The sequence below is a fragment of the Chromobacterium sp. Beijing genome (assembly GCF_021496765.1).
Lineage (GTDB): Bacteria > Pseudomonadota > Gammaproteobacteria > Burkholderiales > Chromobacteriaceae > Chromobacterium.
The window spans coordinates 281,643-506,883 of record NZ_CP053750.1 but is presented as its reverse complement, the minus strand read 5'-3'; the positions used below and the strand labels follow the sequence as shown (position 1 = coordinate 506,883).

213 protein-coding genes, 5 tRNA genes and 4 pseudogenes (2 of these 222 only partly in view) are annotated in these 225,241 nt (G+C 65.2%); 100 read left to right on the top strand and 122 right to left on the bottom strand.

The window, feature by feature from the left end; translation table 11 throughout:
• On the top strand, positions 1-435 hold the 3' end of the coding sequence (locus HQN78_RS02440) for a hypothetical protein (protein WP_235087688.1). The gene continues 828 nt to the left of window position 1, outside the view; only the last 435 of its 1,263 coding nucleotides appear in the window; the start codon falls outside the window, past its left edge; its stop codon occupies positions 433-435.
• A 25-nt stretch (positions 436-460) separates the two neighbouring features.
• Here HQN78_RS02440 and HQN78_RS02435 read toward each other — a convergent pair whose 3' ends face one another.
• The 4 genes and pseudogenes from HQN78_RS02435 to HQN78_RS02420 form a co-directional block, all read right to left on the bottom strand.
• On the bottom strand, positions 461-1,405 hold the full coding sequence (locus HQN78_RS02435; protein ID WP_235087686.1) for an ornithine cyclodeaminase family protein: 945 nt from the start codon (positions 1,403-1,405) through the stop codon (positions 461-463).
• Positions 1,402-2,363, bottom strand: a pseudogene (locus HQN78_RS02430) (threonine/serine dehydratase). The gene HQN78_RS02435 and the pseudogene HQN78_RS02430 overlap by 4 nt, the downstream one beginning before the upstream one ends.
• The gene (locus HQN78_RS02425; RefSeq protein WP_166452906.1) at positions 2,360-2,965 is read right to left on the bottom strand and encodes a transcriptional regulator; all 606 of its coding nucleotides are present in this window, start codon (positions 2,963-2,965) and stop codon (positions 2,360-2,362) included. The pseudogene HQN78_RS02430 and the gene HQN78_RS02425 overlap by 4 nt, the downstream one beginning before the upstream one ends.
• 167 nt (positions 2,966-3,132) lie before the next feature.
• A complete protein-coding gene (locus HQN78_RS02420) occupies positions 3,133-4,572 on the bottom strand; it encodes a PhoPQ-activated protein PqaA family protein (RefSeq protein ID WP_235087683.1) in 1,440 nt (479 codons plus the stop codon).
• 259 nt (positions 4,573-4,831) lie between these two features.
• Here HQN78_RS02420 and HQN78_RS02415 point away from each other — a divergent pair, with 259 nt between their 5' ends.
• From HQN78_RS02415 to HQN78_RS02400, 4 genes are all read left to right on the top strand, one after another.
• Positions 4,832-5,833: a substrate-binding domain-containing protein gene (locus tag HQN78_RS02415; RefSeq protein ID WP_235087680.1), complete on the top strand. Its 1,002-nt coding sequence runs from the start codon at positions 4,832-4,834 to the stop codon at positions 5,831-5,833.
• Positions 5,830-6,588 (top strand): hypothetical protein, encoded by a 759-nt coding sequence (locus HQN78_RS02410; RefSeq protein WP_227104069.1) that lies wholly within the window; start codon positions 5,830-5,832, stop codon positions 6,586-6,588. Before HQN78_RS02415 ends, HQN78_RS02410 begins: the two co-directional genes overlap by 4 nt.
• Before the next feature lie 353 nt (positions 6,589-6,941).
• Positions 6,942-7,469 carry a hypothetical protein gene (locus HQN78_RS02405; RefSeq protein ID WP_235087678.1) on the top strand — a complete coding sequence of 176 codons (528 nt, stop codon included), beginning with the start codon at positions 6,942-6,944 and terminating at the stop codon, positions 7,467-7,469.
• Between the two features lie 429 nt (positions 7,470-7,898).
• Complete coding sequence (locus HQN78_RS02400; RefSeq protein ID WP_235087676.1) at positions 7,899-8,735, top strand: family 16 glycosylhydrolase; 837 nt, start codon at positions 7,899-7,901, stop codon at positions 8,733-8,735.
• 190 nt (positions 8,736-8,925) lie between these two features.
• Here HQN78_RS02400 and HQN78_RS02395 read toward each other — a convergent pair whose 3' ends face one another.
• Both HQN78_RS02395 and HQN78_RS02390 read right to left on the bottom strand, forming a co-directional pair.
• Complete coding sequence (locus tag HQN78_RS02395) at positions 8,926-9,555, bottom strand: LysE family translocator (RefSeq protein WP_107799778.1); 630 nt, start codon at positions 9,553-9,555, stop codon at positions 8,926-8,928.
• 317 nt (positions 9,556-9,872) lie between these two features.
• Positions 9,873-10,319: a GNAT family N-acetyltransferase gene (locus HQN78_RS02390; RefSeq protein WP_235087673.1), complete on the bottom strand. Its 447-nt coding sequence runs from the start codon at positions 10,317-10,319 to the stop codon at positions 9,873-9,875.
• Positions 10,320-10,519: 200 nt separating this feature from the next.
• Here HQN78_RS02390 and HQN78_RS02385 point away from each other — a divergent pair, with 200 nt between their 5' ends.
• From HQN78_RS02385 to HQN78_RS02370, 4 genes are all read left to right on the top strand, one after another.
• Entirely contained in the window at positions 10,520-10,834 is a 315-nt protein-coding gene (locus tag HQN78_RS02385) for a DnaJ domain-containing protein (protein ID WP_107799780.1), read from the top strand.
• Between the two features lie 276 nt (positions 10,835-11,110).
• A complete protein-coding gene (locus HQN78_RS02380) occupies positions 11,111-12,559 on the top strand; it encodes an alkaline phosphatase (RefSeq protein WP_235087671.1) in 1,449 nt (482 codons plus the stop codon).
• A 188-nt stretch (positions 12,560-12,747) separates the two neighbouring features.
• On the top strand, positions 12,748-14,109 hold the full coding sequence (locus HQN78_RS02375) for an alkaline phosphatase (RefSeq protein WP_235087668.1): 1,362 nt from the start codon (positions 12,748-12,750) through the stop codon (positions 14,107-14,109).
• 268 nt (positions 14,110-14,377) lie between these two features.
• On the top strand, positions 14,378-15,049 hold the full coding sequence (locus HQN78_RS02370) for a hypothetical protein (protein ID WP_107799783.1): 672 nt from the start codon (positions 14,378-14,380) through the stop codon (positions 15,047-15,049).
• Between the two features lie 117 nt (positions 15,050-15,166).
• Here the strand turns inward: HQN78_RS02370 and HQN78_RS02365 are convergent, their stop codons facing one another.
• From HQN78_RS02365 to HQN78_RS02340, 6 genes are all read right to left on the bottom strand, one after another.
• Positions 15,167-15,703 (bottom strand): GNAT family N-acetyltransferase, encoded by a 537-nt coding sequence (locus tag HQN78_RS02365; protein ID WP_235087666.1) that lies wholly within the window; start codon positions 15,701-15,703, stop codon positions 15,167-15,169.
• Positions 15,704-16,062: 359 nt separating this feature from the next.
• Entirely contained in the window at positions 16,063-17,163 is a 1,101-nt protein-coding gene (tssA, locus tag HQN78_RS02360) for a type VI secretion system protein TssA (RefSeq protein ID WP_235087664.1), read from the bottom strand.
• 31 nt (positions 17,164-17,194) lie between these two features.
• Positions 17,195-21,046, bottom strand: a complete 3,852-nt coding sequence (locus tag HQN78_RS02355; RefSeq protein WP_107799786.1) for a type VI secretion protein IcmF/TssM N-terminal domain-containing protein — start codon at positions 21,044-21,046, stop codon at positions 17,195-17,197.
• Positions 21,043-21,807, bottom strand: a complete 765-nt coding sequence (locus HQN78_RS02350; RefSeq protein WP_107799787.1) for a DotU family type IV/VI secretion system protein — start codon at positions 21,805-21,807, stop codon at positions 21,043-21,045. The genes HQN78_RS02355 and HQN78_RS02350 overlap by 4 nt, the downstream gene beginning before the upstream one ends.
• Complete coding sequence (gene tssK, locus HQN78_RS02345) at positions 21,797-23,143, bottom strand: type VI secretion system baseplate subunit TssK (protein ID WP_227108596.1); 1,347 nt, start codon at positions 23,141-23,143, stop codon at positions 21,797-21,799. Before tssK ends, HQN78_RS02350 begins: the two co-directional genes overlap by 11 nt.
• A gap of 24 nt (positions 23,144-23,167) precedes the next feature.
• Complete coding sequence (locus tag HQN78_RS02340; RefSeq protein ID WP_235087660.1) at positions 23,168-23,629, bottom strand: hypothetical protein; 462 nt, start codon at positions 23,627-23,629, stop codon at positions 23,168-23,170.
• A gap of 275 nt (positions 23,630-23,904) precedes the next feature.
• Between HQN78_RS02340 and tssB the strand changes: the two genes are divergently transcribed.
• The 15 genes from tssB to HQN78_RS02265 all read left to right on the top strand — a co-directional run bounded on the left by tssB (position 23,905) and on the right by HQN78_RS02265 (position 39,228).
• On the top strand, positions 23,905-24,450 hold the full coding sequence (gene tssB, locus HQN78_RS02335) for a type VI secretion system contractile sheath small subunit (RefSeq protein ID WP_081545015.1): 546 nt from the start codon (positions 23,905-23,907) through the stop codon (positions 24,448-24,450).
• Positions 24,451-24,484: 34 nt separating this feature from the next.
• The gene (gene tssC / locus HQN78_RS02330; RefSeq protein WP_081545014.1) at positions 24,485-25,963 is read left to right on the top strand and encodes a type VI secretion system contractile sheath large subunit; all 1,479 of its coding nucleotides are present in this window, start codon (positions 24,485-24,487) and stop codon (positions 25,961-25,963) included.
• Positions 25,964-26,028: 65 nt separating this feature from the next.
• Positions 26,029-26,526, top strand: a complete 498-nt coding sequence (locus HQN78_RS02325) for an Hcp family type VI secretion system effector (protein ID WP_048409970.1) — start codon at positions 26,029-26,031, stop codon at positions 26,524-26,526.
• A gap of 383 nt (positions 26,527-26,909) precedes the next feature.
• Positions 26,910-27,377 (top strand): type VI secretion system baseplate subunit TssE, encoded by a 468-nt coding sequence (gene tssE / locus HQN78_RS02320; RefSeq protein ID WP_235087658.1) that lies wholly within the window; start codon positions 26,910-26,912, stop codon positions 27,375-27,377.
• Positions 27,377-29,176: a type VI secretion system baseplate subunit TssF gene (tssF, locus tag HQN78_RS02315; RefSeq protein WP_235087656.1), complete on the top strand. Its 1,800-nt coding sequence runs from the start codon at positions 27,377-27,379 to the stop codon at positions 29,174-29,176. The genes tssE and tssF overlap by 1 nt, the downstream gene beginning before the upstream one ends.
• Positions 29,140-30,189, top strand: coding sequence for a type VI secretion system baseplate subunit TssG (gene tssG, locus HQN78_RS02310; RefSeq protein ID WP_235087654.1), 1,050 nt, complete (start codon positions 29,140-29,142; stop codon positions 30,187-30,189). The genes tssF and tssG overlap by 37 nt, the downstream gene beginning before the upstream one ends.
• Entirely contained in the window at positions 30,186-32,534 is a 2,349-nt protein-coding gene (gene tssH / locus HQN78_RS02305) for a type VI secretion system ATPase TssH (protein WP_235087652.1), read from the top strand. The genes tssG and tssH overlap by 4 nt, the downstream gene beginning before the upstream one ends.
• Entirely contained in the window at positions 32,531-32,764 is a 234-nt protein-coding gene (locus tag HQN78_RS02300) for a hypothetical protein (RefSeq protein WP_235087649.1), read from the top strand. The genes tssH and HQN78_RS02300 overlap by 4 nt, the downstream gene beginning before the upstream one ends.
• Before the next feature lie 258 nt (positions 32,765-33,022).
• Complete coding sequence (locus HQN78_RS02295; protein WP_235087647.1) at positions 33,023-33,625, top strand: hypothetical protein; 603 nt, start codon at positions 33,023-33,025, stop codon at positions 33,623-33,625.
• Positions 33,626-33,767: 142 nt separating this feature from the next.
• Entirely contained in the window at positions 33,768-34,724 is a 957-nt protein-coding gene (locus HQN78_RS02290; RefSeq protein WP_156183855.1) for a hypothetical protein, read from the top strand.
• 410 nt (positions 34,725-35,134) lie between these two features.
• On the top strand, positions 35,135-35,803 hold the full coding sequence (locus HQN78_RS02285; protein WP_235087645.1) for an endonuclease/exonuclease/phosphatase family protein: 669 nt from the start codon (positions 35,135-35,137) through the stop codon (positions 35,801-35,803).
• A gap of 115 nt (positions 35,804-35,918) precedes the next feature.
• A complete protein-coding gene (locus HQN78_RS02280; RefSeq protein WP_048409977.1) occupies positions 35,919-36,476 on the top strand; it encodes a hypothetical protein in 558 nt (185 codons plus the stop codon).
• 214 nt (positions 36,477-36,690) lie between these two features.
• The gene (gene tssI / locus HQN78_RS02275) at positions 36,691-37,737 is read left to right on the top strand and encodes a type VI secretion system tip protein TssI/VgrG (protein WP_255701209.1); all 1,047 of its coding nucleotides are present in this window, start codon (positions 36,691-36,693) and stop codon (positions 37,735-37,737) included.
• Entirely contained in the window at positions 37,737-38,696 is a 960-nt protein-coding gene (locus HQN78_RS25405) for a type VI secretion system Vgr family protein (protein ID WP_255701208.1), read from the top strand. Before tssI ends, HQN78_RS25405 begins: the two co-directional genes overlap by 1 nt.
• 4 nt (positions 38,697-38,700) lie before the next feature.
• A complete protein-coding gene (locus HQN78_RS02265) occupies positions 38,701-39,228 on the top strand; it encodes a toxin-antitoxin system YwqK family antitoxin (RefSeq protein WP_227104103.1) in 528 nt (175 codons plus the stop codon).
• A 214-nt stretch (positions 39,229-39,442) separates the two neighbouring features.
• On the opposite strand, the gene HQN78_RS02260 is transcribed toward HQN78_RS02265, so the two are convergent.
• Both HQN78_RS02260 and HQN78_RS02255 read right to left on the bottom strand, forming a co-directional pair.
• Positions 39,443-39,796: a VOC family protein gene (locus HQN78_RS02260; protein ID WP_107799797.1), complete on the bottom strand. Its 354-nt coding sequence runs from the start codon at positions 39,794-39,796 to the stop codon at positions 39,443-39,445.
• A 277-nt stretch (positions 39,797-40,073) separates the two neighbouring features.
• Complete coding sequence (locus HQN78_RS02255; RefSeq protein WP_235087642.1) at positions 40,074-40,715, bottom strand: S24 family peptidase; 642 nt, start codon at positions 40,713-40,715, stop codon at positions 40,074-40,076.
• A gap of 376 nt (positions 40,716-41,091) precedes the next feature.
• Between HQN78_RS02255 and HQN78_RS02250 the strand changes: the two genes are divergently transcribed.
• On the top strand, positions 41,092-41,433 hold the full coding sequence (locus tag HQN78_RS02250) for a hypothetical protein (RefSeq protein WP_107799799.1): 342 nt from the start codon (positions 41,092-41,094) through the stop codon (positions 41,431-41,433).
• A 143-nt stretch (positions 41,434-41,576) separates the two neighbouring features.
• Here the strand turns inward: HQN78_RS02250 and HQN78_RS02245 are convergent, their stop codons facing one another.
• Positions 41,577-42,539 (bottom strand): LysR family transcriptional regulator, encoded by a 963-nt coding sequence (locus tag HQN78_RS02245; RefSeq protein WP_235087639.1) that lies wholly within the window; start codon positions 42,537-42,539, stop codon positions 41,577-41,579.
• Between the two features lie 60 nt (positions 42,540-42,599).
• Positions 42,600-43,688 (bottom strand): agmatine/peptidylarginine deiminase, encoded by a 1,089-nt coding sequence (locus HQN78_RS02240; protein ID WP_107799810.1) that lies wholly within the window; start codon positions 43,686-43,688, stop codon positions 42,600-42,602.
• 182 nt (positions 43,689-43,870) lie between these two features.
• Between HQN78_RS02240 and HQN78_RS02235 the strand changes: the two genes are divergently transcribed.
• Positions 43,871-44,695: an ABC transporter substrate-binding protein gene (locus tag HQN78_RS02235; RefSeq protein ID WP_235087636.1), complete on the top strand. Its 825-nt coding sequence runs from the start codon at positions 43,871-43,873 to the stop codon at positions 44,693-44,695.
• A gap of 225 nt (positions 44,696-44,920) precedes the next feature.
• Here the strand turns inward: HQN78_RS02235 and HQN78_RS02230 are convergent, their stop codons facing one another.
• From HQN78_RS02230 to HQN78_RS02205, 6 genes are all read right to left on the bottom strand, one after another.
• On the bottom strand, positions 44,921-45,421 hold the full coding sequence (locus tag HQN78_RS02230) for a hypothetical protein (protein ID WP_235087634.1): 501 nt from the start codon (positions 45,419-45,421) through the stop codon (positions 44,921-44,923).
• 204 nt (positions 45,422-45,625) lie between these two features.
• Positions 45,626-46,018: a DUF4280 domain-containing protein gene (locus HQN78_RS02225; protein ID WP_081545670.1), complete on the bottom strand. Its 393-nt coding sequence runs from the start codon at positions 46,016-46,018 to the stop codon at positions 45,626-45,628.
• 60 nt (positions 46,019-46,078) lie between these two features.
• The gene (locus tag HQN78_RS02220) at positions 46,079-47,776 is read right to left on the bottom strand and encodes a putative 2-aminoethylphosphonate ABC transporter permease subunit (RefSeq protein WP_107799813.1); all 1,698 of its coding nucleotides are present in this window, start codon (positions 47,774-47,776) and stop codon (positions 46,079-46,081) included.
• Positions 47,770-48,870: a putative 2-aminoethylphosphonate ABC transporter ATP-binding protein gene (locus HQN78_RS02215; RefSeq protein ID WP_227104124.1), complete on the bottom strand. Its 1,101-nt coding sequence runs from the start codon at positions 48,868-48,870 to the stop codon at positions 47,770-47,772. Before HQN78_RS02215 ends, HQN78_RS02220 begins: the two co-directional genes overlap by 7 nt.
• Before the next feature lie 213 nt (positions 48,871-49,083).
• Positions 49,084-50,106, bottom strand: coding sequence for a putative 2-aminoethylphosphonate ABC transporter substrate-binding protein (locus HQN78_RS02210; RefSeq protein ID WP_227104125.1), 1,023 nt, complete (start codon positions 50,104-50,106; stop codon positions 49,084-49,086).
• 155 nt (positions 50,107-50,261) lie between these two features.
• Entirely contained in the window at positions 50,262-50,942 is a 681-nt protein-coding gene (locus HQN78_RS02205) for a DAPG hydrolase family protein (protein ID WP_235087632.1), read from the bottom strand.
• Between the two features lie 96 nt (positions 50,943-51,038).
• Between HQN78_RS02205 and HQN78_RS02200 the strand changes: the two genes are divergently transcribed.
• Together HQN78_RS02200 and HQN78_RS02195 are read left to right on the top strand one after the other, a co-directional pair.
• A complete protein-coding gene (locus HQN78_RS02200; protein WP_227104126.1) occupies positions 51,039-51,686 on the top strand; it encodes a TetR/AcrR family transcriptional regulator in 648 nt (215 codons plus the stop codon).
• A 76-nt stretch (positions 51,687-51,762) separates the two neighbouring features.
• Positions 51,763-53,385: a diguanylate cyclase domain-containing protein gene (locus HQN78_RS02195; RefSeq protein WP_107799818.1), complete on the top strand. Its 1,623-nt coding sequence runs from the start codon at positions 51,763-51,765 to the stop codon at positions 53,383-53,385.
• Positions 53,386-53,447: 62 nt separating this feature from the next.
• On the opposite strand, the gene HQN78_RS02190 is transcribed toward HQN78_RS02195, so the two are convergent.
• The 4 genes from HQN78_RS02190 to phnF all read right to left on the bottom strand — a co-directional run bounded on the left by HQN78_RS02190 (position 53,448) and on the right by phnF (position 56,049).
• Positions 53,448-53,777, bottom strand: coding sequence for a hypothetical protein (locus HQN78_RS02190; RefSeq protein WP_107799819.1), 330 nt, complete (start codon positions 53,775-53,777; stop codon positions 53,448-53,450).
• Positions 53,778-54,075: 298 nt separating this feature from the next.
• On the bottom strand, positions 54,076-54,645 hold the full coding sequence (phnN, locus tag HQN78_RS02185) for a phosphonate metabolism protein/1,5-bisphosphokinase (PRPP-forming) PhnN (RefSeq protein ID WP_235087630.1): 570 nt from the start codon (positions 54,643-54,645) through the stop codon (positions 54,076-54,078).
• Positions 54,635-55,327 carry a DUF1045 domain-containing protein gene (locus tag HQN78_RS02180; RefSeq protein WP_235087628.1) on the bottom strand — a complete coding sequence of 231 codons (693 nt, stop codon included), beginning with the start codon at positions 55,325-55,327 and terminating at the stop codon, positions 54,635-54,637. Before HQN78_RS02180 ends, phnN begins: the two co-directional genes overlap by 11 nt.
• A complete protein-coding gene (gene phnF / locus HQN78_RS02175) occupies positions 55,327-56,049 on the bottom strand; it encodes a phosphonate metabolism transcriptional regulator PhnF (protein ID WP_227104129.1) in 723 nt (240 codons plus the stop codon). The genes HQN78_RS02180 and phnF overlap by 1 nt, the downstream gene beginning before the upstream one ends.
• A gap of 168 nt (positions 56,050-56,217) precedes the next feature.
• On the opposite strand from phnF, the gene phnH reads away from it, so the two are divergent.
• Genes phnH through HQN78_RS02145 form a run of 6 tightly spaced genes read left to right on the top strand, consistent with a single transcriptional unit; the run spans position 56,218 to position 61,808 of the window.
• Positions 56,218-57,240, top strand: coding sequence for a phosphonate C-P lyase system protein PhnH (phnH, locus tag HQN78_RS02170; RefSeq protein ID WP_235087625.1), 1,023 nt, complete (start codon positions 56,218-56,220; stop codon positions 57,238-57,240).
• Between the two features lies 1 nt (position 57,241).
• Positions 57,242-58,327, top strand: a complete 1,086-nt coding sequence (locus HQN78_RS02165) for a carbon-phosphorus lyase complex subunit PhnI (RefSeq protein ID WP_107799825.1) — start codon at positions 57,242-57,244, stop codon at positions 58,325-58,327.
• On the top strand, positions 58,324-59,181 hold the full coding sequence (locus HQN78_RS02160) for an alpha-D-ribose 1-methylphosphonate 5-phosphate C-P-lyase PhnJ (RefSeq protein ID WP_235087623.1): 858 nt from the start codon (positions 58,324-58,326) through the stop codon (positions 59,179-59,181). Before HQN78_RS02165 ends, HQN78_RS02160 begins: the two co-directional genes overlap by 4 nt.
• Positions 59,178-59,951, top strand: a complete 774-nt coding sequence (gene phnK / locus HQN78_RS02155; protein ID WP_235087620.1) for a phosphonate C-P lyase system protein PhnK — start codon at positions 59,178-59,180, stop codon at positions 59,949-59,951. The genes HQN78_RS02160 and phnK overlap by 4 nt, the downstream gene beginning before the upstream one ends.
• Before the next feature lie 4 nt (positions 59,952-59,955).
• Complete coding sequence (gene phnL / locus HQN78_RS02150) at positions 59,956-60,663, top strand: phosphonate C-P lyase system protein PhnL (RefSeq protein WP_227104137.1); 708 nt, start codon at positions 59,956-59,958, stop codon at positions 60,661-60,663.
• Entirely contained in the window at positions 60,660-61,808 is a 1,149-nt protein-coding gene (locus tag HQN78_RS02145) for an alpha-D-ribose 1-methylphosphonate 5-triphosphate diphosphatase (RefSeq protein ID WP_227104139.1), read from the top strand. Before phnL ends, HQN78_RS02145 begins: the two co-directional genes overlap by 4 nt.
• Positions 61,809-61,951: 143 nt before the next feature.
• Here HQN78_RS02145 and HQN78_RS02140 read toward each other — a convergent pair whose 3' ends face one another.
• Both HQN78_RS02140 and HQN78_RS02135 read right to left on the bottom strand, forming a co-directional pair.
• Positions 61,952-62,098 carry a hypothetical protein gene (locus HQN78_RS02140; protein ID WP_157222177.1) on the bottom strand — a complete coding sequence of 49 codons (147 nt, stop codon included), beginning with the start codon at positions 62,096-62,098 and terminating at the stop codon, positions 61,952-61,954.
• 45 nt (positions 62,099-62,143) lie between these two features.
• Complete coding sequence (locus HQN78_RS02135; RefSeq protein WP_146176662.1) at positions 62,144-62,410, bottom strand: hypothetical protein; 267 nt, start codon at positions 62,408-62,410, stop codon at positions 62,144-62,146.
• 331 nt (positions 62,411-62,741) lie between these two features.
• Between HQN78_RS02135 and HQN78_RS02130 the strand changes: the two genes are divergently transcribed.
• The 3 genes from HQN78_RS02130 (at position 62,742) to HQN78_RS02120 (ending at position 64,768) form a co-directional block, all read left to right on the top strand.
• Positions 62,742-62,966, top strand: coding sequence for a hypothetical protein (locus tag HQN78_RS02130; protein WP_107799831.1), 225 nt, complete (start codon positions 62,742-62,744; stop codon positions 62,964-62,966).
• Positions 62,967-63,626: 660 nt separating this feature from the next.
• Positions 63,627-64,325 carry a hypothetical protein gene (locus HQN78_RS02125; protein ID WP_227104141.1) on the top strand — a complete coding sequence of 233 codons (699 nt, stop codon included), beginning with the start codon at positions 63,627-63,629 and terminating at the stop codon, positions 64,323-64,325.
• A complete protein-coding gene (locus HQN78_RS02120) occupies positions 64,301-64,768 on the top strand; it encodes a hypothetical protein (protein WP_107799833.1) in 468 nt (155 codons plus the stop codon). The genes HQN78_RS02125 and HQN78_RS02120 overlap by 25 nt, the downstream gene beginning before the upstream one ends.
• A gap of 206 nt (positions 64,769-64,974) precedes the next feature.
• Here the strand turns inward: HQN78_RS02120 and HQN78_RS02115 are convergent, their stop codons facing one another.
• The 5 genes from HQN78_RS02115 to HQN78_RS02095 all read right to left on the bottom strand — a co-directional run bounded on the left by HQN78_RS02115 (position 64,975) and on the right by HQN78_RS02095 (position 72,492).
• On the bottom strand, positions 64,975-66,603 hold the full coding sequence (locus HQN78_RS02115) for a lactate permease LctP family transporter (RefSeq protein WP_235089745.1): 1,629 nt from the start codon (positions 66,601-66,603) through the stop codon (positions 64,975-64,977).
• Between the two features lie 162 nt (positions 66,604-66,765).
• On the bottom strand, positions 66,766-69,591 hold the full coding sequence (locus tag HQN78_RS02110; RefSeq protein WP_235087618.1) for an FAD-binding and (Fe-S)-binding domain-containing protein: 2,826 nt from the start codon (positions 69,589-69,591) through the stop codon (positions 66,766-66,768).
• Positions 69,588-71,051, bottom strand: a complete 1,464-nt coding sequence (locus tag HQN78_RS02105) for a LutB/LldF family L-lactate oxidation iron-sulfur protein (RefSeq protein ID WP_107799835.1) — start codon at positions 71,049-71,051, stop codon at positions 69,588-69,590. The genes HQN78_RS02110 and HQN78_RS02105 overlap by 4 nt, the downstream gene beginning before the upstream one ends.
• On the bottom strand, positions 71,048-71,755 hold the full coding sequence (locus tag HQN78_RS02100) for a lactate utilization protein (RefSeq protein ID WP_107799836.1): 708 nt from the start codon (positions 71,753-71,755) through the stop codon (positions 71,048-71,050). The genes HQN78_RS02105 and HQN78_RS02100 overlap by 4 nt, the downstream gene beginning before the upstream one ends.
• Entirely contained in the window at positions 71,752-72,492 is a 741-nt protein-coding gene (locus HQN78_RS02095; protein WP_235087615.1) for a (Fe-S)-binding protein, read from the bottom strand. The genes HQN78_RS02100 and HQN78_RS02095 overlap by 4 nt, the downstream gene beginning before the upstream one ends.
• A gap of 163 nt (positions 72,493-72,655) precedes the next feature.
• On the opposite strand from HQN78_RS02095, the gene HQN78_RS02090 reads away from it, so the two are divergent.
• Complete coding sequence (locus HQN78_RS02090; RefSeq protein WP_235087612.1) at positions 72,656-73,420, top strand: FCD domain-containing protein; 765 nt, start codon at positions 72,656-72,658, stop codon at positions 73,418-73,420.
• Positions 73,421-73,591: 171 nt separating this feature from the next.
• On the opposite strand, the gene HQN78_RS02085 is transcribed toward HQN78_RS02090, so the two are convergent.
• Positions 73,592-73,936, bottom strand: a complete 345-nt coding sequence (locus tag HQN78_RS02085) for an H-NS family nucleoid-associated regulatory protein (protein WP_107799839.1) — start codon at positions 73,934-73,936, stop codon at positions 73,592-73,594.
• Positions 73,937-74,353: 417 nt separating this feature from the next.
• Here HQN78_RS02085 and HQN78_RS02080 point away from each other — a divergent pair.
• From HQN78_RS02080 to HQN78_RS02070, 3 genes are all read left to right on the top strand, one after another.
• Positions 74,354-74,429: transfer RNA gene (locus tag HQN78_RS02080), tRNA-Ala, on the top strand.
• A 7-nt stretch (positions 74,430-74,436) separates the two neighbouring features.
• A tRNA-Glu gene (locus tag HQN78_RS02075) sits at positions 74,437-74,512 on the top strand.
• A gap of 8 nt (positions 74,513-74,520) precedes the next feature.
• A tRNA-Ala gene (locus tag HQN78_RS02070) sits at positions 74,521-74,596 on the top strand.
• Positions 74,597-74,650: 54 nt separating this feature from the next.
• On the opposite strand, the pseudogene HQN78_RS02065 reads toward HQN78_RS02070, so the two are convergent.
• The 4 genes and pseudogenes from HQN78_RS02065 to HQN78_RS02050 all read right to left on the bottom strand — a co-directional run bounded on the left by HQN78_RS02065 (position 74,651) and on the right by HQN78_RS02050 (position 81,063).
• Positions 74,651-76,251 (bottom strand): annotated as a pseudogene (locus tag HQN78_RS02065) (diguanylate cyclase domain-containing protein).
• Between the two features lie 2 nt (positions 76,252-76,253).
• Positions 76,254-77,696: a sensor histidine kinase gene (locus HQN78_RS02060; RefSeq protein WP_235087609.1), complete on the bottom strand. Its 1,443-nt coding sequence runs from the start codon at positions 77,694-77,696 to the stop codon at positions 76,254-76,256.
• Between the two features lie 253 nt (positions 77,697-77,949).
• Positions 77,950-78,025, bottom strand: a tRNA-Asn gene (locus HQN78_RS02055).
• A 95-nt stretch (positions 78,026-78,120) separates the two neighbouring features.
• Entirely contained in the window at positions 78,121-81,063 is a 2,943-nt protein-coding gene (locus HQN78_RS02050; protein ID WP_235087606.1) for an Rne/Rng family ribonuclease, read from the bottom strand.
• A 521-nt stretch (positions 81,064-81,584) separates the two neighbouring features.
• Here HQN78_RS02050 and HQN78_RS02045 point away from each other — a divergent pair.
• The 8 genes from HQN78_RS02045 (at position 81,585) to HQN78_RS02010 (ending at position 87,643) form a co-directional block, all read left to right on the top strand.
• Complete coding sequence (locus tag HQN78_RS02045; RefSeq protein ID WP_235087604.1) at positions 81,585-82,520, top strand: RluA family pseudouridine synthase; 936 nt, start codon at positions 81,585-81,587, stop codon at positions 82,518-82,520.
• Position 82,521: 1 nt separating this feature from the next.
• Positions 82,522-83,181: an HAD-IA family hydrolase gene (locus HQN78_RS02040; protein ID WP_107799843.1), complete on the top strand. Its 660-nt coding sequence runs from the start codon at positions 82,522-82,524 to the stop codon at positions 83,179-83,181.
• A complete protein-coding gene (locus HQN78_RS02035; RefSeq protein ID WP_235087601.1) occupies positions 83,157-83,519 on the top strand; it encodes a Rieske 2Fe-2S domain-containing protein in 363 nt (120 codons plus the stop codon). Before HQN78_RS02040 ends, HQN78_RS02035 begins: the two co-directional genes overlap by 25 nt.
• Before the next feature lie 41 nt (positions 83,520-83,560).
• Positions 83,561-84,502: a S49 family peptidase gene (locus HQN78_RS02030; protein ID WP_107799845.1), complete on the top strand. Its 942-nt coding sequence runs from the start codon at positions 83,561-83,563 to the stop codon at positions 84,500-84,502.
• A 19-nt stretch (positions 84,503-84,521) separates the two neighbouring features.
• Positions 84,522-85,358: a flagellar motor protein MotD gene (gene motD / locus HQN78_RS02025; protein ID WP_019101524.1), complete on the top strand. Its 837-nt coding sequence runs from the start codon at positions 84,522-84,524 to the stop codon at positions 85,356-85,358.
• Positions 85,359-85,386: 28 nt separating this feature from the next.
• The gene (locus tag HQN78_RS02020; RefSeq protein ID WP_235087599.1) at positions 85,387-85,977 is read left to right on the top strand and encodes a malonic semialdehyde reductase; all 591 of its coding nucleotides are present in this window, start codon (positions 85,387-85,389) and stop codon (positions 85,975-85,977) included.
• A gap of 57 nt (positions 85,978-86,034) precedes the next feature.
• On the top strand, positions 86,035-87,063 hold the full coding sequence (locus HQN78_RS02015; protein WP_235087596.1) for a quinone-dependent dihydroorotate dehydrogenase: 1,029 nt from the start codon (positions 86,035-86,037) through the stop codon (positions 87,061-87,063).
• Between the two features lie 112 nt (positions 87,064-87,175).
• Positions 87,176-87,643, top strand: coding sequence for a glycine zipper 2TM domain-containing protein (locus tag HQN78_RS02010; protein WP_048415794.1), 468 nt, complete (start codon positions 87,176-87,178; stop codon positions 87,641-87,643).
• 121 nt (positions 87,644-87,764) lie between these two features.
• On the opposite strand, the gene HQN78_RS02005 is transcribed toward HQN78_RS02010, so the two are convergent.
• Genes HQN78_RS02005 through fur form a run of 3 tightly spaced genes read right to left on the bottom strand, consistent with a single transcriptional unit; the run spans position 87,765 to position 89,612 of the window.
• Positions 87,765-88,502 (bottom strand): arginyltransferase, encoded by a 738-nt coding sequence (locus tag HQN78_RS02005; RefSeq protein ID WP_107799849.1) that lies wholly within the window; start codon positions 88,500-88,502, stop codon positions 87,765-87,767.
• A complete protein-coding gene (gene aat / locus HQN78_RS02000; RefSeq protein ID WP_235087594.1) occupies positions 88,489-89,190 on the bottom strand; it encodes a leucyl/phenylalanyl-tRNA--protein transferase in 702 nt (233 codons plus the stop codon). Before aat ends, HQN78_RS02005 begins: the two co-directional genes overlap by 14 nt.
• Positions 89,187-89,612: a ferric iron uptake transcriptional regulator gene (gene fur, locus HQN78_RS01995; protein WP_019101530.1), complete on the bottom strand. Its 426-nt coding sequence runs from the start codon at positions 89,610-89,612 to the stop codon at positions 89,187-89,189. Before fur ends, aat begins: the two co-directional genes overlap by 4 nt.
• 93 nt (positions 89,613-89,705) lie before the next feature.
• Here fur and HQN78_RS01990 point away from each other — a divergent pair, with 93 nt between their 5' ends.
• From HQN78_RS01990 to HQN78_RS01975, 4 genes are read left to right on the top strand one after another with little or no spacing between them, the layout of a single operon-like run.
• Positions 89,706-90,089, top strand: coding sequence for an outer membrane protein assembly factor BamE (locus HQN78_RS01990; protein WP_227104172.1), 384 nt, complete (start codon positions 89,706-89,708; stop codon positions 90,087-90,089).
• A complete protein-coding gene (gene dapB / locus HQN78_RS01985) occupies positions 90,086-90,898 on the top strand; it encodes a 4-hydroxy-tetrahydrodipicolinate reductase (protein WP_235087591.1) in 813 nt (270 codons plus the stop codon). The genes HQN78_RS01990 and dapB overlap by 4 nt, the downstream gene beginning before the upstream one ends.
• 36 nt (positions 90,899-90,934) lie before the next feature.
• Positions 90,935-91,909: an iron ABC transporter permease gene (locus HQN78_RS01980; RefSeq protein WP_235087589.1), complete on the top strand. Its 975-nt coding sequence runs from the start codon at positions 90,935-90,937 to the stop codon at positions 91,907-91,909.
• Positions 91,902-92,681 carry an ABC transporter ATP-binding protein gene (locus HQN78_RS01975; protein ID WP_235087587.1) on the top strand — a complete coding sequence of 260 codons (780 nt, stop codon included), beginning with the start codon at positions 91,902-91,904 and terminating at the stop codon, positions 92,679-92,681. The genes HQN78_RS01980 and HQN78_RS01975 overlap by 8 nt, the downstream gene beginning before the upstream one ends.
• A gap of 4 nt (positions 92,682-92,685) precedes the next feature.
• On the opposite strand, the gene folE is transcribed toward HQN78_RS01975, so the two are convergent.
• From folE to HQN78_RS01940, 7 genes and pseudogenes are all read right to left on the bottom strand, one after another.
• Entirely contained in the window at positions 92,686-93,324 is a 639-nt protein-coding gene (folE, locus tag HQN78_RS01970) for a GTP cyclohydrolase I FolE (protein WP_107799855.1), read from the bottom strand.
• 228 nt (positions 93,325-93,552) lie between these two features.
• Entirely contained in the window at positions 93,553-95,067 is a 1,515-nt protein-coding gene (locus tag HQN78_RS01965) for a SpoVR family protein (protein ID WP_107799856.1), read from the bottom strand.
• A 158-nt stretch (positions 95,068-95,225) separates the two neighbouring features.
• On the bottom strand, positions 95,226-96,509 hold the full coding sequence (locus HQN78_RS01960) for a YeaH/YhbH family protein (protein ID WP_107799857.1): 1,284 nt from the start codon (positions 96,507-96,509) through the stop codon (positions 95,226-95,228).
• A gap of 150 nt (positions 96,510-96,659) precedes the next feature.
• Positions 96,660-98,587: pseudogene (locus tag HQN78_RS01955) on the bottom strand (PrkA family serine protein kinase).
• A gap of 398 nt (positions 98,588-98,985) precedes the next feature.
• On the bottom strand, positions 98,986-99,303 hold the full coding sequence (locus HQN78_RS01950; RefSeq protein WP_081545720.1) for a PilZ domain-containing protein: 318 nt from the start codon (positions 99,301-99,303) through the stop codon (positions 98,986-98,988).
• The gene (locus HQN78_RS01945) at positions 99,290-99,847 is read right to left on the bottom strand and encodes an NUDIX domain-containing protein (RefSeq protein ID WP_235087584.1); all 558 of its coding nucleotides are present in this window, start codon (positions 99,845-99,847) and stop codon (positions 99,290-99,292) included. Before HQN78_RS01945 ends, HQN78_RS01950 begins: the two co-directional genes overlap by 14 nt.
• A gap of 9 nt (positions 99,848-99,856) precedes the next feature.
• On the bottom strand, positions 99,857-100,408 hold the full coding sequence (locus HQN78_RS01940) for a DUF2062 domain-containing protein (RefSeq protein ID WP_019100393.1): 552 nt from the start codon (positions 100,406-100,408) through the stop codon (positions 99,857-99,859).
• 196 nt (positions 100,409-100,604) lie between these two features.
• On the opposite strand from HQN78_RS01940, the gene HQN78_RS01935 reads away from it, so the two are divergent.
• On the top strand, positions 100,605-102,389 hold the full coding sequence (locus tag HQN78_RS01935) for an acyl-CoA dehydrogenase C-terminal domain-containing protein (protein WP_227104176.1): 1,785 nt from the start codon (positions 100,605-100,607) through the stop codon (positions 102,387-102,389).
• A gap of 383 nt (positions 102,390-102,772) precedes the next feature.
• Positions 102,773-103,063, top strand: a complete 291-nt coding sequence (locus tag HQN78_RS01930; protein ID WP_019104322.1) for a putative quinol monooxygenase — start codon at positions 102,773-102,775, stop codon at positions 103,061-103,063.
• 202 nt (positions 103,064-103,265) lie between these two features.
• On the opposite strand, the gene HQN78_RS01925 is transcribed toward HQN78_RS01930, so the two are convergent.
• Positions 103,266-103,763: a hypothetical protein gene (locus tag HQN78_RS01925; protein WP_235087581.1), complete on the bottom strand. Its 498-nt coding sequence runs from the start codon at positions 103,761-103,763 to the stop codon at positions 103,266-103,268.
• Between the two features lie 587 nt (positions 103,764-104,350).
• Here HQN78_RS01925 and HQN78_RS01920 point away from each other — a divergent pair.
• The gene (locus HQN78_RS01920; RefSeq protein WP_235087578.1) at positions 104,351-106,105 is read left to right on the top strand and encodes an ATP-binding protein; all 1,755 of its coding nucleotides are present in this window, start codon (positions 104,351-104,353) and stop codon (positions 106,103-106,105) included.
• Between the two features lie 117 nt (positions 106,106-106,222).
• Here the strand turns inward: HQN78_RS01920 and HQN78_RS25400 are convergent, their stop codons facing one another.
• On the bottom strand, positions 106,223-106,348 hold the full coding sequence (locus HQN78_RS25400; protein ID WP_255701207.1) for a hypothetical protein: 126 nt from the start codon (positions 106,346-106,348) through the stop codon (positions 106,223-106,225).
• Between the two features lie 394 nt (positions 106,349-106,742).
• Here HQN78_RS25400 and HQN78_RS01915 point away from each other — a divergent pair, with 394 nt between their 5' ends.
• Positions 106,743-107,237 carry a hypothetical protein gene (locus HQN78_RS01915; RefSeq protein ID WP_235087575.1) on the top strand — a complete coding sequence of 165 codons (495 nt, stop codon included), beginning with the start codon at positions 106,743-106,745 and terminating at the stop codon, positions 107,235-107,237.
• Positions 107,238-108,011: 774 nt separating this feature from the next.
• Here HQN78_RS01915 and HQN78_RS01910 read toward each other — a convergent pair.
• The 4 genes from HQN78_RS01910 to HQN78_RS01895 form a co-directional block, all read right to left on the bottom strand.
• Positions 108,012-108,290, bottom strand: coding sequence for a hypothetical protein (locus HQN78_RS01910; protein WP_146176664.1), 279 nt, complete (start codon positions 108,288-108,290; stop codon positions 108,012-108,014).
• A gap of 5 nt (positions 108,291-108,295) precedes the next feature.
• Positions 108,296-108,598 carry a DNA-binding transcriptional regulator gene (locus HQN78_RS01905; protein ID WP_235087573.1) on the bottom strand — a complete coding sequence of 101 codons (303 nt, stop codon included), beginning with the start codon at positions 108,596-108,598 and terminating at the stop codon, positions 108,296-108,298.
• Positions 108,599-109,517: 919 nt separating this feature from the next.
• Positions 109,518-109,790 carry a hypothetical protein gene (locus tag HQN78_RS01900; RefSeq protein ID WP_235087570.1) on the bottom strand — a complete coding sequence of 91 codons (273 nt, stop codon included), beginning with the start codon at positions 109,788-109,790 and terminating at the stop codon, positions 109,518-109,520.
• Positions 109,791-109,977: 187 nt separating this feature from the next.
• Entirely contained in the window at positions 109,978-111,351 is a 1,374-nt protein-coding gene (locus HQN78_RS01895) for a PLP-dependent aminotransferase family protein (RefSeq protein ID WP_235087568.1), read from the bottom strand.
• A gap of 206 nt (positions 111,352-111,557) precedes the next feature.
• On the opposite strand from HQN78_RS01895, the gene HQN78_RS01890 reads away from it, so the two are divergent.
• The 3 genes from HQN78_RS01890 (at position 111,558) to HQN78_RS01880 (ending at position 115,753) form a co-directional block, all read left to right on the top strand.
• On the top strand, positions 111,558-112,739 hold the full coding sequence (locus tag HQN78_RS01890) for an MFS transporter (RefSeq protein ID WP_235087566.1): 1,182 nt from the start codon (positions 111,558-111,560) through the stop codon (positions 112,737-112,739).
• A gap of 597 nt (positions 112,740-113,336) precedes the next feature.
• Positions 113,337-113,888 (top strand): hypothetical protein, encoded by a 552-nt coding sequence (locus HQN78_RS01885; RefSeq protein ID WP_235087563.1) that lies wholly within the window; start codon positions 113,337-113,339, stop codon positions 113,886-113,888.
• A 236-nt stretch (positions 113,889-114,124) separates the two neighbouring features.
• Entirely contained in the window at positions 114,125-115,753 is a 1,629-nt protein-coding gene (locus tag HQN78_RS01880) for a methyl-accepting chemotaxis protein (protein ID WP_227104188.1), read from the top strand.
• A gap of 55 nt (positions 115,754-115,808) precedes the next feature.
• Here the strand turns inward: HQN78_RS01880 and gloA are convergent, their stop codons facing one another.
• Positions 115,809-116,204: a lactoylglutathione lyase gene (gloA, locus tag HQN78_RS01875; RefSeq protein WP_107799868.1), complete on the bottom strand. Its 396-nt coding sequence runs from the start codon at positions 116,202-116,204 to the stop codon at positions 115,809-115,811.
• A 248-nt stretch (positions 116,205-116,452) separates the two neighbouring features.
• Here gloA and HQN78_RS01870 point away from each other — a divergent pair, with 248 nt between their 5' ends.
• Positions 116,453-117,295 carry a LysR family transcriptional regulator gene (locus HQN78_RS01870; protein WP_235087561.1) on the top strand — a complete coding sequence of 281 codons (843 nt, stop codon included), beginning with the start codon at positions 116,453-116,455 and terminating at the stop codon, positions 117,293-117,295.
• A 24-nt stretch (positions 117,296-117,319) separates the two neighbouring features.
• Here the strand turns inward: HQN78_RS01870 and HQN78_RS01865 are convergent, their stop codons facing one another.
• Both HQN78_RS01865 and HQN78_RS01860 read right to left on the bottom strand, forming a co-directional pair.
• Positions 117,320-117,718 carry a hypothetical protein gene (locus tag HQN78_RS01865; protein ID WP_235087558.1) on the bottom strand — a complete coding sequence of 133 codons (399 nt, stop codon included), beginning with the start codon at positions 117,716-117,718 and terminating at the stop codon, positions 117,320-117,322.
• Between the two features lie 15 nt (positions 117,719-117,733).
• Complete coding sequence (locus HQN78_RS01860; RefSeq protein WP_235087556.1) at positions 117,734-119,113, bottom strand: MFS transporter; 1,380 nt, start codon at positions 119,111-119,113, stop codon at positions 117,734-117,736.
• A gap of 109 nt (positions 119,114-119,222) precedes the next feature.
• On the opposite strand from HQN78_RS01860, the gene HQN78_RS01855 reads away from it, so the two are divergent.
• Positions 119,223-120,125 carry a LysR family transcriptional regulator gene (locus HQN78_RS01855; RefSeq protein WP_235087553.1) on the top strand — a complete coding sequence of 301 codons (903 nt, stop codon included), beginning with the start codon at positions 119,223-119,225 and terminating at the stop codon, positions 120,123-120,125.
• Between the two features lie 131 nt (positions 120,126-120,256).
• On the top strand, positions 120,257-120,502 hold the full coding sequence (locus HQN78_RS01850) for a hypothetical protein (RefSeq protein WP_081545763.1): 246 nt from the start codon (positions 120,257-120,259) through the stop codon (positions 120,500-120,502).
• Between the two features lie 80 nt (positions 120,503-120,582).
• Here the strand turns inward: HQN78_RS01850 and frdD are convergent, their stop codons facing one another.
• From frdD to HQN78_RS01825, 5 genes are read right to left on the bottom strand one after another with little or no spacing between them, the layout of a single operon-like run.
• Positions 120,583-120,945, bottom strand: coding sequence for a fumarate reductase subunit FrdD (gene frdD, locus HQN78_RS01845; protein ID WP_235087551.1), 363 nt, complete (start codon positions 120,943-120,945; stop codon positions 120,583-120,585).
• On the bottom strand, positions 120,942-121,340 hold the full coding sequence (locus HQN78_RS01840; RefSeq protein ID WP_235087548.1) for a fumarate reductase subunit C: 399 nt from the start codon (positions 121,338-121,340) through the stop codon (positions 120,942-120,944). The genes frdD and HQN78_RS01840 overlap by 4 nt, the downstream gene beginning before the upstream one ends.
• On the bottom strand, positions 121,337-122,083 hold the full coding sequence (locus tag HQN78_RS01835) for a succinate dehydrogenase/fumarate reductase iron-sulfur subunit (protein WP_235087545.1): 747 nt from the start codon (positions 122,081-122,083) through the stop codon (positions 121,337-121,339). Before HQN78_RS01835 ends, HQN78_RS01840 begins: the two co-directional genes overlap by 4 nt.
• Positions 122,080-123,864 (bottom strand): fumarate reductase (quinol) flavoprotein subunit, encoded by a 1,785-nt coding sequence (gene frdA / locus HQN78_RS01830; RefSeq protein WP_235087543.1) that lies wholly within the window; start codon positions 123,862-123,864, stop codon positions 122,080-122,082. Before frdA ends, HQN78_RS01835 begins: the two co-directional genes overlap by 4 nt.
• Before the next feature lie 13 nt (positions 123,865-123,877).
• Positions 123,878-125,203 (bottom strand): anaerobic C4-dicarboxylate transporter, encoded by a 1,326-nt coding sequence (locus HQN78_RS01825; protein ID WP_107799876.1) that lies wholly within the window; start codon positions 125,201-125,203, stop codon positions 123,878-123,880.
• A 294-nt stretch (positions 125,204-125,497) separates the two neighbouring features.
• Between HQN78_RS01825 and HQN78_RS01820 the strand changes: the two genes are divergently transcribed.
• The gene (locus tag HQN78_RS01820) at positions 125,498-126,961 is read left to right on the top strand and encodes a hypothetical protein (RefSeq protein ID WP_235087541.1); all 1,464 of its coding nucleotides are present in this window, start codon (positions 125,498-125,500) and stop codon (positions 126,959-126,961) included.
• Between the two features lie 223 nt (positions 126,962-127,184).
• Here HQN78_RS01820 and HQN78_RS01815 read toward each other — a convergent pair whose 3' ends face one another.
• The 3 genes from HQN78_RS01815 to HQN78_RS01805 form a co-directional block, all read right to left on the bottom strand.
• Positions 127,185-128,510 carry a PAS domain-containing methyl-accepting chemotaxis protein gene (locus tag HQN78_RS01815; RefSeq protein WP_107799878.1) on the bottom strand — a complete coding sequence of 442 codons (1,326 nt, stop codon included), beginning with the start codon at positions 128,508-128,510 and terminating at the stop codon, positions 127,185-127,187.
• Positions 128,511-128,695: 185 nt separating this feature from the next.
• A complete protein-coding gene (locus tag HQN78_RS01810; protein ID WP_107799879.1) occupies positions 128,696-129,247 on the bottom strand; it encodes a GNAT family N-acetyltransferase in 552 nt (183 codons plus the stop codon).
• 188 nt (positions 129,248-129,435) lie between these two features.
• Positions 129,436-129,735, bottom strand: coding sequence for a hypothetical protein (locus HQN78_RS01805; protein WP_107799880.1), 300 nt, complete (start codon positions 129,733-129,735; stop codon positions 129,436-129,438).
• Positions 129,736-130,176: 441 nt separating this feature from the next.
• On the opposite strand from HQN78_RS01805, the gene HQN78_RS01800 reads away from it, so the two are divergent.
• From HQN78_RS01800 to HQN78_RS01790, 3 genes are all read left to right on the top strand, one after another.
• Complete coding sequence (locus HQN78_RS01800; RefSeq protein WP_107799881.1) at positions 130,177-130,911, top strand: hypothetical protein; 735 nt, start codon at positions 130,177-130,179, stop codon at positions 130,909-130,911.
• Positions 130,912-130,926: 15 nt separating this feature from the next.
• Positions 130,927-132,105: an MFS transporter gene (locus HQN78_RS01795; RefSeq protein ID WP_227104198.1), complete on the top strand. Its 1,179-nt coding sequence runs from the start codon at positions 130,927-130,929 to the stop codon at positions 132,103-132,105.
• A gap of 122 nt (positions 132,106-132,227) precedes the next feature.
• On the top strand, positions 132,228-132,635 hold the full coding sequence (locus tag HQN78_RS01790; RefSeq protein ID WP_107799882.1) for a VOC family protein: 408 nt from the start codon (positions 132,228-132,230) through the stop codon (positions 132,633-132,635).
• A 507-nt stretch (positions 132,636-133,142) separates the two neighbouring features.
• Here the strand turns inward: HQN78_RS01790 and HQN78_RS01785 are convergent.
• From HQN78_RS01785 to HQN78_RS01700, 18 genes are all read right to left on the bottom strand, one after another.
• On the bottom strand, positions 133,143-133,859 hold the full coding sequence (locus HQN78_RS01785) for a glucosaminidase domain-containing protein (protein ID WP_235087539.1): 717 nt from the start codon (positions 133,857-133,859) through the stop codon (positions 133,143-133,145).
• Positions 133,840-134,265, bottom strand: coding sequence for a flagellar export chaperone FlgN (gene flgN / locus HQN78_RS01780; protein WP_107799884.1), 426 nt, complete (start codon positions 134,263-134,265; stop codon positions 133,840-133,842). Before flgN ends, HQN78_RS01785 begins: the two co-directional genes overlap by 20 nt.
• A complete protein-coding gene (gene flgM / locus HQN78_RS01775; RefSeq protein ID WP_048415766.1) occupies positions 134,266-134,535 on the bottom strand; it encodes a flagellar biosynthesis anti-sigma factor FlgM in 270 nt (89 codons plus the stop codon). It lies immediately after the preceding gene.
• 102 nt (positions 134,536-134,637) lie between these two features.
• Positions 134,638-135,330, bottom strand: coding sequence for a Crp/Fnr family transcriptional regulator (locus HQN78_RS01770; protein ID WP_107799885.1), 693 nt, complete (start codon positions 135,328-135,330; stop codon positions 134,638-134,640).
• A gap of 222 nt (positions 135,331-135,552) precedes the next feature.
• Entirely contained in the window at positions 135,553-136,536 is a 984-nt protein-coding gene (locus tag HQN78_RS01765; protein WP_235087536.1) for a flagellar motor protein MotB, read from the bottom strand.
• 13 nt (positions 136,537-136,549) lie between these two features.
• The gene (gene motA / locus HQN78_RS01760) at positions 136,550-137,416 is read right to left on the bottom strand and encodes a flagellar motor stator protein MotA (protein ID WP_107799887.1); all 867 of its coding nucleotides are present in this window, start codon (positions 137,414-137,416) and stop codon (positions 136,550-136,552) included.
• A gap of 17 nt (positions 137,417-137,433) precedes the next feature.
• Complete coding sequence (locus HQN78_RS01755; RefSeq protein WP_107799888.1) at positions 137,434-138,126, bottom strand: RNA polymerase sigma factor FliA; 693 nt, start codon at positions 138,124-138,126, stop codon at positions 137,434-137,436.
• A gap of 6 nt (positions 138,127-138,132) precedes the next feature.
• Entirely contained in the window at positions 138,133-138,576 is a 444-nt protein-coding gene (fliL, locus tag HQN78_RS01750; RefSeq protein WP_107799889.1) for a flagellar basal body-associated protein FliL, read from the bottom strand.
• Positions 138,577-138,593: 17 nt separating this feature from the next.
• A complete protein-coding gene (locus HQN78_RS01745; RefSeq protein ID WP_235087534.1) occupies positions 138,594-139,601 on the bottom strand; it encodes a flagellar hook-length control protein FliK in 1,008 nt (335 codons plus the stop codon).
• On the bottom strand, positions 139,598-139,885 hold the full coding sequence (locus HQN78_RS01740; protein ID WP_235087531.1) for an ABC transporter substrate-binding protein: 288 nt from the start codon (positions 139,883-139,885) through the stop codon (positions 139,598-139,600). The genes HQN78_RS01745 and HQN78_RS01740 overlap by 4 nt, the downstream gene beginning before the upstream one ends.
• Positions 139,872-140,264, bottom strand: coding sequence for a flagellar export chaperone FliS (gene fliS, locus HQN78_RS01735; RefSeq protein ID WP_048407819.1), 393 nt, complete (start codon positions 140,262-140,264; stop codon positions 139,872-139,874). Before fliS ends, HQN78_RS01740 begins: the two co-directional genes overlap by 14 nt.
• Before the next feature lie 85 nt (positions 140,265-140,349).
• Positions 140,350-141,693, bottom strand: coding sequence for a flagellar filament capping protein FliD (gene fliD / locus HQN78_RS01730; RefSeq protein WP_227104205.1), 1,344 nt, complete (start codon positions 141,691-141,693; stop codon positions 140,350-140,352).
• Between the two features lie 131 nt (positions 141,694-141,824).
• Positions 141,825-142,259 (bottom strand): flagellar export protein FliJ, encoded by a 435-nt coding sequence (gene fliJ / locus HQN78_RS01725; protein WP_235087529.1) that lies wholly within the window; start codon positions 142,257-142,259, stop codon positions 141,825-141,827.
• Complete coding sequence (fliI, locus tag HQN78_RS01720) at positions 142,256-143,569, bottom strand: flagellar protein export ATPase FliI (protein ID WP_227104207.1); 1,314 nt, start codon at positions 143,567-143,569, stop codon at positions 142,256-142,258. Before fliI ends, fliJ begins: the two co-directional genes overlap by 4 nt.
• 3 nt (positions 143,570-143,572) lie before the next feature.
• Positions 143,573-144,280 carry a flagellar assembly protein FliH gene (gene fliH / locus HQN78_RS01715; RefSeq protein ID WP_107798661.1) on the bottom strand — a complete coding sequence of 236 codons (708 nt, stop codon included), beginning with the start codon at positions 144,278-144,280 and terminating at the stop codon, positions 143,573-143,575.
• Positions 144,277-145,329 (bottom strand): flagellar motor switch protein FliG, encoded by a 1,053-nt coding sequence (locus HQN78_RS01710; protein ID WP_048415757.1) that lies wholly within the window; start codon positions 145,327-145,329, stop codon positions 144,277-144,279. The genes fliH and HQN78_RS01710 overlap by 4 nt, the downstream gene beginning before the upstream one ends.
• Positions 145,313-147,016: a flagellar basal-body MS-ring/collar protein FliF gene (gene fliF, locus HQN78_RS01705; RefSeq protein WP_107798660.1), complete on the bottom strand. Its 1,704-nt coding sequence runs from the start codon at positions 147,014-147,016 to the stop codon at positions 145,313-145,315. The genes HQN78_RS01710 and fliF overlap by 17 nt, the downstream gene beginning before the upstream one ends.
• 12 nt (positions 147,017-147,028) lie before the next feature.
• The gene (locus tag HQN78_RS01700; RefSeq protein WP_107798659.1) at positions 147,029-147,370 is read right to left on the bottom strand and encodes a flagellar hook-basal body complex protein FliE; all 342 of its coding nucleotides are present in this window, start codon (positions 147,368-147,370) and stop codon (positions 147,029-147,031) included.
• Positions 147,371-147,839: 469 nt separating this feature from the next.
• Between HQN78_RS01700 and HQN78_RS01695 the strand changes: the two genes are divergently transcribed.
• The 8 genes from HQN78_RS01695 to HQN78_RS01660 all read left to right on the top strand — a co-directional run bounded on the left by HQN78_RS01695 (position 147,840) and on the right by HQN78_RS01660 (position 155,740).
• Positions 147,840-148,706, top strand: a complete 867-nt coding sequence (locus HQN78_RS01695; RefSeq protein WP_107798658.1) for a FliM/FliN family flagellar motor C-terminal domain-containing protein — start codon at positions 147,840-147,842, stop codon at positions 148,704-148,706.
• Positions 148,707-148,737: 31 nt separating this feature from the next.
• Positions 148,738-149,100 carry a flagellar motor switch protein FliN gene (gene fliN, locus HQN78_RS01690; protein WP_107798657.1) on the top strand — a complete coding sequence of 121 codons (363 nt, stop codon included), beginning with the start codon at positions 148,738-148,740 and terminating at the stop codon, positions 149,098-149,100.
• Entirely contained in the window at positions 149,100-149,864 is a 765-nt protein-coding gene (fliP, locus tag HQN78_RS01685; RefSeq protein ID WP_235087527.1) for a flagellar type III secretion system pore protein FliP, read from the top strand. The genes fliN and fliP overlap by 1 nt, the downstream gene beginning before the upstream one ends.
• A gap of 248 nt (positions 149,865-150,112) precedes the next feature.
• Entirely contained in the window at positions 150,113-150,385 is a 273-nt protein-coding gene (gene fliQ / locus HQN78_RS01680) for a flagellar biosynthesis protein FliQ (protein ID WP_043590304.1), read from the top strand.
• 2 nt (positions 150,386-150,387) lie between these two features.
• Positions 150,388-151,167 (top strand): flagellar biosynthetic protein FliR, encoded by a 780-nt coding sequence (fliR, locus tag HQN78_RS01675; protein WP_227104215.1) that lies wholly within the window; start codon positions 150,388-150,390, stop codon positions 151,165-151,167.
• Positions 151,160-152,302, top strand: a complete 1,143-nt coding sequence (gene flhB, locus HQN78_RS01670) for a flagellar type III secretion system protein FlhB (protein WP_107798655.1) — start codon at positions 151,160-151,162, stop codon at positions 152,300-152,302. Before fliR ends, flhB begins: the two co-directional genes overlap by 8 nt.
• The gene (locus HQN78_RS01665; protein WP_235087524.1) at positions 152,299-154,389 is read left to right on the top strand and encodes a flagellar biosynthesis protein FlhA; all 2,091 of its coding nucleotides are present in this window, start codon (positions 152,299-152,301) and stop codon (positions 154,387-154,389) included. The genes flhB and HQN78_RS01665 overlap by 4 nt, the downstream gene beginning before the upstream one ends.
• Before the next feature lie 487 nt (positions 154,390-154,876).
• Positions 154,877-155,740 carry a helix-turn-helix domain-containing protein gene (locus tag HQN78_RS01660; RefSeq protein ID WP_235087522.1) on the top strand — a complete coding sequence of 288 codons (864 nt, stop codon included), beginning with the start codon at positions 154,877-154,879 and terminating at the stop codon, positions 155,738-155,740.
• A gap of 83 nt (positions 155,741-155,823) precedes the next feature.
• Here HQN78_RS01660 and HQN78_RS01655 read toward each other — a convergent pair whose 3' ends face one another.
• The 17 genes from HQN78_RS01655 to HQN78_RS01575 all read right to left on the bottom strand — a co-directional run bounded on the left by HQN78_RS01655 (position 155,824) and on the right by HQN78_RS01575 (position 173,456).
• Positions 155,824-157,626, bottom strand: a complete 1,803-nt coding sequence (locus HQN78_RS01655; RefSeq protein WP_235087519.1) for a hybrid sensor histidine kinase/response regulator — start codon at positions 157,624-157,626, stop codon at positions 155,824-155,826.
• Positions 157,626-158,096, bottom strand: coding sequence for a molybdopterin-dependent oxidoreductase (locus HQN78_RS01650; RefSeq protein ID WP_158274250.1), 471 nt, complete (start codon positions 158,094-158,096; stop codon positions 157,626-157,628). The genes HQN78_RS01655 and HQN78_RS01650 overlap by 1 nt, the downstream gene beginning before the upstream one ends.
• Positions 158,097-158,349: 253 nt before the next feature.
• Positions 158,350-158,610, bottom strand: a complete 261-nt coding sequence (locus HQN78_RS01645) for an acyl-CoA-binding protein (protein ID WP_019101840.1) — start codon at positions 158,608-158,610, stop codon at positions 158,350-158,352.
• A gap of 341 nt (positions 158,611-158,951) precedes the next feature.
• The gene (locus tag HQN78_RS01640) at positions 158,952-159,671 is read right to left on the bottom strand and encodes a hypothetical protein (protein WP_235087516.1); all 720 of its coding nucleotides are present in this window, start codon (positions 159,669-159,671) and stop codon (positions 158,952-158,954) included.
• Positions 159,672-159,767: 96 nt separating this feature from the next.
• The gene (locus HQN78_RS01635) at positions 159,768-160,502 is read right to left on the bottom strand and encodes a thioredoxin fold domain-containing protein (protein ID WP_107800060.1); all 735 of its coding nucleotides are present in this window, start codon (positions 160,500-160,502) and stop codon (positions 159,768-159,770) included.
• A gap of 24 nt (positions 160,503-160,526) precedes the next feature.
• On the bottom strand, positions 160,527-161,678 hold the full coding sequence (locus HQN78_RS01630) for a UbiH/UbiF family hydroxylase (RefSeq protein WP_235087513.1): 1,152 nt from the start codon (positions 161,676-161,678) through the stop codon (positions 160,527-160,529).
• A gap of 11 nt (positions 161,679-161,689) precedes the next feature.
• Entirely contained in the window at positions 161,690-162,853 is a 1,164-nt protein-coding gene (locus HQN78_RS01625; protein WP_235087511.1) for an FAD-dependent oxidoreductase, read from the bottom strand.
• A 40-nt stretch (positions 162,854-162,893) separates the two neighbouring features.
• On the bottom strand, positions 162,894-164,189 hold the full coding sequence (locus tag HQN78_RS01620; protein ID WP_235087508.1) for an aminopeptidase P N-terminal domain-containing protein: 1,296 nt from the start codon (positions 164,187-164,189) through the stop codon (positions 162,894-162,896).
• 87 nt (positions 164,190-164,276) lie between these two features.
• Positions 164,277-165,086, bottom strand: coding sequence for a 5-deoxy-glucuronate isomerase (gene iolB, locus HQN78_RS01615; RefSeq protein WP_235087506.1), 810 nt, complete (start codon positions 165,084-165,086; stop codon positions 164,277-164,279).
• On the bottom strand, positions 165,083-166,003 hold the full coding sequence (gene iolE / locus HQN78_RS01610; RefSeq protein WP_235087503.1) for a myo-inosose-2 dehydratase: 921 nt from the start codon (positions 166,001-166,003) through the stop codon (positions 165,083-165,085). Before iolE ends, iolB begins: the two co-directional genes overlap by 4 nt.
• Before the next feature lie 14 nt (positions 166,004-166,017).
• On the bottom strand, positions 166,018-167,874 hold the full coding sequence (iolD, locus tag HQN78_RS01605) for a 3D-(3,5/4)-trihydroxycyclohexane-1,2-dione acylhydrolase (decyclizing) (RefSeq protein WP_235087501.1): 1,857 nt from the start codon (positions 167,872-167,874) through the stop codon (positions 166,018-166,020).
• Positions 167,871-169,460, bottom strand: coding sequence for a PfkB family carbohydrate kinase (locus HQN78_RS01600; RefSeq protein WP_235087499.1), 1,590 nt, complete (start codon positions 169,458-169,460; stop codon positions 167,871-167,873). Before HQN78_RS01600 ends, iolD begins: the two co-directional genes overlap by 4 nt.
• The gene (locus HQN78_RS01595; protein ID WP_235087496.1) at positions 169,400-169,828 is read right to left on the bottom strand and encodes a PfkB family carbohydrate kinase; all 429 of its coding nucleotides are present in this window, start codon (positions 169,826-169,828) and stop codon (positions 169,400-169,402) included. Before HQN78_RS01595 ends, HQN78_RS01600 begins: the two co-directional genes overlap by 61 nt.
• A 329-nt stretch (positions 169,829-170,157) precedes the next feature.
• On the bottom strand, positions 170,158-170,952 hold the full coding sequence (locus tag HQN78_RS01590) for an ATP-binding cassette domain-containing protein (protein ID WP_231461293.1): 795 nt from the start codon (positions 170,950-170,952) through the stop codon (positions 170,158-170,160).
• Positions 170,939-171,208, bottom strand: coding sequence for a hypothetical protein (locus HQN78_RS01585; protein WP_235087493.1), 270 nt, complete (start codon positions 171,206-171,208; stop codon positions 170,939-170,941). The genes HQN78_RS01590 and HQN78_RS01585 overlap by 14 nt, the downstream gene beginning before the upstream one ends.
• A complete protein-coding gene (locus tag HQN78_RS01580; RefSeq protein ID WP_235087491.1) occupies positions 171,205-172,350 on the bottom strand; it encodes an ABC transporter permease in 1,146 nt (381 codons plus the stop codon). Before HQN78_RS01580 ends, HQN78_RS01585 begins: the two co-directional genes overlap by 4 nt.
• A 2-nt stretch (positions 172,351-172,352) precedes the next feature.
• Positions 172,353-173,456, bottom strand: a complete 1,104-nt coding sequence (locus tag HQN78_RS01575; RefSeq protein ID WP_235087488.1) for a sugar ABC transporter substrate-binding protein — start codon at positions 173,454-173,456, stop codon at positions 172,353-172,355.
• Between the two features lie 205 nt (positions 173,457-173,661).
• Here HQN78_RS01575 and HQN78_RS01570 point away from each other — a divergent pair, with 205 nt between their 5' ends.
• The 7 genes from HQN78_RS01570 (at position 173,662) to dcuC (ending at position 181,306) form a co-directional block, all read left to right on the top strand.
• Positions 173,662-174,528 (top strand): MurR/RpiR family transcriptional regulator, encoded by an 867-nt coding sequence (locus HQN78_RS01570; RefSeq protein WP_235087486.1) that lies wholly within the window; start codon positions 173,662-173,664, stop codon positions 174,526-174,528.
• A complete protein-coding gene (gene iolG, locus HQN78_RS01565) occupies positions 174,518-175,516 on the top strand; it encodes an inositol 2-dehydrogenase (RefSeq protein ID WP_235087483.1) in 999 nt (332 codons plus the stop codon). The genes HQN78_RS01570 and iolG overlap by 11 nt, the downstream gene beginning before the upstream one ends.
• A gap of 161 nt (positions 175,517-175,677) precedes the next feature.
• Complete coding sequence (locus HQN78_RS01560) at positions 175,678-176,694, top strand: Gfo/Idh/MocA family oxidoreductase (RefSeq protein ID WP_235087481.1); 1,017 nt, start codon at positions 175,678-175,680, stop codon at positions 176,692-176,694.
• A 270-nt stretch (positions 176,695-176,964) separates the two neighbouring features.
• The gene (gene glpQ, locus HQN78_RS01555; protein WP_107800074.1) at positions 176,965-178,041 is read left to right on the top strand and encodes a glycerophosphodiester phosphodiesterase; all 1,077 of its coding nucleotides are present in this window, start codon (positions 176,965-176,967) and stop codon (positions 178,039-178,041) included.
• Positions 178,042-178,465: 424 nt separating this feature from the next.
• Positions 178,466-179,104 (top strand): DUF5610 domain-containing protein, encoded by a 639-nt coding sequence (locus HQN78_RS01550; protein ID WP_235087480.1) that lies wholly within the window; start codon positions 178,466-178,468, stop codon positions 179,102-179,104.
• A 153-nt stretch (positions 179,105-179,257) separates the two neighbouring features.
• A complete protein-coding gene (locus HQN78_RS01545; protein ID WP_235087478.1) occupies positions 179,258-179,779 on the top strand; it encodes a hypothetical protein in 522 nt (173 codons plus the stop codon).
• A gap of 177 nt (positions 179,780-179,956) precedes the next feature.
• Complete coding sequence (gene dcuC / locus HQN78_RS01540) at positions 179,957-181,306, top strand: anaerobic C4-dicarboxylate transporter DcuC (RefSeq protein WP_235087475.1); 1,350 nt, start codon at positions 179,957-179,959, stop codon at positions 181,304-181,306.
• A 122-nt stretch (positions 181,307-181,428) separates the two neighbouring features.
• Here the strand turns inward: dcuC and HQN78_RS01535 are convergent, their stop codons facing one another.
• Positions 181,429-182,541 (bottom strand): M35 family metallo-endopeptidase, encoded by a 1,113-nt coding sequence (locus HQN78_RS01535; RefSeq protein WP_235087473.1) that lies wholly within the window; start codon positions 182,539-182,541, stop codon positions 181,429-181,431.
• A 362-nt stretch (positions 182,542-182,903) separates the two neighbouring features.
• On the opposite strand from HQN78_RS01535, the gene queC reads away from it, so the two are divergent.
• The 11 genes and pseudogenes from queC (at position 182,904) to HQN78_RS01480 (ending at position 190,226) form a co-directional block, all read left to right on the top strand.
• Complete coding sequence (gene queC / locus HQN78_RS01530; protein WP_107800079.1) at positions 182,904-183,602, top strand: 7-cyano-7-deazaguanine synthase QueC; 699 nt, start codon at positions 182,904-182,906, stop codon at positions 183,600-183,602.
• Between the two features lie 334 nt (positions 183,603-183,936).
• Positions 183,937-184,254, top strand: a pseudogene (locus tag HQN78_RS25645) (6-pyruvoyl tetrahydropterin synthase family protein); the annotation flags it as partial.
• A 12-nt stretch (positions 184,255-184,266) separates the two neighbouring features.
• Positions 184,267-184,623 (top strand): 6-pyruvoyl tetrahydropterin synthase family protein, encoded by a 357-nt coding sequence (locus tag HQN78_RS25640; protein ID WP_370646599.1) that lies wholly within the window; start codon positions 184,267-184,269, stop codon positions 184,621-184,623.
• Between the two features lie 185 nt (positions 184,624-184,808).
• Positions 184,809-185,255 carry a hypothetical protein gene (locus HQN78_RS01515; protein WP_235087470.1) on the top strand — a complete coding sequence of 149 codons (447 nt, stop codon included), beginning with the start codon at positions 184,809-184,811 and terminating at the stop codon, positions 185,253-185,255.
• Between the two features lie 480 nt (positions 185,256-185,735).
• On the top strand, positions 185,736-185,996 hold the full coding sequence (locus HQN78_RS01510; RefSeq protein ID WP_107800082.1) for a DUF2282 domain-containing protein: 261 nt from the start codon (positions 185,736-185,738) through the stop codon (positions 185,994-185,996).
• Positions 185,997-186,159: 163 nt separating this feature from the next.
• Positions 186,160-186,435 carry a DUF2282 domain-containing protein gene (locus HQN78_RS01505; protein ID WP_107800083.1) on the top strand — a complete coding sequence of 92 codons (276 nt, stop codon included), beginning with the start codon at positions 186,160-186,162 and terminating at the stop codon, positions 186,433-186,435.
• Between the two features lie 46 nt (positions 186,436-186,481).
• Positions 186,482-187,309, top strand: coding sequence for a DUF692 domain-containing protein (locus HQN78_RS01500; RefSeq protein ID WP_233246718.1), 828 nt, complete (start codon positions 186,482-186,484; stop codon positions 187,307-187,309).
• Positions 187,296-188,045, top strand: a complete 750-nt coding sequence (locus HQN78_RS01495) for a DNA-binding domain-containing protein (RefSeq protein WP_235087467.1) — start codon at positions 187,296-187,298, stop codon at positions 188,043-188,045. Before HQN78_RS01500 ends, HQN78_RS01495 begins: the two co-directional genes overlap by 14 nt.
• Positions 188,046-188,308: 263 nt before the next feature.
• On the top strand, positions 188,309-188,779 hold the full coding sequence (locus HQN78_RS01490; protein WP_227104262.1) for a DoxX family membrane protein: 471 nt from the start codon (positions 188,309-188,311) through the stop codon (positions 188,777-188,779).
• A 60-nt stretch (positions 188,780-188,839) separates the two neighbouring features.
• The gene (serB, locus tag HQN78_RS01485) at positions 188,840-189,688 is read left to right on the top strand and encodes a phosphoserine phosphatase SerB (RefSeq protein ID WP_235087465.1); all 849 of its coding nucleotides are present in this window, start codon (positions 188,840-188,842) and stop codon (positions 189,686-189,688) included.
• A gap of 25 nt (positions 189,689-189,713) precedes the next feature.
• Positions 189,714-190,226: a hypothetical protein gene (locus tag HQN78_RS01480; RefSeq protein ID WP_227104264.1), complete on the top strand. Its 513-nt coding sequence runs from the start codon at positions 189,714-189,716 to the stop codon at positions 190,224-190,226.
• Between the two features lie 146 nt (positions 190,227-190,372).
• On the opposite strand, the gene HQN78_RS01475 is transcribed toward HQN78_RS01480, so the two are convergent.
• The 4 genes from HQN78_RS01475 to phhA all read right to left on the bottom strand — a co-directional run bounded on the left by HQN78_RS01475 (position 190,373) and on the right by phhA (position 195,211).
• Positions 190,373-191,437 (bottom strand): ABC transporter ATP-binding protein, encoded by a 1,065-nt coding sequence (locus HQN78_RS01475; protein ID WP_235087462.1) that lies wholly within the window; start codon positions 191,435-191,437, stop codon positions 190,373-190,375.
• Between the two features lies 1 nt (position 191,438).
• Positions 191,439-193,049, bottom strand: a complete 1,611-nt coding sequence (locus HQN78_RS01470) for an iron ABC transporter permease (RefSeq protein WP_235087460.1) — start codon at positions 193,047-193,049, stop codon at positions 191,439-191,441.
• A 108-nt stretch (positions 193,050-193,157) separates the two neighbouring features.
• On the bottom strand, positions 193,158-194,150 hold the full coding sequence (locus HQN78_RS01465; protein ID WP_107800088.1) for an extracellular solute-binding protein: 993 nt from the start codon (positions 194,148-194,150) through the stop codon (positions 193,158-193,160).
• A gap of 167 nt (positions 194,151-194,317) precedes the next feature.
• Entirely contained in the window at positions 194,318-195,211 is an 894-nt protein-coding gene (gene phhA / locus HQN78_RS01460; protein ID WP_107800089.1) for a phenylalanine 4-monooxygenase, read from the bottom strand.
• A 131-nt stretch (positions 195,212-195,342) separates the two neighbouring features.
• Between phhA and HQN78_RS01455 the strand changes: the two genes are divergently transcribed.
• Positions 195,343-195,825 (top strand): Lrp/AsnC family transcriptional regulator, encoded by a 483-nt coding sequence (locus HQN78_RS01455; protein WP_227104270.1) that lies wholly within the window; start codon positions 195,343-195,345, stop codon positions 195,823-195,825.
• 410 nt (positions 195,826-196,235) lie between these two features.
• On the opposite strand, the gene HQN78_RS01450 is transcribed toward HQN78_RS01455, so the two are convergent.
• The 7 genes from HQN78_RS01450 to HQN78_RS01420 form a co-directional block, all read right to left on the bottom strand.
• Positions 196,236-198,548, bottom strand: coding sequence for a Tex family protein (locus HQN78_RS01450; protein ID WP_235087458.1), 2,313 nt, complete (start codon positions 198,546-198,548; stop codon positions 196,236-196,238).
• A 109-nt stretch (positions 198,549-198,657) separates the two neighbouring features.
• Positions 198,658-199,020, bottom strand: a complete 363-nt coding sequence (locus tag HQN78_RS01445; RefSeq protein WP_048415463.1) for an STAS/SEC14 domain-containing protein — start codon at positions 199,018-199,020, stop codon at positions 198,658-198,660.
• A gap of 64 nt (positions 199,021-199,084) precedes the next feature.
• Positions 199,085-199,600, bottom strand: a complete 516-nt coding sequence (locus tag HQN78_RS01440) for a ClbS/DfsB family four-helix bundle protein (RefSeq protein ID WP_227104274.1) — start codon at positions 199,598-199,600, stop codon at positions 199,085-199,087.
• A 51-nt stretch (positions 199,601-199,651) separates the two neighbouring features.
• On the bottom strand, positions 199,652-200,464 hold the full coding sequence (locus tag HQN78_RS01435; RefSeq protein WP_107800092.1) for a DMT family transporter: 813 nt from the start codon (positions 200,462-200,464) through the stop codon (positions 199,652-199,654).
• Positions 200,465-200,545: 81 nt separating this feature from the next.
• Positions 200,546-201,436, bottom strand: a complete 891-nt coding sequence (locus tag HQN78_RS01430) for a DMT family transporter (RefSeq protein WP_235087455.1) — start codon at positions 201,434-201,436, stop codon at positions 200,546-200,548.
• A complete protein-coding gene (locus HQN78_RS01425; RefSeq protein WP_107801906.1) occupies positions 201,433-201,960 on the bottom strand; it encodes a hypothetical protein in 528 nt (175 codons plus the stop codon). The genes HQN78_RS01430 and HQN78_RS01425 overlap by 4 nt, the downstream gene beginning before the upstream one ends.
• Before the next feature lie 75 nt (positions 201,961-202,035).
• Positions 202,036-203,145, bottom strand: a complete 1,110-nt coding sequence (locus HQN78_RS01420; RefSeq protein ID WP_235087453.1) for an aromatic ring-hydroxylating dioxygenase subunit alpha — start codon at positions 203,143-203,145, stop codon at positions 202,036-202,038.
• Between the two features lie 672 nt (positions 203,146-203,817).
• Here HQN78_RS01420 and pta point away from each other — a divergent pair.
• Together pta and HQN78_RS01410 are read left to right on the top strand one after the other, a co-directional pair.
• Positions 203,818-205,911 (top strand): phosphate acetyltransferase, encoded by a 2,094-nt coding sequence (gene pta, locus HQN78_RS01415; protein ID WP_235087450.1) that lies wholly within the window; start codon positions 203,818-203,820, stop codon positions 205,909-205,911.
• A 203-nt stretch (positions 205,912-206,114) separates the two neighbouring features.
• Positions 206,115-207,599, top strand: coding sequence for a methyl-accepting chemotaxis protein (locus HQN78_RS01410; protein WP_235087448.1), 1,485 nt, complete (start codon positions 206,115-206,117; stop codon positions 207,597-207,599).
• A gap of 48 nt (positions 207,600-207,647) precedes the next feature.
• Here the strand turns inward: HQN78_RS01410 and HQN78_RS01405 are convergent, their stop codons facing one another.
• From HQN78_RS01405 to HQN78_RS01390, 4 genes are all read right to left on the bottom strand, one after another.
• The gene (locus tag HQN78_RS01405) at positions 207,648-208,118 is read right to left on the bottom strand and encodes a hypothetical protein (protein ID WP_107800096.1); all 471 of its coding nucleotides are present in this window, start codon (positions 208,116-208,118) and stop codon (positions 207,648-207,650) included.
• A 2-nt stretch (positions 208,119-208,120) separates the two neighbouring features.
• Positions 208,121-209,383, bottom strand: coding sequence for a proprotein convertase P-domain-containing protein (locus HQN78_RS25390; protein WP_255701205.1), 1,263 nt, complete (start codon positions 209,381-209,383; stop codon positions 208,121-208,123).
• On the bottom strand, positions 209,317-209,910 hold the full coding sequence (locus tag HQN78_RS25385; RefSeq protein WP_255701204.1) for a S8 family serine peptidase: 594 nt from the start codon (positions 209,908-209,910) through the stop codon (positions 209,317-209,319). Before HQN78_RS25385 ends, HQN78_RS25390 begins: the two co-directional genes overlap by 67 nt.
• A 590-nt stretch (positions 209,911-210,500) precedes the next feature.
• Positions 210,501-211,190 carry a Bax inhibitor-1/YccA family protein gene (locus HQN78_RS01390; protein WP_235087445.1) on the bottom strand — a complete coding sequence of 230 codons (690 nt, stop codon included), beginning with the start codon at positions 211,188-211,190 and terminating at the stop codon, positions 210,501-210,503.
• Between the two features lie 166 nt (positions 211,191-211,356).
• On the opposite strand from HQN78_RS01390, the gene HQN78_RS01385 reads away from it, so the two are divergent.
• Positions 211,357-211,441: transfer RNA gene (locus HQN78_RS01385), tRNA-Leu, on the top strand.
• Between the two features lie 251 nt (positions 211,442-211,692).
• Here HQN78_RS01385 and HQN78_RS01380 read toward each other — a convergent pair.
• From HQN78_RS01380 to HQN78_RS01365, 4 genes are all read right to left on the bottom strand, one after another.
• Positions 211,693-213,009: a serine dehydratase subunit alpha family protein gene (locus tag HQN78_RS01380; protein ID WP_235087443.1), complete on the bottom strand. Its 1,317-nt coding sequence runs from the start codon at positions 213,007-213,009 to the stop codon at positions 211,693-211,695.
• Between the two features lie 71 nt (positions 213,010-213,080).
• Positions 213,081-214,397, bottom strand: coding sequence for an amino acid permease (locus HQN78_RS01375; protein ID WP_235087440.1), 1,317 nt, complete (start codon positions 214,395-214,397; stop codon positions 213,081-213,083).
• A gap of 125 nt (positions 214,398-214,522) precedes the next feature.
• Complete coding sequence (locus HQN78_RS01370; RefSeq protein WP_235087437.1) at positions 214,523-215,155, bottom strand: transcriptional regulator; 633 nt, start codon at positions 215,153-215,155, stop codon at positions 214,523-214,525.
• A 191-nt stretch (positions 215,156-215,346) separates the two neighbouring features.
• Complete coding sequence (locus HQN78_RS01365; RefSeq protein ID WP_107798638.1) at positions 215,347-215,877, bottom strand: GNAT family N-acetyltransferase; 531 nt, start codon at positions 215,875-215,877, stop codon at positions 215,347-215,349.
• 164 nt (positions 215,878-216,041) lie between these two features.
• Here HQN78_RS01365 and HQN78_RS01360 point away from each other — a divergent pair, with 164 nt between their 5' ends.
• On the top strand, positions 216,042-217,358 hold the full coding sequence (locus HQN78_RS01360) for a replication-associated recombination protein A (RefSeq protein ID WP_227104292.1): 1,317 nt from the start codon (positions 216,042-216,044) through the stop codon (positions 217,356-217,358).
• 26 nt (positions 217,359-217,384) lie between these two features.
• A complete protein-coding gene (serS, locus tag HQN78_RS01355; RefSeq protein WP_107798636.1) occupies positions 217,385-218,671 on the top strand; it encodes a serine--tRNA ligase in 1,287 nt (428 codons plus the stop codon).
• A gap of 57 nt (positions 218,672-218,728) precedes the next feature.
• Here serS and HQN78_RS01350 read toward each other — a convergent pair whose 3' ends face one another.
• Positions 218,729-221,224: an EAL domain-containing protein gene (locus HQN78_RS01350; RefSeq protein WP_227104294.1), complete on the bottom strand. Its 2,496-nt coding sequence runs from the start codon at positions 221,222-221,224 to the stop codon at positions 218,729-218,731.
• Positions 221,225-221,718: 494 nt separating this feature from the next.
• Here HQN78_RS01350 and hypF point away from each other — a divergent pair, with 494 nt between their 5' ends.
• A complete protein-coding gene (gene hypF, locus HQN78_RS01345) occupies positions 221,719-224,010 on the top strand; it encodes a carbamoyltransferase HypF (protein WP_107798635.1) in 2,292 nt (763 codons plus the stop codon).
• Positions 224,011-224,070: 60 nt separating this feature from the next.
• Here hypF and rimO read toward each other — a convergent pair whose 3' ends face one another.
• Positions 224,071-225,241: the 3' portion of a 30S ribosomal protein S12 methylthiotransferase RimO gene (gene rimO, locus HQN78_RS01340; protein ID WP_235087434.1), read on the bottom strand. 155 nt of this gene lie beyond the right edge of the window; 1,171 of the gene's 1,326 nt are visible here — the last part of the coding sequence; its start codon lies off the right edge, out of view — the gene reads right to left on this strand; it ends in the stop codon at positions 224,071-224,073.

Here is a 225,241-nt window from a genome sequence, read left to right as displayed (position 1 = left end):
GCGGCCGAGGGCGTCAACTCGATAGAACAATTGGTGTGCATAGACCCGGTGCTGCTCTCCATCCGCACCGGCTTTCCGTTCAAGTTCGTGTTGCGGCTGGGCTCCCAGGCCATCGTCTGGCGGCACTTCGGCCAACACGCCGCCGCCCTGTCCGCCATGGGGCTGGCGGACGCGCCCGCCATCGTCACCCTCAACGAGATGCTGAAAAAAGAAACGGGCTCGGCGCTGCGCCAGCAGGCGGACAATGTGGTCGCCGACATCGTCGCCCGCTTGCAGGCCAAGGACGGCGCCGCGCTCTCTGCCGACACCGTCAAATTCAACTTCCGCCAGGTGGGCAAGGAAAACTACACCCGCTTTCTGATGGCGGCGCAAAAACAGGGCGGCTACGCCCGGCCGCCCTTGCGGCCGGTGCACGGCTTCCCGCACGCGGCCTGAGAACCCCTTGACGGTCAAGCGCGTCTCAGACCTGGGCCTCCAGCACGCATTTGGCGATCTGCGCGTCCTGCACCGCCAGTCCGGTCAGGTCCGCCAGCGTGATCTCGTCCTCGCTTTGCCGGCCCGCCTGCTCGCCGGCCAGCACCCGCCCCAGCTCCGTCAAGCGTTCGCGCTCTAGCAGGCCGGCGACCAGCGCGTGCGACACCTCGCCGTAAGCCGCGCACTGGGCGACGGAGTCCACCACGATGCGGTCCGCGGCGGCCACCCATTCCGGCTCCAGTTCCTGCTTGCCGGCGGCGTCCGCGCCCACCGCGGTGACATGGCTGCCTGGCCGCAGCCAGCCGGCCCGCAGAATGGGCTGGCTGGACGGCGTGCAGGTGACGATCAGCCGGCAGGCGCGCGCCAGCGGCTCCGCGTCCAGCGTGGCCCGCACACGGTAGCCCTCGGCTTCGAACTCGGCGGCGAAAGCCGCCAGCTCGGTCTCCGAACGCCCCCACACCCACGTCTCCCGGCACGGCGTCACCGCCTGCAAGGCGCGCAATTGCAGCCTCGCCTGCAAGCCGGTGCCGACAATGCCTATCGCCTCCACCCGGCTGGGCGCCAAGACCCGCGCCGCCAGCCTGCCGGCCAGCGCGGTGCGCCAGGCGGTGAGCCAGCCCTCGTCCCGCAACAGCGCCAACGGCGCGCCGGTGCGGGCGCAGAAGCACAGTACCAGGCCCTGATTGCTGGGCAGGCCGCGCTTGGGATTGTCGTAGAAACCGGACGACACCTTGACCGCGAACAGGCTCTCGCCCTCCACATAGCCGGATTTCACGCAGCAATCGCCATTGGCCGCCGCAAAGGCGAAATGCTGCACCGGCGGCAGTTGCGCGCGGCCGGCGGAATAGGCGATGAAACCCTGGCGCAGCAGCGCCTCCGCCCGCTCCAGATCCAGCCGCGCCAGGATTTCATCCTTGTTGAAGGTTTTCATGACACCGCCTTCAAAAACTTATCCAGCACGATGTTGCGGCCGCACAGCACCACCGCCACCTTTTTGCCCTGGTAGCGCGGCGCCTGCCGCAACAGGCCGGCCAGCGCCACGCCCGCCGCGCCCTCCGTCATCCAGCGCTCGCTTTGGGCCAGCAAGCGCAGCGCCGCGCGGATCTCCGCCTCGCTGACCAGCGCGCAATGGCGGATCAAGGCCTGGCACAGCTCGAAAGTCACCGCGCCCGGCTCCACCCGCCGGCGGTGCCGTCGGACAGGGTGTCGCCCTCGTCCACCTCGACGATGCGGCCGGCTTGCAGGCTGGCGTGCATGGTGGCCGCCGCCTCCGGCCAGCAGCCCACCAGTTCCGCGCCGGGCGCCAGGCGCCGCAAGGCCGCGCCGATGCCGGAAATCAGGCCGCCGCCGCCCACGGAGACAAAGACCGCGTCCAGCTCCGGGCACTGCTCGGCCAGCTCCATGCCCACCGTGCCCTGGCCGGCCACCACGTCCAGATCGTTGTACGGCGACACAAAGGGCAGACCCGCCCGCCGCGCCGCCTCGCCGGCGCTCAGTTCCGCCTCCAGCGCGCCGCCGTCCACCAGCTTGAGCTCCGCCCCCAGCGCGCGGATGGCGTCCAGCTTCACCGCGGCGGCGGACGCCGGCGCGTACACCGTCACCGGCACTTGCAACAGCCCGCCGGCCAAGGCCACCGCCTGGCCGTGGTTGCCGGTGGACGCGGCGATCACCCCTTCCCGCCGCGCCGCCGGGTCCAGCAGCCGCAGCTTGTTGCTGGCGCCGCGGAATTTGAAGGAGCCGGTGCGCTGCAGATGCTCGCACTTCAGATACACCTCGCAGCCGGTCAGGGCGGACAAGGCCGGGCTGTGCTCCAGCGGCGTGACCCGCGCCTGCGGGCGGATGGCCTGGTGGGCGGCGGCGATGGCGTCGAACAGGGAATCCAGTGTCATGCTTGCTCCTTCAGCTCTTTCAAATGCTTGAAAACCGTGGCGCGGCCCATGCCCAGCACATTGGCCACGTAGTTGGCGGCGTTCTTGCCGCGAAACGCGCCCTCGTGCAGCAGCGCCTCCACCAGCTCGCGCTTGTGCTCGCGGTTGAGAATGGACAGGCTCAGCTGGCGCTGTTGCAGCCAGCCGTGGATGAAACGGTTGATGCGCTCCTGCCAGTCGTCCTCGAACAACAAGGCCGGCTGCGCCACCAGCTTGCTGCCGGACAGGAACAGGTCCAGCGCCGCCCGCGCGCCCTCGAACACCGAGATGTCCAGGTTCACGCACATCATGCCGAGCGCGGCTCCGGCGTCGTCGCGCAGCACCACGCTGATGGAACGCAGCTTGCGGCCGTCCCAGTTCAGTTTTTCGTAAGGACCGATCACCGTCGCGTCCGGCGTGTTTTCCAGTTCGTCCAGGCCGGAATCGTCGCCCAGCTCGCGCTTGGAGAAATTGTTGGCGATATAGGCCACGGACTGGGTGGCCAGGTCGTGCAGCACCACTTCGGCATAGGGATAGAACAAGGTGGCGATGGCGTCGGCGATGGACTGGTAACGGGACAGCATGGCGGCACTCGTATTGGATCAATGAATCCAGAGTAGACTTTGAAATCCAAAATGTAAACAAAAAAATCCAGATTGGACTAAAAAATACAAAACATGAGAAAAATAAAAGCCGGCTCAGCCGGCTTCGAGATCTGGCGCAGGCGGCCAAACCGCCCGCCCAAGCGCGATCAGCGCCCCAGTTGCAAACGCGGCGCGCCAAACGGCACCGGCTCGCCGTTGGGATAGGCGTGCGGCCACACCAAGGGCGGCGTGCTCCAGGCGAAGTCCTGGCCCTCGAACTCGATGAAATAAGCCTGCCAGCCCGGCAGCGCTGCGTCCGGCTTGAACTCGAAGCGGCAGTTGCCGCGGCGGCACTGGCCTTCAATCGCCTTGGGCTGATAACGGATGCCGGAATTGAAGCGGAAATCCCGGCTCGCGGGGTTATGCGCCAGCCACAGCGTCGCCTTGCCCGCCTCGCGCTCCGCCACGCTGACGCGCAGCCGGCCGCTGGCCGGGTCCGCGTCCACCTGCGCCCGCGGCATCGGCTTGCCGGCCAGCCAGCGGCGCATGAACTGCCGCAAGGCCTTGCCGATCTGATCGCCCTTCACATAGTGCGACTGATTGGGCAGATAGCGCAGCTGGGTGGGGCCGGCGAAGTCCGGCAGATAGCTCCAGGCGGAATCCGGCACCGCGAAGTCGTCGCCGGAAGCGGAAATCATATACTTGCTCAAACGCGCCATCCCGGCGCGGTAATTGACCACGTCCTCGAAGCGCAACAAGGCGTCCAGACCCGGCCCTCCCTGCAGCACATCCTCGGTGATGCCGTTGCGCTGATAATCGCGCAGCGCCGCCGGCCACTGCTGGCCGTAGCTGTTGTAGACATGAGTGAAGTTGACGCGCACGTTCCAGAAATCCGCCACCACCGGCACGATGGCGCTCACCCGCTTATCGTTCAGACCGGCCAGCCAAGCGGCCCAGCCGCGCTTGGACGCGCCGGCCACCACAAAACGCTCGCTGCCCGGCAGGCTGCGCTGCAAGGCGTCCATCGTCGCGCTCACCGCCTGCGTCATCGGCAGATGCAGGGAGCTGAAACGCTCCGCCTGCGGCTGATCCACCGTTTTGCGCCAGGTATAGGCCACCAGCGCGTCCTCGCGGCCGGCCGGCTGCTCGTCCAATTGCAAATCCTGGTTCGGCACGAAATACAGCTCGGCCACCGGCACGCCCAGATCGCGCGCCAGCGCTTCCGCCGGCAAGCGGTCCGGCAGTTTGGGCGGCTGCGCGTGATTGCTGCCGCCGTTGACGTACAGCAGCACCGGCGCGCCCGGCTTGCGCGTCAAGGGCAGGGCCAGCTTGTACTGCTGCTCCCACAGCGGCGCATTGCTCCCAATGCCGCTGCCGGCTCCCGGCCATTGCTGCGACACCATCCGGTACATGCGCACCTCCACCCCGTCCTCCACCACCGAGCTGAGCAGCTCGGCCGGCTGCTGACTGGCCTTGGCCTGTTGCAGATAGTCGGCGACCACGGTGGAGACGGGCTGAACCGGCAAGGACTTGGCCGGCGCGACGGCGGGCCATGACAAGCACAACGCGGCGCAGGCGCGCAGCGCGAGGGGGAGAGAAATGTTCATCGGCGGAATGTATTAATTGTTAGAGAGTAGGTGCTAGATTTTGCAGGGATTAGGGTAAACACTCAAGCGTCACTCCACACTCCCCCGCCAAGCCCCCTTTACGGCCATGTTTCCATAACAGCCGCCGCTGCGGCAGAGCATGGCCTGCCCCCATCATGACGACGCCCATCGATGACGAGGGTGAGGCCAACCCCCTCAAACGCATGGATAGTCCGCTCCTGCCGCCCTCCCCGCTGTGCTCTATAAAGAAGCCATATCCTTGAGCCTGGCCGCGCGGCCGGGCCTGGCCGGCGGCTTGCCGGCGCATTCATTCGACAGGCGGGGGAGCTCCATGCGGCGGCGCGCGTTTTTACTGGCATCTCTGGGCCTGCTGGCCTGGCCCCGGCTGGCGGCGGCCGCGACGAAGCCCGTGGTGACCCTGGTGCTCAAATCGCTGAGAAACCCTTTCTTCAGCGTGATGACGGCCGGCGCGCGCAGGCACCACGCGCAGCACAGCGGCGACTATCAGCTGACGATAGACGGGGTGCAGGGGGAGACCGACCTGGCCGGGCAGATCAAGATCGTTGAAGCCTGCATCGCCCGCCGCGAGCAGATCCTGCTGATCACGCCGGCGGACTCCCGCGCCATCATCCCGGCGCTGATCAAGGCGGTGCAAAGCGGCCTGTTGGTGATCAATCTGGACAACAAGCTGGACGACCGGGCGCTGGCCAGCCACGGCGTCAACATTCCCTTTGTCGGCCCCAGCAATTTCAGCGGCGCGCGCGCGGTGGGTGACTATGTGCTGCGGGCCTTGAAGCCGCGCAGCAAGGCGGCCATCATCGAGGGCCTGCCCGGCTCCATCAACGCCAAGGCGCGCAGCGACGGTTACCGGGAGGCGATAGCCAGCGCCAATATGACGCTGGCCGCCCTCGCCTGGGGCGATTGGGAGCGGGACGCCGGGCGGGCGGCGGCGCTGAAGCTGATGAAACAGACGCCGGACCTGGCCGCGCTCTTGTGCGGCAACGACAATATGGCGATTGGCGCGGCGCAGGCGGTGACGGAATTGAAGCGGGACGGCAAGGTCTTGATCGGCGGCTACGACAATATCCCGGAGATGGCCGCGCTGCTGGCGTCCAAGCGCATTTACGCCACCGCGGACCAGCACCCGGCCTTGCAGGCGGAGTACGCCATCCGCCTGGGGCTGGAATCCTTCAATAAGCGGCTGACGCAAAGCGAGATGCAGAGCATTGTGCGCACGCCGGTGGATCTGGTGAAGTCTTGAGCCCGCCGCCCGCGTTCAGACGGCTGGCGGCGGCGCTGGCCGGCGCCGCCTGCCTGGCCCAGGCCCAGCCGCTGCTGACCGTGGTGGCGGACGCGCATCCGCCCTATCTGACGCCGGCCCGAGACGGCCTCGGCGGCCCCTACGCCGACGCTTTCCGCTACCTGACGGCCAAGGCCGGGCTGGAGGTGGCGCTGAAAGGCGTGCCGGCCAAGCGCGCGTATTTCCTGGCCGCCGCGGAGAAGAACACCTGCGCGCTGGATGTGAACTTCGACCAGGGCAAGGCGGAAACCGTCAGCTATGTGGCCGCCATCTCGCCGGTGGTCTTGCAGGCCTACGTGGCCCGCGGCAACGCGGCGCCGTTCAAGAATCTGCGCGATATGCAGGGCATGACCCTGGGCACGGTGGATATCGCGGAAGCGCGCGATCTGCTCAGTTCCGCCCAGCTGAGCTACATCCCCATCGCCAAACCGGCGCTGGGTTTCAAAATGCTGGCGGCCAAGCGGCTGGAGGTCTTCGTCAGCGACACCCCGCCCGCGCCGGAGGACGGCCCGCCGCCGCGCAAGGCGCTGGCGCTGACGCCGGCCGAGCGCTGGCTGATCTGCCATCCGGACACGCCGCCGGCGATTCTGGCCAAGCTCAGGCAGGCTTTGCGCGCCGGCTTGTTCGCCAAGGAAACGGCCTTCATCTGGGACAAATACCGGCTGCACGGCTTGTTCCTGGAAACCCAGGCCGCCTGGGAGCGGAGCCGCCAGTAGGACGCCCTTCCCGGCAAGCCGGGCCGAGGCGGGGCCTTGCGGCTGAGACGGCGGCTTGGCGCATGGCCGGCCTCAGCCGCCGCCCTGAATATCGCCCAAGCACTCCTCTCCCTCACCGCCCCGCGCGGAAGCCGTTCTCAAGGCCGCGCCGCCAACGCTGGAGGCCTCCTCGGCCAGGCTTCGGCGCACGGCGCTCGCCCGCCACCTGTCCCAAAGCGCAGGCATCATTAATGCCTTTTGCATTAATCTTCAACGATAAATCGCGTCATGCCCTGTTGGCGCAATAACTTACAGCCGCCCGCTTTTAAAAAACCCCATCGGGCCTGCGCGCCCGACGTTTTCAGGATTCCCTCATGCTCAATCGCCTCCTCCCAATCTGCTCCGGCGCCGCGCTGACGGCGCTAACCCTATGCCTGTTGTCCGCTGCGCCGGTTCAGGCGGCGGATTGCCGCGTCACCCCGGATGTGAACGCCAGCGTCAAATCCATGGCGGACAACACCGCGATGGAAGGCCATGTCAGCATCCATATCCACGGCCAGCCCACCCAGGCGGGCAAATCGCAGTTCGACAGCTGGGACCAGTTCAAGGCCGCCTTCACCACCTGGCAGGGTTATCCCGGGCCCAAAGGCCCCAAACCGGCCATATGCGGCACCCGGGCGGCGGAGTCCGATTGCGTGCCGGAGGGCACTCTCTATCCCAAGGGCTGGCCCGGCGCGCTGCCCAGCACTTGCAAGGAGGTGAACGCGGCCGGAGTCTGCACCCTGTCCATCCCGTTTCCCGCAGGGCAGCCCATTTTCCTGTCATTCCGCTACGCCAAGAACAGCAAGGGCAAGTGGATCCTGAATACCGCCTATCCCAGCCTGAACTCGAATTGCTCCTAAGAACCTGTTCACGATCTACTGCGCTGCGGCGATACCGCGTTAAAAACAAGCTCAAAATGCTCATGTACCACGTGTACATTCCGCTTTTTCGCTCGTTTTTGCCTTGTCTCGCTCTTGCTCGCGAGATCGTGAACAGGCTCTAAGACCCGCTAACAAAACCCCTGATCCCGCGTTGCGCTTCCTTGTCGTACGACTTGTACTGCCCGCGTCGGCGCGCCTTGGCTCAGGTTCTCTGCGAGCTTTTGTTAGCGGCTCTAAGCAGCGGTTCAATGTCTGCCGCGCTTCAGCGATACGGCGTTGAACAGGCTCTAAGCCGCGGGCCTGGCCGCGCTTGGTAAAACTGCCAAGCGCGGCCGCACTGCGCCGCTCTCGCTTCCGGCTATGCTGGACGCTCGACAAACTCGCGCGAGATGAGCGATGAAAAGCAAGATGGCGGCAGCCGCCGCGATTACGGCGCTGCTGAGCGGCGGCGCAGCCGCGGCCAATTGGCAGTTGGCGTGGCAGGACGAATTCAACGGCGCGGCGCTGGACGGCGCCAAATGGCGGCTGGAATCCGGCCCCGGCCCGTGGGGCCTGCATGAGCTGCAGTACTACACCGCCGGGGACAATGTGGCCGTGCGCGACGGCGCGCTGCATATCACCGCGCGGCGGCAGGCTTACGGCGGCCGCGACTATACCTCGGCGCGCCTGCGCAGCCAGGCCGCCTGGCGCTACGGCCGGATCGAGGCGCGCATCAAGCTGCCTTACGGCCAGGGTATGTTTCCAGCGTTCTGGATGCTGAACCAGCGCTGGGATCAGCCCGCGCATTACGGCGAGATCGACATCCTGGAAATGGTGGGCAGCGAGGCCGGCGCGGAAAACGCCACCGTCTGGGGCAGCGCGCACCGGCCCAAGCCCGGCGCGCCGGCCGGGACGGTGCAAACGGCGTCGGCCTCCTATGTCACGCCGGATCTGGGCTGGTTCAACGACCGTTTCCACGATTTCGCCGTGGAGTGGTCGCCGGCGGCGATCCGCTACTTCGTCGACGGCCGGCTCTATCAGACGGTGACGATGAAAACCGACGGCGGCGACGGCTGGAGCGCCTTGCAAGAACCGGCCTTCATCGTGCTGAATCTGGCGGTGGGCGGGGATTGGGCCGGCGCGCCGGACGCGTCCACGCGCTGGCCGCAGGAGATGGTGGTGGACTATGTGCGGGTGTACCGGGACGCCGCCGAACCCGCCGCGCGCCGTCGGGCGCCGGCGTCGGCCGCCTCGCCGCTGCGTTGAGCCGTCATCCCGCTGTCACGGGCGGCGGATATATTGGCCGGAGGGTTCAGGAACAAGTCCTCCCCTCCTTTGTATCTATCGATGTCCTCTTGCCGCCCCCAGGGGCGGCTTTTTGTCGCGCCCGGCGATAGGCCCACATCAAAAAACCCGCCGGATTCGGCGGGTTTTCCGTGGCGGCAAAGCGGCGCGCTCAGCTCATATCGCTGCGGCGGTACAGGCTGAGGCCGATGGCCAGCACCGCCAGCATGCCGGCGCAGCTGCGGTTGATCCAGCCCATCACGCGGGCGGAGAAGGTGCGCATCGCGTGGCGGCCGCCGTAGGCGTAGATGAACATCATCACGCAGTCCACGCTGGCGGTGACCACGGCCAGAATCATGTATTGCGGCACCGCCGGCTGGTCCTGGCGGATGAACTGCGGCAGGAAGGCGGTGAAGAACAGCAGGCCCTTGGGATTGGACAGGCCCACCACCAGGGAACGCAAAAACGTGCCGCGGCCGCTGGCCTCGCCGCTCTGGGCGCTGGCGGCCAGCGCCTGGGTGGGCGCGCGCCACATCATCCAGGCCAGGTAGACCAGATAGGCGGCGCCGCCCCATTTGACGATGGAAAACAGTTGTTCCGACGCTTGCAGCAAGGCGCCCAGGCCGCAGCCCACGGCGGCGATCAGCAGCAGATCGGACAGCACCGCGCCGGCAAAGCCGTAGCTGGCGATGCGCATGCCGTGGCTGGCGCCGTTGTTGAGCGCCAGCAGCATGGACGGACCGGGGGTGATCATCACGGCGCTGACGGCGACGATGTACAGCAATAAGGTGGCGAAACTCATTCAAAACTCCAGGACGGCTATCATCTATGACTTGGCGCGGCCACCCGGAAACAGTCGACGACGACGGCGCGCGAAACGCGGCGTCTTGGCATGAAGCAGGGAACTGGGTAATGCGGACAGGGGCGGCAAACAACGCAGAGCCGGCATCATAATATAAAAGCCGGCGCGGCTGTAGTGGCATATTGGCTTATGCTTATGCGCTTAAAGAAGAAGCGCTCCCTCTTTACCTGCCCGCCACGCGCCTCCGGACGCCCGGGAACGCGCGCATCCGGCACGCCCCCGGCCTCTTCAGTCTCGTCGCCGGAGGCGCGCCTCGCTCAGCCCTCGCGCCGCTTTTCGTACAACAGGTCCCCGCCCTCGGCCGGGCCGGCCTGCCGCCAGCCCTGACGCTGATAAAAACCGTTGGCGCGGATGGCCGCGTCGCCGTCGGTCGTCAGCCGGATCACCGGATGGCGTTGAAACAGCGCGGCCTCGGCCTGGCTCAGCAGCTGCCGGCCCAGGCCCAGGCCCTCGAACGCCGGCTTGATGAACAAGGCGAACACTTCGCCGGCGTCCAGGTCCGCCATGGCGAATCCGGCCGGCTGGCCGTCCTGCTCCGCGATCCAGGCGCAGGGCGCGGCGGCGATGATTTCGGCGATGGTCTCGGGCGTGATGCCCAGGTCGGCCAGTTGCTCGATGGAAAGGTGGTTTTGCCGGACGCTGGTGCGGATGTCGAACAGCGCGGCGATGTCGGCGCGGACGGCCGGACGGATGGTGGAACTCATATGCTTCCTTGCGGGCCGCCGCCTCCCCGGATCGGCAGGCGGCTCTAAATTAAAGAACATAACCGGGCCGGGTGGGACCGCCCGCCGGCGGCATAGTTCACCCACCGCCGCCCCGCGCCGGGAACCAGCGTCCGGCCAGCCGCTCCATATTGCTATTCCGTCCGCAAGCGCGGGCGGCCCTCTGCCAAGGAACCGTGTCGATGCGATTGATTGCGCTGCTGTTGTTTGCCCTGCTGGCCTACTGGCTGATCCGCCGGGCGCTGAGCCCGACGCGGCCGGACGCCCCGCCGTCCGGCGCCGTCTCCGAGACCGAGCGCGCCTGCCAGGTGCTGCAAGTCGCCTGGCCCTGCTCCGCGGAAGAACTGAAAGCCGCTTACCGGGCGCGGATGGCGGAATACCATCCGGACAAGGTCAGCGCCCTGGGCCTGGAGCTGCGCGAACTGGCGGAACGCAAGAGCAAGGACATCAACGCCGCCTATCAGCGGCTGCTGCCGCTATGCGCTGACCGGCGCTAAGAACCTGTTTACGATCTCGCGAGCTAAAGCGAGACAAGGCGAAAACGGCTGAGAAAGCGGAATGTACAAATGGTACATGAGCATTTCGAAGGTGTGCTCACCGTGTAAGGCTCCACGACGCGCAGCAGATCGTAAACAGGTTCTAAGCGCGCCCCGCCAACGCCGGCCCCGGCCCGCCGGTTGACCCCGCAACAAAATCTTCATCAAACCCTCTCCTGGCCGAAACATGCGCGCACTATGCTGTGCCGGTTTTTTTCATGCCCGGAACATAACATCATGCGCATCCTCAGCCTGACCCTGGCCGTGACGGCCGCCATCGGCCTGGCCGCCTGCGGCAGCAGCGGCGGCACCGCCAGCGGCTCCGCCAACAACAACCAGGGCCTCCGTCCCGCCGCCAAGAACGTGATCTTCTTCCTGGGCGACGGCATGGGCATCAACACCACCACCGCCGCCCGCATCTACTCCGTGGGCGAAGACGGCGAGCTGACCATGGACACGCTGCCGGAGAGCGGCTTCGTCAAAACCTTCTCCAACGACGCCCAGGTCACCGACAGCGCGCCGTCCATGTCCGCCTACATGACCGGCGTGAAGATGAACAACGAAGTCATCTCCATGTCCACCGACACCCAGGCCAAATCCCCCACCGCGGACTTCACCTCCAACTGCGGCAGCGGCAACGGCCAGCCGGTCAGCACCCTGCTGGAGCTGGCCAAGGCCGGCGGCAAGGCCACCGGCGTGGTCACCACCACCCGCGTCACCCACGCCACCCCGGCGGCCACTTACTCCCACGTTTGCCACCGCGACGCCGAATCCGACATCGCCGCCCAATTGGTGCCGGGCGGCGCGCTCTTCAACGCCAAGCTGCAAGACGGCGTGGACGTGGTCTTCGGCGGCGGCCGCCAGTTCTTCCTGCCCAAGGCCGCCGGCGGCAAGCGCGCCGACGGCCGCGATCTGGTGGCGGAGCTCAAAGCCAAGGGCTACGGCTACGCCGCGGACAAAACCGGCTTCAACGCGCTGGACCCGGCCAAGACCACCCGCGCCGTGGGCCTGTTCACCAGCAGCCACATGAGCTACGACCTGGACCGCGACGCCTCCAAGGAACCCAGCCTGGCCGAGATGACCGCCAAGGCCATCTCCATGCTGGCGGACCGCAAGGACAAGCAAGGCTTCTTCCTGATGGTGGAAGGCGGCCGCATCGACCACGCGCTGCATGAAACCACCGCCAAGAAAGCGCTGCAGGACACCGTGGCCTTCGATCAGGCGATCAAGACCGCCATCGACGCGATGAAACAGCGCGATCCGGACCTGAAAAACACCCTGATCGTGGTGACCGCGGACCACGACCACACCCTGGTGCTCAACGGCTACGCCCAGCGCACCGGCAAGACCACGGCCGGCAACCCCGGCGTGCTGGGCCTGGTGAAGAACTACAGCAACGGCAGCCTGGCCACCGACGCCGACGGCATGCCCTATTCCATCATCGGCTTCGGCAACGGCGAAAACCGCGTCAACGGCAACCGCAACGCCGCCGCCGCGCTGACCGACGCCGTGGTGTCCGCCAACGACTACCACCAGGAAGCGGCGGTGCGCATGCCGGCCGGCGGCGAAACCCACGGCGGCACCGATGTCTACATCGGCGCCATCGGCCAGGGTTCGGACGCCTTCCACGGCTTCCTGGAAAACATCGACGTGTTTGGCCTGGTGAAGAAAGCGGCCGCGCTCTGAGAACCTGTTTACGATCTCGCGAGCAAGGGCGAGACAAGGCGAAAACGGCTGAAAAAGCGGAGTGTACACACGGTACACGAGCATTTTGAAGACATTTTCAACGCCGTATCGCTGACGCGCAGCAGACCGTAAACAGGTTCTGAGCCGCCACCCCCAAACGCTACACAAACCCATACAAGAGAACCGCAATGAAACCGATGATGAAACCGCTACTCAGCGTCGCCGCGCTGGCCGCCGCCCTGCACGCGCTGCCGGCCCAGGCCGCGGGCGAAGCCAAGAACGTGATCTTCTTCCTGGGCGACGGCATGGGCCCCACCACCGTCACCGCCTCGCGCATCTACAAATACGGCGAAGCCGGCAAGCTGAACATGGAACAGCTGTCCCGCACCGCCCGCGTCAAGACCTTCTCCAACGACGCGCAAACCACCGACAGCGCGCCGTCCATGTCCGCCTATATGACCGGCGTGAAGATGAACAACGAAGTCATCTCCATGTCCGCCGACACCCGCGCCATCGACCCCAATAGCAACGGCACCGGCAATTGCGGCAGCGGCAACGGCCAGCCGGCGACCACCCTGCTGGAACTGGCCAAGGCCAAGGGCAAGGCCATCGGCGCGGTGACCACCACCCGCGTCACCCACGCCACCCCGGCCGCCACTTATTCTCACGTCTGCCACCGCGACGCCGAATCCGACATCGCCGCCCAGGCGGCGCCGGGCGGCGCCGGCTACAACGCCAAACTGGGCGCCGGCCTGGACGTGCTGATGGGCGGCGGCGGCAAATTCTTCCTGCCCACCGCCTCCGGCGGCAAGCGCCCGGACGGCCGCAATCTGCTGACCGAAATGCAGGCCAAGGGCTACACCCTGGTGAGCAGCGGCAGCGAGCTGGCCGCCTTCAACCCGCAGTCCGGCAACAAACTGCTGGGCATCTTCAACAAGGACCACATGGACTATGAGCTGGACCGGGTGAAGAACAGCCTGAACCAGCCCAGCCTGGCCGACATGACCGCCAAGGCCATCGACACCCTGGCCCGCAACGGCAACGGCTATGTGCTGATGGTGGAAGGCGGCCGCATCGACCACGCGCTGCACGGCACCAACGCCAAGCGCGCGCTGGAAGACACCATCGCCTTCGACAACGCCATCAAGACCGCGCTGGCCAAGGTGGACCTGAACAACACCCTGATCGTGGTCACCGCGGACCATGACCACACCATGACCATCAACGGCTACGCCAAGCGCGGCAACCCCATCCACGACATCGTGCGCGGCTACGCCGACGGCAAGGAGTCCAAGGACGCGGACGGCGCCACTTACACCGCGCTGGTGTTCGGCAACGGCCCCAACCGCAAGGCCAGCCGCGTGTCGGTGGACTCCGCCACCGCGATGGGCGACGACTACCAGCAGGAAACCGGCATCCGCCTGTCCAGCGAAACCCACGGCGGCGGCGACGTGATGCTGATGTCCGGCGGCGCCGGCTCCAAGGGCTTCAAGGGCGTGATGGACAACACCAAGGTGTTCGGCCTGGTGAAAAGCGCGCTGGGCCTGTAAGAACCTGTTTACGATCTGCTGCGCGTCGTGAAGCGTAGCATGGTGAGTACGAGCTCAAAATGCTCATGTACCACGTGTACATTCCGCTTTTTCACTCGTTCTCGCCTTGTCTCGCTCTAGCTCGCGAAATCGTAAACAGGCTCTAAGCCCCCGCCCCCGCGACGAGCTCCGCGCCGGCGCCGCTCCAGGCCCGGCGCGGCCGTCCCGGATGCACCCCATTCGGCTTGCCCACGGGCAAGCCTACTTTTACGCACGAAGAAAGACCGCGATGAAAATCCTGCTGCCGCTGGCCCTGCTGGCCCTGTCCCCGGCGCTGCGCGCCGCCGCGCCGGATCTGGTGGCCACCATCCGCTACGAAACCGTCACCATCGGCAAGGACGGCGTGGAAAAAACCATACGCTATAGGGAAAAACTGACCCGCCAGGGCAAGCACGTCTGGCGCGAACGGCTGAACGCCCCCGCCGACGACCACGATCACGATGACGGCCACGGCCATGAGGACGGCCACGACCACATCGACTACGCCGCCGCCAGCCGCCACGTCTGGCTGGACGCCAAAGGCCAGCCGCGGCTGGAGTTCGCCCTGCCGCAACAGCGGCTGCTGGTGCAAGTGGGGCAGCGCGAATGGAGCGACGTGGGCTTCGACGGCTCCTGGATCCTGGCCAGCCAGCTGGTGGACATTGAAAAACTGAAAGGCTTCACCGTCAGCCCCGGCGCAGACGGCAGCCGCTGGTATCGCAAAACCGCCAAGGGCCACAGCAAGCAATTGCAATGGAGCGCGCGCTGGGCGATGCCGCTGCGGGTGGAATCGCGTTCGCAGGACGGCCGCCATCGCGAAAGCATGCGCGTGGAGATCCGCCCGCTGGCCGCCGGCCAGCCGCTGCCCTGGGCGCAAACCGGGCGGCTGCGCGGCAAGGACTATATGGACACGCTGGACTGAGCCCTTGCCCGCGCCGTCCTTCCGGGCCAGGCATCCTGGCCTTGGAGTCCGTTCGCGGTCCGCTGCGCGCGGCGCAGCGCGCCATGCGAGCAAGCCGCTTTCCCAAGCAGCCTCGCCCTAGCTCACGGGAGCGTGAACGCGCTCCAGCAGCTGGCAGGGCCAGCCGTCCACATCGAATGCGGCGATGCGCTCATAACCGCAGGACTCGTAAAAACGCGCCAAGGCCCCCGTGCCCCCGCCATAGCAATCCACGCGCAAGCGCTTGACGCCGGCCAGCCTCGCCTGTTCATCCGCGAAAGCCATCAAACGCCGGCCGACGCCCCGCGCGCCGGAGCGGCGGGAGGCGACCAGCAAGCGCACGTAGATTTCAGGCTCCGTCGCGGCCGGCGCATAGGGCATGGCCTCCCCCAGCACCAGGGCGGCCAACACGGCGCCGCCTTCCTCCTCCGCCACCCACGCTCCCGGCAGCGAGCACGCCTCGACCACCCGCTCCACTTGTCGCAGCTGGCTTGACCACGGCTCGCTTCCCCATTGCTCCGCGTTGCCCATGGCGACGAACCAGGCGATGATTTCATCGAAAATTTTCAATACCGCGGGCGCGTCGGCCGCGCTCGCGCGGCGGATGATCAGCCCGTTCCACTCCACATTCGCCATCTGGCCGTCCTTCACTGAATGCCCGTCAAGCGGGAGGCGGCTTCTCCGCCTCAAGCCCCGTTTTTAAACGCCTGCTCAAAGCCTCGCGCACAAGGGCGAGACAAGGCGAAAACAAGCGAAAAAGCGAAGTGTACAAGAGGCAATGAGCATATTGAGCTTGTTCTCAACACCGTATCCCCGACGCGCAGCAGACTTTGCACAGGCTCTGAGAACGTGTTTACGATCTCGCGAGCTAAGGCGAGACAAGGCGAAAACGAGCGAAAAAGCGGAATGTACTCGTGGTACATGAGCATTTTGAGCTCGGTTTCAACGCCCATTTCTATCCATCCCGCCGACGCGCAGCAGATCGTAAACAGGTTCTAAGGCAACACCCCCAGCAGGGACCACAACCGCCGCGCCTCGGCGTCGCTGTCTATCAGCTCCGCCAGCAGCTCCCGCAAAGGCTTCTCCCCCCACTCCACCGCGCGGTAGATCAGATAGGGCACCGGGCTGTGCGGCTCGGTGCGCGCCAGATAATCGGCGATGCCGCGCAGCTGGCGGTAAGCGTCCTCCCGCCCCTGCGGCTCGCGCTGGGCGAAAACGGGCGCGGACGCCGGCGGCGGCGCGCCGTGGCCGGCTTCGGCCAGGACCGGCGGCGCGGCGGCCTCGGCCTGGTCGACGGCGGCGGCTTCCGGCTCCGGCGGCGGGCCGGGATGCAGGACGGCCAGTTCCTGCAAGGCTTGCGCCGCCTGCTCCAGCGTCTGGCTCAAGGGCGCGTAGGACGGCGCGTCCGCGCCCATGCGTTCGTCGCACCAGCTCTGCAGCCGCGCCAGCCATTGCCGGCTGCGCGCCAGCGCGCCGCGGCTCTCCTCCAGCGCGGCCGGCGGCAGCGCGCGCACCCAGTCGTTCAGCTTCTGCTGCTCGTGGCGCGCCTGTTCGCGCTCCAGCTTGCCCTCGTCGCCGCCGGCCAGCAGCCGGCGGTTGAGGTCCTGCCACTGCCGCAGGGTCAGCGGCTGCCGCCCCTGCGGCGGCGGCGCGTTCAGCAAGGGCACCTGGGCCGCCAGCGTGGCGGCGTAGGTTTTGGCCAGCCATTCCAGCGGGCCGGTGCGAAAGCTCAGATCGTCTTGCTGCGGCAAGGGGTGCAGGCTGTCCCAGTACTGCTCGCAGCACTGCGCGCTCAACGCCAGCGCCGCTTCCAGGCCGGGCAGGCCCAGCAGATGCAGCCAGGATTCCCCCAGCCAGCCGGCCACCATCAAATCCTTGCTGCGCTCGGCCAGCAGCGCGGAGGCGAGGCGCTCCACGCCGGACCAGTCCGCGCGCTTCAAATCGCTTTCCCAGATGCCGGCGGGCAGGCTGGGATCGTCCTCGCGCCGCAGTTCGCGCAGTTGGTCGTATTCCGGCGCGTAGCGCAGCGGCTCGCCGCCGGGATTGTCCGCGGCGATGGGTTGCAACAGGGTTTCCAGACTCGACATGGCGCTCATGGCCGTTTCCTCAAGGTGTTCAAAGCGCGCATCAGCTGCCCTCTATCGCGGCCAGCCGCGGATTGGCGGCCGCGCGGAACGGCGACGGCGGCGCGGCGTACGGCAGGCTGGCCACGGCCAGGCCGCTCTTGCCGCCCGGCGCCTGCAAGGTCAGCCGCAAAAACATCTGCGCGTCGCCGTTGCCCAGCAAGGCCGGGTTGCGCACCGGCAGCGCCAGCATCAGGCCCACATCGTTGACGCCTTCCACGCTATTGGTGCGCAGCGGCGAATTGTTCTCGCGCAATAAGCGCAGCAAGCCCCATTGTCCGCCGTAGTTCCAGCTGGCCAGCCGGTCGAACACGGTCAGCCCGCTTTGCGTCGAATCCTCCACCGGCGCCTGTTGCGATTCCTTGGCCCAGCGCAGGGTCGCCGTCACCGGCTGGCCGATGTTCCAGTGCAGGCGCTGGCCGTCGCCGCCGGGGTAGCGCAGGCGCTGGCCGCCGCTGGCCAGCGTCCATTCGATCACCTGGTCCGCCGCCTGTTCGTGTTCGCGGTCGGTGCGCCAGCGCACTTCCACGTCCACGCCCTGCCACGGTCCGCCGCCCTCGCGGGCGAACATCGGGCCCAGCCAGGCGCGCGCCGCCTTGGCCGCGTCCAGGAAGCGCCGCGCCGCCTGGGCCTGGCCGGACTTGAGGTCCTGCAGGCCGGCGGCCGCCAGCCCGCCGCTGTCGTCCATCAGGCGCATGAATTCCGCCACCCGCTCCGGCGCGGCGTCCGGCGCCGCCAGCTTGGCGGCGAAGGGGAAGCGGTTGGCCAGGTATTGATTGAAGAAGGCGCTCAGCTTCTGGTAGGCGGCGGCGCCGGCCTGGGTGCGCAGCGCGCCGCAGCGGTCGCTGGCCAGGCTGACCAGGGTCTGGGCGCGGTCGGAGAAGACGTTGCCGGCGGCCGGCAGCTCCACCTGGTCCAGCACCGCGCGGCAATTGCCCACGTCCATCTCGTTGAAATCCTTGACGATCATGGTTTCCAGCACCGCCGGCGCGCTGTTGGCGGCCTTTTCCTTGTAGTGGCGCAGTTCGACGGCGGCGCTTTGCCAGCGTTGCTGCAATTGCTGGTCGCTGACCGGCAACGAGGATTTGTGCGAGGCCAGCCAGCTCAGCGCCGGCGCCTGGGCCTGGGTCAGATTGCCCACCAGCTCCAGCTGCGCGCCCAGGTATTGCTGCAGCTCGCGCGCGCCGCCGGCGCGGAAGGCGCGGGCGCCGGCGTTGCGCGAGCCGTCCCACCAGCGGAAGCTGCCCTGCAGCGGCTGGTACAAGCCCAGCCCTTGCAGGCTGCGCTCCGCGTGGCGCAAGGATTGCAGCGCGCGCCGGTCCATCTCGCGCAGCACGCTGTCGCGGAAGGCGGGCTGGGCCAGTTCGTCCAGCGCCGCCAGCACCGGGGTGGCGGCCTTGGCCTGGGCGTCGAAGGCATTGCCCTCGTCGATGGAACCGCCGTTCAGGCCAACCGACGGCTCGGCGCGGCGGCTGCTCAGGGCGGCCCACATCGCCCGCGCCGCGCTGTCCTGCAAGGCGCGCTCCAGGCCCTTGCGGTAGGCCGGCGGCATCTGGCCGGCGCTGCCGGCCAGGTATTTCTGGTAGCCGTCGTAATGACGCAGCGCCGCCGTCATGGCGTCGGCGTCCATATTCGCCAGCCCGCCCGCCGTCGGGCCACTCTCCCCCTGCGCCCGCGCGCTGGCGACGAAGTCCTGTTTCAGCAGCGAGGCCAGGGTCACGTTCAGCTTGAGCACCTGGTCCTGCAGCTCCAGGCCGCCGGACGGCCCTTGCGCCAGCAGCGCCGAGCTGGCGCCCACGCCGCCCAGCCAGCGCTTGCGGAATTCCTGGCGCGCCACCGCGGAATGGTCCACCACCCGCGCCACCGCGTCCCGCCCTATCAGGCTGGAGCGGCGCGCGCCGTCCAGCATCGCGCTGTAGCCGGGCACCAAGTCCTGGCCGGCGGCGCGGCTCCAGGCGCTGTTGGTGGCGTTGACCAGGCTTTGCAGCAGGCCGATATGGCCGGCCACGCTGTCCAGTTCCGGCAAGGAGTTGCCTTGGCCGGACTCCAGCATCAGCAGCTGTTTCTGCAATTGCTGGGCGGTGAGGTCGAAGGTTTGATTGGTGTAGAGCTGGCCGAGCCAGGCTTGCATCAGGCCGCTGAAGTGTTCGCCCACCTGCGGCCGGATCTTGGAGAGGTCGATCGGCGCGGCCACCAGTTGATCGCTGGACAGCAGGATGCGGCGCAGATTGTCGCGCTGGGCGTTCTGCGGCGCGCGCAGGCTGAGGCCGAACAGGCCGTTGGCCAGCTCCGCCGCCTCGTCCAGCGTGGTGTTGCCGTCGCGCACCGCGTGGTTGAACTGGTTGACGCGCTGTTCCAGCTTGACCGCGTCGCCGGCCAGTTGCCGCGCCAGCAGATAGGCCGGCCATTTCTCCGGCGCGGCGGTGTCGTCGCTGACGCTGTCCGCGCCGGCCTCGCCCAAGCGCCGCACTTGTTCGGCGTCGCGCAGCAGCCGCTGTTGCAAGGGCAGCATCACCGAGCGGCGCAGCGCGTATTCGATGGTGTCGTCGATGCGGCCGTCCACCGGGGACATCAGCGAGGTGGGCAGCAGCAAGGTGCCGAAACGGCGCGAGGGCGCGTCCTTGAGCGCGCGCCAGAAGGCGGCGACGCTTTGCCGCGCCGCCGCGTCGTTGCCCAGTTCCGGCCGCGGCCCGCCGCGGTCCAGTTGCAGAATGCGCAGCTGGCGGCCCAGCGCGTCGGCGTCGTCGGTGGCCGCGTGCCAATACCAGCTGATGCCGGCCAGCCACAGGGCGGCGAACAAGCCCATGCCGGCCAGGGTCCAGCGGTGCCAGCGCTGGCGCAGCCGCAGGATGCGCGGCACCGGCTGGGCCAGGCCCTGCTCCGCTAGCACCCGCTGGCGCAGCAGCCGGCCGGCGAACAGGGGCAGCGCCGGCGGCGCGACGGTTTCTTCCAGATCGTCCTGCGGCGCGGCCTGGGCGCCGGTGAAGTAGATGCCGCGCAATTGCGGCGCCTCGCCCAGCGCGTTGCCGCGGAACACCGGATCGCACAGCGCCTGCAGATTGGCGCGCACCGCTTCGAAGCTGCGCGGCAGCAGGTACAGGTCCGTGGACACGCCGCCTTGCAGGGCGCCGAATTCGGCTATGGTTTCGCTCAGGGTCAGCCGCAGCCGCGTCAAAGCCTGTTCTATCCAGTCGGATTGATAGGCGGCGCTGGCGGCGTAGGGCGAGGACCAGCCCAGCATCGCGTCGCGCGCTTCGCGGGGCAGCGCCTGCGCCAGCTCCAGGAAGCCCGGCGCCTGCTCGGTCTCGGTCACCACCAGATAGATGGGCAGGCTCAGGCCCAGCCGTCTTTGCAGATCGGAAAACTTCTTGGCCGCGGCCAGGCCGGCGCTGACCGCCAGGTGCTCGCTCCACAGCTGGCCGGCGGACACGGTCCAGATCAGCGCGTCCAGCGGCCGCGCGGCGCGGCTGCGCAAAAGCACGCCCAAGAGCCGCCGCCAGGCCGACAGCGGCGCCAGCGCGCCTTCCGGGTGGCTGAACATATCGTCCGGTATCACCAGCACCGCGCCGTCCCCGCCGTACCACCAGCGGCCGAACCAATTGGCCTCGCCCTCGCTCTTCAGCTGCAGCGAGGCGCACAAGGCCTCCACATTGCGCACCCGGTCGCCCACCGCCAGCACCCAGGGGGTCTGGTAGCGGTCTTCCGCGCCGATCTCGCGCTCGAAGCGGCGCACCGAGCCGCGGAAGCTGCGCCGCGCCGGATCGGCCTCGCGCCGCAGCCACCAGATCAGCGCCGCCAGCGCCAGCAGGATCAACAGGGTCAGCAGCACAATGCCGGCTAGGGTCTGTATCGTCATTTGCTCTGCCCGTCCCCGTCCGCCCCGCGGTACAGCATGGGCTCCACCCGCGACACGATGTCGTGCCAGAACGCGTGCCCCACCACCGACATGCCCACCAGGATGGCGGCCACGCCCACGGCCAGCCGGAAGCCGTCCGGCAGCATGCGCCGCACCGTCAGCCGCAGCGGCGGCACATTGCTGCTGCGCTCCAGCGCCGGCGCCAGGCTGCGGATGTCGGCGTCCCGCTGGTAGGCGAAGGCGAACAGCTCGCGCCGCCATTCCTCGTGCTGGGCCAGCCCGCCCGGCCCGCGCAGCCGGCCGTAGAAACCCAGGGTCAGCGTTTGCAGGCAGACATTGGCCAGATCGCGCCCGGCCGGATCGCGCTCGCGCAAGACCCGCTCGATCAGCGCCGGCACCTTGTCGCCGGCGGCGCGGCTGCCGAACAGCCGCTGCTCCAGCGGCGTGGCCTGCCACAGGCTCTGCCCCGGCCAGTCCTCGAACAACAGCCGCTCGTCTATCAGCGCGACGAACAGATACTGCAAGGCCTCGATCTGGCTCTGCCCGGCCGCGCCCACGCGCGCGCCGGCGGCGCGGCTCAAGCGCCGCGCCAGCAGCCCGCCCTGCTCGGCCGCCAGTTCGGCGGCGGTTTCGGCCTTGTGGCCGCCGCCGGCCAGTTCCCGGAACACTTGCAGCCATTCGGCGTAAGCGTCTTCGAAAGTGGCGCTCAGCGGCGCTTGCGCCAGCGCCCCCAGCGGCTGGGACAGCGCGCTATCCAGCATGGCGTTCTCCATCGGCGTCCTCGCGCGGGTCCGCGACGAAGAGCAGCGCCTCCCACGGCTCCAGCGCCGCGCCGCCGGCCGGCAGCGTCATCCTCAGCGGCTGATCCGCTTGCAGCCAGTCGCCGTTGGCCAGCACGGCGAACAGCCGGGTGTCGTCGCCCACGCTGTAAGCCACTTGTTCGGCGCGGTCCAGCGGCTGGAAGGACAAGCCGCGCATGCGCTGGCGCGCCAGCGTGGCCACATGGGATTCGGAGGCGATGATGGCCTGGCCCAGCCATTGCTGAGCGGCGGAATCCGGCGCGCCGCCGGGCATGCGCAGGCCCACGATCAAGCGCCCGCTGTCGCGCGCGGCCTCCGGCAATACGATCCAGAAACCTTCTTCGTCGCGGTTGAACGGCAGGCTGCGGTAACCGGCGCGCACCCGGTCCAGCGCGGCGGACAGCCAGTTCAGCAGCGGCTCGTAGCTGGCCAGCAGTTCCTGGTAGTTGAAGGCCGGGAACACCGGCGCGCCGGCGCCCGGGTCCAGCGCGGTCAGCGAGCCGGCCATGCCGGCCAGCAGGCCGAACAGGGCGGCCGGATGGGCGGCGCGGCTGCCCAGCGCGGCTTCCGTCTCCGGCAGCCGCGCCCACAGCGCCGCCAGCTGGCGGCGGATTTCGTCGATGTCGTCGTCCTTGCCGGCCTCCTTGGCCTGGCGCAGACGTCCGCTGAGGAAGACGCATTTTTCGCGCGCCTTGGCGCACAGCGCCGCCACCTTGCGCCCCAGCAGGCTGTCCGGCAGCAGCCGCGGCGACGGCGGCGCGTAGGCGCGGCGGGCAAAGCCGCCGCCTTGCTGGGCGATGCGCAACAGCGGCAGGCAGATCATGTCGGCGCGTTCGGCCTCGGTGACCAGGCGGATGTCCGGCCGCCACAGCGTCAGGCTGGCCGGGTTCTCCCCGCTGCTCAAATCCGGCACCGCCTCGCTGTTTTCCGAGCGGAAACGCCCGGCGGCCGGGTCCAGCCGGCCGGCGCGCCACAGGGGCGGCAAAGCCAGGTAAACCGTCACCGTGCGGCCCGGCGCCTCCGCCGCGGCGGCCGTCACGTCGCAGCTGAGCGCCGCGCCGTCGCCGGCGTCGAAGCGCAGCGGCAAGCCGTCCGGCAGCACCGCCTCCAGCGCGGACACCCGCGCCACGCCGCCGGCCAGCGCCGCCTCGTCCAGCTCCAGCTCCAGCACGCCCCAATACAGCGGCTGGGCCGCCGCCGCCAGCGCCGCGGACACCCCGTCCGCCCTCAGCGCCTGCCATTGAAAATGCTGGGGCAGCAACTGCATCCCCTCGTACCAACACACCGCCTGTGGCACTGCTTTCAAACCGCTCTCCCCCCGCTACGGCTCCATCAGCCGCATATTCTTGCTTTCAAAGCGCAGCCAGACCTTCTTGCGCGCGTCCAGGCTCAGCCGGTGCATGCCCGGTCCGGCGTAGCTGGCGTACACCAGCAGGCCGGCCGCGGATTCGCCCCGTATCGGCACGTCCTCGGTTTCCAGATGCTGGCCCGGCACCAGCTCCAGCTCCCACACCTTGAGATCCGCCGGGTAGTCGCGCAGCAGCTGCTCGCGCTGCTCAAACCACTTGGCCGCCGGCAGCCCCAGCAGCAGCTTGTACAGCTCCGGGTCCTTGGCAGCGACGAAGTCCACCGCCAGCGGCGTGTCGTCGTTGGCCATGCTGACCACGTCCAGCGTGGCCGCCTGCAATTTGACCGAGGGGCCGAAGCCCAGCGACGAGCACCCGCCCAAGCCCAAAGCCAAAGCGCAGAACAGCCCAGCCAGATACCCGTTGCGCATCCGCATCACCCCGACGCCATTATCCATTGCAAATAATATTGGCAAAAAAACGCCGACAGTTCTATAGGAATTGTTAAGCCATGGTCATTGAAAAATGCAAGTTGCAAGCATTTGTCAGCAAAAAGGGCTTCCATGAGGCGGCTTGAGCCGGCTTCAATGGAAAAGAACGACCAGGCCCGGCCGGGCAACAATGGTCTGACAATCATGCAGTTTCGCCCAAGCGGACCGGATACGCGGCCCGCCGTCGGCGTCCCCAGTTTCCCAACCGATCGAGGTCTGTTATGGCAGAGAGCACACAGCACAAGCTGGACCGGATTCGTCCGCCCCGCGTGCAAATCACGTATGACGTGGAAATCGGCAACGCCCTGGAAAAACGGGAGCTGCCGCTGGTGGTAGGCATCATGGCGGACCTGGCCGGCAAGCAGGAGCAGCCGCTGCCCAAGCTCAGCGAGCGCCGCTTCGTGGAGATAGACCGCGACAACTTCAACGCCGTGCTGGCCTCGCTGACGCCGCGCGTCACCGCCCAGGTGGACAACGCGCTGTCCGACGACGGCAGCAAGCTCAATGTGGAGCTGAAGTTCAACCACTTCGACGACTTCGACCCGGTCAACATCGTCAAGCAAGTCACCCCGCTGCGCCGGCTGTACGAGGCGCGCCAGAAGCTGCGCGACCTGCTGACCAAGCTGGACGGCAACGACGAATTGGACAAGCTGTTGCAGGACGTGGTGGCCAACACCGAGGAACTGCAAAAGATCAAGAGCGCCCGCCCGGAGGCCCCGGCCGCCGCGGAAGCCGCGCCGGCGCCGGACGCGCCGCCGGCCGCCTGACGCCCCGCCCGACCCCTGATACCGGAGACATCTCATGGCTAAGACCCAAGCCGAAGCGCCCAGCGGCGACGCCGCCTCGCTGTCGCTGCTGGACCGCATCATCCAAGAAGGCCGCATGGCCCACGACGACATCCAGCAGGAGTACGCCAAGGACCTGCTGTCCGAATTCGCCACCCAGGTGTTGGACGAAGGCATGGCCATCGACAAAGACACCGTGGCCATGATCAACCACCGCATCGCCATCATCGACCAATTGCTGAGCAAGCAGCTCAACAACATCCTGCACCACCCGGACGTGCAGAAGATGGAAGCCTCCTGGCGCGGCCTGCACTTCCTGGTGATGAACACCGAAACCAGCAGCCGCCTGAAGCTGCGCCTGCTCAACGCCACCAAGGACGAGCTGCAGAACGATCTGGAAAAAGCGGTGGAATTCGACCAGAGCGCGCTGTTCAAGAAGATTTACGAGGAAGAATACGGCACCTTCGGCGGCCACCCCATCAGCCTGCTGATCGGCGACTACGAGTTTGGCCGCCATCCGCAGGACGTGGCGCTGCTGGAAAAGCTGTCCAATGTGGCCGCCGCCGCGCACGCGCCGCTGATCTCCGCCGCCAGCCCGCGCCTGTTCGACATGAGCAGCTTCACCGAACTGGCGGTGCCGCGCGACCTGTCCAAGGCTTTTGAAAGCGCCGAGCTGATCAAATGGCGCTCCTTCCGCGCCAGCGAGGACTCCCGCTACGTCAGCCTGGTGCTGCCGCACATCCTGCTGCGCCTGCCCTACGGCCCGGACACCAAGCCCACCGAGGGCATGAACTACGTGGAAGACGTCAACGGCACCGACCACGGCAAATACCTGTGGGGCAACGCCGCCTACGCGCTGGGCCAGCGCATCACCGACGCCTTCGCCAAATACGGCTGGTGCGCGGCCATCCGCGGCGTGGAAGGCGGCGGCGCGGTGGAAGGCCTGCCGGCCCACACCTTCGGCACCGTGTCCGGCGACATCGCGCTCAAATGCCCGACCGAGATCGCCATCACCGACCGCCGCGAGAAAGAACTGGACGGCCTGGGCTTCATCGCCCTGTGTCACAAGAAAAACACCGATCTGGCGGTGTTCTTCGGCGGCCAGAGCGCCAACCAGCCCAAGGTCTACAACACCAACGCCGCCAACGCCAACGCGCGCATCTCCGCGATGCTGCCCTATGTGCTGGCCGCCTCGCGCTTCGCCCACTACATCAAGGTGATCATGCGCGACAAGATCGGCAGCTTCCTGACCCGCGACAATGTGGAAACCTATCTGAACAACTGGATAGCGGACTACGTGCTGGTCAACGACAACGCGCCGCAGGAAGTGAAAGCCCAGTACCCGCTGCGCGAAGCGCGGGTGGACGTGACCGAAGTGCCGGGCAAGCCCGGCGCCTACCGCGCCACCGTCTTCCTGCGCCCGCACTTCCAGCTGGAAGAGCTGACCGCGTCCATCCGCCTGGTGGCGGAGCTGCCGCCGCCGGCCGCCGCCTGACGCCACACCAAGGGCCCGCCGCGCGGCGGGCCCAATACTTCTCATAACACGGAGAACACATAGCAATGGACGCCATCATTCTGGACCTGGGCAGCGACATCAAGGGCGAGTGCAAGCTGGAAGGCTACACCGACAAGATCGAAGTGCTGTCCTACAGCCACAACGTGGCCATGCAGGTGACCAACGACGTCAGCAACACCGAACGCACCTCCGGCAAGCCGCATATCGGCGAATTCAGCCTGACCAAGTTCACCGACAAATCCACGCCGGAACTCAACGCCTACTGCTGCCAGGGCAAGAACATCCCCGAGGTCAAGATCACCATAGGCCGCAACGCGGCGGACAGCAGCGGCAAGGTGCTGCCCTACATCGTCTACACCCTGACCAACGCCATCCTGTCCAATGTCAGCGTCAGCGGCGGCACCGGCGGCAAGCCGGTGGAAAACCTCTCGCTCAACTTCACCAAGATCAAGTGGGAGCTGACCACCCAGAAAGACACCGGCGCCAAGGACGGCAACGCCGCCGCGGTATGGGACCTGGCCGCCAACAAGTACTCCAAATAAATCGATTGAATCCGCCGCGGAAGCCCATAAGCACAGCGGGCGTTCCGGGGTCTTTTGGCCACGGAAGCACACGGAAGAACACGGGCAAGCATCGGGCTTGCATGGACTTCATGACCACGGGTGTTGTCTTGTTCCGTGCTTTCCGTGCGCTTCCGTGGCAAAGAAGATTTTTTCGTGTCTTTACGTGGGTTTTGTGGCTTAGCCACGGAAAAACACGGACAAACCCAAAGGCGGCGCCTGGCTTGCGTGGGCAATGACCACGGCTGTTGTCTTGTTCCGTGTTTTCCGTGCGCTTCCGTGGCAAGAAAGATTTCTTTCCTGTCTTTACGTGGGTTTCGGGGCCAAGCGTTTTTCCATGGCCCATGCACTTTTAGGATACCGCGATGCGCCAAGCCGCCCAGTTTCGCCCGGGTCTGTTCGAACTGCTGGCCGACGCCGAACCGCGGCAGCGGCTGGAGGCCGAGCCGCTGCTGCGGGTGGACCGCCGCCGGCTGCAAGAATCGGTGCGGGCGGAACTGGCGCGGCTGCTGTCCAGCCGCCGCGCGGCACAGCCCTACCTGGCCGAACTCAGCGTCATCGACTACGGCGTGGCGGACTGGAGCGCGCTGCACCCGGAGCGCACCGAAGACCGCCAGCGGCTGGCGCGCGAGATCCGCCAGGCGATACGCAGCTTCGAACCCCGGCTGGCCGCGCCGCGCGTCAGCGTGGACACCGTGCCGGGCCGCGGCCTGCTCCTCAGCGTGCGCATAGACGGCGAACTCCAGGCCGAGGGCAGCCGCTGGCCGGCCGCCTTCGTCGCCGAGCTGGACCCGTCCGGCGCGCGGCTCACCGCCTGCGAGGACGCCGGCTGATGGAATCGCTGGACCCGCGCCTGCTGGACTACTACCAACGCGAACTCGCCTACCTGCGCCACGCCGGCGGCGAATTCGCCCAACGCTACCCCAAGGTGGCCCACCGCCTGCAACTGAGCGACGGCGAATGCCCGGACCCGCAAGTGGAACGGCTGCTGGAAGGCTTCGCCCTGCTCTGCGCGCGGCTGCAACGCCGGCTGGACGACGACTACTCCGAACTCACCGACGCGCTGCTGGAACAGCTCTACCCGCACGCGCTGCGGCCCATGCCCTCCTGCGCCATCGCCCGCTTCGAGCCGGACCCGGACAAGGGCAAGCTGGACGCCGGCTACCGCATCGAACGCGGCACCCCGCTGTTCGTGGCCACCACCGCCGGCGACAGCCTGCGTTTCCGCACCAGCGCCGCCGTCACCCTGTGGCCGCTGCGGCTCGCCGCCGCCAGCCTGCTGACCGAAGACGAAGCCCAGGCCGCCAGCGGCCTGGCCCAGGCGCGCGCCGCCCTGGTGCTGCGGCTGGAGAAACTGGGGCCGGAGCCGCTGGGCGCGCTACCGCTGAACAGCCTGCGCATCCACCTGGCCGGCTCCCCGCTCAACGCCGCCGCGCTTTACGACCTGCTGTCCGCCCACAGCCTGCAAATCAGCTGCCGGCTGCCGGAGCGGCCCGGCCTCGCGCCCTCCATCCGCCCCGGCGCGCTGCCGCGCGCCTGCGGCTTCGGCGCCGACGAAGCGCTGCTGCCGGCCGAGGACGGCGTGCACCCGGCGCACGCGCTGCTGGCGGAATACTTCGCCTGCCCGGAAAAATTCGCCTTCTTCGACCTGCCGCTCAGCCTGCCGCGCCAGGCGGAGCGGCAGCTGGAAATCGTCATCGCCTTCGAACGCGCGCCGGCCGGCCGCCTGGGCATCCAGCACGGCGACATCGCGCTGGGCTGCGCGCCGGTGATCAATCTGTTTCCGCACACCTCGGAACCGCTGCGCCCGGACGGCAGCCGCAGCGAATACCTGCTGGTGGCCGACGCCCACCGCGACCACAGCGTGGAAATCCACTCCATCCGCCAGCTGCGCGCCGCCGGCCCGGACGGCGCGCGCCGCATCGCCCCCTATTTCGCCTGCAGCCACGGCGAGGGCGGCGACGGCCGCTACTGGCACGCGCGCCGCGTGCGCGGCCTCAACCGCCTGCGCCCCGGCAGCGACATGCTGCTCACCCTGGTGGACGCCGATTTCGACCCGCTGGCCGCCAGCGAACTCAGCCTCACCGCCGAGCTGCTGTGCACCAACCGCCACCTGGCCGAGCAACTGCCGGCCGGCGCGCCGCTGATGTTCGAACTGCCCGGCCCGGTGGGCCAGGCGCGGCTGCTGCGCCCGCCGCGGCCGCAAACCGAAGCCGCGCTGGACGGCGCCTCGCGCTGGAAACTGGTGTCCCAGCTCAGCCTCAACCACCTGTCGCTGAGCGAAGGCCCGCAAGCGCTGGCCGCGCTGCGCGAAATGCTGGCGCTGCACAATCTGGGCGAACAGCCGGCCGCGCGCCGCCAGATCGAAGGCATAACCGCGCTTGGCAGCGAACGCATCGTCGACCACGTCGGCGCCGACGCCTGGCGCGGCTGGCGCAACGGCCTGCTGCTGACGCTGGAGCTGGACCCGGCCTGCTTCGCCGGCGGCAGCCGCGTGCTGTTCGCCGCCGTGCTCGCCCACTTCTTCGCCCTCTACGCCCACGCCAACCGCTTCGTGCGCACCCGACTCGTCCACCAGCAACAGGAGATCCAGACATGGCAGCCCCCGCCCGGCCCCAGCCTGGTTCTGTAGCCGAGCGGCTGCTGACGCGGCCGCAGGGCTTTGAATTCGCCCAGGCGGTGATGCTGCTGGAACGGCTGACGCCGCAGGCCGCGCCGCTGGGCCAGGGCGCGGACCCGGCGCGCGAGGCGCTGCGGCTGCGCGGCCCGCTGCTGCCCGCCTTCGCCGCCAGCGAACTGAGCGCGCTGGAACCGGGCGCGCTGGGCGGCGACGCGCGCGACGGCCAGCCGGCGCTCGATGTCGAATCCTTCGGCCTGGGTGGCCCGGACGGCCCGCTGCCCTACGCCTACCAGGAATGGCTGCAACAGCGCCGCCAGGACAAAGACCACGCGCCGGCGGAATTCCTGCAACTGTTCCAACACCGGCTGCTGGCCCTGCTCTACCGCGCCCAGCGCAAATACCGGCTGGCGCCCAGCTTCGCCGCGCCGCGGCTCAGCCCGGCGCGGCCGCTGCTGCTCAGCCTGTGCGGCCTGCTGCCCGCCGGCCTGCAACAACGCCAGGCGGTGCCGGACGCCGCGCTGCTGGCCCGCGCCGCCCTGCTGGCGGACCGCCGCCGCTCGCTGGCCGGCTTCGCCGCCTTGGCCAGCCGCCACCTGGCCGCGCCGGTGCAAGCCAGCCCCTACGCCGGCGGCTGGCGCGAGATCCCGCCGGCCAGCCGCACCCGCATCGGCCCCCACGGCCGCAACGCCGCGCTGGGCCAGGGCGCGCTGGCCGGCCGCCGCGCCTGGGACGAACACGCCGGCATCCGCCTGACCGTGGGCCCGCTGGACCCGGCCGGCTACCGCGCCTTCCTGCCCGGCGGCGAACGCCACCGCGCGCTGGCCGCGCTGGCCGCGTTCTACTTTGGCCCGGACCTGGACATCCAGCTCAGCCTGCTGTGGCAAGCGCCGGCCGCCGCGCTCAAACTGCAAGCCCGCGCCGCGCCGCGGCTGAGCTGGGACAGCTGGCTGGGCGGCCCCGGCGGAGCGCGGCAGCTGGACACCCGGCTGCAACGGCCGCCCCCGGCCGGCGAGGACCCGGCATGAGCGCCGAACTGTCCGAACTGGTGGCCCGCCTCAACCCCAGCTGCCGCAAGGCGCTGGAGCTGGCCGCCCAGCGCTGCCTGCAGCAAAGCCACTACTACGTGGAAATTGAACACGTGCTGCTGGAGCTGCTGGAGCTGCCCAACGGCGACCTGCCGCTGCTGCTGCCCAAGCTGGGCCTGAGCCCGGACCAACTGAGCGCGGAACTGCGCCGCAGCCTGGACCAGTTCAAGCGCGGCGAAACCCGCGCCCCGGCCTTCTCCAGCCACACCGTGGCCTGGCTCAAGGAAGCGCTGCTGCTGGCCACGCTGCGCCAGCAGGCCAGCATCCGCTCCGGCCTGCTGCTGCTCACCCTGCTGGAACGCGACGAACTGCGCAATCTGCTGCTGATCGGCGCACCCTGCCTGCTGCGCGCGCCGCGCCAGCCGCTGAGCGAACAGCTGGACGCCTGGGCCGCCGCCTCGCGCGAAGCCCCGTCCGCCGCCGCGGCGGAACCGGCCGGCGCGCTGGCGCGCTTCACCCACGACCTGGTGGCCGACGCCCGCGCCGGCCGCATCGACCCCATCGTGGGCCGCGACGGCGAAATCCGCCAATGCCTGGACATCCTGCTGCGCCGCCGCCAGAACAACCCCATCCTGGTGGGCGCGCCCGGCGTGGGCAAAACCGCGGTGGCGGAAGGCCTGGCGCTGCGCATCGCCCACGAGGAAGTGCCGCCGGCGCTGGCCGGCGTCGGCCTGCTGGCGCTGGACCTGGGCCTGCTGCAAGCCGGCGCCGGGCTCAAGGGCGAATTCGAACAAAGGCTGCAAAGCGTGATGGACGACATCCGCGCCGCCGCCCGGCCCATCATCCTGTTCATCGACGAAGCCCACACCCTGGTGGGCGCCGGCGCGGCCGAGGGCCACAGCGACGCCGCCAACCTGCTCAAGCCGGCGCTGGCGCGCGGCGAGCTGCGCACCGTGGCCGCCACCACCTGGCAGGAATACAAGAAATACTTCGAGCGCGACCCGGCGCTGGCGCGGCGCTTCCAGCCGGTGCAAGTGGAAGAACCGGACGAAGACAGCGCCGTGGCCATGCTGCGCGGCGTCGCCGCCCGGCTGGAACAACACCACGGCGTGCGCATCCTGGACGCCGCCATCCACGACGCGGTCAAGCTGTCCCACCGCTACATCTCCGGCCGTCAGCTGCCGGACAAGGCCATCAGCGTGCTGGACACCGCCTGCGCCCGCGTGGCGCTGGCCCAGCACGACCAGCCGCCGCAGCTGGAAAACCTGCGCCACCGCCAGACCATGCTGGACGAAGAACTGGAGCGGCTGCTGAACGAACAGGCCACCGGCCTGGACCACGCCGCCCGCATCGCCGCGCTGCGCCAAGACAGCGCGCGCCAGCTGCAAGCGATGCGCGAACTGACCGTGCGCTGGCAGGACGAATTGCGCGCGGTGCGCGAAATCCTGCGCACCCGCCAGCAACTGCTGGACTTCCTGGCCAGCGAACCCGAGCTGCCGGCCGGCGAACCGCCGCTGTTGCTGGAAGAAGCCGAAGACGGGACCGCGACCGCCGACGAGGACGAAGCCGCGGACCCGGCGCTGCGGCTGGCGGAACAACTGGCGCGGCTGGAAGCCGGCCTGGACGCGCTGCGCCAGGACGACCCGCTGGTGCCGGAGCATGTGGACTCCAAGGCGGTGGCCGCCGTCATCGCCGGCTGGACCGGCATCCCCGTGGGCAAGATGCTGGCCGACGAAGCCTACGCCATCCGCACCCTGGCCCAGCGCATGGGCCAGCGCGTGATCGGCCAGCCGGCCGCTCTGGGCAAGATCGCCCAACGCATCCAGGCCTACCGCGCCGGCCTGACCGACCCCGGCAAACCGGTGGGCGTGTTCCTGCTGCTCGGCCCCACCGGCGTGGGCAAGACCGAAACCGCCTACGCGCTGGCCGACGCCCTCTACGGCGGCGAACGCAATCTGATCGTGGTCAACCTGGCGGAATACCAGGAAGCCCATAGCGTCAGCCAACTCAAGGGCGCGCCGCCCGGCTATGTCGGCTACGGCCAGGGCGGCGTGCTGACCGAAGCGGTGCGGCGCAAGCCCTACAGCGTGGTGCTGCTGGACGAAATCGAGAAAGCCCACCCGGACGTGCTGGAAGCCTTCTACAACGTGTTCGACAAGGGCCAGATGGAAGACGGCACCGGCCTGACGGTGGACTTCAACAACACCATCATCCTGGCCACCAGCAATGTGGGGCGGAAGCCATCCTGGCCGCCGCGCCCGCCGCCATCGGCCACCCCGGCTTCATCGACCAACTGCGGCCGCAGCTCAACGCCGCCTTCCGCCCGGCGCTGCTGGCGCGGATGACGGTGGTGCCCTACCGTGCGCTGGACGACACAGTGCTGGCCGACATCGTGCGCAGCAAGCTGGAAGTGCTGCGCCAGCGCTATCAACGCGCTACCGGCAAGATGTTTGATTTTGATCCGGGGCTCATTCAGGCGGTGCTGAACCGCTGTCGCGGCGCGGGGGCGCGGGATATTGATAATGTGTTATTGGCGGAGGTGGTGGGGAAGTTGGCGGAGTGGGTGGTCGGGTGATTTTATTGAAGATGGACACCCCATCGCAATTCAAATCAAGTACAAGTCATATAACTTAACTCAAAAATAAATTAATTTCTCAAGAAATTGAATCTCCTAAACAATAAAAAAGAAAAAACAGTCACCTCATTTTATTATGCAACAATCCAGGCACATGACTTATATCTCGAAATTCTTCCTTATCTTTACCAGCTGAGAATTCACAAAAGACCCCACATACAGGGAATAGCATAAAAACAACCAACAAGAGGCAAGGAAATGAAAAATGAAAAAATGAAAATATTTATCCCAACAATACCGAATCACCCTTTTTCGCGCATAAAATTTGCCGCCAGCATTGCTTTAGACGAATGCGACAACAAACAAATCAAATGCAAACCCACAAAACCAATAGAAGAAAATAAACTGTCAAAATTACAAAACGATGAAAATGAAAGTGTTTACATAATTGGACACGGGAAAGCCGGGAGTCCCTATTTAAGCATTGAGGGCCATGCTTTCACAGCCGATGCCTTAGTAACACAACTAGAGCAAAACGGCCTTAACAAGGAATATCCAGGAAAAATTAAATTATGGACGTGTGAAAGTGGAACACCTGGCAATAATGGAACCCCTGCATTCGCAGTTCTTGTATTGAAAAGTTTAAGAGAAAAAGGTTTTATAAAGTGCAAAGTTTATGGCTATGCCTGCAAATTAAGAAACAAAAGATTCTCAAAATCAGAACATGAAAACCCTAAAATAAAAGGCACCATTAACGATGGAAACAAATATGGCGTTATTAATGCAGATACTCATGATGAAATGTTAATTAGAGCAAAAGATGCACGACTTGAGTTCTGCTCAGCCGAGCTTATCCAATAAATGGGCTGTGCGCGGCGATACGCCAGCTGCTGGGCGCCACCACAGACCGCCACAGCGTGACGCTTTGGCTGAGTAAATTGGAACTAATTAAACCACACCCGGCAGAGTATCTAGTCATTGAAAGCAAGCACAGGGAGACCACATGATTACCGTAATGACCCTCAGTGGTGGCTCGGGCACCATGTTTTGCAGTTGCAAGAATGGGGACTGCCAAGACCACAGCCTCATTTCCATTACCACTCAAAACCATGAGGTCTATCAGTTTCAATACTCCGCCGGCCATCAAACAATGTATCTCAGAACCGCCAAGGATAAGATCACCCAGTTTTGGACCAACACCAAAGCCGCTCACATCCGGGTCCGGCATGTGATTTACATCCCCAGCAAGAATGAAGTGGCGCACATTCTAAGAAGCACGCCGCCGGAAATCGGCATCCCGCCAACCAGCGCCATCGGCAAGCCGCCGCCAACCCATCAGAGCATGGGTTCGGTAGTGGAGATGAAGCCGCCCACCATGACCATGCGCCGCGGCGATGATGTCTTGATTGACATTGGCGGCAGCCATGGCGATGAAAAGGCCTTCTCGCATAAGCCGCTATTAAAAAAAACGCCGACGGCGCTGGGCTTGGATCAAGACAGAATGATCCAATTCATGAAAGAAAATAATGGAAAAAACCTAGGCAACTGCGCGGAGGTGGTGGCGGCGGTGCTTGAGGCCGGCATCACCGACGCGCGGGATAGGCCGCTGACCACCGGCTGCACGCTGCCCTTATGCGCTTGCATCTGCTGCTGCCATTCGCCTACCTCGGTGAGCAAACTGGCCTTTAACATTCAGAAAAACACCCTGGCGCAACTCAGCGAACAAGGCCTGCTGAGCACGGACTTGCTGGGCTACGCCCCCAATAAAATCTCCCAAGCCGGGAAAAGTCAACGTGACGAATTCGACTTATTCGATATCGACTTTGACTCGCTGTCTTACTACCAGAAAGATGACAATTGCTGTACCTCCCTGATTAAAATCATCTGGGACACTTTATCCATGTGCACCTTCAGCACCTACTCCAGAGCGCATGGCGGGGGCCAAGACAAGCAGCACTAACACCGCAGCATTAATTTGGAAGCTGTTTACCATCTGCTACGCGGTCAAGATCAAAGCGACTTGGCTTGCCAGCCGCACTGGAAACCGCGTATTCGATGCTCCCCAGGTCCCTTCAAGCCTGCCGTCGGGTGGCAGGCCCGAGGTCTTAAGCGGCTGCTTGTTCGAGCACCGCGACGTTAGCGCGGGGCGAGTTCAGCCGCGCCTCGGGCCTGACGGGGCCCGACGGGAAGCCGTAGGCCAGGCTTGCAGGGCGGCCTTTGGGGTGAAGGGGAATTTGGCCGAGCAAATTCCCCTTCCTGCCCGCCGGGCAGCCCCGGCAATGCAAACCATCATCCGCATAGCGGATTCAATGTATTGGGCAATACCTGAAAAGATCGTGAACAGACGTTTAGAGCCGTCAAGGAGCAACGATGCGCGTAGCCAGCTTCAATCTGGAAAAGAACGGCGAATCCTCGCCGCTGGATAAAAAGGCGCAGGTCGAGACCTTCATCCACCAATGCTGCTCCAACGACAGCTGGGACGTTGACGTGGTGTTTCTGTGCGAAGTGCACTCCGCCAGGCTGGACGACTATTACGATTATTTACGCGGCGTGTATCAAAACTATGATGTCCACGCCTTTGCCGGCGGCCACTCCAACGGCTACATCGTGATAACCAGAAAAGGGCCGCATCTCGAAGTTGTCAGCCAGGGGCACTTGAAAGGCCTGAACCGAGACTTGATCGCGGTCGTGGCCCAAGGCGTCAACGGCTACACCGGCCTCTTGTTTCTGGCTCACTTCAAATCCGGCCAGGGCGGGCTGACCAAGAGCCAGCTGCGGGACTGCACCAGCCTGGACGGACACTGGGTGGCCACCGGCGATCTGAACCTGGACTACACCCGAGTAGAGGAACTGGACACCCCCGGCGTGGCCTATGAATGCTGGCAAGGACAGGCCACCCACGCCAAAGGCGGCATCCTGGATTGGGTGCTGGCCTCGGTCGACGTCAAAGTCGCGCCTTTCGACATCAGCGGCTGGGCGGACGCGTTCGACATGAGCGGCCCGGACCATCGCCCCATCGTCTTCGACGTCCTCAGCTGAGCGCCGCTGCCGCGAGACGCCCATGCCCCGCCATCAGCCTGACTGATTATTCGACAAAGCAATACTAAGCCCACCTTTGAGGAGCATAGCGATGAGTCTAAGGTTGAGATTTGAATTGCTGAAGAGCCTGGTGAATGTCACATCGATAGAAGGCGACGGCAAGTTTCCCGGCAATGCCAACAGCAGCTGCACCGGTCAGGTGCTGACCTGGTTTCGCGCCTTGAGCGGCAACTTGAAAAGCGGCACCGGCCTTAGCGAATCGCTATTAAGCCCTCAGCAACAGGCCACCCAATTGCATTTTGAACAGCTGAATAACGGCAACACCAGAATACTGGCGTCGATAGCGGAGAAAACCGTCAATATGCGCGGGCAAAACTCCGCGGAAAACATAAAAGACAAAACCCCATGGTCAGGCAAATACAAGCTCTACATCATCGCCAGTTCCAAAGGCAGCGGCCATGCGTTGGGCGTCTACTTTCCCTGGACGGGCAGAGTCCAGTTTTACGACCCCAACCTGCTAGTGTGCGAGATGAAGAAAGACGACGACATTTACCCTTTATTATCGCAATGGGTCAGGATGTACGACGGGCTGGACGCGCCGGACTCGATATGGGGGCACGAAGACCTGTACGTCATTCCCGAATCCAAATTAAAAACCACCTATATCGTATGACGCGGCAATCGCAAGCATCGATGCGCGCCAGCCCCCGAACCGAGGGCAGAGGGAAAGTGCACATGAAACACCGCGCCCCATTCACCGCCTCAAGCCGGCCTGGCCAGCGGCAAGCCGCCCTATTGGCCGTCTTGCCGCCGGAGACGCCCAGGCAGGAGAAGAGTCAATCCCGCCGCGCCGCTCATGCTCTATTTCCCAATATTTGAGAACCGTCATGCCCCGCCCCTCCGATAAAACCACCCCGCTCTCGCTCAGCGCCCCCGCGCTGAAAGAGTTGTACCCGGACAGCCTGTCCGGCGACGAGGCGCTGAACGCGCTGGGCAGCTTCACCTTGGCCGGCTTCAGCGACAGCGCGCTGACGCTGGACAAGGCGGTGGCTTCCCACCTGACGCTGAGCCTGCGCCGCGACGACAAGACCCGGCCGCTAGACGGCCTGTGCGCGGCGATACGCCAATTGCCGGGCGACGCCACCGCGGACCGTTACAGCGTGACGCTGCGGCCCTGGCTGTGGTGGCTGAGCCTGGCCGGCAACAACCGCATCTTCCAGAACCAGAGCGTGCCGGACATCGTAAAAGCGGTATTCGCCGGCCACGGCTTCAGCGACTACCAACTGAAGCTGGATGCGACTTATCCCAAGCGCGAATACTGCGTGCAGTTTGGCGAGAGCGATCTCAATTTTGTGATGCGGCTGCTGGAAGACGCCGGCATCTTCTGGTTCTTCACCCACGCCGACGGCAAGCACACCCTGGTGCTGGCGGACGGCAACAGCCATTTCCCGGACTGCCCCAATAACGCCAAAATCCCCTATCTGGGCCAGGACCTGGGCGGGCGCGAGCTGGAAGGCGTGCGCAGCGCCGGCATCAGCCGCCAGGCGGTGGCCGGCGGCTACCGCGCCGGCGATTACGAATTCACCACCGCCAGCGCCTCGCTGTACGCGCAGGCGCTGGCCAAATCCGATCTGCCCAATCTCTACCAATACCCGGGCGGCTACGCCAAGAAGGCGGACGGCGACGCGCTGGCCAAGCAGCGCAGCGACGGCCTGCGCGCCGAGGAGGTGGAGCTGGTGGGCGACAGCGACTGCCGCAGGCTGATTCCCGGCCACTGCTTCACCCTGAGCGGCCACCCGGACCCGGCCTGCAATATCGCCTGGGTAATCACCCGCGTCAGCCACGAAGCCGGCCAGCAGCATTACCGCAACCGCTTCGCCGCCATCCCCAAGGCCACCCCTACCGCCCGCCGCGGCTCACTCCCAAGCCGGTGATGCACCCGCAGGTGGCCAAGGTGGTGGGCAAGGCCGGCGAGGAGATCTGGACCGATAAATACGGCCGCGTCAAAGTGCAATTCCCCTGGGACCGCGACGGCAAGGACGACGAATCCAGCTCCTGCTGGCTGCGGGTGATGCAGCCGTGGAGCGGCAAGGGCTTTGGCATGCAGTTCATCCCGCGCATCGGCCAGGAGGTGATTGTCAGCTTCATCGACGGCGACCCGGACAAGCCGCTGGTCAGCGGCTGCGTCTACAACGGCGACAACGCGCTGCCTTACGAACTGCCGGCCAAGCAGGCCCAATCCGGCCTCAAGACCAACTCGACCAAGGGCGGCGGCGGTTTCAACGAATTGCGCTTCGACGACAGCAAGGACAAGGAAGAAGTGTTCTTCCAGGCGCAAAAGGACTACACGGTGAAAGTGCTCAACGACGCGGCCGCCGACGTGGGCCACGACGAAACCCTGGTGGTGAAGAACGAGCGCAAGCGCAGCGTCACCGAGGGCAACGACAGCCTCAGCGTGGACAAGGGCAACCGCACCGTGGAAGTGAAAACCGGCAATGAAACCCTCAACGTCAAGGGCAAACGCACGGTCAAGGTGGAGGGCGACCAGAGCCACAGCACCGGCGGCAATCACGAGCACAAGGTCAGCGGCAACTACACGCTGACCGTGGACGGCAACCTCACCATCAAGGTCAGCGGCACCCTCACCCTGCAAAGCGGCGGCGCCTTCACCGCCAAGAGCGACGCCGCCTACACCGCCCAGGCCGGCACCAGCCTGACCAACAAGGCCGGCACCGGGCTCACCAACCAGGCGGGCACCGAACTGACCAATAAAGCCGGCACCACCCTGACCAACGACGCCGGGGTGTCGCTGACCAACAAGGCCAGCGCCAGCCAGACCGTGGACGGCGGCGGCATGCTCACCCTCAAGGGCGGGCTGATCCAGCAGAACTGACGCGATGGCGGAACCGATAGACCTCCAGCAAGACCAGCAGCGCTTCGTCGGCCAGCTGGCCGACGGCAAGCTGCAAGGCCCGGCGCGCATCGACCAGGCCGGCGCGCCGCTGGCGCGCTTCCACTACCAGGACGGCCAGTTGCACGGCCCGGCCACCCTGCTGCACCCCGGCGGCCAGCCCTCGGCCCAGCTGCATTACCAGCGCGGCCAGCTGCACGGCGCGGCGCAGTACTGGTCGCCGGAGGGCGCGCTGCAACGCCAGGCCCATTACCGCCACGGCCTGCCGCACGGCGAAACCCGCACCCTGTTTCCCAACGGCCAGGCGGCGGAGCTGGCGGTCTACCGCAACGGCCTCAAGCACGGCCTGCAACAGCGCTACCACCCCAACGGCGCGCTGGCGGAACGGCAGAATTTTGTCGAGGGCAAACCGCTGGGGCCGCCGGAACGCTTCGCCGACGACGGCCGGCCGCTGAACGCGGACGGCAAGCCGATGGCGCGCTGGCGCTGGTGGTGGAGAAAGATGATGGGGTGAGCGCGGGGCCTAAGAACCTGTTTACGATCTGCTGCGCGTCGGCGGGATGGATAGAAATGGCGTTGAAACCAAGCTCAAAATGCTCATGTACCACGTGTACATTCCGCTTTTTCGCTCGTTTTCGCCTTGTCTCGCTCTTGCTCGCAAGATCGTAAACACGTTCTAAGAGCGGCTAATATTGTCAGTTTCACGTCTTTCGCCAATCAAGACGGCTCTACATTTCTTGAACGAACATCACCGTGTTTCCAGCGGGATCGCTGACTTGCGCAAGCTTTATGAATCCTAGGTCCTGTGTTTCGCTAGCGGTAACACCAGCGTCTTGGCAAACGGCCCTCTGTGTTTCGATATCGTGGACACCGCATACCACGGATGATTTACCCGCAAGGCTAGGGTCAGGAGCCAGCGAAACTTGAATCCAAGCATTTTCCGCCAGCTGCCATTCGGCGACGCCCTCATAAGGTGTGATATCTGGCTTGCGCCCAAGCCATTTGGCGTACCATTCAACGGCTCCGTCGAAATCATTCACGTGAAGAACGGAAACTACACTCGTAAAATTGTTATTCGACATTTCCTTATTCTCCTTATCAAATTAAAACATCCGTTTTTGAACTGGCAGGCTCATATTACGAATTGCAGTGCGTGAAGTGCTGCGTAGATACACAGGAAAACGCGCTCCGGGTCCCTTCAAGCCTGCCGACGGGTGACAGGCCCGAGGTGTTAGCGAGGCGGAAACTTCGCTACGCTCGGTCTTGGGCAGCCCCGGCAATCAAGACCGTCATCCGCGCAGCGGATTCAAGGCTTTGAACAAGACTTCCCGTCAGCAAAGACCATGAACAGGCGAGCGCCTACACCTGCCGCCCCAGCCACACCACCCGTCCCAACACCGAGAAATCCGCCGGCGGCGCGGCCAGGTCCACCTCGAACGGCGGATAAGCCTCATTGGCGCTGGACAGCCCCAGCTTGCCGCCCGGCAGCCGCTGCGCCCGGCGCACCACCACCTCGCCGTTCAGCTCCAGCGCGTACAAGCCGCTGCCCGGCTGCGTCTCCGCCCGGTTGACCAGGGCCAGATCGCCGTCGTTCAACACCCCGGCCATCGCGTCGCCGGCCACCGCCACCACCGCCAGCTGCTCGGCCGGCAGCTTGAGCCGGGACGCCAGCCAGCCCTGCGCCAGCGGCAAGGCCGCGCCGGCGCCGTAACACGGCACCTCCACATGCGCGCCCTGCGGCGCATAGCGCTCCGCCGTCTCGCCGGTCCGCGGACCGGCCTCGCCCGGCAAGGCCTCGCCCTCGCCGAACAACAGCCAATCCGCCCGCACGCCGGTCAAACGCGAAAACTTGGCCACCAGCACGGCGGACGGCTGGCGCGCGCCGCCTTCGTAGTTTTGCAGCGACACCAGCGAGATGCCCAGTTTCTGCGCGGTGACGTCGCGCGCTTCTTTCAGCACCGTATCGCGGATAAACCTCAGTCGTTTGCCAAGAGATTCCACTGCCCACCCCCTCAGATTCAACAACGGACCCAGCTGATAGACGGAAAAACAACATTCGCGGTCCATGCAATGCATTGACTTTATTGAATATCTTTATTTTCCCGCATGACGGACCACGCTCGCATTTGCAATAAACCTCAATCGTGGTCAGATGTTCCATGCCGATGACAAGAAGCGGCCGACGCCGTCAAGGCTGAGCCGGCCCAGGCCCGGCGGCCATCCGCCAGGCCGCGCTTGCGTCAAGGCCAAACCAGGCGCCGACACGATTCGTGCATTCTAAGCCCGCCCTCTGGAAAGCGCGAATCCGGCCGGTCCAGCCCCGGCCGGCGCGCCGGCGGCAAGCCGGCCGCGCCGCTGGCCCCCTTTAGGAGCAGCCATGCCGATACGCACCCTCCTCGCCCGATTCGCCAAGCCGCCGCCGGCCAAGCCGCTCGCCCGCCTGATCAAGACCGTGCAGCAATTGCACGCGCAGCGCGCCGACAACCCCGCCCTCGCCGCCATCGATCTCGAGCTCGCCTATCTGTCCCGCTGCTGCGAGCATTACGACGACATCGCGGACGAGCTGCGCCAGTGCTGCGAGGCGCTGAGCGCGCTGCTGCTGATGCTGCGCCACACCGAAAACGCGCAACTGCGCGGCAAGGCGCTATGGGCCTTGCTGGAGCCGCTGCAGCAACGTTTGCAGCTGGCGGCGGCCAAGCTGGAGGCGGTGACCTCCTGAGCGGCGGCGTGACCGTCGCGCCAGCCAGCGCGAGACTAGCGCTTGCGGCCGAGACGGCGGCCAGCGCAAACGGCGCCCATGCGTTTTAGAAGCCGCGCTCGCCGCGCCGCGTTTCACGAATAGCGGCAGACTGTGAACAGGTTCTAAAGCGGCGCCGACTCGCCGCCGCCCTCTTCCCGCAGCCAATCAAACAGATTCGCCATCGCCTCGCTGCGCAGCGCGTCGCGCGGCCGAGACAACCACCATTGCGCGCCGGGCCGGCGCGGGTAGCCGGCCAGCTCGCGCAGCCTGCCTTCGGCCAGCGCCTCCTCCAAGGCCGGCGATGGCAGACAGGCGATGCCGTGGCCGCGCAGGGCCGCGTCCAGCGCCAGCTGCGGCGCGTCGTAAACGGCGGCGACGCCGAAACGCGGCGACAAGGCCCGCACCGCGGCCTCCGCCTCCTCCGGCATGCGCGTCTTTTCCAGGCAGATCAAACGCGCCAGCTGCGGATGGCGCTCGGCCGGCAACGCCGCCAGCTGTTCCGCCAAGGCCGGCGCGGCGACGAAACGCCAGTCCTCGCGCAGCCAGGCCGCGTCCTCCCAGCCGGCCGTCGCCATCGGCTGCCGGCCGATGACGATGTCCACGTCGATCTCATCGGCCTGGCCCGGCTCCTCGTCCATGGACAACAAGGGCACGATGTCAGGATGGGCGGCGCGCAGCCGGTCCAAGCGTCCCTGCAGCCAGCCGTGCAGTAAAAAAGCCGGCCCCACCAGCACCACCAGGCCCGGGTCCGTGTAGACCGCGATGCGGTCCAGCCCGCGCCGCAGCGTGTCCAGCGCGCGCCGCACGCTTTGTTGCAGCATTTCGCCGGCAAAGGTCAGTTCGATGCCGCGGCCCACTCGCTGGAACAAAGGCTGGCCGACAAAGGCCTCCAGCTGTTGAATCTGATGACTGACCGCGGACTGCGACAGATGCAGCGCCTCGGCGGCGCGGGAAACGCTGCCCAGGCGCGCGGCGGCTTCGAAGCCGGTCAGCAGCCGCAGCGAGGGCAGGCGGCCAAGCGCGCCCGTCGCCGGGTCTTCCCGCTCGGCCGCCTGCGGCCCGCCGCTGTTATCGCCTCTCTCCATCCGAATATGTCCTCCTGATTTCCGGCCGGCGCGGACGCGCAGCGGGCTGTGAACGCATGCTCAAGCCGGTTGCTGCTGGGTCGCGCAATGAATGCCCCCGCCGCCTGCGGCGATGCCGTCGATGTTCAACTGCACCACCTCGCGTTGCGGGAAGAGCTCGCGCAAGGCCGCGCCCGCGTTGCGGTCCGCCTTGGCGTCGCCGAACTCCGGCGCGATCACCGCCCCGTTGCAGACGTAGAAATTGATGTAGCCGGCCGCCATCTCGTGGCCCTCGTACTCCGGCCTCACCCGCTCCGGCCCCGGCAAGACCACCACCTCCAACTTGCGGCCGCGCGCGTCCCGCGCCTGGCGCAGCAGGCTCAGATGACGGCGCGTCACCTGGTAATCGTAAGACTGCGGGTCCGTCTCCAGGCCGGCCACCACCACGCCGGGGCGGGCGAAACGGGCGTAAAAATCGGTATGGCCGTCGGTGATGTCGCGGCCGGCGATGCCGGGCAGCCAGATCACCTTGTCCACGCCCAGCAGCCGGCGCAGTTCGCGCTCGCACTGCGCCTTGCTCAGGCCCGGGTTGCGATTGGGGTTGAGCACGCAGCTTTCAGTGATGATGGCGGTGCCCTCGCCGTCCACCTCGATGCCGCCGCCCTCCAGCACCAGCGAGGTCCGCACGACCGGCGCGCCGCTCTTGGCCGCCACCGCGGCCGCCACCTTGGCGTCCCTACGGTGCGCCTGCTTGCCGCCCCAGCCGTTGAAGTTGAAATCCACCGCCGCCGCCCCGCCCTTGCCCTTGACGAAGATCGGGCCGCTGTCGCGTATCCACAGATCGTCCAGCGGCTGCTCCACCAGTTCCACCTTGGGGCCGCACAGCTTGGCCGCCAGCGCCATGTCCTCGGCGCGCGTCAGCATGCGCACCGGCTCGTGGGCGGCGATGGCCTGGGCCACTCGCGCCAGATCCCGCCGCACCACCGGCAGCAAACTCGTGCCCCACACCTCCAGGCTGGGACCGAAGGCCATCCAGGTGGCGGCGTGGCCCTCGCCCTCGTCCGGCATGCGGTAGCCGGCCGCGTTCGGCTCCGCGCTCCAAGCGCGGGCAGCCATCATGCCGCCCGCCGTCAACAGGCTTGCGCCCAGGAATTGTCGTCTAGTGCTCATCGCCGTGTCTCCAAGGCCGGTTTCCAGCCACATGGCCGTGCTTGGCATTGTGCAAGCGGACATGCATTTGAAAAAGCGATGAATTTAGCGGAAACCTATCTATTTCTATCATGTATTTGCCGCCGCCGCGCGCCGGCGGGAAGAATGACATAAGCTGAAGACGGAATACAGGAGGGGCCGGCATGCGTCTCGCGCTTTGCATCATCATCGCCGTCATCGCGGCCCAGGCCCGCCTGGCCCTGGCGCAGGATCCGGAACTGGTGATGGGCTACCGCACCAATGAACGGCGTCCCTATATCGACGACGACAACGACGAAGGCATCTATAAAACCCTGTACAGCCGCGCCTGCCAAAAAATCGGCTGCACGCTGAAAGTGGTGCGCCTGCCAAAGAAGCGCGTGCTGCAAGCGCTGGCGCAGGGCGAGGTGGACTTCTATCCCGGCTACACCTACAACGCGGAGCGCGAGCCCATCGCCCTGTTCCTGCCCAACGGCCTGCGCGAGCGCCATGTCGTCATTACCCGCGCCAGCCACCCCGCGGTACGCGGCTACGCCGATCTGGACAATGGCGTGGAGCTGCGCAGCCTGGGCAACCCGGACCTGATTCCCCTGCCGTGGCAAGCGCGCATCAAGGTGCTGCAAGTGCCGGAAATGGATGTGGAGCGCGCCTTTCGCCTGATCAGCGCCGGCAAGGCGGATTTCTACATCTACGACGAACTGACGCTGCGCTTCTACTGGGAGCGGCTGCGGCCGGCCGGACTGACGCTGCACCCGTCGCTGGAGCCCTGGCAAGCCATGCATATGGGTTTTTCCAAACACTCCCGCTTTTACCGCGCGCAGCCCAATCCGGATTACCGCGCCGACCAGCCCTTAAACCCGGACAACTACCCGCTGCGGCTGGACCCGGCCTCGCTGGCCGGCAGACTGACGGCCGCCTTGCAGGCGATGAAGCAATCCGGCGAAACCGAACGCATCGTCGAACACTTTCTCCAGACGCCGGCCCGGTAAATGGAAAGCCACCGGCTCCCGCCCCCATAAACAAAACCCCTGACGCCGCCGTACGGCGCGTCAGGGGTCCCTGCGGCAGACTTTAAGAATCTGTTTACGATCTCGCGAGCAAGGGCGAGACAAGACGGAAACGAGTGAGAAAGCGGAATGTACAGGTGGTACATGAGCATTTCAAAACCATTTTCAACGACGTATCGCCGACGCGCAGCAGATCGTAAGCAGGTTCTAAGGCGTGACCCGCATATAGGGCGTGGTGCTCAACGTCGCGCTGATGGAGCAGCCGCCGGACAGCTGGGCCGCGTCCAGGCCGATCACGGTTTCACTGCCGTTGTCGGCAACGCTGCCGACTACCTTGGTGGGCCCGCACAGGCCGCCGGCGATCGGCGATTTCACGTTCACCGCCACATTGTCCAAGGTCAGCTGGGTGGCGGTGTCCACATGGCCGGTCCACGGCGAGGCGAGCGAGGCGGAGGGCTTGATCACCTTGCACAGCGCGCCGCCGCTGAACGAGGCGCTGGTGATGGCCACATTGCCGTAGCCGTCCACGGTGCCGCTGAACACCGCCTTGCAGTCCAGATCGATGCCGAACTTGCCCACCTTGGCCGGCCCCACCGCGGAAAACGGCATAGGCGCGCCGCCGGGACCGGGCGGAGTGATGGTGACGGCGAAGGCGGAAGCGGCGGCCAGGCTGAGTGCGGCGACGGCGAGACGATGGGAAAAGCTCATGACGGCTCCTTGCTTGAGAAGGTTGATTCATGCCGATCGGCAAGAAGCCAATAAATTATTATGCCAATTAAATTGAACGTTTGATTTTCATCAAGCCGCCGCCCGTCGGCCGCCTGACCTATAGACGGAGGCACAAGCGTCAGCTGTCATAGCGCGCGGGAGCATTGAGGGTGTCCGCGAAGCGCGGCAGCCTTGAACAGGCTCTCAGGGAATCATCACCGTGAACTGGCCGGGGGCGTTGATCTTGATCACCCCGCCCCAGTTGCACATCAGCATGCTGTTGCTGTCCAGCGCCGGCATATTGCCTATCAGCACCGTGGGCGCGCCCGGCGTCCACGGCGCGGCGGTGACCGGGATGCAGGGCATGGGCGTCAGCACGCCCATGGCGGCGGCGGTGGCGGCCGCCACCATCGGGTTGGCCGGGCTTTGGCACATGCCGAAGGGCATGACGTTGAGCATGGGCACGTTGTCCATGATGTTGGCGGCCGGCACGCCGCCGGCCATCACCCGGTTGGCGGGCAACACCACCAGGCTGCTGGGGGCGACGCCGAAGCTGCATTGCAGCATCGCGCCCATGCACACTTGCGGACATCCCATGCGCGTCTCCTCACTCCGGCGGGCCAAGACATGACATCGTCACGCCAAAGCAAACCGCAGTCAAGCGCGGCCGCGCCAGCCCTGGCCGCGTCGGCACAAGAGCCGTTCCAGCCCCAGCAGCAAGAGCGAAACCGCGGCCGAACTCAAGGCGATCAGCGTGGCCATCGCCGCCGCCGCCGCGGTGTCGCCGGCGTCGTCCATGGTGACGATGGCCACCGCGGCCAGGCTGTTGTCCGGACTGGCGATGAAGATCAACGCCGACAGCGTGGTCATCGCGGACACGAAGAGATAGCGCATCACATCCAACAGCGCCGGCAGGCACACCGGCAAGCTCACCCGCCGCAGCGTCACCCAGAACGGCACTTTGAGCGAGGCGGCCACCGCTTCGAACTCCCCGTCCAGCTGCTTGAGCGCGGTGCTCATGGTCAGGTGGCCGGTGGTGTAGAAGTGGGCGATGGTGCAGGCGGCCATCAGCGTCATGCCGCCGTAAAGCGCATGCAGCGGATTGTCCGGATGGTTGAAGAAGAACACATAGCCCAGGCCCAGCACCAGGCCGGGCACCGCCATCGGCAGCATGGCGAAGAAGCGCAGCAGCGCGCGGCCCAGCGGCGCGGCCGGCAGCTTCTCGCAGGCGTAAGCGCCGGCGAACACCAGCAGGCTGCCCGCGCCGGCGGTGAGGCAGGCCAGCTTCAGGCTGTTGAAATAGGCGCTCCAGCCGCCGCCGTCCACGCTGTCGAACTGATAATGCGCCAGCGTCAGGCTCAAGTCGTAAGGCCAGTATTTGATGAAGGAGGCGGCGACGCCGACGCCCAGCAAGGCCAGCAGCGGCAGCGAGATCGCCGCCAGCAACAGCCAGGCGGCCAGGTCGCGGCCCGGCGACGGCCCCGGCGAAAACGGCACCGCGCGCGCGCCGAGCGCCGCCTGCTGGCGACGCGCCATCCGCCGCTCGATGAAGAAGGAAAACACCGCCGGCAACAGCAGCATCAGGCCCACCACCGCGCCGCGCGGGAAGTTCTGCTGCCCCACCACCTGCTTGAAGGCTTCCACCGCCAGCACGTTGTAGTCCCCGCCCACGATCTTGGGCACGCCGAAGTCGGTGATCACCAGGGTGAACACCACCAGGCCCGCCGAGACCAGACCGTAGCGCGCGCCCGGCAGGGTGATGGTGAGAAAGCGACGCAAGGCGCCGGCGCCCAGCGCGCGGCCGGCCTCGTACAAGCGCGCGTCCGACGCCGACAGCGCGGTCAGCAGGATCAGCAGCGCATGCGGAAAGGTATAGAAGGCTTCGCCCAAAACCATGCCCCAAAAGCCGTAGACGCTGCCGCCGGCCAGCCAGGATTTGAGCAGGCCCTGGTTGCCGAACAAATACACCAGCGAGATGGCCGGCATCAAGGACGGCGCCAACAGCGGCGACAAGGCGATCTGACGAAATACGCCGCGGCCCCAGACGCGGCTGCGGCTCAAGCCCCAGGCAAAGGCGAAGGCCAGCGGCAGCACCAGGGCGGTGACGGTCAGCGCCAGCCACAAGCTGTGGCGGGCGGCGCGCATCAGGCCCGGGCTGTCCAGCACCTGGACGAAGTTGGCCAGGCCGACGAAGCCCCCGTCCATGTCCAATACCGATTTGCCGAAGATGAACAGCAGCGGCAGACCCAGCGCCAAGGCCAGCAAGGCCGTCAGCGTCCATACCAACGCGGCGGCGACGCGGCGCTCTCCGTCGGCCGGCGCCGCGCGCCGGCCTGGCAAGGCGCGGCTCAGCATGCGCCCTCTCCGGCATAGGCGCGCAGCAGCGCGGCCGGCAATTCCACCGGCACCACCTCGCCCGGCGTCAGCGGCTGGCGTTGCAGCATGGACGGGCAGATTTCAGCGTGCAGCAGTTGGCCGGGCATGCCTTCCGGCTGCAGGCGCAGCCGGGTCATCGCGCCGCCGAAGCTGATGTCGGCCACCCTCGCCAGCAAGGTGTTGGGCGCGCCGTCCCAGCGCGCCTTGACGATGATGTCTTCCGGCCGCAGGAACAGGGTCAGCGCCTCGGCCTGCGGCAAGGGCGCGTCCAGCCGCAGCAGGCAGTTGCCGACGGCGGCGCCGTGGGCGTCCCGCCGCCGCGCCGGCAACCAGTTGGCGGCGCCGACGAATTCGGCGACGAAGCGGCTGGCCGGCCGGCGGTAGATTTCGGCCGGCGTGCCGATCTGCTCGATGCGGCCGGCGTTCATCACCACCACCCGGTCGGCGATGGCCAGCGCCTCGGCCTGATCGTGGGTCACCATCAGCGTGGTGACGCCCAGCCGTTTTTGCAGGCCCTTGAGTTCGTCGCGCAGCTTGTCGCGCACTCGCGCGTCCAGCGCGGACAGCGGTTCGTCCAGCAGCAGCAGGCCGGGCGAGGTGGCCAGCGCCCGCGCCAGCGCCACGCGCTGCTGCTGGCCGCCGGACAACTGGGCCGGGTATTTATCCTCGGCGCCGGGCAGGCCCGCCAGGTCCAGGAGTTCGCGCACGCGGCGGGCGTGGCGCGCGCCGCCGCCGCGCGGCTTGAGGCCGTAGGCGATATTGTCGGCGACGCTGAGATTGGGGAACAGCGCGTAGCTCTGGAACACGATGCCGTAGTCGCGGCGCGCCGGCGGCTCATCGGTGATGTCGCGCTCCAGCAAATGGACGCTGCCGGCGTCCGGCCGTTCCAGCCCGGCGATCAGCCGCAGCAAGGTGGTCTTGCCGCAGCCCGACGGGCCCAGCAGACAGACGAATTCGCCTTTGCGGATGGACAGCGATACGCCGTCCAAAGCGGTAAAGCCGCCAAAACGGCGGCTGAGGCCGCGGACGGACAGGTGTTCGGACAAGCCGTCCAGGCTATCGGCCGGTTTCATGCGCAACTCCAGGGTGTCTTAGAACCTGTTTACGATCTCGCGAGCAAGGGCGAGACAAGGCGTTGCGGCTGAAAAAGCGGAGCGCACACACGGTATATGAGCATTTTGAAGACGCACTCACCGTGTAACGCTCCACGACGCGCAGCAGATCGTAAACAGGTTTTTAAAAAGAAACGACGCCGCCCGGCGGGCGGCGCAATGACGGAAGCCGGCTCAGCTCTTGGGTTCGGCCTTGCTTTCGTAGCGGCGCGACCATTCGCGCAGGATGGCCTCGCGCTGCTTGGCGGCCCAGGCGAAATTGTTCTTGCTCAGACGCTGGGCGTAATCGGCGGGGATGAAGGGATTGGGCTTGGCCACGCCGGGCATGGCCAGCACCGCGTAGTTCTTTTCATACAGGCGCATCGCCGGCAGGCTGACCGAGAAATCCGCCAGCTTCTGCGCGGCGGCCAGCTTCTTGCTGCCCTTGATGATGGCGGTGGCTTCCAGATCCCAGCCCAGGCCCTCCTTCGGGTAGATCAGGTCGATGGGCGCGCCCTTCTCCTTGAGCTGAGCGCCGCGGTATTCGAAGGAGATGCCTATCGGGTACTCGCCGGCGGCGGCCATCTTGCACGGCTTGGAGCCGGAGTGGACGTACTGGGCCATATTGGCGTGCAGCTTGTCCATATAATCCCAGCCCTTTTTCTCGCCCATCATCTGCAGCCAGGCGGACACGTCCAGATAACCGGTGCCGGAGGACGCCGGATGCGGCATCACGATCTGGCCTTTATAGACCGGCTTGGCGAGGTCGGCCCAGCTCTCGGGCTTGGGCAGGTTTTTCTTGGCGGCTTCCACGGTGTTGAAACAGAGGGCGGCGGCCCACACGTCCATGCCGGTCCACTTGGGCGGCTTGGCCTTGTCGACGAATTCCGGGCTCAGCTTTTCCACGCCCTTGGGCGCGTAAGGCTGCAGCATGCCCTGCTGGTCCAGAATCATCAGGCTGGTGGCGGCCAGGCCCCATACCGCGTCGGCTTGCGGATTGTTTTTCTCGGACAACAGCTTGGCGGTGATGATGCCGGTGGATTCGCGCACGAAACGGATTTCGATGTCCGGGTTGGCCTTCTCGAAAGCCTCTTTGTATTCCTTGACCTGGTCCGCCTCCAGCGCGGTGTACACGGTCAGGGTGGTGGCGGCCTGCGCCAGCGGGGCCGTCAGGCCGGACAGGGCCAGGCCGGCGGCCAGGACAATCAGCTGTTTCATCGACATCGCTCCAATGGGTTTAGACGTATAGACCTCATGGTCCATGCGCCGTCCGTCAATCAGCCGCCACCTTACGACGCGCCGATGACAGCGCGGTGACGGCCGGGTGAAGCTTGTCTTGCGCGGCTGGATGTCCTGCCCGCCGGCGCGGCGGCCTACCAGGCCAGCGGCCCTTTCTCGCCGTTGGCGTGCTCGCCGTAATACAGCGACGGCAAGAACCGCGCCAGGCAGCTGAACTCGTTGTAGCAATGGCGCATCAGCTCCAGGCCCAGGCGTTCCGGCACCGGTTCGCCGCTGCCGTCGGCCGCGCCCAGCAAGAAGCGGCTGCGCAGCACCGCGCCGTGGGCGGTGTCCCGCGTCAGGTGCACCATCTCGCCGTCCAGCGGGTCGCCGTCGGCGCTGAGCCGCGGTTCGTTGCCGAAAGCGATGCGCGCGCACACCGCGGCCGAGGCCTCGCCGCGCGCCAGCGCCGCGCTCAAGCGGCCGGCGCCGAAGAAGGTTTCCGGCGGGTGGAACTTCAACACCGCCGCCACCGGCGGAATCTCGCCCAGCGCCTCCACCGCGCGCACGGTGGAGCCGATATAGCCGCGGCCGGCGCGGCGGCGGCCGTCCCACCCGCGCAGCTCCACATGGTCGTGCGGATGCCACCAGCGGATATGCCGGGTGGAATCGAAGAAGGTGAACCACCAGTCGAACATGCGGCCGGCGCAGTCGGGCATTTCGGTGCGCGCGGCCACCAGCAAGCGGCCGTCGTCCAGACGGCGCACGCCGGTTTCCAGCATCAGCGGGCCGGGCTGCAACAGCTCATCGTAAGATGTTTCATAGTGAGAATTCACAGTACACTCCTTGGCTTGAAGATCAGCGCGGCACGACGCCGGCGCTGGTTAATTAAGAAACGCATTGCGTTTCCATATTGAGGAAACCTTACCCCGATGTCAAGCCAGGATCAGGCCTCGCCGCGCGCGCGCGGCCGCCCCGCCGCGCCGGAACACGCTTTGAAGCAACAGGTGCTGGACGCCGCCACCGAACTCTTGCTGAGCCAGGGCTACCAGGCCGCCACCATGGCGGCGGTGGCGCAGCGGGCCGGGGTGGCCAAGAAAACGGTGTACCGCTTCGCCGACAACAGCGAGCAGTTGCTGGGCGCGGTCATCCACGGCTGGACCGACGCCTTCGTCGCGCCGATGAGCGAGCCGCTGACGGAGGCCGCCGCGCTGCCGCAGGCCTTGGAAGCGCTGCTGAACACCGTGGCGGCCAAGGTGCTCACGCGCGAGGCGGTGGGATTGTTCCGCCTGCTGATAGGAGACTTTCCCGGCCGGGAACAGGCGCTGGCGCAGTACGCCGAGCACGGCGTGCAGCGCTGCGCCGCGCTCTTGGCCGGCTGGCTGGAACGCCAGGCGGAACAGGGCTTGATCCGCTGCCCGCAGCCGGCGCAAACCGCCGAACTGCTGCTGGCGATGACGATAGCGGAGCCGCTGCGCCGGATGGCGCTGGGCCTGACGCCGCCGCTGCCGGAGCACGAGCCCGGCGAGCGCATCCGCGCCGCGGTGGCGCTGTGTTGCGCCGGCCTGCTGCCGCGCTGAGCCGCCCCGCCGGGCCCGGGCATACAAGGCCCGAAACCTTGACTAAACTGTCTTGAAGACAACCTTATTTGCGACCATGAGCCTGCGCCGCGTCCTTGATAGCATCGTTACCCGCTTGCTGCTGCTGGCGCTGGGCATCGTGGTGGCCGGCGCGGTGGCGCGCTACTACGCGCTCAGCCAGTTTCTGCGCGAGGATTTGAGCAAGGTGGTGCAGAACCAGCAGATGGCGCTGGCCAGCTACGTCGCCCGCGACGTGGACTTCAAGATCCAGCAGCGCCAGGCCCTGCTTCAGCGGCTGGCCGCCAGCCTGCCCCAGGAGCTGCTGCAACGCCCGGCGGAACTGCAAGCCTGGCTGCGCCTGCATTGCGACTTCCAATGCCCGTTCTCGCAAGGCCTGTACGTGGTGACGCCGGACGGGCGCGCCATCGCCGACTATCCGTCCATGCCCGGCCGCGTGGGCCGGGACTATTCCGACCGGGACTATATCCGCGTCGCCCTGTCCAGCCCGCCCAATCTGGACCGCGTCGTCATCGGCCGCCCGCTTATCGGCCGCATCAGCAAAAAACCGGTGCTGCCGATGGCGGCGGCGCTGCCCTGGCGCGACGGCCGCCCGCAAGGCGCGCTGGCCGGCATTACCGCGCTGGCCGCGCCGGGCTTCATGGACTTGCTGCTGGCCTCCCACATCGGCGGGCCCAATAGCGGCTTTTTGCTGATCTCGCCGCAGGACAAGATCTTCGTCGCCTCCTCCCAGCCGGACATGGTGCTCAAACCCACGCCGCCGGCGGGGATCAATCCCTTGCACGACCGGGCGATGACGGGGTTTCGCGGCGTGGGCATCACCGTCAACGCCCAGGGGCGCGAGGAAGTCTCCGCCATCGCCTCGGTGCCCAGCACCGGCTGGTTCGTGGTGGCGCGCCTGCCCAGCAGCGAGGCCTTCGCCACCGTGGGACGGGCGCAAGCCTTTTTGCTGAAAAACGCGGTGATCGCCGTGCTGGTGTTCGCCCTGGCCGCGGGCGCGGGCCTGTATCTGCTGTTCCGTCCGCTGTTCCGCGCCGCCAGCCACGCGGACCGCATGACCCGCGGCGAACTGCCGCTGGAACCGCTGCCGGTCAAGCGCAACGACGAGGTGGGCTATCTGCTGGCCGCCTTCAACCGGCTGCTGAGCAAGCTGGACCAGCATCAGGCGGAACTGGCGCGCATGGCCCATCACGACACCCTGACCGGCCTGCCCAACCGCGCCTTGCTGGCCGACCGCCTGACCATGGCGCTGGCGCGCGCGCAGCGCAATGCAAGCCGGCTGGGCTTGTTGTTTCTGGATCTGGACGGCTTCAAGCAGATCAACGACGGCTACGGCCACAAGGCCGGCGACAAAGTGTTGTGGCAGGCGGCGCAGCGCCTGGGCGGCATCGTGCGCCAGACCGACACCCTGGCGCGCATCGGCGGCGACGAGTTCGTGCTGTTGATCGGCGATCTGGGCGAGGACGCGGAGGAAGCGGCCCGCATCGTGGCGGCCAAATGCATAGAGACGATGCAAACGCCTTTCGACATCGGCGGCGAACAACGCCAGCTGGGCATTTCCGTCGGCATCGCGCTGGGCAACGGCGACAGCAGCGCGGACAGCCTGCTGCAGGCGGCGGACCAGGCGATGTACCGGGCCAAGAAGTCCGGCCGCAGCGGCTGCGAAAGCGTCACGCTGTAAAACCCGTTTACGATCCCGCAAGCCGTCCGGCGGCCCTGCCAGGCCGCCGTGACTGCCGCTGTCTATACGATTTCGGGGATGGGCTCGATATAAGCCACCCGCTCGTTATTGTGCAGCACTTCCACCGCCGTGTACTTGGGCGCGCCCGGCGGCAGCACCCTGTCGTAGTGGGCGTGCGCCACCGCCAACACCTGCGGCCACATGCCGGGCTTTTGCACCAGGTGCAAGTCCAGCATCAGGATGGCCGGGTTGATGCCTTGCGGCTCGCGCATGCACAGCAGCGCCTCCACGCCGGGGTTGGCCACCACCACGTCGCCTGCCACATGCAAGCTCTTGGGGTGACCCGGCATCACGTTCAGCCAGGCATGCCAGTTTCTCGATTGCAAAGCCATATCCATTCTCCTGCCAACGGCGGGACGACCATTGCATGCGCACCGCTCAGAACCTGTTTACGATCTGCTGCGCGTCGGCGATACAGCGTTGAAAACCACTTCGAAATGCTCATGTACCACCTGTACATTCCGCTTTCTCAGCGGTTTTCGCCTTGTCTCGCCTTAGCTCGCGAAATCGTAAACACGTTCTCCGGCGTCCCGCCAGCCGGAGACGGCGCGCGGCTCGCCGCCACGCGGCCGGCGAACTGCCCCGGTTATAGCAAGCGGCGGCGGCTTCGCCGGCGCGGTTTTCCAGGCATTAAGGACAGTCCGCCTCCCTGCCCCGCGTCAGCAGCCGCAGCAGCCGCTCGCCGGCCTCGGCCAGTTCGCCGTCGTTGCGCAGCACCGCCGCGTCCGGCGGCGGCGTCAGCGCGGCGGCCTCCTCCAGCCGCAGGGCGACGCGCTCGGCCGATTCCCGGCCGCGGCCGGCCAGCCGCGCCGCCAGCGCCGCCGGGCTGGCGACGACCCACACCGGCCGCAGGCCGGGAAAACGCCGCGCCGCCAGCGGCAGCGCCGAGCGCGAGCCGTTGACCACCACGTCCAGCCCCTGTTCCAGCCACAGCGCCACTTCCATGCCCAGGCCATAGGCCAGACCATGCCGCCGCCAGCTCAGGGCGAAGCAGCCGCTGCGCTCGCGCTGTTCAAACTCCTCCCGGCTCAAGGCCACGTGGTTCTCGCCGCCGGCGTCGGCCGGCCGGGTGATGTAGCGGTGGGCGAACACCAGCCGGCCGGAGGCCGGCAGCCGCGCCCGCGCATAAGCCAGCAGGCTGTCCTTGCCGGCGCCGGACGGGCCGATCACATACCACAGCGCGCCGGGCTCAGGCTTCATAGCGCGCCACCTGACCGTCAAAGCCGCAATGCGCGAGGTAGCGGAAAGCCTCGCCCGCCGCCGGCTCGACAAACACCGCCACGCCGTCCACCCGCGCGCGGGAAAAAGCGGAGAAATGCCGGCGCGCCGCCTGTTCCAGCGCCCGCCCCGTCGCGCTGTCCAGCCTCAGCCGGCCGCTCAGCGTCAGGTGAAAGCGGTAGTGTTCGAACACATAGGGATAGCCCCAGCGCAAGCTTAGCTGCTCCTGGCGCGGGTCCAGCCCGGCGCGCGTTTTCCGCGGCGATTCGCGATCGGCCAAGGGCTCCAGTTCCACCACGCAGGCGGCGGCCAGCTCGGCCAGCTCCGGCGGCGGCGCCGGCGGCCGCAGCGCCAGAAAATCCGCCAGCCAGGCCACCTCCAGCACCAGCTCGAAGGGCTGGAAGCGTTGCGCCAAGGCCGCGGTCCGCGCCAGCAGCGCCGCCTCGTCCGCGCCGGCGCGCAAGGCGAACGGCGCTTTCAGCGTGGCGTGCCATCCGTAACGGGCCGGCGCCGCGGTCAGCTCCGCCCAGACTTCGGCGTCCAGGCCCGGCGCGTGCGGCGGCAACACTTGCAGGCCGCTGTGCGCGTCCTGGCCCAGCCAGCCGCTGCCGGCGCGCCAGAAGGCGCTGTCCGGCCGCGGCGCGTAATACAGCGCGTAACGCATCAGGCCTCCTCCATCACCAGTTGCACCAGATCGCCGTTGAAACAGGTGATCCCGTATTGCACCGGCCGCCCCTGCGGGTCCACGTTCAAGGACTTCACATGCAGCACCGGCCGGTTCTTGGGCAGCCCCAGATAGTCCACCGTCTCGCTGTCCGGCAGCCGCGCGCTGACGCGGGTGAAGCGCCGGGTGTAATCGTCTACGCCGAAATGCGCCAGCGCGCGCGTCACCGAGCGCTCGCGCCGGTAAATCTCCGGCAGGCCGGGAAAGCGCGCCGCCGGAAAGAACAAGATCGCCCAGTCCACCACCCGCAACGCCACCCGGCTCAGGGTCTTGATCCGCAGCAGCGGCTCGCCCACCGCCACTTGCAGCAAATCGGCCAGTTCGGCGTTGGCCGGCACCGTGTCGCTGGCCAGGACGTCGATGTCCGAGTTCAGGTTCTGGCTGGCCATGTTCTGGGAAAAACGGGTGCGCTTGCTGATCGCGTAGTCGATCGCATTGTCCTGGACGAAGGTGCCGCGCCCCTGTTCCACCCGCAGCAGGCCCCGCTCCACCAGCGTGGCCACCGCACGCCGTATGGTGTGGCGGTTGACGCGAAAGCGCTGGGCCAGTTGCAGCTCGGTGGCCAATTGCTCGCCGGCGCGGATCGCGCCGCTGGCGATCTCCTCGGCCAGGCTGTTTTCTATCTGCCGCCAGACGGCGACCCCGGAACCGCGTTCAATCATCGTTCACGCCCTCTCGTTCCCATGGCTGCCAAGGTCTAGCCCCGCCACCCAATCGTCACAAAACCTTCATCGCCGCATGCTGTTTGCGCCTTATCGCCGGCCATTATCATGGATACGTCTATACGTTTATATGAATTTTTGTTGAAACCGCACAGGGGAATACCCGATATGGAAACCTCGACCCGACAAGACTGGCTCAGCGTGCTGGCCCACACCCCGCCGCCGCGGCTGCGCCGGCTGCTGGGCCCGCAATTGCCGCCGGCGCCGCAAGTGGAATGGCTGCGCCGCGCCGAAACCGGCCTTGTCATGCTGCAGGGCCGCGCCGGCGGCGGCGGCGCCCGCTTCAATCTGGGCGAAGCCAGCGTCAGCCGCGCCAGTTGCCGGATCAACGGCTGCCTGGGCCACGGCTGGGCGCTGGGCAGCAACGGCGAACACGCCGAATTGATCGCCCAGGCCGACGCGCTGCTGCAAGACCCGGCGCGGCGGGACGGTTTGCTCGCGCAATGGATAACGCCCTTGCGCGCCGAACGCGCCGCGCGCCGCGAACAGGCGGCGCGCGAAGCCGCCGCCAGCAAGGTGGAATTCTTCACCCTGGTCAGGGGGAATGAGATGAATGAGATGCGCGCCGCTTTCTCCGACCCGGTTCACGACAGTCAGCGCTGCTTCCGCGCCGCGCTGGCCGCGCTGGCCGAACCCTTGCTGCCGCAAACGCTGCCGGCGCTGCCGGCCGAGCTACCCGGCCTGATGCCGGCCACCGCCGCCCTGCTCTATGCCCTGCTGGACCAGGACGTCAGCGTCTGGCTGCCGCCGCTGCCGGCGGACACCCTGGCCAGCCTGCGCTTTCATACCGGCCTGCGCTTGGCCGCCGCGCCGGAACAGGCCGACTTCGTGGTGCTGCCGCTGGGCGCGCCGCCGCCGCCGCTGGCCGCGCTCAAGGCCGGCGAGCCCGAATACCCGGACCGCTCCGCCACCGTGCTGCTGGAAACCGCCGGCTTCAACGCCGAACAGGTGGAAGCCGACGGCCCGGGCTTCGCCGCGCCGCGCCGTTTCGGCGTGGACGGCGCGCCGGACGGTTTCTGGCGGCAATGGCGGGACAATCACGCCCGTTTTCCGCTGGGCGTGGACATTTTTCTGATCTGCGGCGAGCGCGTGGCCGGCCTGCCGCGCAGCACCCGCGTCAAGGAGGGTTGAGATGTACGTAGCCGTCAAAGGCGGAGAAACCGCCATCGCCCGCTCCTGGGACCTGCTGGCCGCCAAGCGCCGCGGCGACGCGGCGACGCCGGAACTGAGCCTCGCGCAGATCCGCGGCCAATTGCGGCTGGCCCTGGCCAGGACGATGCAGGAAGGTTCGCTGTACGACGAGGAGCTGGCGGCGCTGGCGCTGAAACAGGCGGCCGGCGACTGCGTGGAGGCGGCCTTCCTGCTGCGCGCCTTCCGCACCACCCTGCCGCGCTTCGCCGCCAGCCGGCCGCTGGACACCGCGGCGATGCGGGTGCGCCGCCGCGTGTCCGGCACCTTCAAGGACGTGCCCGGCGGTCAGGTGCTGGGCCCCACCGCCGACTACACCCAGCGGCTGCTGGACTTCGGCCTGGCCCAGGCCGGCGAGCCGCCGCTGCCGACGCTGGCGGACGCGCCGCTGCCGGAACGGCTGCCCTGCGTGCTGGACACCCTGGCCCAGGAAGGGCTGATCGAGCCGGAAACGCCGCCGCCGGGCGATCCGGAACCGGCCGACCTGACCCGCGAGCCGCTGCTGTTCCCGGCCGGCCGCGCCGCCCGGCTGCAAAACCTGGCGCGCGGCGACGAGGGCTGGCTGCTGGGCCTGGCCTACTCCACCCAGCGCGGCTACGCCGAAAGCCACCCCTTCGCCGGCGAAATCCGCATGGGCGAAGTCAGCGTCGTGGTCTGCCCGGAAGAACTGGGCTTCGACGTCGACATCGGCGAAATCACCCTGACCGAATGCCAGATGATCAACCAGTTCGCCGGCAGCCGCAGCGCGCCGCCGCAGTTCACCCGCGGCTACGGCCTGAGCTTCGGCGAGGCCGAACGCAAGGCGATGGCGATGGCCCTGGTGGACCGCAGCCTGCGCGCCGCCGAACTCGGCGAAACGGCGCACGCGCCGGCGCAGCAGCCTGAGTTCGCGCTGTGCCACAGCGACAACGTCGAAGCCTCCGGCTTCGTCCAGCATCTCAAGCTGCCGCACTACGTCGACTTCCAGGCCGAGCTGTCGCTGATACGCCAGCTGCGCCGCGAACACGCCGCCAAGGAGACACAAGCATGAGCACCGCCGCGCCATGGGCGTACAACTTCGGCTTCCTCGACGAAAACACCAAGCGCATGCTGCGCCGCGCCCTGCTCAAGGCCGTGGCCGTGCCCGGCTATCAAGTGCCCTTCGGCGGCCGCGAAATGCCGCTGCCCTACGGCTGGGGCACCGGCGGCATCCAGGTGACGGCCAGCGTGATCGGCCGCGACGACGTGCTCAAGGTCATAGACCAGGGCGCGGACGACACCACCAACGCGGTCAATATCCGCCGCTTCTTCGCCCGCGTCGCCGGCGTGGCCACCACCACCCGCAGCGCCGAAGCCAGCCTGATCCAGACCCGGCACCGCATCCCGGAAACCCCGCTGCGCGCCGGCCAGGTGCTGGTGTTCCAGGTGCCGGAACCGGAGCCGCTGCGCACGCTGGAAGCCAGCGAGCAGGAAACCCGCAAGCTGCACGCCCACCAGGATTACGGCCTGATGCACGTCAAGCTCTACGAGGACATCGCCCGCTACGGCCACATCGCCGCCAGCTACGACTACCCGGTGCTGGTCAACGGCCGCTACCTGGCTTCGCCCTCGCCCATTCCCAAGTTCGACAATCCCAAGCTGGACATGAACCCGGCGCTGCTGCTGTTCGGCGCCGGCCGCGAAAAACGGCTGTACGCGATCCCGCCCCACACCCGGGTGGAAAGCCTGGCCTTCGACGACCATCCGTTCCAGGTGCAGCGCTGGGAACAGGCCTGCGCGCTGTGCGGCGCCGGCGACAGCTATCTGGACGAAATCATCACCGACGACGCCGGCGCGCGCCAATACGTCTGCTCCGACAGCGACCACTGCCGGCAGCGCCGCGACACACAGGAAAGCCCGCAATGAACCCGCCCCTACTCAGCGTCCGCGGCCTCGGCAAGGACTACGGCAACGGCAACGGCTGCTTCGGCGTCGATTTCGACCTCCACGCCGGCGAAGTGCTGTGCGTGGTCGGCGAATCCGGCTCCGGCAAATCCACGCTGCTGGCCGCGCTGGCCGGCAAGCTGGCCGCCGACGCCGGCAGCGCGCGCTTTCGCGAACGCGACGGCCGCGAGCACGAACTCACCGCCATCGCCGAATCCGAGCGCCGCCGGCTGGCGCGCAGCGAATGGGGCTTCGTGTCCCAGCACGCCCGCGACGGCCTGCGCATGAACGTCTCCGCCGGCGCCAATATCGGCGAGCGGCTGATGGCGCTGGGCCAGCGCCATTACGGCCGGCTGCGCCAGACCGCCGGCGACTGGCTGGAACGGGTGGAAATCGGCCGCTCGCGGCTGGACGATCCGCCCAGCGCCTTCTCCGGCGGCATGCAGCAGCGGCTGCAGATCGCCCGCAGCCTGGCCACCCATCCGCGGCTGGTCTTCATGGACGAACCCACCGGCGGCCTGGACGTCTCGGTGCAGGCCCGCTTCCTGGACCTGACCCGAAGACTGGTGCGCGACAGCGGCATCGCCGTCATCATGGTCACCCACGACCTGGCCGTGGCCCGTCTGCTGGCGCAACGCACGCTGGTGATGCAAGGCGGCCGCGTGGTGGAAGCCGGCCTCACCGATCAAATCCTGGACGATCCGCAGCATCCGTACACCCAGCTGCTGGTATCCTCCATCCTGCAGGCCTGAAGCCATGAAGCTATTGATAGACGCAAGGCAAGTGAGCAAGACTTTCACCCTGCACCAACAAGGCGGCCTGACGCTGCCGGTGCTCGACGAGGTCTCCCTGCAGGCCGCCGCCGGCGAATGCGTGGCGCTGGCCGGCCCTTCCGGCGCCGGCAAGAGCACGCTGCTCAAGGCGCTGTACGCCAATTACCTGGTGGAGCGCGGCAGCATACGCATCCGCCACCGCGACGCCTGGCTGGACATGGCCGCCGCCTTGCCGCACGAGATCGCAGACGCCCGCCGCCACACCCTGGGCTACGTCAGCCAGTTCCTGCGCGCCATCCCGCGGGTGCCGGCGCTGGACATCGTCGCCGAGCCGCTGCGCGAATGGGGCGTGGACGCCGACGCGGCGAGGCGCGAGGCCGGCGCTTTGCTCGCGCGGCTGAACATACCGGAACGGCTGTGGCGGCTGCCGCCGGCCACTTTTTCCGGCGGCGAACAGCAGCGGGTCAATATCGCGCGCGGCATGATAGCGCCGCGGCCCATCCTGCTGCTGGACGAGCCCACCGCCTCGCTGGACGCCGCCAACCGCGCGGTGGTGATTGAACTGATGCGCGAAGCGCTGGCGCGCGGCGCGGCGCTGGTGGGCATCTTCCACGACGAACCCACCCGCGACGCCGTCGCCGACCGCGTGTTTGAAGTCCCGCTGGCAAACAAATCGGAACACCTAGCATGAAACGGATATTGAACAATGCCCGGCTGATCCTGGCCGACGGCGTCGTCGAACGCGGCGCGCTGGAAATAGACAACGGCGTGATCGCCGCCGTCCATGCCCAAGCGCTGAGCGCCCCCCCGCCCCACAGCGAAGATCTGGACGGCGACGACCTGCTGCCCGGCCTGGTGGAAGTGCACACCGACAATCTGGAAAAACACCTGATGCCGCGCAACGGCGTGCTGTGGCCGACGCTGCCGGCCGTGGTCACCCACGACGCGCAATGCGTGGCAGCCGGCATCACCACCGTGCTCGACGCGCTGTCGGTGGGCGATCTGGAAGGCGACAGCGTGCGGCTGGACACCTTGCAAAGCGCCTTCGAGGCGATAGACGCCGGCATGCGCCGCCGCGTCTTCCGCGCCGAGCACCTGTTCCACCTGCGTTGCGAACTGGCCTATCCCACGCTGCTGGACGCGCTGTCCCCCTTGATCGGCCATCCGGCGGTGCGTCTGGTGTCGCTGATGGACCACACCCCCGGCCAGCGCCAATACCGCGACCTGGCGCAGTACAAAAAGTACTACGCCAAGAAAAACGTCAGCTGGAACGACGACACCTTCCTCGCCGCGGTGGAGCAACGCAAGCTCAAGCAAGACCGCTACGCCGAAAGCCACCGCCAGGCGGTGGTGGAACTGGCGCGCGCGCGCGGCATCGCCCTGGCCAGCCACGACGACACCGAGCTCAGCCATATCGACGAGGCGGTGCGCGACGGCGTGGCCATGTCCGAATTCCCCACCACCCTGACCGCCGCGCGCGCCGCGCGCGAACAGGGCCTGATGACGGTGATGGGCGCGCCCAACATCGTCCGCGGCGGCTCCCATTCCGGCAATGTCGCCGCCCTGGAACTGGCCGGCCACGGCCTGCTGGACATCCTGTCCTCGGACTACGTGCCGGCCAGCCTCTTGCACGCCGCCTACCTGCTGGGCCGCCAGCCGGGCTGGGACCCAAGCCGCGCCGTCGCCACCGTCACGCGCAACCCGGCCCGGGCGGTGGGATTGGCGGATCGCGGCGCCATCGCCGTCGGCCAGCGCGCGGACCTGGTCCAGGCGCGCGAGCGGGACGGCATTCCGCTGGTGCGCCAAGTGTGGAGCGCCGGCCTGCGCGTATTCTAATAAACGGCGTCCACGCCAAAAGGGCCGCGTTATCGCAACGCGGCCCCATTTCATTTCAATCCGACAATCCCCATTTCGCCCGCTCCGGCGGGGCGAGGAGAAGCCCGCGCCTGACTTTGCTGCCACAAACCAGGCGCAGGCGCTCACTCGCGCCGCAAGGGCGCATTCAAAGCCTTCTCCTTGCCAATATGCAAGAGCAGCATCAAAACGCCTATGCCCAGCGCCTTCATCCCGCACCAGAACAAAGCGATGCTAAATACGCGACAACATACAAAACCGATCAGCGACACAATTGATTTCCCAATCCAAAAATAAACGCCACTACTGACCAATAATCAAATGGAAAACGCTTCCGACTTCACCGCCCAATAAATATCCAAACGCTCCTTGCGCGTCAGATACACCTTGCCACCCACGCCGCCGCCTTTCAGGGCGACGCTGCATATTCTCAAAGCGCGATAGAGTCCAGGCACCACCGCGCCCATGGCGGAGGTTTTTCTAATCAGGTTTTCGATATAAACCGTCAAACTCTCCAAATCCTGCCGCCAAATCATCTCCCGCTCTTGGGCCAAGCCTTCCAATACTTTTTCATTTCCCGCCATTAACACGGCCACTGCCTCCAAAAAACATCAGCGGCCAGCTTAACCCTGTTGATACTAAATGTCTTTATCCAAACCAGTACAATTTATTATCAGCCATTAGAAATGATTATCGTTTTGACCGCCGCCTCAGGTCCGATATCGGCCCGAACAGGGCCAACAACGGCCGCAGCAATCATTATCATTCCTTACCACCCCTGGCAAAAAGCTTAATTCTCAAGGCTTGCGCCCCCGCTCATCCAAACTGCATGCTATGATCTCCGCTCTGTTCCGTGGGCGCGAAATCCGCTTTCGACTGCCTAAATGTATTGAATAACAACACACATCATTCAGCATGCAATATAAAAACAAAGACCACGCCAACGCCGGCAATCCTCTAATGGAGCAACTCGCCAACAGCGCCAAACTCTCCGCGCTGATCCTATGTCTGGATCAGGCGCAATTGCTGAGCGAGCAACTGTTAAACGAACTTAACAGCAGAGATAAAAGAATTAATGCGATAGAGCAGGAGCTGCTGCGAGCGCAACAAGAAATCACACAGCTTAAATCCACGCATTAAGCCAAGAGCGCCGCTGGTTTTAACAAGCGGCCGCAGCCATTTGCCAGAGCCGTCAATTCCATTCAGTCCTCAATAGCAAGCGACAGGCCATCTTATTGGCGGCTCCCTTATCCCGGTTTTTCATGCGCGCTTCGCGCCGGACTCGCCTCGGCGGGCGTTTCGGCTCCGTTCCGGCGCCGGCGCGCTGTAATCGCGCCGCTACAATTCCGTAGTCATCGCCGGCCGCTCCGGCCTTTCGCCAAATCCATGGTTTTCGTTGCGGGCCGGCCACGCCGAATACGCCGGATTCCCCGACGCCGCCATCCCGGCGGCAATGCCCTACAGGCCTGAGTTCCAGCGGACTTCGCCGTCCGCTCGCGCATGCGGTCCGCGCGGCGAACGCGGCCATCCTCTTGAAAAGAAGCGGATTCTGTTGGAAAATATTTGACGTCAAATCAAGAGCGCGCCCGGCGCTCTTGTCATTTCCGCTTACCTTTCGGCTCCCCCGCAACATCACTTGGCAAGGCCAGCTTGGCAGTTGGGTATTGCTACCTATAATCGATTTAGAGCAAATTACCTATGGGGTAATTTAAAATATCGCCGAACCCGTCCTGGCCGTAATATCAAATGCCGCAAGGCGTTTCCAATACCGGCCGCGGCGTGGGAAGAAAGATTATAAAAATGAGATTCCATATTGAAGACAAAGTCGTCTTCGACCCTGACGAAGGCAGCCTGCTGCCCGGGGATCAAGACAAGATCATCCTGAAATACAATGAAGCGCTGCTGCTCAAGCTCTTGCTCTCCGGACTGTTCGAAAAAAACGAGCTGATTGAAAACGTATGGGGGAAAACCATCGTCACCGACTCCAGCTACCACAAGCTGGTATTCGATCTGCGCGCGCAGCTTGAGAAAAGCGGGCTGGATCCCAAGATCATCAAGACCATTCCGAGGCGCGGCTGCCAATTCGTCGGCGCCTTCGCCACGCTGGAGCCGCGGGAGGACGCCGACGGCGCCCTGCCCGCGCCGGAAAGCCTCCCGCCCGCGGCCGGAGCCGCGCCGGCGCCCAAGCGGCGCATGGCGCGCTGGCGGCTGCCGGTCCGTGTCGATCGCCGCCAGGCGCTGGCCCTGCTGGCCATCACCGCCGCGGGCCTGCTCTTGGGCTGGCACGCCTCTTGGTGGATTCCGCAAATGAACATTCATAAAATGCGCGACGGCGCGCGCAGCCTGTTCGTGGTGGGCAATGTCTACCGCGACGCGCCCAAGCTGCCGGAAAGCGGCGGCGACGCCTTCTACATCAAGAGCGGCAAATGCACGGCGAGTTATCTGTGCGACAAGAAATACGGGAGCGATCTCAATTGCAAAAACAAAATCGTGTTCTGATCGCTCTCGGACTGTTTCTGATCGCGCTCTATCTGGGCTATGCCGGCCACAACTACATCATGGACAGCCGCACCATCTGCACCGCCCGCATCTCCGAACTCAAATTCCCGCGCAATAGCGGCGAGACGGCGATCACCAGCGGCTTCATCGATCTGGACATGAAGAACGAGACCATCCACTTCTTCCTGCATTCGCCCACCGGCGACTACATCAACCGCCTGCTGCAGTTCAACACCAGCTACGGCTGGAACGGCGAGGCCAACGCGGTCACCATCGTCAAAAAGACCAAGTCGCCGTCCGAGTACGGCAGCCTGGCCAGCGAATACCATATCTTCGACATCGGCACCCGCCACCTGATCAATATGGTGCCGGTCACCAACCATGTCACCCAGGTCAATTTCGACTCGATCAGCTTCTTCTGCGAAAACCAGGAAATCCTGTGAGTCCGGCCCGGCGCGTCCACGCCGCCGGGCCTTGAGCCGGGTTCTCAGAACCTGTTTACGATCTCCGAGCCTGTTCAAAGTCTCGCGAGCAAGAGCGAGACAAGGCGAAAACGAGCGAAAAAGCGGAATGTACACGTGGTACATGAGCATTTTGAGCTTGTTTTTAACGCCGTATCGCTGAAGCGCAGCAGACATTGAACAGGTTCTCAGAAATACGCCATCGCGTAAGTCATCGCCCCCACCAGGCTGCAAAAGATCAGGCTGTGCTTGAGGGTGAAGCGGAACAGGTCCGCCTCCTTGCCCACCAGCCCCACCGCCGCGCAGGCCACGGCGATGGACTGCGGCGAAATCATCTTGCCGGTCACGCCGCCGGTGGTGTTGGCCGCCACCAGCAGAATGTCCGACACGCCCAGTTGATGCGCGGTGGACGCCTGCAAGGCCGAGAACAAGGCATTGGACGAGGTGTCGGAACCGGTCAGGAACACGCCCAGCCAGCCCAGGAAGGGCGAGAAAAAGGGAAAGGCCTTGCCGGTATTGGCCAGGCACAAGGCCAGCGTGCTGGACATGCCGGAATAATTGGCGACGAAAGCGAAGGCCAGCACCATGCCGATGGACAGGATGGGCCGCTTCAGTTCGGCCAGGGTCTCGCCGAAGGCGGCGGCGGCCTGCGCCGGCCGGAAGCGCAGCAACACGATGGACAGCAAGGCCGCGACGAAAATGGCGGTGCCCACGGCGGACAGCAGGTCCAGCTTGTACAGCGCCTCGTAAGGCTTGTCCGCGGCCACGATGGGCGCGGTCTTGATCACCAGATTGTCCAGATACGGCACATGGAACTTCAGTACCCAATGCTCCAGCGCGCCGCCCTTGGCGAACAAGGCCTTGAACGGTTTCAGGCTCCACAGCGTCACCAGCGCGGTCAGGATCAGGAACGGCCCCCAGGCGCGGGCGATCCGGCCCAGGCCGAAGCCGGAAGGCCGGCGCGGGCTGGGCGCGCGGCGGCCGGCGAAAGTGAAGATCTCGCGCGGCTGCCACACTTTCAGGAACAGCGTCAGACACACCAGGCTGACCAGGGCCGAAGTGATGTCCGGCAGTTCCGGCCCGATGTAGTTGGAGGTGAAATACTGAGTGACGGCGAAGGAGCCGCCGGCCACCAGCACCGCCGGCCAGGTTTGGCGCACGCCTTTGAGGCCGTCCATCATCATCACCAGCCAGAACGGCACCAGCACCGACAGAAACGGCAGTTGATGTCCGGCCTTGGCGCCGATGGCGAAAGGGTCCAGCCCGGTGACCTGACCGGCGACGATGATGGGGATGCCCATGGCGCCGAAAGCCACCGGCGCGGTATTGGCGATCAGGCACAGGCCGGCCGCGTACAGCGGATTGAAGCCCAGGCCCACCAGCAGCGCGGCGGTGATGGCCACCGGCGCGCCGAAGCCGGCGGCGCCCTCCAGGAAGGCGCCGAAGGAGAAGCCCACCAGCAGCATCTGCAGCCGTTGATCCTCGGTCACCGACAACACCGAGGCGCGGATGATGTCGAACTGTCCGGTCTTGACGGTGATCTTGTACAGGAACACCGCGGCGATGATGATCCAGGCGATGGGCCACAGGCCGTAGGCGAAGCCGAAACCGGCGGCAGCCAGCGCCATGTCCGCCGGCATGCCGTAGAACAACGTGGCCACCAGCAGCGCCAGCAGCACGGTCAGGCTGCCGGCAACATGGCCCTTGAGCCGGAACACCGCCAGCGCCAGGAAAAAGAAAATAATCGGCAAGGCCGCCATCAGCGCCGACAGCGCCATGCCGCCGGACGGAAAGTAGTTTTGGGTCCAGATCATGATGTCTCCTCTGTAGTCTCTCCTTCTTCTTGCGCGCACAAACATCCGCGCGGCGGCGGGCTAGCCGCGGCCGTGTGGACGGAATGCGTTCAGGAAAGGATGTTTACGGGCGTTTCAACTCGGAGCCAGCCATCCTCCCGGACGGCGGCGCCAACGATGCGGCCTTCATAGCGGGCCGCTTTTTGGGGTGGTGCAAAAATCCAGCAGCGCCTCGACGCTGCGGTATTCAAAGCCGGCGTGCTCGCTCAGGCCGATCTGACAAGTGCGGCTCATCGACACGCCGTGGCGGCAGCCCTGGGGCAAGGCCGGCGGCAGCCGTCGCAAGCTGTGCGCGTTCAGCTCCGGCACGGTGAAGCCCTTGTCGCCGGCGAAGCCGCAGCAGGCGATGTCCGGCACCGTCAGCCGCTCGGCGCAGCGGCCGGCCAGCCGCGTGAGCGCGTCCGCCGCGCCCATCTCGGCGGCGCTGCAGGGGATGTGCAGCGCCAGTTGCGCCAGCTTGCGCGTCACCGCCAGCCGCGGCGCGACGAAGGCGTCCAGGAAACGGGCCGCGTCGAACAGACGCAAGCGCGCGTCCAGCCGGCCTTGGCGCTGGGCGGACAGGATGCGCGCCGCGCACGGCCCGTTGTCCAGGTAAACCGGATGGCGGCCGTCTTCGCTGGCGGCCAGCAAGGCCAGGTTCAGCGCGTTCTGACTGATGTCCAGCGCCTCCGCGGCATTGGCCGAGGCGAAGGGCTGGCCGCAGCACAGGCCATCCTGGCCGGACGGATAGCGAGGGCTGAAACCGGCGCGGCGCAGCAAGGCCAGCGTGGGCGCGGCGGCGTTGCCGCCGTCGGCGTCCGCGGCCAGCGCGCGGTTGACGCAGCTGAGGAAGAGCACCACCGGCTCGCCGTCGCCGCCGGCGGCGGGCAGACGGCCGGCCGGCCGCGGCAGCTGCGCGGGCAGCAAGGGAATCACCTTGTGGCGGCGGCGCAGCCGCAAGCTGATGCGGTGCAGCCGCTCCGGCCCGAATAGATACGCCAGCGCCAGGCCGGCGCGGACGGCGGACGCGGCGGCGCCGATGTGGCGGGCGGCGAAGCGCGCGGCGCGCGGCCGCGGCGACGGTCCTTGCAAGCGCTTCATCAATTCGCCGGTATTGATGCCCACCGGGCAGCGCGTCGCGCACATGCCGGTGGCGGCGCAGGTGTCGATGGCGCGGTAGCGGAAATCGGCGCGCAGCGCGGCCAGCTCTTCCGCCGCGCCGCCGTCGCGGCTCAGTTGCTGGATGCGGCGCCAGGCGACGATGCGCTGGCGCGGGCTCAGCGTCAGCCCGTGCGACGGACAGGCCGCCTCGCAAAAGCCGCATTCGATGCAGCGGTCGACGATGGGATCGGCCGCCGGCAAGGGCTTGAGGTTTTCCAGGTGCAGCCGCTCGTTGTCGGTGATGATCACGCCGGGATTGAGCAGGCCGTCCGGGTCGAACAAGGCCTTGATGCGGCGCATGATGTTCCAGGCGGCGTCGCCCCACTCCTGGCGCACAAAGGGCGCGACATTGCGGCCGGTGCCGTGCTCGGCCTTCAGCGAGCCGTCGTATTCGCCGGCCACCAGCGCGCTGACGTCTTGCATGAAGGCGTCGTAACGCGCCACCTCGCGCTCGCTGTCGAAACTGGGCGCGAACACGAAATGCAGATTGCCGTCCAGCGCATGGCCGAACAACAAGGCCTCGTCATAGCCGTGGCGGTCGAACAAGGCGGTCAGCCTGGCCACGCCGTCGGCCAGCTGCGGAATTGGAAAAGCCACGTCCTCGATCACCACGGTGCTGCCCAGCGGCCGCACCGCGCCCACCGCCGGAAACAGGCCCTTGCGCAAGGCCCAATAGCTGTCGCAGACTGCGGCCTCGCGGCTGAAGCCGCTGGACAGACGCGGCGCGAAACCGGCCAACAGTTGGTCTATCGCCGCGCAATGGCGCTCCAGCTCCGCCTCGGAACCGGCCCGCGCCTCGATCAGCAAACAGGCCTCCTCCGGGCCGAACGGCCGCGCCAGGAAATCCGGCAGCCCCGGCTTGCCGTGCAAGGCGCGCAGGCTGCGGCTGTCTATCAGCTCCACCGCCGCCACGCCGTGGGCTTCCGCGGCCGCGCTCAGCGCCGACACCGCGCGGCAGCACGGCTCGAGCGCGTCGAACAGCAGCAAGGCCGAGGCCTTGTGCGGATGCTCCACCACGCTGTGGAAGGTGATTTCGCTGATGAAGCCCAGCGTGCCCTCGGAACCGATCAGCACATGGCTGAGCATGTCCACCGGGTCGTCGAAATCCAGCAAGGCGTTGATGCCGTAGCCCGTGGTGTTCTTCAGCCGGTATTTGCGGCGCACCCGCTCGGCCAGCGCCGCGTCGGCGCGCAGTTCGGCCGCCAGGCCGGACAAGCCGGCCAGCAGCGCGGCGTGGGACTGGCGGAAAGCCGCCACGCTGGCGGCGTCGCCGGTGTCCAGCACAGCGCCGTCCAGCAGCAGCAGGCGCATCGCCGCCAGCGTGTGATAGCTGTTGTCGCGGGTGCCGCAGCACATGCCGCTGGAGTTGTTGGCGGCGATGCCGCCGATCTTGGCGCTATTGATCGACGCCGGGTCCGGGCCGATCTTGCGACCGTAAGGCGCCAGCAGGGCGTTGGCGTGGCTGCCTATCATCGCCGGCCCCAGCCGGACGCGCGCGCCGTCATCCAAGACCTGGCCATGGTTGAAGCCATCGCCCAGTAAGACCAGCACCGAATCGCTGACCGCCTGGCCGGACAAGCTGGTGCCGGCGGCGCGGAAGGTCAGCGCCACCCGGTGGCGGCGCGCCAGCGCCAGGATGGCCGCCACTTCCGCCTCGCTGTCGACGCGGGCGACGATTTGCGGCCGCAGCCGGTAAAAGCTGGCGTCGGTACCGTAAGCCAATGTGGACAGCGGGTCGGTGTAGATGCGCGCCGCCGGCATCGCCGTCAGCAAATCGCTATGGAAAGCCTGATGCGCCGGGCTCATGCTCATGGCCGCTCCCCGGCGGCGCGGCGCGCTTCGCGTTCGCGCACCAGCTCGTGCAGGGTCTTGGGCGCCGGCGTCAGCGGCGCGTGGTTCTGGGTCCAGCCCAACTGGCCGCCAAGCGCGAGCTTGCGCAGCCGGGTGGCGCCCCAGCCGAACCAGCGGTATAGCCGCGGCGAGGCGTGGACCTGGCGCCAGCCCTTCCAGGCCAGCCGCTCCGCCGCGCTGGCCGCCGCGCCCTGGCCGCGCAGCGGATGGCTGACTGCCTCCCCGGCCGGACGCTGGCTTTCCTCGCGCAGCCGCATCAGCATCTCGGGGATGGGGATCTTCACCGGGCAGACCTCGCCGCAAGCGCCGCACAGGCTGGAGGCGGTGGGCAGGTCGCGGGTGTTTTCCAGGCCCAGCAGATGCGGCGAGATGATCTCGCCTATCGGCCCCGGATAGGTTGTGCCGTAAGCGTGGCCGCCGATGCGGGCATAGACCGGGCAATGGTTCATGCAGGCGCCGCAGCGTATGCATTGCAGGGTCTTGCGCAATTGCGCGTCGGCGTAGGCCTGGCTGCGGCCGTTGTCCAGCAGCACCAGGTGCACTTCACGCGGACCGTCTTTTTCGCCGGCGCGGCGCGGGCCGCTGATCATATTGAAATAAGTGGTGATGGGCTGGCCGATGGCGGAGCGGGTCAGCAGGCTGTACAAGGGCGGCACGTCGGCCAGCTTCTCCACCACTTTCTCGATGCCGGTGATGGCGATGTGCAGGTCCGGCACCGTGGTGCACATGCGACCGTTGCCCTCGTTCTCCACCAGGCACAGCGTGCCGGTTTCCGCCACCGCGAAGTTGACGCCGGACAGGCCGACGTCGGCGTCCAGATAGAGCCGGCGCAGCGCGCCGCGGCCTATCTGTATCAACTCGTCCACGTCCTCGGTGTAGGGCGTGCCCGGCAGCTTGTCGTGGAATAGCCGCGCGATGTCGGCCTTGGTCTTGTGTATCGCCGGCATGATGATGTGGGTGGGCTTTTCGCCGGCCAACTGCACGATGTACTCGCCCATATCGCTTTCCACCGCGGCGACGCCGCGCGCTTCCAGATAGTGGTTGAGTTCGATTTCCTCGCTGACCATGGACTTGCCCTTGACCATCAGCCGGCCGGCGCGCGCCGCCACCAGGCCGTGGATGATGCGATTGGCCTCGTCCGCGGTCTCGGCCCAATGCACTTGCACGCCGTTGGCGCTCAGCCGCGCCTCCAACTGCTCCAGCAAGTCCGGCAGCCGCGACAGGCAACGCTGGCGAATGGCTTCTCCCAATGCGCGCAAGGCGTCCAGTTCCGCCGGATCGTCGAAGGCCGACAAACGCTTGGCCATCAGAAAATCCATCGCCCCGCGCAGGCTGTGGCGCAGTTCGCCGTCGGCCAATGCCGCGCGCGCCTGCTGCTTGAATTGGCGCGAGGGATAAAGCTCGATCTTGTGCTCGCTCATGGTCGGGCCTCCTCCGCCTGCTCCAGCTGCGCCGGATCGATGTGCTCGGGCAGCTGCGCCAGCACCAGCAGTTCACGCGGGCCGTGCGCGCCGTAGGCCAGCGTCAGCTGGATGTCGGCGGTCTTGGACGGGCCGGAAATCAGCAAGGCGTTGGTAGGCATGCCGTCCTGCCAGTTTTCGCAACGCATCGCGCTGTAGAAGTCCGGATAGAGCGTGGCGGTGTCGAACAGGACGATGTGCAGCGGCGGCACCAGGCTCATGGTCCGCGGCTCCTGCGCGTCCGGCCACAGCACCAGGGTGCCGGTGGCGGCGATGCCGCAGCGCGCCGCGGTGAACGCCGCCTCGATCTCGAACAGCTCGGCCTTCCAGTCGTCGACGGCGCGGTCGAAGAAACGCAGCGCCGGCGGCGTCGGCAAGCCTTGCAGCACCGCCTCGGCGCGGCGGCCGTGCGCGGTGTCGGACAGCAGCAAGGAAGCCGGCCGCCGCTGCGCGATCCACACCGCCAGCCGCGTGTGCCAGTCGTCGGCGCGCACCCATAGCACCTCGGTCTTCACCGCCCGCATCGCCCGCGCCCAGCCGCGCAAGGCGTCCAGGCTGTGCTGCGGCGGCGCGAAGCGCCGGAAATGCGCGTCCAGCTCCGGCCGCGGCAACTCCTCGCGCGGCGCGGCGCGCAGCTTGGCCAGAATGGCGTCGCGGGCGCTCATGCCTTGCCTCCCACGCGCTCCAGCAGAAAGCTGGCCAGATGCCGGCCCCGAAACGCCCCGCCCTCCTTGGCCAGCTTGCCGTTGATATTGAGCAGACAGCCGCCGTCCGCGGTGATGAACTCCACCGCGCCGCTGTCCCGCAGCGCGGCGGCCTTGTCCGTCACCATCGCCCCGGCGATGTCAGGATGCTTGATCGAAAAAGTGCCGCCGAAACCGCAGCACTCGGATTCATGGTCGTGCACCACCCGTTCCACATTGGCCAGCCGCTCCAGCAAGGCCCAAGAGGACAGATGCACATTCATTTCGCGGCGGGCGGAACAGGAGGTGTGCACCGCCACCTTCACCTTGGGGCCCTGATCTTGCGGCCGCCAGTCCAGATGGTTGAGCAGAAAATCGCTGAACTCCACCACCCGCGCGGCCGCCGCGCAGGCGCGCGCCTCGTCCGGCTGGCCGGCGAACAGCTTGGGCCAATGGTACTTGATCATGCCGCCGCAGGAGCCGGACGGCACCACGATGGGCCAGTCCTCGGCGAAGCAGTCCAGCTGCGCCCGCGCCACCGCCAGCGCTTCCGCCGGATGGCCGCTGGTATAGGCCGGCTGGCCGCAGCAGCTCTGTTGCTGCGGAAAGTGCACTCGCAAGCCCAGGCCTTCCAGCAAGGCGATGGCGTCCACGCCGGCCTGCGGCAAAAACAGGTCCAACAGACAGGTGCCGAACAGATACACGTTGGCAGGCTTCATCCGGTTTCCTTTGTAAATTGGTAAGACCAATTATTTTTATTAAAACAACTCTAGAGTGATTGCTTGAGTCCGTCAATATGACGACGCGGATTCCCGCACCGGCTGTGGTAAGCTGCACTCACTCTGGTCTGACCAATTTTTCCGAACCGACAAGCCCGGCGCCATGGCCTATCCCAAACTGAACATCCCCAAACTCTCCGACGTCATCGTCGAACAACTGGAAAAGCGCATTCTGGACGGCGTGCTCAAACCGGGAGACCGCCTGCCGCCGGAACGGCAGCTGGCCGAGGAGTTCGGCGTGTCCCGGCCCTCGCTGCGCGAGGCGATCCAGCAACTGGCGTCGCGCGGCCTGCTCAGCAGCCGCCAGGGCGGCGGCACCTGGGTGACGGACCGGCTGGAGACCGCGTTTTCCGACCCCTGGGAAAAGCTGCTGAACCAGCATCAGGACTTGCACGGAGACTTATTGGAATTCAGGCGGGTGCTGGAAGGCGCGGCGGCGCGCAGCGCGGCCAACCGCGCCACGCCGGCCGATCTACAGCGTCTGGAACATTGCGTGAACCAATTGCAGAATGCCTACGACGGCGGAGATCTGGCTCAGCAGGCGCAGGCCGACGTGCGCTTTCACCAGGCGGTGGCCGAGGCCTCGCACAATGTCTTGTTCGCCCATCTGAGCGGCAGCCTGCTGGCCATGCTGCATCGGCACGTCAAGGACAATATCGCCGATTTGTTCGCGGTGGGAGAAGTGGCGGACGCGCTGCGCGCGCAGCATCTGGCCATCTGGGAAGCTATCCGCGACAAGCAGCCGGACGCCGCGCAGCAAGCGGTGGAACAACATCTGGACTTTGTCGCCACCACGCTGCAAAGCAGGCAGCGGCAAGCGGAGCGCGATGCGCGAGCGCGCATGCGCCTGGAACACCAGGACCCTTGAAACGCGCCTGAGCCGGCCGCCGCGGCGCCAGCATCCATTCAAGGTCTCGCGGGCCAGCGCGAGACAAAATGAAAACAGCGGAAGAAGCGGAACGCGCTCGCGGCGCACGAGCATTTCGAAGCGGTGCTCGCCATGCCAGGCTTCACAAGGCGCGGCAGATGGTGAATGCTTCTAGACCTGCCCCAATCTTTTCTGACTCTTGATCACAAAACGCTCGCGGTCCTCTCCCCTGGCCTCCGCCTCCACCAGCCACACCGGCGGCCTGCCGCGGCCGGACCAGGTCTGGTGAGGCATCGCCGGGTTCTGATATTTGGGCGTCACGCCGTTTTTGGCGTAGAGCTTGGGCAGAATCAGGCCGTAAGCCATGGCCAGCCGCTCAATTTCTTCTATCCCTTTCTGCTGACGCAACTGAACGCGGTCCGTCAGGGTGTTCAGCAGGAAAACCGCGGCTTCTTTCAAAGCCTGGTCCGAGGAGGAGTCCAGCAAGTCCTCGTTGATCAACTGTTTTTTATTCATGCACGCCTCCTAAAGCTTTGCCGGACTGTCGCTTCCCTTCCCACCCCGGCCAATCCGCGCCCGGCATTCTCATGTCTATGCCATCCATCGTTAGCCGTCGATTTGAGCCAGGCTTTAACCTTGTCCGGCATGAACTCTTTGCGCTAATGCCGGACGTGAATTGTTTTTCCGCGGATATTCTATCCCCGCCACCCCAATGGCTTGGAATAGGAATAAACTGATTTTTCCCAGAAAATCACGGCTTTGCGGCCAGCGGCGTCAAAAGCCGCCGCCGCCGCCCTTAAACCCCCTTTCTCACCCGGCGTCCGCCAAGGGAAATATTTTGAGAAAAGCCTTGCGCGGCCTGAAAAGCCTAGGTATAGTTCGCTACCTGTCGAGACCGACCGGGCGAAAGCCGGGAAGGGCGAAACACTCCGTGGGGGTATAGCTCAGCTGGGAGAGCGCTTGCATGGCATGCAAGAGGTCAGCGGTTCGATCCCGCTTATCTCCACCACAATTCAGTCCCCATCGTCTAGAGGCCTAGGACATCGCCCTTTCACGGCGGTAACCGGGGTTCGAATCCCCGTGGGGACGCCAGCAATACCGGGGGTATAGCTCAGCTGGGAGAGCGCTTGCATGGCATGCAAGAGGTCAGCGGTTCGATCCCGCTTATCTCCACCAAATATAAAAGCCGAAATCTCGCGATTTCGGCTTTTATTCTTTCCCGCGCGAATTTTATTCCGCCGCCATCCTGAATTCGTTCTTACCCGCCCTCTTGGCCTGGTACATCGCCCGGTCGGCCGCATGCAGCAAACCGCCCAGATCGCCGCCGTTTTCCGGAAAGAACGCCACCCCTATGCTGGCCGACACCGCGCATTCGTCGTCACCCAAAGCCACCGGCTGCGCCAACACCGTCAAGAGCCGACCCACCATCACGCTGCAGGACTCTCCGCGATCCAAGCCCGGCGCCACCACCAGAAACTCGTCCCCGCCCAGGCGCACCACCAAATCCTCGCCGCGCACATGCTGACGCAGACGCTCGGCCATCGCCACCAGCAGCGCGTCGCCCGCCTCGTGCCCCAGCCGTCGTTCACCGCCTTGAAACCGTCCAGATCGATGAACAAGAGCGCGATGCGCTCATTGCGGCGCTTGGCCCTGGCAATCTCCTTATCCAACTCCACCTGCAGAAAATGGCGATTGCCCAAGCCGGTCAGTTGATCATGGTAGGCCAGGAAATGAATATGCGCTTCCGCCGCGCGTATCGCCGAAATATCGGAGATGGCCAGCACGTAATGACTAACCGCCCCCTCCCCGTCCCGCACCACCGACGCATGCTGCCAGCAAGGAAAGGTTTCACCCCGGCGGCGACACACCACCTCGCCCTGCCAGAAATGCCGCTCTCCCTCCAGCCGGCGGTAAAAACTCTCGCCATGCGGCTCCACGTGCAGGCAATCGTCCGGATCGCTGCCCAACGACTCTTCCGCGCTCAAGCCCGTCAATCGGTAAAAGGATTCGTTCGCCGACACGATGCAACGCCGATGATCCAATACCAGAATCCCCTCCGCGCTGGCCTGAAACACCACGCTGGCTTGCCGCAGGCTGGCCTCGCTCAAATGCGCGTCGGTCACGTCTCGCGCCACCCCCACCCAACGCGCCGGCTCGCCCTGCGCGGCGAAATTGCGCCCGCACAACTCAAGCCAGCGCTCCCCGCCCTCCGCGTCCAGCTTCACTGTTTTCTGCAAGACCCGCTCGGACTCCAAGATCCGCGTCAACTCGGCGGCGTCGGCCTCGGCCATGCCGAGCAAACCGGGCAACCCGTCCTCGGCGACGGCGAACGGGAACGCGTCCAGAAACTCCTGCTCCCACGCCATCTCGCCGCGCCGGCCGCCCCATTCCCACACCCCCAGCCGGGCCGCCTCCACCGCCATGCGCAAGCGACGGCGCTGACGCTGCTCCTCCACCTCCGCCCTGCGCCGCGCCAGCCCCATGCGCACCGAGGCGTTCAGCTCCCGCAACTGGTAAGGCTTGAGCAGATAGCCGTAGGGCGCGCTGCCTTCCGCGTTGCGCAGCATATCGTCCTCGGCGTAGGCGGTCAGAAAGATGGACGGGATCTGGAAACGCTCGCGTATCACGCGCGCCGCCTCGGTGCCCGGCACGTCGCCGTCCAGATGAATGTCCATCAACACCAGATCCGGCCGATCCGCCCCCGCCCGTCGCACCGCGTCGTCCGCATTGGCGCAGACGCCGAGAACCCGGTAACCCAAAGACTCCAGACTGGTCTGCAAGTCCAGCGCCACCACCCCTTCGTCTTCCACGATCAACAAACCGTTGTCCATATTCATTCCGCGCTCTCCGGCTCATCGCTGAACGCGATCTCCACGCAGGCCCCGCCCGCCTCAGGCCGCAGCAAGCGAGCCTCCCCCTTCAACTGACCCACCAGGGTGGGAATCAGGCGAAACCCCAAGGAACTGACCTCGCCCAGCTTCACCGACTCCGGAATGCCGACGCCGTCGTCCGACACCAGAATCCGGCAACGCCCGCCGTCCTCCCGCTCCAGCGCCACCTCCACCGTGCCGCGCCGATCGGGAAACGCATGCTTGAGCGCATTGGTCACCAACTCGTTCACCAGCAAGCCGCAGGGAATCGCCCGCTGCATGCCCAGATACACCGCGGCGCCCATGCCGCGGCAGCGCAAGCGCACCCCGACGTCCGACACGCTGCCGCTGAGCAACTGAGTCAGCCGCTCCAGGTAAACCCCCACGTGAATCCGGGAAAAGTCGCCGTGCTCGTACAAGAGCTGATGGATCAGCGCCATCGCGCGCACATGATTCTGACACTCGGTCAGCACCGCCACCGCCTCCGGCGGCGCCGAGCGCGTTTGCAGATTGAGCAGACTGGAAATGACTTGCAGATTGTTTTTGACCCGGTGGTGCACCTCGTTGAGCAAGGCGGTCTTTTCCTTCAAGGCCAACTCCAGACTGGCCTGCGCCGCCTTGCGCGCGCTGATGTCGGTAATGGTGGCCAGCACTTGCAACTCCCCGCCGTCGCGCACCGGCGTCAGGCCGATTTCGGCCGGGAACTCGCCGCCGTCGCGCCGCACCCCGAAGATTTCCTGCTGGCGCGCCATCTCCCGCGCCTCCGGGCGGCGCATATAATTTTCGATCAGCCGCCCATGGCCGTCGCGGAAGCGCTCCGGCACCAGGCCGGAAATCATCAGACCCTCCATGCCGACGCCCAGATAATCGAACATCACCTCCGCCCGATGATTCGCCATCCGGATGCGCCCGCTCTGGTCTATCATCACCAAGCCGTCCAGCGCGGAATCCACCACCATGCGCAAGCGGGCCTCGCCCTCGCCGCGCAGACGCTCGGCCCGCCGCTCCGCCGCCACGTCCCTGACCACCGCCAACACCCCCGCCACCTCGTCCGCCGAGGCGCAATACGGCAGATAGCTGATCTGCCACTCCCTGAGCGCGCCCTTGCCGCCGGCGCCCACCCTGGAATTGACGCAAACATCCAGCACCGGCTCGCCGCTCTCCATCACCTGCCGCATCAGCGATTCCAGATATTCGCCGATCTGCGGCAGCGTTTCCGCCACGCCGCGCCCCAGATGGGCCGAATGCGGCAGGCCGTTGGCCTCCGCCAGACGTTGGTTGAGCAATCGATAACGCATCTGGCCGTCAATCAGCGCCAGTCCCACCGGAACCGCCTCCAGCACATCGGACAACACCTGTTCGGCGCAATCCAAGGCGCTGCTTTCGCCCTTCAGGGATCCAGCCACCCGGCCTCCTCACGCCGCCCCCAGCTCGCCGCGCCGCGCAGCCGGAAACGGCCGCGCTCAAGCGCGCGCAAACGAGGCGGTCAAGTTGTCACCAGCTTGTGTTATATGACGTATGGAATGGGAAGCAAACTGTTAAAATTGCTTAGCGCAATCAATTGGGACAGGCGCGCCAGGGCGCCGAGAACTCGACGGAAAACCGCGACGAACGCGCGGAAACGCAAAAAGGCCACGCGATGCGTGGCCTTTTGAATTCTGGCTCCCCGAGCAGGGCTCGAACCTGCGACCTGCGGATTAACAGTCCGTCGCTCTACCAACTGAGCTATCAGGGAACATCTCTTGCGAGAGAGGGGTATATTAACCAAACCCCTGAGCGGCGTCAACACCCGGAGCGCTAAATAGCAGCGCTCCGGGCCTCAGACTACGCTCAAGGATTGCGGGTTTCCACCTGCACCAGGTCAGCCGGAGCGGCGCCTTGCTGAGCCTGACGAGTCACGTCGCGACGACGCGGCCCCGCCGGCAATACCGGCTCCTGCGCCGCGGGCGCCTCGACTACCGACTTGGTGGACACCATGACCAAGCCGCCCAGGCTTGCCGGCTCCGCCGCGGCAACGGCGCGGGTCTCAACCACGGCCGGCGCCTCGACTGCCGGCTCGACCGGCTCGACCGGATCGGCCTGTTCCGGCTCGCTCTGCGCAGCGGCAACTTCCGGCGCAGGCGCGGGTTCCGCCGCGACAAACGCCTCGACAGCCTCCAGCACCGAAACCACTTCAACCGCCGGAGCCGCCTCAAACACCGGAGCCGCTTCCACGACCGGGGCCAGCTCAATCGCCGGAGCCGCGTCAACAGCCGGCTGTTCCAGCTCAACCGCCGCAACAGGCTCGAACGCTTCCCGCGCCGGCTGGACCGCTTCGACTGCCGCGGACTCAACCGCCGCCGCTTCCTCACGCTGCTCAGCCGCTGCCGCCGGCGCCTCAGCCACCGCCTCGACGACGGCTTCCACCGCTACCGCGCCGACAACGGCCGCGGCTGCGATCGGCGCCACTTCCGCCGCCGGCACGGCAAGGCCCTCTTCCTGCGGCGCTGCGGCCGGATCATCGCGACGACGGTCGCGACGGCTGCGACGACGACGACGCTCATTGCGCTCCTGCTGCTCGGCGTCGCCTTCGGCGCGAGCCTCGTCGACAACCGGCTTGCTCAGCTCCAAAGCCTGCTCTTCCGCCTGCGGCGCCTGACGACGACGCGGCTCTTGCTGCGGACGCTCCTGCTTCTCCAGCTTTTCCGGACGCTCCTGCGGCGCTTCCTCGCGCGCCGGCTGTTGACGCTGCGCGTCCTTCAGCTCGCGCGGTTCGCGGCCTTCGCGAGTCTCGCGACCGTTGTCGCGCTCGCGGCGGCGGCCGTTGCGCGGCTGCTCGCCGCGCTCCTGGCGCTCCTCGCGTTGCGGCTGCTCTTTGCGCTCCGGACGCTCCTGGCGTTCCTGACGCTCGCCGTCCTGGCGCTCGCCGCGTTCGGCGCGCTCCGGACGACGCGGTTTCTCATCGGAACCTTGACGACGCTGCTCGTGTTCGCGACGCGCCTGACCGCCCGGACGGCGGTCGCCGTTGCGCTGGCGGTTGCCGCGTTGCTGAGACTGGGCCGCCGGCTTTTTCTTCTCGGCCGGCTGGGCCGCTTGCTCCGGCTCGGCGAACAGGCTCTTGACCCAAGCGCCCAGCTTGCCGAACAGACCCGGCTCCGGCTCGGCCGCCTTGGCCGCCACCGTCGGCGCCGGCTGCTGAGGCGTAATGCCCTTGACCGCGGCTTCCTGACGCTCCAGCTTCGGCTTTTCATGGCCGAAGTTGGTGATCACGTCTTCTTCCTGCACTTCCACCCGCTTGTAGCTCGGCGCTTCGCCGGCTTCGGCCAGGTCGTCGTGGCGCACGCGCACGATCTTGTAATGCGGGGTTTCCAGATGGATGTTCGGGATCAGCACCACGTCCACGTCCAGACGCTCTTCGATCGAATGGATCTCGGAACGCTTTTCGTTGAGCAGGAAGGTGGCCACGTCCACCGGCACCTGCGCGTGAACCGCGCCGGTGTTTTCCTTCATCGCCTCTTCCTGAATGATGCGCAGGATGTGCAGCGCGGAGGACTCGGTGCCGCGGATGAAGCCGATGCCGTGACAGCGCGGGCAGGTCTCGTGGCTGGTCTCGCCCAGGCTGGGCTGCAGACGCTGACGCGACAATTCCAGCAGACCGAAACGGGACAGCTTGCCCATTTGGACGCGAGCGCGGTCGTGCTTGAGCACGTCGCGCAGGCGGTTTTCCACGTCGCGCTGGTTCTTGGCGCTTTCCATGTCGATGAAGTCGATCACCACCAGGCCGCCCAGGTCGCGCAAGCGCAACTGGCGGGCGATTTCCTCGGCCGCCTCCAGGTTGGTCTTGACCGCGGTGTCTTCGATGTCGGCGCCCTTGGTGGCGCGCGCGGAGTTGACGTCGATGGACACCAGCGCTTCGGTGTGGTCGATCACGATGGCGCCGCCGGACGGCAGCTGCACGCTGCGCGCAAAGGCGGTTTCGATCTGGTGTTCGATCTGGAAACGGGAGAACAGCGGCACATGATCCTTGTACAGCTTCACACGCGACAGCATGTTGGGCATCACATGGCTCATGAACTGACGGGCCTGATCGTAGATTTCCTCGGTGTCGATCAGCACTTCGCCGATGTCCGGATGGAAGTAATCGCGGATCGCGCGGATCACCAGGCTGCCTTCCTGCAGAATCAGGAACGGCGCGTTCTGAGCGCCGGCCGCGCCTTCAATCGCGCGCCACAGCTGCATCAGGTAACCCAGATCCCACTGCAGTTCTTCCAGATTGCGGCCGATGCCGGCGGTACGGGCGATCAGGCTCATGCCGTGCGGCACTTCCAACTGAGACAAGAGGTCCTTCAGCTCCTGACGCTCCTCGCCCTCGATGCGGCGCGATACACCGCCGCCGCGCGGGTTGTTGGGCATCAGCACCAGATAACGACCGGCCAGGCTGATATAGGTGGTCAGCGCGGCGCCTTTGTTGCCGCGCTCGTCCTTCTCCACCTGCACGATGACTTCCATGCCTTCGCGCAGCACATCCTGAATGCGCGGACGGCCGCCGTCATAGCCCTGGAAATAGGAACGGGACACCTCTTTGAACGGCAGGAAGCCGTGGCGTTCGGTGCCATAATCGACAAAACAAGCCTCAAGGGAGGGCTCGATACGGGTAATCACACCCTTATAGATATTCCCCTTGCGCTGCTCCTTGCCTACAGTCTCGATATCGAGGTCGACGAGCTTTTGTCCGTCGACGATAGCAACGCGCAGCTCTTCAGCTTGCGTTGCGTTGAACAACATGCGTTTCATTTACATTCCTTGCGCGGCACTCACGCAAGGGATGCAGCCAGTATTTGACGGCCCAGTGACTATTGATGGGCGCTTTCCGAAAGAAGTGTCGATGTAAAGATCGAAAAAAACAGTTTTGACAAGCCTACTTCCTGAAAATCGATCACACGCAGACCTGACTCATGTGCGCAATTGGCGCTCCGGGATCGCCGGCCTGCCTCAAAGGGCAGGACATACAGTGCAGGGGGCTAGCATGCCGGGTCAAACTTCGCTGCAAAATTTCCTGACTGGCTTAGCATCAGGAAATGGAATACTCGTGAGTGCGTTATGCGTACAAATGCATTACCATCGCTGCTTTTCGGTGAGCGAGTTAACCTTGGCTGCAAACGTCGCGAGCGGCATCAGGTCAGGGTCTGTAAATCCCTGCCGGCCGTCTCCAACCTCTTGCAGCAGCGCCACGCAACATGCCGTGACCTTGGCTTGACATTTCGCCGTCATCTTGGTGCAACACACCTTGGGACAGCGCCAGAAGTATAAGCAATATGACAGACATTCGCAAAGATTCCGTCTCCTTCGTCCAAGTGGACGACGGCGACGCCGGCCAACGCATCGACAACTACCTGGTGCGTTTGCTCAAGGGCGTGCCCAAGAGCCACATCTACCGCATCCTGCGCTCCGGCGAGGTGAGGGTGAACAAGGGCCGCATCGACGCCGCCTACCGCGTGCAGGCGGGCGACGAGCTGCGCATTCCGCCCATACGCGTGGCCGAGCGCGCGGAAAAGAACGTGCCGGCCGCCACCTTCCCGGTGGTGTACGAGGACAACGCGCTGCTGGTGATAGACAAACCGGCCGGCGTGGCGGTGCACGGCGGCAGCGGCGTGTCCTTCGGCGTGATCGAACAACTGCGCCAAGCGCATCCGGACTGGCGCTATCTTGAGCTGGTGCACCGGCTGGACCGCGAAACCTCCGGCCTCCTGATGCTGGCCAAGAAGCGCTCGGCGCTGACCAAGCTGCACGACATGATGCGCGCCAATGTGCCGGACAAGCGCTATCTGGCGCTGGGCCTAGGCCAGTGGCCGGACGACGCGCGCCAGGTCAAACTGCCGCTGTTCAAGTTCCACACCCCGGACGGCGAGCGCCGCGTGAAAGTCAGCGACGCCGAAAACGGCCAGTACGCGCACACCAATTTCGCGATCAAGGAACGTTTTGCCGAGTTCACGCTGGTGGAAGCCCATCTGCGCACCGGCCGCACCCACCAGATCCGCGTGCACATGCAGGCCAACGGCTGCGCGATCGCCGGCGACGAGAAATACGGCGACTTCGCGCGGAACAAGGAACTGGCCAAACGCGGCCTGAAACGCATGTTCCTGCACGCGCGCAGCCTGTCCCTGCCCCATCCGCTGACCGGCGAGCCGCTGAAACTGGAAGCGCCGCTGCCGCCGGAGCTGGAGCGCTTCCTGAAAAGCCTGAGGTCTTGAGATGAACACTCGCTTCGATCTGGTCGTTTTCGACTGGGACGGCACCCTGATGGACTCCACCGCTCACATCAGCCAGTCCATCCAGCAGGCTTGCGCCGACCTGTCCCTGCCCGTCCCCAGCCGCGAGCAGGCCAGCCACGTCATCGGCCTGCGCCTGGCCGAGGCGCTGCAACAGGCCTGTCCGGCCGCCGCCCCGGAGCAACTGCCGCGGCTGACCGAAGCCTTCCGCCATCATTACCACGCCAACCAGCATCAGGTGACCCTGTTCGACGGCGCCGTGGACTGCCTGAACGCCATCGCCGCCAGCGGCGTTTTCCTGGCGGTGGCCACCGGCAACAGCCGCGCCGGCCTCAACCGCTTGCTGGAGCAGACCGGGCTCGGCCCGCTGTTCCACGCCACCCGCACCGTGGACGAATGCCATTCCAAGCCTCATCCGGACATGCTGTTGTCGCTGACCGAGATGCTGGGCGCGGACCCGCGCCGCACGCTGATGATAGGCGACACCAGCCACGACCTGCTGATGGCCGGCAACGCCGGCTGCCACGGCGTAGGCGTCGGCTTCGGCGCCCACGACAGCGAGCACCTGGAAAGCTGCGGACCGCTGGCCTTGTTCCACTCCTACCCCGAGCTGCAGACATGGCTGCTGCCGAAACTCGGATAATCTGCGCCGCGGCCGAGCTGCAGGACGGCGGCCGCGCCTGGCGCTTCGAGATCGCACAGGCGGACGGCGCGCCTCCGCTGCCCGCCTTCGCCGTGCGCTACCGCGGCAAGGTCTACGCCTACGTCAACGCCTGCCGCCACATCCCGGTGGAACTGGATTTGCGCGACGGCGAAGTCTTCGACCTCAGCGGCCATTATCTGGTGTGCAGCATGCACGGCGCCTGCTACGAAGCGCACACCGGCTATTGCGTCTCCGGGCCCTGCCGCGGCCAGCGGCTGATCGCCGTGCCCGTCTTCGAACAGGACGGCAACATCTGCATCAATGTCATGCCGTCGTGAACTTTGCTAGACTCCTGGAATTATTCAGGGAGCACCCACACATGAGCGACACCTCCAACCATTGGGAACGCCAATTGCTGGAAAAACTGGCCAGCGCCGCGTTGGTGGAACAACGCCGCGCCCGCCAGTGGAAAATTTTCTTCCGCATGATCTGGCTGATCATCATCGGCTTCATCCTGTTCAGCCTGTTCATGCGCAACGAGGACAAGGCCACCGCCGGCATCGTCGGCTCCGGGCACACCGCCGTCATCACGCTGGAAGGCGTGATCGACAGCCAGAGCGACACCGCCAACAAGCTGAGCCAGGCCCTGACCGACGCCTACGGCGACAAGAGCACCAAGGGCATCATCATCGACGCCAACAGCCCGGGCGGCAGCCCGGCGCTGTCCGGCATGGCCTATGACGAAATCCGCCGCCAGAAGAAGCTGCACCCGTCGGTGCCGGTTTACGTGGTGGTCAGCGAGGTCTGCGCGTCCGGCTGCTATTACATCGCCTCCGCCGCCGACAAGATCTTCGTCGACAAGGCCAGCATCATCGGCTCCATCGGCGTGCTGTCCGACGGCTTCGGCTTCACTGGCGCCATGGAAAAACTGGGCGTGGACCGCCGCCTGCGCACCTCCGGCGAGAACAAGGCGATGGGCGACCCCTTCTCCCCGGTCAACCCCAAGCAAGAAGCCATCCGCCAGCAATTGCTGGACGACATCCACCAGCAATTCATCGCGGCGGTCCAGGCTGGCCGCGGCCAGCGCCTGGCCAAGGACCCGCAACTGTTCTCCGGCATGGTGTGGCTGGGCGACAAGAGCATCCCGCTGGGCCTGGCCGACGGCCTGGGCACGGTGCGCTCGGTGGCGCGCGACGTGATCAAGGCGGAGAAAACCGTCGACTATACTCAGCAAGACGATCTGTCCAGCCGCGTGGCGCGCAAGATCGGCGTGGAATTCGCCGGCGGCGTGAAGAGTCTGTTCGACACCAAGCTGTTCTGACCAACCGGCAAGGCACAACATGGCGCGCAGAAGAAAACGACAGGAAGAAGAACACGAGAACCATGAACGTTGGCTGGTTTCCTACGCCGACTTCATCACCCTGCTGTTCGCCTTCTTCGTGGTGATGTACGCGATCTCCTCGGTCAACGAGGGCAAGTACCGCGTGCTCTCCTCCGCCATCGTGGACGCCTTCCGCTCCGGCTCCACCATCAGCGTAAACACCACCCCGCCCAGCGGCGGGGCCAACACCATGATAGAAATCCCGGAGACCAAGCCCATCGCCAAGGCAGTCAAGGGGGAACACCAGGCAGAGAAAAAAGCCAACACCGGCTCCGCCCAGGGCGACGAAAAAACCCGGCTCGCCAACCTGACCCAGGATCTGGCCAAAGTGATGGACCCGCTGGTCAAGAGCGGCCAGGTCACCATCACCCACAGCAGCAAGGGCGTCACCATCGACATCCGCGACACCGCGCTCTTCCCCACCGGACAGGCGCAGCCCAACGAACAGTCCCGCCAGCTGATGGCCAATATGGCGCTGCAGCTGGCCAAGGTGGACAATCCAATCCGAGTGGAAGGCTTCACCGACACCGTGCCCATCCGCAATTCCTACTTCCCGTCCAACTGGGAACTGTCCGCCTCGCGCGCCGGCAGCGTGGTGCGCCTGTTCCAGGAAAACGGCATCAAGCCGGAACGGCTGGTGGCGGTGGGCCGAGGCGCCAACCTGCCGGTGGGCGACAACGCCACCGCCGACGGCCGCGCCAGCAACCGCCGCGTCGCCATCACCGTGCTGGCGAGCGGGCTGAGCGACGCCGAAGTGCTGTCGCCGCAAGACGCATCCATGGCCAATGGCCGCTAACACCCCTGTTTCTCAAGAGGAGCACGATATGAGCACCCCGATTCATCATTCCGCGCTGGAACAGCTGTTCCTCAACGCCCGCACCCACAGCCACTGGCAGGACCGCCCGGTCAGCGCCGAAACGCTGCACCAGCTGTTCGACCTGCTGAAAATGGCGCCCACCAGCGCCAACTGCTCGCCGGCGCGCTTCATCTTCGTACAAAGCGACGCCGCCAAGGCCAAGCTAAAGCCCTGCCTGGCCGAAGGCAACGTCGAAAAAACCATGGCCGCGCCGGTCTGCGTGATCGTGGCCCAGGACATGCGCTTCTACGAGCACCTGCCCAAGCTCTACCCGCACGCCGACGCCAGAAGCTGGTTCGAAGGCAACGACGCGGCGATCCAGGCCACCGCCTCGCGCAACAGCAGCCTGCAAGGCGGCTACCTGTTGCTGGCCGCGCGCTCGCTGGGGCTGGACTGCGGTCCGATGTCCGGCTTCGACAACGCCGCTGTGGACCAGGCCTTCTTCCCGGACGGCCGCTTCAAATCCAACTTCCTGGTCAACCTGGGCTACGGCGCCGCGGACAAGCTCTACCCGCGCTCGCCGCGCTTCGAGTTTGACGACGCCTGCCAGATTCTTTAATCCCCCCGCCCGATGCCCGGTTATAATGCCGGGCATTTTGCTGCCTGGAGAAACAAGATGCTCTATTCGCTTCTGCGCCCGCTGCTGTTCCGCTTTGACGCAGAGACCGCCCACGAACAGACGCTGGCCATGCTGGACCAGGCGCACAAACTGCGCCTGAGCACGCTGACCTGCCACAGCGCCGCGCGCAAGCCGGTGCAAGCCATGGGCCTGACCTTCCCCAACGCGGTGGGACTCGCCGCCGGGCTGGACAAGAATGGAGCGCATATCGACGCCTTGGCCGCGCTGGGTTTCGGCTTCATCGAAATCGGCACCGTCACCCCGCGGCCCCAGCCGGGCAATCCCAAGCCGCGGCTGTTCCGCCTGCCGGAGCACCAGGCCATCATCAACCGCATGGGCTTCAACAATCTGGGCGTGGACACCCTGCTGGACAATGTGCGCCGCTGCAAATTCCAGGGCGTGCTCGGCATCAATATCGGCAAGAACGCCGCCACCCCGATAGAAAACGCCGCCGACGACTACCTGGCCTGCCTGGACAAGGTCTACGCCTACGCCAGCTACGTCGCCGTCAACATTTCCTCGCCCAACACCAAGAACCTGCGCCAGTTGCAAGAGGGCGACGAACTAGGCCGCCTGTTGGCGCAATTGAAGCAGCGCCAGCAGGCGCTGGCCGACAAGCACGGCCGCCACGTGCCGCTGGCGCTGAAGATCGCGCCGGATCTGGACGACGATCAGATCATCGCCATCGCCCGCCTGCTGACCGAACACCGCATCGACGGCGTCATCGCCACCAACACCACGCTCTCTCGCGAGGCCGTGGCCGGCCATCCCTTGGCGGAGCAGGCCGGCGGCCTGTCCGGCGCGCCGGTCAAAGACCGTTCCACAACAGTTATTCGCAAATTAGCCAAGGAACTTGACGGCGCCCTGCCTATCATAGGAGTTGGCGGCATCCTGTCCGGGCGGGACGCCGTGGAAAAACTGGACGCCGGCGCCAGCCTGGTGCAAGTCTACAGCGGCCTGATCTACCGAGGCCCGGCGCTGGTGGCCGAGTGCGCGAATGCGATCGCAGCGCGCGCCAAACCCTGAACAACAGCACGCGCGGCCGCGCACGGGCCCTCCCTCAGGAAGCCCGGCGACAGGCCCGCGGCGACCATCCCGGGGCAAACCGGCTCGCTTATATAACATGGGACTCACTCATATGAACGCAAAACAACTGATTCGTCTTTCCGCCGTCGCGCTGCTGAGCGCCGGCGTGCTCACCGGCTGCGCCACCTCCGACTCCGCCGCCGTCTACTCCAAAGGCCAGATGCGCCAGGCGCAGACCGTGCAGCTGGGCACCGTGGTGTCGGTGCAGAACGTGAAAATGGAAGGCAGCAATAATGAGCTGCTGACTCTGGGCGGCGCCGCGCTGGGCGGCCTGGCCGGCAGCAATATCGGCGGCGGCAAGGGCCAGATCGCCGGCGGCATCGTAGGCGCGCTGGCCGGCGGCTTCGGCGCCCAGGCCGCTCAACGCGGCCTGAGCAAGAACGCGCTGGAAATCACCGTCAAGCTGGATGGTTCCGGCCGCATGATCTCCATCGTGCAGGAAGCCGACATTCCGTTCTCCGCCAACCAGCGCGTGCGCGTGCTGACCGGCGGCGGCAACGACCGCGTGGTGCCGTTCTAAGCATCCGCTCAAGGCCCGCCGTCGCACGTCTTCGACTCGCAGGCCTTGAACAGGCTCTGACGCGAACCGCGTCAGCAATGAAAAAGCCGGCGCTCGCGCCGGCTTTTTCATTGGGTGCCGCTCACTCGTCCCGCGGCCTGGACAGCTCCACCCAACGCCCGTCCATCAAGGCCTGCAGGGGCTGATACATCGCCTTGTAGGACATCTTCTGGCATTCGCGTATCCAATAGCCCAGATACAGGTGCGGCAGCCCCAGCCGCCGCGTCAGCTCCGCCTGCCACAACACATTGAACACGCCCAGGCTGGATTTGGCGTCTTCCGGATCGTAGAAGGTGTATACCGCGGACAGGCCGTCGGCCAGGCGGTCGATCAGGCTGACCATCTTCAATTCGCCGTCCAGGCGAAACTCCGCCAGCATGCTGTCCACCCCGCTTTTCAGAATGAACTCCGAATACTGCTGCGGATCGTCGTCCGACATGCCGCCGCCGGCGTGCCGCGACTGCTGATACCAGCGATACAGCGCATAGTGTTCGGCGTCGAACTCCAGCGGCAGCAGGCGCACCTGCATCGCCTCCAGCCGCCGCGCCACCTTGCGCTGAGTGCGGCTGGGCGCGAAGCGCTCCACCGGAATCCGCACCGGCACGCAAGCCTGGCAACTGTCGCAATACGGCCGATAGGTATACAGGCCGCTGCGGCGGAAGCCCAGCTTCACCAACTGGCTGTAAACCTCGCCATCGATCGCCTCCGCCGGGATCGCCACCTGCGAACGCGCCTGACGCCCGGCCAGATAACTACAGGGATAGGGCGCGGTGGCGTAGAAATGGATGGCCACTGTCGGGCCGGGATCACGATGGCTCATTGGTATACCGGTAGTTCCACATCGCGGCGGGCTGCGCCCGTCGGGCATTCTCTTTCAGAGTAGCAAGAAATGTCTGACGCGAAACCAACTTGGCGCCCAAGCTCTGCAAATGGCGGGTGTGCATCTGACAATCTATCATCGTCACCCCCTGCGTCCGCAAATGGCGCACCATGTGGATGAAGGCCAGCTTGGACGCGTTGCTGCGGCGGGAGAACATGGATTCGCCGTAGAACATCAAGCCCAGGCCGATGCCGTACAGACCACCGACCAGTTCGCCGTCCATCCAGGTCTCGAAAGAATGCGCGTAGCCCAGCCGGTGCAGACGGCAATAGGCGTCCACCATCTCCGGCACGATCCAGGTGCCCTGCTGCTGCGCCCTTGGTTCAGCGCAGGCCGACATCACTTCGCGGAAGGCGGTGTCCACGCGGATTTCGTAATGTTGATTGCGCAGCAGCTTGTCCATGGAACGGCTGACTTTGAGCTCGTCCGGACTCAGCACCATACGCGGCGCCGGCGACCACCACAGAATGGGCTCGCCTTCGGAAAACCAGGGGAAAATACCTTGGGAGTAAGCAGCCAGGATGCGCTGCGGGGACAAATCGCCTCCGGCGGCCAGCAAACCGTTGGGTTCGCGCAGAGCCAGCCGCACCGGAGGGAAGACCGGCTCAGGACCGAGCCAGGGAATCATGCCTTCTTGGCGTTAAGGCAGTCCGGGCACTCGCCGTACATGTACAGCGCGTGATCGACGATGCGGAAGCCATGCTGCTCGGCGATGCGGTCTTGCAAAGCCTCGATCTCCGGATCGAAGAACTCGACCACCTTGCCGCAGCTGACGCACACCATGTGATCGTGATGACCGCCCTGGTTCAGCTCGTACACCGCTTTGCCGGTTTCGAAATGGTGGCGCACCAGAATGCCCGCCTGCTCGAACTGCGTCAGCACGCGGTAAATGGTGGCAAGGCCGATGTCGATATTTTCCGCGAGCAGCTTGCGGTAGACATCTTCCGCCGACATGTGGCCGGCGTGCTCCTCCTCGAACAGATCGAGGATTTTCAAACGCGGGCCGGTGGCCTTGAGGCCGATATCTTTAAGGTGACTGGCTTTGCTCATCGTGATATAAAGTGGGTCGATTTCAGATCATGATAAAGCCTTTTCACGGCTTTGCCTAATTACCGCCTCATAACTTTTAGGTCACGGAGTATCATGCGCGCCCTGATTTTTGTCGCCGTCCTTGCCCTCTCCGGCTGCAGCTCAATGAACCCTCTGAACTGGCTCAGCCCGCACAAGATGGAAATCCAGCAGGGCAATTATGTCACAGAGGATGCCGTCGCCAAACTTAAACCGGGCATGACACGCTCGCAAGTGCGTTTCCTGTTGGGTTCTCCGCTACTGGCCGACGCGTTTCACGCCAATCGCTGGGATTACACCTATAGCGACATCAAGCAGGGCAAGCTGGATAAAAACAGCAACCGCCTGTTGACCATCCACTTCAACGGCGACGTGCTGGAGCGCGTGGAAGGCCAGGCGCAGCCGGCCGAACGCCCGCCGCTGACCGCCTCCGCGCCGGCCCAGGAAGCCAAGCCATGAGCGCCTCCCCGCTGAAACTGGTGGTGGTCGGCGCCGGCGGCCGCATGGGCAAGGCCCTGATTGAAGCGGCGCTGGCCGCGCCCGGCGTGGCTCTGCACGCCGCGGTGGACCGCCCCGGCTCAGAATTCATCGGCCAGGACGCCGGCCTGTTCATCGGCAAGCACACCGGCGTCAAGATAGGCGGCGACTTCCTCCAGGCGCTGGAAGGCGCCGACGCCGTCATCGACTTCACCCGCCCGGAAGGCACGCTGGAACACCTGGCCGCCTGCGCCGAGCGCGGCGTGCAGATGATCATCGGCACCACCGGCTTCGACGAGGCCGGCAAGGCGGCGATCCGCGCCGCCGGCGACCGGATCGGCATCGTGTTCGCCTCCAATTTCAGCGTTGGCGTCAACCTCACCTTCAAGCTGCTGGACATGGCGGCGCGAGTGCTGGACGACGGCTACGACATCGAAATCATCGAAGCCCACCACCGTCATAAAGTGGACGCGCCGTCCGGCACCGCGCTGCGCATGGGCGAAGTCATCGCCGACGCGCTGGGCCGCGACTTGAAAGAATGCGCGGTTTACGGCCGCGAAGGCGTGACCGGCGAGCGCGATCCGCACACCATAGGCTTCGCCACCGTGCGCGGCGGCGACGTGGTCGGCGACCACACCGCCTTGTTCGCCGCCATCGGCGAACGCGTGGAAATCAGCCACAAGGCCTCCAGCCGCGCCACCTTCGCCAACGGCGCGGTGCGCGCCGCGCGCTGGCTGGCCGGCAAACCGCGCGGCCTGTTCGATATGCAGGACGTGCTGGGCCTGCGCTAAGCGCCGGCGGGGAGCCTCCTCCCCGCCCCCCTTTCCATGCGCCTCTTCCCGCTGACCCTGGCCCTCGCGGCCGGCCTGACTCTCCTCTCTCTCGTCTCGCTGCTGCACGGCAGCGGCATGGACGCGTCGCGTTTGCTGGCCGGCCAGCCCTTGCCGGAACTGGAATGGCAATTGCTGTGGCAGCTGCGGCTGCCGCGCCTGCTGGCCAGCGCCAGCGCCGGCGCCTTGCTGGCCAGCGCCGGCGCAGCGGTGCAGGCGCGTTTCCGCAACCCGCTGGCCGAACCCGGCCTGATCGGCATCAACAGCGGCGCGGCGCTGGCCGCCGCCGCCGCGCTGAGCCTGGGCGCCGGCCTCTACGCGGTGTCCGCGTCCGCCTTCGCCGGCGGCCTGTTCTCCTTATTGCTGATCCGCCTGCTGGGCCAGACCCAACAAGGCGGCAGCCGGCTGATCCTCAGCGGTCTCGCCATCAGTTCCTTGCTGGGCAGCCTGCTGACCCTGCTGATCACCACCCTGCCCGACGGCTCCTTGCGCGTGGTGATTTTCTGGCTGATGGGCAGCTTCGCCAGCGTGGACTGGCCGCAAACCGTCTTGCTGTGCGCGGCCGCGCCGCTGGTCTGGCTGGCGCTGCACCGGCAATGGCGCTTTCTCAACGCGCTGCAATTGGGCGAAACCGCCGCCTTTCACCTGGGCTTTGAAGTGCGTCGCCGCGAATGGCAGGTGGTGATCCTGGCGGCCCTGGCCGCCGGCCTGGTGGTGTCCGCCTGCGGCATGATCGGTTTCATCGGCCTGATGGGCCCGCACCTGGCGCGCCAACTGGTGGGCGGCAACGCGCGCCGGCTGCTGTGGATCGCGCCCATGCTGGGCGCGCTGCTGGCCATCGCCTCGGACTGGCTGGCGCGCAGCCTGCTGGCGCCCAGCGAGCTGCCGGTGGGCGTGATCACCAGCCTGATAGGCGCGCCCTTCTTCCTGTGGCTGCTGCGGCAAAGCGCGGAAAAGGACGCCCATGCTTGAAGCGCGCGCCCTCAGCCTTTCCCGCCAGGGCCGCCTCTTGGTGGAGGCGGTGTCCCTGCGCGTGGCGCCGGGCGAACTCAATATCGTGCTAGGCCCCAACGGGGCCGGCAAAAGCAGCTTGCTGGGCATGCTGGCCGGTATGCACCCGCCCAGCGCCGGCGAGGCGTGGATGGCCGGACGGCCGCTGCGCGGCCAATCCGCCGCGCAACTGGCGCGCCAGCGCGCGGTGGTGGAGCAAAATCCGCTGACGCCGGCCGGCTGGAGCACGATGGAGCTGATCCAGTCCGGCGCCTATCTGCTGGGCGACGCCGGCGAGGCCTGCCGCCAGGCGATGGAGCTCACCTGCACCGCGGAGCTGGCGCGACGCCAGGCGCGCACCCTGTCCGGCGGCGAACAGCAACGCGTCCACCTGGCGCGCGCGCTGTGCCAGTTGCTGGCCTCTGCGGACGCGGAACGCTATCTATTGCTGGACGAACCCACCGCCGCGCTGGACTTCGCCATGGCCGACGCGCTGCTGGCGCAGGTGGCCCGCATCTGCCGCGAGCTGAACATCGGCGCGCTGGCCGTGGTGCACGATCTGAACCTGGCGCTGCGCCACGCCGACAATGTGCTGCTGCTGAACGAAGGACGCGCCGCCGGCTTCGGGCCCACGCCCGAAATCATGCGGCGGGAAACCTTGGAAGCGGTTTACGGCGTACGGCTGGCGGAGCTGAGCAGCCGGGAGCACGCCTTGCGCGCCTTCGTGCCCTTGCCCCACCCGCACCAAGAGTAAACGCTCAGCGGTGCGAGGCCTGCTTGCACTCGCTGAGAAAACGCGCGCGGTCCGCCTCGCCCACTTCTCCGGCGAAGCCCTGGGTGATCACCGCCTCCGCGCCGCGCCGGTTTTCCCCCAGTTGCAAACACATCTGCTTGGCCTGGATCACACAGGCCGCGCCCTTGGCCATGCCGTGCCGCACCAGCGCGTCCGCCACTTCCTGGCAAATCCATTCCTGGTAATTCAAGCGGTGCGAGATCACGTCGATCAGCCGCGCGATGCGGCCGAAGCCGTGCAGCCGTCCGCCCGGAATGTAGGCAACGTGGGCAATGCCTTCGAAGGGCACCAGATGGTGCGGACACAGGCTGTGGATGGAGATATTGCTGATGATGACCATCTCGCGGGAATCGTCTTCAAAACCGCAGCCCAGCACCTCGCTCGGATCGGCGGCGTAGCCGTCCAGCAAGCGGTCGCGCCAAAACGCGCCGACACGTTCCGCGGTCCTGCCCAGATGCGGATCGCCTTGCGGCTGAAAGCCGCAGGCGGTCAGCAAATCGGTCACCGCGCGCTCAAACGCCTCCTTGTCGAAGGGCCGCAAGCGTTCCACGCCCACCTTGGGCGCGCGCTCCGGCGCTGGATGATCGCAATGCTGGTGGTCCATATCGTCTCCCTTGTGAGCGCTGGTTCAAAGTCCGCCGCGCGCCGGCGAGGCAGAGCGCGGCCGGGGCCGCCTCGCGTGAAGCGAAACAGGCTTTGCGGCGGCGACGCGCAATCGAAATAGGAATTCGAGAGCGGCCCGGAGGGAAAGTTGCATCCGCCGGCGGCATGAAAAACCCGGGGGCGACGACCGCCGGCCCCGGGTTTTCGACTATATCACAGGCCGCCGCGGCTACACGCGCGCGCCATCCAGGTTGGATTTCATCTCGTAGCTCTGCTTGACGTCGCCATTGCCGTCCACGCTTTCCAGCCTCACGTCGAAGCCCCACAGCCGGCACACGTGCTTGAGCACCTCATTGGCGCTGTTGTCGTCCAGCGGCCGCCGGTTGTGCATGGTGTGGCGCAGCACCAGGCTGCGGTCGCCGCGCACATTGACCGACCACACTTGGATATTGGGCTCGCGCGAACCCAGGTTGTACTGCTCGGCCAGCTTGCCGCGGATGTCCCGGTAGCCCATATCGTCGTGGATGGCGGACACTTCCAGCTTGTCGTCGTGGTCGTCGTCGCGAATCGAGAACAGACGGAAATCGCGAATCAGCTTGGGCGACAGATACTGCGAGATAAAGCTCTCGTCCTTGAAGTTCTTCATCGCGAACTCCAGGGACTCCCGCCACGGCGTGCCGGCCAGGTCCGGGAACCAGGCGCGGTCCTCGTCGGTGGGGGCTTCGCAAATGCGCTTGATGTCCTGATACATGGAGAAGCCCAGCGCATACGGGTTGATGCCGTTGTACCAACGCGCCGTCACCGGCGGCTGGTACACCACATTGGTGTGGCTCTGCAAAAACTCCATCATGAAGCCGTCGGTGACCATGCCCTTGTCGTACAGGCGATTGAGGATGGTGTAGTGCCAGAACGTGGCCCAGCCCTCGTTCATCACCTGGGTCTGCCGCTGCGGGTAGAAATACTGCGCCACCTTGCGCACGATGCGCACCACCTCGCGCTGCCAAGGCTCCAGCAGCGGCGCGGATTTCTCGATGAAATACAGCAGGTTTTCCTGCGGCTCCGGCGGAAAACGCGGCGGCGCCTTGTCGCTGCCGTCCTTGTCGCGCTTGGGAATGGTGCGCCACAGGTCGTTGACCTGGGTTTGCAGGTATTGCTCGCGCTCTTCCTGACGCGCCTGCTCCTTGGCCAGCGACAGCTTCTGCGGCCGCTTGTAGCGGTCCACGCCGTAATTCATCAGCGCGTGGCAGCTGTCCAGCAAGTCCTCCACCGCGTCTATGCCGTAGCGCTCCTCGCACTTGGTGATATAGCTCTTGGCGAACACCAGATAGTCGATGATGGCCGAGGCGTCGGTCCAGGCGCGGAACAGGTAGTTGCCCTTGAAAAAGCTGTTGTGGCCGTAAGCGGCGTGGGCGATCACCAGCGCCTGCATCGTCATGGAGTTTTCCTCCATCAGATAGGCGATGCAGGGGTTGGAGTTGATCACAATCTCATAGGCCAGCCCCATCTGGCCGCGCTTATAGCTCTTTTCGGTGGCGACGAAATGCTTGCCGTAGCTCCAGTGATGGTAGTTGACCGGCATGCCCACCGAGGCGTAGGCGTCCATCATCTGCTCGGCGGTGATGACTTCCAGCTGGTTGGGATAGACATCCAGCTTGAACTCATCCACCGCGATGGTGCGTATCTGCCGGTCGTACTCGTCGACCAGGTCGAAGGTCCATTCGGACCCGGTAGAAATCGGTGTCATGTTGCTCCCCCCTTGGCAAGACCGCTCAGAACCTGTTTACGATCTGCTGCGCGTCGGCGATACGGCGTCGAAACCGAGCTCAAAATGCTCATGTACCACGCGTACATTCCGCTTTTTCGCTCGTTTCCGCCTTGTCTCGCGAGATCATAAACACGTTCTCAGGCGGTGGCGGCGCGGCCATTGGCCGGCTGGCGCTTGAACAGTTCCCGGAAGACCGGGTAGATGTCGGAAGCCGAACGAATTTTCTGCATGGCGAACTGGCGGTTGCGTTCCTGCACCTTCAAGTATTCGTACCAGAGGTTTTGCGGCTCTCCTTCGGTGATCTCGATGTAGGCGAAGTACTGGCAGTAAGGCAGCAGGTCCTCCTCCATGATGCGGCCGCAGTTGGCGGAATCGCTGTCCCAGTTGTCGCCGTCGGACGCCTGGGCGGCGTAGATATTCCATTCGCTGCCGGCGTAGCGTTTCTTGACGATCTCCGCCATCAGATTGAGCGCCGAGGACACCACGGTGCCGCCGGATTCGCGCGAGTGGAAGAAATCCTCCTCGCTCACCTCCACCGCACTGGTGTGGTGGCGGATGAACACCACCTCGATCTTCTCGTAATTGCGCTGCAGGAACAGGTACAGCAGGATGAAGAAGCGCTTGGCCATGTCCTTTTTCTGCTCATCCATGGAGCCGGACACGTCCATGATGCAGAACATCACCGCCTGACTGGTGGGCTTGGGCTGCTTGACCCGGTTGTTGTAGCGCAGGTCGAACGGGTCTATCCACGGAATGCTGGCGATGCGTTCGCGCAGCCGGTGAATGCTTTGCCGTTTTTCGCGGATTTCCGAGGTGTTGTCCTCGTCATCCTCCATCAGGGTGTCGAGTTCCTCCTCCGCGTCGCCCAGCGTGGCCATGGTGGGCGCGGCCATCGCCACCCGCCGCGCCAGCGCGCCGCGCAGCGAACGCACGATATTGATGTTGGCCGGCGTGCCGTCGTTGGTGTAACCGGCGCGCACCGTCTTCATCTCCTCAATGCCCATCAGCTGGGTCTTGATCAGATTGGGCAGGGCCAAGTCGTCGAAGAACACGTTCATGAACTCTTCGCGCGACAGCTGGAACACGAAATCGTCCTCGCCCTCGCCGTCCTGGCTGGCCTTGCTGCCGCCTCCGCCCCCGCCGCCCTGCGGCCGCGGCAGGCGGTCGCCCTTGACGAACTCCTCATTGCCCGGGTGCACGTTTTCCGTCATGCCGCCCTTGCCGTGATGAAACACGGGTTCGGAAATATCCTTTACCGGAATCGAGACCTTCTCCCCGCTCTCGATATCGGTAATGCTGCGCCCCTTGACCGCCTTGGCGACGGCCTCCTTGATTTGGGCCTTGAAACGGCGCAGAAACCGTTCGCGGTTGACCGCGGACTTGTTCTTGCCGTTGAGGCGCCGATCGATGATGTGGGACATAAGCACCTCGCTTTGCCTGTGCCGGCGGCGGCCGCCCGCGGGCGGCCATCGCCTGGCTTGCTGTTGTTATATTCTTCACCGCCCGGCGGCGACAGCGGCCGCGCGGGCGATTTCCGGCGCCGCCCCAGGCGGCGCCGGATCAGCGACGGCTTACGAGGACTTGCGCACTCGTAGATACCATTCGCACAACAGACGCACTTGCTTGGCGGTGTAGCCTTTTTCCACCATGCGGTTGACGAAGTCCTCGTGCTTCTTCGCATCCTCGGCGCTGGCCTTGGCGTTGAAGGAGATCACCGGCAACAGCTCCTCGGTGTTGGAGAACATCTTCTTCTCTATGACCGTGCGCAGCTTCTCGTAGCTGGTCCAGGTGGGATTCTTGCCGCCGTTGTTGGCCCGCGCCCGCAACACGAAGTTGACGATCTCGTTGCGGAAGTCTTTGGGGTTGGAAATCCCGGCCGGCTTCTCTATCTTCTCCAGCTCCGCGTTCAAGGAGGTTCGGTCGAAGATCTCGCCGGTGTCCTGATCGCGGTACTCCTGATCCTGAATCCAGAAGTCCGCGAAGCTGACGTAGCGGTCGAAGATGTTCTGGCCGTATTCGGAGTAGCTTTCCAGATAAGCGGTTTGAATCTCCTTGCCGATGAACTCCACGTACTTGGGCGCCAGGTATTCCTTCAGGAAGGTCAGATACTTCTGCTCGATTTCCGCCGGGAACTGCTCGCGCTCAACCTGCTGCTCGATCACGTACAGCAAGTGCACCGGGTTGGCCGCCACTTCGCTGTGATCGAAGTTGAACACCTTGGACAAAATCTTGTAGGCGAAGCGCGTGGACAAGCCGCTCATGCCCTCGTCCACCCCGCGTAATCGCGGTATTCCTGGATGGATTTGGCCTTGGGATCCGTATCCTTCAGATTGTCCCCGTCGTACACCTGCATCTTGCTGAACAGGCTGGAGTTTTCCGGCTCTTTCAGCCGCGACAACACCGCGAACTGCGACATCATCTTCAGCGTACCCGGCGCGCACGGCGCGCGGCCCAGCGAAGAGTTGCGGATCAGCTTGTCGTAGATCTTGATCTCGTCGGACACGCGCAGGCAATACGGCACCTTGACAATGTAGATCCGATCCAGGAAAGCCTCGTTGTTCTTGTTGTTGCGGAACTGCTTCCACTCGGATTCGTTGGAGTGGGCCAGGATCACGCCTTCAAACGGAATCGCGCCAAAGCCCTCGGTGCCCTTGAAGTTGCCTTCCTGGGTGGCCGTCAGCAGCGGGTGCAAGACCTTGATCGGCGCCTTGAACATCTCCACGAATTCCAGCAAGCCCTGGTTGGCCAGGCACAAGCCGCCGGAGTAGCTGTAAGCGTCCGGGTCGTCCTGCGCGTATTTCTCCAGCTTGCGGATATCCACCTTGCCCACCAGCGACGAAATATCCTGATTGTTCTCGTCGCCCGGCTCGGTCTTGGCCACCGCGATCTGCTTGAGCACGGACGGGTAGCGCTTGACCACGCGGAACTGGCCGATGTCGCCGTTGAACTCATGCAGCCGCTTCACCGCCCACGGGCTGGGGATGCTCTTCAGATAACGGCGCGGGATGCCGTATTCCTCTTCCAGCAGCGCCCCGTCTTCGTCGTAGTTGAACAGCGCCAGCGGAGACTCGTTGACCGGGCTGCCTTTCAGGCAATAGAACGGCACCAGCTCCATCAGCTCTTTCAGCTTCTCGGCGATAGACGATTTGCCGCCGCCCACCGGGCCCAGCAAATAGAGGATCTGCTTCTTCTCTTCCAGGCCTTGCGCGGCGTGGCGGAAGTAGGACACCACCTGTTCGATCACCTCCTCGGTGCCATAAAAATCACGGAACGCGGGATAGACCTTGATGACTTTGTTGGAAAAGATGCGGGACAGACGCGAATCGTGCCGAGTGTCCACCAGCTCCGGCTCGCCTATGGCGGCCAGCATGCGCTCTGCGGCGGTGGCGTAAGCGCCGGGGTCTTTCTTGCAGAGCTCCAGGTACTCCTGGATGGTGTACTCCTCCTCACGAGTCTTGTCGTAACGAGCAGCGTAGTGACTGAAGATATCCGGGTGCATGGCTCTCTCCTGGCAGGTAGCAGAGGCGCAAACGATATGCACGCGGCATCCGCTGCTCCCCTTGCTGAATTAGAGTATTCACATTGTTTCCGGCTTTCTTTTTCTGGGTATAGCATAACGCACAGCCTGGCAGGGCAAAACCGCGCCTGCACACAAAATATGAGATCGTGAGCCAGATTCAATACAAGTATTTGAAATGGATGGTGAATTCCGCCAGCTTTTTTTTGTAACGGAAGACGAGCGGCGTGTAAGCGGGAGTAAACGGAAATCGGCCCTAAAAAAACGCTTTGAGAATCAAACGTTTCCATCGCGGCGATTGAAACATTCACGCCGCGCAGCGCGGCGGAAAAAGAGAAGGGAATATAAAGAATGCGCCGCGTCCGCGCGGACTGCGGCGCTCAGCCTTTGCGCTGCACAATGCGCACGCCGATTTCATAGATGCGGCCGCGCTGCACCTCGTTGCAGCGCTTCACCTCCACCACCGCCTCCAAGGGCTTGCCCGGCATGCCGCCCACGCCCGGGGCCAGCACGATCACGGACAGGCGCTCGCCGAACTGCGGCACAAAGGACGAGCGCAAGGCCATGCCGTCCACCGACAGATCCACGCACTCGCCGTAATGGGTTTCGCCGCTGATCAAAGAACGGATGCGAGCCTTGCAGCCCATGCTGATGCGGCGCCCGCGCCGTCGATCCCGGTAAGGATCAAACGGCGACACCCGGCATCCTCCCGGCCTGGTGCGCCGCCAGCCAGTGCAGGCCCACGATGGACTTGCTGTCGCAGATCGCCCCGCTCAGCGTCATCTCCATCGCCTGGGCCAGCGGCACTGTCAGCACCTCCAGGAATTCGCCCTCGTCCAGCCGGCTGCCCTGCTGGCTCAGCCCTTCCGCCAGGTAATAACTGATGCGCTCGTTGGAATAGCCAATGCACGGATAAGCGGTGCCCAGATACGTCCAGCGCTCCGCCGCGTAGCCGGTTTCCTCCAACAGCTCCCGCCTTGCGGTGGCCGCCGGGTCCTCGTCCGGGTCTATCTTGCCGGCGGGAATCTCCACGAACTCGCGGCCGGTCGGGTAACGGTACTGGCGCTCCAGCACCAGCTTGCCGTCCGGCGTCAGCGCCAGCACCGCCACCGCGCCGGGGTGCAGAATGTATTCGCGCGTGGACGCCGCGCCGTCCGGCAGCGCCACCTCGTCTTTATGAACCTTGAGAAAACCGCCCTGATACACCAGCTCCGTCGACAACTGCTTTTCAACCAGATCCACAATCACCCCTTAAAGTGTTCTGCAATGCCTGCTTTTCCAGGCGCTGATCACCGCCCAGCGCCACAGCAGCCGCGTCAACGCGTAGCCGATCACGGCAAAGGTCAGGCCCAGCGCCGGCAATCCCACCAGCAAGGGCCAGCCCAGCTCCGCCAGCCAATTCAGGCAGGCGTGCCACCAATCCGGCAAGCTCATCCGGTCCCAATTGGGCGGCGGCGTCATTGTACCCGCAGCCGGATTGCCCAGTAAAAGCTTGCCATAAGCATAAGCCAGAAAGTACAGCGGCAATACGGTCAAAGGGTTAGTGTACAGCGTGAACAACACCGCCACCGGCAGATTCACCCGCATCAGCAAAGCCAGCGCCACCGCCGTCACCTTTTGCGTGGGGCCGGGCATCAGGCCGGCGAACAAACCCACCCCCACCCCCATCGCCACCTTGCGGCGGTTCAGCGACCAATACGCCGGCCGGTCCAGGTAAGGCGCCAGCCGGCGCAAGCCGGGCTTCTGAAACCAATGGTGCCGGTAGGCAACCCATTTGCGTACCTTGCGTCTAAACCAAGTCATCTGGAATTTTTTGATCCTTGTGCGCGCGCGTTGCCGTTAAACCACACTCGGCGACGGGTAAAACGCGAAAAGCTTGTCAAAGCCACGTCGATAATTTAAACAAGCGTTTGAATTATTCGCCCAAGCGCAGGGCGAACCCAAACACGACAGACCTGGGCCGGATCGTCCAGGCCGCGCAAACCAACAGGAGAGACCCATGCCTGCATACCAAGCCCCGCTGCGGGATTTCGATTTCGTGCTCCACGAGCTGATCAAGGTACAGGACATCATCCCCACCCTGCCCGGCTACGAAGAAGCCACCCAGGACATTTTCCGCTCTTATCTGGAGGCCGCCGCCCAGTTCTGTGAAAGCGAACTGGCGCCGCTGAACCGCCAGGGCGACGAAGAAGGCTGTCACTACGACAGCACCACCAAATCTGTCACCACCCCGCCCGGCTTCAAGGAAGCCTACCAGCAATACTGTGAACTGGGCTTCCCGGCGCTGGACTGCGACCCAGCCTACGGCGGCCAGGGCATGCCCAAGGCGCTGGGCTTCCCCATCATGGAAATGCAGTGCTCCAGCAACGTGGCCTGGTCCATGTACCCCGGCCTGTCCCACGGCGCGTATTCTGCCATTCATGCCCACGGAACCGAAGCGCAAAAAGCGGCCTACCTGCCCAAACTGGTGGACGGCAGCTGGACCGGCACCATGTGCCTGACCGAACCGCACTGCGGCACCGACCTGGGCCTGCTCAAAACCCGCGCCGAACCCAACGGCGACGGCAGCTACAGCATTACCGGCACCAAGATTTTCATCTCCGCCGGTGAACATGATATGTCCGACAACATCATCCACCTGGTGCTGGCCCGCCTGCCGGACTCGCCCAAGGACGTGAAAGGCATCTCCCTGTTCATCGTGCCCAAATTCCATGACGACGGCAGCCGCAACCCCGTGGCCTGCGGCAGCCTGGAACACAAGATGGGCATCAAGGCCAACGCCACCGCGGTGATCAACCTGGACGGCGCCAAGGGCTATTTGATTGGCGAAGTCAACAAAGGCCTGTCCTGCATGTTCACCATGATGAACGCCGCCCGCCTGGGCTGCGGCATGCAAGGCCTGGGCATAGGCGAAGCCTCCTTCCAGGGCGCGCTGGCCTATGCGCGCGAACGCCTGCAAATGCGCTCGCTCTCCGGCGACAAATGCCCGGACAAGCCGGCGGACCCCATCATCGTCCACCCGGACGTGCGCCGCATGCTGCTCACCCAGAAAGCCTACACCGAGGCCGGCCGCGCGCTGACCAGCTTGCTGGCGCTGCAACTGGACATTGAAGACAAACACCCGGACGCCGACGCCCGCCAGGACGCCGCCGACCTCGTGGCCCTGCTCACCCCGGTGGCCAAAGCCTTCATGACCGACAACGGCTACGAAGCCGCCAACCTGGGCATGCAAGTGTTCGGCGGCCACGGCTACATCCGCGAATGGGGCATGGAACAACTGGTGCGCGACTGCCGCATCTCCCAAATCTACGAAGGCACCAACGGCATCCAGGCCATCGACCTGCTGGGCCGCAAAGTGCTGATGGACCAGGGCCAGAAGCTGCGCAAGTTCACCAAGCAAATCCACAAGTTCTGCCAGGCCAATGAAGGCAACGACAAGCTGGCCGACTACGTGGCCCCGCTGTCCAAGCTGTTGAAAGACGTGGGCGAAGTGACCATGGGCATCGGCATGGCCGGCATGCAGAACCGCGACGAAGCCGGCGCGGCCGCCACCGACTACCTGCGCCTGATCGGCCACCTCAGCTACGCCTGGCTGTGGGCGCGGATGGCGGAAGTGGCTCATTCCAAGCTGGGCGGCGGCGAAGACGGCTTCTACCAGGCCAAGATCCTGACCGGCCGCTTCTATATGAGCAAGCTGTTCCCGGAAGTACACAGCCTGTTGGCCAAGCTCAAGGCCGGCGCCAAGCCGTTGATGGAGTTGCAGGACGAGCACTTCGCGTTCTAAGAACCTGTTCAATGTCTGCTGCGCTTCAGCGATACGACGTTGAAAACAAGCTCAAAATGCTCATGTACCACTTGTACACTCCGCTTTTTCGCTCGTTTTCGCCTTGTCTCGCCCTTGCTCGCGAGACTTTGAACAGGCTCTAAGCCACTTACGATAGTGAAACGGAAACGGCTCCTCGGGGCCGTTTTTCTTTTACCGCCGCCCGTCCCTCACCCAGCCTGGGCTTGAGCCATCACGATAGCGATTCATAAAAAACGAATACAAAGCTAATTATATTTCACTTTTAACGAACAACTGGGCTTCGTAAAATGGCCTCCATGGATACACCGCGCCAACGGCAGCGGAACATTCGCATTCATTCACCCTAATACCAGAGGCCCCACATGATTACCCTGAACGTATTCTTCAACGTCAAAGCCGAAAGCCAACAAGACTTCCTCACCCTGCTCAACACCATGGTGCGGGAATCCAATAAGGAGGCCGGCTGCAACTACTACCAGCTCTGGCAGCAAGCCGGCGAGCCGCTGCGCTACGCGCTGATCGAACTGTGGGACAGCAAGGAGCGCCTGGCCGAACACCAGAAAACACCGCACTGGATCGCCTTCAACGACCGCGTCAACGACTATCTGGACGGACAGTACGACGAGCACCATTACTCCGAACTCGCGCGCTAAGAACCTGTTTACGATCTGCTGCGCGTCGTGAAGTCTTGCACGGTGAGTACAAGCTCAAAATGCTCATGTGCCACTTGTACATTCCGCTGTCTCAGCGGTTTCCGCCTTGTCTCGCTCTTGCGCGCGAGATTTTGAACAGGCTCTAATAACACAGCACAAAACCAAACGGCCCCGAAGGGCCGTTTTTGCATGGTCAACGCACTCAGCGCTGACGACCCCGGCCGCGCTTCTTGCGCCGCTGTTGCTGTTGCGTCTCAGCCAACTGCTCCAGGCACAGATAAAGCTGCTGTACCGCCTCCACATGCTGGGCCAGATCCACCCGCTCCACCGCCAGATTCAGCAGCATCTCCAGATAATTGAAGAAGCCCTTGCACAGGCCGATGCGGTAACTCTTATCGGCAAAATCCATATCGCTGGCAATGCGGAACAACAGCCCACGCGCCGCATGCTGACGGTTGGTCTTCAACAACTGCGCCATGTGCGCCGCGTACTGGCGGCCAATCGCGCAAGCCTCGAAATAATCCTGGGGCTCCGCCGGCTGCCAGTAATGCGGATAGGTGCGGCCCGGCACGCGACGGACAAACGGCAGACGGAGGTCTTTGGCTTCGCTGGAGGGGAAACGGTAGCGGGAACGGCGGGGGTTGGGGAAGTCGGCAAGGTCAAACAAGGAAACAGGAATCGGAGAGAGCTTCTTTGACATGACATTTCTCCTGCAGTCTGTGGAAGTACCGCCACCCCCTTCTCACGGGGGAAGGCAGACCGAACAGAGCGTGAGAAACCAGCGACTGCGAGCTGGCCAACCAGAAGGTTACCCCATCCGGTCCGCCATACAGACGCAACAGGACGCGCGAAATGCACGGATAGTCGCATTTCGCCCGCAGTCGATAAAACAAGGATGGGTTCTCACGCCCAGTGCCGGGATAGAACGGCACGGGGAGATTGTTGCTGAGGGAGGCACGGGGGTCAAGCCTTCAAGTCGGTCTCTCATTAATACATGTACCACCCGCATAATGAGAAAAACAGTTAAGACCCCCTTCACAAACCAACTATTCTTTAGACTTTGGACACAACCGATATCAATCAAAACAAAACGATCATCTTATCATCTAGCTTTTTAGTAACACTCATGAGAAGAGAATTTACACTATAAGGTATGCCTGCATAAAAAAACACAGCCCTCTCCACCATCTTGCAAAAACATATCAAATGATATAACTTATACACAAGTAAAAAATCAACACACCATCCAATCAAAACAAAAAACAATCACTTTCACACTGGAAAAAAATGACTGATTTATATGGATTTGGATTTGGAGGGTACAAAAGCTTTATCAAAACAGAAAAGCTTTATCCATTAAAAAAAATTAACTTTATTATCGGAAAAAACAATTCCGGAAAATCAAATATCATTGATTTTTTACACAAACACCACAATCACTGCATAGACGCTCTAAAAACATCAGGCCACTTTGTTAATGTGAATTCAAATTTTGAGCTATCCTCACTTGAGAAGCCAATCAATATCAATTGTAACTTTTCCTTTTCATACTGCTACCCACTGCAAGACTACGAAGATTCAATATTTCAAAGACACGAAGGCATAGCAAAACATGGCTCAAGCGCAATATTTAAAAACTTCTATCGTCAAGTATTTGAAATAATTGACCAACACATATGGGTAACATACTCAGCAACCCACTTAGATAACCAAACAAAACCTTGCAACATAAAACCTTATAACTCCAACATATGTAGTTCACAGGAGCTCAAAAGGCTTTGGGTAAGTATTACAAGAGCGGGAGGCGGGGACCTACAAAATCATTGGTTTCCTCAAACAGTCGCAGCGTTAACCCCGCCCCTACCAAATAAGAAAAACATAATTTACATACCTGCCATTCGACAAATAGGCGCAGAAGGAACTGACTTTAACGACTACAGTGGCAATGGAATTATAAATCGACTTTCAAAGCTTCAAAACCCTAGAATTGAAAACAGATCAGACAGAGAAATTTTCAACAAAATAAACAAATTTACTCAAGAAGTTTTAGAGAACAGAAGTGCCAAAATAGAAATACCACACGACAACTCCATGATTTTAGTAGACATGGACAACAAAATTTTACCATTAAGCTCTCTTGGCACTGGCGTACATGAGGTTATTATTCTCGCAATTGCAGCAACCATTGAGTCCAACTCAATAATATGCATTGAGGAACCAGAGCTTCACCTACACCCGCACCTACAAAAGAAATTAATTTCTTACCTCTCAACAAACACAAAAAACCAATATATATTCACCACTCACTCTGCACACTTACTCGACTCTACTGACTCGCAAATATTTCACATTAGGAATAATGGGGAAACATCCTCGCTGGAGTCAATAGCATCAACAAAGAAAAAATCCGAGATCTGTGCAGAATTAGGCTACAAAGCCTCCGACATACTTCAAACCAACTGTATTATTTGGGTAGAGGGTCCCTCTGACCGAACATATATAAAACATTGGATATCGATTCACAACCCCAACCTTGTTGAGGGAACACAATACTCCATCATGTTTTACGGTGGAAGACTTGCAAGTCACCTCAGTGGCGAAGACAACGACGAATCAGAAAAGCTAGCAAAAGACTTAATCTCACTTAGATCCATGAATCGCAATGCAGCCATTGTAATTGATAGCGACAAGTCCTCTGCTCACAAACATCTTAACCAAACAAAAAAGAGGCTCAAAACAGAGTTCGAAAATGGATCAGGCCTCACCTGGATTACAGATGGAAGAGAGATTGAAAATTATTTAAATTACGACAGATTAATTACAACAATAAAAAAGAACCATCCGAGCGCCAAGAATTTTGCAAAGAACAGCAAATGGGAAAACTTACTAAACTACAAAAACAACAAGAATATAATCAGGACTGCTTTAAAACAAGAAATTGCACTACAATACATTAGTGACTATCCAAACGAACCATTTAGCCCTGAATTAAAAACCCAAATAGTAGCGCTGTGCCAATTCATTGAAAACTGCAATAGATAAGAAAAACATCTATTTTCAAAACATCCCCTTGAACCCCCATTCCAGCCACAGCCTCACAAACACAACAGCCTCTCAAACGAGAGGCTGTTTCCTATTCAAACACCGCTTAGACCGGTTTCAGCTCCTGCAACGCTTCCAGATGCTCTCAGCCACCCACAGCACGGTTTGCACCGCGCCGGAGGCCGCGCACCAGCCTTGTTCCCACTCTTGCAGCGCGCGTTTGCTGCCATCCAGCAACGCCACAAACTCCGCCTGGATCATGTATGTATCTTGCGACTCTATCTGCGCGACAGATATAGAGGAGATTGCTTCTCCGCCGAAATGGACGTTACCCATGAGTATTTTAAAGGTTTACTTATCGGCCATGAACGAACGTCGGGGAAATAGCGCTAGAGCAGCCAGCCGTAGACAAGTGCTGCTAACAGGATGACAGCCGAGAGTACGCCAGGCACAGTCCATACGTCATTGGGCTGTGTCACGTATGGCTACCATATATGCTCGTAGATATTCCATTGGGCCTTCCGATCACCTATATTGGCTAGGCTTCTTGGGCTCCGTTATCCAGGATATACTGCACTCTGTTATTATTATACAACTGTAGTGCCATCTATTTAAGTTAGACCCAAAGGAGCCGGCCATGCCTGAGAAAAAATGGAAGACATACGAAGAAGTAGCCACGTACCTGCTCAATCAGTTCGCTGAGCATTTCGGGCTCGGCAGATTTGAGGGAAAGCAACTGGTAGCTGGCGACAGCGGAACCAAATGGGAAATAGATGCCAAGGGGTTTGCAACTGACAGAAGTCACTTCATCGTCGTTGAGTGCAAACGCCATACAAAGGCTGGTATCAGTCAAGCAATCACGGCGGCTTTGGCATGGAACATTCAAGACCTTGGGGCGTCAGGGGGAATCCTTGTGTCACCGATTGGGCTTCAAGAGGGAGCAAAGAAGGTTGCCGCGAAATCTGATATCATCGAGGTCGTTTTGAATCAGAATTCAACAACATCGGACTACGTATTAAAGTTTCTGAATCGCGTTTGCTTTGGCTTCTCCGCAAACGTGAAAATCACAGATAGCCTGAAAATCGAGGTCATGGACCAAGGTGAAAACGTCATTGCAGCAAGAGGGATTTGAGTCTAATCCTGCCGTCCACCAGACGCTGCACAACAAAGCTGGGCAGCGCCAGTTAGCTCTACGTTAGGTATCCTCAGACACATGCAACTCGTCTACTCACTAAAGAATGAACTTGCCTCAGACTCCGGACAGGTTGCGACTGCTCAAGCACTCACTCTCGATCTTTCACGCCCGTTTGGCCTTAAAGGAACCTTTGGCCTTTTTGGATCTGATGAATGGTGGCAAAGCATTGAGGCTGGCAGGCTTCAGAAAACAGAACTAGAGGGAGTCATAACCTTGCTAGGCCGCGTGGGGATGCATAACGAATCACCAGCATTTAATGCGCACCTAGATAATGGTGATCACTACACGTACGACACTGTGGCTGACACAAAGAAAGGTGTCAAAAAGTATATCGTTGGAAAGCGCATAAAGATTGTACTCGTCCGAGACCCTTTGAAGAGCCCTCCACCTCTCGCGGAACGCACTCCGAAATTGTTATTGAGATATGGGTAGATGAGTGATAGGTCCAACACCTAACTATTCCGCCGACAGGAGCCATCCACAAACTACACTTGTGGGCTCCCTTCTCCGCTACAGCGCCCCCTCTCGTCAAACTTAAATGTCAGCAAACTGAATTACGGCGGTCATTCATCTTTCCTCTTTGCTACGCCCATGAACGACAGGAACTGGCCGATCACGGTCAGCAACATAATTGCCCACTTAGGCTAAGAAGGTAGCAACGCCCCCTATTCGAAGGGCTTTCTCAAAGCAAAGCAAGAAGACATTGTCGGCCTAGCCACCAACTGACTTTGAGGACTTCATATTTTCTGACTCCAACACCCATCCTTTTTTGTCACCACACACCACCTCTGTGTATGCATCAACTTTGCCGAATAAGGTCTTACCAACCAGGCAGGATGTACCGGCTTGAATCGTGAAGGCCGGCTTGTCTCTTGCATCGTTTACAGCCGCGTAAGCGAAGGTGTCACGGCTTGCGATAGCCTCCACCATTGGATCAGAGCAGCCAGCCAGAATGGCAAGGAATGTCATAAAAAGAGGTCGTTTGATCATTAAGCTTATTTCAACTCCCGCAACGCCTCCGGATGCTGCACTGCCACCCGCAGCAAGGTCTGCGCCGCGCCGGTGGGCATGCGCCGGCCTTGTTCCCACTCCTGCAGCGTGCGCTTGCTGACATCCAGCAATGCGGCAAACTCCGTCTGGCACATGCCCATCCGCGAACGCGCCTGCGCGGCCAGCGTGGGCGTAACCTGGGTGCGCCGGGCAGCCTGGTCCGCCTTCATCTGGCGCATGGATTCCAGCAGTTCCGTTCCCAGATCGCGCTGGGCGTCCCGAGCGGCCCGTTCTTTTTCAGTCGGCATCGATAGTCTCCTTGATCGATCTGAGAGTTTTAGTGCTTTGAAACCTTGCATAGCTACACAGGAAACCGCGTCTCCGATGCGCCCTAGGTCCCTTCAAGCCTGCCGTCGGGTGGCAGGCCCGAGGTTTTAAGCGGCTGCTTTGTTTGAGCGATTTGACGTTAGCAAATTAACACTGAGCGAATCAAAGATTCGCACGTAGTGAGTTCAACCGCGCCTCGGGCCTGACGGGAACCGGCGGGAAGCCGTAGGCCAGGCTTGCAGGGAATTTGGCCGCGCAAATTCCCCCCCAAAAAAAATCAGGAACAGGCTCTTAATGACGCCTCGTAGGCACACAGGCGAGCGGGACAGACCAGTAAGGCGTTCGCCGATTGTGGCGCATCAAACGGAGGCCATAGCGACCTTGACCGTACTGTTAAGGCACATGGGCCGCACACCTTGGGTCCTGGGCATTTGGAAGCCAGGATTCGGTAATAGGTGCAACCATGCTAAGAACTGCGACAAATAACACTGACCAAGCTGCGACAGAGGCTTTCTCTCGTAAGGCTGCTGCTGCGGCTGGCGACCTTGAAAGGCGCGATGCGGCCCAGAAAACGAATGTGAGCAACCCAAGAATGAACGTGGCTAGCGATGTCGTCACGCCATAAGCCAGGGTAAATGAGTTTGTGGGATGACTACACCAATTTTTCGGCGTGTAGAGCCAAACCCCGTAAGGATTTACCGACTTGAACCATGCAGCGAGGCCTACGGCGACGAGAAGTGCAGCCAAGGCAATGAGAGAAGCTATGCGCTGTGAGCGGTACCTAGTCATATGCCCTAACGTGAAAAAAATACACCTGTGCAGGCGTAGATTGGGTTTGTCTGTGTGTAACTCAGCATGATACGCGGTATTTTCTTTGACATCCTTGGATGTGGTCGTGGACTACACCAACATGGCATTGGAGAGGTCCGCTTGGCTGACCAATTCCGTGACCAAGCTGGAATAACCGTTGTCATGCTTGGCGCGGTAGATTTTCTTGTTGATTCTCGGCCCACCGAGCACCGCCGATAAAGACACGCTCGCCCGAGCCCGCAGCCAGGCAGCACACGATGCAAGCATTGCCCATCTCTCTCCACAAGATTTTTCTATAGCACGCCATTTTTCAGCATTATAACCCTGGCTTTGGCGAACAATACCATCGACATACTTCGCCACGGTGTCAGGCGTTGAAGGCGCGACTGACCCTTGCATACCCCAGGTCAGTCTCGCTGGGGATGCCCAAGACACCTATAAGAGTTCGGAATGAGTCCGGAATTTTATATAAAGCAGTCATTGCCATTTGGATCGATGAAAGACTGCTAAGGCCGAGAAGCAGAACCCTCCCTCCAAATCATCATTCAGGCTATAAACTTCCCAGCCCCTCAAAAAACCCCAGCGCCCGTGCATCGCCGGCATAAGCGACATTAATCCGCAGCCAGTCATTGTCCTCGCCGCCGGGCATGAAGCCGCTGCCCGGCGACAACAGGATTCCGCGCTTGGCGGCTTCCGCCTGCATGTCCTCGAAGTTGTGGCGGCCGGTGCGCGCCCAGACGAACATGCCGCCCTGCGGCTCGGCGAACACTTGCCAGCCGTTGGCTTCCAGCGTTTGTAGCGTGGCGGCCATTTGCCGGTTCAGCCGCAGCCGCAGCCTTTGCGTCAGCTTGCGGTAAGCCCCGCTGGACAAGAGCTGGGCCGCCACGCATTCCGCAAAGCGCTGGGTGCCGATGCCGGTGTACATCTTGATATTGGCCAGTTGGCGGATCAGCTCAGGCTGGGCCAGCACATAGCCGACGCGCAGCGAGCAGCTGAGGGTTTTGGAGAAGCTGGACACGTAGATCACCCGCCCCAGCGAATCCAGCGCCGCCAGGCGCACGCCGGGGTGGTTCTGGAAATCCGCGTAGATGTCGTCTTCCACAATCAGGAAGTCATGGGCCTCGGCCAGTTGCAGCAGGCGGTGCGCCACCGCCGGCGTCACGCAGGTGCCGGTGGGGTTATGGAACAGGCTGTTGATGAACAGGCATTTGGGCCGATGCCGGGCGAGGATGGCTTCCAGCGCCGCCAGGTCCGGCCCGTTGCCGGCGCGCGGCACCGCCAGCATTTCTATGCCGTGGAATTTCAGCAGGTTGAACAGATTGTAGTAGCCGGGGCTTTCCACCAGCACGGTGTCGCCGGGCTTGAGCAGCGCACGCGCCAGCAGGTCCAGCGCGTGGCTGCCGCCGTTGGTGGTGAGGATTTGTTCCTGTTCCACATGGATGTCGATCTGGCGCAGCCGCTGTTGCAGTTGCCGGCGCAAGGCGGGCAGGCCCAGCGGGGTGCTGTAGTCGAACAGGTCCGCCGGCTGGCAGCGGGTGATGTGGCGGATGGCGTAGCCCAGTTCTTCCTGGTCCCGCCAGCTGTCCGGCACCCAGCCGCAGCCCAGCTTCAGCTGTTCGCCGCTGTCGCTGAACTGGCCCCAGGCCGGCTCCATGGTTTCCCGCCATTCGCTTTCTTCGCGGCCCGGCGGAGCGGCCACGAAGAAGCCGGCGCCGTGGCGCGATTCCAGCAGGCCCAACGCCACCAGCCGGTCGTAGGCGTCGATCACGCAGGACTGGCTGAGCTGTTGCTCCTTGGCCAGTTGGCGGATGGAGGGCAGCCGGGTGCCGGGGCGGACGCGGCTGCGCCGTATCCAGGCGCGCAGTTGATCGGCGATTTGCTGCGCCAGCGGCTGCCGGCTGGCGCGGTCGAGTTCTAGCCGCATGGCGGGCTCACTGTTTGCTGATAATGAGCAAACAGTTAAGCGCAAATGGCCGCCGCTGTCACTTGTTGCCGTCATGGGTGGGCCGGATAGTGGCGTGTCGCGCGGCCCGCCGCACCCTTTATCCTAGCCAGGCCTCACCTTATGACCGTCCCACTGTCCGCCCACACTGTTTGTCCCACCGTGTCTCTTTTATTCCCGGAGGCGGCATGAACACGCGCCACCCTGCCCGGCTGGCCTTCGGCCTGTGCCTGATCACTTGCGCGGTGAATCTGCAAGCGCCGCTGTACACCGCTTACGCGCAGTTGGCCGGCCAGGGCGCGGCGGCCACCGCCACCGCGTTTTCCGCCTATGTGCTGGGAGTGTTGCCGGTACTGCTGGCGCTGGGCGGCCTGCCGGACCGGCTGGGACGCAAGCCCTTGATCCTGGCGGCGCTGGCGCTGGCGATGCTGGCCACCGCCGTCATGGCCTTGTGGCCGCGGCTGGAGGCCTTGGCCGTGGCGCGCTTTCTGCTGGGCTGCGGCACCGCGCTGGCTTCCGCCGCCGGCGTCGCTTATATGGGGGAATTGATGGCGGAGCCGGACGGCCGCCGCGCCACTTTGTGGGTGACGGCCAGCACCTCGCTGGGCTTTGGCCTGGGCGCGGCGCTGACCAGTGTGTGCCTGCTGTGGCAGAGCACGCTGACGCCGGCCAGCTTCTGGATGCATCTGGTGCTGGCCGGCGCGGCGCTGCTGGCGGTGGCGGGCTTGCCGGACCCGGCCCCGCGCGGCCACCATACGGCGATGCTGCGCCCGCCCTATTTCCCCGCCGGCAGCTTGCCCTTTGGCTGCGCCATCCTGCTGGCCTGGGCGGCGGTGGGGCTGGTGATCGCGCTGCTGCCCTCGGTGCTGGCTGCGCACGGGCTGGCGCGCTGGTCCGGGTTTTCCACCTTCACCGTGATCAGTTGCGGCCTGCTGTTCCAGCCGCTGGCCCGCGCGATGCCGCCGGGCCGCGCGGTGCGCCTGGGCATGCTGGTGCTGCCGCCCAGCTACGCGCTGCTGGCCTGGGGCGCGACCCAGGGTTCGCTGACAGCGGTGTTGCTCGGCGCGCTGGGCGCGAGCAGCTCTTGCTACGGCTTCACTTATCTGGGCGGTTTGTCCGCGGTGAACGCGCTGGCCGGCGCGGAAAAGCCGCGCGCCAGCGCCGGTTTCTTTCTATTGGCCTATATCGGCTTCAGCCTGCCGGTGATTTTTACCGGCCTGCTGCTGGACCGCCTGGGCGCGCCCGCCGCCCTGCTGCTGTTCGGCCTGGCGCTGGCCGCCGGCGCGGCCCTGGTTGCCCGGGCGATTGGGCGGAGCGCGGCGGCAAACGCCGCGCTCCCCGCCATGGCGACGGCCGGCCGGCGCGATTAGCCGCGGGTGACAAGGCCTAAGAACGGGTTCAAAGTCCCGCGCTTCCAGCATGCTATTGACCATAAAGACATTGGCGATAGCATGCGAAGAATGTCCAAAGGGTTTGGCTTTGCAGGCAAGGCATTGCAAATAGCGTCAGCCCACGAATAACGGCTGAAATAAACACTCCCCTGCCACAGGCATTTGCATACCTTTGCGTATCAGTTGGCATTAGGCGCTTTTGCTTTATCAATAACTGGCACTGATGCTCTTATTGTTGCGTATCTTGTAGCCGCCGCCTTCTTCACCCCTGAAAGAATGGGCAAAATCAACAATATAACCTTCAGACAACAACTCTTTTGAAAACACCCTCATTTACCCACTTGTAAGATGGTGCTAGCATGCGTTGTGGCACAGGGGGCACCAATGACTTTAATTCCCTCAAGAAGGGCCGGCCTTCCTTCTGACGAAACCTGGCCCTCCGCCCAAAAGCAACCCAATCATCAAAGCTTAATAAACACTCAGGAATTCAACAATGAAACCCACTCAAACAAATCAAACATCCTGTAGCCCCCTCTTTCAGGAGGACTTCTTTTAAATCACACAATAAAAACCATCATGCCAACCATAGAAAACACATTAAAAAAATCTCCTTTGCTTTACTTTTTTATATTTGCCAGCATAACGCCCATTCTGCTTATCGGAATCGCATCTCAGCTAATGGGGGATTCATCCCTAGCGCCAATCTTCAATTTCTTGTCTCTCAAGCATTTAACGGGTTCTGGCGGCATGGAATCTGAGACGCTAAAGAACACGGCTGCCGTAACTTTCTCGTACATTCGTCTCAGTATCCCAATTTACTTTATCGCAATTATTTTTCTATTTCGTCGGGCTTTTGCTTCCAGCAACTTGGATTTAAGCCATTTCAGCTGGAAACGAGTGACTCTTTCGCTATTCGCCATCGGCGGAATGCTTGCCTTCATGGTGTACATTACTTATTTTGACGGTTCCAACCTTGAGTCTGGCAGGCATATCATTCGAGCAGCCGCCACCAACCCGATACTTTATTCAATCTTGGCGTCATGTCATGTAATGATGTTCTATTTCATTGCGCATTTGACTTTCATTAGTCTTATTTTTCAGCCTATTTACTTGGTAAAAAACCGCTAATTTCTCAACGGCGGGGGTAGTCCAAAAACCTCCGCCAACATCATTCATATGACATATCATCACTGCCCACTCGCCCACTGCAGCCTCCCCCATTCTTCCCCAGCAAAAAATTGATAAGCGCGATAAGCATGATTTGATCTAGCCCAATCCGGCAACTATGTTTCATCAAGAGGCCGCGGCTCTGGCAGGGCGCGTCGCGGCACTATAGGCACAATATCTGTCCGGGGGAGCGCTCCATGCTGCACCAGTTGACCGTCAAGCAAAAACTGTTGGCCGGCTTTGGCCTGCTGATCATTCTGATCGCCATCATCGTGGCGGTGGCGATGATGAAGTTGAACACCATTGGGGACAAGATCCGCGATGTGACCGAGGACCGTTATCCCAAGATCGTGTTGGCCAACAAGATCAGCGTCACCACGCTGGACGTGGGCCGCTCCATCCGCAACGCCATCATCGTGCAGACGCCGGAGGAGACCGAGACCCATATCAAGAAGGTGGAGGAGTTCCGCGCCGCCAACGCCGTCAATATGGATCAGATGGAAAAGCTGTTGTCCACGCCCAAGGGGAAGGAGCTGTTCGACAAGCTCAAGACGGCCAGCGCCAATCTGGGCGGTCAGTTCGAGCCCTTGTACGCCTTGGCGCGCGCCAACAAGAACGAGGAAGCCAAAACCTTTCTGATGAAGACTTTTGCGCCGGCCAACAATGCGTTTTTAAAGGCGCTGAAAGAGATGTCTGACTTTCAGGAAGACTTGATGCAAAAGTCTATCGAGGGCAGCAAGGCCGCGCAGAGCGAGGCGGTGACGGTGTTGATCACCGTGGCGGTGATCGCCCTGATCGCCGCGGTGGCGATTGCGATGTTCATCGCCAATCTGGTGACGGTGCCGCTGAAGAAATCCGCGCAGCTGGTGCGTAATATCAAGCAGGGCGATTTGTCCGGCCACGATGAGCCGATTCCGGAGGCGCGCGACGAGGCCATCGCCATGGCCAAGGATATTCAGGAGATGCGCCAGGGCCTGCGCGAGGTGGTGGCCAGCATCCAGAAAAACGCCAACGAGGTGTCGGACTCCGCCCATGAGCTGGCCAGCATGTCCGAACAGGTGGCCCACGGCGCTCAGCGCCAGTCCGAGGCCACCTCGGAGGCCGCCGCCACCATCGAGGAGCTGACGGTCAGCATCAACCACGTGGCGGACAATTCCAACGAGGCTTCCCGCCAGGCGGCGATGGCCGGCGATCTGGCCAGCCGCGGCGGCCATGCGGTGAAGGCGTCGGTGGGCAATATCGAATCGGTGTCGTCTTCGGTGGCGGCCACTTCGGACCAGATGAAGGGCCTGACCCAGGAAGTACAGAAGATAGGCAATATCGTCACGGTGATCCGCGACGTGGCGGACCAGACCAACCTGCTGGCCTTGAACGCGGCGATTGAGGCGGCGCGCGCCGGCGAGATGGGCCGCGGCTTCGCCGTGGTGGCGGACGAGGTGCGCAAGCTGGCGGAACGCACCGCCAGTTCCGCTCAGGAAATCACTCAGATGATCGGTTCCATCCAGGGCAGCGCCAACCGGGTGGTGGGCAGCATGGAGCAGAGCCTGACCAGCGTGGGCACGGTGTCCGACGGCGCCGGCCAGGCCACCGACTCCATGCAGGAGATCGAAGGCAGCACTCACTCCATCGTGCAGTCCATCGGCAACATCACCAGCGCGCTGAGCGAGCAGCGCACCGCCAGCCTGAACCTGGCGCAGAGCATGGAGCGGGTATCGCAGATGGCGGAGGAAAACAGCGCCACGGTGGAAGAACTGGCCACCACCTCCAGCCAGCTCAATGCGCTGGCGCAGAACCTGCAGGGCGTGACCGCGCGTTTCCGGCTCTAAAAACGGGGTTCAAACCAGGCGGGTCCGGCAAGCGCGGGCCCGCCCTTCTCCGCGCTCAGTCGTACTGAGTGCCCTTCTGGATCAATTCCACCTTGTAGCCGTCCGGGTCCTGCAAAAAAGCGATCACGGTGCGGCCGTGCTTCATCGGCCCCGCTTCACGCGCCACGGTGTAGCCCAGCGCGCGCGCCTGCTCGCAGACGGCGGCGGCGTCGTCCACTTCTATCGCCACATGGCCATAGCCGTTGCCCAGCTGGTAATCGCCCTGATCCCAGTTATGGGTGAGCTCGATGGCGGCGGCCTCGGTTTCGTCTCGATAGCCGACAAAGGCCAGGGTGAAGCGGCCGTCCGGGAAGTCGTTGCGGCGCAGCAGGCGCATGCCCAGCGCCCGGGTGTAGAAGGCCAGCGCGGCGTCCAGATCGGCCACGCGCAACATGGTGTGCAGAATTCTCATGCGCTTTTTCCTGATGGTTGAGATGAAGAGCCTGTTCAATGTCTCGCGAGCCTGAACGAGACAAGGCGAAAGCGAGCGAAAAAGCGGAATGTACCGGTGGTAGATGAGCATTCCAAAGCGGGTTTCAACGCCGTATCGCTGAGGCGCAGCAGACTTTGAACAGCTTCTTAGATCGCGGTCATCTTAGCCGCGCTCATTACCCACAAAAAGCGACTTATAATGTACGGATCAATCACAAAAAGCGAAACATGAAACTCTCGCAACTGAATTTCTTCTGCGCGGTGGTGGAGCAAGGCAGCATCGCCGCCGCCGCCGAGCAATTGCACCGGGTACCGTCCAATCTCACCGCCCGCTTGCAGGAATTGGAGGCAGAACTGGGCGTCAAGCTGTTCAGCCGCGAAAACCGTCGCCTGCTGACCACGCCGGAAGGCCATCTGCTCTACCGCCACGCCCGCGGCCTGCTGCAACAGGCCGAGGAGGTGCGCGGCCTGTTCGACGGCGCGCCCGCGCGCGGCTTGCTGAGAGTGGGCGCGCTGGACGGCGCTCTGGCCACCCATCTGCCCGCCCGCATCGCCCGCTACCGCCGCCAGCACGCCGAGGTGGAGCTGCATCTGCGCGCCGGCCATTCGCTGGAACTGGAGCGCCAGCTGCAGGATGGTGAGCTGGACCTGATTCTCAGCGACGGACCGGTGGAGCATCCGCTGCTGACCAGCCGGCTGGCTTTCCGGGAGAAGCTGACGCTGATCGCGCCGCCGGACACCGCCGCGGCGACGGCGGAGGCCTTGGCCGGGCTGGAGCTGTACACCTTCGGCGCGGCCTGCCATTACCGCCGGCTGGTGGATCAATGGCTGCAAGCCTCCGGCGTGCGACCGCGCGCGGTGCTGGAGATCGAATCCTATCCGGCCATCTTCGCCTGCGTCGCCGCCGGCGCCGGCTTTTCCTGCGTGCCGGAAAGCCTGTGCCGGCCGCAAGACGGCTACCGCGGCTTCGCGCTGCCGGATTTGGCGATCAGCGACATCCACTTCATCTGGCGCAAGCAGCAGGACTCCGCATTGGTTGACGGTTTCGTCCAGTCCATCGCCGCGGACTGAAGGCCGGCGCCGCGCTGCGCGAACTCACTCAAGGCAGAAGGTTTCCTGCAAATGCCGCCAGCGCGGCGCGCCGGCCGCGTCGCGCTCAAACACCACGGTGGCCAACCGCAGGCTGCTCGGCCGGCCGCCCAGGTATTGCGCTTCGCGATAAGCCACCGTCGCGCCGCCGGCGTGTTCATCCAGCAAGGCCAGTTGATCCACGGCGATCTCCAAACCCGGCTTGCCGCCGCCGGTCCGGGCGAACAGCTGCCGCAGCCCGTCCAGATCCAGCTGCGCGCCGCTGGGCGCCACCATGGTGAAGCGCGGCGAGAAGCGCGCCATCAGGGCCTCCAGCGCGGCGGCGTCCGCCGGGCCGGCGAACCATTGCCGGATGGCGATATGCGCGGAGATCACTTCGTCGAAATAGGGATTGGGCTTGGTCATCGGACTTTCTCTCTGTTAGTGGCTGGGCCGCAGCAGGGCCAGCACCGTCGGGGTGTGGATGCGCAGCACGAAAACCGCCGGCGCCAGGGTCAGGCCGGCGGCGATGAAGAAACAGGCTTGGTAGACCTGGGCGGTGGCCGCCGGCGCGCCGCTGTAATGAGTCAGCGCGTTCAGCAACAGGCTGATCACGGCCACGCCCAGGCCGAAACTGAACTGGCGGTTGATGTTCCACAGCGCGCTGGCCTGCCGCAGCTCGGCCTCGGCGATATCCAGAAAAGCAGCGCTCTGCGCCGCGCTGCTGCACAGGCTGCCGCCGAAGCCCATCAGGGCGTAAGCGGCGATCAGCGGCCCCGGCGCGCTGGCCCCCAGGGCCAGCGCAACGATGCCGGCGCTCTGGAACAGCATGCCCAGCAGCAGCAGGGGCTTGGGGCCGCCATGGTTGAAGCGGCCGCGGGTCAGGCTGATCGCCAGCGCGGAGGCCAGCGCCCAGGGCAGCATCAGGCCGCCGGCGGCGGCGGCGCTCAGCTTGAGCACCTCTTGCAGATAGAGCATGGCCGCCAGGCTGACGCCCATGAACACGCCGGGGACGAACAGATACACCAGCATGGCGGTGCGCAGCAGGCGCCCGCGCAACAGCGTCAGCTTCAGCGCCGGCTCGGTCTTGCCGGCGGCCGCCCGCGCGTAGCCGGCCAGCGCGGCGGCGGCCAATAACAACGCGGCGAGTCCCCACGCCAGATGGCCGCTTTCGCCCAGCCAGGTCAAGCCCAACAGCAACGAGGCCATCCCGACGGCCAGCAAGGCCAGGCCGGACAGGTCCAGCGCGCCGCGCCGCGCCGGGGTCCGGTCTTCCGGCAGCCAGCGCGCCGCCAGCCACAACGTCAGCAGGGCCAGCGGCACGCTGGCCAGCAAGACCCAACGCCAGGACAAGGCGTCCACGATCAGCCCGCCCAGCGCCGGCGACAGCGCCGGCACGATCAGCGCCACGCCCATGATCAGGGCGGTGAGCCGGGCGCGGAGCGCCGGCGGATAATGCCGGTAAACCATGGCCTGGCCCACCGGGATCAGCAGGCCGCCGCCCAGGCCCTGCAGCGCGCGCCAGCCTATCAGGGCTTCGATGGACGGGGCCGCGCCCGCCAGCGCGGCCCCGGCGAGAAACAGCGCCAGCGATCCCAGCAGCACCCGCCGCTCGCCGTAAGCGCCGGCCAGCCACGCGCTGAGCGGGATCACCAAGGTCAGGCCCAGCATATAGGCGTTGCCCACCCAGGCCAGCTGCGCCAGCGACGCGCCCAGGCCGCGGCCGATGTCCGGATAGGCGACGCTGGCGATGAACATATTGATCAGGTCCAGCGCAAAGCCCAGCAGGTACACCAGGGTCAGTTTCGAACGAAGCGACATCGGCGCTCTCCACGGTAAAGGGGCCGAGTATAGACAGGGGGCGGCGCTGGAAATAGCGGCCGCCGCCGGCTAAACTGTCAAAATATTTTTGACAATAACAGGCGGTGCCGTGGTCAGTCTGGATCGTTTTGAAACCTTCAAGGCCGTGGCGGACGCCGGCTCCTTCACCGCCGCCGCCGCCGCGCTGGGGCAGACCCGCGCCGTGGTCAGCTTCAACATCAAGCGCCTGGAGCAGGAAATCGGCGTCGCGCTGTTGATCCGCAATACCCGCAGCCTGGCGCTGACGGACGCCGGCGCGCGTTTTTACCAGCGCTGCGCCGACATGCTGGAGCAGGCGCGGCTGGCGATAGACGACGCCCGCGCCGAACACGGCGAGCTCAGCGGCGCGCTGCGCGTCACCGCCACGCTGGAATACGGCCTGGCCAGGATAGCGCCGGCGATCGAGCGCTTCGCCCTGCGCCACCCGGCGCTGCAACTGCAGTTGTCCACCTCCTCGCTGCACGCCGATCTGATCGCCGAACGCTTCGACGTCGCCATCCGCCTGGGCCGCCTGCCGGAAACCGATCTGCACGCGGTGCCGCTGGCTCAGTTCGATATTTTCCCGGTGGCGGCGCCGGCCCTGCTGGCGCAGCGGCCGGACGGGGACGTCCGCGACCTGGCCGCGCTGAGCCGGCTGCCCTGGCTGGGACACAGCCGGCTCAAGCACGCCCAGCCCTGGCTGGTGGACACGCCGGACGGCGGCCAAGAAGCCTGGCGCCAGCATGGCCTGCCGCGGCTGAGTTCGGACAGCGCGTCCATTCTGCGCGCCTACGCGCTGGCCGGCCTAGGCGTGGCCCTGCTGCCGGACTGGCTGGTCAAGGCCGATCTGCAAGCCGGCCGGCTTTGCCGGCTGCTGCCCGATCACGGCTTCCCGCAGCAAGGCATCCACGCGCTCTACCCGCGCACCCGCCATGTGCCGGCCAAGGTGCGGGCCTTCATCGATTTTTTGCGCGAGCGCGAGGCGGCGGGCTAGCGGGCCGCCCGCGATTGTCCCGGTCATTGCCAGCGGCGCGGGCGCCGCGTCCACGCAGGCCTGCGCTGAACGGTGGGCAAAGCCGCGGCCTTGATGCAAAATGTGCGCTTCGCCCCCAATAAGCCACTCGAATGTCCTACCTCCGCGCCGCCTCGCTCCTGCCCGCCCTCTTGCTCTTGTCCGAATGCTGTCTGGCCGACGTGGGCAGCATGGGCGAAAACATGCTCAATATGGCGCTGTTCGCCATCGCATTCTGGCTGGCGCTGACTTGCTTGGTGTTCTGGAAGCTGCGCCGGCACACGGCCGGAGCCCAGTTCGGCTTCACCCTATTGTTTCTGCTGCTTCCCCTTTTGTGGGTGGTGAGCATGGGGCGCTGATCCGCCTGCTACGGGCAAAGAAAGGACGGCGCCGCAAAGCGCCGTCCTAGCCTATCGTTTCACTCCCGGCCACAAGCCGTTCAGAAGCCCACCGCCAGCAACAACCCCGCCGCCAGCGTGCCCAGCGCCGCCACTCCATAGGTGCAGGCCTTGGCCAGCGGCCCGCCGCGGACGCCGACATCGTGCAGGCTGTGGTAGATGCGGTGCGCCGCGTGCCACAACAGCAGGGCGATCAGGCCGAACAGCAGCGCCTTGCCGATCAGGCTTTGCGCCAGCGCCTGCAGCGTGGCGTAATCGGCTGCGCCGTCCGGCAGCCAGCCCAGCGGCGCGGCGATGCCGGTGATGAACACCAGCATGGGGCCGAACAAGGCGGCCAGCATGCCGCCTGCGCCGAACAAGCCCCAGAAAATGGGCGCGTGAGAGCGTTTCAGTTCCGGTTTCATGCCGTCATCCCCCATACCAGCATCAAGAGCGCGGCGCTGCACACCGCGGCGGCGGCCAGGCCGCCGGCGGTGATGGCCAGCGCGGACACCCGCCGCCCGGCCAGCGTCAGCGGCGGCAATGTGCGCGGCATGATCTTGAACCAGGTGTAGCTGTGGTAGGCGATCATGGCCAGCGCCGCCGCGTGCAGCAGCAAGGCCGGCGCGCTTTGCAAGGCGGCGATGAAGCCGTTCCAGGCCGCCTCCCCCTGGCTCAGCCGCCACAGCCCGCACAGCAGGGTCAGCGCGTAGCCGGCGACGAACAGCGCCGTGCCTTCGTGCACCATGTACTCGATGAAGTAAGGGTTCTTGCGCCACCAGCCTTCCATTGGCCGGACATACGGTTTGCGCTTGCTCATTTGCACGCCCCCTTGGGCCGGGCGAAGCGCAGGAAGTAATCCCTGGCCACCGCCGTCTTGTTGAGGTTGACCGCATTGGCCGGGTCCACCATTTTGGGGCAGACCTCGGAGCAGTAGCCCACCGCAGTGCAGTTGAACACGCCTTCCTGCGCGGCCAGCAGCTCCATCCGCTCTTCGGCCGCGCCGTCGCGCGTGTCCATATTGTAGCGGTGCAGCAGCGCGATGGCGCCGGGCCCCAGGAACGTGTCGTCCAGGCCGTACTGCGGGCAGGCGGCGTAGCACAGCAGGCAGTTGATGCAGCTGCTGAACTGGGCGTACCAGTCCATCTGCGCCGGGGTTTGCAGGGTTTCGCCCTCGGACAAGGGCTTGTCTTCCTTGGGCACGATATAGGGCTGGATGCTTTCCAGCTTGGCGATGAAGTCGTCCAGCACCACCACCAGATCGCGTTCTATCGGGAAGTGATTCAGCGCCTCGATGCGCACCGCGCCGGGGTAATCGCGCAGGAAGGTCTTGCAGGCCAGCTTGGGCACGCCGTCCACCATCATGCCGCAGCTGCCGCAAATCGCCTGGCGACAGGACCAGCGGAAAGCCAGGCCGCCGTCCAGATAATCGCGGATGTATTGCAGCGCCTGCAGCACCGACATGTCGTCGCGGTACGGCACTTCAAAGCTTTGCAGCCACGGCTCGCTGTCCTGCTCCGGACGGTAGCGCATCACGGCTATGGTCTTGGTCTGTTCGCTCATGCCTTGCCCTCCTTGGCCGCGGCTTCCGCCGCCAGTCCGGCCGCGCCGTAGGCGCGCACCGCCGGCTGCGATTTGGTGATCTTCACTGCGCCGTAATCTATGCGCGGCGCGTCCGCGCCCTGGTAGACGGCGAGGCTGTGTTTGAGGAAGTTGGCGTCGTCGCGCTGCTCGCAGCCGTCCAGCCGCTGATGGGCGCCGCGCGATTCGCGGCGTTGCAGCGCGGAATGCGCCATCGCCTCGGCCACGTCCAGCTGGTAGCCCAGCTCGATGGCCAGCAGCCAGTCGCTGTTCCAGACGCTGGATTTGTCTTCCACATGCACATTGCGGAAGCGCTGCTTCAGTTCCGCCAGCTTGTCGCAGGTGGCCTGCATCGAGGCTTCCAAGCGGTAGATGCCGCAGCCGGCTTCCATGGTTTCCGCCATTTCGCGGCGCAGTTCGGCGATGCGTTCGCCGCCTTCGCGCGCGCGCAGCGCGTGCAGGCGCGCCTCGGCGGCCTCGGCCTGCTGTTGCAGCGCCTCGCGCCGCGCTGGACGGCGCGATCGCGCGCAGCGGGCGGCTTCTTCGCCGGCCACTTTGCCGAACACCGACAGTTCCGCCAGCGAGTTGGAGCCCAGGCGGTTGGCGCCGTGGATGCCGACGCTGGAGCATTCGCCGGCGGCGAACAGGCCGGGCATGGGCGCGGCGCAGCGGCCGTCGACCAGGATGCCGCCCATGGTGTAGTGCACCGCCGGCCGCACCGGAATCGGCGCCTTGGCCGGGTCTATGCCCAGGAATTCCTCGGCCAGCTCGCAGATTTGCGGCAGCCGTTCGCGCAGCTTGGCGTGGCCCAGGTGGCGCAGGTCCAGGTACACCGCGGAACCCCACGGGCCTTCCACGGTGCGGCCCTGCTGCTGCTCGTACCAGAAGGCCTGGCTCAGCCGGTCGCGCGGGCCCAGTTCCATGAATTTATTGCGCGGCTTGTCCTCGGCCGGGCCCAGGCCGTAATCCTGCAGATAGCGGTAGCCGTCCTTGTTGACCAGCAGGCCGCCTTCGCCGCGGCAGGCCTCGGTGAACAACAGGCCGGTGCCGGGCATGCAGGTGGGGTGGTATTGGACGAACTCCATATCGCGCAGCGGCACCCCGTGGCGGTAAGCCAGCGCCATGCCGTCGCCGGTGACGATGCCGCCGTTGGTGTTTTCGCGGAACACCCGGCCGGCGCCGCCGGTGGCCATCACCACCGCGCCGGCCTCGATCAGCAGGCTGTCGCCGCTGGCGATGTCTATCGCCAGCACGCCGCGCGCCTCGCCGTCTTCCACGATCAGATCCGCGCAGAAGTATTCGTCGAAACGGCGAATGGACGGGAAGCGGATCGAGGTCTGGAACAGGGTGTGCAGCATGTGGAAGCCGGTCTTGTCGGCGGCGAACCAGGTGCGTTCAATCTTCATGCCGCCAAAGGCGCGCACATTGACGCTGCCGTCCTCCTTGCGGCTCCACGGGCAGCCCCAGCGTTCCAGCTGCACCATTTCCTCCGGGCACTGGCTAACGAAGTATTCCACCACGTCCTGCTCGCACAGCCAGTCGCCGCCGGACACGGTGTCGTTGAAATGGGCGTCGAAGCTGTCGTGCGCCTGCTTGACCCCGGCGGAGCCGCCCTCGGCCGCCACGGTGTGGCTGCGCATCGGGTAGACCTTGGACACCAGCGCGATGCGCAAGGCCGGGTCCGCCTGGGCGGCGGCGATGGCGGCGCGCAAGCCCGCGCCCCCCGCTCCCACGATCACGATGTCTGCTTGGTAAGTTTCCACAAGCTTTCCTCACTTAGAAGTACAAATGCGTCAATCCGTACGCCGCCAGCGTGGACACCCCCACCCCTATCAGCCCCGGCATCATGAAGCTGTGGTTGAGCAGGTATTTGCCGATGCGGGTGGTGCCGCTGCGGTCCATATTGATGGCCGCCAGGTCGCTGGGATAAAAGGCGAAGAAGAAATAGGCGTAGCAAGAGGGCATGATGGCCAGCAGCTGATGCGGACTCAGGCCCAGCGCCAGACCGAAGGGCACCATGATGGTGAGCGTGGCGGCCTGGCTCTTGACGAAGGCGGACACCGCGAACATCGCCAGCGCGAAGGTCCACGGCGCGTAGGCCACCATGGCCTTGATATTGGCCACCAGCAGCGGCTCGTTGGCCTTGACGAAGGTGTCGCTCATCCAGGCGATGCCGAAGATGGACACCACGGCGATCATGCCGGCGGTGAACACCTCGGAACGGGCGATCACCGCGGCCTTGGCGTTGGAACGGAACAGGATGAAGGCGCCGAAGGCCAGCATCACGAACTGCACCACCGTGGTCATCGGCACCGGCTTGCCCTGGCTGACCGGCAGCCATTGCGGAAACAAGGCCAGCAGCACGATGACGAGGATGCCGGAGAAGAACAGCGCCACCGATTGCCGCGCCGCCGCCGGCAGGGTCTTGTCCAGGGTGGTGACGGATTTTTCCACCGAGGCGCGGAAGTCCGGGTCTTGCATCCGGGCCAGGAATTCCGGATCGCGGTCCAGTTCCACGCCGCGGCGCAGGCTCCAGCAGGCGGCGGCCAGCACGCCCAGCAGGCCGGACGGCGCGGTCACCATCAGGATTTGCCACAGGGTCAGCGGCTGGCCGCTGTGGGCGGTCATCGCCAGCAGCGAGGTCACCGCCGCCGCCGCCGGGCTGGCGGTGATGCCCATCTGCGAGGCCACGCTGGCCATGGCCATCGGCCGCTCCGGGCGGATGCGGGTTTTCAGCGACACGTCGGCGATCACCGGCAGCAGCGAATACACCGCATGGCCGGTGCCCACGCACATGGTGAGCAGGAAGGTGGACAGCGGCGCCAGGAAGGTGATTTGCTGCGGATGGCGGCGCATCAGCCGCTCCGCCTGCTGCACCAGGAAGTCCAGGCCGCCGGCCACTTGCAGCGTGGCCGAGGCGGTGACCACCGCCAGGATGATCAGCATCACGGTGATGGGCGGCTCCGCCGGCGCCACGCGGAACACGAAGCACAGCACCGCCACGCCCAGCCCGCCTATCATGCCCAGGGCCACGCCGCCGCGGCGTATGCCCATCAGTATCGCCGTCAGCAGCAGCGCGAATTGTATCCAGAAAACCCACATGATCTTGTCCCTATTAGCCATTGTTTTTCGCTGTTATAGGGATTAACAGCATCGGCTAATAGACCTTGATCAAGTCCGGATCATAACGATTTCAAAACAGACCATTGGCATTGAAAACCGGCTTTTTTCAAGCCCTCCAGCCTGCTCCACTGACCTTAATAACGGCTAACCATGATATTCCGTATGGCTATAACTGGGCAGCATGCGGCTTGCGCATGCCCAATTGACGCCAATACCAGGGCAGAGGCCCGCGGCCTTCCCGCCCAGTTGAAGACCCCGTTTGGAGATCTCGTGATGAAACGCCATGAATTGTCCCTGCTCGCCGGCCTGCTGCTGACAGGCTACGCCGCCGCGCAGCCGGTGCCGCTGCCCAATCCCGGCATCCCCGGCTACCAGTTCCCGGAACCGGAATCCACGCTGATGCAGTGGATCAATCAGCCCAGCGCCGCCCATGCCCGCAATATCCACCGCCACGGCTGGGGCATGTGGGCCGCGCTGACCATGCCCAGCGGCCAGACCGAATACGGACTCGCCAACGCGCCGGTCTATCTGACCTGGCTGACGCCGAACGAGGTGGCCGCCCTGCCCGCGGACGCGGCCGCCAACGCGACGTCGGCCTTGGCGGCGGCTCCGCGCCAGATGCGGCTGCGCGTGCCGCGCCAGTTCATGCGCATTCCCGGCTTCATGGAAAAGCTGCAGGCGCGGCTGGCGGCGCTGAGCCAAAGCCAGGACCAATCCGCCCGCGGCGTGCGCGACACCTCTTCGTTTGAAATGGTGGGCTACGACCCGAGCGCCGCCGCCTTCGCCAGCAAGAACCAGCTGTTTTCCAAGGCGGCGCTGAACAAGCTCTACCAGGCCGGCAACGCGTCGATTCCGGCCTTCCCAAGCACCGCCGTCACCATCAAGCCGGTATACAAGCTGGTCAACAAGGCCAATATGATTCCGGGCACCTCCTTGTATGTGATGCCGGCCTGGCCCGGCACGCCCAAGCCGACGCCGGCGATGCAAAGCGGCGGCTTTCCGGAGGAGGCCTGGCCCGGCTGCGTCTACATCGACGCCAAGAACCCGGGCCGCTCCGCGGCTCAGAGCGTGGATGCTTCCTGTAGCAGCCCCAGCGCCGCCAATACCTTCGGCCTGGGCGACTTCATCCGCATCCCGATCACCACCGCCAACGCCGCCCTGTTTTCCAGCCTGGCGCAAAACCAGTTGAAACAGCCGGTGGAGCCCGGCGACACCCTGATCCTGATGGCGATGCACGTCACCTCGCGCGAGATGACGGAATGGACCTGGCAAACCTTCTTCTGGACGCCGGCCCCGGCCAAGCCGCCGCTGCCCAGCTCCGTCGCCGTGGCCCAGGCGCGTCCGGCGCAACTGCCCTGGCCGGCGGCGCATTACGCGATGTCCATCGGCTACCAGATGGTGGCGCCCAACCAGCCGGTGAACGGCGGCAAGAGCGTCGGCTCGCCGGTCACGGTGTACAACCCCTACTTGGAGGCCAGCTTCGGCAGCAGCGTCTTCCAGCCCCCACCACCGGTGAACGTGGGCATTTACAACCCCAAGACCAAGACCACCTTCAAGGGCACCCTGGGCATACAGAGCAATTGTATGACCTGCCACTCCGGCGCCTCGGTGAAGATGGACAGCACGGTCAAGCCGATAGGCTACGCCACCAATTTCTACATCCCGCGCAATGCGCCCATGTTCAAGGGCAATCTGCAAACCGACTTCCTGTGGTCCATCGCGGACGGCGCGGATTAAGCGGCATGGCCTGAAGACGAACGCCCATCCTCCGGACGGGGGATGGGCGCAGGGTACGGCGCGCGGTTTCGAGCAGGTTTTTAGAAGCTGTTCAAAGTCTCGCGAGCTAAGACGAGGCAAGGCGAAAACAGCTGAGAAAGCGGAATGTACACGTAGTACATGAGCGCTTCGAAGCCGTTTTCAACGCCGCATCGACGACGCGCAGCAGGCATTGAATAGGTTCTTAAGGCGTTTTCTGCGCCTGCACCGCCGAAAAATGGCTCACCACCTCGCTCAGCTGGGCGGTGCTGCTGCGGATCTGGTCGATGGAGGTGCTGGCCACGCCGGCGTGCTCCTCGCCCATCCGCGCCTTGACCTGCATCTCATGGATGCTCTCGCTGGCAGACGAGGTGCCGTTGCGGATGTCGTCTATCATGCCGGCCACTTCCTTGGTGGAGGCGTTGGTGCGCTCGGCCAGCTTGCGCACCTCGTCCGCCACCACCGCGAAGCCGCGGCCCTGTTCGCCGGCCCGCGCCGCCTCGATCGCCGCGTTCAGCGCCAAGAGATTGGTCTGATCGGCGATCTCATGGATTGTGTTGACGATGGAGGTGATGCGCAGGGTTTTGGAGTCCAGATCCTCGATGATCTTGACCGAGCGCTCGGCGCTGTCCGCGATCAGGCTCATCTCGCCTATGGTGTCCTTGATCACCGCCAGGCCGTCCGACGAGGCCGCGTCGGACGCGGCGGACAAGCGGTGCGCCTCCTTCACCAGATGCAGGTCGTGCTGCGCCGCTTCTTCTTCCTCGGTGATGTCCAGCGCGAACTTGATCACTTTATAGACCTCGCCCTCGTCGTTGACGATGGGGTTGTAGCTGGCCTCCAGCCAGATTGGCCGGCCCTGCTTGTCGCGGCGCTCGAACTTGCCGGCGATGAAGGTGCCCTGGTTCAGCCGCTGCCACAACTCGGCGTAGGCCGGGCTGTGCACATAATCGGGAGAACAGAAGATCCGGTGATGCTGGCCGATGATTTCCTGCTCGGTGTAGCCCACCGTGCTCAGGAAGTTGCCGTTGGCGCGCAGCACGATGCCGTCGATGGAGAATTCGATCACCGCCATGGAGCGGCTGACCGCCTTCATGGTGTTGCGGGCCTCCAGCTCGGCTTGCACCGACTTGGTCACGTCCAGCGCGAACTTGACCACCGCCGTCACCTGGCCGGCTTCGTCGCGCACCGGATTGTAACTGGCCTCCAGCCACACGATCTCGCCGTCCTTGGTCACTCGCTTGAAGCGGTCGCTGACGAAATGCCCCTGCTTCAGCCGGCTCCAGAAGGTGGCGTACTCGGCGCTGCTCACGTAGTCGGCCGGACAAAACAGCCGGTGATGCTGACCTATCACCTCGCTGGCGCGGTAGCCCATCACTTCTTCAAAATTGGCATTGGCGGAACGCACCACGCCGTCCGGCGAAAACTCGATCACCGCCATCGAGCGGTCTATCGCCTGCAACACGCCCTGCTGTTTATGCAGCTCCGCCACCGTATCCCGCAATTTGCGTTTCAACGCCATATTGAACATGCAGCAACCTTTCCGCTCGAGTCATCGTCCTTGCCGTCAGCGCTCCTCTTCCACTCTTTATTTACAAAGCCGGTCATGCCAATGTCAAACCGTAAAAACACCTACCGCCCCCCGGTGGCCAAAATGCCGGGCCGCGCAAAAACAAGCCGCCTTGCGGCGGCGTGACCAGGGCGCTCGCGCGCCGCTCAAGCTTCAGCGTCCGGATCGGTGACCAGCCGCGAGAACATCTTGAAATTGCCCGGCTCGCCGCGCACCTGGCGATAGCCCCGCAGCAAACCCTCGTATTGAAAACCGCTGCCGCGCAGCAATTGCTCGGCGCGCCGGTTGCCGTCGCGCGCCACCGCCTGTACCCGGTACAAGCCGCAACCGACAAAGGCCCAGACCGTGACCGCCTTGCAGGCGGCCTGCCCCAGACCGCGCCCCCAATAGGCCGGCGCCAGGTCGAAATCGATCTCCGCCTTGCGATCCTCCGGCCAGACGGCGTCGAAACCAACCGAACCGGCCAGATTCCCCGATTCGTCGTCAACAATGGCCAGCCGCAACGGCGCGCCCGGCTCGTCGGAGCGATAGGCCTGCACCAGCGGCGCCAGATCCGCCGCCGATTGCAGCTCCCAGCGCAGATGCTGCGCCACCTCGGGCAGGCGCAGATAGTCGTACCAGTCCGGAATATCCAACATTTCCATGGGACGCAGGCTGAAACCCTGCAGATCGATAGACGGCGGGGTTATCACATTCATCACGAGCACCAGAATGAGGCGGCCGGCCCCCGCGCTTGCAAGCGAGTGGACCCGGCCGCGCTTTATTGTGTACAGCGGGAGACCGCACTCCATTCTAGAAGATCGCTCGCCAATAGAAAGCCTATCTAGGCCCGCTCAAGGTCTTGCGAACAAGAGCGGGACAAGGCGCAAACGGCTGAAGAAGCGGATCAGGCGGTCAAGGCCGGGCTGCCGGCCGGTGCGGCGGGCGCAGGCTGGGGGGCCTGGGCCTGCGCGTTGGCGGCCTGGATTTGCGGGCTATCGCCGGGGCTGAAGCTTTGCGTCACTTTGCCGGTCATCAGAATGCCCAGCACCACGATCACCGAATTGTCTATCGGCAAGGACGGCGAGCCTTTCTGGATCGAGGTGTAGGCCCAGACCAGCAGCACGCCCAGCGCCCACAGCAGGAAAGCCAGCCGCGTGGCGGAAAAGCTGCCGAAACCATCCTGCAAGAATTCAGAAACCTTCATCTTCCATCCTTTCCCGTTGAACCGGCGGGCAGGCCGCCTGCTATTTAGCGATATAGCGCCGCGGCCAAGGGCCGGCAAAACCGGAAAACACTTAGAACCGGTTCTAAAGCCTACTGCGCGTCAGCGATACCGCGTTGACCCTCCCTTCGAAACGCTCATATACCCTTGTACATTCCGCGTTCTCAGCTGTCTTCGCCTTGCCTCGCTCTCCTGGCGTGAAAGCTAGTCTTTAGGCCGGCGCCTTCTCCGCCGGGCTTGGCCATAATACGGAAGGGCAAGCGCTCCGCCGCCGCAGAAGCATTCCGTCGCCTGTTTCAAGACGGCCGCCGCGGCGGCCATCCGCCTTCATGCCCGCTCCATATCAACAAGCCGCCGCGCCCACGGGCCGAGCGGCGGTCCGGCTCGCTCTTTGATTGACCCTAACTTGGAAGGAGTCTCGCCATGAGCCTAGACCAAGCCGTATTGGACAGCCCGGTTGTCGAAGACATCGACGCTCAGATCGAAAAAGTGCTGGCCATGATGTCCGCCCGGGACCTGCAGCAGTTGCAAGCCAAGCTGCGGCAGCTGTATCAATTGGAGTATTCCGAAACCGACGCGCATCCCTTCAATATCAAGACCATCATCAAGGGACGCGACATCCGCTTTGCGCGCGGGGTGTCGCCGGCTTCCCGCGCCTTCATGATTCTGCACAGCCTGGGGCATTATTTTTTCATCTGCGCGGCCAGGCGCAAGAACATCGAGCGTTATGACTATATTTACGACCTGCGCGGGGTGCAGACGGCGCTGCACTATTACGAAACCGCCGGCCAGGGCAGCGGCCTGGATCAGCCGCCGCCGATGACGGAGCAGAAACGCAAGGACCGGGTGTCCTTCGAGGTGGGCGCCAACCGCTTTGCCGCCGATCTGCTGGCCGACATCGGCTTCGGCCAGGCGGCGGCGCTGATTCAGCGCTATCAGGTGGGCGACATCAACTACATCCTCGACGTGTCGCGCGGCGGCAAGGCCGCCATCGTGCCCAGCGATCACGACTATCTGCGCCGCTACATCTGCGCCGGCTTGTCCATAGACCCCGACGACGCTTACGATGACGGCGTCTACGATCCGGACGCCTACCGCCGGGACGGCATAGATTGGCAACATATCGAGGATATCCGGCTTGAGATCCATTTCTTCTGATTCTTCCGGCCGCGCATGGGCGGCATAAGCCGCCGCCAGCTGGCCGCCCTGTTCTGCTGCATGTTCATCATCGGATCGGCCGAAGTGGCGGCCGGCCCGATGATGGCCATGATGGGCCGCCATTTCGGCGTGCCCTCCAGCGCCATCGCCTATCTGCCCGCCGCTTACGGCCTGTGCTACGGCGTGTTCGCGCTGCTGGCCGGCCCGCTGTCCGACCGCTTTGGCCGCAGGCCGCCCTTGCAGCTGGGCCTGCTCGGCTTCGCCCTGTGCTGCGCGCTGCTGCCCTCCGCCCCCGGCCTGAACGCGGCCGTCGCGCTGTCCGCGCTGAGCGGGCTGTGCGCGGCGGTGATCCAGCCCAATGCGCTGGCGCTGGTGGCGGACCTGGCCCCGCGCGCCCAGCTGGGCCAAAGGCTGGGCCAGGTCTTCATCGGGCTGATGCTGGCCTTCGTGCTGACGCCGGCGCTGGCCGGGCGGCTGGCGGACACCGCCGGCTGGCAGGCCAGTTATTACGCGCTGGCGGCGGCCGGCCTGCTGGCCTGGGCCGCGGTGCGGCGCTGGTTCCGCGCCGACGGCGGCCGCCTGACGGCGGGCGGCGGCTTCCTGGCCACCCTGGCCGGCGCCTGGCGCACGCCCGGCGCGCGGCGCCGGCTATGCGTCAGCTATCTGTGGCTGGGTTGGGTGGCCGGCTTCGGCGCGGTGGTGGCCGAGGTGGCCGCGCGCAAGCTGGCGCTCAGTTCCACCGGCGGCGGCCTGCTGGCCGGCGGCTTGGGCCTGGTGGTCATCGCGGGCAATCTCTGCGGTCCGCCGTTGCAAAGGCGGCTGGGCGAGGCCGCCCTGCCGGCCGCGGCGCTGGCAGCGGCGCTGGGCATCCTGGCCTTTCTGCTGCCCCTGAGCGCGCTGTGGCAACTGGCGCTGGCCGGCTGTCTGTGGGCCTTCGGCTACGGCTGCGCCGGGCCCTTGCACCACGCCCGCTTGAGCACCCTGTCCGAACGCTATCGCGGCACCCTCAATTCCTATCACGCCAGCTTGTTGAACCTGGGCATTTTTTCCGCCGCCCTGTTGCTGGGCCTGAGCAGCGAGCCAAGACCGGTGGCCTGGTTCTGCGCCGCGGCCGGGCTGTTGACCCTGGCCGGCGCGCTCTTGCTGCTGCCCTTCGGGCCGGGCTTGCGGCCGGCGGACGCCAAACAGGCCTAAGAAGCTGTTCGAAGGCTATCGTTGGCATTAAGAAATACAATTCCGGCATCGGCTTGCAAATCCGCGCGTCGGACGCATCATGACAAATACAAAATAAAATGCCATACAACTAAGGAAACGTCATGATTGCCATTCGGGAGATCGACCATATCGTGCTGCGGGTCAGCGACCTGGCCAAGATGGAGCGCTTTTACCGCGAGGTGCTGGGCTGCACGGTGGAGCGCCGGCGAGAGGACTTGGGGCTGTTGCAGTTGCGCGCCGGGCATTCGCTGCTGGACCTGGTGCCGGTGGACGGCCCGCTGGGCCGGGCCGGCGGCCGCGCACCGGCCGCGGAAGGCCGCAATCTGGATCACTTCTGTTTCCGCGTCGAGCCTTTCGACGAGGAGGCGATACGCGCCCACCTCGCAAGCCACGGCCTCAGCGCCGGGGAAACCGCCCAGCGCTACGGCGCCGAGGGCGACGGCCCCTCCTTGTACTTGCAGGACCCGGAGGGCAATGTCGTGGAGCTGAAAGGCCCGCCCTCCCCTTAGAAGCTGTTTACGATCTGCTGCGCTGCGGCGATACCATAGAACCTGTTCAATGCCTGCCGCGCTTCCTGACGGCGCGGCGAGCGCCGCTTCGGCCCTCTGAGCCGCCTCCGCGGCCGCAAGGCCTGAGCTCCAAAACCCCAAACCGCTGTTGAACCCGGCGTCGCCGCGCCCGTCGTGAGCGGCGTCTTTCGGCGCTAAGCGCCGGCTCACAGGCCGCTCCGGCAAACTGGGTTTGGCGGTTTTAAATATTACTGGTTTTGATTTTTTTATTTAGACATAAATACTCTAGTCTAAACCGCTTCGATAATAGGGGGTTTAATCCGCCCGCCCTAATCGCGTTAATTCAAACAACCGTTTGGAGTAAATGCCGAAATTCAAACTGGCATTGAATTGGTATTAAATATCGTCAATGACGCTTATTCGCCGCGCCGGCGGCCGCGCGCGGCGGATATAAAAAACCCCTGAAGCGGACAGCGTCTTCAGGGGTTGTGTCGCGTGAGTCCGCGTTCAAGGCTGTCTGCGAGCCTGAATGCCCGCCGCCACCTTTTGCAGCTTGTCCGCATAGCCCGGATCGGTGGCGTAGCCGCCCTGCGCCAGCGCCTGAGCGAAGGCCTGGGCGTTGCCGCCCACGCCCAGCGCGCCGCGATAACGCGGATTGCCGGCCAGCAGCTGCGCGTAATCGGCGAAGGCGTCTTGCAGGCCGGAGTAGGCGCGGAAGCTTTCCGTCCGCTTCACGTCGCGGCCGTCCACATGCTCGGTGGTCAAGGCGCGGCTGACTTCGCCCTGCCAGCCCTTGCCGGCCTTGATGCCGAACAGATTGTGGTTGCTGCCGCCGTCGGCGCGGGTCAGCGGACGCTGGCCCCAGCCGGACTCCAGCGCCGCGTGAGCGGCCACCAGTTCCGGCGCCACGCCCAATTTGGCGGCGGCCTGTTGCGCGTAGGGCGCGATGCTGTCGAGAAAGGCTTGCTGGTCCGCGCCGTAGGGCATGCTGCCGCCCAGGGTGGCGTCCTGGACGCGCTGACGCGCCCAAGCGCCTTCCGGCGACAGGCTGGACCAGCTCTCCGAGCCGTTTTCGATGAAGTCGCGCACTTCGCTGCGCAGCTGACCGCTCCATTGGTCGGCGAAACGCTCGCCGTCCCCGCCGCCCTGGCCGATCAACGGCAAGGCGACGGCGTCGGCGCCGAAGTCCGGCCCGGCGCCGATGTCATTGCGCACAGTAAACATCGCTGTCTCCATTCAGCACGCGGTTCATCAGGTCCTGCTGCTGTTGCAGCAGCTGGCCATTGCGCAGGTTCAGGGTCTGGCACAAACGGATCTGCTCCACCAGCGCGTTCCAGCGCTGGCGGCAGGCTTGTTCCGCAGCGGCGGGCAAAAGCTTGAGCACCGCGTCCATCGAGGCGGCGCGGCCGCGGCCCAGCAATTGGCCGGCCAGTTGCAGGCGCTGGTCGCGGCTGGCCTGCAAGGCGTCGCATTGGGCGACGATGTCGGCCCCCAGCTGCCGCAGCTCGTCGGCCTGATGCGCCAGCGCGGCGGCGAACTGCTGTTCCAGCAGTTGCTCCAAGCGGCCGTAGCCTTGCAGATCCTGCTGCACGGTGGCCAGCAGTTGTTTGAAGGCTTGCTCGCGATTCATTCAGCGGCTCCGGTGGTATTGCTCCACCAGATCGGCCAGGCGGGCGGCGTCGAAGCGCACTTCGCCGCGCGCCAAGGCGGCGCGCACTTCTTCCACCCGCTTCATGTCGATGTCCGGCAGCGCGCGCAGTTCCGCCACCGCCGGCGCCATGTCCTGGCTCGCGGCGGGCGCGGCGACGGCGGCGGGCGCGCGGGCCGGCGTTTCCGCGGCGGCGCTCTGGCCGCCGACCGCCAGTTCGCGGCGTTGCGACGAGGTCGAATTGATTTGCATAGTTTGGAATCCGTCTGGTTAGGCTGTGCGAGCGGCGCGGCCGCTCGGAGCGGGCCCTGCGGCCCGCCCTTACCCTTTCAAGGCGACAGTCTGAAAAAAAACTTAAAAATTTACCGGTAACATTTTCAGAACGACAATGCGCCGGTTTTCCAGACGGATATAGCGGCCGAACACCAGTTCCTTCAGGATGCGCGCCACCATCTCGCGGGAGGAGCCGATCTGGTCGGCGATTTCCTGCTGGGTCAGCTGCTTTTTCAGCACCATTTCCTCGCCGTCCTGCTCTTCCAGCATTTGATTGATCAGGATGCGCACGCGGCCGTACACATCCATCAGCGCCAGGTTCTTGGCCTTGGTGGACATGCGGCGCACCACTTGCACCAGATGGCACATGATGCGGGTGCGGGCCTCCGGGCTGTGCGGCAGGCCGTCTTCGGTATCGAACAACTGCATCAGGCTGTCGCGGCTGAACACCAGCAGGTGGCTGTCCTCGTCCGCCGCGCAATTGGAGCTGCGCTCGCCGCTGTCGATGAAGCCGACCATGCCGATCAGCTCCCCGGAAGCGCAGATTTGCAGAATGTATTTCTTGCTGAGTCCATCCGAAACAAAGACTTGCATGCAACCGCTGGCCAGCAGATAGACCTCGTTGGCGCTATCGCCCTCGTTGTACAGCACCTCGCCCTTGTTCAGGCGGCGGCTTTCGGCCAGTTCCAGCGCTTTGTCCAGTTTGTCGTTGTCCAGATGTCCGAACAGATGTGTGCCTCTTAACAAGGCTTTGATATTGTGGTTTTCATTCATGACCACGTCGTCCCCGATAGTCTTGCGATTGAATCGACTTTCCCGCAGATGTTTGCCGCCTTTTGGCGTCTTTTTTGTCAACATCATCCGAGTCTTTCGCTCGGATTTTTATTAATCAGGTGCGGATTATAATATTAGCGGTTAACAAAAGTGTGAAAAAACACACATAAAAAAAGCCTGAAACGAATCAGGCTTTTGTTTTGAACCCAAAAAAATAAAAGTTCAGCGGGGAGTTAGGCCATCTTGCAGCGCGCTATCCAGATCGGATTTCTGTAGTGGCGAACTTACAACACTGGTCTCGCGATTGCCGCTCTGTCCCGGCGGTCCGAACATGGCCACCACCGCCTGCGCCTGCTTGCTGGTCATCACCAAGAGCTCGATGCGGCGGTTGTAGGCGGCCAGCGGGTGCCCGGCGTCCAGCGGCGCCCGGTCCGCCATGCCCACCACTTGCAAAATGCCGGCGGCGTTCATGCCGCCTTCCAGCAGATGCAGCCGCGCCGCCATCGCGCGGTTGCTGGACAGACCCCAGTTCGAAAACGAACCGAAGCCGGCGGTCCGGTATTGCGCGGCATCCGTGTGTCCGACAATCAGCAATTGATTGTCGATATGGCCGAACATCTCGCCCATATCGTGCAACAGCCGCTTGAAGCGCGGCTCGACGATGGCGCTGCCGCGCTCGAACATGCCCTGGTTGTCGGTGTCGTGCAGCATCACCCGCAAGCCGTAAGGCGTGACCACGGTCTGCAGATTGCTGGCCAGGCCGGCGTCGCGGCTCATCTTGGCCAGCAGGCCGGCCAGCTTTTCCAGATCCGCCACGCTGTCCAGGCTGCGCTGGCCCTGTCCGTCGAAGGTTTTCTTGGCCACCTTGTTGCTCTCCTGCAGCAGGGAGTCGGCCTTGGTGGTGGTGGTGGGCTGGCCCGGAATCGGGTCGCGCGGGATCAGGCTGCCCGGCGGCGTGCCGGTATGCTCGATGCTGCGCGAGCCGCCGGCCTTCAGCGGGCTGCCGCCGCCGGCAGTCAGCAATTGCTGCAGGTTTTCCTGGTCGCGCGCGGCCAGCACCCATAGCACCAGGAACAAGCACATCAGCGCCAGCACGAAGTCGGCGAACGCCACTTTCCACGCGCCGCCGTGCCCTTCGGAATCCTGACGGCGCGACACCTTCTTGATCACCGCGGCTTCATGCTCGCGATTGGGTTTATTCGCCATGCCGGCCATCCGCTCAGTTCACGCCTTCCAGCGCGTTGATCCAGGTTTCCAGCTGGGAGAAGCTGGGCTTGGTGTTCAGCTGCACCAGGCGGCGGCCGGCGTCGATGGCCAGCAGCGGCGGCTTGCCGGACACATGGGTGGTCAACACCACTTTCACCGATTCGTAGTTGGACAGCTCCTGCTTGACCAGCTGGTGCATCATATTGGACAGCGGGTCCAGCACGCCGTAGCAGAAGAAGATGCCGATGAAGGTGCCCACCATGGCGGCGGCCACTTTCTCGCTGATCTCGCCGGCGGTGGCGCCCTGGCTGACGCTGTTCATCGCCATCACGATGCCCAGCACCGCGGCCAGGATGCCGAAGCCCGGCATCGCCTCGGCGATTTTGTGCAGCGATTTGGACGGCTGGTTCAATTCTTCGTGAATGGCGTCCAACTCCTGGTCCAGCACGCCCTCCAGTTCATGGGCGCTGATCTTGCCCATGGCCATCAAACGGAAGTTGTCGACGATGAAGGCCAGCAGCTTGGGTTCTTCCAGCACCAGCGGGTAGCGGTTGAACAAGGCGCTCTGACGCGGGGCCTCCACGTGTTCGTCCAGCGCCTTCAGGCCCTGGCTGGCGGTGATCAGCAGTTCGTACATCAGCAGCAGCAGCTGGCGCTGAAATTCCGCGTCGTACTTCTTGCGCATGCCGACGCGCTTGATCTGGCCGCCCATTTCCGTCAGCACGTGCTGCGGATTGCCCAGCACGATGGCGCCGACGGCGGCGCCGCAGATGATCAGCAGCTCCACCGGCTGCCAGATCACGGACAGGATGCCGCCATGCAGCATGAAGCCGCCAAAGACACAAACCAGCACGATCAGAATGCCGAATAATTGCTGCATGTTTTCTTTCCTCGGGCTCAGGCCGCTTGTAGGCAGGCCTGCATTTTTTTGAGAGCGCTCTTGTTGATCTGGCAGACGCGCGCTTCGGTCAGCGCCAGCACCGCCGCGATCTCCTTGAGACTCAGTTCAAATTCGTAATACAGCTGGATCACTTGCTGTTCGCGCGGGTTCAGCGCCTGCAAGGCCACGGTCAAGGCGCTTTTCAGCGCCAGCCGCTGTTCCGGATTGTCTTCCGCCGCCGGCTCCAGGCCCTGGGCCATCAGTTCGTCGAAGCTGGACAGCGCTTCCGCGTTGTCGGCCAGCAACGCCTCCTGATAGGCCTCGGCGCTGAGGCCCAGCAGCTGCATCGCCTCGGCTTCGCTGGGTTCGCGCCCCAGCTTGCGGCTGAGCAGGCGCAGGCCGTCGCGCACGCGGTGGGCTTCCTGGCGCACCGAGCGCGGCCGCCAGTCCAGCCGGCGCAATTCGTCCAGGATGGCGCCGCGAATGCGCAAAATGGCGAAGCCGGCGAACTTGTCGTCCGGCTCGCCGTAGCGGCGCAGGCTTTCCAGCAAGGCCATCAGCCCCACCTGCTCCATGTCTTCGCGGTCGAACACGCCGCCGGCCTGAGACGACAGCTGGCGCGCCACCCGCTTGACCAGATGGGCGTACTGACGCAGCGCCTCGGCTTCGCCGCCGGCGCTGGCCGGGGCTTCGGCGTAACTGGCGTACATGGCGGCTTACTCGATGATCAATTTGCTGACCATCACCTCGCTGAACGGCGCGTCGCGTCGCTCGCGCAGAAAACCGCCGGCATAGGCCTTGGCCAGCAAGCGCTGGTAGTCGTCTATGCTCATCGTCAGCGCCTTGTCCGCCGGCAGCTCCGACAGCGCGCGCACGGCGATGCTCTTCAGGAAGGGCAGCTGGGACTTGACCTCGGCCTCCTGCTTTTCATTGCTGCGGAACACCAGGTCCACCGCCATGAAGCGGGTGGCGGATTCCCCGCCGCGCAGCATCACGATCACCTTGTCCATGCTGACGAAGCGCGCGTCCAGCGCCGCCGCCGGCTTGGGCGCTTCCGCGGCCTGCGGCGCGCGCGAACTCAGCCACCACCAGGCGCCGCCGCCTGCGGCCAGCGCCGTCACGATGGCCACGATCAAAATCACTACGATGTTTCGATTCATTCTTGTGCTTCCGCTGCTCAGCCCTGGCCCAGCCAGAAGCCTTGTCCATCACCCTGCCCCGCTTCCGCCAGCGCCCGTCCCGGCGCGCGTTGCGGCTGCTGTTGCCCCTGGCGTTCCTGACGCTGCTGGCCGCCCTGCCCCGGCGCGCCTTCGCGCACCTCCACCGCCACCTGGGTGTATTGGCGGTTGGACAGGTCCTGGCGCAGCGCGTCGCCGATGGCTTGCAACTGGCGCACCACTTCGCCGTGCGAGGCGGTCAGTTGCACTTGCAGCGCGCCGGCTTCGTGGCGGATGGAGATTTCCAGCGAGCCCAGCGAGGGCGGGTCCAGCCGGATCAGCGCGCGGTCCATGCCGTGGCTGCTTTGCACTTGCAGGCGCTCGCCCAGCGCGGCGCTGAGCTTGTCGCCCCATTTGGCCGATTGTTCCGCGGGCAGCTTGATCGGCGCCCATTCCGGCAGCGGCGCGCCGGCCTTGTCCTGCGGCTGCGGCGCGATGGCGGCCAATAAGGGCGCGGCGGCTTGCGCCGGCGCCGGCGTTTCGCGGCCGGCCTGAGCCTCGCCGGCCGCGGCCGGCTTGGCCGGCAACGGCGCCAGGGTGTTGAGCGCGGCGGACAGCGCGTCCGCCGGCAGCGCCGTCTCGGCGTTCCGGCGCGGCGTCGCGGCGCTGGCGACAAGCGCGGCCGCGTCCATCCCGGGCTGCGCCGGCGCGCCGGCCTGCGGCGTCGGAGCCAGCGGCTGCGGCATGGCCGGCGTCGCCGGCAACGGCGGCGCGGCCAGGGCGAGCGGCTGCGCCGCCGGCGTCCCGGCCTTGGCCTCGTCGCCCGCGGGGGCCTCGGCGTCTGCGTCTGCGTCCGCCGCCGGCGCGGCGTTCTGCCCGTCCATCAGGCTGGCCAGCAAGGCGCTGGCGAAGTCGCCGCCGGACGCCGGCGCCGCCGCGTTCGGGTCCAGCAGGGGATCGGCCGGCGCGACGTCGGCGGGCGTTGACGCGCCGCCGGCGAGAAGATTGGGGGGCAAGGATACGTTCATGCTTGATTCCAGTCGCTGACTTCGGCGTAGGCGATTTGCGCGTCGCGCTGATGGCTCAGCGCGGCGATTTTGTCTTGTAGTTCCGCGGAGTCGGCGCGGCAGACTTCCAGCGCGTCGCGGTAGGCGGCGCGCAGAGCGGCGCGCGCGGCGGCGTCCAGCGCCTGAGGCTGGGTGCGCAGCAGCTCGGCCAAGAGTTGGTCCAGCGCGGCCAGGCGCTCCCAGTCGCGCTCGGCGCAGGCGCGGCGGATGGCGGCTTCCAGCGCGGCCGGATCAGGCGGCTTCATGCTGGTCCCGCACGCCTATCCAGCCGCCCTTGAGCTTGATCAGTAGCTGTTCCGCCTCGTCCAGCGCCGCCACGTCCAGATTGACGCTGGCGTGGTAGAGCCGGTAGGCGCAGTAGTCGTAAAGCCGCGCCAGATTGGTGACCACCTCGCCGCCGGAATCGAAGTCCAGCGCGCTGGACAGGCCGTTGAGGATGTTGATGCACTTGCTGATGCTCTCGCCCTTTTGCTCGTAGCGCTGGTTTTCCAGATGGCCGCGCGCGCGCGCCATTTCTTCCAGCAGGCCGTCGAACAGCACCAGCACCAATTGCACCGGCGAGGCGGCGTGGGTCTGCGCTTCCAGATTGACCGCGTGATAGCTGCGGTAGGCGTCGTATTCCACGTTGTCGTGCTCCTGTTCTAATTCAATAGGCGGGAGGGGGTCCCTCCCGCCGAATTCTGTGCGGCCAAGCAAACCCGGGCTGGATTCAGAAGGACAGCATGCCCAGAGTCTTCTGCATGTCTTCCTGCATCTTCTGCAGCTGGGTGAACTGCGTCAGGTAGCGCTTATAGCTCTGGTCGTACTGGGTCTTCAGCCGCAGCTGGCGGCTGTCCAGATCTTTCTGGATGCGGGATTCGGAATCCTTGCGCAGCTTGAGCAGGCCGCTGCTGCCGTTCAGCCATTTGTCCAGGTAGTCGCTGCTTTGCTTGACCACGCCGTTCTTGTTGTCGCCGTTAACGAAACGGTCCAGCGCGTCCGGCTTGTCCTTCAGAGTGTCGTTCAGCTTCTTGCTGTCCAGGCTCAGGGTGCCGTCGCGGTTGGCCTTGATGCCCAGCTGGTTCAAGGTGATGCCGTCGTATTCCTGACGCAGCAGGCCGTTGATGCCGTCTTTCAGGCTGCGGATGCCGGAGTCGCTGGCGAAGGGGCCGCCGGTCTTGCCTTCCTTGCCCGGAGCGGACAGATCGGAGATGGCGCTGGCCAGCTTGTTGTAGCTATCGACGAAGCCTTGCACATTGCCGACGGTGTCGGCCTCGTTGCGCGACACCGACAATTGCAGCGGGGTGTCGCCGGTTTTCATCGCCTTGCTGATGGTCAGGTTGACCCCGTCAATGCTGTCGAAGGTGTTGGACGCCTGCTTCATCTGCACGCCGGTGTCTTTATTGCCCAGCCAGACGATGGCGTCCTGCCCCTTGGTCAGTTCCTTGGGGCTGGCGAGTCCGCTCTTCAGGCCGGCGTCGCTGACCTGGCTCAGGTCCAGCGTGACGACGCCGCTCTCGCCGGTCTTGCCGGAGGACATCACCAGCTGGCTGGCGCCGCCGTTGTTCAACACCATGGCGTTGACCTTGCCGCTGTTGCCGCTGGCGCGGTTGATGGCCAAAGCCAGCTCCGACGGAGACAGGTTGCCGTCGCCGTCGCGGTCCGCGCTGCTGAGGTCCACTTCAAAGCTGTCGCTGCCCTGGCGGATGGTGATCTTGTCGCCGGCCTGGGCCTTGGCGCCGGACAGGCTGCCGAAGGACAGCTGATGGGCGGTGGCCACTTGTTCGATGAACAGCGAGTAGTTGCCGGGCTGGGCGTTGCCCTTGGCGCTGACGCTGCCGAAGCCTTCCTGACTGATGCTGGCGCTCATCGCCACCAGGCTCTTCTTGGTGGTGATGCCGCTCAGCGCGCTGCGGTAGTCTTGCAAGGCCTTTTGCAGCTTGTTCAGCGCGTCGCCGCGCGCCTGCGCCGCCTTGCTCTGATTGTCCAGCTGGTTCTGGGCGTCTTGCAGATACAGGCTGGCGGCGTTCTGGGCCAGCGCCGAGGGCGGGGTCTTGCTGAAATCGATAGCCATTTAGAATCCTTTCGCTGTACGCGGGCCGGAGCGCGGTCGGCGCGCCGAGATGAGATCGCCGGTATTGAGATCGACGCTAATGACTATCCCTTGCGACCGCCGGCCGGCTTTTCTTGAGCCGCCGTGAATAATCACGCTCCGCGCAGCCAGGCTTGCCCGGCCAGTTCGTCGGTTTGCTTCTGTTCTTTCTTCAGCCGCAGGCGCAGCAGGCTTTCCGCCGCCTGGTCGCGCACCTGGACCATCACTTCGCGGCGCAGGCTGGCTTGCAGCAGCGCGCGCTGGCTGACCGCGGCGTCCGCCTCGGCCAGTTGCAGATCCTGCTGCTGCGAGGCCATCAGGTCCAGCAGCGCGCCCTTGTAGTCGGCGCAGTTGCGCGCCAAAGCCGGGTGGCCGGCGTCGGCGCTGGCGCCGCTCTGACCGCAGAGCTCGCCCATGCGCAGGATGTTGCGGCGGTAGCGTTCCTGCAGCTGGCGCTTGCCTTCCACCTCGCTTTGCAAGCGGTCCACGTCCTGCTGCCGCAATTGGACCATCAGGCCCAGGCGGCGCACGTCTTCGGGCTGGCTCATGTCGCGATCATCTCCATCAAACCGTTGCGGCTGTCTTCATAGCTCGCGGCCTCGGCCGCGCCCTGGCGCAAAAAGGCTTCCAGCCTGGGCATCAGCCGCACCGCGCGGTCGGTGTCCGCGTCGGCGCCGGCGACATAGCCGCCCAAGGGGATCAGGCTGCGCACTTCCTGGTAACGGGACCAGGCGCCGCGCGCGCCGCGCGCCGCCTCCGCGTGTTCCGCCGCGGTCAGCTGGCTCATGCAGCGGCTGACCGAGCGGCCGATGTCGATGGCCGGATAATGGCCGCGCTCGGCCAGTTCCCGCGACAGCACGATGTGGCCGTCCAGGATGGCGCGCGCGGTGTCCACCACCGGGTCTTGCTGATCGTCGCCTTCGGCCAGCACGGTGTAGATGGCGCTCATGCTGCCGGCGCCGCCCTCGCCGTTGCCCGCGCTCTCCGCCAGCGAGGGCAGGAGGCCGAACACCGACGGCGGATAACCGCGGGTGGCCGGCGGCTCGCCCAGCGCCAGCGCCACTTCGCGCTGAGCCATCGCGTAGCGGGTCAGCGAATCCACCAGCAGCAGCACATTGCGGCCCTGGTCGCGGAAATGGGCGGCGATGGTGTGGGTCAGTTCGGTGGCCTTCAGCCGCATCAGCGGCGATTCGTCGGCCGGCGCCACCACCAGCACCGCCTTGGCCAGGCCGGCCTCGCCCAGCGAGTGCTCGACGAACTCCCGCACTTCGCGGCCGCGCTCGCCGATCAGCCCCACCACCACCACGTCGGCTTCGGTGTGGCGGGTGATCATGCCCAGCAACACGCTTTTGCCGACGCCGGAACCGGCGAACAGACCGACGCGCTGGCCGCGGCCTATGGTGAGCAGGCTGTTGATCGCGCGCACGCCCACGTCCAGCGGCGCGGACACCGGCTGTTTTTTCAAGGGATTGACTTGCGGCGGGTGGGCGGCCAGCGGCTGTTCGCCGCCAAGACGGCCCAGGCCGTCCAGCGGCTCGCCCAGGCCGTTGACGATGCGGCCCAGCCAGGACGGGCCTATCATCAGGCCGCCGCCGTCGGCGGCGGGCAGCACCCGCGCGCCGGTGGTCAGACCCACCGGCTTCTTGAACGGCATCAGGTAGGAGACTTCGCGCTTGAAGCCCACCACCTGGGCTTGCAGCCAGCCGCCGCCGGTGGTTTCGATCACGCAGCGCTGGCCGGTTTCCAGCGGACAGCCCACGCTTTCCAGCAGCAGGCCGGACGCGCCCACCAGGCGGCCGCTGACGGTGGCCACCGGCACCTCGGGCAGTTCCAGCCGTCCCAACGCCTGGCGCAGCATGGCTTAAGCCTCCGCCTCGGCCGCCGCCGGCTCGTCGGCGTCGTGTTGCAGTTGTTCGCGCACGGTGGCGATGCAGGCCTCCAGCCGCTGCTGACAGCCGGCGTCGGCCTCGGACTCCGGCGTGCGGATCCGGCATTCGCCGTGCGGCAGCTGCGCGTCGGCCACCAGGCGCCAGCGCGCGGCGCGCTCCGGCGCCAGTTCGCGGATGCGCTGGCATTCTTCGGCGTTGAGCAGGATTTCCACCTCGTCCTGCTGGTATTGGCCCGGCGGCAGCGCGGCCAGGGTTTCGTCCACCAGGTCCAGGATCTGCACCGGCTTGAGCGCCAATTCGCAGCGGATGACCTGGCGCGCCACCTTGGCCACCAGTTCCACCACCTCGTCGCGCATCGCCGCCTGGTATTCCTCGCTGACGCGGCGCAGTTCGGCCAGCGCGGCCTCCAGCGGCCGGCCCAGGTCGGCCAACTCGGCCAGGGCTTCGCGGCGCGCCGCCGCCTGCCCTTCCTGGCGGCCCTGCTCCAGGCCCGCGGCGTAGCCGGCCTCGCGGCCGGCGGCTTCCCCGCTGGCCAGGCCTTCGTTGTAACCGGCGTCCATGCCCTGACGGAAGCCGTCGGCGGCGGAGGCCTGGATCTGGGCGGAGTCCTGCGCGTTCAGCGGCAGGTCCAGCGCGCTGTGGATCAGCGGCGGGAAACGGAAGGGGCGCCAGGCCTTCACTCGACCACTTCCTCTGGGAACAGCTGCAGGTCGATTTCGCCGGCCTGGGCCAGCTGTTTGACCTGAGCCATGATGTCGGCGCGCACTTCTTCCACGCGGCTCAGCGGCACCGGGCCGGAGCGGCGCATCATCGCGTCGAAGTTTTGCGCCTGACGGCGCGGCATGGTCTGGACGATGGCCTCGCGCACCGCCGGCTCCGCGCCCTTGAGCGCGATCGCCCATTGCTCCAGCGGAATGTCTTCGCTGATGCGCATCAGCACGGCCTCGGTCTGACGCGACAGGATGAAGAAGTCGTACATGCGGGTTTCGATTTCCTCGACGATGTCCGGATCGTGGGCGCGCAGCAGTTCCATCATGCGCTGGCGGTCGCCCGGCAGGCGGTTGAGGATGTCGGCGGTCTGCTGCATGCCTTCCACCGCGGTGCTCTGGGTGTGCAGGCTTTCCAGACAGCGGTTGACCAGTTCTTCCAGCTCTTCCAGGAGCTCGCGGTCCACGTCCTTGAGCCGGGCCACGTTGACCAGCACGCTGTCGCGGCTGTCCGCCGGCAGCGCGTCCACCACCTGGCCGGCCAAGGCCGGCGGCAGGAAGGCGAGGAACACCGCCTGCATGCGCACGTGTTCGCCGGCGATGCGGTCCGCCAGCCATTGCGGCGACACCCATTGCAGCCGCGCCATCTTGGGACGGATGGCGTCGCCGTAAATGGTGTCCAGCACGCTGTTGGCGATGTCGCTGCCCAGCGCCAGATCCAGCGAGCGCTTGAGGAAGGCGCGGCTGGCGCCGTGCACCCCGCTCTGCTCGCGGTATTCGTCGAAGAATTTCTGAATCGTGGTCTTGACCGCGTCCACCTTGATGCCGCTCATGCCGGACATCGCCTGGGTCACTTGCAGCAGTTCTTCGCGGCTCAGGCAGCGCAGCACGGCGGCGGCGGGCTCCTCGCCCATGCACAGCAAGAGCACGGCGGCCTGCTCGATGGTGTTCATCGCTTCGGCGGCGGGCGCGGCGGCGGCCGGCGGCAGGGCCGGCGCTACGGCGTTATTGGTTTCGTCCATTTTTCTGCACCCATTGTTTGACGACTTCGGCGACGCGTTCCGGCTCTTTGGCGGCCAGGCCCTTCAGATGGTCGACCAAGACGTCGACGCTGGAGCCGGCCGGCGGCAGATCGTAGTTTTCCAGCAGCGGCACCACCGGGCTGGCGCCGGCGCCGGCCGCAGCCAAGGCCGCCGGCTGCGGCGCGGAGGACAGCTGCGCCTGGCGCGCGGCGCGCAGGTCGGCGCCGTCCATCAGCGGATCGGGTTTCAGTTCCAGCGCTTCCGGCTGCTGGTATTCGCGCAGCTGGCGGTCGGTCAGCTGACGCAGCATCTTCAGCAGCGGACGCGCCAGCAGCAGGTAGGCCAGCAGCAGGCCGAAGGCGTAAACGGCCCAGCGCGCGGCTTCGAACCAGGTGTCCTGCTGCATCCAGATCGGCTCCGGCTCGGACAGCGCGGAGAAGTTGAGCGTGGACACCGCCAGGGTGTCGCCGCGCTCGGCGTGTATGCCCAGACCGTTGCGCAGCACCTTGTCGACATTGGCCAGTTCGGCCGGCTTCCAGCCGCCCTTGGCCGGCGCGGCGGCCTGGTTCAGCACCACGGCCACGCTGAGGCGGCGCAGCGTGCCGCGCGCCTTCTTGATCTGGGTGACGCTGCGATCGTAGGCGTATTGGCGGGTGACGGCGTTCTTGCTGTTGCCGGCTTTTTCCGAGGCCGGGCCGGAGGCGTCGGTGTTGACCGGGCGGTTGCTCAGCGAGCCGGGCACGCCCAGCGCCATTTTCTCGGTGGAGGTTTCCTCGCGCGAGGCCTCGTTGGTGACCTTGGGCGCCTCGCCGTATTTCTCGCGGGTTTCCTCGACGCGGTCGTTGTCCACGTCGGCGGTGACGCTGACCTTGAAATTGTCCTTGCCCAGCACCGGGGTCAGCAGATCGCGGACGTTTTGCAGCGCTTCCTCGCGGAAGCGGCGCGCGGCGTCGCTCTCATTGCCGCCCAACACCCCGTCGTCGCTCAGATCCACGCGCGAGGACAGCAGATTGCCGGCCTGGTCCACCAGGGTGACCTGGGACGGCGACAGCGTGGACACGCTACCGGCCACCAGCTTGATCACCGCGGCCACTTGCTCGTTGCTCAGTTGCTGGCCGGGCTTGAGGGTGACCACCACCGAGGCGGAGCCCTTGTCGTTGACGGCGCCGACAAAAGACGTGGCGCGCGGCAGCGACAGATGCACGCGCGCGGCGGACACCGGCTCCAGCGCCAGAATGCTTTGCACCAGCTCGCCCTCCAGGCCGCGGCGGAAGCGCACGTCCTGGACGAACTGGCTGACGCCCAGCGGGTCGTTCTTGTCCAGCAGCTCCAGGCCGGACGGCAGCTGCGCCACCACGCCCTTGGCCGCCAGCTGCATGCGCACGCGGCCCAGCTGGCTGTCCGGCACCAGCACCTGGCCGGTTTGCGGATGGATGCGATAGGGGATTTTCTCGGCGTCCAGCACCGCCATCATGTCGGCGGCCACCACTTTTTCCTGGGCGCCGAACACCGGCTTGTAGCTGGCGTCGTCGCGCCACAGCCACAGGCTGATCATCACGGTGAGGCCGATGGCCAGCGCGACGATGGGCAGCGCCAGGCGCAGAGAGGGTCCGGAAACGGGCCAACGGCCGCCCAGACGGGTTTGCACGGCCGCGACGCCGCTGCGGAAACGATTCAACACGGGCATGGTCCTCGCGGCTTACAGCTGCATCTTGATCAAGTCGTCCACGGCGCCCACCACCTTATTGCGCACTTGCATCAGCATGGAGAACGACAGGCTGGCTTCCTGGCTCATCAGCATGGCGCCGACCAGGTCGTCGCTCTTGCCGCTGTCCACATCGGCCATTTTTTCGGAGGCGGCGCGGTTCTGCGCGTCCACGTCGCGGACGGCGGCGCCCATGGCGTCGGAAAAGCTGGCGGCGGAGGCCGGCTCTTCGCTGTGTTGCGGCGGCGCAATCGGCGCGCCGCGCGCCATCCCGGCCATTTCGCCGAGCATTTGCTTGCGGTCGGCATGAATCATCAAACCCAGGTTGGTCGCCATCGGAAATCCTTGTCGGGCGGTGCCCGTTATTATTGAGTGGCCAATCAAGGCCGGTTTCACGTCTGCGGCCCGCCGCGCGGCGGCGAGCGTATCGAAGCGGCAGCCCCGAGATGAGGACTTGTAACCATGCCATCATCCTGACGCCAGGATACGAGCGGCGATTTTAAACTTTATGCTTAAACCAACAGCCGTGAATTTTCACAAACTCTGACGTGAATTTTCCCCCTTTACCCAACGGCGGCAGCCAGTAAGATGCACACTCCATAAGGTTTAGCCTGCCGTTTGCCTCCGTCCGCGAGCCGCGAATTTAGTACCTTCTAGTACAGTTCGCATCCAGCGCCGCAGAGGGCGGGCCGGCCTTGATGAACACCAGGACGCCGCGGTTTAAGCGCCGCGCCCCTGCCGTCGCCCGCGCGCGCCGGCCGGGCGCGCCGGCGGCGCCAAGCCCACGCCTTCACCGAGAATCGAGATGCCAAGAGCCAGAATCATTTCGCAGCATGACGGCGCCCAATTGCCGGCTCTCGACCTGCGCACGCTGGGACGACCGTTCCATCTGCTGCCCGTCTTCGGCAAAGCCCTGCAAGAAGAGCTGGCGGATTTCCTGCAGCAAGAATTGAACCGCCGCTACCACGCGCGTTTCCACATCCGCGCGCTGGAACAGGCGCAACCGGCCGCCGACGAGCGCCGCTGGCTGTGGCACGCGCTGGACGGCTGCCAGCTGGGCAGCCATATCGAACGACCGCTGCTGCTGCGCTTGCTGGACTACCGCTTCGGCGCGCCGACGGCGCAGCCGGACGCCGACGCCGCCGCGCCGGCGGAGACCGAAACCGAACGCCGGCTGGCGCGCAGCCTGGCGGAACGGCTGCTGCCGCGGCTGCTGCAATGCGTTTTGCGCCTGGACCGCCAGGCCGGCGGCCTGCCGCCCGGCCCGGCCGACTGCGCGCTGCTGCCCTTCGTGCCGCCCGGCACCGGGGTCTGGGAGATCCGCCTGGACATCGGCGACGGCGAGCACGCCGTCGGCGCGCTGCGCCTGCAACTGGACGCCGCCTGCTTCGAACGGCTGCTGAAAAACCTGTCCGGCCGCCGCGACAGCGCCGACGCCCAGGCCGCGCCGGCGGACACCTTCCGCGACCGGCTGCGGGTGCGGCTGCAAGCGCGGCTGCTGGACCGCGAAATGGCGCTGGGCGACATCATGGACCTGCGCCCCGGCAGCGTGCTGCCGGTGACGCTGCAGGCCAGGAGCGAAGTGCTGGTCGGCGCTTCGCGGCTGTTCGACGCCGAAGTGGCCGAGCAGCACGGCAAGCTGTGCCTGACCGGCTTTGTCGCCAGCGAATGACTCTACAAACACAGAACAAGCAAGGATTAGCATGGACTTGAACGACGATTTCGACCTGGGCGGCGTGCTGGACGGCCTGGACGGTCAGAACGACGCGGACGCCAAGCCGGCGGACGACGCCGCGGCGCGCCGGCCGCAACGCGACATGACCCAGTTCCTGCGCAAGATCCCGGTCCGGCTGACGCTGGAAGTGGGCGGCGCCGACATCTCGCTGGCCGATCTGGTCAATATCGAAAACGGCTCGGTGGTGGAGCTGGACAAGCTGGCCGGCGAACCGCTGGACATCAAGGTCAACGGCACCGTGATCGGCCGCGGCGAGGTGGTGGTGGCCGGCGAGAACTACGGCCTGCGGGTGGTGGAGCTGAACGATCTGGAACTGGACAGCCTGGCCTGATGGGACTCTTGAAGAAGCTGCGCCCCCTGCTGCGACCCAGCCTCATCGCTGCGGGGCTTTGGGCGCTGGCCGCCGCCTGTCAGGCCGAGCCGCTGAAGCTGCTGTCGGCCAACGCCGGCGGCACGCCGGTGGATTTCACCATCAAGACTCAGATCCTGATCCTGATGACCTTGCTCGGGCTCTTGCCCGTGCTGGTGCTGATGATGACCAGCTTCACCCGCTTCATCATCGTGCTGTCCCTGCTGCGCCAGGCGCTGGGCCTGCAGCAGGGCCTGCCCAACCGCATCGTCACCGGCGTGTCCTTGATCCTGACCCTGCTGGTGATGCGGCCGGTGGGCCTGGAGGTGTGGAACCACGCGCTGCAGCCCTTCGATCAGGACAAGATCACCATGCAGCAGGCGCTGGAGATCGCGCAGAAGCCGATCAGCCGCTTCATGCTGGCGCAAACCAGCAAGACCGCGCTGGCGCAGATCGCCAGGCTGTCCGGCGAGGAAAAGATCAGCAATCCGCAGGACCACGCCTTTGCGGTCAAGCTGGCCGCCTTCGTGCTGTCGGAGTTGAAGACCGCGTTCCAGATCGGCTGCATGCTGTTCATCCCCTTCCTGGTGATAGACCTGGTGGTGTCCAGCGTGCTGATGGCGATGGGCATGATGATGCTGTCGCCGCTGGTGATTTCGCTGCCGCTCAAGCTGCTGCTGTTCGTGCTGGTGGACGGCTGGTCGCTGACGGTGAACACCCTGGTCACCTCGATACAGGCGTATTGAATTGAGCACAAATTTTTTGCCACGGAAGCACACGGAAGACACGGACAAATTCAGAAAAACACAAAATCCTTTGTCATGGATATCCGCCGTGGCATACGGAAATAGCGCTTTTCGAAGCGCCGAACATAAGGCGTACACAACACAGGCATGGAGTCATTGATTTTGAATTTTCCGTGTGCTTCCGTGGCTAAAAAAGTTTTTTACGCTTCCGCGGCTCATTGATCATCTTGACTAACTAACAGGCGTTTATGCTCACTCCCGACATTGCCGTCGACATCGTCAACGACAGCCTGCGCGTCGTCGTCACCCTGGTGGTGTTGCTGATCCTGCCCAGCCTGATCGTCGGCGTCATCGTCAGCCTGATCCAGGCCGCCACCCAGATCAACGAGCAGACGCTGTCCTTCCTGCCGCGGCTGCTGGTGACCTTGCTCACCATCGCCATCGCCGGCCACTGGATCACCGGCTTCCTGATGGATTTCTGCGTGGCGATGTTCCAGCGCGCCGCCGGTCTGGTCGGATAGCCGTGACCGGCCTCTACGCCCAGCTGCTGGACCTGATCCCGGCCTTCTGGTGGCCGTTCTGCCGGCTGATGGCCGCCTTCAGCGTGGCGCCCTTCATCGGCGAGGGCATGGTGCCGGTGCGGGTGCGCATCGGCCTGGCGCTGGCCTTATCCGCCGCCACGCTGCCGGCCACCCTGCCGCTGCCCAAGCTGGACCTGTTCTCGCTGGCCGGCGTCGCCGCCAGCATCGAGCAGGCGGTGATCGGCCTCGTCTTCGGCCTCGCCTTTCAGCTGGTGCTGGCGGTGCTGGCCGTGCTCGGCTTCCTGGTGTCCTCGCAGATGGCGCTGTCCATGGCGGTGATGAACGACCCCGGCAACGGCAATTCTTCCGATGTGGTGTCCAGCCTGCTCTACCTGCTGGGCGCCATGATCTTCTTCTCGCTGGACGGCCATTTGCTGCTGATCCAGGTGGTTTACGCCAGCTTCCAGGCCTGGCCGGTGGGCGGCGGCGTGCCGGCCGCCTCGCTGTCCATGCTGGCCGGCGGCGTGGCCTGGGTCTTGTCCGCCGCCATGCTGCTGGCGCTGCCGGCGGTGTTCGCCACCTTCGTGGTGCAGGCCGGCGTGGGCATGATCAACCGGGTGGCGCCGTCGCTGAACCTGTTCTCGCTGGGCTTCCCGCTGATTACTCTGTTCGGCCTGGGCACGCTGGGCCTGGTGGCGCGCTTCATCCCCCAGCAATACCTGAACCTGAACGAACAGATGCTGCGCCTGCTGGACGGCATGCTGAGGGCCGGCCATGGCTGAGGGGCGCGGCGGCGACAAAACCGAAAAGGCCACGCCGCACAAGCTGCGGCAGGCGCGCAAGCAAGGCCAGGTGCCGCGCTCGCGCGATCTGGCCGCCGCGCTGGGCCTGTTGTTGGCGCTGAAACTGGCTTTCTGGCTGATGCCGCAGTGGCTGGACGAATTCCGGGAATTGTTCGCGCTGGCCTTCGCCCCGCTCTCCGGCAGCGGCGCGCTGGACAACAGCTGGTCCAAGCTGTTCGCCGGCACCTTGCTGCTGCTGGTCAAGATGGTGCTGCCGCTGGCGGTGATTCCGCTGTGCATGATCGTGGTTTCGCTCTATCCAGGCGGCTGGGTGTTCAGCCTCAACCATCTGCAGCCCAAGCTGGAGCGCTTCAATCCGCTGGCCCACTTCGGCCGCATCGCCTCGGCGCGGCACGCCAGCGAGATCGGCAAATCCATCGCCAAGGCGCTGTTGCTGGGCTGGGTGCTGTACCGGCTGAGCCAGAGCGCGCTGGAAGACTTCTTCGCCTTGCAAGGCGCGCCCTTCGCCACCGCGCTGGCCGGCAGCGCCGAGCTGCTGATCAACGCGCTGCTGACCCTGACCGCGGTGTTCATGCTGTTCGCGCTGATCGACCTGCCGCTGCAAATCCTGCTGTTCATGAAGCAGCAGAAAATGAGCAAGCAGGAAATCAAGGAAGAGTACAAGAGCACCGAGGGCCGGCCGGAGATCAAGCAGCGCATCCGCCAGATCCAGATGCAGATGGCCCAGCGCGGCGTGCGCAAGGCGGTGCCCACCGCCGACGTGGTCATCGTCAACCCCGAGCACTACGCGGTGGCGTTGAAATACGATGAGGAGCGCGCCGAGGCGCCCTTCATCATCGCCAAGGGCCTGGACGAGATGGCGCTCTACATCCGCCAGGTGGCTCAAGAGCATCAGGTGGACATCGTGCCGCTGCCGCCGCTGGCGCGCGCCGTCTACCACACCACCCAGGTCAACCAACAGATTCCCGCGCCGCTGTACCGAGCGGTGGCGCAAGTCCTGACCTATGTCATGCAACTCAAGGCCTTCCGCAACGGATCGCGCCGCAGCCAGCCGCGGCTGCCGGACGATTTGCCGATCCCGCGCGATATGGCCGATCCCAGAACCGCATCATGAACGCTTTCACTCGACTGCTGGCCGACATCGGCCGCCACAAGATCGCCGCCCCGCTGTTTTTGCTGGCCATACTGGCCATGGTGATGCTGCCCTTGCCGCCGATGGCGCTGGACATGCTGTTCACCTTCAACATCGTGCTGGCCATCATCGTCATCCTGGTCAGCGTCTCCGCCAAGCGGCCGCTGGACTTCTCCGCCTTCCCCACCATCATCCTGGCCACCACTCTGCTCAGGCTGTCGCTGAACGTGGCGTCCACCCGGGTGGTGCTGCTGCACGGCCATGAGGGCACCCACGCCGCCGGCCGGGTGATCGAGGCCTTCGGCCAGGTGGTGATAGGCGGCAACTTCGTCGTCGGCATGGTGGTCTTCGTCATCCTGATGATCATCAACTTCATGGTGGTGACCAAGGGCGCGGAACGGATCTCGGAAGTGTCCGCCCGCTTCACCCTGGACGCGCTGCCCGGCAAGCAGATGGCCATCGACGCCGACCTCAACGCCGGCCTGATCAATCAGGAGCAGGCGCAGCAGCGCCGCCGCGACATCGCCACCGAGGCCGATTTCTACGGCGCGATGGACGGCGCGTCCAAGTTCGTGCGCGGCGACGCCATCGCCGGCATCCTGATCCTGATCATCAATCTCTTCGGCGGCGTGGCCATCGGCGCGCTGATGCACGGCCTGTCCGCCGGCGACGCCTTCCGCCAGTACGCGCTGATGACCATAGGCGACGGCCTGGTGGCGCAGATCCCGGCCCTGCTGCTGTCCTCCGCCGCCGCCATCATCGTCACCCGCATCAGCGACGACGGCGACATGCAGGAGCAGGTGGGCAAGCAGATGCTGGCCTCCCCCACCGTGCTGATGAGCGCCGCCGGCATGATGCTGGTGCTGGCCGCCATCCCCGGCATGCCCTGGCCCACCTTCCTGGGCTTCGCGCTGCTGCTGGGCTTCGTCGCCTGGCGGATGCACCGCCGCCAGCAAGTGCTGCCGAACCAGCCGGACCCGGCGCTGGCGAAAAGCGCGCTGGCCGGCGACGCCGACATCGAACTGGAATGGGGCGCCCTGCCCTATGTGGACACCCTGGGCGTCAATCTGGGCTACAAGCTGGTGTCGCTGCTGGACAAGAGCCAGGGCGCGCCGCTGGCCAAGCGCGTGCGCGGCGTGCGCCAGAGCCTGAGCGAGGGCATGGGCGTGCTGATGCCGCAAGTGAACCTGCGCGACGACCTGCGCCTCAAGCCCTCGCAATACGCCATCCTGCTCAGCGGCAACACCGTGGCCGAGGGCGAGGTCTACGCCGACCGCCTGATGGCCATCCCCTCGCCGGAGCTGTACGGCGAAGTGGACGGCATGCCCGGCGTGGACCCGGCCTACGCGATGCCGGTGACCTGGATCCTGCCCGACGACAAGAGCAAGGCCTTGGGCCTGGGCTATCAGGTGGTGGACTGCGCCAGCGTGGTGGCCACCCATCTGAACAAGGTGATGCGCGAGCATCTGGCCGAGCTGTTCCGCCACGACGACGTGGCCGCCATCAACGAGCGGCTGTCGGCGCTGGCGCCCAAGCTCGCCTCCGCGCTGAACCAGGCGCTGCCGGCGCCCTTGCAGCTCAAGGCCTATCGCCAGCTGCTGACCGACAATGTGTCGCTGAAAGACATCGGCCCCATCGCCAACGCCCTGCTGGACGCCAGCGAAAGCAGCAAGGACCCCATCATGCTGGCGGCCGAGGTGCGCTGCGCGCTGAAACGCCAGATCGTGCAATCCATCCTGGGGCCGCGCGGCGAGATGAAGGCCTTCAATCTGTCCGCCGATCTGGAAAACCTGCTGCTGGGCGCGCTGAGCCAGGCGCAGCAAACCGGCAAGCCGCAGCTGGACAGCTTCCCCATCGACCCCAACGTGCTGCAACAGCTGCAGGCCAATATGCCGGTGGTGCGCGACCAGATGAAACAGCTGGGCCACGCGCCCATCCTGCTGGTGATGCCGCAGATCCGCCCGCTGCTGGCGCGCTACGCGCGCTTGTTCGCGCCCGGCCTGCACGTGCTGTCCTACAACGAAGTGCCGGAAACCCGCGAAGTCAGCCTGACCGGCACCCTGGGCTGAGCGCCCACCAAGCGGCGCCGCCCACGATCAACCCCGCCGCGGGCGCGCGTCGCCGCGCCCGCACGCTCTTCGCATGATATGCGAAATTACAACACCCTCTTCCCCAAGCCGTCCGCCTCCGCCCAAGCCGCCATCCGCCCAATAAAATCAAACATCTAACTGCACTTCACCGGCCAAGCCTTACTAGGCCACAGGCATAACACAGCTCGAATCTGTACCAAGGAACAGGTTTCAATCTGTATGCCCAATTTTAAAATGAAAACCTTTTTTGCATTTTCAGCGAAAATTTTTCGCAAATTTTGCAAAAGCTGACTAATATCGGCTAAGTAGAAACCCCAGCGTCGACGTGCCCGCCCCTGCCCGGAAGGCCATCCGCCCTCCGCTCGCCGCCGCCGATAATGAAGAAAGACAGCAGCCCTCCGCCCGCGCCGGCGGCAAGCTGCGGACCAGAACGACCCGATAGTCGCCCTACTCCAAAGACATGCAAATGACACAGAACAAGCCAACCACTGAAATCATCAACGCCAATATCCGCACGCATCTGGAACAGCGCGGCCTGGCGGAGTCGCAACAGGTCAGCCTGATCGAGGAAGTGCTGGGCCTGAGCGCGTCGCAAACCTACCGCAAGCTCAACGGCAGCAGCCAGTGGCAGTTGGGTCAATTGGAGAAGCTGGCGCAATACCTGGGCCTGCCCACCTCCGAGCTGCTGGTGTCGCAAGACAACCGCCGGCCGGTGCGGGTGCCGGACGCCGACCTGATCCCGGCCATCCTCCACCTGACCGACCACACCGAGGAAGCCCATTGCTGGATACAGCTGGGCGACGTGGTCCAGGACGACTCCATCTCGCCGCTCTTGCTGGCGCGCCGCCAGGGCGACAGCTGGCACGTGTATCCGGGCAGCCACGACCGCTGCATCAACGGCCACGAAGTCACCTATCTGGCGGTGCAGCCGCCCAAGCGCGCCAATAACAAACGGCTGCTGGTGGCGGTGCTGAATGATATGGACGCGGACATCCTGGCGGCGGTGCTGGTGCGCCAGGGCCTGTTCGCCCTGCCCTACGAGTCCCCGTCCGAGCTGCTGGCCGCGCTGCCGCACGAGGAGTTCGACGCCTTCGTGCTGGACTGGGTGCTGGGCGACGACGATTGCATGAAAGTGATAGAAACCATACGCCAGCGCTCGGCCACCGTGCCCATCATCGTGCTGACCGGCCACGCCGAGGAATACGAATCCGCCTTGCAGCAGGCGCTGCGCATCCAGGGCGTTTACTACATCGGCAAGCCCACGCCGGGCTCCATCCTGGCGCTGCAGATCACCAATGTGGTGACCGCGGCCCATGATCTGGAAGTCTGAGCAGATCCGCTCCAGCCGCCGAGCGACATGAAAAAGCCCTGGATCTCCAGGGCTTTTTTCTGTCCGGCCATGCGCCGCCGCGTTCAGCCGCGTCGGGCCACCACGTCCAGCATCTGCCGCAGTTGGCCGGCGTCGAAGGGTTTGGCCAGGATGCCGGCGAAACGCTGGGCGCGCGGATCCTGAAACGCCTCCGGGTAAGCGCTCATGCCGACGACGGCGGTCTGTTCGGCGCGCCGGCCGCTCCAGGCCCGCTCCGCCACCTGATAGCCGCTGTCCGCGCCCAGATGCATGTCCAGCAGCACGGTGTCGAAATCGGCCCGCTCCAGCGCCTGCTCGGCCAGCGCCGCCGTCTCCGCGGTGGCCACTTGGTAGCCGTCGCGCTGCAGCAGCTCGGCCAGGGTGTCGCGGATATCGGCGTCGTCGTCCACGATCAGCACCGACTGCGGACCGGCCGACTCCAGCGCCTGCACCGGCAGGCGCACGGTGAAGCAGGCGCCCTTGCCCTCGGCGCTGTCCAGCTCGATGCAGCCGCCGAACAGATTGACCAACTCCTTGACGATGGACAGGCCCAGGCCGCAACTGCCGGCGCGGCGGTGCTTGCCCTGGATGAAGGGCTGGAAAATGCGCTGCTGATACTCCAGCGGAATGCCCACGCCGGTGTCGCGCACCTGCAGCACCAGTTCATGGTGGCCGGTGGCGCGCAGGCAGGACACGCTGACCGTCACCGTGCCGCTGTCGGTGTAGCGGATGGCGTTGGACACCAGATTGCCCACCACCTGGCGCAGCCTGACCTCGTCCAGCACCACCTTGGCCGGCAAGGGCCCGGCCTGGTAGTTCAGCGCCAGGCCCTTGGCGTCGGCCAGCGGCCGCATCACGTCCATGGTGGCTTGCAGCACCTCGGCCAAGGGCATGGGCTGCGGATTCATCCGCAGCTTCATATTGCGGATGGCGCTGATGTCCATGATGTCGTGCACCTGGGCCGACAAATGCGACACGCTGGTTTTCAAACGCTGCAAGGCGGTGCGCGCGGTCTTCTGGCCGTCCGCCACCGGCTCCAGCAATTCGATGCACACCTGCATGGACTGCAAGGGCGAGCGGATCTCGTGGCTCAGCGTGGCCAGGAAGGTGGTGCGGTCCAGCTCCATCGCCACCGTGGCCTGATGCGCGGACTGCTCCTTCTCCAGCAAGGCCTGTTTGGCGCTGGCCAAACGCTTGACCGAGCTGTAGCGCGACAACAGCAGGATGACCGCGCAGATCACGCCCCACAACACCGATTGCAGATACAGCACATTGCTGCGCTGGCGGTCCAGGTCCTCCAGCCGCTCGGTGCGGCTCTTGACTTCGGCCACCCTCGCCTCCACGGCGAAGGCCATCAGTTGCGGCCGCAGCAGATCGATGCGCTCCAGCAGCGCCGGCGCCGAGTCCAGCGCCGGGTGGCTGAAGGCGGGGTCGTTGAACAATTGCTGGTAATCCGCCACCAGGGTGTCGAAGCCCTTCACCTGGCGCAGCAACATCTGCACCCGCACCGGCGCCGGTTCGGCAAACACGTGGAAACGGCTATTGGCCACTTCCAGCCGCCGCAACAACTCGTCTTGCTTGATGCGGCCGGCCTGGAAACCCACCAGCGCGGACTTGGCGCGCTCCATTTCCAGCTGGAACTGCGCCACCGACCAATACAAATCCTCGCTGCTGTTGGCCACGGAATTGACCTTGCCCAGCTGGCTGATGCTGTAATACATGCCGCCGGCGGCGGTGATCAGCACCAGCAAGCCCACCCACAGCATGCGCCGGCCCTCCGGCCAGCCGCCCCAGCCGGAAATCAGCCGCCGCAGGCGGCTGAGCCAGCCCGGCGCGGCGTCGGACGACGCTTGATTGTCCTGGTCCATCAGTTCACCACCAAACCGTCTATCTGCCAGATCAGCTTGGCGTCCAGCGCCGGCCCCTTGGCCGAATCCGGCATCTGCTCCAGCGGATACATCAACCACAAGGGCCCGTAGCGGGCCACGTTCATCGGCTGCTGATTGAAGCGGCGCGCCAGGATGGCACGATACTTGACCAGCTCGCTGACCGGAATGGAATAGGTATAGTCGTTGAGCGCCACGAACTGGGCCTGGTGGCCGTAGGCGCCCACTTTATTCAGAATGTCCCGCACCAGCGGCCCGCTGAAGGTGGCCTTGGGCGTCCAGCTGGTGGCGGTGACCAGCGAAGTTTGCGGCAAGGCCATCAGCGCGCTCTCGCGGAACTCGTACACGCCGCGCGCCGAATCGGTGAAATGGCTGATCTTGCCCGACACCACCAGCAAAACCGGATCGTCGCCGGCCCGGCACGCTTGCGCCAGCAGGGCGAAAACCAGCAAGCAAAAGACTCTCTTCATCTTGGCCAACGCTTCACTTGATTGAAAAACCGTACCGCCGCGCGCTGCTGGGCAACAGCCGGCGGCAGTTGAGAACCCGTTCGCGATCCGCGGGCCGCTTCGGCCGCGGCGCCCGTTTCGCGGGCTTGCCCCGCGGGATGGCGAACAACTTCTAAAAAAAATCGGCACGCGGGACCGGTGCCGCTTCGCCGCCGCAAACGGCGCCGCCCGCGGGCGGCCCGTTCTGGCGGCCGGCTTACTCTTCCAGCAGACGCTTCACCACGTCCACGTATTCCTGCTTGGCCTCGTCGCTGCCCTTGCCTTTCAGCTTTTCCCAGGCGTCGAATTTGGCGCGGTTGATGAAGTCCATCATGCCCGGGCGCTCGCCGGCGGCGTCGCCTTCGGTCGCCTGCTTGAACAGCGCGTACAGCTGCAACAGGGTCTGGTTGTCCGGACGCTCGGACAGGGTCTTGACATCGGCCTGAGCCTGGGTGAACAGAGTCTGCAGATCAGACATGGGAATTCCTTTGTTGAAGACCGGGACGTTCGTACGCCCCTGATTGGAGATGTTAGCCTCCGGCAAGCAGCGCCGGAGAGCGGAATTTACCACGAACCCGCGCCCTTGGTCAGCCGCCGGCCCGGCGTCCGGCCTCAATTTTGTTCCACCGGCCCGCTCCAAGGCCGCCCTGGCCCGGGAGAGCCTTGCACAGGCTTGAGAACGTGTTCGCGATCTCGCGAGCTAAGGCGAGACAAGGCGAAAACGTCTGAGAAAGCGGAGTGCGCACGCGGCGCATCAGCCTTTCGAAGGGGCGCTCACCGTGCAACGCCCCACGACGCGCGGCAGATCGTAAACCGCTTCTAAGGCCGGCCCGGCGCCGCCGTTTCGGTCAACGGCGCCGTCTCCAGCAGAATTCGTTTATAGCTCTTCACCGCAATGCCGTCTTTGCGCGCAGGCAAGAAGCGCGCGCGCCGGAACGGCTCCAGCTGCGCGTCGCCGTCCGCCGGCGCCGCGCCCGCCCATTGCGCCGCGTCCACCCCGCCCTGCTCATTGATATAGACGCGCAGCTCGAACACCGGCGGATCCCCAGGCATATCGGCCAGTATCGGCGGCACGATGGGCTCCAGCGGCTCCGCCAGGCGCTCCAGCTGTCCGGCCGGATAATAAAGGTCCAGGCCCAGCCGCTGCGGCAGCCCCTCATCGGCGGCGGCGGCTTGCTCGCCGTTTGCCGCCGGCGCGGAGGCTTCCGGCGCGGGGGCGGACGCGGCCGCCGGCAGCGTCTCCTGCCGCGACGCCGACGCCTCCGCCAAGACTTGCGACGCCCCGGGCCCGGTCATGGCCGGCGGCAGGGCGGCCGGCTCCGCGGCAAGGCCGGAAGCCGCGGGCCGGACCGCGTCCCGCGCCGCGCTGGCAGGCGGCGGCGCGGCGGACAGACGCACGCTCAGACCGGAAACCGCGCCCTGCGCGCCGCCGGCCGGCCACGGCGCGAACAAGGCCAGCCCGTGCAAGGCCAGCGACAGCGACAGGCCCAGCAACAGGCGGTCGCCGTCGGACAAGCGCCGGCCCGGCCGCGCCGTCATCGCCGTCCGCCAGGCGCGACAACGGCCTGCCCCGGCGTCGCGCGGACGCAGGGGCAGGCCGTGGAATTCCGCTTAGCGGCGCCTGCCTTCATGCGCTCACTTGGCGTTGAGCAGCTTCTCGATATCGTCGCCATCGATCGCGCCCGGCACCAGCTGGCCGTTGGCGAAGATCAGGCCCGGCGTGCCGGTGATGCCCAGCTTCTCGCCCAGCTGCTGAATCTTCTCCAGCGGAGTGTCGCAATTGTCCGGACCGGTCAGCGGCTTGCCGTCGCGCATGAAGCCGGACCAGGCCGCCACTTTGTCGGGCGAGCACCAGATCTGCTTGGACTTGCGCATCGCGTCCGGGTGCAACTGGGACAGCGGGTAGAGGAAGGTGTAGATGGTCACGTTGTCCAGGTTCTTCAGGCCTTCGCGCTCCAGCTTCTTGCAGAACGGGCAGTCCGGATCGGAGAACACCGCCAGCTTGCGCTCGCCCTTGCCGCGCACTTCCTTCAGCGCGTATTCAAACGGCAGCGACTTGAAGTCCACCTTGTTCAGCTCGGCCATTTTCTTCTCGGTCAGGCTTTCCTTCTTCACCGCGTCGATCAGATCGCCGACAAACAGATAGCTGGCGTCGGCGTTGGTGTACACCACCTGCTTATTGTCCACCACCACCTCGAAAATCCCTTTCACCGGGGTGGCGCTCACCGCCTTGACCGGCTTGCCGGGGAAACGGCCTTCAAACGCCTTCTTCACGTCGCCGGCGTTGCCGCTGCCGGCGGCTTGCGAGCAAGCGGCCAGCGCCATCATCAGGGAGGCGCCCAGCGCCAGGGACTTCAGGTTCTTCTTCATCAATCTTTATCCTTGAAAGGAGGTTCAGTAACCAATCGCCTGCCGAGCGAATTGCCGCTTCAAAGGCTTCAGGCAATTGGTCAGGTTCAAGCCGGTGTTGCGCAGCCAGGACAGGCCCGGCCCTTGGGCGTGAAACAGCTGGAACAAGCCGTCGCAGCCCAATTGCATGGTTTTCACCGCTTCGCGCCGCCGGCGCTCGTAACGGCGCAGCAGCATCCAGTCTCCGGCGTCGCGTTCGCCGGCCAACAGCGCGGCCAATTGCGCCGCGTCCTGGAAGCCCAGGTTCACCCCCTGGCCGGCCAGGGGATGCACGGTGTGGGCCGCGTCGCCCACCAGGACCACGCGTTCCGCCGCCACCCGCTCCGGCTGGATCAAACGCAGCGGAAACGCCGCCGCGGGGGTGAGGCAGGTCAACTCGCCCAGCTCCCGTCCTCCGGCCGCCGCCACCGTCGCCGCCAGTTGCTCCGGCGGCAGCTCCAGCAAGCGCGAGGGATCAGAAGTTGACCACACCATGGAAATTCGGTTCCCGGCCATGGGCAGCCAGGCCAGGATGCTGTCGCCGGTGAACCATTGCCGCGCCACGCCGCCGTGCGGGCGTTCGCAGTCGAAATTGGCCACCACCCCGCTCTGGCCGTAGGGTTTGACGCTGGCGTTCAAGCCGGCCTGCTCGCGCACCCAGGAGTTGGCGCCGTCGGCGCCGGCCAGCAGTGCGGCGCTCAGCCGGCGGCCGTCTTCCAGCGTCAGCTCCGCGCCCAGCGCGTCGGCGCGCAGCGCCTGCGGCTTGATGCCCGCCAGGCAATCCACGCTAGACGCCGCCAGCCGCCGCCACAAGGCGGCCAGCAGCCAGCGGTTCTCTGCGATCCAGGCCAGCGCCGGCTCGCCGGCGTCGCTGGCGGCGAACTCGATGCGGCCGCCGGCGTCGCCGCGCACGTCCATAGCCTCGATCGCGCCCAGGCGCTCGGCGCCGGGCCAGGCGTCCAGGCTCTCCAGGAAACGGCGATTGGCCGGGCTCACCGCGTAGATGCGCGCGTCCCAGCCCTGGTCCAGGTCCTGAAGCTCGGGCGGCCGTCCTTCGAGCAAGGCCACCCGCTTGCCCGCGCGGTCCAGCGCCAGCGCCAGGCTGGCGCCCACCAGGCCGCCGCCGACCACGATCACGTCGTACTGCAATGCTTTCACATCCGCTCCCATCAGACGCCGAACACCAAATGGCTGGCGAACTTGCGCCGCAGCGGCGGCAGCGCGTCCAGCGCGCTGAGGCCGACGCTGCGCATGGCGCTGACCACCGGATGGTGGCCGTCGAACAATTTGATCAAACCGTGGGTGAAGCCCACCACCGCGTGGCTGTCCACCCGCCGCGACGCCGCGTAGGCCGCCAGCGCGGCGGCGTCGCCGGGATCGGCCGCGCCGGCCAGCGCCGCGCTGAGACCGGCGGCGTCGCGCAGGCCCAGATTCAGGCCCTGCGCCGCCACCGGATGCATGGTTTGCGCGGCGTTGCCTATCATCGCCACCCGGCCGCTGACCACGCGGTTGAGCTGCTTCAACGCCAGCGGAAACGCCGCGCGCGGCCCCACGCTCAGAATGCGGCCTTGCCGCTCGCCGAAAGCCTGCTGCAAGGCGGCGGCCACCTCGGCGTCGTCGGCCGCCTGCAAGCGGGCGGCGTCCTCGGCGCTGCGGGTCCACACCAACATATAAGCGTCGCCGTGCGGCAACAGGGCCAGCGGCCCGTCATGGGCGAAGCGCTCATAGGCCACGCCCTTGGGCGGCAATTCGGTGCGCACCTCGGCCAGCACCGCGCACTGGCGGTAATCGTGGCTCAGGCGCTTGACGCCGGGCAGGCTTTCCGCCAACGCACCGCCCTCGGCCATCACCGCCAGCCGGCAGGTCAACACGCTCTCGCCGGCGTCCGACTCCACCGTCGCCACCGCGTAATGACTGAGGCTTTTGACCGCCCGCACCCGGTGCCGCCACAACACGCGCACGCCGGCGCGCTCCAGCGCGCCGCCCAGCGCCGCCACCAGCGCCGGATAATCCACCACCGCGCCCAGGTGCGGCAGGCCCACGTCCTCGCCCTGCAACAAGGTGCGGCCGCAAGCGCCTTGCTGCGACACGTGCACGCTGTCGATCACGGACGCCGGCAAATCCTCCGGCCAGGCGCCGGCTTCGCGCAGCAGTTCGCGGCTGTGCCAGGACAGCGCCAGCGCGCGCGCGTCGCGCACCGCCTCGTCGCGGCCGCGGGCCTCCACCAGCGTCACCTCGCGGCCGGCGCGCGCCAGCCGCAAGGCGGCCAGCGCTCCGACCGGGCCGCCGCCTATGATCACCACGTCCGCATGTTCATTTGTCTGTTGCTGCATTCTGTTTCCTCCTGTTTCCTCGGGACACAGGCTCCGGAATTCAATCCTGATTCATCAGCGCCTCGATCTCGTCGATGTGCTTGGGCACGCCGCCGGTATAGACCTCGCAGCCCTGCTCGGTGATCAGCACATCGTCTTCGATGCGCACGCCGATATGGTGCAGCGCCGCCGGCACTCCGTCCGCCGGGCGGATGTACAAGCCCGGCTCCACCGTCACGCACATGCCGGGCTGGTAAGCGCGCCACAGGCCGTTGCGCTTGCGCGCGCCCACATCGTGCACGTCCAGGCCGATCAGATGACCGATGCCGTGCATGTAAAACTGGCGGTAGGCGCCGGATTCGATCACCCCGTCCACACTGCCTTGCAGCAGCCCCAGGTCCAGCATGCCCTGAGCCAGCACCGCCAGCGCGGCGTCGCCGGACGCATTCCAGGGCACATTGGGGCCCAAGGCGGCGATGGCCGCCGCCTGCGCCGCCAGCACCACTTCATAGACGTCGCGCTGCGGGCCGCTGAAACGGCCGTTGATCGGGAAACTGCGGGTGATGTCGCCGGCGTAGCCTTCCAGCTCGCAGCCGGCGTCGATCAACAGCATCTCGCCGTCGCGCAGCAAGCCGTTGTTGGCGCAGTAATGCAGGGTGCAGGCATGGGCGCCGCCGGCGACGATGCTTTCGTAGGAAGGCTGGCGCGCGCCGCGGCTGACGAAGGCGTGCAGGATTTCCGCCTCGATCTGGTATTCATGCAGGCCGGGCCGGGTGGCGCGCATCGCCTGCACATGGCCGGCGGCGGAAATCTCGCCGGCGCGGCGCAGCAGCGCGATCTCGCTGTCGTCCTTGATCAGGCGCATCTCGTCCAGCAGCGCGTGCACGTCGCCGTAGCAGCTGGGCGCCGGCGCGCCGTGATAGGCGCGCTGGCGCAGGCTGTCCAGCCAGCCGTTGACGCGCACGTCGAATTTGGCGTCGCGGCCCAGGCTCCAGCACAGCCGGCCGCAACCGGACAGCAGCTCCAGCATCCGCGCGTCCAGCTCGGCGACGGGATAAGCCTCGTCGAAGCCGAAAGCCTCGGCCGCCGCCTGCGGCCCGTGGCGGAAGCCTTCCCAGATTTCCATGTCCGGACTCTTGTCGCGGCAGAACAGGATGGACTTGCCGCTGCGCCCGTCCAGCACCAACACCGCTTCCGGCTCGGCGAAGCCGGTCAGGTACAGGAAATGGCTGTCCGGGCGATAGGGATAGAAATTATCGGCGTTGCGCACCGCTTCCGGCGCGGTGGGCAGCACCGCGACGGCGTCGCCCAGGGCGGACAGCAGGCGGGCGCGGCGTGCGGCATGAGGCGTGGGCATGGCGGAATCCAGGCAAGGGACCGACGCGGTCGTAAAAGCGGCAGTTTACACCGCCGCCCGCGCCAACCCAAGCCCCGCCGCCGCGCCTCAGGTCGCGGCGGACAGCATCCACTCATGCGCCGGGTCGTTGTGGAAGCGCCATTCGCGGCGCGGCCCGGCCATCACGTTGAGGTAGTAGGATTCATAACCGTGCGGCACGCACACCGGATGATAGCCGCGCGGCACCAGCATCACGTCGCCGTCCTCCACCGCGTGGGATTGGTCCAGATCGCGCTCGTCGGTGTAGACGCGCTGGAACACGAAGCCCTGCGCCGGGCTCACCCGGTGGTAATAGGTTTCCTCCAGCTGGCTTTCCGCCGGCAGCGCGTCGCGGTCGTGCTTGTGCGGCGGATAGCTGGACGAATGACCGGACGGGGTGCGTACTTCCACCACCAGCAGGCCGTCCGCCTCCGCCTGCTGCGGCAGGATGTCGGTGACGTAGCGGGTGTTGCTCCCCTGCCCGCGCACGCTCTGCGCCATGTCCTGCGGCCGGATCAGCCGCGGCGGCCGGATCAGCGACCGGCCCGGCGCCGAGCACAAAGCCACTTCCGCCGCGCCGCGGGCGACGATGCGCAACGCACAGCCGGCGGGAATATAAGCCGCCCACGGCGCTTGCCCGTCGAACACATCGGCGCGGCCGCCCACGCCCGGCCAGCGCTGTTCGCCGGCGATGAGGTCGACGACGCCGGCCAGCACCACCACACAGCATTCCCGTTCCGCTTGCAGCCAGTCCTCGGCCTCGCCGTCGGCCAGGCGCAAGGCGCGGAAACCGACATGGCGCCAGCCGGCGGAGGCCGGGGTGATGTCGGCGGCGACGCGGCCGGCCGTCGCCTTGACGCGCAAATCAGGCTGATTCATGCGCAGCTCCTTTCCGGCGCGCCGGCGCGGATGGCGGCCACCAGCCCGGCCAGGGTGCGGAAGCCCAGATCGGCGTAGCGGTAGCTGGGCGCCACCACCGGGTCCTGCTCCGCCTCCACCACCAGCCAGCCGCGATAGCCGTGCTCGGCCAGCATGCGCAGCAGGGCTTCGAAATCGATGACGCCGTCGCCGGGCACGGTGAATACGCCGTTGAGCACCGCTTCCAGGAAGCTCCAACCGCGGTTGCGCGCCAGCCGCGCCACCTGCGGGCGGATGTCCTTGCAATGGACGTGGACCACGCGGCCGATATGGCGGCGCAGCACCGCTAACGGTTCGCCGCCGGCGAAAGCGATGTGGCCGCTGTCGAACAGCAGGCCCACTTCCGGGCCTGTGACCGCCATCAGCGCGTCCACATCGTCCGGGGTTTCGACGTAGGCGCCCATATGGTGATGGTAGGCCAGCGTCAGGCCGTGGCTTTGCAGGTGGCGGCCGAAGGCGTTCAGCCGCTCGCCGTAATCGCGCCATTGCCGCTCCGAGCCAAAGCGCGGGCGCTGGCTCAAGGGCCGCGGCTGGCCCTGTATCGCCTGGGCCACTTCGCCGTAGACCATCACCCGGCAGCCGCTGGCGGCCAACAAGCGCAGATGCGGTTCCACGGCGGCGATTTCCTCATCCACGCCGCGCTCGGCCAGCCGGCCGGAATGCCAGCCGGACACGCATTGCAGGCCGTGCGGCGCCAGCGCCGCCGCCAGCGCTTCCGGCTGGCGCGGAAACTTATTGCCCAGTTCGAAGCCGCGGTAGCCGATGGCCGCGCCTTCGGCCAGCGCCTGTTCCAGCGAGATTTCGCCGCCCAGCGACGGCAGGTCGTCATTGCTCCAGGAAATCGGATTGATGCCGATTTTCACGTCGAATGCATGCATTGCGCTGCTCCCCGCTATTCGTATTGACGCCGGCGCAGCCGGTCTTCGTAAGCCTGGCGCGCGGCGCGGACCTCGGCCCGTTCCGACACCTCCGGCACCGCCACTTCCCACCAGCAGCCGCCGGCCTCGGTGGTGCGCGCCGGATCGGTGTCGATCACGATCAGATAACTGCGTTCCGCGGCGCGGGCGCGGACCAGCGCAGCCTCCAGGCCGGCGATGTCGGCCACGTGCTCGGCCTCGGCGCCCAGCGCGCGGGCATGGGCGGCGAAATCCACCCGCGGCGCGCCGTGGCGGCCCTGGCGGCAGTCGTCCAGCAGATTGTTGAACGGCGCGCCGCCGCAGGCCTGCTGCAGCCGGTTGATGCAGCCGTAGCCGCGGTTGTCCAGCAGCACCACGATCAGTTTCTGGTCCAGCATCACCGAGGTGGCCAGTTCGCTATTCATCATCAGATAGCTGCCGTCGCCCACCATCACGATGACTTCGCGCTCCGGCCGCGCCATCTTCACGCCCAGGCCGCCGGCGATTTCATAGCCCATGCAGGAATAGCCGTATTCCAGGTGGTAGCCACCCGGCGTCGCCGCGCGCCACAGCTTGTGCAGCTCGGCCGGCAGGGTGCCGGCGGCGCAGACCACGATGTCGTCGCGCTCGGAGCCGGGGTGGCGCTGCACCGCGCCTATCACCTCCCCGTCGTAAGGCAGGCCGTGCGGCTGGCGCTGACCGGTGACGCGCGCCGTCTCCGCGCGCCAGTCATCGGCCAGCGCGCGCGCCTCGGCGCTCCAGCCGGCGTCGGCGCTCCAGCCGTCCAGCCGCGCCGACAGCGCGTCCAGGCATAGCGCGGCGTCGCCGCTCAGGGCCACGGCGTCGGCCTTGATCCCGTCCAGCGCGTTGACGTTGACGCTGAGCAGCCGCGCCTGGCGGAACAGCTGCCCGGAGCCGGTGCTGAAGTCCTGCAAGCGGCTGCCCAACGCCAGCACCAGGTCGGCCCGTTCCGCCAGCCGGTTGGCGGCCGGCGAGCCGGTGACGCCGATCGCCCCCAATTGCAGCGGGTGGTCCCAGGGCAAGGCGCTCTTGCCGGCCTGGGTCTCGGCCACCGGCGCGCCGTGGCGCTCGGCGAAGGCGCGCAAGGCCGCCGCGCCGCTGGCGCTGTAGAGCACGCCGCCGCCGGCCACGATCAGCGGCCGCCGCGCGGCGGCCAGCGCCCGCGCCGCCCGCTCCAGCGCGTCCGGTTCCGGCGGTGGCGCGGCGATGCGCCACAGCCGCGGCCGGAACCAGTCGGCCGGATAGTCCCAGGCCATGGTCTGCACGTCCTGCGGCAGCGCCAGCGTGGCCGGCCCGCATTGCGCCGGATCGGTCAGCACCGCCAGCGCGCGCGGCAGCGCCGTGAGCAGCTGCGCCGGGTGGACGATGCGGTCGAAATAGCGCGACACCGGCCGCAGGCAGTCGTTGACCGACAGCGTGCCGTCCTGCGGCGCTTCCAGTTGCTGCAGCACCGGGTCCGGCGCGCGCGACACGAACACGTCGCCGGGCAAGAGTAGCAAGGGCAGCCGGTTGACGTGGGCCAGCGCCGCGGCGGTGACCAGATTGGTGGCGCCGGGACCGATGGAGCTGCTCACCGCCATCATCCGGCGGCGGAAATGGGCTTTGGCGTAGGCGATGGCGGCGTGGGCCATGCCCTGCTCATTGTGGGCGCGCCAAGTGGGTAGGCTGTCGCCGGCCTGCTGCAGCGCCTCGCCCAGACCGGCGACATTGCCGTGGCCGAAGATGGCCCACACACCGGCGAACAGCGGCAGCTCCTCGCCGTCCAGTTCCACCCGCTGCGCGGCCAGATAGCGCACCAGCGCCTGGGCCATGGTCAAACGCATCGTGCTCATCGCGCGCCCTCCTGGCTGAGCGCGCGGCCGGCCTCGCCGCGCTCCTCGCGCCACACCGCCACCAGCTCGGCGAAACGCGCGCCGGCCTCGGCCACCAGGCCGGCGTCGTCGATCTCGCCGGCCAGCCAGCGTTCGGCCGGCCGCTGAAACAAGCTGCGCCCCACCATGAAGCCGCGGCAGCTGCGGCTGGCGCGCGCGGCGGCGAAGCCCCGGCGCAGCGCGTCCAAGGGCGCGTTCAGCCCCAGCAGCACCACGCCGCGGCAATAGGGATCGCGCTCGGCGATCAGCGCGTCCAGCGCCGGCCATTGCGCGGCGGCGGGCGGCTCCAGCTTCCACCAGTCTGGATAAACGCCCAGGTTGTACAGGCGCTTGAGCGCGCGGTAGACGGTGTCGGCGGCGCGCGGCAAATCCTTGGACGGGATGATTTCCAGCAGCAATTCGTGGCCGCTGGCCTGGGCGGCGTCGTAGAGCGTGCGGACCTGCGCCTCCTGCTCCAGCCGGTTGTCCAGCTCATCGTCCGGGTGGTACTGGACCAGGCATTTGATCACCTGCTCGCGCGGCCAGGCGTTCAAGGCGCCGGCCATCGCGCGGCCTTGCTCGAACACCAGCGGATTGGAGCCGGGCAGCTCCACCGGCCGGCCCACCCACCAGCCACGGCCGGTGGCGGCGGACAGCGCGTCGGCGCCGTAGCGCTCGTCGATCAACACCCCCACCCGCCCGTGCAGATCCAGCCGCTGCTCGACGTCGGCCACCGCTTGCACCAGCAGTTGCTTCAAACGCGGCAGCCGCGCCTCGTCCGCGCCCGCCGCGCGCGCCAGTTCGAAAAACTGGCTGCGGTGGTCGAAGGCGAACACGCACAATTCGTCCCAGCGCGGCCGCGCCGCGCTGACCCGATGCAGCCGGCTCAAGGCCGCGTCCTCGCCCGGCCGCCGCATCGGCGCGGCGAGAAAGCGCTCCAGCTCGGCCGGGGTCGGCATCGCCGGCGCGCAGCCGTGGCGCGACACCACCAGCGCGCCGCAGGCGTTGGCGCGGCGGCAGCATTCGGCGTAGTCGCCGCCGCGCAGCCAGGCGGACAGGAAGCCGGCCAGGAAGGCGTCGCCGGCGCCCAGCACATTCATCACCTCCACTGGCGCGCCGGCCACGCTGAAGGCGTCCTCGATGCGCGCCGGCACCGCGTCGGGAATCACCGCGCAGCCCAAGGGCCCCAGCTTGACCACCAGCACCGCCCGGCTCAGCGCGCGCACCCGGGCCAAGGCCGGCATCAGCTCGGCCGCGCCGCCGGCGATCAGGAACTCCTCCTCGGTGCCGACGATGAGGTCGAACTCGGAGAGCAGCTTCTGCAAATGAGCGCTGACCTCCTCGCTAGCGATGTAGCGGGTTTCGCCGTCGCCGCGGCCGGCCAGGCCCCACAGCACCGGCCGGTAGTCGATGTCCAGCACCGTGCGCGCGTCGTGGCGGCGCGCGTATTGCAGCGCGCGGCGGCTGGCCGCCTCCACCCCGGGCCGGGACAGATGGGTGCCGGTGATCAGCAAGGCCTGGCTGCCGGCGATGAAGTCCTCGTCGATGTCCTCGACGCCGAGCGCCATGTCGGCGCAGTTTTCGCGGTAGAACAGCAGGGGAAGGTGTCGCGGTCCTTGATGCCCAGCAGGGTCAGGGCGGTCAGCCGCTCCGGGTCCACCCTCACCTGGCTGACGTCGCAGCCTTCGGCGCTCAGGGTGTTGAGCAGGAAGCGTCCCATCTGCTCGTCGCCGACGCGGGACAGCATCGCCGATTTCAAACCCAGCCGGGCCGCGCCGAAGGCGATGTTGGCGGAGGAGCCGCCCAGGTATTTGGCGAAGCTGGCCGCGTCTTCCAGCGGCGCGCCCAGCTGCTGCGCGTACAGGTCCACCGCCAGCCGGCCCAGGCAGACCAGGTCGCGGTCGCGGCCGCTGGCGAAACGGGTGGTGTTTTGCATTCATCCTCCTTCGAAAGCTTGATTGGCCACGGAATACATAAAGAGACATCAGCAGGCATTTTTAGCCACGGAAACACACGGAAATACACTGACAAACCCAACAAAACCTTGGGGGTTCTTTAACTTGGGGGTCGTAGTTGGCGCTATTCGTTTTCCGCTTTTTTCCGTGTGCTTCCGTGTATTTCCGTGGCTCAAAATCCAAAACGCCAACCACGAAACCCACGAGACAGCACGCAAGCCACGTTTGTATCCACACTGTCTTTTTCCGTGTCCTTCCGTGTGTTTCCGCGGCTAAAAATGGTTTCCTGGATTTCGTGGCGATACCGTTGTTAGATATGGACGCCGTCCAGCTCGGCCATCAGTTTCTGCATTTCCGCGCCGCCGGCCATCATGTCCAGCACCTCCTCCTTGCTGACCGCGTCCTTGGCGTAAGTGCCGAGCGAGCGGCCGCGGTTGAGCAGGGTGAAGCGGTCGCCTATCGGGTAAGCGTGGTTGACGTTGTGGGTGATGAAGATCACCGAGATGCCCTTGTCGCGCGCCTTGGAAATCAGCTTGAGCACATTGACGCTCTGCTTGACGCCCAGCGCGGCGGTGGGCTCGTCCAGGATCAGCACCCGCGCGCCGAAGTAAATGGCGCGAGCGATGGCCAGGCATTGCTTCTCGCCGCCGGACAGGGTGCCTATCGCCTGATGCGGGTCGCGAATGTGGATGCCCATTTCCGCCAGCTTGTCGCGCGCCACTTCGCCGGCTAGTTCCAGATCCAGCACCGGCAGCAGACCCAGCCATTTCTTCATCGGCTCGCGGCCCAGGAAGAAATTGCGCGCCACCGACATCAGCGGCACCAGGGCCAGATCCTGGTAAACGGTGGCGATGCCCTGGTCCAGCGCCTGGCGCGGCGAGTCGAAGCGCACCGGCTGTCCGTCCACCCGGTATTCGCCACCGCTGGGCCGGTGCACCCCGGCCAGGGTCTTGATCAGCGTGGACTTGCCGGCGCCGTTGTCGCCCAACAGGCAATGCACCTCGCCGCGGCGCAGCTGCAGATCCACCTTCTGCAAGGCGATCACCGAACCGAAGGTCTTACTGACCTGATCCAGCTCCAGGATGTAGTCGTCACACGGTTTCATCTTCGACTCCTTGCGGCCCGCGGCCAGGATTGTTCGGCGCAGCGGCCGCGGCAAGGCGCGCCGACGCGGACAGTACATCGAGTACGGCAAGGAGGCGCAAGGCCGCCACATCGTTTTGCCGGCTCGACCTCGGTCCGTCACGATCGGAAAAATTCAGCGCAGCGGCTGCGGCAAGGCGCGCCGACGCGGACAGTACATTGAGTACGGCAAGGAGGCGCAACGCGGCCGCAGGGATTTTGCCGGTCGTGACCATCATTTGGCCTCCGTCACGCGGCGTCGGACATAGTGATTGAACAACACCGCCATCAGCAGCATCAGGCCGAGGAAGACGCGAAACCAGTCGGAATTGATATTGGTGTAGGTGATGCCGATCTGCACCACGCCGAAGATCAGCGCGCCGAAGCAGGCGCCCACCACCGAGCCGTAGCCGCCGGTGAGCAGACAGCCGCCTATCACCGCGGCGATGATGGCCTCGAACTCCTTTTGCAGGCCGCGGTCCGCGGCGGCGGAACCGACGTCGCACACTTGCAGCACCGCGAACAGGCAGGCGCAGAAGGCGGTGAACATGAACAGGCCTATCTTCACCTGCTTGACCGGCACCCCCACGTTCTTGGCGGCGTTGGCGTCGCCGCCGGCGGCGAAGATCCAGTTGCCGATCCGGGTGCGCGCCAGCACGAAGGCCGCGATCGCCGCCAGCGCCAGCCACCACAGCAGCACCTTGGGCACACCGGCCGCCGCCGCGCCGCCGTCCGGCAAGGAAGCGATGGCGCCGATGCCGGCCAGCCAGTGGAACAGGCCGGCGCCGACATGGCCGACGAACAGCCATTGCGCCAGCGGGTCCGCCGCCGCCAGGTCGCCGACGCCGCTGACGATGGTGCGGTTGGCGAACAGAATGGACAGCGCCAGCGTCAGGCCGCGCAGGATGAACAGAAAAGCCAGGGTGACGATGAAGGACGGCAGCCGGGTCTTGAGCACCAGATAGCCGTTGAGCCAGCCCACCGCCAGCGAACCGGCGAAGGCGAACAGGACGGCCAGCCAGAACGGCCAGCCGAAGTACAGCGGCGGGATCGCCACCATCATGCCGGCGAAGCCTATCATCGAGCCCAGGCTCAGATCGAACTCGCCGGCTATCATCAGCAGGCAGGCGCCGATGGCGATGATGCCGAGATAGGCCGCCACCTGCGACCAGTTGACGATGCCGTCCACGGCGAACATGCCGGAACCGCCGGCGCCGACGCCGAACACCGCGAACACCAGCACCGCGCCGGCGACGGCGGCGAATTCCGGCCGCCCCATCAGCCGGTCGAACAGCGACAGCCGCCGCACTCTTTCATCATCGCCGGGCGGCGCCATGCGGATGCCCGCGGCCTTGCCCGGGCTGGCCTTGCTCATGCTCATAGCTATGCTCCTCGCCCCGCAGCCGTCGCGGCGCCGGGCGTCAGGTCCATCGGGAAACGGCGGTCAGCGGAACTGCCCGGCGTACTTCTCCACCTTGGCGATATTGTCCTTGGTGACGAAGCCGGGGCCGGAGTTGATGTGGCGGCCCTTGTAGAGGGGGCCAGCCCGTACTCCCTCAGCCGGGCCTGGAATTTGGGATTGGCCTTGAGCGCCGCTTCCACCTTGACCGGGTCCGCGGTCTTGTCGCGCTTGATGATGGCCAGCGCCGCCACCGGGATATAGCCCTGCAGATAGGGTTGCTGGTCGATGGCAAACTTGATGGTGCCGTCCTTGATCGCCTTGGAAATGTCCTCGGACAGGTCGAAGGTGGCGAAGTAGAGCTTGCCGGCCAGGCCCATCTTCTTCACCGCCTTGATCGCCGGACTGGCCGAGGTCGGCCCCAGCGTCAGCAGCGCCTGGGTGCCGGGATTGTTGCGCAGATAGGCGCTGACCTTGCTTTCGATGCCGGTGGGGTCGTCGCCGGCGTCCAGCGTGGATTTGCGCACATCGGCGCCGATGGCGTCGGCGAAGCCCTTGCAGCGCTCGAAGGAGGCCGGATTGGTGGCGTAGTGGTTGACGCAGAGGAAGCTCTTGATGCCGGCGGCCTTGGCCTGCTTGCCGGAATCGAAGCCGGCGTCGTATTCCGGCTGGCCGACGTGCAGCAAGGCGCCCAGGCTTTCGCTTTGCTTGACGGTGCCGGAATTGATGGTGACAAGCGGAATCTTCTTGGCCACCACCTGGCCCAGCGGCCGCTTCAGCACATCGTAATCGGCGATGCTGGCGATCACGCCGTCGTAATTGCGCGCCGCCGCCTGCTCGATCAAGCGCGCCATGTCGGCCAGGTCGCCATTGGGCGGATTGCGGTAATCCACCTGCACGTTGAAATCCTCGCCGGCCTGCTTGATGGCGTTCTTGATGGTGTTCCACCAGGCGTCGGAATCCGGCGCGTGGCTGACCAGCACGAAACGGGCGTCGGCCGCCAAGGCCGGCTGGGCCAGCGCGCAGAGCGCCAGCGCCGCCGCGGGCAGTGCCCGCCTCCACTTACACTTCCAGGATCGCTGCTGCATCTCTCTCCTCCTTCTTCTCCGCCGGCCCATCGTGGGGCCCGCTATGGTGTCGGCCGCGGCCGCTGTCTGGCGTCGGGCGTGAAATCACCTTAAGAGCTTTCGCTCTATTCTGCAAATAATTTTCCAAATGTGTTTTTCAATAGAAAATTATTTTCGAACACAAGGACAAAACGTATACTGGTCAAAACCTTAGGAAAGCCCGCCCATGGCCAACACCGTCCCCGCCGAGGAATTGATGCAGCGCATCGCCGCCGAATACGACACGCTGAGCAAGCAGCTGAAAGTGATTGCCGGCTACGTGGAGCAGCACCGGGGCACGCTGATGCTGCAACGCATTACCGACATCGCCCAGGCTTGCGAGGTGCAGCCTTCGGCCATCGTCCGCTTCGCCCAGCGCTTCGGCTTTGCCGGCTTTTCCGATATGCAGGCCGTGTTCCGTGACGCATTTACGCCACAGGGCGCGCCGCAGCCCAATTACCGCCAGCGCATTCAGAGCCTGATCGCCAGCCGCGACGAGCAGCGCTCCGCCGCCGGCATGACCCGGGACTTCATCGCCGCCTGCCAGCAAGGCCTGCAGGAACTGGACGCCGCGCTGGACGAGGCGCAGCTGGAGGCGGCGGTGGAACTGCTGCTGAACGCCGACAACATCTACGTGACCGGGGTGCGGCGCATGTTTCCCATCGCCTCCTACATCGCCTACGCCTTGCAGCACACCGCCAAGAAAGTGCATCTGCTGTCCGGCCTGGGCGGCATGTTTCCGCAGCAAATCCGCAGCATTGGCGAACAAGACGTGCTGATCGCCATCAGCTTCCAGCCCTATGGCAAGGAAAGCCGCTATTGCGCGCGGGTGGCGGCGCAGCACAAGGCCCGGCAATTGGTGATCACCGACAGCCAGCTCAGCCCGCTGGCGCGCGGGGCCGACGCGGTATTGACGGTCAGGGAAGGCTCGGCCTTCTCCTTCCGTTCGCTGACCAGCACCATCTGCCTGTGCCAGGCGCTGTTCATCGCGCTGGCCTGCCGGCTGGAGCTGAACATAGAAGAAACCAAGGAGACTGGAGGATATGATGATTGACGCAGCGCTGTTCGGAGCCGGCCGCATCGGCAAGATCCACGCCGCCAACCTTGCCCGCCTGCCGGGCATGCGGCTCAAATACGTGGTGGACAGCCACGCGCCGGCGGCGCGGGAGCTGGCCGCCGCCCACGGCGCCGAGGCCTGCGCCGCGGAACAAGCGCTGGACGATCCCGCGGTGCGCGCCGTCATCATCGCCGCCAGCACCGACACCCACGCCGAGCTGATCCTGGCCGCCGCCGCGCGCGGCAAGGCCATCTTCTGCGAAAAACCGGTGGACCTGGAGCTGGAGCGCGCGCGCCAGTGCGCGCGGGCGGTGGCCGCGGGCGGCGTGCCCTGCCTGATCGGCTTCCAGCGCCGCTACGACCCCACCTTCGCCGCGCTCAAGGCCAGGCTGGCCGCTGGCGAGATCGGCGCGCCGGAAATGCTGATCGTCACCAGCCGCGACCCCGGCGCGCCGCCGCTGGACTATATCCGCCGCTCCGGCGGCATCTTCAAGGACATGCTGATCCACGACTTCGACATCTGCCGCTGGATTCTGGACGACGAAGTCCTCAGCGTGCACGCCAGCGCCAGCGCGCTGAGCGACCCGGCCATCGCCGCCGCCGGCGACGCCGACAGCGCGGCGGTGACGCTGCGCACCCGCCAGGGCCGGCTGTGCCAGATCAACACCAGCCGCCGCGCCGCCTACGGCTACGACCAGCGCTTCGAAGTGCTGGGCAGCCGCGGCATGCTGCAGGCCGGCAACCACCGGCCCACCGAGGTGATCGCCTACGGCGAGCGCGCCGTGGCCGCCGACTTGCCGGAGCCCTTCTTCCTGGAGCGCTACCGCCAGGCCTACGCCGCCGAGATGGCGCACTTCCTGGAGGTGATCCGCGACGGCGCCGCGCCGCGCACCACGGTGGAGGACGGCGTGCGCGCGCTGGAACTGGCCGACGCCGCCACCCGCTCCTGGCGCTCGGGTCAGGTCATCGAATTGGATCCGGTCTAAGAGCCTGTTCACAATCTCGCGAGCAAGAGCGAGACAAGGCGTTGCGGCTGAGAAAGCGGAATGTACAAATGGTACATGAGCATTTCGAAGCGGTTTTCAACGCGGTATCGCCGCAGCGCAGCAGATCGTGAACAGGTTCCAACTCAACAGGGAGGCTTGTCATGTCTACATTAAACCTCGGCGTCGCCGGCCTGGGCCGGCTGGGCCGCCGCCACGCGCTCAATCTGCGCGAGCGCATCGTCGGCGCGCGCGTGATCGCCGTCTGCTCGCCGCTGCCGGAAGAACTGGACTGGGCGCGCCGGGAACTACCCGACGCCGCCGGCCACGCCGCGCTGGAGGGCCTGCTGGCCGAACCGGGGCTGGACGCGGTCTTGCTGGCCACCCCCACCGCGCTGCACGCCGAGCAGATCATCGCCTGCCTGGACGCGGGCAAACACGTGTTCTGCGAAAAGCCGCTGGCGCTGAATCTGGAGGACTGCCTGCGAGTGGAGCGCGCCGCCGCCCGCCGCCCGGAACTCAAGGCCATGGTGGGTTTCGTGCGCCGCTTCGACCCCAGCTACCAGGACGCCGCCGCCAAGCTGGCGCAGGGCCTGGTGGGCCGGCCCTATCTGGTGCGCTCGCAAACCTGCGATCTCAACGACGACAGCGGCTTCTTCGTGCAATTCGCCCCAGCCAGCGGCGGCATCTTCATGGATTGCAGCATCCACGACATCGATCTGGCGCGCTGGCTGCTGGGCGCGCCGCGTCCGTTGCGGGTATGGGCCAGCGGCGTCAACGCGGTGCACGGCGCGCTGGCGCAATACGGCGACGTGGACAACGGCGTGGCGATGTGCGAGTTCGAGGACGGCAAGCTGGCCTGCTTCTACGCCTCGCGCACCCAGGCGCACGGCCACGAGACGCTGACCGAGATCTTCGCCACCCAGGGCCGGCTGAGCGTGGGCGCCAACCCGCGCGCCAACCGCGTGGAGATCAGCGACCGCCACGGCGTGCGCAATGAATGCGTGACGGATTTCTATCAGCGCTTCGCCGAAGCCTTCACGCTGGAACTGCAGCACTTCGTCGACGCCGCGCGCCTGGACCTGCCGCTGGCCTTGAGCCTGGCCGATGCCCGCGAAGCCACCCGCATCGGCCTGGCCATCGCGGAGGCCTTGAGGACCCGGCAGGCGGTGGAGTTGTAAGAACCTGATCAATGTCTGCTGCGCGTCGGCGATACGGCGTTGAAAACCGCTTGCCTCGCGGTCGCCGCAAAGGCGTGAACACCTTCAAAACTACCGCGCCGGGGGACTTGCCGCCGGCGCGGCGATACCCTATCGTCCTACTCCTTTTCACCAAAACAAAACCATGACGATGCCGATGGACTGGCCGGGTTTCATCACGCCGACATCCGCGCATCCGATCATGGCGTCGCGCCAACGCCCATTGCGAACCACCCTATATAAGGAGAAGCCATGTCATTCGCTTGCAAACCCCTGCTCGCCGCCGTCGCGCTGGCCATCGGTCTGGCCGCGTCCGCCCAGGCCGCGGACAAGATCGTCATCGCCCACCGCGGCGCCAGCGGCTACCTGCCGGAACACACGCTGCCGTCCAAGGCGCTGGCCTACGCCCAGGGCGCGGACTATCTGGAGCAGGACCTGGTGATGACCAAGGACGACAGGCTGGTCGTGCTGCACGACCATTACCTGGACCGCGTCACCGACGTGGCCGAACGCTTTCCCGAACGCGCGCGCAAGGACGGACGCTATTACGCGATCGACTTCACCCTGGCCGAAATCAAATCGCTGCGCTTCACCGAAGGCTTCGACATCGACAAAGGCGTCAAGCGTCAGAGCTATCCCGGCCGCTTCCCCATGGGCAAGTCCGATTTCCGCATCCACACTTTTGAAGAGGAAATCGAGTTCATCCAGGGCCTGAACCACTCCACCGGCCGCAATATCGGCATCTATCCGGAGATCAAGGCGCCGTGGTTCCATCGCCAGGAAGGCAAGGACATCACGGTGAAGGCGCTGGAGGTGCTCAAGCGCTACGGCTACACCGGCAAGAACGACAAGGTCTACCTGCAGTGCTTCGACTTCAACGAACTGAAACGCATCAAGACCGAGCTGATGCCCAAGGCCGGCATGGACCTCAAGCTGGTGCAGCTGATCGCTTACACCGACTGGCAGGAAACCTTCGAACAGAACGCCGCCGGTCAGTGGGTGAACTACAACTACGACTGGATGTTCCGTCCGGAAGGCATGAAGGAAATCGCCAAGTACGCCGACGGCATCGGCCCGCAATACCCGATGCTGATAGACAAGGCCTCCGCCCCGGGCAAGATCAAGCTCACCGGCATGGGCCGCGCCGCGCACGCCAACGGCCTGGTGATCCATCCCTACACCCTGCGCAAGGACGCGCTGCCGGCCTACGCCAAGAATATGGACCAGCTGCTGGACGCGGTGTACAACCGCGCCCAGGTGGACGGCGCCTTCAGCGACTTCCCGGACCTGGCGGTGGATTTCCTGCGCCGTCAGAAGCAGCACCGCTAAGAGCCGCTAACAAAACCCCTGATCCTGCGTTGCGCCTCCTTGTCGTACGACTTGTACTGCCTGCGTCGGCGCGCCTTGGCTCAGGTTCTCTGCGAGCTTTTGTTAGCGGCCCTAAGCCCGCGTTCCGAAGCCGGTAGCCGCCGGCTGTCAACGCCAGAGCCGGGCCGGCCCAAAGCCAGCCTGGGCTCCGCCTGCCGATTGCACGCGCTCACCGAAATAAGCCTCAAGTTTCCGCGGGCCCGGCCGAAAATATGGCCATACTGAGGTAAGGCAGCCCTCGGTGTCCTTGCGCCCCCTGCGCAAGCCCCCAACAACACAGCAGATTCAGACCAGGTCGACCAACACCAACAGCGCCTTGGGCATGAAGGCGTCGCGCCGCTTCCGGCCGTCGATCGCAACCGCCCTTTCCGCTTAGGAGCGCACTATGTCCGTCAATTCCGTGAACAACCCGTCCGTCGGCAGTCAGCTCAGCGCCAGCGTCCAGCAGAGCCAGACCAGCAGCAACGGCCAGAACGTCAGCAGCACCGTCACCGCGCGCAATCAATTGAACGCGCGGCTGGTGGCCAATCTGGACGTTTCCACCAACGCCGACGGCAAATCGCTGTCCCTGCTCTACCGCACCGCCATCGACAGCATCAACCAGATCCTGGCCGATCAGCTGAACGGCGGCGGCGACGCCCAGGCCGCGTCCGACGGCCAAAGCGCCCAGGGCGCGCAGCAAACGCCCAACATCCTGCAACAGAAGATGAGCGAGGACAATTCGCCGGAAGGCACGTCCCAGCGCATCCTGTCCGGCGCGCTCAGCTTCTTCAGCACCTACGCCAAGCAACATCCGGAACTGAGCCAGGAAGAGCAGGCCAAGAACTTTGTCGACATCGTGCGCGGCGGCTTCGAGAAAGGCTATGCCGAGGCCGTGGACGTCCTCAACGGCCTCAAGGTGTTCAACGGCAATATCGCCGACGAGATCAAGAAAACCCGCGATCTGGTCAACAAGGGCTTTGACGACTTCGTCGCCAGCATGAAGCCCAAGACCCAGAGCGACGCCGCCGCGGCAACAAGCTGACGGTTAAAACTGAATGCAGCGTTAAATTAAAAATAAAGTTTTCCCCGACCATGCCGAAAATAGGTCATGGCCGGGGAAGCGAAACAGATCCACACCGCGTTTCCGACCGAACGCCGCCAGCCAGACCGGCGGCATGCTCGCAAGGAGACCGTCATGCCCATCCTGCCCATTACCCTGACCCATGCCGGCCGCGCCGCCGGACATCAGCTCTCGCAACAGGAGCATGGCGGCAAACACGGCCGCCAGCGCGAGCCCGCCGCCGCCGCGGCCAAGCCCGGCGCCGACAGCCGCTTTTCCGCCGACAAGCAATTCCTGGATTTATTTCACCACGCGGTGATGGACCCGCTCAGCTGCGCGCTGGATCTGCCGCTGATGGGCAAGGACCTGCTGAGCGGCCTGGGCCTGGAACACAATCCCGGCTACGCGGCGGAACGGATCATCCACGACTTCTACCAGCTGTACGCCCTCTACCGGCAGCAACACCCCAAGCAATCGCCGATGCAGCAGCTGTTCATCTTCCTGGCCGTCGCGCGGCAGAGCCTGGACTGCGGCTTCAATGAAACCCACCAGGTGCTGGAAAACATGAATATGCTGCACCTCGCCTACCACGATCTGGTCTCGGCCAAGGAGCAAGTGACGGTGGCGCTGATCAACTTCGGCCAGCCGCCGGTCTAGGAAACGATTCCGGCTCTAGCGCGGAACGCGCTTCAGGCGCCTGTCCCTCTCTCCCTGCCCTCCCTAAGCGCGGCCGAGCGCCGCGTTCTTGCCCCATATCAATTTTGATTCATCTAGAAATATGCTCATTCGTATTTTTTAGTAAATTATAATTTTGTTATTTACATTGAGCTGGATATGGAATTACTGATAGGCACGATAGTCACGCTGCTGGTGGGCCGGGCTATCTTCAAAGGCTACTCCGCCACCGGCGTGCTGATGCTGGGCGGTCTGGCGCTGTTGATCGCCACCGCCTTGCAAGGCATGCCGGTGCTGCCCAAAAACGTGGCCGCCACCGGCCACGCCGCCACGGACATCGCCGAGTTCGTCAAATCCCTGCTCAGCAGCCGCGCCGCGGACCTGGGCCTGATGGTGATGGCGCTGTGCGGCTTCGCCGGCTATATGACCCATATCGGCGCCAACGACATGGTGGTCAAGCTGGCCTCCAAGCTGCTCAGCCGCATCAAGTCGCCGTACGTGCTGATGGTGGCGGCCTACTTCGTCGCCTGCCTGCTGTCGCTGGCGGTGTCGTCCGCCACCGGCCTGGGCGTGCTGCTGATGGCCACCTTGTTCCCGCTGATGGTGAACATGGGCATCAGCCGCGGCGCGGCGGCGGCCATCTGCGCGTCGCCGGCGGCGCTGATCCTGTCGCCCACCTCCGGCGACGTGGTGATCGCCGCCCAGGCCTCGGGCATGCCCTTGATCGATTTCGCCTTCAAGACCACGCTGCCCATCTCGCTGCTGGCCATCGCCGGCATAGGCTGCGCCCACTTCTTCTGGCAACGCTATCTGGACCGCAAGGAAAACCTGCCGCTGACGCGCCAGGACGTGCACGAGATCGTCACCGACGCGCCGGCGCTGTACTGCCTGCTGCCGTTCACGCCCATCGCCGGCGTGCTGGTGTTCAACGGCAAGCTGGCGCCGGAGCTGCACATCGTCACCGTGCTGATCCTGTGCATCGTGCTGGCCGCGCTGGTGGAATTCCTGCGCCATCGCCGCGCCGCGCCGGTGTTCGCCGGCCTGGAAGTGGCTTACAAGGGCATGGGCGACGCCTTCAGCAGCGTGGTGATGCTGATCGTGGCCGCCGGCGTGTTCGCCCACGGCCTGTCCGCGCTGGGCTTCATCAATCAGTTGATCGGCCTGGCGCAGTCCTTCGGCTCCGGCGCCATGGTCTTGATGCTGGTGCTGGTGGCGATCACCACGCTGGCGGCGCTGACCACCGGCTCCGGCAACGCGCCCTTCTACGCCTTCGTGGAACTGATCCCCAAACTGGCGGCCGAAGCCGGCATCAACCCGGCCTTCCTCGCCATCCCCATGCTGCAGGCGTCCAACCTGGGCCGCACCGTGTCGCCGGTGTCCGGCGTGGTGGTGGCCTGCGCCGGCATGGGTCAGGTGTCGCCGTTCGAGATCGTCAAGCGCACCTCGGTGCCGGTGATCGTCGGCCTGGTGATTGTGGTATTGGGCACGCTGGCGCTGGTGCCGGCCTGAGAACCCGTTTCCGATCTGCTGCGCTTCAGCAATAAGGCGTTTGAAGCGCCGCCAAACCCGGTTCCCGCCGAAGAGAAAACGGCCGCCCTCAGGCGGCCGCTTCTCATTGCGCAAGGGAAAGCTTATTGCTGGGCCGGGGTGTTCTCGGCGAAGTATTCGTGGTTGTCGGCGTTGTTCAAGGCCTGGGTCGGATTGGTCTTCGCCAGGTTCTTGGCGCCCGCCTGGCCATAAACGTGGTCGTCGGTGCCCGCCACCACGGTGAAGTGGGACAGCTCATGCACCAGGGTGCCGCCCTTGGAGTCGGTGCCGCTGGTCGGCGCGTTCCAGAAGGCGCCGCACAGATAGATCTTGTACGGCTGCGCAGGATAGACGTAGGCGTAAGTGCCGGCCTGGGTGCAACCGCAATCGATGCTGATCGGCTTGGTGTCCAGCGCGTCCTTGATGCTGACGTAATGGGACTTGGCGGTGTTCCAGTTGGCCAGCGCGTACTTGCCGAACCACGTGGTGTAGCGCGGGGTGCCGGACGGAGAACCGGACAGATAGCTGACCGAATCGTTGGCCATATTGATGGCCGCACTGACGCCGCCATTGGTCTGGCTTTGCTGGGTCACCGAGCAATTGGCCGCATAGCTGACGCTGGAAGCGGCGGCCTTGCGGCTGAGGATGGACCATTCGCGTTGCGCGTCCAGCGACTGCTTCAGCAGCTTGCTGCTGCGGCCGGCCACCGACACGCTGGCGGTATTCGAGCTCAGCACCTCGTCGGCGACAGCGGCGGCTTCCGCGCCGGAAGCGATCTTGGCGTTCAGCTGCGGCGCGGCGCGGTTCAGCACGCGGGAGCTGGCCGCCTGGAAGCGCACGTCGAAACGGCCGCTTTTCGACATATCGTAGTAGTCGGACACCTTGACCTTGACGCTCAGCGAAGCGCCCGGCGCCAGCGCCACGGTATCCTTGATGGTGGGCACCGCCCGCTTGTAGCGCGGCCCCAGATAGCTGACCGGCTTGCCGTCGCGGCTGACCTCGAAAATCTGTTCCTGCAAATCCTGCCCCGGCACGTACCATTTGTAGATATGCAAGGTTTCCTTGCCGGTATTGCGGTAATTCAACACCACCTCGACGTCCTGATCCGCCGCCACCGCGGCCTGCTGCTTGGCCACGCTCACTTGCAGATCATGCGCCTGGGCGAAGCCGCCCCCCAAAGCCATCACGAACAAGGCAATCGGCAACACTTTTTTCATTGATCTTCTCCTGGCGGAAACACCGGCCCCTCTGCCGCGCTTGTGGCCCGACAGCGCGTTGCCAGCCCTTCCAACCCCTTTGTCATCACGTGTTTATTAAAATGGATCGCAAACATATTTCGAATGCGAAAGTCATTAATTACATGACGAAGACATGATTTCAATCAAGAAAAGCGGCCTTGCCGACACGAAATCGGCGGCTGTCTGATTTTTGGCACGCTTCATAAAACAGCCTGTTCTAGGTTAAAGTAGCGGGTTGCCCTGCTTGGTGAGACCGATCCAGGCAGGCGACATGCCGGCAGGCCCGCGCCGCGCCCGGCTCCGCATCTCAACCTTCGACTGTTTATCGAATGGCGAACACAATGAATCAGACTCCTGAAAAGGCTCTGGTCGTCCTTTCCGGCGGCCAGGACTCCACCACCTGCCTGTATTGGGCCTTGCAGACCTTCGGCCGCGACAATGTCGAAGCCGTCACCTTCGACTACGGCCAGCGCCACCGCGTGGAGCTGGACTGCGCGCGCAAGATCGCCGCGCTCGCCGGCGTGCGCCAGACCGTGCTGCCCATCGACACCTTCGCCGCCATCGGCGGCAACGCGCTGACCGACGCCGACATCGCGCCGGAAGACGGCGCCCGCGACGACGACGCGCTGCCCAACACCTTCGTGCCCGGCCGCAACCTGATCTTCCTGACCTTCGCCGCCGCGCTGGCCTATACCCGCGGCGCGCGCCACCTGGTCGCCGGCGTCGCCCAGACCGACTATTCCGGCTATCCCGATTGCCGCGAAAACACCCTCAAGGCGCTGGAAGTGGCGCTGCGGCTGGGCATGGACAGCCGAGTGGAGCTGCACGCGCCGCTGATGTATCTGTCCAAGGCGGAAACCGTGGCTTTGGCGCAACAAGTCGGCGCGATGGACGCATTATCCTGGAGCCACACCTGTTATAACGGACAGGTACCGCCCTGCGGCCATTGCGCGTCTTGCGAGTTGCGCGCCAAGGGTTTCGCCGAAGCCGGCGTGCCCGACCCGCTGATCGTCCGCTGCCAAACCCGCCAGGAGGACTGAGATGCACACCTCCAGCCTGATCGCCGGCGCCCGCTTCGAAGCCGCCCGGCAGGTGAGCGGCGCGTCCGACCTCACCGCGCGCCCGCATGGCCACAGCTTTCGCGTCATCGCCCGCGCCGACGCCCAATACCCGGCCCACGAGCGGCTGCAGGCGGCGCTGGACGCCGCCGTCGCGCCGCTGGACTACGCCGATCTGAACCGCCAACTGAGCCAATGCGACGATCTGGCGCTGGCCGCCCACCTCGCCGCCGCCCTACCCTGCCCGGCGGCGCTGAGCCTGCAAAGCTCGCCGCAGCGCGGCGTGACGCTGGACGGCGACCTCGCCCTCAACTGGATACAGGTTCAGTTCGAGGCCGCCCATCAACTGCCCCATGTGCCGGCTGGCCATAAATGCGGCCGTCTGCACGGCCACGGTTTCGGCGTGCGTCTCGCCGCCGACGCCAGGCTCAGCGGCCATCCGCGGCTGGAGGCCGCCTGGCGGCCCTTGTTCCAGGAACTCAATCACCGCTATCTCAACGACATCGCCGGCCTGGACAACCCCACCAGCGAAGTGCTGGCGCAATGGCTGCATCAGCGGCTGGCCGACACACTGCCGGGCCTGGCCTGGGTAGAGGTGCGCGAAACCCATAGCGCCGGCAGCCAGTACGACGGCCGGCGCTTCCGCATCTGGAAGGAACAGCGCTTTGAAAGCGCCCGGCCCTTCAACGACCAGGGCGCCTACACCGGCCACAGCTATCTGGTCCGGCTGATGCTCAGCGGCGAGCTGGACCAGGCCATGGGCTGGCTGCTGGACTTCGGCGACGTCAAGGACCGCTTCAAGCCCATCTACCGCCAGCTGGACCACAATCCGCTGGACCGGCTCAGCGGCGTGCGCGGCGGCGACAGCGCCTCGGTGGCGGAGTGGGTCCACGCCCACCTGTCGCCGCTGGTGCCGGAACTGGCGCGCATCGACCTGATGGAGCAGGAGCTGCGCGGCGTGTCGCTGATGTTCCGCGACGATATGCGCTGGCCGCTGCTGTAAGAACCTGTTTACGATCTGCCGCGCGTCGGCGGGATGGATAGAAATGGGCGTTGAAACCAAGCTCAGTGCTCATGTACCACGAGTACATTCCGCTTTTTCGCTCGTTTTCGCCTTGTCTCGCCTTAGCTCGCAAGATCGTAAACACGTTCTAAGCCTGTCCCTTCATTACATTTAGAGAACGCGCTGTGACGACTTACACGGTCAAGGAAATCTTCTACACGCTGCAAGGCGAAGGCCGGCAGGCCGGCCGCGCCGCGGTGTTCTGTCGCTTCTCCGGCTGCAATCTATGGTCCGGCCGCGAGGAGGACCGCGCCAAGGCGGTCTGCCAATTCTGCGACACCGACTTCGTCGGCGTCGGCCCGGACGGCGGCAAATTCAAGAGCGCGGCGGCGCTGGCCGCGCGCATCGCCGCGGAATGGCCGGCCGGCGCCGGCGGCGCGCCCTATGTGGTGTGCACCGGCGGCGAGCCCTTGCTGCAACTGGACGCCGAGCTGATCGCCGAACTGCACCGGCTCGGCTTCGAGGTGGCGGTGGAAACCAACGGCACCGTGGCCGCGCCGCCGGGCTGGACTGGATCTGCGTCAGCCCCAAGGCCGGCGCGGAACTGCTGCTGCAAAGCGGCGACGAACTGAAGCTGGTCTATCCGCAGGCGACGCAGACGCCGGAAAGCGTCGAACAGCTGGACTTCGACACCTTCTATCTGCAACCGATGGACGGCCCGAACCTCGCCGCCAACACCCGCGCCGCCATCGCCTACTGCATGGCCCATCCGCGCTGGCGGCTGTCGGTGCAGACACATAAAGTTACCAATATCCGCTGAACTTGCCGGGCCCTTCGGGGCCCAATCCTTATCCGTCTCCCTCGCCCCTTCGCTCCCCCGCAAAAAAAATCGCGTTCCGCCGTAATGGAACCGCCTTGACGCCGACTTACCGGCAAGAAGGGCGGCCAGGCGGCGCGGTGAATCAAAAAATCGCATCTACAGTGTAAGAAGCCGGCAAGGCCCCCGACTCAATCCATGTCCGACCCGGTGAAAGCAAGGGCGGGAAACGCGGGCTCGTTTATAATCCGCACCATCAAGTTTCGGCCACAGGCCGTTAAACAGGAGAACCACCATGAGTACCAGCAAAACCCTGATCGCATCCGCTCTCGGCGCCGTCGTCGCCATCGGCGCGCTGGCATCCGCTCCGGCGGCCGCCGCCGACAAGGAAAAGTGCTACGGCATCGCCCAGGCAGGCAAGAACGACTGCGCGTCCGCCACCGGCGCCCACTCCTGCGCCGGCCAGGCCAAGACGGACAAGGACCCGGGCGACTGGAAATACGTGGCCAAGGGCAGCTGCGAGAAAATGGGCGGCAGCACCGCTCCCAAGAAGTAAGCCGGACCCGGCCGGAGCGCGGCCCTTGTCGCGCGCCGGCCGGAATCTGAACGAAATCTGAAAGAACGAATTTCAAATCCATGTAGTCTCAGCGAGGTTTGCCAAACGCCGGTCTTGGAGTCCGCTCACAAACCGGCCCGCACCCACCTCACAGGAGACTGACATGAACACCGCTCGCAAACTGCTCGCTTCCGCCGTCGGCGCCGTCATCGCGCTGGGCGTCGCCGCCTCGGCTCAGGCCGAAGATCCGCCTCAGCCCAAGGAAAAATGCTACGGCGTCACCCCGGCCGGCAAGAACGACTGCGCGTCCGCCGACGGCGCCCACTACTGCGCCGGCGAAGCCAAGGTGGACAACGATCCCAACGAGTGGCACAACGTGCCCAAGGGCACATGCGAGGGCCTGGGCGGCCGCACCACGCCGCCGCCGAAGCAATCCTAATCGCGCCGCCGGGCCCGCCCGGACGGGCGACCCGAGGTGAATGATGATGGAAACCAAGCTTCCCGCGGTGTGCGGCGTCGGCCTGCGCGCCCCGCATTACCGCGAAGCGCTGGACAGCCGCCCGGACCTGGGCTGGGTGGAAGTGCACAGCGAGAACTTCTTCGACGGCGGCATGCCCTGGAGCATGCTGCGCGAAGTGGCCGCCTGTTGGCCGCTGTCGCTGCACGGCGTCGGCCTGGGCCTGGGCTCGGCCGCGCGCCCGGACCCGGCCCATCTGGCCTCGCTCAAGCGGCTGGTGGACGCCGTACAGCCGGCCGCGGTGTCGGAACACCTGTCCTTCAACCATTCCGAACGTCGTTTCGTCAACGATCTGCTGCCCATTCCCTATACCCGCGAATCGCTGGCGGTGATCGCCGGCCACGTCGCGGAAACCCAGGACGCGCTGGGCCGAGTCATCCTGCTGGAAAACCTGTCCAGCTATCTGGAGTTCCCCGGCAACGAGATGCACGAGGGCGAGTTCCTGGCCGAACTGGTGCGCCGCACCGGCTGCGGCATCCTGCTGGACATCAATAATCTCTACGTCAACCGCGTCAATCTGGGCGTGGACACCGACGCGGTGCTGGACGCGCTGCCGCCGGAGGCGATAGGCGAGATCCACCTGGCCGGCTACAGCGAACGTGAGGGCATGCTGGTGGACACCCACAGCCAGCCGGTGCACGACGGCGTCTGGCAGCTGTACCGCGAAGCCATCGCCCGGCTGGGCCCGCGGCCCACCTTGATCGAATGGGATCTGGAGATTCCGCCGCTGGCCACCTTGCGCGGCGAGGCCGCCAAGGCCCAGGCCATCCTGGAGGCCGCGTATGAACGGGTTTGATTGGCAGGCGGAACTGCTGGAACAGATCGCCGATCCGGCCCGCGCGGCGAAAGCGGCGCTGGCGCTGAACCCGGCCGGCCTCGCGGTCTACCGCAACAATTACCGGGTGGGGCTGATCGACACCCTGGCCTTCATCTACCCGGTCTGCCGCCAGCTGGTGGGCGAGGACTTCTTCACCGGCCTGGCCCGCGTCTTCATCGGCGGCCACCCGTCGCTCAGCGGCAATCTGCACCTGTACGGCGCCGGTTTCGGCGACTTCGTCGCCGGCTTCGAACACGCGCGCGAACTACCCTATCTGGCGGACGTCGCGCGGCTGGAATGGCGGGGCCACCGCGCCTACTACGCCGCCGACGCCGCGCCGGCCGACAGCGCCGCGCTGGCCGCCTTCCCGCAGCAACGCTGGGGCGAACTCAGGCTGCGGCCGCTGCCCGACGTCGCCGCCCTGCTCAGCCCCTGGCCGGCGGCGTCGATCTGGCTGGCCCATCAACGCCAACCGGTGGAGCTGGACGTGGATCTGCACCGACAGCCGGAGGCGACGCTGGTCTACCGCCTCCAGGGCCGGGTTCAGGTCGACATCGTCGGGCCCGGCCTGGCCGCGCTGCTGCAAGCCTTCCTCGACGGCGCGACGCTGGAAACCGCGGTGGAACAGGCGCTAGCCACCGAAGCGGACTTCGACCTGCAAGCCGGCCTGCTGCGGCTGTTCCAGCAGCGTCTGATCCAAGACGTCACGCTGTAAACACGCTTAAACCCTAAGAGCCTGTTCACGATCTCGCGAGCAAGAGCGAGACAAGGCGAAAACGGCTGAGAAAGCGGAATGTACGAGTGGTACATGAGCATTTCGAAGGTGTTTTCAACGCCGTATCGCGGCAGCGCAGCAGATCGTAAACAGGTTCTAAGCGCCGAACCTCATCCAAGCTTGCGGGCATGGAGGGGAACGCACGCCCGCGGCTTGCCATGCGCCGCCGCTGAACCATACTCAACACACAGGAGACACCCGCCATGAACCCCTTGACCTGCTCCCGCCTCAACGCGCCCTACCGCTGGCTGATCCGCGGCGGCGATCTGCTGCAACCGCTGCTCTTGCTGCTGTTCCGGCTGTGGATCGCCAATGTGTTCTTCAAATCCGGCCTGACCAAAATAGACGACTGGGACACCACCCTCCTGCTGTTCACCGAGGAATACCACGTGCCGCTGCTGCCGCCCGCCATCGCCGCGGCCTTGGCCACGGCCGGCGAACTGGGCCTGTCCGCGCTGCTGGCGCTGGGCCTGGGCGCGCGCTTCGCCGCCGCCGGCCTGTTCATCCTCAATGCGGTGGCGGTGATCAGTTATCCGGGGCTGACCGAGGCCACCCGCGAATTCCATTACTACTGGGGCATGCTGATCGCCGCCGTGTTCGCCTTCGGCCCCGGCCTGCTGTCCCTGGACGCGCCGCTGCGGCGCTGGAGCCGGTGCCATGCGGCGCGGGACTGAACCGGCGACCAGCGCGGCGTGGCATAATGCCCGTTCCGACACGCATTGACCCGCCACGCCATGAGCCTCGCCTACACCCTGGTGATCCAAGCCGACGCGCTGGACCCGCATCATCTGCATGAACTGGCCCACCTCGCCGAGGCCACCCATATGGACCATCCCAGTCCAAACGTGGCGCGCCTGCGCGGCGCGGCGCCGGCGCAACGGACCGCGGCGCTGGCCTTGTGCGAGCAATGGGGCTACGACGGCGCCTATGTCGAAGCCGGCCGCAGCTTCGCCGATTTCGGCCTGCTGGTGTCGGATATGGACTCCACGCTGATCACCATCGAGTGCATAGACGAAATCGCCGACATGAACGGCCTCAAGCCACAGGTGGCGGCCATCACCGAGCGCTCGATGCATGGCGAACTGGACTTCGCCGCCTCGCTGACGGAGCGGGTGGCGCTGCTGCGCGGGCTGCCGGAAAGCGCGCTGGAACAGGTCTATCGTGAAAGAGTCAGGCTGATGCCGGGCGCCGAGGCCTTGCTGGCCGCCTGCAAACGCCACGGCGTCAAATTCATGCTGGTGTCCGGCGGCTTCACCTTCTTCACCGACAGACTGAAAGCCGAGCTGGGCCTGGACTTCGCCTTCGCCAATCAGTTGGAAGTGGAAAACGGCGCCTTGACCGGCCGGGTGCGCGGCCCCATCGTCGACGCCGCCGCCAAGAAGCGCTTGCTGATCCAGCAGCGCGAGGCGCTGGGCCTGAAACCGGAACAGGTGCTGGCGATGGGCGACGGCGCCAACGACTTGCAGATGCTGGCCGAAGCCGGCGTCGGCATCGCCGTGCACGCCAAGCCGGTGGTGCGCGCCCAGGCCGACATCGCCGTCAACCACGGCGGCCTGGACCGCATCCTGAACCTGTATCACTGAACGGCCACGCCGCGGGAGCCGACCGATGAGCTTATTTCCCGAACTGGGCAGCGCCAGTTTCGACGCCGAACTGCCGTTCTCGGTCCAGCCCTTGCCGGGCGGGATCTGCCCGGCGCGCCAGGAACGCGAAACCCGGCTGGCGCTGCGGGTGCTGGCCGCGCCCACCGAAACCCTGCCCGAGGCCGATCCGATGCTGGTCAGGCTGGAGGCCAAGCTGGACCTGGCGCTGGAAGTGTCGCTGCTGTCCCGCCATCCGGAGCGCCCGCCGCTGACGCCGTGCCGGCTGGGCCTGGACAGCATCGCCTGGATCTCCGACCACGCCAACCACGGCAGCGAGCCGGTGCTGGTGGCGCTATGCCCCAATCCCGATTCCGCGCTGCTGCTCTTCCTCGCCGCCCGCATCAACACGGTGACGCCGGGCGAAAACGGCAATTACCTGATCCGCGCCGACATCGCCGGCGCCTTCGACGAAACCACTCGCCTGCTGTGGGAGAAATGGGTGTTCCGCCGCCATCGCAAGGCGATACTGGAACGCTAAGAGCGTGTTCACGATCTCGCGAGCTAAGGCGAGACAAGGCGAAAACGGCTGAGAAAGCGGAATGTACACACGGTACATGAGCATTTCGAAGCGGGCACTCATCGCACAATGTCTCTACCGACGCGCAGCAGATCGTAAACAGGTTCTTAGCTCTCGCGCGGAAAAGCGATCAAATGATCCAGTTCCAGCCGGATGCCTATCGCCTCCCCCACAGCGTGGTCGTGATGGCTGGGCACCTGGGCCAGCACCCGCTGACCGGAAGGCAGCGCCAGCGTGTAATGGAACTCCGCGCCGCGGAACACCTTGGCGCAGACCAGGGCCCGCGTCGGGCTGGCGTCGTCGTGCTGCACATCGTCGGGCCGCACCAGCACGTCCACCTCGTCCCCGGTCTCGAACTGCAAGGGCACGATGCCGCAGAACTCGCCTATCTCCAACGCCACGCAACGCGGCCCGGTCACCTTGCCAGCCAGGAACACGCCCTGGCCGATGAAGTCGGCGACGTAGCGGGTGGCCGGCTCGTGGTACAGCCGGTACGGCGTGTCCCACTGCAATAGCCGGCCCTGCTGCATCACCCCGACGCGGTCGGCGATGGCGAAGGCCTCGTGCTGATCATGGGTCACCATGATGGCGGTGGCGCCCTGGCTTTTCAGGATGTCGCGCACCTCGCGCGACAAGCGCTCACGCAGGTCCACGTCCAGATTGGAAAAGGGCTCGTCCAGCAGCAGTAGGCTGGGCCTGGGCGCCAGAGCCCGCGCCAGCGCCACCCGCTGCTGCTGGCCGCCGGACAGCTCGTGCGGGTAACGCCGCGCCCACTCCGCCAGGCCCACCACCTCCAGCACCTCCAGCACCCGCGCCGCGCGCTGGGCCTTGGGCAAGGCGTCCAGGCCGAAGCCGACGTTGCCGGCCACGGTCAGATGCGGGAACAAGGCATAGTCCTGAAACACCATGCCGATGCGGCGTTGATGCGCCGGCACCTGCTCGCGGATGGAGCTGATCACCTGGCCGTTGAGGCGGATCTCGCCGCCCAGCAGGCCCTCGAAACCGGCAATGCAGCGCAGCACCGTGGTTTTGCCGCAGCCGGAACTGCCCAACAGGCAGGCGATTTCGCCCGCCCGCAATTCGAAACTCATATTGTCGACCACGCGGGTCTCGCCGTACTTCTGGCTGACCAGGTCGAACTCCAGCAAAGCTTGCATATCCATACGCTTCATCTCAGGCCGCATCCTTCTGCCGCGACAGCACCCATACCGGCAACAGGCCGGCCAGCACGATGGCCACCGCCGGCAAGGCCGCGCGCTCCCATTCGCCCTCGGTGGTCAAATTGAAAATTCTCACCGCCAGCGTGTCCCAGCCGTAAGGCCGGGTCATCAGCGTGATCGGCATCTCCTTCATCACGTCGACGAACACCATCAGCGCCGCGGTGAACAGGCCGCCGCGCAGCAGCGGCAGATGCAGGCGCGCCAGCAGGCGCAAGCCGCTATAGCCCATATTGCGCGCCGCCTCCTCCTGGCTGCGGCTGATGCGGTGCATGGCCGCGTCCACCGCGGAATGCCCCACGGCCAGGAAGCGCGCCACATAGGCCAGCATCAGCACCAGCAAAGTGCCCTTGATCACCGCGCTGGCGTCCGCCGCCAGCCAGGGGCGCAGCCAGTCCAGCAGCAGATTGTCGAACCAGGCCACCGGCACGAACACCCCCACCGCCAGCACCGTGCCCGGCACCGCATAGCCCAGGGTCGCCAGCCGGCTCCACAAGCGGGTCCAGCGCGTCGGATCGCGCCGCGCCGCGTAACTGAGCAATAAGGCGATCAAGGCCACCAGAACCGCGGCCAGCGAGGCCAGCAGCAGCGAGTTGGCCACGTGGCCGAGGAAATCCGCGTCCAGGTCCTCGGCCAGGTGGGCGCCGGCCCAGACCAGCAGCTGGCCGAAGGGCAAGACGAAGGCCAGCGCCAGCACCAGCGAGCAGGCGGCGGCGGCCAGCCAGCCGGCCGCGCCCTCCAGCCGCAAACGCGGCTGCGGCGCCGCCTTGCCGGCCTGGGTATAGGCGCGGCGGCCGCGCGAACGCTGCTCCAGCCACAGCAGCAGCAGCACCATCAACACCAGCAAGGACGCCAGTTGCTTGGCCGCCGGCAAGGAGAACAGGCTGAACCAGGCCTTGTAGATGGCCGAGGTGAAGGCGTCGAAATTGAAAATGGCCACGGTGCCGAAATCCGCCAGCGTTTCCATCAGCGCCAGCATCAGGCCGCCGGCGATCCACGGCCGCGCCATCGGCAACGCCACGCGGCGGAAGCCCTGCCAGCGCGACAGGCCCAGCGACTGCCCCACCTCCAGCGCGCGCCGGCCCATGGTGGCGAAGGCGTTGCGCGCCAACAGATAGACATAGGGGTAGAAGGCCAGCGACATCACCAGGATCACGCCCGGCGTGGAACGGATATTGGGCACCCAGGACGAATCGCCGAAACGCTCGCGCAGCCAGGTCTGCAAAGGCCCGGTGAAATCGAACAGGCCCAATTGCGAAAACGCCAGCACATAGGCCGGCATCGCCAGCGGCAGCATCAGCGCCCAGTGGAAGAAACGGCGGCCGGGGAAATCGTGCACCGCGGTCAGCCAGGCCAGCGGCACGCCCAACAGCAGCACGCCGGCGCCGACGCCGCCTATCAGATACACGGTGTTGAGCAGCAGCTCCGGCAGCGTGTAATCGTACAAATGCCGCCACACCTCCCAATCCGGCGCCAGCAGCGACCATAAAATCACCAGCAAGGGCGCGACGGTCAGCAGGCTGACGCCAAAGGCCAGGCCGCGCCAAGGCGACAGAGAACGGATCATCGGCGGAGAAACCATGTCAAAAACGCAGGGAAACAAGCAAAGACAGCCTGCCGGGGCTTTGGTGCCCGACAGGCTGTAAATAAATGCGGACTGGCTGCCCGCCGCGGCTTATTTGTAGCCGACGCGGTCCATCAGCTTCACCGCTTCCGCCTGGCGCGAACCAGCGTTGGCGACATTGATGTAGCTGTGCTTGAAATCGCCCCAGGCGGCCACGCGCGCGTCAGGCTTGACCTTGGGGTTGACCGGGAACTCCATGTTCACGTCGGCGAACATATTCTGCGCCTTGGCGCTGGACAGCCATTCCAGGAACTTCAGCGCGCCCTTTTCGTTCTTGGCGTACTTGACCACGCCGGCGCCCGAAACGTTCACATGGGTGCCTTTGCCCGCCTGGTCGGCCCAGAAGATGCCTACCGGCAGATTCGGCGACTTTTCCATCAGGCGGCCGTAGTAATAGGTGTTGGCGATGCCCACTTCGCACTGGCCGGCGGCGATGGCCTCCAGCATCTTGGTGTCGTCCGGGAATTCGCGGGTGGCCAGATTATCCACCCAGCCCTTGACCACTTTCTCGGTCTTCACCGGGCCCAGATCGGACAACATCATCGCCACCAGCGACTGGTTGTAGACCTTCTTGGACGTGCGCAGGCACAGCTTGCCCTTCCACTTGGGGTCGGCCAGGTCGGCGTAGCTGGACAGCTGGCCCGGCTTCACTTTCTGGGTGTTGTAGAAAATGGTGCGCGCGCGGATGGACAGGCCGTACCACTCATGGCCCGGATCGCGCAGATAGGACGGAATGTTGGCGTCCAGCAAGGGCGACTTCACCGGCTTGAACAACCCCATCTTGGCGGCCTGCCACAGATTGCCGGCGTCCACGGTCAGCAGCAGATCGGCCGGGCTGTTGCTGCCCTCGGCGCGCAGGCGCTCCATCAGCGGACCTTCCTTGTCCGACACCAGCTTGATGTTGACGCCGGTTTCCTTCTTGTAAACCTCGATGATGGGCTTGAGCAGTTGCTCGGCGCGAGCGCTGTAAACCACTACGTCTTCCGCCATGGCGTGGCCGGCGAAACCCGCCAGGACGGCGGCAAGCATCAGGTGCGTTTTCAAGGTGTGTCCCCTGTTGGGTTGAGCGATAGGAATCGGAGCCTCAATCTAACAAAAATGAGAATGCTTATCAATCTAGTAAACACCACCGATTCCGTTTTAATCGAAACAAATAAAAAGACCCGCCACGGCGGGTCTATCCCAAGCTTGCCAGCCATCACGGCCGGGCTTCACACATCCTCGGAATCGCCCCAGCCGCTGCGGTCGCCAATGTTGAACACCTTGTCTGCCGGGGCCACGTCGCCGGCGCCCAGCGTCGGTTCCGCCGCCAGCCGCGCGTAGATGGGCGCGAAGTCCGGCGCGGTAGCGTCGAACAACTGCTGGAAGCTGTCGATGACGAAATAGGTTTTCTGGAAAGTGTCGATGCGGTAGCGGGTGCGCATGATGCGTTCCAGATCGAAGCCGACGCGGTTGGGGCTGGCGCTGTCCAGGCAGTACACCGATTCGCCCTTGCTGGACACGATGCCCGCGCCGTAGATGCGCATGCCCTTGGGCGTGTTGATCAGGCCGAACTCCACCGTGTACCAGTACAAGCGCGCCAGCATCGGCAAGACGCCCAAGGCCTTGGCCTTCATGCCGCCCTTGCCGTAAGCCTCCAGGTAGTCGGCGAACACCGGATTGATCAACAGCGGCACATGGCCGAACAAATCATGGAACACATCGGGTTCTTGCAGATAATCCAGCTGATGCGGCTCGCGCAGCCACCAGGTGACCGGGAAGCGGCGGTTGGCCAGATGCTCGAAGAACACGTCGTCCGGAATCAGGCCCGGCACCGCCACGATCCGCCAGCCGGTGGCGGCCATCAGTTGTTCATTCAGCTTGGCGAAGTCCGGCACCCGGTCCGCGTCCACGCCCAGGCGCTCCAGGCCTTCCAGGAATTCGTCGCAGGCGCGGCCCGGCAGCATCTCGCTCTGGCGGCGGTACAGCGTGGCCCAGGTGGCGTGGTCGGCGGCGGTGTAGCGCTCCAGCGGTTGCGGCAGGGTGAAGTCCGCGCTGTCGTGGCTGAGTCCGACGTTCTTGCGCGTGGTGATGTCGGGCACGACGAAATCGGCTCGGTCGTTCATGGCGGTGGGTCCGGATATTTAGGTGGATAACTCTAGTTTAGGCCCGGAGCGATGCGGGAAGACCGCAAAATTTGCCTGTATGCGATTTTTTTTGCACACTTTCCGCATATAACCGCCATGAAATGCTTACTATGCGCAAAATTGAATTGGACCGCTTCGATTACCAGATCCTGGACGCGTTGCAGCACGACGCCCGCGTCACCCATCAGAAACTGGCGCAGCAAGTGGCTTTGTCCGCGTCCCAGATCGGCCGCCGCATCCAGCGCATGGAGGAAAGCGGCGTGATCCAGGGCTATCAGGTGGCGCTGAAGCCGGAACAGGTGGGCTTGTCGGTGATGGCTTTCGCCCACGTCAGCCTGGAGCGCCACAGCGAAAGCGCCTTGCAGGAATTCGCCCAGGCCATCAACGAGCTGCCGGAAGTGCTGGAATGCTACGCCGCCGCCGGCGAGGCGGACTATCTGCTGCGCATCGTGGTGCCGGACCTGCCCTCGCTGTCCACCTTCGTGATGAACCGGCTGATGCGGCTGTCGCTGGTGCGCAGCGTCAAATCCACCATCGCCTTGAACGCGATCAAACAGACGATGAAGCTGCCGCTGTCCTCGGTGCCGGAATGAAAAACGGCGGGCAATGCCCGCCGTTTTTCTCTTAGAACCTGTTCACGATCTTTCCGAGAGATGGCTCCAAGACATGGAATCCGCTGCGCGGATGGTGATTTTCATTGCCGGGGCTGCCCGGCGAGCAGGGAGGAGATATTTGCTTGGCCAAATATCCCCTCCACCCCTAAAGGCCACCCTGCAAGCCAGGCCTACGGCTTCCCGCCGGTTCCAGTCAGGTCCGACGCGCGGCTGAACTCGCAGCGCGCTACCGTCGCGCTGCTCGAACAGGCAGCCGCTTAAGACCTCGGACCTGCCACCCGACGGCAGGCTTGAAGGGACCCGGGGCGCGTCGGATACGCGGCCTCCTGTTCAGAACACCGTGTTTCAAAACACAGACAAAAGATCGTGAACAGGCTCTTAAAACCGCCTCAGCGCTTGAGCTTGGCAAACGCCGCCGCCATCGCGGTGTCGCCTGCCGGCTGCTGGCCGCGCTGGCGGTCGCCGCCGCGCCGGTCCTGAGCACGCGGGCCGTCGTTGCGCGGGCCACGGCTGTTGCCGGCGCCCGGCGCGTCGTCCAGCCGCATGGTCAGCGCGATGCGCTTGCGCGCCGCGTCCACTTCCATCACCTTGACCTTGACCACGTCGCCGGCCTTGACCACTTTGCGCGGGTCGTCGACGAACTTGTTGGACAAGGCCGAGATGTGAACCAGGCCGTCCTGGTGCACGCCGATGTCGACGAAGGCGCCGAAGTTGGCGACATTGGTGACCACCCCCTCCAAGACCATGCCCGGCTGCAAGTCCTTGATGTCCTCGACGCCGTCCTGGAAGGTGGCGGTCTTGAACTCCGGACGCGGGTCGCGGCCCGGCTTGTCCAGCTCGCGCAGAATGTCCATCACCGTGGGCAGGCCGAAGCGCTCGTCGGTGTAATCCACCGCCTTCACCGTTTTCAGGAAGCCGGAATCGCCGAGCAGCGACTTCATCTCGCGGCCGGTCTTGAGCACGATCTGCTCCACCACCGGATAGGCTTCCGGGTGCACGGCGGAGCCGTCCAGCGGGTTGTCGCCGTCGCGGATGCGCAGGAAGCCGGCCGCCTGTTCGAAGGTCTTGTCGCCCAGCCGCGGCACTTTCAGCAATTGCCTGCGGTTGCGGAAGGCGCCGTTCTGATCGCGGTAGGACACGATATTGGCCGCCAGCGTGGCGTTGAGGCCGGAGATGCGGGTCAGCAGCGGCGCCGAGGCGGTGTTGACGTCGACGCCGACGGCGTTGACGCAATCTTCCACCACCGCGTCCAGCGCGCGCGCCAGCTGGCTCTGGTTGACGTCGTGCTGGTACTGGCCGACGCCGATGGACTTGGGATCGATCTTCACCAGCTCGGCCAGCGGGTCCTGCAAGCGGCGGGCGATGGACACCGCGCCGCGCAGCGACACGTCCAGATCCGGGAATTCCCGCGCCGCCAGTTCCGAGGCCGAGTACACCGAGGCGCCGGCTTCGGACACCACGATCTTGGTCATGCCCAGCTGCGGATAGGCGCGGATCAGCTCCTGCGCCAGCTTGTCGGTTTCGCGGCTGGCGGTGCCGTTGCCGATGGCGATCAGATCCACGCGGTGACGCGCGCACAAGGCGCCCAGCACCGCCAGCGAGCGGTCCCAGTCGCGGCGCGGCTCGTGCGGATAGATGGTGGCGGTGTCCAGCAGCTTGCCGGTGTCGTCCACCACCGCCACCTTGCAGCCGGTGCGCAGGCCCGGGTCCAGGCCCAGGGTGGCGCGCCGGCCGGCCGGCGCCGCCAGCAAGAGGTCATGCAGATTGTCGGTGAACACCTTGATCGCCTCGGCGTCGGCGGCGTCCTTGAGCCGCGACACCAGCTCCAGTTCCAGCGACAGGAAGATCTTGGCGCGCCAGCACAGGCGCACGCCGTCCAGCAGCCATTTGTCGGCCGGGCGGCCGGCGTCGCTCACGCCGAAGCGCGCGGCGATCAACTGCTCGTAGGCGGAGCGCTCGGTGATCGGCGTCTCGTCCGGCTGATACTTCAGCGTCAGACTGAGCACGCCCTCGTTGCGGCCGCGCAATAGCGCCAGCGCGCGGTGCGAGGGCGTGGCGCGGATGGCTTCGCGGTGCTGGAAATAATCGGAGAACTTGGCGCCCTCGTGTTCCTTGCCGGCTACCACCTGGCCGGCCAGCTCGCCCTCGCTCCACAGTTTTTCGCGCAACCGCCCCAAGAGTTCGGCGTCCTCGGCGAAGCGCTCGATCAGGATGGCGCGCGCGCCGTCCAGCGCCGCCTTGGCGTCGGCCACGCCGGCTTCGGCGTTGACATAGGCGGCCGCGGCGGCGTTGGGGTCCTGGCTAGGATCGGACAGCAGGCCGTCGGCCAAGGGCTCCAGCCCGGCTTCGCGCGCGATCTGCGCCTTGGTGCGGCGCTTGGGCTTGTAAGGGAGGTAAAGGTCTTCCAGCGTGGTCTTGTTGTCGGCGGCGTAGAGCGCGGCCTCCAGTTCGGGGCTCAGCTTGCCTTGCTCGGAAATGCTGCCGAGGATGCTGACGCGGCGCTCGTCCAGTTCGCGCAGATACACCAGGCGCTCGGCCAGGGTGCGAAGCTGGGTGTCGTCCAGACCGCCGGTGACTTCCTTGCGGTAACGGGCGATGAAGGGAACGGTGGCGCCGCCGTCTATCAGTTCGATGGTGGCGGCCACTTGCGCCTCGCGGACGGAGAGTTCCGCCGCCAGACGATGGGAAATGCTTTTCAACATCGGTTTTTATTCTTTCGAGTTGAACAAAAACCGCTACTCTACCGCCATTGCCGACAAAATCAACCGGGACGCCGCATAGGGCGTCCCGAAATCAGCGCAACCGGACAAATCAGGTGCCCGCCGCCACCGGGCTTTCCAACCAGGCCTGGGCCTCTTCCGCGGTATCGAAATACTGAGTGCGGGTATTGGACAGCAGGCCGGCGATGTGGGCGGCCAGCTTGATCCAGACATCGCTGACCACCAGCGCCACGCGGCCGACGTGGTTTTCATGGGCGCGCATGAATTTGACCTCTTCCACCGCCATGTCCAGCGTGAAGTCCTTCAACTCGGTCAGGTCCAGCAGCAGGTCGGGCTTGGCGCACTCGGACTGGCGCTTGAGCAAGGCCTCTTCCAGCAGCTTGAAGTCCGCCAGCGTGAATTCGTTGTACAGCGCCACGTCCAGGCCGTAGTGTTGTTCGCGTATCGAGATCATGTGCTTCTCCTTTGCGGTGTCGCTTTCATTTTAAGGCTTGGCCGCACTGGCGCGGCAAGCTTTTTCAGGCGGCCGGCAGCGTCTTGAGCCAGGCGACGAGCCGCCCGCGGGCGTTGCGGCAGGGCGAGGCGGTATTGAACTGTATCATCCGCCCGCGCGTCCATTTGTCGTACCAGGCGCGGCCGTACAGCGCCTCGTCGGAGTAGCTCTCCACCAGCGCCTCCACCTGGCGCTGGCTGTCGTCCAGCATCGCGCATAGCCTCGTCCAATCGCCTATCCCCTGGTAATCGCGGTAGAACTTCTGCGCCAGCAGGCCCAGTTGATTCCAGCGGTAGCCGGCGTCAGGAAAGTCTATCGGCAGGCCTTCCCGCTCCAGCCGGTGCCACTTCTGCACCAGCGCCTGCCAGCCCAGCAGATAGGCCAGCAGATCCGCCGCGCTCATCCGGCTGTTCTTGGCGTGGCCGTCCAGTTCCTGGACGAAGGCGCGCTCCGGCGGCACCCGCACCAACACCGCGCGCAAGCGCCGGTATTCGTCCCTCATCGCCGCCAGCAAAGCCGCCTTGTCCGCCGGTACCGCCATCCTCCCACCCTCCAGGCCGGGTCCGGCGCAGCGCCGGATTTCGATTCCAGCTTAACGCCGGCTGGCCAGCATGCCGCTGACGATGATCAAACCCATCGCCGCCAAGCCGGCGGCGCTGAGCGGGTCGCCCCACAGCCCCACGCCCAACAGGGTGGAAAACACCACGGTCAGATAGGACAGATTGGCGGCCAAGAGCTTGCGTCCCACTTTATACGCGCGGGTCATCGCCAATTGGGCGATGGTGGCGGTGGCGCCCAGGCCCAGCAGCAGCCAGACGTTTTCCAGCGTCACCGGGTGCCAGGTTTCGAACAACATCAGCAGCAAGCCGCCCAGCGTGGAGATCAGCGCGAAATAGAACACCACCTTCCATTCCGGCTCGCCCTGGCGGCCCAGTTCCCGCACGTGCAGATAAGACCAGCCGGCCAGCAGGCCGGAGCCGACGCCGAGCAGGCCGGCCACCCAGGCCTCGCTGGACAAGGTGGGCCGCAGCAACAGCACCACGCCGACAAAGCCCAGCGCCAGGCCGGCCAGCGCCTGCTTGGGCAGGCGCTCGCGCAGCAGGACCACCGACAGCAGCGCCAGGAACATCGGCGAGGTGTAGTTGAGCGTGACCGCCGTGGACAGCGGCAAATGGGCGATGGCGTAGAAATACAATAGCATCGAGACGTAGCCGATCAGGCCGCGCTGCACGTGATAGCGCAGCAAGGGGGTGGCGAAGCGATCGCGCCGCCACAAGGCCGCCGCGCCCAGGGTGACCACGCCCATCAGCGTGCGCCAGAACACCAGCTCGGTGGAGGAGAAATACTCGGCGCCCAGCTTGACGAACACCCCCATCAGGCCGAAAAACACCGCCGCCACCACCATCCAGCCCGAACCCAGGCGCCACTTTCCACTAGTCAAACCACGTTATCCTTATGCATTGTTGTTGAATATCCAAGTTCTGTTTCAACGCAGGGCCGCCATCAGGCCGGACCCCACAATCAAGGCCATCGCCGCCAGCGACCATCCGCTCAGCGGGTCGCCCCACAACACCACGCCCAGCAGCACGGAAAACAGCACGGTCAGATAAGCAAAGCTGGCCACCAGGTATTTGCGCCCGTCCTTGTAGGCGCGAGTCATCGCCAGCTGGCCCAGCATGCCGCAAACGCCGACGCCCAGCAGCGGCAAGACATTGTCCGCCGTCACCGCGGTGAAGCCCGGCCCCAGGATCAGCCAGACGCCGCCGAACAGGCTGGAAACGGAGAAGAACCAGAACACCACCTTCCAGGACGGTTCGCCCATCCGGCCCAGCTCCCTCACCTGAAACACCGCGTAGCCGGCGCTGACGCCGGACAAGAGTCCGATCAGGCCGGCCAGCCACTGCGCCGAACTGAAAGTGGGCCGCAGCAGGATGACGATGCCGACGAAGCCCAGCAACAAGGCCAGGCCGGTTCGCGGCGTCAGGCGCTCCTTCAGTTTGACCACGCACAATAAGGCGAAGAACAGCGAGGAGGTGTAGTTCAGCGTCACCGCGGTGGACAAGGGCAGCCGGGTCAGCGCGTAGAACAGCGCCACCATGGACATATAGCCGACGAAGCTGCGCTTGATGTGGCCGCGCCAATGCGGCGTCCGCGGCGACTGGCGCTTCCAGGCCATCGCCGCGCCCAAGGTCAGCGCGCCGATGGCGGTGCGCCAGAACAGCAGCTCGGTGGAGCCGAAGGCGTCGGCGCCCAGCTTGACGAACATGCTCATCAAGGCGAAGCACAGGGCCGCCACCACCATCCAGCCGGAGCCCAAACGTCCCTGGCGCAAGCGCAGCCCCAGGGTTCTCGCGCCCTCGCTCAGCGCCGGCGTCATCGCTTCAACAATTCCAGCGACAGACAGATGGCCTCCATCTGCCGGCGGTAGGTCTTGAACTCCGACGCGTTGGCGGCGCAGCGCGCCTCCGCCATGCGCTTTTTGTCCCCCAGCTGGAACACGTGCAGATTATGCCGGACGATCCACAAGCGGTTGGAGACGAAACGGCCGTCGCGGTATTCGGTGACCAGCCGGCCGCTGCGGCTGTTGCCGCGGGCGAAATTGGCGGCTTCGCGGTTATCGCCCTCGCGGCGGTATTTCTGCGCCAGCCGGGCCAGGGTGTCGCCGCGCCCCGGCTTGCGCGCGAACACCTGCACATCGATGGCGGCGCGCTCGCGCTGGTCCGCCTTGGGCGGCACCACGCGCAGCACGCGCTGACCGTCCACCACGCTGGGGCGGACCTTCCAGCCCGGCGGCACATTGAAACGCACCCGGCTGGCGGCGTCGGTATAGACGGCGGCCTGGGCCAGCGGAGCCAGCAAGGCCAGCGACAAGGGCAAACAGCGGAAAAGCGTTTTGAGCATGGAATCGGGCAAACCAGAATAAGAAAGGCGCGGACTGGGTCCGCGCCTTTCCATTATGACACTGCAAGCCGCCGCTTAACCAGCCAGCGCCGCGCCCATTTTGCGCCGGTAGAACTCGTGGAAGTGCAGCATGCCCTCCTCGGTGGGAGATTGATAAGGCCCCACCTCGTTCTCGCCGCGCAGCCACAAGGCGCGGCGGCCTTCGTGCATGCGGTAGCAGATTTCGTCGTCTTCCTTGGCGGTTTCGAAGTAAGCCGCCTGCTCCGCCTCGATGAACTCCGGCTCGAACCACACCACGTCCTCCGGGTAGTAGAACTCGGTCAACACCGTGCACTGCTCCGGCCCGCGCGGCATCACCACGCTGACCACCAGCACGTGCGGATACCACTCCACCATGATGTTGGGGTAGTAAGTCAGCCAGATGGCGCCGAACTCCGGCTGCTGATCGGCGTAGCGCCGGCGGACTTCCTCATGCCATTTGCCGTAGGCGCGGGAACCGGAAGTGGCCAGCTGGTTCTTCACGCCCACGGTCTGCACATGGTATTGCGCGCCCCACTCCCATTTCAGGTCGCCGCAATCGACGAAATTGCCCAGGCCGGGGTGGAAGGGATCGACGTGGTAATCCTCGGAATACACTTCGATGAAGGTCTTCCAGTTGAAGCCGTACTCGCTCAGATGGCTGGAATGGTAGGCGTAGCCGTCAAAACTCATGTGCTTGGCCACGCCCAGGTTTTCCAGATCGCGCGCCACATTGCGGCGCGCGTCGAACAAGAGGCCGTTCCAACGCGTCAGCTCGGTCTGGTTCAATTTCAGGCACGGCGTTTCCGGAAAATGCGGCGCGCCCAGCAAAGCGCCTTCGGCGTCGTAAGTCCAGCCATGCAGATTGCAGACGATATGATTGCCGTTGCCGCGGCCTTTATAGATGACCGCCTGGCGATGGCGGCAGACATTGGAGATCAGCTTGACCCGTCCATCCACGTTCTTGAGCATCTTGCCGTGGCCCATCCATTTCAGAGTCTGATAATCGCCGGCGTTCGGCGTCATCAGCTCATGGCCATAGTAGAGGGGCGCGTCTCCAAACAGCAGCCGCTGTTCCTGAGCGTAATAGGCAGGATCGAAATAGGTATAGACGGGTAGCTGGGCAGCAGAAGCTTGAAGCAACTGCGCGGAAGCCAGATCAGACATTATTCCCACACCTCCGTGGTAGAAGATATAAGACCAGCCGAATCTCGCTTAAAACGAGTTTGCGGGACTATCAAAAACAATCAACAAAAACAAGGCCGAACCTTGCGACCGAGGGGCGGATTATGCCCCCGCCCCCCACCGGGGCAAGCCTTTCCTCTCTGCTGGAAGCGGGTTCTTGGCGTAAAAACATCAGCTTGCCATACCCAAATCATACTTAGAATAATATTTTTGATAGGAATCAAAGCTTTAGCATTCACGCTGCAATGCAATATTAGAGTCGCTTAATTCATGATGTTATAATCGCCGTCATCGCCGCCGTCCGGCCCTGGAGCCTGACCCCATCTGGACTGTAGCCGATATGCCGCCAGTTACAATGCCTGCCGCGTAAAAGCAGGCGCAGCCATGCTTTTCGCCGGAGACCCCGCGGCGCTGACGCCGGCTTCCGGCAATGCTATACCGATTGAAAGCCGCGTCCGACGCAGCGGGAATCCATGCTCGCCGCCGCGGCCGCGAGCTCGGGTCCAATGTCGACAAAACCGCTGATTTTTGCCGAAATGCTGAATTTAACGACTCATCGCGCCAAGCGCCTGCAGCCTGCGACACCGTTCGGTCGGTGCCGGACCGCCATTCGCGCCCATTCCCGCCGCGCGTCACAGGAAAGTCTCTGAAACCATGCAAACCTTTTTCCTCGCACCCATCGGCTTCAACGCCGGCCTGACCTCGGTGGCGCTGGGCGCCATCCACAGCCTGGAACAGGCCGGCCTGCGCGTCGGCTTCGTCAAGCCCATCGCCCAGGGCGCGGACCCCAAGGAGCCGGAGCGCTCCACCCACTTCGCGCGCGCCATCTGCCGGCTCAATCCGCCGGAGCCGATTCCGATGGAGCGGGTGGAACACCTGCTGTCCAAGGGTCAGGTGGATCAGTTGATGGAGGAAGTGGTCAGCCTGTATCAGCAGGCAGCCCATCAGGTGGACGTGGTGCTGGTGGAAGGCCTGGTGCCGGACCAGAAGCAGGTGTTCTCCACCTTCCTCAACACCAAGATCGCCCGCAATCTGCAGGCGCAGACCATCCTGGTCAGCGCCGCCGACAACCTGGCCAGCCACGAGATCGCCGAGCAACTGGAAATGAGCATCCAGGCCTTTGGCGGCGGTCAGGGCGGACAAGTCGCCGGCTACATCCTCAACCGGGTGCCCAAGGATCAGAACGCCCAGGACATCGCCACCGAGGTGCTGGAAAGCGGCAGCCTGATGAAGAAGGTCAGACTGCCGCTGCTGGGCGCCATCCCGCACGAACCCGAGCTGCTGGCGCCGCGCACGCTGGACGTGGCCAATCATCTGAAGGCGCGGCTGCTGCACGCCGGCCAACTGACCAGCCGGCGCGTGCGCACCATGGTGGTGACCGCCCGCACCGTGCCCAATATCGTGCACCTGCTCAAGCCCGGCGCGCTGATCATCACCCCGGGCGACCGCGAGGACATCGTGCTGGCCACCGCGATGGCGGCGATGAACGGGGTGCCGCTGGCCGGCCTGCTGCTGACCTGCGACTCGATGCCGGACCCGCGCATCATGCTGCTGTGCCAGCAAGCCTTCACCGGCGGCATGCCGGTGATGGCCAGCGAATCCAATACCTTCGACACCAGCAGCGCGCTCAACAATATGAGCTTGCAAGTGCCGTCCGACGACCGCGAGCGCATGGAGCGCGTAATCGAATTCGTCGCCGAACACCTGAACGTGGCGCCGCTGAAGCAATACATCGGCGCGCCGCAGGAACTGCGCCTGCCGCCGCCGGCCTTCCGCTATCAGCTGATGGAAAAGGCGCGCAAGGCCAATAAGCGCATCGTGCTGCCGGAAGGCAACGAGCCGCGCACCATCCAGGCCGCCGCCATCTGCCACGAGAAGGGCATCGCCCGCTGCGTGCTGATCGGCCAGCGCGCCGAAATCCTGCAAGTGGCGGAAGCCCAGGGCGTGACCCTGCCGGAATCGGTGGAAATCATCGACCCCAACGAGGTGCGCGGCCGTTACGTGCCGCCGATGGTGGAACTGCGCAAGAGCAAGGGCCTGAACGCGCCGATGGCCGAGCAACAACTGGAAGACAATGTGGTGATGGGCACCATGATGCTGGCGCTGGACGAAGTGGACGGCCTGGTGTCCGGCGCGGTGCACACCACCGCCAACACCATCCGTCCGGCCTTGCAGCTGATCAAGACCGCGCCGGGGGCCCGCATCGTCTCCAGCGTGTTCTTCATGCTGATGCCGGAGCAGGTGCTGGTTTACGGCGACTGCGCGGTGAACCCGGACCCGGACGCCGAGCAATTGGCCGACATCGCCATTCAGTCGGCGGACTCCGCCGCCGCCTTCGGCATTCCACCGCGAGTGGCGATGATCTCCTACTCCACCGGTTCCTCCGGCAGCGGCTCGGACGTGGAAAAAGTGCGCGAAGCCACCCGCATCGCCAAGGAAAAGCGGCCGGACCTGCTGATAGACGGCCCGATGCAGTACGACGCCGCCAGCGTGGAATCGGTGGGCCGTCAAAAAGCGCCGGACAGCGCAGTGGCCGGCCGCGCCACCGTCTTCGTGTTCCCGGACCTCAACACCGGCAACACCACCTATAAGGCGGTGCAGCGCTCGGCCAACGTGGTGTCGGTGGGCCCGATGCTGCAAGGCCTGCGCAAACCGGTCAACGATCTGTCGCGCGGCGCGCTGGTGGACGACATCGTCTACACCATCGCGCTGACCGCGCTGCAGGCGGAGCAAGGCGAGTCCGCTTGAACTGAAGCCGCCCTCCCCCAACCGCCTGCCGCCCGGCAGGCGGTTTCGCCGTTCCGCGCAACAGCGCCCCTCCCCTTCGCCGCCCTGTCCGGTCATGCCATTGCGTTAATTCAAACAATTGTTTTACATTGGAGCGCCATAAGAGCCGCACAACAACAAGCTGCGTCCGCAGCCGCGTCTACAACGCATCAGAGGGGCACTCCATGTCGATTCAAACCATCACCGAATGGTTCATCCCGGACCGCGTCCGCCTATCCCCGGAACAGGCGATCCGCGGCCGCACCGTCGTCGGCGTCGGCCTGCTGGCCGGCCTGGTGGCGCCGCTGTTCGCCGTCGAATACCTGCAACTGGGCCACCGCGCGATGGCCGCCGGCATCGCTCTGGGCGGCCTGGGCCTGCTGCTGGGGCCGCTGCTGCTCAAGCTCAGCGGCGCGGTGCGCTTCAGCGCGGAATTCATCACCAGCTGCATGTACGCGATGGTGTGCTGGATGGTCTACGTCAACGGCGGCATCCAATCCACCAGCATTGTCTGGTTCGCCGCCATTCCCTTCACCGCCGTCTTCGTCGCCACCCGCGTCTCCGGCATGGTCTGGCTGGCGCTGACCGCGGCCGCCATCGGCCTCTTTCTGTGGCTGAGCGCCCGCGGCCTGCTGCCGGCCAACCCGATTCCCCACGCGGAAATCCCCAAGCTGCAAGCCAAATCTCTGGCCGGCCTGTCCCTGGTGGTGCTGGCCCTGGCGCTGGCTTTCGACAAGGCCAAGGTCAAAAGCTTCGAGAAACTGGAAAGCGCGCGGCGCGAGGCCGAACAGGCGCAACAGGCGATGCGGCAGCTGATGGCCCAGCTGACCCAGTCCATCCAGGCCGCTTCCAGCGCCAGCCGCGACATCGCCGGCAGCACCGGCAATATGGCCGACACCATGGCCAGCCAGCGCGAACGCTCCGAGGACATGGTGGTGATCGCCCAGCAGATGGCGGTGGTCACCAGCCAGAACGCAGAGCAATCGGTGACCGCCACCCAGCTGGCCCACACCGCGGGCCAGGCGGCCTTGGGCGGCGGCGAGGCGATGGACCAGGCGGTGCGCCAGCTGAGCAAGGCCGGCGAGGTGATTGCGCTGGCCTCCGGCCGGCTGGAACAATTGGGCGAACGCAGCGCCGAGGTCAGCGGCATCGTGCAGCTGATCCGCGACATCGCCGACCAGACCAATCTGCTGGCGCTCAACGCCGCCATCGAGGCGGCGCGCGCCGGCGAGCTGGGCCGCGGCTTCGCCGTGGTGGCCGACGAGGTGCGCAAGCTGGCCGAGCGCACCCAAAACGCCACCTTGGACATTGAGCAGAAGATCCGGCTGATCGTCGACGGCACCAATCAGGCGCTGGTGGCGATGCGGGACGGCAATCAGCAGATGCGGACCGGCCGCGACCACTCGGTGGACGCCCAGCAAAAACTCTCCGGCATCATCCGCGAAACCGGCGAGCTGGCCAGCCTGCTCAGCCAAATGTCTCAAGCGGAAGCCAATCAGAACCAGGGTTTCGCCCAGTTCGCCCACGACATCACCGCGGTGGGCGAATCCACGCGCAGCCTGTCCGGCGAAACCCAGGCCATCGCCGACGCCATCGCGCGGCTGGATCGCTTGCTGGTGGAACTGGGCCAAAACACCCGCCACCTGCAGCCGCACACCGCCGCGGCATGAAAAACGCCGGCCCCGGGCCGGCGTCGTCCTTTGGACTGGCGAACGCCCTTACTGCGGCAACTCGCTATTGCTGAACACCTCCAACTGCACCTGCTTGACCCGCTTGTCCGCGGCCAGACGCTGCTGCAAGGACAGCAGCTCGGCCTGGGCCGGCGCGTCGAACACCACCACGCTCTGGGTGCGGTAGCGCACGCTCAGGCTGTGATCGCGCGCCAGCGCGGCCTCGTCACGCGGCGAAGCCAGCTTCACCATCACCACGCCGCTGACCTTGGACGGCGCCAGTTCTCCTTCGGAACGCAGCACGTCGCCGCGCTTCAGCGTCGCGCCGCCTTCGCTCGCCGCCGAGCGGGCGCTGACGCCCAGCGGCAGCTTGCCGGCCGGCGCCGCTTGTTTGTAATAAGTCTTGCCGTTGATCACCAGCGGCTGACCGCCCGGCTTCTGCTTGAAGGACGGAACGTCGGCGGCTTGGGCGCCGGCGGCCAGGGCCAGCAGGCCGGCCAGAATCAGGGAATGTTTCATCGTTATGCTCCTTTGTGGCCGATGAAGCGGATGGACCAAGACCGCAGGGTGCCGGCGGCGTTGGGCAGGCTCAGCGTGCGCTGACCCTGAGCGTCGCGGTAGTCGTAATAGTACTCGGCGCCGTTGGTGTCGATCACGCGCAGCCGCCATTGGCCGCGCGCCGATTCGCCGTAGAAGTGGTTGGACAACAGGCGCTGCTGGTTCAGGCCGTAGCTCTCATTCACCAGGCCGGTGCGCGGCGACAGCAATACCGAGCGGGTGCCGGCCGGCGAGATCAGCTCCACCGCCAGGTCGTTGGCGCGGCCGTGTTTCGCGTCCACCAGCACCTGCACCGCTTCCACCGTCAAATCCTCGGCATGGGTGAACGCGCTGTCCAGGCCGGCTTCGCTGGCGTCCGGAATCGCCTTCATCACCGACACCGTCTGCCAGCGCGTCTTCTCCAGCGCCGTCAGCGGCTTGTGATTGCGACCCAGTTCCACCGCCTTGTCCACATCGATCAGGCCGAAGCCGTAGAACGGGTGGAAAGCGAGGCCGGCGGCGTTGTTCTGCCATCCCGGCAAAGCCTGGTAGCTGTGCGCGCCGCCCTTGGCATCCTTGAACGCCAGGGTCACGCCGGCATGGTTGGCGTCCACTTTGCGCGCCGATTTGATCAGCAGATCACGCACATCGCGCGCGCTCAGATTGGGATACGCCGACATCAGCACCGCAAACGAACCGGAGGCGGCCGGCGCCGCGGCGGAGGTGCCGTTCATGGTGCCGCGGTAATCGCAATTCGGGTCCAGCGCAGTGCCGCCGTGCAACTGATTGGTGGACGGACGCAGCGTGGAGTTGGAGCCGCGGTCGCAACCCACCAGATCGGTGGTCACCATCGCCGGGCTGGCGGTGCCGTACTCGCCGCCCGGTGAGGTCAAGAGCACGTTGGCGCCCACCGAGGAGTAGGACGAGCGCACGCCGTCGGCGTTCAAGGCCGATACCACCACGTTCCAGTAATTGCTGTTGTCGGTGGTCAGGTTGGAGTCCTGGATCGGCAGGCCGTCGTTGCCGGCCTTGGCCAAGACATAAGTGGGCTTGCCGTCGTCGTCAGAGCCGGACTGGAAGCTGACGTAGGCGTTGCCCGCCGACTTGACGAAGACCGCGCCCTTGCCGCCGTTGCTGCGCAGGCTGACGTCCTCGTGCGCCTCGTCGCGCACCCGCAGCGTCATATCGGTGTCCGGATTGCCCGGGATCGAGCGGATCGCCGAGCTGCCGTAGCTCTGGTTGAACACGCGGAGAGGGTGGACGACTGGCCGGCGCTGTCGCTCGGCGACTTGCCGTGAGACAACATCCAACCGGCGGTGGTTTGCGCCTTCAGCCAGTTGAAGCCGTTCAGGCTGGCCGCCGGCGCCACGCCGCGGCCGCCCAGATTGTTGAAACCCACCGCGGCGGCGATGCCGGCCACGGCCGTGCCGTGGCTGTCGGTGGCCGAGCTGGGGGTCGGGTCGTCGCTATTGTTGGCCAGGTTCTTGGAACCGGGCACCACATTGCCCGCCAGGTCCGGATGGCGGATTTCCAAGCCGTCGTCGATGACGGTCACCGTCACGCCGCGGCCCTGGATGCTGCGCGAATGGCTGAGCGCCAGGTTCAGATCGATGCCGGCCACGCCGCCGCGTTGCGAAAACGCGTTCTGCCCCGTGTTTTGCAGGAACCATTGCTGGGACACCAGCGGATCTCCCGCTTGCAAGGGCGTTGCGGCCTGACCGGCCAGGGACGCCAGGGCCAGCGAAACCGCGCCCACCGTGATATGGATACGCATTGCATCTCCTAAGTGTCGAAACTGCTGTCGATAGGGAACAACCGCCGCGAGTCCGGGGCTGCCACCCCATCGCTCCCGGCCATTCGCCGCCGCCTGCCAGCGGCGGTGAAATCCTCGGTTCTTCGCCGGCGCCCAAACCCGGAACACTAGCCGCCCTGCTCCGGGCGCCATGCGGCGAACCTGCGTCGGCGCTCGCGCCGGGCCGCCGAGGCGGCGTCCGTCGCCGCGTTCAGCCGGCCCAAGCGGCGCCTGCCTAAGCAGTGAATCATCAAAACCAAAAATGCCAAAGTCCTATTTATTTTTATCGTATATAAAAACTTCATAATACAAAATGCAATAATTCCCATTCGCAAATATGACAACACGAAGCAACAAAGCCCGAAAAATCTTGTCAAAATCAACCGCTTAGCAGGAAAAGGACTAGACAAGCCACCGCCAGCCACGCCGCGAGCGGCCAGCCGAAAGCGCCGCCGGACCGGTGGGCGGGCGTCAGGATTTGTCAGACAGAAGCGCTAGGGAAGGGAAAAAAAAGGAACAAAAAAACGCCCCGGACGGGGCGTTTTGATTGGAAGGCGATGCCGGCGCGGGTTTTAGTCGCGCTCGCCGGCGAAGGCCAGCAGCAGTTGCAGCAAGCTGGTGAACAGATTGTAGATGCTGATGTAGATGGACAGCGCGGCGGAAATATAGCTGTCCTCGCCGCCGTCCACCACCACCTTGACCTGCCACAGAATCATCAGCGAGCTGAACAGCGCGAAGGCCGCCGAGATCATCAGATGGAAGGCCGGGATGCGCAGGAAGATGTTGGCCACCACCGCCACCATCAGCACGATGGCGCCCACGGTCAGGAAATTGCCCAGGCCGCTCAGATCGCGCTTGGTGGTGGTGGCGATGCCCGCCATCACGAAAAACACCAGCGCGGTGGCCGCGCCTGCGGTCATGATCAGCTGGCCGCCATTGGAAAACTTGAACGCCAGTTGCAGCAAGGGCCCCAACAGCAAGCCCATCAGGAAGGTGAAGCCCAGCATCAGGAACACGCCGGCCGAGCTGTAGCGGTTTTTCTCGATGGCGAACACCAGGCCGTAAAACACGGCCAGGATCGCCAGCATGCCGATGATGGGGCTGCCGGCCAGGAAGCCGAAATTCATATTGGTGCCGACGATGGCCCCCATCACTGTGGGGATCATCGACAAGCCCAGCAAACCATAAGTATTGCGAAGAACCTTATGGCGTACCTCGGCCATACCGGTCGTCTGATAGGCCGTCTCAAGGTTCGGGTGCATAATTAAGCCTTTCTCCAAAGGGATTTTTATCAAATTGTACCGACAGTGACCGCCGCCGTGGCAATAAGTTTCCAGGCGGGCCGGCTTGCGCCGGGAAAGCGCTTCGGGTATTCTTGCACTCCCTTGCAAATTAGGGCTTCTGGCCGGATTTGCAAGCGGCATCAAAGCGAAAGTGGCGGAATTGGTAGACGCACTGGATTTAGGTTCCAGCGCCGCAAGGCGTGAGAGTTCGAGTCTCTCCTTTCGCACCATCTCCTGGTTTTAGCTCCTAGCGGCGCAGCGCCGCGGCCCTCCCCTTAAAAACCCGCACAGCGGCGATTTTCCGCGTCCGGAATCATCACGCGCGCGCCGCAAGACACTGTCGTTTTGCGCCATCGCCTGCCCGATTCTCGTGCTGGACGCTGCAAACGCAAACACGCCACGCCATGAGGAACGCCCCCGAAACCGTTACGCTTCGAGGGCGTCAAGCCGGACGCCGGCTGCGCGCAAACCCGCCGCCGCATCAGCTCGCGGCGGCCGCCTGCTTGTCCATCATGATTTTCAGAATCTGCACATCGGTCTGCACCATGCCCTGGCTGGCCAGCTTGCCCAGGTTGGCAATGGAGGCGTCCAGTTCGCACTCGACGATGCCGTCGCTGCCGGCCACGCACACGCCGTCCAAGGCCATCAACACCGCCTTGTAGGCCGAGCCGGCCGAGGTGGACACCTTCATCGCGCAGCTATTGGACGCGCCGTCGCAGATCATGCCGGCCAGGTCGCCTATCATGCTCGAAATGGCCATGCCGGCCACCGCGTAGCCGCCGCCCAACAGATGGGCCATGCCCGCCGCCGCGCCCATGGACGCGGTGGTGACCGCGCACAGCGCGGACAGCTTGGGCAAGCGGGCGTGAATGTAAATCGCCATCAAGTGAGACAGCATCAGCGCCCGCGTCAGGGTTTCCCGGTCGGCGCCGACATGCTCGGCCACCACCACCACCGGCATGGTGGCGGCGATACCCTGGTTGCCGGAACCGGAATTGCTCATCGCCGGCAGGGTGGCGCCGCCCATGCGGGCGTCGGACGCCGCCGTGGTGCGGGTGAGAATGCGGGTCAGCAGATTATCCGACAGCAAGCCGGCGCTCACCTGCTTGTGCAAGGTCGCGCCGATATGCAGGCCGAACTGCCCTCCCATGCCCGCCCGCGACAGCGCCTCGTTCAAGGTGGCCGCCTCGTGGATGAAGTCCATCATGTCCAGCGGCGCCTGGGTGGCGAAGTCGTAGACATCCCGCGCCGTCGCGTCGGAAAAATCGTACGCGGCGCCGGCCTGGCCGGAGGTCTCGAGTTCAGCGCGGAACAACGCCGTGCCATTGCGTTCGATCAGCACCACATGGGTGTGCGAATCGGCGATGCAGACGCGGGCCGTCTCCTCGCCGGCGAAAACCCGGGCTTCCGAATAGAGGATGTTGGGCACGTCCGCGATGCTCAGCGTCACGCGATGCTCGGCGAGCATGCGCTTGGCTGCGTCCACCGTTTCGCCGCTCAAACCCTTGAGCACCTCCAGCTTGCCGTCCGGATCGCCGCCCAGCGCGCCCACCGCGGCGGCGATCTGCAGGCCCACGGCGCCGGTGCCCGGCACGGTCACGCCCATGCCGTTCTTCATCAGATTGGGCGATACCCGCGCCTCGATGCGCTCAGGCGCGCAGCCCAGCGTCTTGGCGGCGATGGCACAGGCCAAGGCCAATGAAATCGGCTCGGTGCAACCCAGCGCCGGCGCCACTTCCGCGCGCGCCGCCTTGACGAACTTCGGCCACAAATCAGTGTTGAGAGTCGATGTACACATGGTGATTACGCTTTCCAATCAAATTAAATCAAAGTCTTGCCGCCGCCCGCAAAATGGAACGGCGGCGGAAATCAGGAGAAGGCCAGGAAGGGCGACACGCACAACAGCAGGCCGGTGGCGATGATGATCTTGAGCACGCCGCCCTTGTATTTGTGCAGGAAGGGCACTTGGTAGACCAGATAGGCCGGGATCAAGCAGCCCACCAGGCCGAAGACCGGGCTGCAGATCGAGGTGAAACTCAGCACCGGCGCGTTCAGCACGATGGCGCCCCAGGACAGCAGCACGGTGAACACCATGATGCCCTTGGCCACCCAATCCGGACGGATGCGCTCCTCCGGCATCACCCGGCGCAGCAGATTCATCGCGAGGCCCTGGCAGGCCTCGCGGAAGCCCAGATAAACGCCGAAGTACGCGGTCATCACCGCGAAAATATTCAGGATCAGGCTGAACAGCTTGACCATATCGCCCGGCATGCTGCTGGCCACCATGGCCAGGGCCGAGATGTTTTCATGCGAGGCCTTGACCGCCTGCTCATGCCCCATCGCCAGAGTGAAGGACACCGCATAGAAAAAGACGGTGACGAAGAGGATGCCAAAGGCGATGTTCATCGCCCGCATCGCCTTGTATTGCGCCACCTTGCGCGACTTTTCCCGCGCGCGGTAGGAAATCACCATCGGGCTCAGGCTCTGGATAAACAGAATGGAGGTCAGCGTGAACGGCAGCATGATGATGGCGTCCTTGATCAGGCTGCCCACGGACGGAAAAGCGCCCACATTGACCAGCTTCCATTCCGACACCATGGCCAGGCCCAGCACCGCCACCACGCCCAGCTTGGTCAACACCATGCCGGTGGAAATCTTGAACAGCAGTCGCTCGCCGCGGGAGGCCAGCGCCACCAAGAGACAGATCAGGCCCAGTCCGTAGAAGGGGTTGGCGGACAACAAGGTCTCGGTGACGCCGAAGCTGTGCAGAAAGGAGGCGCTGTCGTTGGTGATGGCGGTCGAATACACAAAGACCCAGATCACCAACATGATGAAGTACAACGCGCCCAGCAAAATGCCCCAGTTCTTGCCCAGGTAGCCGCTGATCACGCTAGGGTAGTCCTTGCACTCGGGGGACTCCGCCAGGGTGTTGATGAACAGACGCTGAAACAGATACATCGCCGGATAGCCGATGACGGACGACAGCAGGAAAACCCACAAGCCCATCAGCCCCACCTGCACCGGCAGGAACACAATGCCGGCGCCTATCGCCATGCCTATGCTCATCACGACCCAACCGCGGTCGATGCCGTCGAAACGCACCGCCTCCCGCCACTCCGCCTCGCTCATTCCCGCGCGCTCGGCAGCGCTTGCCCTGGGCTTGACGCCCACCTGGGTGATGTCCATACTCGTTGATCCTTTAGTGGTTTCATTGCTGTCCCAAGCGCTCCGGCGCCAACCGGATGCTTGGATGTCCCCGCCGCGCTGCGCCAACAGCGCGGGAAGGGACGACGGACGCGAATCAGAAGCCCTCAGTCACGACACTGCTTCAGATAGCGGTAAAGCGTGGGCTCGGAAATCTCCAGCGCCTGCGCAGCCTTGCCGACGAATCCGCGGACGGAAAACAAGCCGCGCTGATTCAATTCCCGGATCGCCTCCAATTTTTCATCGCCGGACAAGCGCGCCGGATCGATCGCGTATTGCTCCAACACGCTTTGCATGATGCCCACGCCCACATCGTCGATACCCTGCGACAGCGTTTCCTGGTGCGGATCGTGAGACAGTTCCGCCGGCAGCAGCGCCTGCACCGCCTCCAGCGCGCGCTTGTAGCGGCTGTCGTCGGAGTTGACGCAAAGCATGGCCTGCGCGCGGCCGGCGTCGTCCTTGATCACCAAGGTGGACGAGCGCAGCGATACGCCGCTCCTGGTCTTGCTGCGGTAGTTCAGCCGGTAATCCTCGCCGCCCTTGCCGGAACACTCCCGCGCCATGCTCAAGGCGAGATCGGTGGCCGGCGCGCCGACGCTGCGGCCGGACACATGCCCGTTGCGGATGATTTTGAGCGAAGCGCTGGGATTGGACAGATCGTGCACCGCCACCTCGCTGTCCGGTCCCAACAGGGCGGATACGAAGTCGGCGAGCACTTCGGCGTCTAGATGCAGTTTCATGGCGATGACAAAAAAATTATCACGGCGAGATTCTATGCATCAGATTTCACCCATGTCATGCGCAACCACGAGCGCATTTGACGCGCGTCAAATTCGGCAAAACCGCCAGATCCCACCCTGGTGGCGCCCAATGAAAAAACCCGCCGGCGCGGCGGGTTGCAGAATTCGGGTCAGATCTTCGAGCGCTCGCTTCACAAGGCCTCGTCGGCCAGCAAGCGCCTGGCGAACACCTCCACCGGCGTGTCCGGAATGAAGTCCAAACTCACCCTCCCCTCCACCGCGAAACCCAGTTTGCCCAGCACGCGCGCGGACCCGGCGTTGTCGGGGTGCACCAGGCCCACCAGCCTATCCAGCGCGTAGACGTCCCGCGCCAGACGCAGACAGGCGCGGCCGGACTCGGTGGCGAGGCCCAGGCCCCAGTACTCGGGCAGAAAGCGATAGCCCAGCTCCACCGCGTCCACCGCCGCCATGTATTTCAGGCCGCTGAAGCCGATCACCTCGCCGCTGTCCTTCCACACGCAGGCCACTCGGCCGAAACCGTGTTTTTCGTAGTCCGCCAGCGGGCCGTCGCGCATCGCTTGCAAAGCCTGTTCGCGCGAGCCGAAGGGCGTATTGCCCACATAGCGGATGGCCTCGGCCACGGTGCCGAGCCGGTAAAAAGCGTCCAGGTCGTTTTCGTCGAAGGGCCGCAGAATCAGGCGGCCGGTATCCATGGCTTGCATTGTTTATCCCCTTTATTCCCCGTCTCATGACGATGGAAACAATTTGCCAGCAATCCCCCGTCCTCGCCAGATTTTTTGCGCCGCAACAAATCCGCGCGGCAGCCGCGCCCGGCGGATCAACTGATATACTGTCGCTTTGATTTTCCCCGCCGCAGAACCCCGCCATGAACGATCTGTTTGCCAATGAACCGAAAAAACCGCTGGCTGAAGCGCTGCGTCCCGGCCGCCTCGACGAGGTGATCGGCCAGCGGCACCTGATCGGCCCCGGCAAGCCGCTGCGGCTGGCGGTGGAAGCGAGCACCCCGCACTCGATGATTCTGTGGGGCCCGCCCGGCGTAGGCAAAACCACGCTGGCGCGCATACTCGCCGCCAGCTTCGACGCTGAATTCATCCCGCTGTCGGCGGTGTTCTCCGGCGTCAAGGACATCCGCGAGGCGGTGGAGCGCGCGCACGCCGCGCTGCAGCGCTCCGGCCGCCACACCATCTTGTTCGTCGACGAGGTGCACCGCTTCAACAAGAGCCAGCAGGACGCCTTCCTGCCCTTCGTCGAATCCGGCCTGCTGACCTTCATCGGCGCCACGACGGAAAACCCCTCTTTCGAGGTCAATTCCGCGCTCTTGTCCCGCGCCCAGGTCTATGTGCTCAACAGCCTGGACGAAGAAGAGCTGCGCCAATTGTTCGAACGCGCCGCCGCCAACGGTGCGCTGGAGGGGCTGAGCTTCGACGACGCCGCCATCGACACCCTGACCGGCTACGCCGACGGCGACGCCCGCCGCTTCCTCAACCTGCTGGAACAGACCCGCACCGCCGCCTACGCGCGCAAGACCGGTCAGATAGACCGCGACTTCCTGTCCGAGGTGCTGACCGTCAACGCGCGCCGCTTCGACAAGGGCGGCGACGATTTCTACGACCAGATCTCCGCGCTGCACAAATCGGTGCGCGGCTCCAATCCGGACGCGGCGCTGTACTGGCTGACGCGGATGCTGGACGGCGGCGCCGACGCGCGCTATCTGGCGCGCCGGCTGGTGCGCATGGCCTGGGAGGACATCGGTCTGGCCGATCCGCGCGCGATGCAGATCGCCAACGACGCCGCCGCCACCTACGAGCGCCTGGGCAGCCCGGAAGGCGAACTTGCGCTGGCTCAAGCCGCGCTGTATTTGGCCGTGGCCGCCAAGAGCAACGCCGGCTACAAGGCGTATAATGAGGCCCGCGCCTTCATCAAGCAGGACAAATCCCGGCCGGTGCCGGTACACTTGCGCAATGCGCCCACTCGGCTGATGAAGGAGTTGGGCTACGGCCACGAATACCGTTACGCCCATGACGAACCCCATGCCTACGCCGCCGGCGAGACCTATCTGCCGGAAGGATTGGAGGACATGCGCTGGTATCAGCCGACTCCGCGCGGACTGGAAAGCAAAATAAGGGACAAGCTGGATTTCCTGCGTCAGCTCGACGACGACGCCCGGCAAGACTCCGAATAAGTGAAAGAAACAGGACCAACCTAACCATGCTCGACATCAATCTGCTTCGCAACGACATCGAAGCCGTCGCCGCCCGTCTGGCCGGCCGCGGCTACACCCTGGACACCGCAGCCTTCAACCAGCTGGAGTCCGAACGCAAATCCCTGCAAACCCGCATGCAGGAACTGCAAGCCAAGCGCAACGCCTCCTCCAAGCAGATCGGCGTGGCCAAGGGCAAGGGCGAAGACGTGTCAGCCATCCTGGCCGAAGTGGCGACGCTGGGCGACGAATTGAAAGCCGCCGAACAAGGTTTCGACGCGGTGCAAAAACAGCTGGACGCCTGGCTGATGTCCATCCCCAACCTGCCGCACGAATCGGTGCCGGCGGGCAAGGACGAAAACGACAATGTGGAAGTGCGCCGCGTGGGCGCGCCGCGCCAGTTCGACTTCGAAGTGAAAGACCACGTCGACGTGGGCGCGCCGCTGGGCCTGGATTTCGACACCGGCGCCAAGCTGTCCGGCGCGCGCTTCACCGTGCTCAAGGGCGACATCGCCCGGCTGCACCGCGCCATCGCCCAGTTCATGCTGAACACCCATACCGGCGATCACGGCTACGTCGAGCACTACACCCCCTACATCGTCAACGACAGCGCGCTGCTGGGCACCGGCCAACTGCCCAAGTTCGCCGAAGACATGTTCAAGGTGACCAAGGGCGGCGAAGAAGGCAATGTGGACCAGTACCTGATCTCCACCTCGGAAATCACCCTGACCAACACCGTCAGCAACAGCATCCTCAAGGCCGAGGAGCTGCCGCTGAAACTGACCGCGCACTCGCCCTGCTTCCGTTCGGAAGCCGGCAGCTACGGCCGCGACACCCGCGGCATGATCCGCCAGCACCAGTTCGACAAGGTGGAGATGGTGCGCATCGAGAAGCCGGAAGACTCCTACGCCGCGCTGGAAGACATGGTCGGCCACGCCGAGAACATCCTCAAGGCGCTGGAACTGCCCTACCGCGTGATCACGCTGTGCACCGGCGACATGGGCTTCGGCGCCGCCAAGACTTACGATCTGGAAGTCTGGCTGCCGGCGCAGAACACCTATCGCGAAATCTCCAGCTGCTCCAACTGCGAGGCCTTCCAGTCCCGCCGCATGATGGCGCGCTACAAGGACGAAAACGGCAAGAACCAGCTGGTGCACACGCTGAACGGCTCCGGCCTGGCGGTGGGGCGCACCCTGGTGGCGGTGCTGGAAAACTACCAGAACGCCGACGGCAGCGTGACCATTCCGGCCGTGCTGCGGCCTTACTTCGGCGGCCGCGACAAGATCGGCGGCTAAGCCCCGGTTGACCCTCCGCCGCAGGAAGACAACGGCGCCCGCCATGGGCGCCGTTTTTCATGCCCGCGCCGCCAACAACGCCTCGAACTCGGCTCGCGGCAGCGGCTTGCTGAACAGATAACCCTGGCCCAAACGGCAGCCCTGCTGCAACAAGAAGTCCCGCTGCGATTCCAGCTCCACCCCCTCGGCCACCAACTCCAGGCCCAGGCTGCGACCGATGGAAATGATGGCGCGGGTGATGGCGGCGTCGTCGCCGTCATGGTGCAAGTCCATGATGAAGGAGCGGTCTATCTTCAAGCCCTTGACCGGCAGCCGCTTCAAATAGGACAGCGAGGAATAGCCGGTGCCAAAATCGTCGATGGACAGATAGACGCCCAGCTCGCGCAGCCGCTGCAAGGCTTCCACCATGCCGCAGTCCTCGTCCATCGCCACGCTCTCGGTGATTTCCAGCTCCAGTTCGCCGCTATCCAGGCCATGCCGGCGCAGCGTGTGCGCCACCGTGTCGGCGAAGCTGCCGTACTTGAGCTGGCGGCCGGACACATTGACCGCGATCCGCCCCGGGGTCAGGCCCTGTCTCCGCCACAGCGCCCAGTCCCGGCAAGCGGTGTCCAGCACCCATTCGCCCATCGGCACCATCAGCGAGCCGTCCTCGGCGATGGGGATGAACTTGGCCGGCGCCATCAGGCCCAGCTCAGGATGACGCCAACGCAGCAAGGCCTCGGCCCCCACCACCCGCCGCGTGGCCAACTCCACCTTGGGCTGATACCACACCTCCAGCTCCTCTTGGGCCAAGGCGCGGTGCAGGCTGTACTCCAGCTTCAGCCTCTCCATCGCCCGCGCGTTCATGTCCGAGGTGTAGAACTGGAAATTGTTCTTGCCGCGCTCCTTGGCCTGGTACATCGCCGAGTCCGCGTTCACCAACAGGGCGTCCGCGCTGACCCCGTCCTCCGGATACATGCTGATGCCTATGCTGGCCGAGATGAACAGTTCGTGGCCGGTCAGGCCGGACTGCTCAGTGACGCCGTCCAGCAGTTGCTGCGCCAGCGCCGCCACCTGGGTAACCCGTTCCACCGTCGGCAGCAAGAGGATGAACTCGTCGCCGGACAGCCTGGCCACGGTGGAGTGCGGCGGCGCGTGCTGCAACAGCACCGAGGCGATGCGCACCAGCAATTCGTCGCCGGCGTGATGGCCCAGGGTGTCGTTGACCAGCTTGAAGCGGTCCAGATCGACGAACAACAAGGCGAACTGGACCTGGGTCGGCGGCGCCCGCTCTATCGCCTCCTGCAAGCGCTCCAGAAACAGCGTCCGGTTCGGCAAGCCGGTCAGCGCGTCGTGATTGGCCAGAAAATGCAGCCGCTCCTCGGACTGCTTGCGCTGGGTGATGTCGGAGAACACCGCCACGTAATGCAGGCATTCGCCGTCCGCGTCGCGGATGGCGGTAATGCTCAGATGCTCGGTGTACAGCAAGCCGCCCTTGCGGCGGTTGACCACCTCGCCTTGCCAGACCCCGCTCTCTTTCAGGCTTTGCCACAGCTTCTGGTAGAAATCCGCCGGCTGTCGGCCGGACTTGAGCAAGGCGGGCGTGCGGCCCAGCGCCTCCTGGCTGCTATAGCCGGTGATGCGGCTGAACGCCGGGTTCACCATCTGGATCACCCCGTTGCCGTCGGTGATCAGAATGCCTTCCAGCGTCGATTCGAACACCTTGTCCGCCAGCAACAAGCTGCGCCGCGAATGCAGCAGCGCGTCGTCGCGCTCGCGCAAGGCGGAGTGCAATTCCTGCAGAAACTCCTGCTCCACCATCTGGATGATGTCGCGAAAACCCAGCAGCTGCAGCAGAACGCCGTCGGCGTCGTACACCGCCAGATGACGGATCTTGTGCTGCAGGATCAACTGCCTGGCCTGCAACAGGCTGCTGCCGTCGCGCACGCCCAACAGCGGCCAGGAGCAGGCTTCGGCCAAGGTCGCCGGCGCGCGCCCCTCGGCCAGCAGCCGCAATAGGTCGCGCAGGGTCAGGATGCCGTAGTCGCCGTTGTCGAAGCGCACCGCCAAGGCGGTGGCGCCCTGCAGCCGCATCAGGGCCAGCGCTTGCTCCGGCGAGTCCGCCGCCCCCAGCTGGCACAAGGGCGCCGCGCGGTCCGCCACCACCCGCCGCACGCCCAGAAAGGATTCGCTGCCCTGACTCAATACGATATCGGTCAGCGACACCACGCCGCACGGCTTGCCGGCCTGTTCCACCAGCGCATGCCGGATGCCGCGCTCGCGGAATAGCGCCACCGCCTCGCTCACCGGCAGATCGTGCGGCAGCACCACCAAGGGCGCGCTCATCGCGCCGCCCACCGGCCGCATGCCGGCCGCGCCGTCCAGCCGGTCTAGCGCCAGCGCGTCGGCCTCGGTCCAAATCCCCAGCGGCCGTCCCGCTTCGTCCTGCACCACGATGGAGCCGCAGCCCGCCAGCAGCATGCGCCGCGCCGCTTCCGCCAGCGGCGTATCCGCCGCGCACGCCAGGATGTCAGGGCTAGAGATTTCTTTTATACACTGTTTTAAGTAATACATTAACAATCCAAGCCGGGCTGTTCACGTAAAAATTCCAAATGGCATTATAACGATGCAAACCGCCGTCATGTAGTCGGATTGCAACAGCCCCGCCCCGCAGCGGCGTCGAGACCCGAGATCTCCGCTCCGCTCCCGCCCCGCCCTCCCGCAGCGCATTCCCTTTGCATTCAGTAAATCGTCAAATACTCATATACATGATCTAGGACAAAGCGCGAGACCGGGGAGCGCTGCTAGGCTGGCAACAGAATCGGCGAATTTAAATTCGCCAAGGAAATGACAAAGGTATTGCGCATCGCAGCAAACCCTCTAAGAGCCTGTTGACGATCCCTCAAGCCGGAGCGGGACCAGGCGTTGCGGCGGAGACAGCGGAATGCATGCTTAGCACATCGGCATTCCCAACGCAGCACTCACCGCGCAGCGGATCGTGAACGGCCTCTCGGACTGGCGGCATTGCGCATGACCTGCCCTACCACCCACACAGCGACACAAGCACCATGAGCCAACAACGCATCCACCTATCGGTTCAGGGCCGGGTTCAAGGCGTCGGCTTCCGTCCCTTCATCTGGCGCACAGCCAGCGAATGCGGCCTCACCGGCTTTGTCCGCAACAGCGGCGAAGGCGTGACGCTGGAACTGCAGGGCGAACCGCAGGCGCTGAGCGCCTTCCGGCAAGCGCTGCGAACCCGGCTGCCGCCGCTGGCGCACATCGACGCGCTGCAAGAACGCGACATCCCGCTGCGCGACGCCGAACAACGCTTTCAAATAGAAGAAAGCAGCGGCGCGGTCACCCACGCCCGGCTGCCGGCCGACGTGGCCACCTGTCCGCGCTGCGTGGAGGAGTTGTTCACCCCCGGCGACCGCCGCTACCGCTTTCCCTTCATCAACTGCACCGATTGCGGGCCGCGCTACACCGTCACCCACCGGCTGCCTTACGACCGCGCCAACACCAGCATGCTGGCCTTTCCGCTGTGCCCGGTCTGCCGCCAGGAATACCTGGACCCGAACAGCCGCCGCTTTCACGCCGAGCCCACCGCCTGCCCGGTGTGCGGCCCCAAGCTGCAACTGACCGACCGCTTCGGCCAAAGCCTGAACGGCGACCCCATCGTCGGCGCGGTGCAAATCCTCAATATGGGCCGCAGCATCGCGATGAAAGGCCTGGGCGGCTTCCATCTGGTCTGCGACGCGGCCAGCCCGGCGGCGGTATCGCGGCTGCGCCAACTCAAGCATCGCCCCGGCAAGCCGCTGGCCATCATGGCCTTGAACGTGGAATCCATCCGCGCGCTCTGCCACGTCAGCGAGGAAGAAGCCGCCTGGCTGCAGCGCCCGGAACGCCCCATCGTGCTGTTGAACAAGAAGCCCGAAGCCGACCAGCTGCTGCCGGACATCGCCCCCGGCCTGTCCGCGCTGGGCGTGATGCTGCCCTACACCCCGCTGCAATGGCTGCTGTTCCACGAAGCGCTGGGCCGCCCGGGCGGCGCCAGCTGGCTGCGCCAGCCCTGCTCGCGGCTGTGGGTGATGAGCAGCGCCAATCTGTCCGGCGAGCCCATCGTCACCGGCAACCAGGAAGCGCGCGAACGGCTGAACCAGGTCGCCGACGTCTTCCTGCTGCACAACCGCGCCATCGTCACCCGTTGCGACGACAGCGTGGTGTCGCTGGAACGGCGGCGGCCGCTGCTGTTCCGCCGCGCGCGCGGCTTCGTGCCGGACCCGGTGCCGCTGGCGCTGGACGGCCCGCCGGTGCTGGCGCTGGGCGCCTATATGAAGGCCACCGCCACCGTGCTGCGCGGCAAGGACGCCTTCGTGTCGCAATACATCGGCGCGCTCAACCATCCGCTGACCTGCGAAGCGCTGCAGCAGGCGGCCGACCATCTGCTCGACCTCACCGGCGTCGCCCCGCAGGCGGTGGCCTGCGATCTGGAAACCGGCACCTATTCCAGCCTGTTGGCCGAACACCTGTCCAAGCAATGGGAGGTGCCGCTGATCCGGGTCCAGCACCATCACGCCCACCTGGGCGCGGTGCTGGCCGAACACGGCGTGACCGAGCCGGCGCTGGGCCTGGCGCTGGACGGCTATGGCCTAGGCCACAACAACGGCGCCTGGGGCGGTGAAATGATGCTGGTGGACGGCGACAGCTGCGAGCGCATCGGCCACATCTCGCCGCTGCCGCTGCCCGGCGTGGGACGCAGCCGGCTGCCGCCGTGGAAGCTGGCCGTGGCCTTGTGGCAAACCCTGGAACTGGGACCGCTGCCGCCGCGGCTGGCGGCCCAGCCCGGCGCCCAGCAATTGGAGAAGCAGCTCGCCATCCGCCGCGATTGCCAGGACAGCACCAGTCTGGGCCGCTGGTTCGGCGCCATCGCCGGCCTGACCCGCCAATGCGGGGTGGAAACCTTCGAAAGCGAAGCCGCGCAAAGACTGGAGGCTCAGGCCGGACCGGCCGAGCCGCTGGCCGGCGGCTGGCGCACCCGCGCCAATCTGCTGGACCTGACGCCGCTGGCGCGCCATCTTTGCGGGCTGGACGACGACCAGGCCATCGCCAGCCTGTGGCACGCCACGCTGGCCGCCGCGCTGGCGGACTGGGCGATCAAGGCGGCGCGCACCACCGGCACCCGCATCGTGGCGCTGGCCGGCGGCTGCTGCGGCAATCGCCAGTTGATGGCGCAACTGCTGCCGCTGCTGGAGCAGGCCGGCCTGCGTCCACTGACCGCGGAGCAGCTGCCGCCCAACGACGGCGGCCTGAGCCTGGGCCAGGCCTGGGTGGCGCGCCAGCGCCTGCTGCGCCGGAGCTGAAATGAAAACGGCGCGTCGCCAGAAAGCGACGCGCCGCGTGGATCGGCTCTTGTCGGCGAATCAGGACGACAGGCGCTCGCCCCACAGATCATGCTCGCTGCAATCGACGATCTTCACCGAATAGAACTCGCCCGCGCGCATGCCGGCGGCGTCCTCGACGAACACCAGGCCGTCGATCTCCGGCGCGTCCGCGTAGCTGCGGCAAATCGCCGTGCCTTCGTCGTCGATCTCGTCCACCAGCACCTGCATGGTCTGGCCGACGCGGCGCTCCAGGCGACGCGCGCTGATCTCTTCCTGCACCGCCATGAAACGCTCTTTGCGCGCCTCCTTCACCGCTTCCGGCAGCGGGTTCGGCAAATCGTTGGCCGTGGCGCCTTCCACCGGCGAATAGGTGAAACAGCCTACGCGGTCCAGTTCCGCCTCGCGGATAAAGCTCAGCAACTCTTCGAAGTCTTCTTCGGTCTCGCCGGGGAAACCGACGATGAAGGTGGAGCGGATCACCAGTTCCGGACAGATCTCGCGCCATTTCTTGATACGCGCCAGCACATTGTCGCTATTGGCCGGACGCTTCATCAGCTTCAGCACCTTCTGGCTGGCGTGCTGGAACGGGATATCCAGATAAGGCAGGATCTTGCCGTCGCGCATCAGCGGAATCACCTCGTCCACATGCGGATACGGATAGACGTAATGCAGACGCACCCAAATGCCGTGGCGGCCCAGTTCCTCGCACAGCTCGGTCATCCGGGTCTTCACCGGACGGCCGTTGTGGAAACCCAGCTTGTACTTGGTGTCCACGCCGTAGGCCGAGGTGTCCTGCGAGATCACCAGGATTTCCTTGACCCCGGCCTTGGCCAGGTTCTCCGCCTCACGCAGCACATCGTGAATCGGCCGGCTTTCCAGATCGCCGCGCATGGACGGGATGATGCAGAAGGTGCAGCGATGGTTGCAGCCTTCGGAAATCTTCAGATAGGCGTAATGCTTGGGCGTCAGCCGCACGCCGATGTCCGGCACCAGATCGACGAAGGGATCGTGAGGCTTGGGCAGATGCGCGTGCACCGCGCTCATCACCTCGTCGGTGGCGTGCGGGCCGGTCACGGCCAAGACCGACGGATGCGCGTCGCGCACCACATCGCCCTTGGCCCCCAGACAGCCGGTGACGATGACCTTGCCGTTCTCGTTCAGGGCTTCGCCGATCGCGTCCAGGGACTCGGCCACGGCGGAATCGATGAAG

Excerpts from the sequence above, each read along its gene's own strand:
- HQN78_RS02435 (WP_235087686.1), bottom strand. The coding sequence starts at position 1,405 with ATGAAAACCTTCAACAAGGATGAAATCCTGGCGCGGCTGGATCTGGAG.
- HQN78_RS02425 (WP_166452906.1), bottom strand. The coding sequence starts at position 2,965 with ATGCTGTCCCGTTACCAGTCCATCGCCGACGCCATCGCCACCTTGTTC.
- HQN78_RS02420 (WP_235087683.1), bottom strand. The coding sequence starts at position 4,572 with ATGAACATTTCTCTCCCCCTCGCGCTGCGCGCCTGCGCCGCGTTGTGC.
- HQN78_RS02405 (WP_235087678.1), top strand. The coding sequence starts at position 6,942 with ATGCTCAATCGCCTCCTCCCAATCTGCTCCGGCGCCGCGCTGACGGCG.
- HQN78_RS02400 (WP_235087676.1), top strand. The coding sequence starts at position 7,899 with ATGGCGGCAGCCGCCGCGATTACGGCGCTGCTGAGCGGCGGCGCAGCC.
- HQN78_RS02395 (WP_107799778.1), bottom strand. The coding sequence starts at position 9,555 with ATGAGTTTCGCCACCTTATTGCTGTACATCGTCGCCGTCAGCGCCGTG.
- HQN78_RS02390 (WP_235087673.1), bottom strand. The coding sequence starts at position 10,319 with ATGAGTTCCACCATCCGTCCGGCCGTCCGCGCCGACATCGCCGCGCTG.
- HQN78_RS02385 (WP_107799780.1), top strand. The coding sequence starts at position 10,520 with ATGCGATTGATTGCGCTGCTGTTGTTTGCCCTGCTGGCCTACTGGCTG.
- HQN78_RS02380 (WP_235087671.1), top strand. The coding sequence starts at position 11,111 with ATGCGCATCCTCAGCCTGACCCTGGCCGTGACGGCCGCCATCGGCCTG.
- HQN78_RS02375 (WP_235087668.1), top strand. The coding sequence starts at position 12,748 with ATGAAACCGATGATGAAACCGCTACTCAGCGTCGCCGCGCTGGCCGCC.
- HQN78_RS02370 (WP_107799783.1), top strand. The coding sequence starts at position 14,378 with ATGAAAATCCTGCTGCCGCTGGCCCTGCTGGCCCTGTCCCCGGCGCTG.
- HQN78_RS02365 (WP_235087666.1), bottom strand. The coding sequence starts at position 15,703 with ATGGCGAATGTGGAGTGGAACGGGCTGATCATCCGCCGCGCGAGCGCG.
- tssA (WP_235087664.1), bottom strand. The coding sequence starts at position 17,163 with ATGAGCGCCATGTCGAGTCTGGAAACCCTGTTGCAACCCATCGCCGCG.
- HQN78_RS02355 (WP_107799786.1), bottom strand. The coding sequence starts at position 21,046 with ATGACGATACAGACCCTAGCCGGCATTGTGCTGCTGACCCTGTTGATC.
- HQN78_RS02350 (WP_107799787.1), bottom strand. The coding sequence starts at position 21,807 with ATGCTGGATAGCGCGCTGTCCCAGCCGCTGGGGGCGCTGGCGCAAGCG.
- HQN78_RS02340 (WP_235087660.1), bottom strand. The coding sequence starts at position 23,629 with ATGCGGATGCGCAACGGGTATCTGGCTGGGCTGTTCTGCGCTTTGGCT.
- tssB (WP_081545015.1), top strand. The coding sequence starts at position 23,905 with ATGGCAGAGAGCACACAGCACAAGCTGGACCGGATTCGTCCGCCCCGC.
- tssC (WP_081545014.1), top strand. The coding sequence starts at position 24,485 with ATGGCTAAGACCCAAGCCGAAGCGCCCAGCGGCGACGCCGCCTCGCTG.
- HQN78_RS02325 (WP_048409970.1), top strand. The coding sequence starts at position 26,029 with ATGGACGCCATCATTCTGGACCTGGGCAGCGACATCAAGGGCGAGTGC.
- tssE (WP_235087658.1), top strand. The coding sequence starts at position 26,910 with ATGCGCCAAGCCGCCCAGTTTCGCCCGGGTCTGTTCGAACTGCTGGCC.
- tssF (WP_235087656.1), top strand. The coding sequence starts at position 27,377 with ATGGAATCGCTGGACCCGCGCCTGCTGGACTACTACCAACGCGAACTC.
- tssG (WP_235087654.1), top strand. The coding sequence starts at position 29,140 with ATGGCAGCCCCCGCCCGGCCCCAGCCTGGTTCTGTAGCCGAGCGGCTG.
- tssH (WP_235087652.1), top strand. The coding sequence starts at position 30,186 with ATGAGCGCCGAACTGTCCGAACTGGTGGCCCGCCTCAACCCCAGCTGC.
- HQN78_RS02300 (WP_235087649.1), top strand. The coding sequence starts at position 32,531 with ATGACGGTGGTGCCCTACCGTGCGCTGGACGACACAGTGCTGGCCGAC.
- HQN78_RS02295 (WP_235087647.1), top strand. The coding sequence starts at position 33,023 with ATGAAAAATGAAAAAATGAAAATATTTATCCCAACAATACCGAATCAC.
- HQN78_RS02290 (WP_156183855.1), top strand. The coding sequence starts at position 33,768 with ATGATTACCGTAATGACCCTCAGTGGTGGCTCGGGCACCATGTTTTGC.
- HQN78_RS02285 (WP_235087645.1), top strand. The coding sequence starts at position 35,135 with ATGCGCGTAGCCAGCTTCAATCTGGAAAAGAACGGCGAATCCTCGCCG.
- tssI (WP_255701209.1), top strand. The coding sequence starts at position 36,691 with ATGCCCCGCCCCTCCGATAAAACCACCCCGCTCTCGCTCAGCGCCCCC.
- HQN78_RS25405 (WP_255701208.1), top strand. The coding sequence starts at position 37,737 with ATGCACCCGCAGGTGGCCAAGGTGGTGGGCAAGGCCGGCGAGGAGATC.
- HQN78_RS02265 (WP_227104103.1), top strand. The coding sequence starts at position 38,701 with ATGGCGGAACCGATAGACCTCCAGCAAGACCAGCAGCGCTTCGTCGGC.
- HQN78_RS02260 (WP_107799797.1), bottom strand. The coding sequence starts at position 39,796 with ATGTCGAATAACAATTTTACGAGTGTAGTTTCCGTTCTTCACGTGAAT.
- HQN78_RS02250 (WP_107799799.1), top strand. The coding sequence starts at position 41,092 with ATGCCGATACGCACCCTCCTCGCCCGATTCGCCAAGCCGCCGCCGGCC.
- HQN78_RS02245 (WP_235087639.1), bottom strand. The coding sequence starts at position 42,539 with ATGGAGAGAGGCGATAACAGCGGCGGGCCGCAGGCGGCCGAGCGGGAA.
- HQN78_RS02240 (WP_107799810.1), bottom strand. The coding sequence starts at position 43,688 with ATGAGCACTAGACGACAATTCCTGGGCGCAAGCCTGTTGACGGCGGGC.
- HQN78_RS02235 (WP_235087636.1), top strand. The coding sequence starts at position 43,871 with ATGCGTCTCGCGCTTTGCATCATCATCGCCGTCATCGCGGCCCAGGCC.
- HQN78_RS02230 (WP_235087634.1), bottom strand. The coding sequence starts at position 45,421 with ATGAGCTTTTCCCATCGTCTCGCCGTCGCCGCACTCAGCCTGGCCGCC.
- HQN78_RS02225 (WP_081545670.1), bottom strand. The coding sequence starts at position 46,018 with ATGGGATGTCCGCAAGTGTGCATGGGCGCGATGCTGCAATGCAGCTTC.
- HQN78_RS02220 (WP_107799813.1), bottom strand. The coding sequence starts at position 47,776 with ATGCTGAGCCGCGCCTTGCCAGGCCGGCGCGCGGCGCCGGCCGACGGA.
- HQN78_RS02215 (WP_227104124.1), bottom strand. The coding sequence starts at position 48,870 with ATGAAACCGGCCGATAGCCTGGACGGCTTGTCCGAACACCTGTCCGTC.
- HQN78_RS02210 (WP_227104125.1), bottom strand. The coding sequence starts at position 50,106 with ATGAAACAGCTGATTGTCCTGGCCGCCGGCCTGGCCCTGTCCGGCCTG.
- HQN78_RS02200 (WP_227104126.1), top strand. The coding sequence starts at position 51,039 with ATGTCAAGCCAGGATCAGGCCTCGCCGCGCGCGCGCGGCCGCCCCGCC.
- HQN78_RS02195 (WP_107799818.1), top strand. The coding sequence starts at position 51,763 with ATGAGCCTGCGCCGCGTCCTTGATAGCATCGTTACCCGCTTGCTGCTG.
- HQN78_RS02190 (WP_107799819.1), bottom strand. The coding sequence starts at position 53,777 with ATGGCTTTGCAATCGAGAAACTGGCATGCCTGGCTGAACGTGATGCCG.
- phnN (WP_235087630.1), bottom strand. The coding sequence starts at position 54,645 with ATGAAGCCTGAGCCCGGCGCGCTGTGGTATGTGATCGGCCCGTCCGGC.
- HQN78_RS02180 (WP_235087628.1), bottom strand. The coding sequence starts at position 55,327 with ATGCGTTACGCGCTGTATTACGCGCCGCGGCCGGACAGCGCCTTCTGG.
- phnF (WP_227104129.1), bottom strand. The coding sequence starts at position 56,049 with ATGATTGAACGCGGTTCCGGGGTCGCCGTCTGGCGGCAGATAGAAAAC.
- phnH (WP_235087625.1), top strand. The coding sequence starts at position 56,218 with ATGGAAACCTCGACCCGACAAGACTGGCTCAGCGTGCTGGCCCACACC.
- HQN78_RS02165 (WP_107799825.1), top strand. The coding sequence starts at position 57,242 with ATGTACGTAGCCGTCAAAGGCGGAGAAACCGCCATCGCCCGCTCCTGG.
- HQN78_RS02160 (WP_235087623.1), top strand. The coding sequence starts at position 58,324 with ATGAGCACCGCCGCGCCATGGGCGTACAACTTCGGCTTCCTCGACGAA.
- phnK (WP_235087620.1), top strand. The coding sequence starts at position 59,178 with ATGAACCCGCCCCTACTCAGCGTCCGCGGCCTCGGCAAGGACTACGGC.
- phnL (WP_227104137.1), top strand. The coding sequence starts at position 59,956 with ATGAAGCTATTGATAGACGCAAGGCAAGTGAGCAAGACTTTCACCCTG.
- HQN78_RS02145 (WP_227104139.1), top strand. The coding sequence starts at position 60,660 with ATGAAACGGATATTGAACAATGCCCGGCTGATCCTGGCCGACGGCGTC.
- HQN78_RS02135 (WP_146176662.1), bottom strand. The coding sequence starts at position 62,410 with ATGGCGGGAAATGAAAAAGTATTGGAAGGCTTGGCCCAAGAGCGGGAG.
- HQN78_RS02130 (WP_107799831.1), top strand. The coding sequence starts at position 62,742 with ATGCAATATAAAAACAAAGACCACGCCAACGCCGGCAATCCTCTAATG.
- HQN78_RS02125 (WP_227104141.1), top strand. The coding sequence starts at position 63,627 with ATGAGATTCCATATTGAAGACAAAGTCGTCTTCGACCCTGACGAAGGC.
- HQN78_RS02110 (WP_235087618.1), bottom strand. The coding sequence starts at position 69,591 with ATGAGCATGAGCCCGGCGCATCAGGCTTTCCATAGCGATTTGCTGACG.
- HQN78_RS02105 (WP_107799835.1), bottom strand. The coding sequence starts at position 71,051 with ATGAGCGAGCACAAGATCGAGCTTTATCCCTCGCGCCAATTCAAGCAG.
- HQN78_RS02100 (WP_107799836.1), bottom strand. The coding sequence starts at position 71,755 with ATGAGCGCCCGCGACGCCATTCTGGCCAAGCTGCGCGCCGCGCCGCGC.
- HQN78_RS02095 (WP_235087615.1), bottom strand. The coding sequence starts at position 72,492 with ATGAAGCCTGCCAACGTGTATCTGTTCGGCACCTGTCTGTTGGACCTG.
- HQN78_RS02090 (WP_235087612.1), top strand. The coding sequence starts at position 72,656 with ATGGCCTATCCCAAACTGAACATCCCCAAACTCTCCGACGTCATCGTC.
- HQN78_RS02085 (WP_107799839.1), bottom strand. The coding sequence starts at position 73,936 with ATGAATAAAAAACAGTTGATCAACGAGGACTTGCTGGACTCCTCCTCG.
- HQN78_RS02050 (WP_235087606.1), bottom strand. The coding sequence starts at position 81,063 with ATGAAACGCATGTTGTTCAACGCAACGCAAGCTGAAGAGCTGCGCGTT.
- HQN78_RS02045 (WP_235087604.1), top strand. The coding sequence starts at position 81,585 with ATGACAGACATTCGCAAAGATTCCGTCTCCTTCGTCCAAGTGGACGAC.
- HQN78_RS02040 (WP_107799843.1), top strand. The coding sequence starts at position 82,522 with ATGAACACTCGCTTCGATCTGGTCGTTTTCGACTGGGACGGCACCCTG.
- HQN78_RS02035 (WP_235087601.1), top strand. The coding sequence starts at position 83,157 with ATGGCTGCTGCCGAAACTCGGATAATCTGCGCCGCGGCCGAGCTGCAG.
- HQN78_RS02030 (WP_107799845.1), top strand. The coding sequence starts at position 83,561 with ATGAGCGACACCTCCAACCATTGGGAACGCCAATTGCTGGAAAAACTG.
- motD (WP_019101524.1), top strand. The coding sequence starts at position 84,522 with ATGGCGCGCAGAAGAAAACGACAGGAAGAAGAACACGAGAACCATGAA.
- HQN78_RS02020 (WP_235087599.1), top strand. The coding sequence starts at position 85,387 with ATGAGCACCCCGATTCATCATTCCGCGCTGGAACAGCTGTTCCTCAAC.
- HQN78_RS02015 (WP_235087596.1), top strand. The coding sequence starts at position 86,035 with ATGCTCTATTCGCTTCTGCGCCCGCTGCTGTTCCGCTTTGACGCAGAG.
- HQN78_RS02010 (WP_048415794.1), top strand. The coding sequence starts at position 87,176 with ATGAACGCAAAACAACTGATTCGTCTTTCCGCCGTCGCGCTGCTGAGC.
- HQN78_RS02005 (WP_107799849.1), bottom strand. The coding sequence starts at position 88,502 with ATGAGCCATCGTGATCCCGGCCCGACAGTGGCCATCCATTTCTACGCC.
- aat (WP_235087594.1), bottom strand. The coding sequence starts at position 89,190 with ATGATTCCCTGGCTCGGTCCTGAGCCGGTCTTCCCTCCGGTGCGGCTG.
- fur (WP_019101530.1), bottom strand. The coding sequence starts at position 89,612 with ATGAGCAAAGCCAGTCACCTTAAAGATATCGGCCTCAAGGCCACCGGC.
- HQN78_RS01990 (WP_227104172.1), top strand. The coding sequence starts at position 89,706 with ATGCGCGCCCTGATTTTTGTCGCCGTCCTTGCCCTCTCCGGCTGCAGC.
- dapB (WP_235087591.1), top strand. The coding sequence starts at position 90,086 with ATGAGCGCCTCCCCGCTGAAACTGGTGGTGGTCGGCGCCGGCGGCCGC.
- HQN78_RS01980 (WP_235087589.1), top strand. The coding sequence starts at position 90,935 with ATGCGCCTCTTCCCGCTGACCCTGGCCCTCGCGGCCGGCCTGACTCTC.
- HQN78_RS01975 (WP_235087587.1), top strand. The coding sequence starts at position 91,902 with ATGCTTGAAGCGCGCGCCCTCAGCCTTTCCCGCCAGGGCCGCCTCTTG.
- folE (WP_107799855.1), bottom strand. The coding sequence starts at position 93,324 with ATGGACCACCAGCATTGCGATCATCCAGCGCCGGAGCGCGCGCCCAAG.
- HQN78_RS01965 (WP_107799856.1), bottom strand. The coding sequence starts at position 95,067 with ATGACACCGATTTCTACCGGGTCCGAATGGACCTTCGACCTGGTCGAC.
- HQN78_RS01960 (WP_107799857.1), bottom strand. The coding sequence starts at position 96,509 with ATGTCCCACATCATCGATCGGCGCCTCAACGGCAAGAACAAGTCCGCG.
- HQN78_RS01940 (WP_019100393.1), bottom strand. The coding sequence starts at position 100,408 with ATGACTTGGTTTAGACGCAAGGTACGCAAATGGGTTGCCTACCGGCAC.
- HQN78_RS01935 (WP_227104176.1), top strand. The coding sequence starts at position 100,605 with ATGCCTGCATACCAAGCCCCGCTGCGGGATTTCGATTTCGTGCTCCAC.
- HQN78_RS01930 (WP_019104322.1), top strand. The coding sequence starts at position 102,773 with ATGATTACCCTGAACGTATTCTTCAACGTCAAAGCCGAAAGCCAACAA.
- HQN78_RS01925 (WP_235087581.1), bottom strand. The coding sequence starts at position 103,763 with ATGTCAAAGAAGCTCTCTCCGATTCCTGTTTCCTTGTTTGACCTTGCC.
- HQN78_RS01920 (WP_235087578.1), top strand. The coding sequence starts at position 104,351 with ATGACTGATTTATATGGATTTGGATTTGGAGGGTACAAAAGCTTTATC.
- HQN78_RS01915 (WP_235087575.1), top strand. The coding sequence starts at position 106,743 with ATGCCTGAGAAAAAATGGAAGACATACGAAGAAGTAGCCACGTACCTG.
- HQN78_RS01910 (WP_146176664.1), bottom strand. The coding sequence starts at position 108,290 with ATGATCAAACGACCTCTTTTTATGACATTCCTTGCCATTCTGGCTGGC.
- HQN78_RS01905 (WP_235087573.1), bottom strand. The coding sequence starts at position 108,598 with ATGCCGACTGAAAAAGAACGGGCCGCTCGGGACGCCCAGCGCGATCTG.
- HQN78_RS01895 (WP_235087568.1), bottom strand. The coding sequence starts at position 111,351 with ATGCGGCTAGAACTCGACCGCGCCAGCCGGCAGCCGCTGGCGCAGCAA.
- HQN78_RS01890 (WP_235087566.1), top strand. The coding sequence starts at position 111,558 with ATGAACACGCGCCACCCTGCCCGGCTGGCCTTCGGCCTGTGCCTGATC.
- HQN78_RS01885 (WP_235087563.1), top strand. The coding sequence starts at position 113,337 with ATGCCAACCATAGAAAACACATTAAAAAAATCTCCTTTGCTTTACTTT.
- HQN78_RS01880 (WP_227104188.1), top strand. The coding sequence starts at position 114,125 with ATGCTGCACCAGTTGACCGTCAAGCAAAAACTGTTGGCCGGCTTTGGC.
- gloA (WP_107799868.1), bottom strand. The coding sequence starts at position 116,204 with ATGAGAATTCTGCACACCATGTTGCGCGTGGCCGATCTGGACGCCGCG.
- HQN78_RS01870 (WP_235087561.1), top strand. The coding sequence starts at position 116,453 with ATGAAACTCTCGCAACTGAATTTCTTCTGCGCGGTGGTGGAGCAAGGC.
- HQN78_RS01865 (WP_235087558.1), bottom strand. The coding sequence starts at position 117,718 with ATGACCAAGCCCAATCCCTATTTCGACGAAGTGATCTCCGCGCATATC.
- HQN78_RS01860 (WP_235087556.1), bottom strand. The coding sequence starts at position 119,113 with ATGTCGCTTCGTTCGAAACTGACCCTGGTGTACCTGCTGGGCTTTGCG.
- HQN78_RS01850 (WP_081545763.1), top strand. The coding sequence starts at position 120,257 with ATGTCCTACCTCCGCGCCGCCTCGCTCCTGCCCGCCCTCTTGCTCTTG.
- frdD (WP_235087551.1), bottom strand. The coding sequence starts at position 120,945 with ATGAAACCGGAACTGAAACGCTCTCACGCGCCCATTTTCTGGGGCTTG.
- HQN78_RS01840 (WP_235087548.1), bottom strand. The coding sequence starts at position 121,340 with ATGAGCAAGCGCAAACCGTATGTCCGGCCAATGGAAGGCTGGTGGCGC.
- HQN78_RS01835 (WP_235087545.1), bottom strand. The coding sequence starts at position 122,083 with ATGAGCGAACAGACCAAGACCATAGCCGTGATGCGCTACCGTCCGGAG.
- HQN78_RS01825 (WP_107799876.1), bottom strand. The coding sequence starts at position 125,203 with ATGTGGGTTTTCTGGATACAATTCGCGCTGCTGCTGACGGCGATACTG.
- HQN78_RS01820 (WP_235087541.1), top strand. The coding sequence starts at position 125,498 with ATGAAACGCCATGAATTGTCCCTGCTCGCCGGCCTGCTGCTGACAGGC.
- HQN78_RS01815 (WP_107799878.1), bottom strand. The coding sequence starts at position 128,510 with ATGTTCAATATGGCGTTGAAACGCAAATTGCGGGATACGGTGGCGGAG.
- HQN78_RS01810 (WP_107799879.1), bottom strand. The coding sequence starts at position 129,247 with ATGAATGTGATAACCCCGCCGTCTATCGATCTGCAGGGTTTCAGCCTG.
- HQN78_RS01805 (WP_107799880.1), bottom strand. The coding sequence starts at position 129,735 with ATGAAGGTTTCTGAATTCTTGCAGGATGGTTTCGGCAGCTTTTCCGCC.
- HQN78_RS01800 (WP_107799881.1), top strand. The coding sequence starts at position 130,177 with ATGAGCCTAGACCAAGCCGTATTGGACAGCCCGGTTGTCGAAGACATC.
- HQN78_RS01795 (WP_227104198.1), top strand. The coding sequence starts at position 130,927 with ATGGGCGGCATAAGCCGCCGCCAGCTGGCCGCCCTGTTCTGCTGCATG.
- HQN78_RS01790 (WP_107799882.1), top strand. The coding sequence starts at position 132,228 with ATGATTGCCATTCGGGAGATCGACCATATCGTGCTGCGGGTCAGCGAC.
- HQN78_RS01785 (WP_235087539.1), bottom strand. The coding sequence starts at position 133,859 with ATGTTTACTGTGCGCAATGACATCGGCGCCGGGCCGGACTTCGGCGCC.
- flgN (WP_107799884.1), bottom strand. The coding sequence starts at position 134,265 with ATGAATCGCGAGCAAGCCTTCAAACAACTGCTGGCCACCGTGCAGCAG.
- flgM (WP_048415766.1), bottom strand. The coding sequence starts at position 134,535 with ATGCAAATCAATTCGACCTCGTCGCAACGCCGCGAACTGGCGGTCGGC.
- HQN78_RS01770 (WP_107799885.1), bottom strand. The coding sequence starts at position 135,330 with ATGAATGAAAACCACAATATCAAAGCCTTGTTAAGAGGCACACATCTG.
- HQN78_RS01765 (WP_235087536.1), bottom strand. The coding sequence starts at position 136,536 with ATGGCGAATAAACCCAATCGCGAGCATGAAGCCGCGGTGATCAAGAAG.
- motA (WP_107799887.1), bottom strand. The coding sequence starts at position 137,416 with ATGCAGCAATTATTCGGCATTCTGATCGTGCTGGTTTGTGTCTTTGGC.
- HQN78_RS01755 (WP_107799888.1), bottom strand. The coding sequence starts at position 138,126 with ATGTACGCCAGTTACGCCGAAGCCCCGGCCAGCGCCGGCGGCGAAGCC.
- fliL (WP_107799889.1), bottom strand. The coding sequence starts at position 138,576 with ATGAATCGAAACATCGTAGTGATTTTGATCGTGGCCATCGTGACGGCG.
- HQN78_RS01745 (WP_235087534.1), bottom strand. The coding sequence starts at position 139,601 with ATGAACGTATCCTTGCCCCCCAATCTTCTCGCCGGCGGCGCGTCAACG.
- HQN78_RS01740 (WP_235087531.1), bottom strand. The coding sequence starts at position 139,885 with ATGAAGCCGCCTGATCCGGCCGCGCTGGAAGCCGCCATCCGCCGCGCC.
- fliD (WP_227104205.1), bottom strand. The coding sequence starts at position 141,693 with ATGGCTATCGATTTCAGCAAGACCCCGCCCTCGGCGCTGGCCCAGAAC.
- fliJ (WP_235087529.1), bottom strand. The coding sequence starts at position 142,259 with ATGAGCCAGCCCGAAGACGTGCGCCGCCTGGGCCTGATGGTCCAATTG.
- fliI (WP_227104207.1), bottom strand. The coding sequence starts at position 143,569 with ATGCTGCGCCAGGCGTTGGGACGGCTGGAACTGCCCGAGGTGCCGGTG.
- HQN78_RS01710 (WP_048415757.1), bottom strand. The coding sequence starts at position 145,329 with ATGGACGAAACCAATAACGCCGTAGCGCCGGCCCTGCCGCCGGCCGCC.
- fliF (WP_107798660.1), bottom strand. The coding sequence starts at position 147,016 with ATGCCCGTGTTGAATCGTTTCCGCAGCGGCGTCGCGGCCGTGCAAACC.
- HQN78_RS01700 (WP_107798659.1), bottom strand. The coding sequence starts at position 147,370 with ATGGCGACCAACCTGGGTTTGATGATTCATGCCGACCGCAAGCAAATG.
- HQN78_RS01695 (WP_107798658.1), top strand. The coding sequence starts at position 147,840 with ATGCCAAGAGCCAGAATCATTTCGCAGCATGACGGCGCCCAATTGCCG.
- fliN (WP_107798657.1), top strand. The coding sequence starts at position 148,738 with ATGGACTTGAACGACGATTTCGACCTGGGCGGCGTGCTGGACGGCCTG.
- fliP (WP_235087527.1), top strand. The coding sequence starts at position 149,100 with ATGGGACTCTTGAAGAAGCTGCGCCCCCTGCTGCGACCCAGCCTCATC.
- fliQ (WP_043590304.1), top strand. The coding sequence starts at position 150,113 with ATGCTCACTCCCGACATTGCCGTCGACATCGTCAACGACAGCCTGCGC.
- flhB (WP_107798655.1), top strand. The coding sequence starts at position 151,160 with ATGGCTGAGGGGCGCGGCGGCGACAAAACCGAAAAGGCCACGCCGCAC.
- HQN78_RS01665 (WP_235087524.1), top strand. The coding sequence starts at position 152,299 with ATGAACGCTTTCACTCGACTGCTGGCCGACATCGGCCGCCACAAGATC.
- HQN78_RS01660 (WP_235087522.1), top strand. The coding sequence starts at position 154,877 with ATGACACAGAACAAGCCAACCACTGAAATCATCAACGCCAATATCCGC.
- HQN78_RS01655 (WP_235087519.1), bottom strand. The coding sequence starts at position 157,626 with ATGGACCAGGACAATCAAGCGTCGTCCGACGCCGCGCCGGGCTGGCTC.
- HQN78_RS01645 (WP_019101840.1), bottom strand. The coding sequence starts at position 158,610 with ATGTCTGATCTGCAGACTCTGTTCACCCAGGCTCAGGCCGATGTCAAG.
- HQN78_RS01640 (WP_235087516.1), bottom strand. The coding sequence starts at position 159,671 with ATGACGGCGCGGCCGGGCCGGCGCTTGTCCGACGGCGACCGCCTGTTG.
- HQN78_RS01635 (WP_107800060.1), bottom strand. The coding sequence starts at position 160,502 with ATGAAGAAGAACCTGAAGTCCCTGGCGCTGGGCGCCTCCCTGATGATG.
- HQN78_RS01625 (WP_235087511.1), bottom strand. The coding sequence starts at position 162,853 with ATGCAGCAACAGACAAATGAACATGCGGACGTGGTGATCATAGGCGGC.
- HQN78_RS01620 (WP_235087508.1), bottom strand. The coding sequence starts at position 164,189 with ATGCCCACGCCTCATGCCGCACGCCGCGCCCGCCTGCTGTCCGCCCTG.
- iolB (WP_235087506.1), bottom strand. The coding sequence starts at position 165,086 with ATGAATCAGCCTGATTTGCGCGTCAAGGCGACGGCCGGCCGCGTCGCC.
- iolE (WP_235087503.1), bottom strand. The coding sequence starts at position 166,003 with ATGCATGCATTCGACGTGAAAATCGGCATCAATCCGATTTCCTGGAGC.
- iolD (WP_235087501.1), bottom strand. The coding sequence starts at position 167,874 with ATGAGCACGATGCGTTTGACCATGGCCCAGGCGCTGGTGCGCTATCTG.
- HQN78_RS01600 (WP_235087499.1), bottom strand. The coding sequence starts at position 169,460 with ATGGCGCTCGGCGTCGAGGACATCGACGAGGACTTCATCGCCGGCAGC.
- HQN78_RS01595 (WP_235087496.1), bottom strand. The coding sequence starts at position 169,828 with ATGCAAAACACCACCCGTTTCGCCAGCGGCCGCGACCGCGACCTGGTC.
- HQN78_RS01590 (WP_231461293.1), bottom strand. The coding sequence starts at position 170,952 with ATGAAACCGTGTGACGACTACATCCTGGAGCTGGATCAGGTCAGTAAG.
- HQN78_RS01585 (WP_235087493.1), bottom strand. The coding sequence starts at position 171,208 with ATGATGGTCACGACCGGCAAAATCCCTGCGGCCGCGTTGCGCCTCCTT.
- HQN78_RS01580 (WP_235087491.1), bottom strand. The coding sequence starts at position 172,350 with ATGAGCATGAGCAAGGCCAGCCCGGGCAAGGCCGCGGGCATCCGCATG.
- HQN78_RS01575 (WP_235087488.1), bottom strand. The coding sequence starts at position 173,456 with ATGCAGCAGCGATCCTGGAAGTGTAAGTGGAGGCGGGCACTGCCCGCG.
- HQN78_RS01570 (WP_235087486.1), top strand. The coding sequence starts at position 173,662 with ATGGCCAACACCGTCCCCGCCGAGGAATTGATGCAGCGCATCGCCGCC.
- iolG (WP_235087483.1), top strand. The coding sequence starts at position 174,518 with ATGATGATTGACGCAGCGCTGTTCGGAGCCGGCCGCATCGGCAAGATC.
- HQN78_RS01560 (WP_235087481.1), top strand. The coding sequence starts at position 175,678 with ATGTCTACATTAAACCTCGGCGTCGCCGGCCTGGGCCGGCTGGGCCGC.
- glpQ (WP_107800074.1), top strand. The coding sequence starts at position 176,965 with ATGTCATTCGCTTGCAAACCCCTGCTCGCCGCCGTCGCGCTGGCCATC.
- HQN78_RS01550 (WP_235087480.1), top strand. The coding sequence starts at position 178,466 with ATGTCCGTCAATTCCGTGAACAACCCGTCCGTCGGCAGTCAGCTCAGC.
- HQN78_RS01545 (WP_235087478.1), top strand. The coding sequence starts at position 179,258 with ATGCCCATCCTGCCCATTACCCTGACCCATGCCGGCCGCGCCGCCGGA.
- dcuC (WP_235087475.1), top strand. The coding sequence starts at position 179,957 with ATGGAATTACTGATAGGCACGATAGTCACGCTGCTGGTGGGCCGGGCT.
- HQN78_RS01535 (WP_235087473.1), bottom strand. The coding sequence starts at position 182,541 with ATGAAAAAAGTGTTGCCGATTGCCTTGTTCGTGATGGCTTTGGGGGGC.
- queC (WP_107800079.1), top strand. The coding sequence starts at position 182,904 with ATGAATCAGACTCCTGAAAAGGCTCTGGTCGTCCTTTCCGGCGGCCAG.
- HQN78_RS01510 (WP_107800082.1), top strand. The coding sequence starts at position 185,736 with ATGAGTACCAGCAAAACCCTGATCGCATCCGCTCTCGGCGCCGTCGTC.
- HQN78_RS01505 (WP_107800083.1), top strand. The coding sequence starts at position 186,160 with ATGAACACCGCTCGCAAACTGCTCGCTTCCGCCGTCGGCGCCGTCATC.
- HQN78_RS01500 (WP_233246718.1), top strand. The coding sequence starts at position 186,482 with ATGGAAACCAAGCTTCCCGCGGTGTGCGGCGTCGGCCTGCGCGCCCCG.
- HQN78_RS01495 (WP_235087467.1), top strand. The coding sequence starts at position 187,296 with ATGAACGGGTTTGATTGGCAGGCGGAACTGCTGGAACAGATCGCCGAT.
- HQN78_RS01490 (WP_227104262.1), top strand. The coding sequence starts at position 188,309 with ATGAACCCCTTGACCTGCTCCCGCCTCAACGCGCCCTACCGCTGGCTG.
- serB (WP_235087465.1), top strand. The coding sequence starts at position 188,840 with ATGAGCCTCGCCTACACCCTGGTGATCCAAGCCGACGCGCTGGACCCG.
- HQN78_RS01480 (WP_227104264.1), top strand. The coding sequence starts at position 189,714 with ATGAGCTTATTTCCCGAACTGGGCAGCGCCAGTTTCGACGCCGAACTG.
- HQN78_RS01475 (WP_235087462.1), bottom strand. The coding sequence starts at position 191,437 with ATGAAGCGTATGGATATGCAAGCTTTGCTGGAGTTCGACCTGGTCAGC.
- HQN78_RS01470 (WP_235087460.1), bottom strand. The coding sequence starts at position 193,049 with ATGATCCGTTCTCTGTCGCCTTGGCGCGGCCTGGCCTTTGGCGTCAGC.
- phhA (WP_107800089.1), bottom strand. The coding sequence starts at position 195,211 with ATGAACGACCGAGCCGATTTCGTCGTGCCCGACATCACCACGCGCAAG.
- HQN78_RS01455 (WP_227104270.1), top strand. The coding sequence starts at position 195,343 with ATGCGCAAAATTGAATTGGACCGCTTCGATTACCAGATCCTGGACGCG.
- HQN78_RS01450 (WP_235087458.1), bottom strand. The coding sequence starts at position 198,548 with ATGTTGAAAAGCATTTCCCATCGTCTGGCGGCGGAACTCTCCGTCCGC.
- HQN78_RS01445 (WP_048415463.1), bottom strand. The coding sequence starts at position 199,020 with ATGATCTCGATACGCGAACAACACTACGGCCTGGACGTGGCGCTGTAC.
- HQN78_RS01440 (WP_227104274.1), bottom strand. The coding sequence starts at position 199,600 with ATGGCGGTACCGGCGGACAAGGCGGCTTTGCTGGCGGCGATGAGGGAC.
- HQN78_RS01435 (WP_107800092.1), bottom strand. The coding sequence starts at position 200,464 with ATGGTGGTGGCGGCGGTGTTTTTCGGCCTGATGGGGGTGTTCGTCAAG.
- HQN78_RS01430 (WP_235087455.1), bottom strand. The coding sequence starts at position 201,436 with ATGACGCCGGCGCTGAGCGAGGGCGCGAGAACCCTGGGGCTGCGCTTG.
- HQN78_RS01425 (WP_107801906.1), bottom strand. The coding sequence starts at position 201,960 with ATGCTCAAAACGCTTTTCCGCTGTTTGCCCTTGTCGCTGGCCTTGCTG.
- HQN78_RS01420 (WP_235087453.1), bottom strand. The coding sequence starts at position 203,145 with ATGTCTGATCTGGCTTCCGCGCAGTTGCTTCAAGCTTCTGCTGCCCAG.
- pta (WP_235087450.1), top strand. The coding sequence starts at position 203,818 with ATGCAAACCTTTTTCCTCGCACCCATCGGCTTCAACGCCGGCCTGACC.
- HQN78_RS01410 (WP_235087448.1), top strand. The coding sequence starts at position 206,115 with ATGTCGATTCAAACCATCACCGAATGGTTCATCCCGGACCGCGTCCGC.
- HQN78_RS01405 (WP_107800096.1), bottom strand. The coding sequence starts at position 208,118 with ATGAAACATTCCCTGATTCTGGCCGGCCTGCTGGCCCTGGCCGCCGGC.
- HQN78_RS25385 (WP_255701204.1), bottom strand. The coding sequence starts at position 209,910 with ATGCGTATCCATATCACGGTGGGCGCGGTTTCGCTGGCCCTGGCGTCC.
- HQN78_RS01390 (WP_235087445.1), bottom strand. The coding sequence starts at position 211,190 with ATGCACCCGAACCTTGAGACGGCCTATCAGACGACCGGTATGGCCGAG.
- HQN78_RS01380 (WP_235087443.1), bottom strand. The coding sequence starts at position 213,009 with ATGTGTACATCGACTCTCAACACTGATTTGTGGCCGAAGTTCGTCAAG.
- HQN78_RS01375 (WP_235087440.1), bottom strand. The coding sequence starts at position 214,397 with ATGGACATCACCCAGGTGGGCGTCAAGCCCAGGGCAAGCGCTGCCGAG.
- HQN78_RS01370 (WP_235087437.1), bottom strand. The coding sequence starts at position 215,155 with ATGAAACTGCATCTAGACGCCGAAGTGCTCGCCGACTTCGTATCCGCC.
- HQN78_RS01365 (WP_107798638.1), bottom strand. The coding sequence starts at position 215,877 with ATGCAAGCCATGGATACCGGCCGCCTGATTCTGCGGCCCTTCGACGAA.
- HQN78_RS01360 (WP_227104292.1), top strand. The coding sequence starts at position 216,042 with ATGAACGATCTGTTTGCCAATGAACCGAAAAAACCGCTGGCTGAAGCG.
- serS (WP_107798636.1), top strand. The coding sequence starts at position 217,385 with ATGCTCGACATCAATCTGCTTCGCAACGACATCGAAGCCGTCGCCGCC.
- HQN78_RS01350 (WP_227104294.1), bottom strand. The coding sequence starts at position 221,224 with ATGTATTACTTAAAACAGTGTATAAAAGAAATCTCTAGCCCTGACATC.
- hypF (WP_107798635.1), top strand. The coding sequence starts at position 221,719 with ATGAGCCAACAACGCATCCACCTATCGGTTCAGGGCCGGGTTCAAGGC.